The following is a 169,287-nucleotide window of genomic DNA, read 5'->3' on the forward strand; positions in this document are numbered from 1 at the left end:
AAATGAATTCACTTGGCATTATTACAAATGAAGAAGAACGACCAGCACGAAAAGTATTGAGTGCTGCAGCATTAACATATGTAGCAGCCGCAGCAGTAGCTGTACTAGAGTTATTACGTTTAATTTTAATTTTTACGAATATGCGTAGCGATGACTAAGAAAAAAACTTGTTATGGTGGTACACCACTATAACAAGTTTTTTATCTTCAAACACTTAATGAAGCGGTTGTTTTTGATCATCCAGAGTGAAGCCTTCTCCTGCTACATCACGTACTTCTATAATAGAAACGAAAGCGTGCGGATCCACTTCATGAACAATGGATTTTAGGCGTACAACTTCGTTCCGACCGATCACACAATAAATAACTTCCTTAGGCTGTTTAGTAAAGTGTCCATGACCTTCTAATATAGTGATCCCACGCTCCATTCGTAGGGCGATTGTTTCCGCAATAACACCTGACTTCTCGGATATAATGAGAGCACCACGCGCTGCATAGGCACCTTCCTGTACAAAGTCAATAACACGAGCGCCAACAAATACAGCGACTAATGTGTACATCATAGAACGCGCATCTAAGAATGTAAGCCATGACAGGATGATGACAATGGCGTCGAAGACAAACATCGTTTTACCCATACTCCAGCCAAAATATTTATGCCCAAGTCGTGCTAAAATATCGACGCCGCCGGTAGTGCCACCAAACCGGAAGACAATTCCTAGGCCAAGACCGACGAATATACCCGCGAACAGAGCAACGAGTAACATGTCATCTTCTAAATGAATGGTAAACTGATATTTCTGGAAAATCTTTAGAAAAAGAGAAACAGATAAAGTCCCAACAAGCGTATAGACAAAAGATTTCTTTCCAAGTAATCGATAACCAATTATAAACATGGGAATATTTAATAATAGGTTCATTAAGGCGGGGTCCCATCCTAATGTAAAGTATAGTATGAGTGTAATTCCACTTAGTCCACCTTCACCTAGCTGATTTTGAATGTTGAAGTGAACAAAGCCGAAGCTAAAAATGGCTGCTCCGAGCATTATTGCGATAATATTACGTATTTTAATCTGTTTTAACATTTGACCTCCTGTAGTTCCAAACAAATGAAGTAGTGATATCTATTATCTGACATTTTATTGGTTTTGACAACAACGGTGTAAATTATATAGGATGGTAAATAGGAGTGTGATTTAAATGACCGATCAACTAACTATGCAAGCATTACAACAACGTGTTGATAATTATATAGGACAATTTAAAGAAGGATATTTCCCACCATTTGAACTGCTAGCTCGTTTAACAGAGGAATTAGGAGAGCTATCTCGCGAGGTTCAGGATGTATATGGACAAAAAAAGAAAAAGAATACAGAGGAAATAAACAGTATTGAAGAAGAGCTTGGTGACTTTTTCTTTGTTTTAATATGCTTTGCCAATGCTCAGGGCATTAAATTAGATGAAGCTCTATTAAGAGTCATACATAAATTTGAAACAAGGGATAAGGATCGTTGGACGAGAAAGGATGAAGAATGATGTCGATTCGTGTAGCTATTGCAGGAGCAAGAGGAAAAATGGGGGCTGAGGCTGTACATACGGTCATGAAACATGACAAAATGGAATTAGTAGCTGTACTAGATTATAAGGAAGTAGGAAGAACATTAGCTGATTTAGACATGTTCCCAGCGAGCTATACAGTACCTGTATTTACGGAAATGCATGATCTTGTAGAAGCAACTTCTCCAGACGTGTTAGTGGATTTAACGAACCCACATGCTGTATATAATCATACTAAAGAAGCATTGAATTTAAATGTACGACCTGTAATTGGTACAACAGGATTTACTGATGCACAACTAGAAGAATTATCAACCATTGCTAAAGAAAAAGAGTTGGGCTGCATTATTGCACCAAACTTTGCGATTGGCGCTATCCTGATGATGAAATTTGCGAAAGAAGCGGCCAAATACTTACCAGATGTAGAAATTATTGAAATGCATCATGATCAAAAACTGGATGCACCATCTGGAACAGCAGTGAAAACGGCTCAATTAATTCAAGAGGTACGTACGCAAAAGACTCAGGGGCATCCAGAAGAAAAAGAAACCATAGAAGGTGCAAGAGGTGGAGATTTTGATGGCATGCGCATTCACTCTGTTCGCTTACCTGGTTTAGTGGCACACCAGCAAGTATTATTTGGTGGAGATGGGCAGCTTTTAACGATTCGCCATGATTCATTGAATCGAAATTCTTTTATGTCAGGCATTACCTTTTGTGTAGAAGAGGTTATGAAAATGGATCAGCTTGTTTATGGTTTAGAAAACATCATCTAAAGATTGGGATGGAAGCTATATGAAAATCGCATTGATTGCACATGATCGTAAAAAAGATAATTTAGTACAGTTTGCTATTGCTTACAAAGAAATTTTGCTTGAACATTCACTTTATGCTACCGGTACAACAGGACAGCGTGTCATTGAAGCCACTAGTTTAGAGGTAACACGTTTTCGCTCAGGCCCACTTGGTGGCGACCAACAAATTGGCGCAATGATTGCCAACAATGATATGGATATGGTTATTTTTTTCCGTGATCCATTAACAGCACAACCACATGAGCCAGATGTTTCTGCACTTATCCGTCTTTGTGATGTTTACCAAGTGCCGCTGGCGACAAATATGGGGACAGCAGAAATATTATTAAAGGGCCTACAAGAAGGCTTTGTGGATTGGAGACTGATACAAGAAAGACGTAACTAATAAAAGACGTGATTTAGAAAGGATGATCATCGAATGAAAAAGCTAAAAATCGGCATTACCTGTTATCCAACAGTTGGAGGCTCTGGTGTAATAGCAACAGAATTAGGCAAAATGCTTGCAGAAAGAGGACATGAAATTCATTTCATTACCTCAAGCGTACCATTTCGATTGAATAAAATTTATCCAACCGTCTTTTTCCATGAAGTCGAAGTTAATAATTATTCAGTGTTTCAATATTCACCATACGATATTGCATTAGCGAGTAAAATGGCAGACGTCATCAAGGATGAAGAGTTGGATGTGTTGCATGTGCATTACGCAATCCCACATGCAGTATGTGCTGTGTTAGCACGTGAAATGAGTGGGCGAGATATTGGCATCGTTACAACACTTCATGGCACAGATATATCGGTGCTTGGGCAGGATTCTACGCTTTCACAGGCCATTAAGTATGGGATTGATAAATCTGATATTGTGACGACCGTGTCACACGCATTAAAAGAACAAACTTATGAATTAATTGATACAGTTAAGCCCATTGAAACAATTTATAACTTTGTGGATGAACGTGAGTACTTCCCTCGTAATTCAGGAAACCTAAAAGAGCAATTTGGTATTCAAGAAGATGAAAAAGTCCTCATCCATGTCTCTAACTTCCGTAAAATCAAGAATCTTCCGCATATCATTGATGCCTTTATGAAAATCCGTACTAATGTGAAGGCGAAACTCTTATTAGTCGGTGATGGGCCAGAAAAGCATCGTGTAATGGACCAAGTAAAGGAAAGTCCATATATGAAGGATGTTCTATTTTTAGGGAAGCAAGAAAATTTAGCTGAACTATATGCAATTAGTGACCTAAAGCTGTTACTTTCTCAGCAGGAATCGTTTGGATTGGTTTTATTAGAGGCAATGGCTTGTGGAGTGCCTTGTATTGGAACAAATGTAGGAGGTATCCCGGAAGTCATTGAACATGGCGTGGACGGTTTTATTGTGGAATTAGGAGATACGGAAGCCGTTGCTGAATATGCTGTTCAGTTATTACAAGATGAGGAAAAATTACTGCGTTTCAGAGAAGCGGCCATTCATGCAGTCAGTGACAAATTCCACTCGTCCAAAATTGTAGAACAATACGAAAATCTGTACGAGAAGGTTGCGGAAAGAAATCATGCAAAACAATAAAGAATGGCAAACAGCCTATTCAGTAATAGAACAATTAGAACAAGCGGGCTTTGAGGCGGTTATTGTTGGCGGAGCTGTTAGAGATGCTTTACTGAATCGTCCTGCACATGATGTCGATGTAGCGACAAATGCGTTGCCTGAAGAGGTAAAAACAGTTTTTCAACGGACAGTTGATATTGGAATTCAGCATGGGACGGTACTTGTTATCGTACCTGCTGGGCCAGTTGAAGTAACTACTTATCGTACAGATGGGGAATATACAGACCATCGAAGACCAGATAAAGTGCAATTCGTTCGCTCTCTACAAGACGATTTACAACGCCGTGATTTTACAATGAATGCCATCGCTATGCGACGTGATGGCTCTTTTGTTGATTATTATGGTGGTCGCCAAGATATTGATCTTCGTATTATTCGAGCTGTTGGAGATGCTAAAAAACGCTTTGCTGAGGACGCCTTGCGTATGTTACGAGCAATCCGTTTTTCAGCGCAGCTTGATTTCACAATAGCGGAAGATACATTGATGGCGATACAAAATAGAGCGGCCGATATCGCTTTTATTGCGAAAGAGCGAATCAAGGCAGAGCTAGATAAGCTATGGCTAGGAACGACTGTTTTTAGTGGCCTACAAAAATTAGAGGAAAGTGGCTTGGCAGCGTATTTACAAGGAAGTTTTCAGGCTGAGCGCTGGTATGAATTTCAGACTGAGGACAAGCATGTAGGCTGGGCCTATTTTGCGCTACTTCAAGGAGCAAACTGGCGCGAGATTTTGCGGGATTATCGATTGTCCAACAAAGAAATGGCGTTTGTTAAATCTGTTTTGACAGCATATGAAGCGTTAAAAAGTGGCTGGACAAACTCCCATTATTTTACCTACGAAAAACAGGAGCTGGAAGCAGCGATATATTTTGCAAAACTGCTCCAAGCGGACGTTTGTTTACCAAGCGAGCCTATTCGTATATTGCAGGACAAGCTGCCGATTCGACAAAAGCAAGAAGTTGCAGTGAATGGGGCGGATTTACTTAAATGGTCTGGCAAAAAAGGAGGCCCTTGGGTAAAAGAAGTACTAGAGGACATACTGGAAGCGATACTTCATAATGAGCTAGCAAATGATCGACAGCAAATAAAAAACTGGCTTGATCACAACTATTTCCATGAAACATGAGTATATATACCTTACAACAAGCCATCTCAGGAAAGTGTGGGACGGCTTGTTTTTTATATCACTGATGGTCATTTCAGTTGATTTACAGTATGATTAAATTTAGTTACATAAAAAGCAGAGTTTACAAAAGGATTGATGTGAACATGACAATGTCCATGAAAGATGAAATTTTAAAAAGAATACTAGCTGCCAATGGAGAAGCGGTTTCAGGTCAAGAATTAGCGGATTCTCTTGGCGTCTCAAGGACCGCTGTCTGGAAACATATGCAGACGTTACAAGAAGAGGGCTACACATTTGAAACAATAAAGAAAAAAGGCTATGTATTAACGGGTGTACCAAATAGTTTAAGTCCCACTCAAATTGAACTTTTTTTAAAAACAGAGCATTTCGGAAGAGAAATTCATTATTTCGATATCGTAGATTCAACCCAAACGATTGCCCATAAGCTGGCACAGGAAGGCGCACCACATGGCACAGTCATTATTGGTGAAGAGCAAACAGCAGGACGCGGTCGGATGGCTCGTCCATGGGAATCAGTTCATGGTAGTGGTATTTGGATGACCGTTATCGTTCGACCGGATGTCACACCTCAACAGGCATCCTCTTTTACGCTTGTTGTAGCAGTCGCTGTCACTATGGCCATTAAAACACTATATAGCGATATTGAGCCAGCTATTAAATGGCCAAATGATCTATTAATTAATGGTAAAAAATGTACAGGTATTTTGACGGAAATGCAGGCGGAGGCAGATCTGGTACAGGCATTGCTAGTTGGCATTGGAATAAATGCTAACCAGGAGGCGGCTGATTTTTCACCGGAAATTGCAGATATTGCTACTTCCCTACGATTAGAAGCAGGAGAAGAAATTAATCGTGCGGCACTTGTAGCCTTAATTTTACAGTATCTAGAGCAATTTACAGAGCTATATATCGAAGAAGGCTTTGCTAGTATGAAAACTCTATGGGAACAGCTGTCTTGTACAATTGGTCAACGTATTGAGGTAACGACAATACGAGAGCGCTTTGAAGGAATTGCTAGTGGAATTACAGATGATGGGGTGCTACAGCTTACACAAGATGATGGATTGGTCCGCACCATTTATGCAGGAGATATCAAAATACTATAAAAAAGAAGCTGCAAGGTGCGTACCTGCAGCTTTTTTGATGACTTCAATTATTATTATTGGAGTGAAACATTGACATCACCATGCGATAAAGAAACATTTAGCTGGTCATCACTTTTATAAAGCTGAGTGATTGTGCCACTTTCTTCTGTGCCATTAACCGTTATATCGCCAAAACTTGTTTTTACTTCATAACCAAGATCACTTTGTTTATTTTGTAAGTGAAGCGTTGCATCTCCAAAGCTAGATGTAATAGTTGATGTCCCATTTAAAGTTCCAGCAATATGAATATCACCATGCTCACTTTCGATGTTTACACCATTACTAGAATATTGCTTGAAAGTTAAATCACCAAAGTCTTGTGTAATCTCTGTGCTTTCTCCAGTTATGTTGTTGAAGGTAATATCTCCGTAATTTTGCATCAGATTCAGCTGTTGATAATGCAAACCACGAAGGGTTGTATCGCCAAAATCACTATCTATTACAATCGTCTTGAGGTTAGTATTTGCTGGAACATAGATTTTGATAGAGGGAGAAGAAAAGCTAGAGAAGCCAAATTCAAACCCATTTTTTTTCTTAGCCTTTGTTTCTATCTGTAAAGTTCCATCTTCAATACGATATGAGACGTCTTGTTGTTCGAGTACATTCGTTTCTAGTTTATATTGGTCTTCAGTGGCGACAACGGTAATATCCCCATAATCATTCGCTATATTTATACTAGTAAACTTATCTAAGTTATACGATTCACTAACTAGTTTATTGCTTCCTGGCACGTGAATGCCATCCTCATCTTTGATAATGAACCATCGACCGCCTGAAAAATAGCCGACCAATGCTAGTAAAATACCAAACGCAATTATGGTCATGGCAATAAGGGAATTTTTAGAAGCCATTTACAAGCCCCCTTTCCTTGTTTTCGTTATTTTGTGGAACAATCTGCCCAATGTTTCTACAGAGAGAAGGACGGTTTTCTTAATAAAACGGGCAACGAATGGAAAGAGTAAGACACTCAACCCTGTAATGATTAAGCCAATACCCATAAATAATAAGGCAGTGGGCCAATGCTCTGTTAAAATAAAGATACCTGAAATAAGGGCTGCAATTCCCCCAATAAAAATACTTAAAATACCTGCTCCAATCGCAAAAATCAAACTAATAATGACAGCACCAAATGATAATATAAGGGCGATAGCTGTTGCAAGAAGTGGTAAAGAAAGTGGTGCAGAAAGTATAGCAAGAATAATAAGCCATAAAGCTGTCATATTCTTTTTGGTTGATTTCTCTGAAGTGTTTTCTAAATCCTTTAAGGCAAAATCAGCCAATATTTGTGAGGCAACATGAGAAGGGGAGCCTAGTTCTGAAATAACCTGTTGCTCATTATTCTCTCCTGCTTCATCAAAGTATTCTTCATAATAGGCAAGAGCAGCGTCCAGCTCTTGCGCAGGAAGGCGCCGTAATTTCCCTCGTAGCTTTTTCAAATAACTAGCTCTATCCATCTATATTCCCTCCTAAAAGTACACAATCAACCTTTTCCTTATAGACACGCCATTCTTTTAAAAGCTCTAATAAGCGTATACGGCCATGCTCTGTAATTTGATAATAGCGTCTATTTCTACCTTGATAGGGCTGATCGTAGGTAGTTAAGTAATCTGCTTTTTGTAAGCGACGTAATACGGGGTACAATGTAGACTCTGAAATATCCATGACTGATTGTACTTGCTGCGTTAAGGAATAGCCATAAGCATCCTCTTTGTCAACAATGGCCAATACACAAGCATCCAGTAAAGCTGAGCCAAGCTGAAATGTCATCTTTCCACCTCACATTCATTACTTATACTTCATTTTATATTATATGCCATATAGTATGTGGATAGTATATGACGTATAGCATTGATTGTCAAATTTTATAAATAAATGTTTTTACTATTAGAAAATAACATTTGAAGATTACAAGTTTTATTGTTATAGTATGTGCTGAAGGGCAGTATCCATTGTGAACGGCACCTTCAAAACGTAAGATCACATACTAACAAATATCTGCCTTGATCTTTATGACAGGGACGGAAGAAAACAATGCGTTCAAAAAGTAGCTTACTTTCTAAGTGAAGCTAGTACCTCTTGCTGAGATATGCAGGGGCTTTTTGCTAACGAACGAATCACAACCCTTCTGTCCATTTTGGAACCGAGGGGTTTTTCTGTTTTCTTCCCTTAAAAAGGAGGACTACAAAATGAGAACGACAACAGATTTTTTAAAGATGAAAGCGGCAGGCGAGAAAATTGTGATGGTGACTGCCTATGATTATCCAGCCGCTACATTTGCAGAGGCTGCTAATGTAGACATGATTCTTGTAGGGGATTCACTTGGAATGGTTGTCCTTGGCTATGATTCTACAATGCCAGTGACGGTAGCAGATATGATCCATCATGCGAAAGCAACGCGACGTGGGGCAAAGGACACTTTTGTTGTAGTGGATATGCCATTTGGTTCCTATCATGGTGATGTCAATGAAACATTGAAAACAGCCATTTATATGATGCAAGAAACAGGTGCTGACGCTTTAAAAGTGGAAGGGGCTGGTGATGTCATTCCGGTCATTCGAAAGCTAACAGCTGCAGGAATTCCAGTGGTTGCTCATTTAGGCTTGCTGCCACAATCAGCAGGAGTACTTGGTGGCTATAAGGTGCAGGGGAAAACGGCAGAACAGGCAACGCAGTTGATTGAGGATGCCAAGCAGTGTGAAGAGGCTGGTGCATGTGCGGTCGTTTTAGAATGTATCCCACATCAGCTAACAGAAATGATGTCTGCTAGTCTTGTTATTCCAACAATAGGTATTGGAGCGGGAGTCGAAGCAGATGGCCAAGTGTTAGTTTATCATGACATGTTAAGCTATGGGTCACACCATGTGCCAAAGTTTGTTCAACAATTTGCGGATATGGGGAAAGAGGCAAGTGAAGGAATGGTTCGCTATGTGGAAGCAGTCAAAGCGGGTACTTTCCCAGCTCAAAAGCATTTCTTCACAATGAAAGAGGATGCTCTCGACCAGCTATATGGGGGCGTCAAATCATGAAAGTCATCACAACGATACAAGCATTAACAGCTGAAATTCAGGCAGCAAAACAAGCCCATAAAACTATTGGCCTTGTTCCAACTATGGGCTATTTACATGAAGGCCATTTAACATTGGCTCAAACAGCACGTGCAGAAAATGATTTAGTTGTTATGAGTATATTCGTTAACCCCACTCAATTTGGGCCAAATGAAGATTTTGAAAGTTACCCACGGGATTTGCCAAGAGATATTGCGTTGGCAGAGTCTGTCGGTGTTGATCTTATCTTCGCTCCAAGTGTAGAAGAAATGTATCCACAGGATGGCGGAATTCGTATCCATGCTGGTGAACAGGCTATGATTCTTTGTGGCGCCAGTCGTCCAGGTCATTTTAATGGTGTGTTACAGGTTGTAGCTAAACTATTCCACCTTACGCTTCCAACAAGAGCCTATTTCGGTCAAAAAGATGCCCAGCAAGTGGCCATTATTACAACAATGGTACGTGATTTTAATTTTCCGTTAGAAATGCGTGTTGTACCTATCGTTCGTGAGGAAGATGGGCTAGCGAAGTCTTCTCGCAACATTTATCTAAGCGAATCGGAAAGAGAAGAGGCTCCTGCCATACATGAAGCACTACAATTGGCTCAGGATAGCTTTTTAGCGACTGGAGAGGTTGGGCACGCATTAGCAAAGGCCAAAGCCCATATTCAGGCACGAACTCATGGCCGAATTGACTATATTGAATTATTAGCCTACCCAGATTTGATACCAGTGACTGAAACGACACAACAAGTATTGTTGGCAGCTGCTGTGTATATTGGGCAGACTCGCTTAATTGATAATAGTATCTTTACTGTGAAAGAGGGACTATAAATATGTTACGAATGATGATGAATAGTAAAATACACCGTGCAACAGTGACGCAGGCGGATTTAAATTATGTGGGCTCTATAACAATCGATGAGGATATTTTAGATGCAGTCGGTATGCTGCCAAACGAAAAGGTACATGTTGTTAATAATAATAATGGCGCTCGTTTTGAAACGTATGTTATTGCAGGTGAGCGTGGTTCAGGTGTAATTTGTGTGAATGGAGCGGCCGCAAGACTCGTACAGCGTGGTGATATTGTCATTATAATTTCCTATGCGTATGTGGATAATGATGAGGCAAAGAATCATAAACCGACTGTGGCCATTATGGGAGCAGGTAATACGATTAAAGAAATGATTTCCTATGAACCCGAAGCAACAGTGATGTAAGACAAGAGAATGGTCCAGAATCAACAATGAGGAAAGTTGCTGGAAATTGAATTAAATAGGAGGATGGCAAGGCTCAATTAGTGTAGCCGAATAGCCATCCTCCTTTTTTATGTGGTTAAAACTACTACAAAAGTACTGGTAAAATTTTGTTTTTCTAACTATTAAACTAGTTTGTGAAATTAAAATTTTACAAATGTTCTAGTATTTTATGAGATATTTATGTAGAATTTAGTTGTTAGTACATCATTTTACTAGTGGAGGTATCATTTGTAATGGAAAATAAACGTAACAAATTTTTAACAGCTACTGCAGCAGCATTGGCTATCACAGCGGTAGCAGCAGCACCAGCATCAGCAGCTAGTCCATTTTCGGATGTAAAGGAAAGTCATGCAGATTATAAGGGCATTTCGACACTTTATGCGGCAGGTATTATTAGTGGATTCCCAGATGGTACATTCAAACCTGATACAAATGTCACACGTGGGCAAGCTGCAAAAATGATTGCAGGCGCATTAAAGCTAGACACGAAAGAAGTTGTAAATCCAAACTTTAAGGATATTGATACAGCTAATACGTATTACGGTCCAATCGCTGCATTAGTAGGATTAAAAGTTGTTTCAGGCTATGGAGACAACACATTCCGTCCAAACCAAACGATTACACATGGTGATTTGGCAAAAATCTTATCATCTATTCCTAACTTACCAGAATTAGAAGGTGCTAAAAATCACGAAGCTAGTAAAAGCGTAACACGTGGACAACTAGCAACATTGATTGCAGAAGCTCTCACAAAATTAAACACAGAAACGCCTGAAAAACCGGAAGATGCATTTACATTATCAGTTCTACATGTGAATGATACACATGCTCGCGCAAATGAATTACCGAAACTAGCAACTGCTGTAAAAGAGCAACGTGAAACAAAGAAAAATGTTTTAACATTACATGCTGGCGATGCATTTAGCGGTACTTTATACTTCAACGAATTCCATGGTCAAGCAGATTTAGCGCTATTAAATGAAATTGGCTTTGATGCTATGGTATTTGGTAACCATGAATTTGATTTAGGTTCATCGCCTGAAGGACATCAAGCACTTGCAGACTTTGTTAAAGGTGCTAAATTCCCATTTGTGGGTGCCAATACAGATTTCTCAGCGGATGATAAATTTACAGGCTTATTTACAGATTTAGTTTCAAGTGAGCCTGAAAACGGTAAAATCTATTCAGGTATTGTAAAAGAAATTGATGGAGAAAAAGTCGGTATTTTCGGTTTAACAACAGAAGAAACTTTGGATATTGCTTCTCCAGGTAAAGTGAAATTTACTAACTATATTGAAGAAGCGAAAAAGGCAGTAGCTGCATTTGAGGGTATGGGCGTTAATAAAATTATCGCTTTAACACATATTGGTTACAATGATAATCCAAATGTAGATAATGATATTTTACTAGCTAAAAACGTACCAGGAATCGATATAATTGTAGGTGGACATGACCATACAAAATTAGACGAGCCATTTGTTGTAGATACAAATACTGTAGGCGAAGCAAAAGATGCAACATTAATCGTACAAGCTAATGAATATGTAAAATATTTAGGAACATTGGATGTAACATTTGATGGCAAAGGTGTTGTCACTAAGTATGGTGGCGAATTAATCGACCTTGGTAAAGTTGCTGAAGATGCAGCATTAGTAAAATTACTAGCGCCATATAAAGCAAAAATTGATGAAGTCAACAACAAAGAAATCGGTGTGAAAATTACTCAGGAGTTAGCAAATCCACGTGCAACTGAAACAAACTTAGAAAGTGTACGTAGCAATGAAACAGCTCTAGGTAATATCATTACAGATGGTATGTTGGCAAAAGCGCAAAAATATACAGATAAAACAGTTGTCATGGCACTACAAAACGGTGGTGGTATTCGTGCAGCGATCCCAGCTGGCAATATAACTGTTGGACAAGTGATTACAGTATTACCATTCGGTAACACATTAGCATTAATGGATGCTACAGGAGCTGAGCTTAAAGCAGCATTTGAAGTTTCCTTGAAAAATGCACCAAAAGAAAATGGTGGTTTCCTACACATTGGTGGAGCGAAATTACAATATGATTCATCAAAAGAAGCAGGCTCACGTGTTGTTTCAATCGAATATTTAGATAAAGCAACTGGTAAGTATGTTGCACTAGAAGATGGTAAAACATATACAGTGGCAACAAATGCCTTCACTGCTAAAGGTGGAGACGGCTTTGATATGTTTGCTAAAGCATATGAAGAAGGTCGTGTTACAGATTTAGGCTTATCTGATTGGGAAAACCTACAAGAGCAATTACTATCATTAAAAGAAGTGAAAACAACAGCAGAAGGTCGTATTGTTGATGTTGCTAAAAAGCAATAATACCTTCAAAAGAATAGCTTACAAACGACATTCGCTTTAAATTATGTCACATCGCTATTTCCGCAACCTTAAGGATAACCCTGAGGTTGCGGTTTTTTTATTGTACGGCAGCAAAAGGGATTGAATATTAGACGGCATATAGGGGAGAAAGGATGCCGCTGAACCAAATATATGATAAAATTCTTCTTATCTAATGTGAACTGTGAGTTGAGATGTATGATGGAAAGTCAAAAATATGCCATTGTGGATTTGGAGACAACGGGTCATTCACCAGCAAATGGGGACCGGATGATTCAAATTGCCATTGTTATTATGAAGGATTGGGAAATTGAGCGTACCTATACGAAATTTATTAACCCGGGAAAAGCCATTCCATCGTTCATTCAAGATTTAACGCATATAACAAATGAGGATGTTAAGGATTCATATCCTTTTGAAGAACATGCGGATTACATATATGAGCTACTGGCTGATTGTGTATTTGTAGCCCATAATGCCGATTTTGACTTATCATTTTTACAAGCGGAATTTAAACGGGCTGGCCTTCCAAAATGGCAAGGTAAAAAAATGGATACAGTAGAGCTGGCAAAAATTTTGTTTCCGATGTCACTCGGCTTTAAGCTAGGTGACTTGGCAGCAGAATTAAATATAGAGTTGGCCAATGCACATCGAGCGGACGACGATGCTCGTGCTACTGCTGAGCTGTTCAAATGTTGTTGGAAAGAGCTTTTAAATCTTCCTCAATTAACATTAGAACAAATGCATAAGCGTTCATTTCGCTTAAAATCGAATATTTCTCAGCTTTTTTTCGAGGCCTTACAAATAAAACGTCAACATAAAACAAGCAATGAGAATGTGCATTATTACCGGAATTTTGCGATTTGTAATGGTCGTAATAAACATGACCATGCATCAGAGACAATTGATTATCCGCAAACGGTGGCTGATAAAACGGCATTAATGACAAAGGCCCTCCCGAATTTTGAGGAACGTCCAGCTCAATTCAAGATGATGGATACGATTTGGCAAGCTCTACATGAGCAAAAGGAATGTGTAATTGAAGCCTCTACGGGAATTGGCAAAACGGCGGGATATTTACTGCCAGCCATCGTATATGCTCGTACTGTCCATAAAAAAATCGCCATCAGTACCTATACATCCTATCTGCAAGAACAGCTTGTAGAGGAGGAGCTACCAAAGATAGAAAAAATCTTGGGAACAAAAGTAAATATTTGTGTACTCAAGGGGATGCAGCATTATATTGATCTAGATCGTTTTGAACAATCCATGGCATATGCGGACGAATCCTATGATGATACGTTTTCTATTTTACAGATTCTCGTTTGGCTGACGAAAACAGAGACCGGTGTGTTAAGTGAGCTGAATGTTTCAGGTGGGGGACAACTGTTCTTAGAGAAAATCCGCAAAATACCAAATGACAAACCATCTAAAGGCTTTGATTTCTATGAACAAGCGCTAAAGAACAGCGCATTTGCTGACTGTATCGTGACAAATCATGCTATGGTGTTAAGTGATTTAGTTCGTCAAACACCGATATTTACACAAATAGATGGCTGGGTCATTGATGAGGCACATCAATTTATACAGGCTGCGATGCAACAGGATGAAATAGTCTTCTCCTATACGCAATGGAAATATATTTTTGGTCAAATTGGCACAATGGAAGACACAGCACTTTATCAACTTTTTTGTGAAGCGGCGAAGAAGAAACAACGTGTGTCCATGCAAAGCTTACAGCGACTGGATGCTCAATTTATACGGTTACAGCGTGCATTTGATGAGACCATTCAACGAGCTGCACAAAGCATGCAACAACAGATGAAAGGCAAGCGAGCTAGTAGTAAGTGTACCTTATTTATAGAGGATGTAACGCTTGCCAAAGAGTCATTTTTACAAGTAAGTAAATTAACGCAGCAATGGCTTGATCTTGCGACTGAAGCAGCTCAAGCATTTGAAAATAATATTGAGCAATTAGATAAAAATGATAGGTATATTTTATCCGAATGGCATTATTGGATTCGAGAAGTGAAAATTAAAATTGCAGAGTGGGAAGACATTTTCCTGTCATCGCATGATGGAAGTTCGGTTTGGCTAGAATTCGATGTTCGAAGTGTTCCTGGCAGTTTACATGTTTTTAAGAAGCCAGCCAATGTCACACCGATTATTGAACAAGTGCTAGCACCTCTTCGTAAGCAAGCGAGCATTGTATGGACATCAGGTACATTAACGGTACCAGGCAATGAGCGTTTTGTTACACGACAATTAGGAATTTCTGATAGCGTTGAAGTGATAAAACTACAGGCACCGCCAGCCTATTACGCAGGTGCAAAGGCATTTATTGTCACGGATATGCCAGACATTCAGCATGTCAGCCAAGAAGAATATATTGAGGCAGTTGCTCATGCGATTACGAGGACTGTTAGAATGACGGAAGGTCGTTGCTTTGTGCTCTTTACAGCTCAGGATATGCTGCGGAAAACAGTCGAGCTCATTCAAGATAGTGAACTTTTAGATGATTATATGCTTTTTGCGCAAGGTGTTACAGGTGGTAGCCGTATGCGCATTCTGAAATCATTTCAAAAATTTAGCCACGCTGTTCTTTTTGGAACAAACAGTTTCTGGGAGGGTGTCGATGTTCCTGGAGATGCTCTTGCCTCTGTTATCGTTGTACGGCTGCCATTCTCTTCACCAGAAGAGCCTGTCTTTAAGGCGAGAGCTAAGCATCTTACCGCACAAGGACGCAATTCCTTCACAGAGTTGTCATTGCCCGAGGCTATTATGCGCTTTAAGCAGGGCTTTGGTCGCTTAATTCGTTCCTCTCAGGATAAAGGCGCATTTATCGTCCTAGACCGTCGAATAACTAGCAAATCCTATGGGAAAGAATTTATTAAAGCATTACCGCCAATTGATGTAAAGAAATTGCAGCTACCCGAATTATTAAAAGAACTGAATCATTGGCAAAAATAGAAATTACCCCTTTTAGCATGAGCTAAAAGGGGTTTTTAAGTGGTTACCAATAGATTTATAACTGTTGGTTGTTATGTTCCTCATCAAAAAGATTGGCATTTCGAACAATCTTAGTAATATAGCTCATAACGATTTCTGTTGCTTGTTGGGCATCATAGCTTTTTCGATTATTTAAAAGGTTAGTAAACATACCTTGCCAAATTAAGAGGGTGATTTCATTAATGGCATCCACATTACCCTCGGTTAAATAGCCTTCTTTTAAAGCGATCTCTAACATAGAACGCCCCCGTTTTGTCAGGCTGTGCTGAAACAGTATAGTCTTTAAATCTTCAGGGATATTAATTAAATCATTAGGGTAAAAGTTATAATAATTTTCCAATAGTTTTTCTGGTGTTTCCCCTAAATCCATAATAAAGACGGCATGAAAAATTTGTGGCTGTTTGAAGGAGTACTGGCAAAAACATTCCCAAGCTAATAAATATTTATCAATAGGGTCCTTGCCTCTTTCTATGTAACGAGCAACTTCGTTTGTATAGTCTTGCATGCACCTCATCGATGCAAAAAAGAGGAGATGAGAGATTTCTGAAAAATAATTGTAAATGGTTGCACTGTTATAACCAGCCTTATCGGCAACCTTTCTAATCGTGACATTTTCCATTCCTTCTTCTTCGATAATTTCCGCTGTGGCGTCTACAAAGTATTTCCACATACGACTCCTTTGTATTTCCTTTTTTTTCAAAGTAATAGCCCCCCGACGTACAATGGTCATGTAAAATTATTAGTTTAATTCGTATATTTATCATTTTATAAGCTAATTTAACCTTATTATAGCATAACAATTTTTATGTCTATCTCCCATTATAGCATTAGCTTTTAGCATTTTCAGTGTTGTGCATTGGATTTTCAAATGATATACTAATCACAATTATTTTATAATCATGATTACTAAATAATTAAGATTCGGAATAATTAGACGAAGTGGATGCAAGAACAAAAAGTTCAAACACAAGGGGAGGATTAAATCAATGAGTAAAAAAATTGTGACACAATTTGAGTGTACATATGAAACGATTGAAAACACATGGATTGAATTAGCAGACGGCACAAAGCTTTCTAGTCGAATTTGGTTACCGACCGTAGCGGCAGGACAAAAAGTACCGGCTATTCTGGAGTATATTCCTTATCGCAAAACAGATGGAACGAGAGCGAGAGATGAGCCTATGCACGGGTATTTTGCGGGACATGGCTATGCTGTTGTACGAGTAGATATGCGAGGCTCTGGTGAGTCAGATGGCTTATTAAAAGATGAGTATTTAAAGCAGGAGCAGGATGATGCGCTTGAAGTCATTGAATGGATTGCTAATCAAAGCTGGTGTGATGGCAATATCGGGATGATGGGGAAATCATGGGGCGGATTTAACTCTCTGCAAGTAGCTGCTCGCAGACCAAAGGCATTAAAGGCGATTATTACAGTAGGCTTCACGGATGATCGCTATAACAATGACATTCACTATAAGGGTGGTTGTTTATTAAATGATAACTTCTGGTGGGGCGCTATTATGTTAGCGTATCAACTTCGTCCGATTGACCCTCACATTGTTGGGGATAGCTGGCGTGAGAAATGGATGGAGCGCTTAGAAAATATGCCTTTATGGATGGCACAGTGGATGGAGCATCAAACAAGAGATGACTACTGGAAGCATGGTTCAGTTTGTGAGAATTACGATGACATTGAAATCCCTGTTTTTGCACTAGATGGTTGGGAAGATTCCTATACGAACACAGTCTTAAGTTTAATGGAAGGGCTTTCTGTTCCTAGAAAAGGCATTATTGGCCCATGGGCACATGTTTACCCACATGATGGAGTTCCTGGTCCAGCAATGGGCTTTTTACAAGAGGCTGTGAAATGGTGGGATCATTGGTTAAAAGGAATTGACAATGATGTAATGGATGGACCAATGGTGAATGTTTGGGTTGAAGAAAGCATGGAACCATCTGTTAAGAAACCAGTTAGCCATGGCTATTGGGTTGGACTGGAATCATGGCCAACAGCAGAAGAGGTACAAACGAAGGCGTATCAACTGACACATGGAAAATTAGTAGAGCAACGTAGTGATCAACAAGAACAGGTGCAATTAAAAACACCACAAAATCACGGTCTATTATCGGGAGAATGGATGGGTGCTGGAGTACTTGGCGAAAGTCCAGCAGATCAACGAGTTGATGATGGGATGGCTATGGTTTTTGAAACGGACATGCTAGAGAATCCACTAGAGATTGTGGGTTATCCGAAGTTTGAAGTGGAATTAATGAGTGATAAACAACATGCAATGCTATTTGCGCAGTTGTCAGACGTAGCACCAAATGGAGCTGTTACTCGTGTATCCTATGGGGTGATGAATTTAACACATTTGAATGGTCATGACCATGTAGAACTGTTAACTCCTGGTGAAAAAGTGAAAGCCTTTGTGCAATTAGATTGCTGCGGACATCAATTTAAAGCAGGGCACCGTTTACGCTTATCATTAGCCACAACATTTTGGCCTATGTTTTGGCCGATGCCAGAAGATGCTACATTAACATTAAATCTTGAAACAGCTACTTTCACATTGCCAACCTACCATGGACATCAAATAGCTGGACCCAATATGAATCCTGAAAGTGCACCATTAACACCTATCACAACACTCCAAGAAGGAAGAGTGGATCGTTCTATTTCATACGATATTTTAACAGATACATGGACATGTATTACAGATGGGGTTGGAGGCGTTTTTGGTGAAGGGATATATCGCTTTGATGACATTGATGTCACGGTAGAACATAATTTGAAGCGGGAATTAACCTTAACGAATGCTGATCCATTGTCAGCTCAGTATACAATCTATCAAAAAATGAAAATAGGTCGTGAGGGTTGGTGGATTGATGCCGATATTACGGTTACTAAAACATCTACTCTAGAGAACTTCCAAATTGTTGGGGAAATGGCGATCAAAGAAAATGACAAACAGGTCTTCCATAAGGAATGGGATCAAAAAATTAAACGTCATGGCTTGTAAATAACATATAAGGGGTAAATATATGGAAGCTAAGTTAAAAAAGAATACAGCTACTTTAGTTATTTTAGCTGTTTCAGGTGCATTAATTTATGCATTACCGTATTTTAGAAATTACTATTATGATGTCTTTCTCGATGCATTTCATTTGACGAATACTCAAATGGGGACACTTGGTAGTGCATATGGTGTTTGTTGTTTAATTTCTTATATTTTTGGAGGATTTTGTGCAGATCGTTGGAAAACAAAATATTTATTAACTATTTCTCTAGTGGCCACAGGGCTATTAGGTTTTACATTATTACTGTATCCACCATATCCAGTGCTTCTCCTCATCCATGCTGCTTGGGGAATCACGTCCATTATGACATTTTGGGGAGCGCTAGTAAAAGCAGTACGTTCTTTAGGTTCTGAAAATGAACAAGGAAAAGCTTTTGGATTTTTTGAAGGTGGCCGTGGCGTAACCAATATTATTCAATCTGCTGTGATTTTAGGGATATTTGCTTTTTTTGCGAAGCATATGAGTGATAAAATGGCGCTCTCAGCGGTTATTACAGTGTATTCTGTCATTTGTCTTTTGTTAGGATTCATGATTATGATGCTTTATAAAGACCCCGATCAAGGGACTGTAGCTAGTGAGCATAAAGATGGTAGTAAATCATTTGATTGGGCCGTCCTTTGGAAAGTATTAAAGATGCCAACAACTTGGCTGGCAACTATTCTTATTTTTACGTCTTATGCGATGATCATTAGCTATTATTACATCACACCTTATGCAACAGCCGCATTTGGTGCATCTACGTTAATTGCTGCTGCTTTAGGTTACTTTTCTCAGTATTGTCGACCAATCGGCAGTTTTAGTGCAGGCATTATTGGTGACCGGATAGGTGTGTCTAATATGGTGTTAATCGGCTATATATTATTAGCACTAGGCTTAGTGGGACTCATCTTATTACCAGGCAAAGCTTCCTTTATCCTGATGCTCTTAATATTTATTGGGATTATTTATACATCCATGTATGCTTTGCAGGCAATGCATTTTGCTATTTTAGTAGAAGGAGATTATCCTGTTGAATCAACAGGAACAGTATCCATGCCGCTAATGATTATTGGCTATAGTGGGGAAATCTTTATGCCAATCATTGCAGGCGCTTGTTTAGATTATTGGGGTGGCACAGCAGGCTATAAAGTATTCTTTGGTATATTATTAGGTTTAGCTATAATTGGATTCGTTACAGTAGTCATTTGGCAACGTGTAACGAAAGAAAAACGCAAGGAGATTGCATTGCAAAGAAGGCTTGCGAAGGAACAAGTACTTACTTAATTTAGCTTCAAAAAAATTCATAGAACGTCTTCCAATGAAATAAAAGATGACTTTGGCATAAGCCGAAGTCATCTTTTTCGTCAAGAGAATCACAGGGTGGATGCCTCTTGATTAGTCTCTGAATTTTTATCATTCTGTAAAAATTCCACACGGTTTCTACCATATTCCTTTGCTTGATATAAAGCTTTATCACATCTTGATAATAAGGAATGAATCGTATCGCCAATGACAAAGCTTGTTACACCAAAGCTACTCGTTTTTTGATGAACAACTGGAAATGAATGTTGTTCAAGCTGCTGTCGTAGATTTTCAGACAGTTGCACAGCATCCTTTAAGCGAGTGTGTGGACAAACAACTAAAAATTCCTCGCCGCCCCATCTACCCACGATGTCTTCTACTCGTACGTGATTTTTCAAAATGTCTGCTGCATGACGTAACACAAGATCACCCACTTGATGTCCGAATTCATCATTCACAGCTTTAAAATGATCAATATCCAACAAGATAATCGATAGGGGTGTGCCATTTTCTGTAGCTTGTTCAAATTCTTTTTCTAATACGTCATCTAAGCGTACACGATTTGGTATTTGAGTGAGTCGGTCTGTGTTTGCTAATGCTTCAAGCTCAAGCTTGGCTGATTCAAGCTCTTTTGTCCGTTCTTGAACTTTATATTCTAATGTTTCATTTAATGTTTCTTGCATGAGTTGATGTTCTTTTTTAATAATGTTGATTTTATCACCCAATGCTAAAGATAAAAAAATGGATTCAAAAATAGCACCAATGGCTGGTACTTCCTCAAAAACTCGTGGATGGAATGGAATAATACTTAAAAACGCCAGCGCTTGAACAATGATGGAGCTTAGTAAAACTGTCCAGCCAATGATATAGTATCGAGCCATCTTTTGCCCTTTTCTGAAAACGAAAATGCCAGATAGCCATAGAAAGATAAAGACTACTACCGCAAAGGTAGTTGTGAAATTATTGATAAATGCAACGTCAGAAAGAATAAAAGATGCCATTAAAGAACAGATGGTGATCCATAAAAGTAGTTTTCCGATTGTATGGAATGACGGTAGAAATTTTTTCAACTCCAAAAACTGAAGACAAAATAGGAGCATAAATAAAAGCAGTAGATTGCCGCTAATGGTTAATGATTTAATAAAAAATTCTTGTGACAACCAATTGCCCAATAATTCTATGTCTAGCGAATTTAACGTTGCTTGATAGAAAATAAAACTTAGCATATATAAAACATAGAAAAAGTAAGCTTTATCTTTCAATGAAAAAAATAAAAATAAGTTATAAATTAATAGAGCTGATAAAAAACCATAGAAAATGCCAGTTAAAAATTTATATTCACTCATCTTATTTGTAAAACTTATTTCGGTATATAAAAAGGAGGTAATACTTAGTGGTAATGCACCATCTAGCTTAATAAAAATTTCTTGAGTAGAAGGGTCGTGGATGTGAAATAAATTAGAACGAGATGGAAGTGATTGTTCCCCTAGATTAGCAATGCCTCTTCGTTGCACATCATAGGAGCCATCCGCTTTTACTGAGAACAACTCAATGCTATCTAATTTATCTGTCACCTCTAGCCAATAAGGTTCCCCTTTATCTAATAAAATCTTGTCCATAGATAAGCGTAACCAAATGGTATCTTGAGTATGCCAAAAGAATGGATAGGGTTGATTGCTGGCCACAAAGAGATGGTCATAAGTGCCGTTCAATATATCTTCAATAGGGACCTTTTTTGATGGATCTCGAAAAATTTCATAATGCTCTCCTACTATAATAGGTTCTACTAGCTCATCTGTTGGGCTCATAGCACTTACAGGAGGTATAAGGATGATAAAAGAAAGGGTAAAACAAATCAATAACAGGGTTTTTCTGATCCTTTTGTTTTTCATCAAAAATTCATTGCTCCCATTCTACCGTTACTAGGTGAAGTTAAATAGCTACAACATTTGTTTAATTTTCTCTTTTCGGAAATTTAAGTTAATTGATACCTCCTTATTATAGACTATAACAGCAAGATTGAGGACGAAATAAATGGGAACTTCCTGATAATATGAGGCTAGTAAATGATAGGAGGCTTTCAATATGTCAAACATTCAGAAATTTAATGATTTACATGACTCGCAGGAGCTTTTATTTTTAGGGAATGCTTGGGATGTGTTATCAGCGCTCATATTAGAAAAAGCAGGTTTTCAGGCGATTGGTACAACTAGCTGGGGGATTGCGAATTCACTAGGCCATGCAGACGGGGAACTGATTGATTTTCAGCGTCATTTGGCCATTATTCAAGCTATAACAGCGCAAGTAAATATCCCCGTATCAGCGGATATTGAAGCGGGATATGGTCATGATGAGCAATGCATTATTGACAATGTGTTAAGGACTGCTGATGTTGGAGTAGCTGGAATTAATATTGAAGATTCATTCAAACATCAAGTAGGCTTAAGAAGTCTTACAGAACACTGTCATTTGCTTACAAATATGAGGTCTATGTTAGATAATCGTGGTTATCAAAATTTTTTTATTAATGCTAGAACAGATACGTATTTTCAAGTTGAACAGCCATATCAAGAAACGATGACTAGAGCAATGGCTTATGTCGAGAGCGGAGCAAGTGGTGTTTTTATCCCAGGCTTAACAGATGTAGATGAAATAAGAGCTATCACAAGCAATGTGGATGCACCGATCAATCTACTTTCTTTACCAGGTTTAACAAATTGCCAAACATTAAAAGAATTAGGGGTAAGACGCATGAGTTTTGGCAATGCACTTTCGGATAAAATCATTGCCTATTTGACAGCGCATACTGCACAATTAGTGAAAGACCAAGATACTTCTTCTTTATATGTGTAATCTATGAAAATGAGGTGAGCCATTCATGGACAATGCAATCCATTTATCCTTTGAGGAGAAGTGGGAAAAGATTATAGCCTGTGATCAAACCTATGATGGACTATTTTATACGGCGGTTAAAACGACTAAAATTTATTGCCGTCCTTCCTGTAAATCAAGAAAGCCAAAAAAGATGAATGTTGATTTTTATGAATCTATTCAAGAAGTCGAGACAGCGGGCTACCGTGCTTGTAAACGATGTCAGCCTGAAATCGAATGTTCACCACACACACAATTGATTCAACAGGTAACAGCTTTTATCATTAGTGCGTATAAACAAAAGGTAACCTTGCAGGATATGGCAGAGCATGTTGGTATTAGTCCATTCCATCTTGAGCGACTATTTAAACAAGTGACAGCGGAGACGCCTCGAGCCTACCTTGAAAAAATAAGAATTGATAAGGCGGCCCACCTTTTAAAACATACAGACTATACAAATTTGGATATTTGCTATAAAGCTGGGTTTCAAAGTCCGTCTAACTTCTATAAAGTGTTTCGACGATTAAAAAATTGCTCGCCCACAGAATTTCGTAATCTTTCATAGAAAGGGGTAGGCTATGAACTGGATGAATCACGCTCATTATGTGGAAATCGAACCTCCAGCGGAATTTAATTTTACAGAGTGTTGGATGTTTTTAAAACGATCCAATCAAGAAATTCTCCACCAAATAAAAGAGGATGTTCTCTTTAAATTACTAAAAATAAAGGATCAGCTAATTGTATGTAGAATAAGTGAGCAAGCTTATAAAATGAAAGTAGAATTTCCGATGAATCAGCCATCACTCCATGACAGAGAAGGAATTGTCCGCTATCTTATAGAATGGTTTGATTTAGAAACGGATTTGGCTTGTTTTTATCAGATGGCTAACAAGGATAATATTTTACAGCCATTGACAGAAAAATATAGAGGATTACGTTTATTGGGAATACCTGACTTATTCGAGGCTCTCGTGTGGGCTATTATTGGACAGCAAATTAATTTAACGTTTGCCTATACACTTAAAAAGCGCTTCGTTGAACAATTTGGAGACAGTGTTACCTTTGAAGGGGAAAGCCACTGGTTATTTCCAACACCTGAAAAAATCGCTACTATCCAAGTGGAAGATTTAAGGAACCTTCAGTTTACGCAAAGAAAAGCAGAGTACATCATTGATATTGCGAAATGTATAGCGAGCGGCCAATTGACAAAGGAAATGCTGCGCCAAAAAAAGGACTATGAGGACATGAAAAACAGTTTAATGGCTATTCGGGGCATTGGGGCATGGACGGCTGATTATGTGCTAATGAAATCTTTCCAAGAGCTATCCGCATTCCCCATAGCAGATGTGGGTCTACATAATGCTCTAAAAAGGCAATTAGGTTTAAAACGAAAACCTACGATTGAGGAGATCACCCACTATTCGCAACATTGGCAAGGATGGCAGGCTTATGCCACCTTTTACTTATGGAGGTCATTATATGAAACAGTTTAAATTAGATTATCAATCACCGATTGGCATCATTGAAATCGAAGGACATGAAGAAGCAATTGCTGGCATTAATTTTGCAGAACGAGAAGAGCTCATCCATGTTCCTCAACAAGACACACCAGCAGTGCTCCTAGAATGTGCAAAGCAAATACATGAATATTTTAGTGGGGAACGACATGAGTTTTCTTTTCCCTATGTTTTTAAAGGGACAGACTTCCAACAAGCCGTTTGGCATGCTTTACCTAGCGTAGGCTACGGTGAAACAGCTTCCTATAAAGATATTGCTGTGGCTATTCACAATGAAAAGGCAGTGAGAGCAGTTGGTAGTGCCAATGGTAAAAATAATATTAGTATCGTCGTTCCTTGTCATCGAATTATTGGTTCTAACGGATCTTTGACTGGATATGGTGGTGGAATGTGGCGTAAAGAATGGCTCCTTCAACATGAACAATCTCATCAATTAAAGGGCAATGCCAAAAAAGGCTAATTACACCTAGTCCATCTGGCCACCTCCTGTATAAAAAAGAGGTTATTGCAAAAAATAAGACCGTCAATATGGCGGTTTTAATGACTAGTCTTTATCATTTTATCGCTTCTTATGACACCTCTCTGCTAAAAAAATTAGCTAGGAGTAAAAATGATAAAGGAGGTGTACTCATGAGCGTGCTCTATAGAATCGCATTAGTGTTAGTCATTATAGGGGCAATCAACTGGGGACTCATTGGATTCTTTAGATTTGATTTAGTGGCTTATTTATTTGGCGGGCAAACAGCGGTTTTATCGCGATGGATTTACGCACTAGTCGGAATCGCTGGTTTAATTACTTTACCAATTTTGGTGAAGCGATTTGAAGACGAGGAAGACATAGATACTTATACGCGTATCGATCGAAATCCTAGCTATGGCATGGAGGCTGGGGAAGAAGCGGATTTCACTGAAGTAAAGAAGACAACTGAAGTGAAAAAAGTGGAGAAGAAAGACAATATGTAAGCTTTTGATAAAAACTGGTGGCCATATTTGGTTCATCAGTTTTTTTCAAATAGGGGAAAACTCGCGTAGTCCATTCGATGACTACGCAAGTTAACTTTATGCTTGATTGCTTGGGAAGGCAAAGGATGATGTAGTGTCATGATCCTGTGTGATCCATTTTTCTGAAATGGTCTTTGTTTTTGTAAAGAAGCGTACCTGATCTGGTCCAAACATATGTCCCTCACCAAATCTTGAGCGTTTCCAGCCACCAAAATTATGATAGCCTACTGGAATGGGGATAGGTACGTTCACGCCAACCATCCCTACTTCAATTTCAGTGGTGAATTTACGAGCAGCTGCACCATCATTCGTAAAAATTGTCACGCCATTACCTAGTTCATGGGCATTGATTAAAGCAATCGCTTCATCCAATGAATCCACACGAACCATATTGCGGGCTGGCCCAAAAACCTCCTGCTCATAAATTTCCATACCAGGTTTAACATGATCGAGGAGAGTAGGACCTAGATAAAACCCTTTTGATTGCTTGGCAATTTCCGGATGTCGTCCATCACAAACAATGGTTGCGCCTTCCTGTAGGCTACGATCAATATAGCCAATAATCGTTTCCTTCGAATGCTGTGTAATAACTGGACCGAAATCAACGTCGGGGTCTGTATAAGGTCCCACTTTTAATTTGGCAATTTTATCAGCTAGGATGGAGACTAATTTATTCGCCGTATCCTCCTTTACAGGAATAATGGTAGAAATCGCCATACACCGTTGAGAAGCTGCCCCATAGGCTGCTCCTAAAAAGGCATTTGCGACATGCTCTAAATCAGCGTCTGGCATGACAACCATATTATTTTTCCCACCGCCTAGCGCAGTCACACGTTTCCCATGTTTAGAAGCCGTGGCGTAAATAGCTTCTGCAACAGGAGTGGACCCTACAAAGGAAACTGCTTCAATTAGTGGATTGGATAACAGCTCATTGACAGCATCTTTATCACCGTTAATGACCGTCCATACACCATCTGGTAAGCCTGCTTTTGTCCATAGCTCTGATAGATATAGCGCAGAACAAGGGACACGCTCGGATGGCTTTAAAATGACACAGTTTCCTACTGCGACAGCCATGCTTGTAATGGCTAGTGGGACCATAACAGGAAAGTTAAATGGTGAAATGGCAGCCACTACGCCTAATGGTGCTTTTGTGGAATAAGCATTAATTTGACCACCCACATTAACGGAATACTCACCTTTTAGAAAGTGTGGGGCATTGATGGCTAAATCAACCGATTCTAAACCACGTGTAATTTCGCCCTTCGCATCTTCTTTGGTTTTGCCGCTTTCCTTACAAATCATATCGATGAGCTCATCCATATTGTCTGTTAGTAATTGGCGAAACTTGAGCATAATTTCTGCTCGTTTCCCAACGGATAATGCGCGCCATGCAGGGAATGCTTTTTGGGCAGCATTAATCGCTTCTTTTACCTCTTCTTGTGTTGCTAGGGGAACTCGCGCAATGACAGAGCCTGTGCTTGGATTATATACATCAGAAAAATGTCCACTTTTTCCTAAAACAGTTTGTCCATTCATAAAATGGCCTAATTCTTGAATATCCGTATTCGTTATCATTGAGCTGTCCTCCTACAATTTTATAGCATGTAAGGCTTGGGTGAATTTTTCCACAAGGAAGTCAATCTCCTCAGAGGAGACGATTAGTGGAGGAGATAGCGTTAAAACATTATTGTAGCCTGCAACAGTTACACCGTTCTTACCAATAATTAGCCCCTGCTCCTTACATTGCGCAATAACGTTATTAACGAGTGTGACATCTAGTGGGGCTTTGCTCTTCTTGTCTTGTACAAGCTCTATACCGATCAAAAGACCTTTTCCACGAATATCCCCGACATATGGGTGTTCCTTTAATTGCTCTTGTAAAGTTTTAAGGAGCGTTTCTCCTAACGTAGCGGAATAGTTAAATAAATTTTCCTCTTCCATAATTTCAATATTTTTCAATGCCACGGCACAAGCAGCGGGCGAGCCACCAAAAGTATTAACATGGCGGAAGAAGTCGTAATCATCATTCCCTGCAAAAGCCTCATAAATTTCACGTCGAACAGCAGTAGCAGATAGTGGCATATAAGCGCTTGTTAAGCCTTTAGCCATGGTCACAATATCAGGCTGTATGCCGTAGTTTTGGAAACCAAAAGCTTTCCCTGTACGCCCAAAGCCACAAATCACTTCATCCACAATTAATAATGCACCATGTTTTTCACAAACTGCTTTAACCCCTTGTAAGTAATTCTCATGGGGCATGATCACACCGCCGCCAGTAATGATTGGCTCCATAATGACAGCAGCAATAGAATCAGACATTTCCCAAGTCATGACATGGTCGATCGCTTGGACGGATGGCAGTGCACATGGATCTTTACTTTTAATATGGTCTTCATTGGCACGATACGAATCAGGTGGCGTGACATGGATAAAACCAGGTGCCAATGGCTCATACTTGTATTTTCGCTGAGCTTGTCCAGTTGCCGCTAAGGCCCCCATTGAGCTCCCATGATAAGCGCGATAACGAGAAATAATCTTCGTTCGATTGACATGTCCTTTTTGTTGATGATATTGTCGAGCGATTTTGAAGGCAGCTTCATTCGCTTCAGAACCACTGTTCGAGTAAAAGACGACATAATCATCTCCTAATAGTTCACTAATCTTTTCACTTAATTGAATGGCAGGGATATGCCCGACAGATAACGGTGTATACGTATTTTCTAGTAATTGATCATAAGCAACTTGAGCAATTGCCTCTCGACCATAGCCAACATTTACACACCATAAGCCTGCCATAGCATCTAAATAGCGTTTTCCTTCAGTGTCAGTAATCCATGCGCCCTTAGAAGATTGAACAATCATCGTTGCTTTTGGGTTGTATGGCTTCATGGAGTGCCATACAAATTGTTCATCTTTGACTTGCCAATTTGGTCTTGTTACATTGGTCACTATATTCACTCCTTAAACAGATAATGGCAGAACATGCATACGTCTTAGGTCAGATGTGGACAACAAAAATGCAAAGTCGACCCCATTTGTACTTTATATGTATGCCTTAAGAGTTTTAGAAGGAATATTTTTTGATAGAAAATTCGGATAATTAAATGGCTACATAGCTATTATTGATGTGTTAAAACATCCTCTATTAAAAAGGCAATATACAAATTTGTCTTAGTAAAGGGATTACTCAAGTCCATATCTAAAAGCATTTCAATTTTTTTTATTTTATAAAGAACCGTGTTGCGATGAATAAACTGACGCTCACTAATCCTACTTGTACTGCCATTTTCCTCAAGAAAAATGCGTAAAAATGGTACATAATCTGTGTTGTGCACATCATCATAGTGGTAGAGATGACCAAGAATATCTTGGCTGAAGGATTTCATGAGTGATTGATTTTGCACAGCCATAATAATTTTATAGGCACCTATTTCTTTATATTTATATAAAAAACGATTGTTGTGTAGCTGAGCTAAATGAATGACTGTTAAAGATTCATCATAGCTTTTGCGGACATTTTCAAGCTCTTTGTGATAGTTGCCTTTTCCAATAATCATATCCAAGCAACCATTTTTCAACGTAATTTTTTCATAGATTTCTTCAACGATTTTTGAGAAGGGTATATTTGGTGTATTGATCTGTGTTTTATCAATTAAAAAGATGAGGTAGTTTTTATGTTTTAATTTTAAGAAGCGTTGATAGCGATTTTGAAAAGCGAATTGCACCAATACCTCATATCGATCAATGGAGGCTTGAGTGCCGACCGTTGTGCAAGTAATGATGGCTAATTCTCTCCCTTGAGGAAAACCGAGCTGTGCTAGCTGATCCTTCATGGTGTTAGCGTTTTGTTTGTAATGGAATAATAAATTGAACAGAACCTTTTCTTCGATGGATAGCTCCTGATGGTGGTTGGCGATAAACTGAAAGGTCGTTTTTAATAGATCGGCAATTCGAAAATTCCATGGCATTTGAAAAATAGGGAAATGATATTGATTGGCAAATGAGATGACGGCCTCTGGAATATTAGGAATGAATGGACCTGTATTAATAATAAAACCAGCTACTTTTTTGGCGTAGGCTTGTTTCACAAGTTGTTCTAATGAATTTACATCTGCATCTAAATGAATACCAGTTGTGACGACTAATTCATTGGGTCTACAAAACATGATTAAATCATTGCTTTCAACAACATTAATACCAGTAACTCTTCGATACGTACCACTATGTCCAGCGACTAATGTGAGCATTGGGAATTGAACTCCCTCCACAATTTTACGAATCGTCCCCATATTTCCCCCCCTTAATTATGAACATAACTTACCATATATGATGTGCAGTTGCACATATTTTTTTAGTTTTCTATCCATATCTCTCAAATTTTATCTATTTTAGAATGTTTAATAACTACTGTGAAAGAGAGGACTTGCATATGTATAAATGTAATAGTAGACGATTGCAAGAGTTAATTGAACAATTTAGTCAATTTGGGGCTACTGAAAATGGTGGCGTCACACGTTTGTCTCTTTCGGATGAGGATGTATTAGCACGAAACTATTTTTGTGAGTGTTGTGAAGCTCTAGGTATGGATATTGATGTGGATGATATGGGAAATATTTATGCGACTCTTGCTGGGAAAAAGGATGTGCCACCAATTGTTATGGGTTCCCATTTAGATTCGGTGGAAAAGGGTGGAAGATTCGATGGGGTATTAGGCATCTTAACGGCTATCGAGGCAATTCGAACGATTAAAGAAAATGAAATTGAAGTGGATATTCCGCTCATGATTGTTAATTTTACGAATGAAGAAGGGGCTCGTTTTGACCCAGCAATGATGAGTTCGGGGGTGATCACCTCTAAATTTGCCAAAGAAAAGATGCTCCAATCCACAGATAAAAATGGTGTTCGTTTCCATGAAGCGTTACAAGCAAGTGGGTATGAGGGAGAGCAAGCCAATCGTCTGAAGGAAGCACTAGCTTATATCGAATTGCATATTGAGCAAGGGCCGGTGTTAGAAGCGAAACAACGTGAAATTGGGGTTGTAGAAGGTGTGCTTGGCATGGTTTGCTACGAAATTACGATTACAGGGCAATCGAACCATGCTGGAACGACACCCATGTCAATGCGGAAAGACCCGATGATTGTTGCCTCAACACTCATAACAGAGTTACATGAGCAATTAGGAAAGATTGATGAGCAATTAGTGTTTACATTTGGCCGTCTGAATGTTTTGCCAAATATTCACACAGTCATCCCTAATCAGGTGACAATTACGATTGATTCTCGTCATCAAGATCCTGAGGTGATGGAACAAGTTGAGGATATTCTTCATGCACTACCCGAAACGGCAGGAGGATGTAATATCCACCCAGTAAAGCTATGGGGTAGAGAAACCGTGTATTTTGATACAGCTATTTGTAATGAGGTAGAAAGAGCCTGTCAGAGCTTCGGTTATACTGCACATCGCATGTTTAGTGGAGCAGGACACGATGCCCAGTATATGGCGAGTATGGTTCCCTCGGCAATGATTTTTGTTCCAAGTATTCAAGGGAAGAGTCATTGTGAGGAAGAGAAAACAACCTTTGAGGATTGTGCAAAGGGAGCAGATATTTTACTAGAAACGGTTCTAACGCTACAAACAAAATTTAGTATGGGCGAAACGTATACATTGCATTAAACATGAAGTATTCTCTAATTTTGTGATGAAGGGTGAGGGGCACAGTGAAAAAAATCATTAAAGGTGGAAGAGTAGCAACTGCTGCGGATGTATTTGAGGCAGATATTTTAATTGATAATGGCAAGATTGTGCAAATCGGACAAAATTTAAGTGAGGATGGCGCTGAAATCATTGATGCAACTGGTAAATTTGTGTTGCCAGGGGGGATTGATCCTCATACGCATTTAGATATGCCATTCAATAATACAGTGACAGATGACGATTGGAAGTCAGGAACGATTGCGGCCGCTTTTGGTGGGACAACCACTATTTTAGATTTTTGTTTAACAGCAGGTGAAGAAAAATTGTCAGCTGCCGTAGAAAAATGGCATGACAAAGCCAAAGGAAAGTCTGCTATTGATTATGGTTTCCATTTAATGATTGGTGATTTAACGCCTGAAACCGAAGCCGAATTACCTCAAATTTTAGAGCAAGAGGGAATTACCTCTGTCAAAGTCTTTATGGCTTATGCTAAAGAGTTCCAGGCTTCAGATCGAACACTTTTTAAGGCGTTTAAAATTGCCAAAGATCTTGGAGCATTGGTGATGGTCCATTGTGAAAATGGCTCTGTGATTGATGAACTTGTCGAGGAAGCAAGACGTGCAGGTCATAAGGAGCCGATTTATCATGCTTTAACACGTCCGGCTGAATTAGAGGGAGAGGCAACAAAACGTGCCATTGAATTAGCGCATATTGCCGGAGCAAAGCTATATGTAGTGAATGTAACATGTAAAGAAGCGGTGGATGAAATTATTGCTGCTCGTGAAAAGGGCTATGACGTCTATGGTGAAACATGTCCACCCTATTTAACACTTGATCAATCAGCTCTTGCCCAGCCAGGCTTTGAAGGGGCCAAGTATGTTTGGTCACCTCCTCTTCGCCCGAAATATCATCAAGAACATTTATGGAATGCCCTAAAGGCGAAACAGCTTCAGACAATTGGCTCTGACCAATGCTCCTTTAGCTTTAAGGGTAAAAAACAGTTAGGCCTAAATGATTTCTCAAAAATTCCAAATGGAGGGCCTTTCATTGAGGATCGCTTCAGTATTTTATACTCTGAAGGCGTTGACAAAGGTAGAATTTCGATTCATGAATTTGTCGATATGATTTCAACAAGTGCTGCAAAAATATTTGGTTTATTCCCGCAAAAGGGAACAATCGCCATCGGCTCTGATGCAGATATCGTTATTTTTGATCCAGAGGCAAAACGCCAAATTTCGGCTAAAACACATCATATGAACGTCGACTATAACCCATATGAGGGATGGGAAGTGACTGGCGAGCCTGTTAGTGTGCTAGTACGTGGCGAATATGTCATTGAAAATAAAGAATTTGTTGGTGTACTAGGTAGTGGACAATATATTAAACGTCCTTTAAAAACAGTAGCTGCGGAAGCCTTGAAGATTTAGCTTCCTTCAGTTTTGGACCGATTGTTTTGGCTGGAGAACAAAACAATCGGTCTCGTCAATTGATGCACGGAAAAAAGAACACATGAGGGGGATGTGGAATGGTTCCGATTCAAGAAAATGCGATGACCTTGCAGCTTAAACGTAATTTTGTGGAATTAAAAAACAAGATGACAAAGAATGAGGCTATAGAGGAAGCCAATCGTTGTCTTTATTGTTATGACGCACCATGTATTAAAGCTTGTCCGACAAGTATTCAAATCCCAAATTTCATAAAAAAAATCGCATCTGGTAATATGAAGGGTTCTGCTACGACTATATTAGAAGCAAATCCTATTGGTGCAAGCTGTGCAAGGGTTTGTCCAACGGAAGAATTATGCGAAGGAGCGTGTGTCTTAAACTCTTCAACAAAGCCAATTAAAATTGGGGAGTTACAGCGTTATGCAACGGATTGGGCAATGGAAACGAATGCTCAGCTATTTAAACAGGGGCCAAGTAATGGTCATAAGGTAGCTATCATTGGAGCTGGTCCTGCTGGTTTATCGGCGGCACGTGAACTAAGTCGTTTTGGCTATCAAGTAACTATCTATGAGGCTGAAGCGAAGGCAGGTGGCTTAGGTAGTTTTGGTATTGTAGCGTTCCGATTACCTAATGATGTTGTTGATTGGGAAGTCGAGCAAATTGAACAGCTCGGAGTGGATATTCAAACTAATACGACGGTTGGCGTCGATATTACTGCGGATGAAATTTTGGCAGAATATGACCATGTTATTTTAGCTGTCGGTATGGGGGCTGTTCCCAATCTAGGTATTGAGGGAGAAGATTTAGATGGTGTCCACGATGCTATTGAGTTTGTCAGAAAAACAAAAATGGGACCGCTTACAAATGAAATTGTAGGGAAATGTGTTGCTGTTATTGGTGCCGGAAATACAGCGATAGACGGAGCTACAAGTGCAGTGCGTTTAGGGGCAGACAATGTCCAAATACTTTATCGAAGAACGCAAAAAGAAATGACTGCCTATCAATTTGAATATGAATTTGCGAAGCAGGATGGTGTGGAATTTAAATGGCTCACAGCACCAAAGAAGATTATTGGCAATGAGGATGGCAGGGTAATAGGTATTGAATGCGTAAAAATGAAGCTTGGTGAACCTGGTCCTGATGGTCGACAAAGACCAGAGGAGGTACAGGGCTCTAATTTTATCATCGAAGTGGATGCGGTCATTAAAGCCATTGGGCAAACTCGTTTTGTTTCATTAATTGAAGCATTTGGTTTAGACCATACAAATGGCGTTGTTGATATAGACGAGACGACGATGCAAACGTCCAATGACAAAGTGTTTGCATGTGGAGACGTTGTCTTTGGCAATGGACAGGGAGAAGCGATGGTGGTGACTGCTGTACAGCAAGGAAAAGATGCAGCATACAAGATTCATGAACGTTTAAGAAAACCAAGTGAGATTGCATAAAGGGGGAACTTACATGGCAGACTTACGCATTAACTTAGCAGGCATCCAATCGCCGAATCCATTTTGGTTGGCATCCGCACCACCTACGAATTCAGGTTATCAAGTACAACGGGCATTTGAAGCTGGATGGGGTGGTGCCGTATGGAAAACATTGGGGGATCCGATTTTAAATGTATCCTCCCGTTTTGCGGCTGTTAGTTTTAACGGTCAGCGTGTAGCCGGCTTCAATAATATTGAATTAATTACAGATCGACCGTTAGAAGTAAACTTACAAGAAATTTATGAGACAAAAAAGAAATTTCCTAATCACGCGATTATAGCCTCTTTAATGGTGGAGCCGAAGCAGGAAAAGTGGCATGAAATCGTAAAACGTGTAGAAGATGTGGGGGTTGATGGTCTTGAGCTTAACTTTGGTTGTCCACATGGGATGGCAGAGCGAGGCATGGGTTCTGCCTCTGGTCAAGTCCCTGAACTGGTGGAAAAACAAACGTACTGGGTAAAGGAAGTGGCACGTACACCTGTCATTGTGAAATTAACACCAAACATTACGGATATTACAGTTACGGCAGAAGCGGCTACAAGAGGTGGAGCAGATGCCATAAGTATGATAAACACGATCAATAGTTTGGCAGGTGTAGATTTAGATACTTGGAATACAGTTCCTCATGTTGCTGGTAAAGGAGCACATGGTGGCTATTGTGGGCCAGCTGTAAAGCCGATTGCACTCAATATGGTAGCAGAATGTGCTCGTAATCCATTAGTCAATGTACCGATTTCGGGCATTGGCGGAATTTCTAATTGGCAGGATGCTGCAGAATTTATACTAATGGGTGCAACCGGCGTTCAAGTTTGTACAGCAGCGATGCACCATGGCTTTAGTATTGTGGAGGATATGATTGATGGGTTGAACAATTATTTAGACGATAAAGGTTTAGCTTCCGTCATGGACTTAGTAGGTCGCTCCGTTTCAAGATATTCCAACTGGGGTGATTTAAACTTAAATTATAAAATTGTCGCAGAAATTAATAATGATGTTTGTATTAATTGTAACAAGTGTCATATTGCTTGCGAGGATACGTCACATCAATGTATTGATCTTTATACAGAAAATGGACGTCCATTGCTAAAAGTTCGTGAAGAAGACTGCGTAGGTTGTAATTTATGCTCTATTGTTTGTCCAGTAGATGGTGCCATTTCGATGGTTGAACGTAAATCAACCGTGCCACCAATGACATGGAATGAACGCCAAACGCTCATTAGCAGTCTCTCAAAATAAAGACTTTTCATCTTTATTCAGTAGTAGACATTTATAGGGATGAGCTATAGCCTATCGAACACCAACTGAATGAAGATAGATGAATAAAATCGAAATTCCACCTTCCTTTCATCAAGTGGCGATGGAGGAAAGGAAAACTTCAAGTAGGTTGTCACGGAAATTAGAAAAAAAGGAGAGAAACTTTATGGAACGTGAAGGGAATTATTTAAAATCCCCAGATTTACTTCCAGTGACACATCAACAAAGAAATATTGGAACATTTGGTTTTGCGGTGATTTGGATAGGAATGGCGATTGTTTTAGCGGCTTTTGCAATTGGCGGTTCAGCCATTATGAATTTATCCTTACCAATGGTTATTTTAGCTACGTTGGTAGGCTCCTGTTTGATCGGTGTCTTTATGACGTTAATTGGTGATATAGGTATTGAGCATGGATTATCATTCCCTGTTTATATGCGTGCACCATTCGGCACATTTGGCACTCATATTCCTTCACTTGTAAGGGGTATAACAGCCGCATGTTGGTTTGGTCTTAATACGTATTTTGGAGCATTGGCGATAAATGGGATTTTAAATTTATTGTTTGATTATGATAATTGGTTTATTTGTTTCCTTGTATTTGCGGCACTTCAGCTCTTTAATACATCACTCGGCATTAAGTCCATTGAGCGCTTCGCTGATTTAGCAGCGCCAGTCATTATTTTAATTTCTTGCTGGATGTATTATACATTAGCTGATAATGCCACGTCGCAAGGGAAAAATATTTGGACGTGGGTAGAAACGCCAACAACGGGCTTTGCTGCCTTTACAGCTTTTATGGTAGTGGTCATGGCAAACATGGGCTTTTGGTCAACACTGGCAGCTGATATGCCATCATTATCTCGCTTTTTTAAAGCACCTAAAAATGAACGCAATTGGTTCAAACGGAATAAAACACAGCTCGTGGGCTCATTAATTGTTATGCCAATAACGAACACATTTATTGTTACAATTGGTGCAGTTTGTTATATGGCAGTAGCATCTGCTGACCCTATCAATGCTTTACAACAAAGTGCGAGTGGTTTTATTTTAGGGGTCCTTTTGTTGATGATTGTGTTAGCACAATGGTCAACGAATACGTCTGCTAATGTTGTACCAGCAGCTACAATTTTCTCAAATATCGGTGGCCCCAAAGTACCTTTTTGGGTAGGGGTTGTTATTGCGGGAATTATTGGTATTCTTGCTCAACCATGGAGTTTATTTGATGTAATGGTCAATGTTCTATTGATTATAGGTGGAATATTAACGGCGATTGTAGGGATATTATTTGCGGATTATTATCTCATTCGCAAACGACGTGTACATGTCAAGGAACTCTATGAATTAGATGGACAATTTAAATACTATAAAGGTTTTAATATCGCCGGGTTAGTGGCCTGGGTAATCGGTGGTGCTATTGCCAATATTTTTTCTACTTATTCTTCTTTAGTAGGGTTCTTTGTAGGAGCAATTGTCTATTATGTCTTAGCGAAGTATTGGTGGTTTAAAAAATACCCTCAAGCAGAGCTAGAAGATCCAAGTGATGCGAAATTTTTAGGTATTACAGTCGGACATAATTTGGATGAATTATTTGGCCAACAAGTACATGCGCCACTGACAGATCAAGAGGAAGAAGAGTTAGTGGAGCAACCAGACCCTCTGCTAGAAATAAAAGGTGCCGAATAAGTGACACTACATCAAGACATTTTCAAAAGAAGGTGAGGTGATGGCATGTCTGAATTCCAACAAAGCAAAGAAGAAATACAAAAAGTGGATCATTATTTAGATAGCGGCTTTAAAATCAAATATGTCTACGAAAATTTAAGTGGGATGTTTGTAGAATTTGCTCGTCAGGAAGAAGTGACATTACTACAAATTCTAACAGCAGATGCACGAAAGTATTTCACAGCAAAATTACAGGAACAAACCTTACTATAATAACGAAGTAACCTCTATTTCATTCGCCAAGGATGGGATAGAGGTTTTTATGTTTGCCAGTTCGTTATGTAACAACAGAGCAAGCCTCTAGTTTTATAGGAATTGACATTAATTAAATTAAAAAAGATGTCTCTATGAGAGACACCTTTTTCTTATCCTTTATTCATTTCGCTATGCTTTCGACCATAAGCCAAATAAACAATGAAACCGATGATGAACCAAATACCACATGCAACCCATGTAAGGACAGAAAGCTGTGATATTAAAAAGAGACATAATAGGAATGATAAAATCGGTAGGACTGGGAAAAACGGTACTTTAAAGCCCCCAGAAGGAATATTTTTATTTTTACGTAAATACACCACACCGATGGATACAATAGTAAATGCGACTAATGTACCCATATTGACTAATTCGGCAAGCTTAGAAAGTGGTACAAATCCTGCACAAAAGGCAACTAGTAATGCGAAAATCCATGTGTTTTTCACGGGAGTTTTAAATTTGGGACTGAGCTCAGCCATACTTTTTGGCAGTAAACCATCACGGCCTAATGCGTATAGTAGTCGTGTTCCTCCATAAGACATAACTAATATAACAGTCATCATTCCAACTACGGCACCTAGTGAGATAATTCCCGCAATCCAATCTTGGTGGACCATCTGCATCACATAGCTAACAGGGTCACTAACATTTAACGCATGATAAGGAACGATACCCGTTAAAACCATTGATACAGCAACATAAAGCACCGTACAAATAAGTAAAGAACCGATGATACCAATGGGCATATTCCGCTTTGGATTTTTAACTTCCTCAGCAGCCGAAGATACCGCATCAAAACCTAAATAAGCAAAAAATACAAGTGCTGCTCCACTGAAGATGCCACTTATGCCAAATGGTAGAAAGGGCTCCCAGTTAGTAGGCTTTACATAAAATACCCCCACGCCAATAAATAGTAAGATGACAGCGACCTTCAAGAAAACCATCCAAGTATTGAATCGAGTGGATTCTTTAATACCAAGGGTTAATAAAAATGCCGTAGCAAAAATAATCAAAATCGCAGGGACATTCATATATGTGCCAGCAGCAGGATTAAAGGCTCCTGAAATTGCTTGAGGCAAAACGATATGAAAGCCGGCAAGAAGTGAGTTTAAGTAAGATGACCAACCTGTTGCAACAGCGGCAACAGCCAGTCCATATTCCAAAAGCAAAGCCCAACCTACTAACCACGCTATAATCTCGCCAAAGACAATATAGCCATACGTATAGGCGCTCCCAGTTACGGGGACACTTGATGCAAATTCGGAATAACACATGCCTGCAAAAGCGCAAACCATGGCAGCGATAATAAAGGAAAAAACGATCCCAGGCCCAGCATGTGTTGCTGCCACCGTTCCGGGCAAGATGAAAATACCAGTGCCAACGATGGCACCCACTCCTAATAATATAAGATCAAAGGCACCTAACGTTTTCTTTAGTTGAATAGTCCCGTTGTTTTGTAATAGTTCCTCAATTTTCTTTTTTCTAAATAATGTTTTACTCACATTCAATCCTCTTTTTCTTAGAAATATGTAAAAATATTATACTTTTTTGATAATTAGGTCAATCTTTTTGTCGAAATAAAGTGAAAAAACTAATATATTTAGAATTTTTTGAATAACGATAGTAAGAGAGCCCTCCATATGCCAAATCTATCAAAAAAACATTATTTTTTGTTTTTCCTAAAAATACAATTGTCTTTTTTAGAAAAATTGATTATGATTTTAAAGTATATTCAACGTAGATAGAACAACAGGAAAAGAGGCGTTATGGAGTGGCCAACAAAGAATTACAACGAGGATTAGAGGCACGTCACATCCAAATGATCGCACTTGGCGGTACGATTGGTGTGGGCTTATTTATGGGTTCTGCAAGTGCCATCCAATGGACAGGACCTTCAGTACTCCTTGCCTATGGAATTGCAGGTATTTTTATATTTTTCATTATGAGAGCAATGGGTGAGATGCTTTATATGGAGCCAAGTACAGGCTCTTTTGCAACATTTGGCTATAAATACATTCACCCTCTAGCAGGCTATTTAACGGCATGGAGCAACTGGTTCCAATGGGTAATTGTTGGGATGTCTGAAATTATAGCAGTGGGAACGTATATGCAGTATTGGTATCCCGATTTACCAGCATGGATACCGGGTCTAATTGCGATGATAATATTAGGTGTGGCAAACTTCATCTCGGTTAAATCTTTTGGTGAATTTGAATTTTGGTTCGCCATGATTAAAATCGTAACCATTATATTAATGATTGTAGCGGGGGTTGGACTGATCTTCTTTGGCTTTGGTAATGATGGTATTGCGATTGGCCTATCAAATCTATGGAGTCATGGTGGCTTCTTTACTGGTGGCTGGACAGGCTTCTTCTTTGCATTATCGTTAGTAGTTGCAGCCTACCAAGGGGTAGAGCTTATTGGTATTACAGCAGGGGAAGCAAAAAATCCACAAAAGACAATTACGAATGCTATTCAAAGTATTATTTGGCGCATTTTAATTTTCTATATCGGAGCTATTTTTGTCATTGTGACAGTGTATCCGTGGGATGAATTGGGTACGATCGGTAGTCCTTTTGTTGCGACATTTGCTAAGGTAGGTATTACAGCTGCTGCTGGTATTATTAATTTTGTCGTTATTACAGCTGCTATGTCTGGCTGTAACAGTGGTATTTATAGTGCAGGACGTATGCTATATACGCTTGCGATGAATGGACAAGCACCGAAATTTTTCGCGAAGCTCTCTAAAAATGGTGTACCTTTATTTGGTACAGCTGGCGTGCTAATTGGTTTAGTGATTGGTGTCATTTTAAGCTATATTGCACCACAGAATTTATTTGTCTATGTGTATAGTGCAAGTGTTTTACCAGGAATGATACCGTGGTTCATTATATTAATTAGTCAAATGAAATTTAGAAAAGTAAAAGGTGAACAATTAGCGAATCACCCGTTCAAAATGCCATTAGCCCCTATTACGAATTATTTAACGATTATCTTCTTAATTATGGTGCTGGTTGGCATGTGGATTAATGACGATACGCGTATATCATTAATCGTAGGAATTGTATTTTTAGTAATTGTAACTATTAGCTATTATGCTTTTGGTATTGGCAAAAATCGCTACCGTACGGATCAGGGCGAATAGCAAAAAAAGGTGCTTCTCTCAACAAGAGAGGCATCTTTTTTTTGCCTATTTTTGCTAGCAAATTTTTTACATAATCATCCGTAAACATGCCAAACTATAAAAAATTACATGTGGACTGGTATTCGTTGAAATAAAAGGGGTTGAACGGAATGCACGAAATGCCTGAACAGCTTGTTGCAAAATTAAAAAAGGAAATAAATGATGTAGATGATGTAAAGCTAAATATGATTGCAACAGAAGAAGGGGATGTTACCCTAATCTATTTTTCTTCACTTATAGAAAAAATGACGTTACAAACAATGGTATCTATTCCGTTAACCAATAATATTAAACAAATTCATCAAATGGCTCAATATGTGGACCCTAAAGATATACAAGGCGTCATTAAAAAATTGAACTCTGGGCAAACACTGCTATTTTTCCATGAAACCAATGCACTTTTAAGTATGGATACGTATAGTGCACCTACAAGGGCCATTACAAATACTGAAACAGAATCAACAGTTATTGGGCCTCAGGATGCATTTACGGAATCTTTGGAGACCAATATTTCTCTAGTGAGAAGACGAATTCAAAGCGCACAGCTAAAAAATGAAAATCGTATTGTTGGTTCAGAGGCTAATATTAAAATTTCCATTATGTATATGGATAATATTGTGAACCATAAAAACTTAGACGATCTTCGGAATCGTATTGATCAGGTGGAATTCCCTTTATTTACGGATATTTCGGTGTTGAAGCAATTAATTGAGGATAATCCGCTATCCCCATTTCCACAATATTATATGACGGTACGCCCCGATAGTATTTGTCGATACTTAATTGACGGCCGTATTGTCATGTTTATGGATAATAGCCAATTAGCGATTGTCTGTCCGACCTCATTTTTTGAAATGTTCGTGTCGATTGAGGATTATTATAACCGATGGACAACAGCCTCTTTACTAAGGATGCTGCGCTTCTTTGGTTTTTTCTTAACGATCATGATTACGCCCATGTATATTTCTGCCTTAACCTTTCATCCAGAAATATTGCCATATGAGCTTTTGTTAAATCTTCAAGAATCGAGAAGTAAAGTGCCATTTCCCCCTCTTATCGAAGTGTTATTTATCGAGCTTATTGTAGAGGTATTACGGGAAGCGGGTTCTCGAATGCCTGCCAAAGTCGGACAAACAATCGGTATCGTAGGAGGTATTGTCATTGGGACTGCGGCTGTGCAGGCAGGATTACTTAGTAATATTCTCATTGTGTTGGTGGCCACTTCTGCACTATTATCTTTCCTACCACCGATTTTCTTAATGAGTAATACGAGCCGATTTGTACGTTATATTTTCATTTTATCTGCTGGGTTATTTGGTCTATTTGGACAAATGCTTGCCTTTGCTTGGCTAATACATCATTTATTAAGTTTAAAATCATTAGGAACTCATTATATGACGCCAGGTATACCGAGAAAACCAACGGATTTATTAGATAATGTCATCAGATTTCCTATCAACTATTTAACGAAAAAGTCGGGTATTTCAAGGGCTCAGAAAAAAACGACAGAGGAGAAATGAGGTAAAAGACTTGGGCGCAGCTAACGCAAAAATGTTAAATCGCTATCACGTCATTTTTTTGGCCCAAAGTATTATGGTTGGGACTGGGATACTGTCATTGCCACAAAAATTGAGTGCGATGGGCTATACCGAGTGGTTTATGCCTGTCATATTCGGTATAGTCGCTACCTTAACACTTTGGCCAATAGTTTGGCTTTGCTCCAAATACCCGAATGACCATTTATTTCGTATCAATGAAATTCTGTTGGGAAAAGTGTTAGGGAAGGGCGTGAATTTCTTATTTGTTATTCAATTTATTATCTTTAGTGCAGGAATTATTAGCAACTATATGCATCTCATACAAAGTACAGCTTTACAAGAGCAAACGATCACATTACCTGTTTTTTGCTTCTTACTTTTACTGATTTATATTGTAAGCGGGGGCATTAAATCCATTGCTAGATTTTGCATGATGGCTTTTTTTATTACGATTGGGATGTTCTATTTTACACGATGGGCCATTGAAAAAGGGGAGGTAAGTCATTTACTTCCTTTACTTAATTTTAGTGGGAAAGATTTTTGGAATGCATTTAAAGAAGGATATTTATCAATTCTTGGCTATGAATTAATTTTATTTTATTTTCCCTATATTATCGATCAGAAAAAAGCCTTTCGCCATTCATTGATTGGTATTTGGATTAGTATTTTTCTTTGTTTTTTTACGACAGTAGTCAGTGTCATGTATTATTCTGAATGGCAGTTGAAAAATGTAGAGTTTTCCGTCTTAAATTTATTTAAAGCAGGCGAGTTTACCTTTGTAGAACGAATCGATATTATCGGTATTACATTATGGGTATTTTTAATATTATCGACAGTCACAGCCTATGTATGGTGTGCCAAACTAGGGGTGGAATCCGTGTTTAAAAAGAAAAATAGTTTTCCATTATATGTGATTGCAGCAGTCATTTTCTTCATTATTAGAATGCCATTTTCTAGAGAATTCCAAGAGAAGCTTTTTACAGCGAGCAATTATATTGGTTATATGCTAATTATTTGGCCAATCTTCTTAAGCATGATCTATGTAGTACGAAAAAAGAAGGTGCAACAATGAATAGAAAGCTACTACTAGTCATATTTACGCTCTTAGTGTTATTAGCAGGTTGTTCAAGAAAAGAGCTGAAGGTCCCATTAGAGGATATTGGTATGGTTGGCACTATGGCTTTTGATTATATAGACGAAGACCAAATGAAATTAACGGTAGCCATTCCTCAATATGCACCAGAAGCACCACAAAACACACAAATTTTCTCGGTATCTACAGATCTTGTATCGAATGGCATCGTAGAAATCGAAAAGCTTTCGGATAAAAAGATTGTCTTTAACCAATTACGTGTCGTGCTCGTTAATGAAGAATTTGCGCGAAAAGGTGAGATACGAAAGGTTATTCAGCATCTATACAGAAATGCTGAGGTGGGTAATAAAGTACTCATTGCTATTGTGAAAGATAAAGCAGAGGGAATTATAAAAGGAAATTATCCAGATAAACCAAATATTAATTTATACATTAATGATTTATTGGAACCAAGCATAAATACGGCTTTTAATCCGAATACGAATATTCATGATTTTATGTATACAATAACGAATCCTGTAACGGATACGATTATTCCATATCTTGAAAAGCATGATGATAAAATTGAAATTAAGGGTGTGGCTGTTTTTCAAGGGAACCATATGCATGATGTCATCAAGCCTGAGGAGGCACTTATTGTTCAGGCATTACTAGGCAGAAAAAGTCTAGCGCCTCTCCATCTAGATATACATGAGGGACATGGGGAGGAAAAATTGATGATAGATTTAATTGAGAGCTCTATCAACATGCAAAGTAATAAAAATATTGAATCACCACAGCTCATCATTCGTCTAAAGATTAAAGGAACATTAAGTGAATACAAAGGAGCAAGAGAGTACAAGCTGAATACGATTGAGAGCATTAGCCGGTTAGAAAAAGATGTTAATAAGCAACTAGAAGTGGATATTACCAAGTTTTTAGATAAACTAAAAAATATGGATGTTGATCCTAGTGGGCTAAGTGAAAAATTTAGAATGTATGATCATGGAAAGTGGACGACCCAAAAAACGAGGGAAGTCATAGGTAAATTACAAACGGAAGTACATGTCGAGACGTCGATCATAAGTACAGGTACGTTAAAATAAACAGGACAATCCTTCTGAAGTTAAAGTGGATTGTCCTTTTTGTTCGTTTAAGATTTTCGCATGATAAAGCTTAAATGTCTGCCTGCCTGTTTGTCCTGACGATAGGAGAAGCCATCAGGGCTAAGGAATGTACAAGTGGCATCAATTTGGATTTGCTCAGATGGAATACCAGCAAGCTCACATTGTTTTTTCACCGTTTTTTGATTATCAATATGGTATTTATTCGTCTCAGCATTCAAATACATAAAATCTTCTGCATAACCAAGGCTGTGGAACTTCTCATAAACATCAGCATCTACCTCGAATTTTTGCTGGCTTAATGCCATACCAATTTGAACGTGAAAATCCTCTGGTCGACATTGTTCTTCTTCCGACAGATGCTGAAACAGTTTAGGTGTAATTTCTTTAATTGTGCCCTGCCAACCTGAATGAATGACGCCCACTAAACCATTGACCACATTATAAAAAATTACAGGAACGCAATCTGCTGTAAAACTGCATAATAATAAATTAGGCTCAACTGTATAAAGAGCATCAGTGTTTTTCACAGCCGTATCCATTTGCTCGGCGCCACGTCCTTTATCGGCTAAGGTCACTCGATGGAAATTGGCACTATGTGTTTGTTCCGTACAAATAAAATCTTGTAGGTCGCAGTTCAATGCTGTTGCTAATTGTTGACGATTGTCAATGACATCATGGATATGATCGCAAACATGCAACGCCATATTATTATGCTCTAATTCCATCGTATCCTTTAAGGTAGTGCCAGCGATAAATTGATCATTATCTACATATATTTTTGATTTCATTCAATCACCCCGCTTTACTATATAGGATTCCACTAAGAATGTATAGGTTCCATTCCCTTGAATATTTGTTACTCCTTTCCCTTACCCTACTAGCAAACTTTTAGACATAATGAATAGATTTCTTAACATATAGTATGGGGAATCATGTGTGGAGGGAGTGAGGAAAAAATGGCTCAATTAGATATTTTATTAATTTGCCAAATAGGCATGGGTCTTTTCTGGATCATTACATATCTATTAGTTATTTATAAAGGGTGGAAGGATAAAAAATACGGCATGCCTATGGTTGCTATTTGTGCCAATATTGCATGGGAATTTATCTTTACTTTTCTTTACCCACAAAATGACCTTCAACGATTGATTACACTCACTTGGCTCATATTAGATGTCGTTATACTGATGCAATTTTTACGTTTTGCACCACCAGAATATCGGAGAATCCTCTCTAAAAAATTATTATATGCTTCTTTTTTGGTCACTTTAATTTTTAGCATGTTCCTGATTTTAGGGATTATTCATCAATTTCAGGATTTTGAAGGGAAGTACGCAGCGTTTTTGCAAAACCTTATGATGTCAGGATTATTTATCGGTTTATTATTGCGAAGAGGGAATTTAGATGGTCAATCCATGGGCATTGCTGTCTGTAAGATGATTGGAACATTGTTTGCTGCAGTTGGTTTTTATCTTTATTTCCGTACGCCGTTCATTACCATTATTTCTATGGCTACTCTTTTTTATGACTGTCTCTATATTCTATTAATTTACCAAATGAAGAGGAAATTAGTAGCGAAGTAGGGTTTCTTCAGTAAATAGGGAAGGCTTATTTAGTTGGTAATGTTTGTTAATGACAATTAGATTGCAATTTGATGACAAGGTGTATCATGAAAAATGGTGTTAAATTGGGATTCGTCGATTTTTGTTGATCGTCTGTCATGTATTTGTAAAAATCCTTCCAAATATTTTGTGATGATTATTGCTCCGAAACTATTTACGATGATAGGAGAGCAAACAGGAAGGATGATAGACATGTTGAAAAAAGTAAAAAAAGCGGCACTTGCTTCAGTTATTGCAGCTTCATTATTAGTACCAGTGGGGGCAATGGCGGCTGAATCCTATACGGTCTCATCTGGTGACACTCTTTGGAAAATCGCATTGAAAACAGAAACAGGTGTGCAAGAATTAATGGATGTAAACCCACAGCTTGCCAATCCAAATCAAATTTATCCTGGACAAAAAATAAATGTCCCTGTAAAGGAACAAGCAAGCATTGAACAAGAAGTCATTAAACTAGTGAATGCGGAACGTGCCAAAGCAGGTCTTTAAGCATTACAAGACGATTGGGAGTTATCAAGAGTAGCCAAATACAAATCTCAAGATATGCATGATAAAAAATACTTTGACCATACAAGCCCAACATATGGAACGCCATTTACGATGATGAAAAATTTCGGCATTTCATATCGATCAGCCGGTGAAAATATTGCCAAAGGGCAACGCTCTGCACAGGAAGTCGTTACAGCTTGGATGAACAGTGAAGGCCACCGTGCGAATATTCTCAACAAAAACTATACACATATCGGTGTAGGTTATGTAGCAGATGGCAACTACTGGACGCAAATGTTTATACAAAAATAAAAGATGAACTGCCCAATCAGGTAAGACTGAGTTTGGGCAGTTTTTTTACTAGAATTTATTATTATTTCACTGGATCTTCTAAGGGCGGTGTACAATTATAAATAAATGAATCTTTATACCAAAAGGCATCCGTGTCAGTCACCGATGCCTTTTAGGAGCTTTAATGTTTTTTGAGTGCAATCGCCTTGGCTCGTGAATTGACCCCTAGCTTACTATAAATTGTAGATAAATAAACACGAACAGTGCCTTCTGATAAATGCAGACGCTTAGCGATTTCACGATTAGTTATACCATCTACTAGCAAATCATAAATATCTTTTTCCCGTTGTGTCAGCATTGATGGAGCTTTTGTAGGAAATGCTGTACCTTCTTTCAGATAACTAAAATAAACTGTCGGTATGGATTCCCATCGTTGATGAAGCTGTTTGAAATAAATTTCTAATAGCGGCTCTAAATCTTTTTCATCTAAAAAGGATCGAACATAATAGAAGGGTGCTGCGAGTTCGAAAGCCTCGTGTAAAGTTTCTAAGGCAAGTTCTTGGTGACCTAGTCGGTATTGACAAATAGCTTCAAGAATCGTGGCTTCAATAATTGTAGCAATTTGCTCTTCCTGCTGGCCTTTCATTTTTATCTGAATCAAGCTCGTTAAGGCTTCGTTCGGCTTTTCCTTCAATAATAGTAAACGGGCGTGTACTAAGAGCCAGAATGGTTGCTTTGATTGGGTAGACTGTAAGATCAACTCAGCCTGATGACGATCGCCTGCAATAATATGACAGTAGGCTTGCATAATTTGTATAGATGTACGCCAGTGCTTTTCCGTCACATCCTCTAATAGCTGGGTCAGCATAGCAACAGCTGAACTTATTTGATGTTGCTGGATATAGATTTTTGCTTTCAGGAGATACATGGGGATACATAATCCAGGATCTTGTAATTGATGGCCAAGCTTAAGTGCCATTTCTATTTCTTTATGCGTAAACGGTATTAGGTTGCGTTCATACAATGATTCGGCGGCAACACCATAGCTAAAAGCAGTTACATTAGCTGTTTGTAAAGACGTTTCTCGAAAAAGCTCACTTATGACTGCTCCTTGTTCCATTGTTTGAAGTTTTCCTTTTGAGCCAATGCTTGTTCGTAAAAGCTTATATTCAAAACTATTATAGGGAATAGGCACATGATCCCATCTAGAAGGGATATGTCCTTTGGCGAGCTGTTTTCTCATAATTTGTTCCACTAACTGTAAATCACCACCAGCGGCAACGATAGCAAAAGCCTTTGCGCTTTCATAAATATAGGTCATGGCCGCATGTTCCTCTTGCTCCATCCATTGTTCAGTCAGCTGCCGCAATTCAAGTTCCTCCATAAGAGATGACGCTGCTTCAACTTCGGTGGTTGAAATCGATGTCAAAAAGCCAATGACGAGCATTTCATAAGAGACTTTATATTGGTCATGACGAAGCTGGTGCAACCACCGCATAAACGTTGCTGTTTGACCTGATAAAAAAAGCTGAACAAGATGATCGGTCATCCATGGCGTCGCTAGGTCATATTGTCCATGTTTAAGTGCTAATTCAATAGCAGAAATATAATCCCCTTGGTCATAAATGAATTGAGATGTTTCTAGAACGAGATTATGTATGTCCTGCTTCGAAAATTGTCTTGTTAATTCCATTTGCAATGCTTCCGCTAATAAATGATGGTAACGGAATATGGGCTGTTTGGATTGCAGCCGAATGGTGAAAAGTCCTTTTGCTTCTAAATGTTCCAATTGTTCAAGACTATTTGTCTGTTTGGTCAATTGATCACAAATAGCAGGATCCAGCTCCTGCAATAGGGAAGTGCGCAGCAAAAATTGTTGTGTTTCAGAAGGTAGATTATGAATAATTTCTTGCCATAGAAATTCTGAAATAAAGGGCTGTGCGGCTTCTTCCAAAGCTTCTATATCAGGGTCATGCGCAAAGCTGGTTAACAATAATCCGGCAACCCAACCTTCAGTTTTATCTAAAATAGCTTGCAGCTGTTGGTGGTTGAGAGTAGGTAAATGTTTGCAGGAAAAAAATCGCTTCACCTCCTGTAACGTAAAGCGTAAATGTCCCGAATGGATTTCATGTATCCACTGCTTCACTCGCCACTTAGCTATTGGTAGTGTAGGGACGGAACGAGAGGACATATAGATATGGGCATGACTAGGTAAATATTCTACGAATTGTGTCATGAGTTGATGTATCACTGGATTTTCTATGACATGATAATCATCTAGTACAATCGAGATGGGCTGTTGGATGGCATTCATTTCTTCTAACAGAGAATAGATAAAAAATTCAAGTGTTGCAGGGTCCTGCGAGTTGAGGAGCGGTGTAAGAATCTGATCTATTTCACTTTTAGAAGACCTAGCAATAGCGTGTAAAATATATGTCCAGTAACGTATCGGATCATTATCAGCAGCATCTAGGGAAACCCATGCAGTGGTTTCTTTTTTATTTTTCAACCAGCTAGTTAGTATACTGGTTTTTCCATATCCCGCTGGAGCTCGTAAAATCGTTAATTTAACATGTATATATTGATCGAATAAATCGAATAATTGAGTTCTTTCTATTAAAGTGGGTGAATGATGTGGCATTGTTATTTTAGAAGATAATAATGTTTGAGGCATCTTAACTTCCTCCTTTAGTTCAGAAAAGTTCCACAATTTTCATTGTACTAAACTATTATCATTTTTTCGTATGTTAATAGTCCTATCATTTCCAACTTTCATTGCTTTTTTGGTGTCTAAATGTAATGGTAGTGGACATTCAAAACTGAGTCCATCGTTCTTCCTCTTTTTCATGATCCATTTCAACATGGTACAAAGCCTATCTGCCCTCACGCAAAAAAAAACTAAAAGTGCTTGGCATCTCATGTAAACAACTAAACTACACATTTCACAGAAGTTCAAATAGGTGAATATACAAGAAACCCAGTTTGGTGGGCATATAGTAGCCATATATGTCTGGGAGGTTGTTCAGTGTGGGAAAAGAACAAAAATTTTTTAGGATCAAGTTTAAATCAAATCCAGGTTGTCATTGCCATTGCTGCGGTTTTTGTTGCCCTTGTCGTTGTAAGCACCCATTTTTACCAGTACCACCGACTTGTCACTATCTTGTCTATGTAACAGACGCTGGACAGTTAGCAACTCCTGATAACAGAGTATCAGTGATCGATACAGCAACCAATACGATAGTTGCTTCCATTCCAGTAGGAACAGCTCCACTAGAAGTAGCAATCACACCAAATGGTGCGTTTGGTTATGTGCCAGCACTCTTCTCCGATAATGTCACAGTTTTTGATACAGCGACAAATATGGTAGTCACTACGATTCCAGTAGGAAGTGAGCCTCTTGGTGTAGCGATTTCACCAAATGGTGCCCTTGCCTATGTCTCCAATCACGGATTAGGCGCTAACTCTGTATCCGTCATAGATACAGCGACAAATACTGTCACGGCTACTATTCCAGTAGGGCTTCAACCTCAAGGTATCGCCTTTACGCCGAATAGTGCGTTTGCTTACGTGGCAAATGAAAATTCAGGGAGTGTATCTGTTATAAATACAGCGACAAATATGGTGGTTGCTACTATCCCTGTTGGAATTCGCCCAAGATCAATTATCTTCACATTAAATGGACAATTTGCTTATGTTACAAATGAAAATAGCAATAATGTTTCTATCATTAATGTTGCAACCAATACAGTCGTTGGTACAATCCCTGTAGGAACTGGACCTGTAGGATCAGCCATTACACCTGATGGAACACTTTTGTATGTCGTCAACAAAGGTAGTGATACCGTATCTGTCATCAGTACAGCGACCAATATGGTGATAGCAACAATCCCTGTTGGATCTTCACCTGACCAAGTAACGATCTTGCCGAATGGCACTTTTGCATATGTCACAAATCAAACGGACAATACAGTGTCTGTCATAGATATAGCAACCAATATGGTAGTGGATGTAATCCCAGGATTTAATGGACCGACTGGTATAGATACAGGGGTAATTTGTTTATAGCCTGTAATAAAGGCAGTTAATTTCATCCACCAATGTTCTGGTAGCTGAAAAGTTTCAACAAAATAATTGTTGAACATCATATTGGGGTAGCGGTCGTTTGTTTAAACATGTCTTGATGCCAAGCTATCCCAGCTTTACATAATAAAAAGCCTACCTAATTCACTGTGATCTTTCATAGTAAGCAGATGCGGAAGTTTCATTTTGTCAGGCAAACAAATAAATATCTACAAAAACCACACACTATAAACAATATATGAATAAGATGTCTCTGTAGTATGACCATAGAGGTAGGTGTATATGTTGAAAAGGAAGTTAGTTTACGCATTTTGTGTTTTATGTATGGTGGGACTAGTAGGTTGTCAAAAAAATATGAACAACGACCAAAGTCTAGAGCAAGAAAATCAACCTTTAAAACAGCCAATCGAAGAAATGAAAAAGCCTGTTACCTATGAGCAAGTTCCACAAAAGGGGCCGGGGCCGACTCTTGTGGAGATTGTAGATCCTAATACAAAGAAGATCATTGAAACCATTTCACCAAAGGATAGCGGCTATGAGACAAATATGCATGTCTATCAGCAGCATATTGAGCAGTTAGCAAAGGAAATAGCAAGAGGGACGGATGAAGTGGAAGGCTATGACCAGCGAATGATGCTTGATCGTTTGGATGAAAAAGGAAAAGTAATCAAGGGAAGGCCACAAATGATTTTAAAAGAAAGTGAATTAGTAGAGAAAATTCTGGCAGCCTCTGCGACTGGTGGTCAAGTGGAGATACCTCTTTATTTGACGCAAAGTGGTTATTCTTTTGAGGACATTCCTTATTTAGAGGAGGTCGTTGTAGCATCCTATACGACTTATTTTAATAGCGCTGATCTGGGAAGAAATAAAAATATTGAGCTTTCTGCTGAGGCTATTAATAATGTTATCGTGGGTAGTGGTGACCATTTTTCATTTAATACGATGGTTGGACCTCGAGATGAGGCAAATGGCTATCAGCCTGCACCAGAAATTATTAATAAAAAAGTGGTAATGGGGATTGGTGGGGGTATTTGTCAAACTTCCTCGACCCTCTTTAATGCAGTGGATCAGCTACAAGTCAAGTATGTAGAACGTCACCATCATTCTCTAGATATTGGATATGTGCCAAAAGGAAGGGATGCGACGGTTGCCTATGGAAGCTTGGATTTTAGGTTTCAGAACACTAGTGATGTTCCATTTTTAATTCAAACTACCTATGGAAAAGATTTTTTGACGATCGACATACGAACTGCTGAAAAATATGTAGAAATATTGACAAAGGGTTAATACTGCGAAAAGACACCATAGGACGTTGGTGTCTTTTTATAAGTGTCATGATATAGTTAAAATTGAATAGTTAGTAAATATTTGGGGAGGGGGACAGACAATGCATCCAAAACTCATGGCCGTCATAGAGACGATGGATTTATATCAGGCAACATACCCAGAAGATGCTTGTGTCATAGTGGCAGACACTGAAAAAGTACTGGCCTATAAGCCGGGGAAGCATGTTGACTTGAAGGTAGGTGTAGGTGAGCCTGTACATAAATATCGAGGAACAGCAACGGAAATCGCGTTGAGTTCAGGTCGATTCGTTAAAGAGGAACGAGGAGCAGAGGGGTTTGGTATGGCCTATATCGCCTCGGCACAGCCTATTTTTGATGGAGGTCAAATTATAGGTGTAGTAAGTGCCATCATTTCCAATGAAAAAATGGATCATATGCGTCTATTGGCGACGGATCTTTCGAGTGCGGTTGAAGAAATGACTGCCACAAATGAAGGATTAGCTACAGCCAGTATAGATGTTTCCAATCGTTTAGGGGCACTATCAAATTTCTCCGAATCAATGGCAGGTGATATTGAACAAATTAATGTAATTGTTCAATTAGTAAAAGACTTAGCGATGAAATCTAAAATTCTTGGATTGAATGCATCGATTGAAGCGGCACGTTCAGGGGAGCATGGTCGTGGTTTTGCAGTTGTTGCATCTGAAATACAAAAAATGTCCCAAAGCAGTACAGAAAGTGCGAATAGTATTACGAAACAATTAGAAAGCATTAAACAATCGATTGATCAGGTGAATGCTTCCGCAAATCAAGTTGCTGCGTTTACCCAGCAATTTGCGACGAGTATGCATGAATTAAGTGATGCGTATAAAGGGGTAAATCAGACAGCTGAAAAGTTAATGCATATTAGCGAAATCAAAGTTTAAACATAGAAAGGATAATAGCCAGTAAAGGGCTATTATCCTTCTATTAAATAATCTCTAAAATTTCCTCAGGCGTTGCTACCTTGTATTCTGGCTCTTCATTTTGTATAACTTCAATGGCATCATAGCCCCATTCCACCCAAATAATAGGTACTCCAGCTTTTTTACATGCTACAATATCCCTTTGTTCATCCCCTATATATACCACTTCAGTTGCTGAAACATTCGATTCCTTTAAAAACTTCTTCATGACTTTATCCTTGCCAAAAATACGATTGGAGCAAAGGACATCTGCAACACAGTGAATGCCATTCATTTTGAGAAACTCTAAAATATTTTCCTTCGAATTGGAAGATATAATTATAATCTTATACCCTCTTTTATCAATTTCGAGCAAAACTTCCTTCATCCCTTCAAAAAGATGAACATCGTTTAAAGATTGGCGATACAATTTGTAAAATTGTGGTAAAATCATAGGTAATTTATACATGGGGAAGTCAAATAATTTACTACGTTCTGAAATCGATAATTTTTTTAATGTATCAATTTCCTTCAATTCAATTCCTTTAAATTTATATTTTTGTGCTAACGTATTCCATGCTGATGCAAACACGGCGGTCGAATCTGCCAGCGTTCCATCAAAATCAAAAATTATATGCTTCATGGCAAACTTTCTCCTTTATCATCTAGTTGTATTGACGTTTTATGCTTAAAAATGTTACATGTAATGGGCAATTGATTGGGTCATGAAACATGGAACAACAATCAAAATAAAAGGTCTGTAAACATCATATGGTAAATATTATCAGAAAATGCGGCGTTTGCAACGGAAATCATGTAACAAAAGAAGGTGTCACAAAAATCAATGGATATTTGGAATGTTTAGCTTTATCTCTGATACTAAAGGATTAACACAGCTTGTATCATTTAGACTAGCGAAGGATAATATGTTTGGCTGAAAGCTATGAAATAATGAAGTAATTGGACCGAAATTAATAGGGGAGCGATACGTATTTCCAGACCTATCACGCTAAGGTAATAGGTCTGGTATCTATGCGAGTATTATTCTACTTTTTCTCGTGTTTTGACTAAATAATAAGCATTGACGGAGGAAGCGATAGGAATAATGAGGGCAATGCCGATGCCAGCGCAAAAAATCGTCATCATTTCTGCGCTAAAGACTTTGGAATTGACGATTTCACCAATAGAATAAGAAAGATCCTTAAACCATATTAATAAACTTAAATAGCCACCAAAGAAAGCAAAAAATAAAGTATTTGTATCGGTTCCTAAAATGTCTCTTCCAATACTTAATCCAGAGGTAAACAGTGACTTTCTACTAATCGAAGGATTACGATAAAAAATTTCATGCATCGAAGTCGCGATGGAAATGGCAACATCCATTATGGCGCCAATTGTACTCATAATAATGACCGATGCCCCTATCTGCACGAAATTCACACCAATATAGAGAGAAAAAATACTTATTTCCTCCGTTGATTCTTCGCCAAAGCCTTGAATCATCGTTTTTTTCGTTACTAACGTAATAAAAAGTAATAAAACAACGATCGTCACCATTGTAGAAATAAACGCTGTAATGGTTTTACTATTCGTTTTATTAATATAAAACAAACTAATGCAACTGATAACAGTGCACGCAATAAACGTCAGGACAATAGGGCTGTTTTTAGGGTTTGTCATAAGAAAAATAGTCACAAAAAGCACGCCGAAATTTAAAAATAAAGATAGAAATGAGCGTAAGCCTTGCTTTCCTCCGACTACCACCATTAAGAAACATAAAATGCCTGCCAATACAACGATGACATTCATGCTTTCACCCTCTTTCGATTAATGAAAAAAATAACGGTATATTGACTAATCGGTATGGTGAGGACGACTCCAATGCCTCCTGCAAGTGCACGAGCTAGCTCTAATGAAAGATTCAAAGATAGTGTCAGTCCTAATGTTGAAGAATTTTTCAAATAGAGTATGACCATTGGTATGGAGCCACAAATATACGCGAAAAATAAAATGCTTGTAATGGTGCCCATAATGTCTTTTCCAATTTCATGACCGGATGCTTTTAAAGCTTGTAAAGAAATACGAGAATCCTGTTCGTATAGGGCGAAAATAGAAGAGGACATCGTAATGGCAACATCCATAACAGCCCCAAGTGAACCAATAAATAAACCAGCCATAAAGACGGTTCGGTAGGGACGTGTTAAAAATTGCATTTCCTCATAGCGTAGACCATTTTCCCCCGTCAGCCACATCACAGCTGTGCTAATTATGAGGGCTATCATTGTCCCTAGAAGTGTAGAGATAATGGCTGCATATGTTTTCGTATTCAAACCACTAATCAGTAACAAGGAAATAACGGTAAATAATAGGACACAAACCCCACTTATAAATAATAAATTGAGGCTGCCATGCTTTACGTAAAGGTCTAATGCAAATGTTAAAATGCAGGCATTTACGACTAAGCTAATAATGGCAAATAAACCTTGTCTCTTACCAATGATGAGTAGCACAAGGATAAAAATCCAAGCAATCATCATAATTGTTTGATCTCGTTTCAAATCGAGAATGGTGCCCGTTAACTCTGATTGTGTTGAATGTGCGTCTATGGCGACAAAGATTTCATTGCCGACATGGTATTCTTGATCAAAGGCACCAGATGAAGAATAGTCATTCTTCAAATTAATCGTTTGTCCTTTGTGCTGCCCATTTTTAAGTACGGCTTTAATTTGCTGTGTATACAACATATCTTCATTCTCATACATATCTGTTATTGGCTCAGAATCTGTCACTTTGACTTTCAGAATTTCAGCAATAGGTCGATCATAAAATTGTTCATTATGATGAACGAAAAAAATAGATAGTGCACAGCCAAGTAATAACAAGGCATAGAAAATACGTTGTTTATACGTTATGTTTTTTAAATAGTGCAATGGAATGACCTCCAAACTAGTGGACTGAATAGTCACTTGTACAGGAACGATTTTAAGAATTGTAAGTTCCAATATATTCTCAAGTTTAACGATAGGAATGATAGATTCCAAGGCATTTATGCTATAAAAAAGCGGGAGGACATTTGTATTCTAGTAAAAAATATGATAGATTATTTAATACTATAAATTCGAAAGGAGGGCGAAGTAATGGAAACTGTTTGTGCGAAAGGTTTAACTGAAGTAGAGGTAAAATCTTACAATCTTTGTGGGGATTTGCTGGCTAAGGGAGAAGTGTGCCCTTTTTTAAGCAAATTTCATATCGATGCAGGTTCCGGTTGCTTTTTGCCTTCTTTATTTCTTACTGATTGACATCCAATTAAATGGGATGTATAGATTGCTAGACGCCGGTTCGTAACGGCGCTTTTTTTGTTTAATTATAAAATTTAACATACCCTTTTTCTCATAGGGATGTTTGTAAGGTGCCGTTTTATGACGGCGCCTTTTTTGTGTTTGAAAGGAGTGAAAAGTGATGTGTAACCTTATATGTCCATTTATTTCTTGAGCAATTCGCTTAGTAGTAATGGATAAAATAAATAAGGAGATTGAAAAAATGATACTTCAATTAAATGGAATTAGTAAGAGCTACTTGGGAGAACCGATTCTTTCAAAGATAACCATGAAAATAGAACGTGGCGATCGGATTGGACTTATAGGTGTAAATGGGGCAGGAAAATCAACGTTACTAAAGATCATTACAGGGGATCTTCCCTATGATGAAGGCGATATTTTTATAGGGAAGGGAATGAAACTAGGCTATTTACGACAAGATAGTGGGTTGCAGTCAGACCATACGATTTGGACTGAAATGCTTGGGGCATTTACTGAGCTTCAAGAGGCTGAAAAGGAACTCCGAGAGCTGGAAATGCAGATGGGTGAGCCTTCCTGCATAAATGACCATGAAAAGCTGGAACAAATAATGACGAAATATGCCAGCAAATCAGATTGGTTTTCACAGCAAGGAGGCTATGATGTTGAGGCAAAAATAAATAGTATGTTAAATGGTATGGGCTTTGGTAGCATCCCAACAAACACACTTATCGAATCATTAAGTGGTGGACAGAAAACTAGGCTGGCACTTGCTAAAATTTTACTAGAGCAGCCGGACTTGTTGCTGTTAGATGAACCAACTAACCATTTGGATTTTGCGACTTTAAATTGGCTTGAGAGCTATTTACGTGGCTATCAGGGAGCTATTATTGTTATTTCGCACGATCGTTACTTTTTAGATGCCCTTGTCAATAAAATTTATGAGATTGAACGCACCCATGGAACAACATACAGCGGTAACTATTCGAAGTATGTGGAAAGCAAGGCGAAAAATCGCGAATTAATGGAAAAAAAATATACGATGCAACAGCAGCAAATCGCCAAAATGGAGGATTATATTGAGCGGAATATTACGATGGCTACTTCCTCGAAAAGCGCTAAGAACAAAAGGAAGCAGCTTGAACGAATAGATCGTCTTGAAAAGCCTCAGAAGGATCTAAAACACGCACAAATGACATTTGCTACAGATAAGAGATCTCATAAAGAAGTGTTGAAGGTAAAAGATGTAGTGCTCTCCTATCAGCTAGAAGATAGCAAAAAAATATTATTGCAAGATATTGAGTTTTCATTGGATAGAGGCGATCGGGTCGCATTAGTAGGTCCAAATGGTGTGGGGAAATCAACGCTTTTGAAGGCGTTATTACATGAATTGTCTCCGGACCGTGGCGTTATCACATGGGGAAATGGTGTGACAATCGGCTATTATGATCAAGAGCAAGAGACATTACATCCTAATAATACGGTATTACAAGAGGTTTGGAGTACTTTCCCTTCAATGGAAGAGGCAAAAATACGATCAGTACTCGGTAATTTTTTATTTACGAAAGAGGATGTATTTAAAAAGATAGCCTCCCTTAGCGGTGGGGAAAAAGCACGTGTAGCGTTAGCAAAGCTTATTTTGCAAAAAGCCAATGTACTTATAATGGACGAGCCGACCAATCATCTTGATTTATTTAGTAAGGAAGTATTGGAGGAGGCGCTATTGCAGTTTGATGGCACCTTATTATACATTTCTCATGATCGTTATTTTCTTAATAAGCTAGCCAATAAATTGCTTGAATTATCACCAACTGGGATGACGGCCTTTTCGGGAAATTATGATGATTATGTTCAAAAAATAAGCCATTAAAGGATTTAGGGGCCACCTCTATAGCAAGAGGTGGCCCCTTTTTAAAAAAATTACAAACAGAAGTATAGATAATATAATTAAATAGTGTTATCGTAAGAACTAGCTAAATAAAATGATCCTTCGGGGTAGGGTGAAATTCCCGATCGGCGGTGATGAAGCAATTCAAAGTCCGTGAGCGCAAGCTGATTTGGTGCAAATCCAAAACCGACAGTAACAGTCTGGATGGGAGAAGGGTATAAGTGCGAGCTTTTTAAATTCAATGTAATTTAGAAGGTCTATTTAACTATGCATTTATGACACTACTTCCCGCAAATATGTTGGGGAGTTTTTTTATTTAGCCAATCAATTGAATAGAAGATGTTCTTCGGGGTAGGGTGAAATTCCCAATCGGCGGTGATGAAGCAATTCAAAGTCCGTGAGCGCAAGCTGATTTGGTGCAAATCCAAAACCGACAGTGATAGTCTGGATGGGAGAAGAACAAATAAGATACTAGTCTATGGAAAAAATGTATATCCAAATAGGCTTATTTATTGATGTCTTATACTCCCAAAACCCCTTTGTCAAAGGGGTTTTTCTTTTTATATGAGCTTTAAGAAGGGAGACGGATAGAAACGTAAGAGTGACGGATAAAAACTCAAAAACCACAGATAGAAGCTATGAAAGATCAGTGTGAAAGCAGGTGAAAGAAATGTTTACAGGTATTGTGGAGGATATTGGCACTATTAAAGCCTTGCAAAGCGATAAGAACAGTATGAAAATTACGGTTCAATCATCTAAAATTGCTGAAGATGTGGGATTAGGGGATAGTATAGCGGTCAATGGTGTTTGTTTAACGGTGACTCATTTTACGGATCAAGAGCTTACGATGGATGTTATGCCTGAAACCGTCAAAGCTACAAATTTACATCAGCTAACAATAGGGGATCCGGTTAATTTGGAGCGTGCGATGTCTGCTAATGGGCGATTTGGGGGCCATTTTGTTGCTGGTCATGTCGATGGTGTTGGGAAGATTTTACGAAAACGTCCGATGGCCAACGCGGTTTATATTGATATCGAATTGTCTGAGGAACTAACAAATTTCTGTATTCTGAAGGGCTCCATAACGATTGATGGCACAAGCTTAACAATTTTTCATGTTGAAACGAATCAGGTCACGATTTCACTGATTCCTCATACTTACAAGGAAACGATTTTAGGTATGAAAAAAGTGGGCGCTTTCGTCAATATTGAAACAGATTTAGTCGGTAAATATATTTTAAACGAAATGAACAATGGGCAAGGCAAGTCAATGATTACTAGAGATTATTTAGCACGACATGGTTTTTAAAATCACATAATGAGGAGATGAAAAATAGTGCTACATGCAATTGAAGATGCCATAGAGGATTTAAAGCAAGGTAAAGTAATCGTCGTAGTGGATGATGAGGATCGGGAAAATGAGGGGGATCTTCTAGCGCTTGCTGAATTTATTACTCCGGAAACGATCAACTTTATGGCGACTTATGGCAAAGGGCTAATTTGTACGCCGATTTCGCAGGAGCTAGCACATCAGTTAGATCTGCACCCAATGGTTCAGCATAATACGGATAACCATCAAACAGCCTTTACCGTAAGTATCGATCATATGGACACAACAACGGGAATTAGTGCCTTTGAGCGTGCATTCACTATACAAAAAATGTTGGGGTCTCAGGCAAAAAAAACTGATTTTCGTCGGCCAGGACACATTTTTCCACTAATCGCAAAGGATAATGGTGTCTTAGAGCGAAGGGGCCATACGGAGGCGAGCATTGATTTAGCCAAGCTTTGTGACAGTATTCCTGCTGGAGTGATTTGTGAAATTATGGGAGATGATGGTCACATGATGCGCTTTGATGAGTTGACAAAGTATGCAGCACATCATGGATTAAAAATGATTTCCATTGAGGCGTTAGCCGCTTATCGAAGTCAATCATTTACAACAAACTAATAACGAGGGAGATATAAAAAAATGGGTCAAACATTTGAAGCACAATTAATTGGGACGGATTTAAAAATTGCGGTAGTCGTAGGTCGATTCAATGAGTTTATTACAAGCAAATTATTAGATGGTGCAATGGATGGATTAAAAAGACACGGTGTAGATGAAGCATCCATTGATGTTGCATGGGTGCCAGGAGCTTTTGAAGTGCCTTTTATTGCGAAACAATTAGCAGAGACAAAGAAATATGATGCCATTATTGGTTTAGGGACTGTTATTCGTGGTTCTACAACACATTATGACTATGTGTGTAATGAGTCGGCAAAAGGTATTGCGAATGTATCCTTAACGACCAATGTACCAGTTATTTTCGGTATTGTTACAACAGAAAATATTGAACAGGCGATTGAGCGTGCGGGAACAAAATCAGGTAATAAAGGCTATGATTCCGCGATATCGGCAATTGAGATGGCTAATCTACAAAAAATGATTGGTTAAGAGCATCCTAAATAGGTTATCACAGTATTTGTTTCTTGAATAATTTTTATGTCCATGGGAAAAATATGCCTAAGTATATTTATTACATGTCGTAGTTTTCATAAATGTACTAAATTTGAGTAGGCTCAGTAGGAGATGAGAAGTATTTCAATGGAACAAATGATGAATTTGAAAATGTTGAAATCACTATTTCAACGCTCTGCTGATATAATATTCCAACAGTATAAATTTCAGCAACATACAGTCCATATGATAACCTGTGATGCTATGATAGACGAAGAACTCCTTCAAACGGTTGTGGTCGAACGTGTTCAATCCTTATTTAACTGTGGTTCTGATGAAACGTTAGAGGAGCTTATCGAACAGCATCTTCATGTGCCCTATTTACAAAAGGTCACTAAGAAAGAAGATATGATTACAAGAGTCTACAAAGGCCATGTCTTATTATATTTTGAGGAAGATCATTTGATTTATTCCAGTGATATTTCAAATAGACCTAATCGTGAGCCAGGGGAAACAACGCTTGAGTTAGTTGTAAAAGGACCAAGAGATGATTTTATTGAAGATGTATTTATTAATATAGCTTTATTACGAAAACGTTTACCTACGAATTCATTTAGTGTAGAAACATTAGAAATCGGTCAACGCTCTAAAACAACGGTAGCCGTACTATATATGGAAGACATTGTGAATTTAAATATGCTAGAACAAATCCGATTACAATTACAAAAAATTGATACAGATATTGTCGTCAATGGTGATTTACTGATGGAGGCAATTGAACAGACGGCTAAAGTTCTCCCTAGACATGATTATACGGGAAGACCCGATTTTGCTCTTCAAGCATTAATGAGAGGGAGAATACTAATAATGATCGATGGCGTTTCCTATGCCATGATTATTCCTGCCAATATTATGCTGCTCTTTAAAACATCTGAGGACAATGAATATCCAATCATTGTCAGTTCAATGGAACGGGTGCTCCGAATATTTGGGATACTGATCAGTATGTTACTTCCTGGTTTTTGGCTAGCCGTAACAACCTATCATCAAGAGCAGCTCCCCTATCTTTTACTTGCGACAGTGGTTGAATCAAGAACGGGATTACCGTTCCCGACGATACTTGAAATCATGATGATGCTATTTATGTTTGAAATGTTCCGTGAGGCCAACTTACGCTTGCCAAGTGCCATCAGTGGCTCGATCAGTGTTGTTGGAGGGTTAATAATTGGAGATGCTGCGATTAAGGCTGGCGTGACAAGCCCTTCGATGATTGTTATCATTGCGATTTCAAGCATTGCTGCATTTACATTGGTCAATCAAGCCTTTGTAACAGCAATGAGTATTTTTCGATTAATTATCATTTTATTTTCAGCCTTTTTCGGTCTTTTTGGATTTTTTATTTCGGTCTTTTTCATTATTATCTATGCAGCAAATATGCGTGTACTCGGTGTGCCCTATATTAATTTTAGTGCAGATTTTGAACAGGGTAATATTGGAAAATCCTTACTGCGTTTATCACCGAAGGGTTATAGTCTAAGACCGTCCTTCCTAAAACCACAGGACCGGACACGAACGGCAAATAATAAATCAAAAAAAGATAAGGGTGTATGACCGTTACCTGACATCAGACTATAGACAAGCTCAAAAAATTGGAGTTTGCCTATAGTCTTTTTTTATAATTAATGCCACTACGGGAGATGAGCTGGTTCCAATCCACTTTTAAGAACTCTGTAGTGCTGAACGTCTTTTCTCCGCATATGAAAGAGAAAGAATAACAAAAACCATTGAGAGTCATTATCTTCTCAATGGTTTTTGTCTAAAGCTCTCTACATTTTGTAGCTATTTGAAGGGAATATGGACGATGGCAGTCGTTTCAAGATGTTTCGATGATTCAATCGAAATATCTCCATGATATTTATGGACGATTTCTTTCACAATAAATAGTCCTTGTCCTCGAATTTTCCCATTTTCATGCTTCTTCGTAGAGAATCCTTGTTTAAAGATTTGGTTTGCGTCTACAATATTCGGTCCTGTATTCGTAATTTTAAATTCATATTGTCCTTCATCAGCTTGACAACAAATCATAATTTTACGTTGCCCCTCAGGCAATTCATTCGCAGCATCAATCGCATTGTCAATTAAGTTCGATAGAATCTTGATTAAATCGGTCGTTTTAATTTTATTAAAATCGCCCTGAGAGATGGTGAAATCCATATCAATATTATGATTCTGTGCTGTTAGCTTTTTCGTTTGTAATAATATGGATAAACCTGGATGGTCAATATTTAATTTTAATGATTTAATCGCTTGTACTTCTTTCGACAGTGATGCTAAATATTGTTTTGCTTGATCGGTTTTTTCTAATTGTAAAAGGCCATGTAAAACTTGGATATGGTTCGTGAAATCATGACGTAACGATGACACCGAAGTAATCAACGTTTTGATCTCTGCTTGGTAAGTGTCTTCTGTGGCGCCTACTTCCTTCGCTACCTCTTTTTGGTACCATCTTTGTAAAAATAAAAAAGAACCAGCAACAATTAAAATAAATACACCGTTGAAAATAAAAATAAATAGGTTATCTTCAATCACTTTGCCTTTAATACCATTCAATGTATCTGCACTTATATCAATGCCCAGGTAACCGATTATTTGGCCTGTATCATCTTTAATTGGCGCACCAACAGATAAATAAGAACCATGGACTGAATCATGGATTACTTCTGTGACATAGGTTTCACCATGATAGGCTTTTTCTACTTGTTTAGCTGGAACAGTACAAACCTCACCTATTTCAAATCCTTTTTTTAGTTCACTTGGCAGACCCATCACCATTGCTTTTGATACCTTTGGATTATCCACCTGCAATGTATAAACAAATAATGCACCTAGCTTTATCCTTGCATCATTTAAGTAACTTCTTACTTCCCAATAATAATCATTCTTTTGCGGATTATTCAAAAATTGCTGATAAGCAATTGTATCGATGGAAGCAGCAATGGAATTAGCAGCCTCTAGACTTTGATTAGCAATCGATTCTTCAACGGTCTTTTTAATTTTTACATAGGATGTAATGATGTTTAAACTTGTAAACAAACATAATAAAATGGTGGATAGAATTAATATAAGCTTTATTTTTCGATTTTTCATATTACTCGGGACTTCCTCATCTATTAATATTCTAGAATATTAATTAACTCTATTTTTTGTTTGTAAACCAAACAATGCTTGTTTATCCTACATAAATTAAAACACAAAATCAATATGACTTTAAAATTACACACCGTAAACACTAGTTTAATAATCCTTTACAAGAAAGTAAACTAAAAAGGTGAAACAGTATATTTTAAGTCTCATTTCCTATACTCATGGAAAATTCAAAAAGTTTCTAAAACAAAGGTCACATAAAAAATGAGTGGGTGCCAGTCATATATAATCTTTTCCCTTATATTTGTAGATAAAGTACTTTATATAAAAGTTAAAAGAAATGAGGAGCGGCAACTCCTGCAGAAATCGACAGTTCCTTTATTTCCATGTGAAAAAATAGGGAGCTTTTTTCTATTTGTAAGACATACATTACAAAGAATAAAGTGATAAAATGAAGGGGATGAAAGAATTGGAAAAGGATCTCCTGAAATTATTAAAAGAGGGAGGACTTATTTTATATGCAAGACATGGGACTGCAACAGTTGGTGTAGATCAAGTAAATGGTCTATTTCAAAGTTGTCAGTATCAAAGAAATTTATCCGAACAAGGCCGTCATGAGGCTGTATATTATGGCCAAATGTTGCGTTATTGGCAAATTCCCATCCTTGCGCCTATCACTGCAAGTCCTTTTTGTCGAACGATTGAAACAGCTCAGTTGGCTTTTCCCAATGTTCAGGTACAAATAGACCCTTTTATGTTTGAGATTTTTATGTTAGGAGGAAATCTTTCGACTGTTCAACAAAATTCAATTCTAACGGCTTTTCAATCTATGCTGGAAATGAAACCACCAGAGGGAATCAATAGAGTCATAATTGGTCATAGTTTTCCGAAAAATGTGGGACTAGGGGTCATCTCGAATATGGGCACGGTTATTATAAAACCTAAAGGTTTAGGTCAAGGATATGAAGTTTTGGGGAAACTGACATTAGAAGATTTAGCAAAATTGGATTCCATTTGAGATGAGGGAAACGATGAATATTAAAACAGTTGCACAATGTACATTAGAGGAAGTATTACGGGCGTGGAACAAAGGCTTTGAAGGATATTTTGTGCCCATTGATATGACGGCAGAGATGTTTTTACAACGGCTTGTTGGGGAGGGACTGTCAGCTGAGCACTCCATTGTCGCTTTTGACGATCATGAACCCATTGGTATTGTCATGAACGGCTTTCGTCACATAGATGGCAAGAAAATAGCATGGAATGGAGGCACGGGTATTTCGCCTACTTATCGTGGGAAAGGCGTTTCACGATTACTAATGGAGGAAACTCTAGCTATCTATGAACGAGAAAATGTTGAAATTGCCACACTGGAAGCAATAAAGGAAAACTCAGTAGCAATTGCTTTGTATGAAAGATATGGCTATGTTATAACCGATCATCTTCAGTTTTTAAGTGGGGAATATGAGGCGAAGGTAGAACATACGTCAGCTATTAGGACTGAAATAATTCGCCCAGAGCAATTACCTCATGTGCCGTTTTATCAGGAAGCTATCCCTTGGCAATGTAGCTGGCATAGCGTTAAGCAGGGAGAGGCTAGGGTTTTCTATAATGAAGCAAATGATGTGCTCGGCTATATGTTATATAAAACAGTGTGGGGGAAACAGGGTGAGGTGGAGCGGGTCATTCTGTATCAATTGGAAGTATTAGAAGAGTATAATGTCGATTTACTAGTGCGCTTCTTAGCCAGTGTGACAGCTCAGAAGGTGAATATAACCGCCGTTAATTTCCGAGCAAGCAACCCAGCAACGAGCTATTTAGTGGCAAATGGACTAAAGGTGACGACAGAGCAGGTACAGATGAAAAAGCAAATCTAACCATAGTTGTCAACCTAACGAAAATCCAGTATACTAATGCGATAATGAATGGGAATAGAGGATGAAGGACATGACGTTTGAAGAAATATTACCACGCTTAAAAGCAGGAGAAAAAAGTATTCGTGAAGGCTGGGGCGGTGCTGAACTATATGTGAAGCTAGTTGGTCAAAGCCAACACGATGGTGAGACTTTGAATCCTTATTTTTTAATTAATGTACGCGGAGAAGGCTACACAATGTTCACGCCTACAGTATGTGATTTATTAGCAGAAGATTGGATTGTCGTTGAATAATAATAGGAGAAGTCATCTCAATTGTGAGGTGGCTTTTTTTGGTAAGGAGACATGGTATGAAGTTTGAAGAATATAAAAATAAAACTGTTTTCATTACGGGGGCAGCGTCTGGCATTGGATATGCTCAAGCACTTGCATTTTTAGAAAATGGTGCGAATGTATTTGGATTTGATATAGAGGTACGAGGGTTAGTCCAATTACAGCAGCAATATCCAGAGCATTTTGCCTATATGGTAGGCAGTGTTTGTAGCCAACAAGATGTGGAACAGTCGTACGAAGCTGCTATTTCTTCATTTACACAAATTGATATTTTATGTAATACAGCAGGCATTTTAGACGGCTTTGCCAAAACGCTAGATACAGACGAAGCACTGTGGGATAAAATTATGAACACGAATGTCAAAGGAACGTTTTTTGTGACCAATAGAATCTTGTCTCATATGATTGCACGTGGAGCTGGTACGATTGTCAATATGGCTTCAATTGCTGGACTTGTTGCAGGTGGTGGAGGAGCGGCCTACACAGCTTCTAAGCATGCTATTGTTGGCTACACAAAGCAGCTAGATTTAGATTACTGTAGAGCGGGAATACGGGCTAATGCAATTGCTCCTGGAGCCATACAAACGCCGATGAATCAGGCAGATTTTGAAGGCGACGGGGAAATGGCGAAATGGGTGGCAGAGGAAACGCCAGCTGGACGCTGGGCACAACCTCAGGAGGTGGCCAATTTAACCTTATTTTTAGCAAGCTCAGCAGCAGATTATATGCATGGCGCTGTCTTACCAATCGACGGCGGCTGGTTGACCAAGTAGCATTGTTCATTCAGTTATTCTTCTGCTATAATACGCAAGTAAGAAAAATTGCTTGCACTACGGCACTTCAGATAGGGCGCTAAGCTCTCTTCCTTTGGTCGTAGTTATTACTAAAATAGCGATTAGCTATTTTACAAAGGAGAATAAAATTGAATACTTCGATTGTAAAAGATTCAAGCCGTATGTCAGTAAGTGAGTTGACAAAGACGGCTCTTGTTGCAGCTCTTTATATTGCTGTAACAGTTTTATTGTCAGTCATTAGCTTTGGCGCTGTTCAACTACGATTGTCAGAAATGTTTAATTATCTGGCATTGTACAATAAGCGCTATGTAGTAGCAGTGACGTTAGGCGTCATACTTGCAAATTTCATGTCGCCCACATGGATAGTAGATGTGCCGATTGGTGGGATTGCCACCTTCTTAGTCTTATTACTTTGTAGAAGTCTTACAAAGCATATCGCTAATGATATTGGAAAAATGGTAGTGACAGCCCTGATATTTGCTGTATCTATGTTTACGGTTGCTGGGCAATTAACTATTCTTTATGACCTTCCTTTTTGGGCTACATGGTTCACAGTGGGAATTGGAGAATTATTGTCTATGACTGTTGGTGGACTGACAATTTACTTATTAAATAAAAAAATAGATTTGTCTAAATAATTGAATGATTATAGCATGATCCATACAGCAAGAAGGGACTCCCATTGGTCAATAAAGTACCATTGGGAGTCCCTTCTATTTATCCTATTGGTTAACTTGAGCGTCTTTGGACGCCTCACCACTAGTATTATCAGGCTTTGCCAGAAGCATCACTGAATTGGACGTATTTGATAGATAATTTCCTTTGCCCACAGCTAAAACCTTAGCCACATATTCTGTGGATGCTGTGAGTGGTTTTCCAAATGCATCCAAATCTATATTTAGACTTTGACTTACATTGGGGAGACCATTCTGATAAATTCTAGTACTATTATTATTGTTAATGGCATCACTATCTTTGAAGCTATCTGCTTGATTTTTAGGTAGCATAAATACTCTATATTCCGTTACATTTTGTCCGTTATTGACCTTGAAGCTAATTGTAATATCGGAATATTTATTAGGACCCTCAGTAAAACTCAGTTGCACATTCTCCATCGTTACAGGTGCAGAGTGATCCACTAAAGTAATAGAAGAAGATGGGTAGGATAAGGTATACATGGCCTTGGCATTTCCATTACCTACGGACAATATATATACACGATACTCTTCACCATTCGTGATAAGTCTTCCATCTATATCTTTACTATCAGTTGCCAAACTCATACTAGATTGACCTTTATTTATATCTGTAAAATTAGCGACTTTACTAGCTGCGTTCACATCAAAGCCATTTGCTTTTGATGCGGGTACGACAAGAATGCGGTAACTACCTATATTCGATTCATCAGAAGGCTTGGAGAATGATATTTGTAAATCTCGACCATCTCCATAATCACCAATATCGCTTGCAGTAACATTACTTACCGCTTGAACAGCTTTACTTTTACTAAGTGTTATTACAGGCGAAGCGGAGGATAGGGCATAGGTATTTGGAGAATTCCCATTGGAAACAGTCAGTACATAGACGCGGTAGCTAGTTCCTTCCGTAATATAATTACCACGCACATCCCTAATCCCATCCAACGTTCTAGTTGTAGCGGTATTCCCACCTTTGCTCTCTGTGATGTAATAATTGCTACTATTGGCTTGTGAAAGATTAAAGCTGCTGTAATACGCTGTCGGTACGATTAGAATTCGATAATGATTGACATTTGATTCATTAGAGGGCTTCGTAAATGTTACTTGCACATCACGGCCATCACCATTATCGTCTATATCTGTGACATTTAGATTGGTTACAGCTTGCACATTAAAGTTCTTATTTAATGTCATCGTAGACGTCGGCGCAGAAAGTGCATTGCTTCCTATGCCATTCGCGACAGTTAAAACATAAATACGGTAGCTAGTACCTTCCTTGATCGTATTACCGCGCACATCCCGAGTATTTTCAGACAACGTTTGCTCATACGTAGATTTTCCAGATTTGTATACAGTCGTATAATTGCTGCTGGATACATTATTTGCTTCCGTCAGACTGAAGCTATTGTAATATGCTGTTGGTACAACTAGAATCCGATAGTGACTAATGATTGACTCGTCTACAGCTTTATTGAAAGAAACAAAGAGGTCACGTCCATTGCCATAATCACTTACATCGCTAGCATAAAGATTCGATACTGCACCTGCATTGCTGCTAAATAGCGTAATCGTATTGGAGACTGAAGACAGCATATTATTCGCTGAGTTATTTGCTACGGCCATAACGAACACACGATAGCTAACTCCATTTTGAATGGGATATCCGTCAGTATCTCTTGCCCCTGAAGAGAGCACCTGAGTAATATTGTAGCCTGTTTTATTTACTTGTGTGTAATAAGTGCTAGATAAGCTGTTCGCCTTCGTCAATGTAAAGTTCGAATAGTTGTTAGCTCTTACTACAAAAATTCGGTAAGCGTTGATAGTAGATTCATCGGACACTTTATTGAAGCTCACTCTCAAATCTCGCCCATCCCCAAAGTCATTAACGTCATTCACTTGTGTAATAATCGGTGTAGACATTGTATTTTGACTAAGTGTTACTGATGACGATCCAGTTGACAGCTTATTTCCTAATGAATTCGTATTACTTACAGATAGAACGACCGCTGTATAAGGTACGTTGTTTTTTATGAGATCACCGGCAGTATCACGTGCAGTGGAGGACAAAGTCCCTGTCAAAATACTGCCGTTACTGCCCGATTTATTCACAGTTGTATAGTAGCTGCTTGATAAATTATTCGCAGTAGTCAGATTAAAATTGTTAGCATCCCTAGTTTTTACGATAAACACACGATAATTAGTAATATTGTTATCATTTTGCGGACGAGTGAAGCTAACGGAGATATCGCGCCCATCGCCAAAATCGTTTATATCATACATTTTCACATTTGTTACCTCTGTAACAGACGACAAATTGGTTAAGGTAATTTTTGCAGAAGAACTCGATAAAACGCTAGAATAAGAACCTTTCCCAACAGCAAGGATACGAACCACATATGGCTGATCATTTCTAATATAGTCTCCGTCCACATCTCTTGAATTCTGCGTTAAAGTAATAGCACGGTTCGAACCTGATGTAGACACTACTGAATAATTAGAAGGAGAGACTTTCAAGGCAGATGCCAAATTAAAGCTCTTTGAAGCCTTCAACACCATTACCCGATAATGATCGACGTATGATTCTGTAGATGATCTGGAAAAGCTAACCTCCATGTCACGCCCATCTCCCTGATCATTGACATCGCGAACCGATACATTGCTCGCAGGAGAAATACTAATATTGCTTGGTGTGTCATCAGATATAATCGTTACGGTCTGATTTCTTGCGTTCCAGTCAACTTCCTGACCAAGCGCTTCACTTACGAAGCGGACTGGTACCATTGTTCTGCCTCTTAAAATTTGTGCTGGTACATCAAGTGTAACGGACTGGCCATTAATAGTAGCTACCTTCGATTTCATCTTGAGAACTACTGTTGTATCTCCTTTATAACCTGTTACCGTTTGACTCCTTGAATCCCAATTTACACTGGCACCCAATGCCTCAAAGATTGCTCTAAGTGGTAGCATAACCCGCCCTTGAATCATTGCTGGCGGCTGATCGGTCTTTAATTGAACCCCGTCCACAGTAATTGTGATGGCTTTTGCCGCTTGTGCGGTTGCCGGTTGCAGCAATAGCGGTACAATAAGCATTGCTGCGAAAAATAAAGTCCATATTTTTTTCATAAATTCCACCCTTCTTCATGCCATATGACTGACGCAGCATGACAACTAATTTAACGTATCAAAGGTCTAAAAGTTTCACCATTTTACCTCTAAAAGAAAATTTAACCATTAGTGACTGTGTAGCGGTATTTCCTAGGGAGGTGGATCGACTAAAATAGAGGATCACACTGATCTTTATAAAATAAAGAAGGCAACCCTCTTACCCATAGTCACTTCCACCGAATGAGAGGTTGGTGACTATAGATAAAAGAATTGCCGAGAAATTAGAATGGCTTACTTTTTGGTATTATTCCACTGTTACTGATAGTTCCTTTACAAGCAGAGATGAGGAGCCATATCCTTGTGGCAGGAAGTAAAGCTCAGAGCTAGTTTCTTTAATATCATGTAGGACCTCGAAAAAATTACCAGCTATGGTCATTTGCTTAACAGGGGAGGCAATTTTACCATTTTTAATATGAAATCCTTTTGCAGCAACTGAAAAATCACCTGAAACCGTATTCGTACCAGAGTGAAGCCCAGATAATTCAGTAATCAATACACCATTACTAACTGAGTGAATTAACCCATCTAGCGTTTTCTCACCAGTTGAAATATATAAATTTTGAGGCGCAATCGTTAACGCTCCCTTATAGGAATGTTTATGGGCATGCCCAGTTGTTTCGCAGTTATCTTTTTTAGCCGTTTTTCTATTATGCAGAAGTGTTTGGAGTGTACCCTCTAAAATGATTTCCTGCTCTTTAGTTGCTACACCCTCACCATCAAAGCTTGCTCCAGACAATGCGGCAGGATGGAATGGAGTGCTCAGCAATGTAACGGCTTCTGATGCCACTTTTTGCCCAACTTTTCCTTTTAATAGAGATTGATCTTTTTGAGCATTTTCAGCGGACAGTATCGGCATAAACGTTTCTAATAAGGAGGCTGATGCATCAGAGCGAAGAATGATTGGATATTTACCACCTGGAATCGATTTTTCACCTAAATTCGCAAGAGCTTCCTCAGCTGCTTCCTTTGCAATAGCATCCGCCTGTAGAGAATGAAAATCACGTGTCATTTTCAAATAACTGCCTGTTTTCATTTCTTCGCCCTCTTTTACAACTGTGGAGAGGAAAATCACGAAGCCGTTCTCCTTATGGGATAAGGCAAGATTTTTACTATTCACTAATGAGCGTTCAGCCGTAAATTCTTCCATGAAACAATAATCAAGAGTAATAATGCGTGAATCGTATGCACGAATCTTTTCCTCGATGGAACGAAGAAGCTCTATTTTTTCTGAAATTCCGATCGTTTCTAATTTTTCATTGTAATAGTCATAAGATGGGTATTCGGAGCTGCCATCATAAATAGCTATGCCCTCATCCTCATCAAGTATGATTGCATTGGCTTTAGCGCTATTAATTAAAAAGGGAATTGAATCATCGTCTAGCTTTTCCGTATAGGAATAGCCCATTTTACCGTTGTAAAGTCCTCGTAGGCTTAGACCTCCGTCCTCAGACGTTTCGTAGCTATCAATCTCGCCCTTGTAAAGCATGCATTTGATTGATTTATTTTGTTCATAATAAACCTCAGCTTCTATAAAACCAGCTTCATGTGCCTGATCTAATAGTTTTTCCTGGTATTTAGCAATATTCATCCATTATTCCCCCTTCGTTCCACCAACTGTTATTTCACTTACGCGAATCATTGGCTGACCTACATTGACAGGAAGACTACCACTTAGAGAACCACACATACCTGCTCCATGTGCGAGATTATTACCTACTCGATCAACAAGCTGCAATGTTTTTGCGCCATTGCCAATGAGTGTAGCGCCACGTACAGGGCGTTCGATTTTTCCATCTTTGACGATATAGGCCTCCATTACCGCAAAATTATAATCGCCAGTAGAAGGGGAAACTTGTCCACCTCCCATATACTTTGCGTAAATACCATACTCTGTCGATGCGATAATATCGGCTGGCGTAGATGAGCCTGGGGCGATATACGTATTGGTCATACGTGATGTAGGGTTAAATCGATAGGATTGTCGACGAGAAGAGCCTGTTGGCTGTGCATCCATACGGCGAGCATTAAATTTATCAATTAAGTAACCCTTTAAAATACCATTTTCAATTAAAATGTTTTTTCTAGTTTTTTCTCCCTCGTCATCAATATTTAATGAGCCCCACTCGTTTGGAAGTGTACCATCATCAATATATGTAACAATTTCAGGAGCGACTCTTTCACCGATACGATTGGCAAATACGGAATTATTTTTGGCAACAGCAGTTGCTTCTAAGCCATGTCCACAAGCCTCATGGAAAATGACGCCACCGAATTCATTATCAATAATGACGGGGAATTTACCGCTTGGACATTCATCTGCATGAAGCATTGTGACTGCGATACGTGCAGCTTCACCTGCATAATGGTTTAGGTCTAGCTTTTCAATAAATTCAAAGCCTGCATGTGCACCTGGGCCATAGAAGCCCGTTTGTACCTCAGTACCCTCTGTAGCTGTGGCTTGCATACTAAGTCTACTGTGAACACGCGTATCCTCAACAAATTTACCTTCTGAATTTGCAATTAGTACATTTTGTTGTTCATCGAAATATCGAACTTTTACCTGGTGAATTCGGGGGTCATATTGTCTGGCAATCGAATCTGCTTGTCGCATAACAGCTGTTTTTCTTGCATGCTCCACTGTATGAGGCATGTGAAGAATTTGATGAATAGGCGTGATGATCTCTTTATGAAGAGGGTGAATGGTACCCGATCCACCACCTTTGATGGCTAAGGCTGCACGTTCTGCCGCTGCAAGTAAACCTTCCTCAGAAAAATCATTGGTATACGTATAAATGCTTTGAAGTCCTGAAAAAATACGGATGCCGATTCCAAAATCACGCCCAGTAATACTTTGTTCAATCTTGCCGCTTTGTAAGACGAAGTCATTGACATATTTATCTTCAATAAAAATTTCTGAAAAGTCCCCACCAGTCGCTAGAGCGGCTTCAAGGACATTTTCAATAATGGATTGTTTGATCATATATCTTCCTCCTTTTCTTGATTATACCAAATAGTTAAAAAATTCTGCATTATCCTATTTTCCTAGATTTGAAGATAGGGTCACATAAATTTATGTATATTACATAAAAAATTTTTTTATGACATATTTCTCTAATCATTTCACCACACTAACAGAAAGACAGAGGAAGGTGAAAAGATGCAACAACCATATAATGTCGGAGATATCGTTTATATTTTTTATCGGAATCCTCATATTCAGGATGTAGCGAATATACAGGAAGCCGCGGTGGTCAATCATCCAGAGCAACCAGAGGAGCTAGCTGTATTTCTATTTGAAACCTATTATCCGATAACGAATGACATGTTAATTTTTTCAAGTGAAATGGCGGCTGAGCAAGCCTACCACCAGTATTTTCATTGAGGGAGGATTACGATGAATAAGCCATTTATCCCTCAGCTCGTCTATTTTGAGCCTGATGCGCTCCACTATCCGTTAGGTCAGGAGTTAAAAGAAAAATTTGAGCAAATGGGGATTGAAATACGTTATACAACTTCGCATAATCAAGTAAGAAATCTCCCTGGAGACAATGATTTTCAAAAGTATCGCGTAGCGAAATCTACTTTGGTGGTGGGCATTCGGAAAACGTTAAAGTTTGATACATCCAAGCCCTCCGCTGAATATGCCATTCCATTTGCAACTGGCTGTATGGGCCATTGCCATTATTGTTATTTACAAACAACGATGGGGAGCAAACCTTATATTCGTACGTATGTCAATGTAGATGAAATATTGGAGCAGGCGGATCATTATATGGCTGAACGAGCTCCTGAGATCACACGTTTTGAGGCATCCTGTACGTCCGATATTGTAGGGATTGACCATCTTACACATACATTGAAACGTGCTATTGAGCATTTTGGACAAAGTGAGTTAGGTCAATTACGATTTGTGACGAAGTTCCACCATGTGGATCACCTATTGGATGCTAAACATAATGGTAAGACAAGATTCCGTTTTAGTGTCAATGCGGATTATGTTATTAAACATTTTGAGCCAGGAACTTCTCCATTAGCCAAAAGAATTGAGGCGGCTGGGAAAGTGGCAAGGGCTGGCTATCCGCTCGGTTTCATCGTCGCCCCCATTTATCTACATGATGGATGGCAGGAGGGCTATTATCAAATGTTTGAGCGGCTAGATGCTGAATTACCAAAGGATGTACGAGAGGATATTACGTTCGAATTTATCCAGCATCGCTTTACGAAGCCAGCTAAGCGTGTGATTGAAAAAAATTATCCTATGACAAAGCTAGAACTTGACGAAACCGTGAGAAGGTATAAATGGGGGAAATATGGAATAGGTAAATACATTTATCAAAAAGATGAGGAAGAAGATATTAAAGAACATTTATATGGCTATATGAAAAAGTTCTTTCCACAAGCAAAATTAGAATATTTTACGTAATGAGAGAGAGCCTTTGTCGTTCTCTCTAAATTTTTATTTAAGCTACATATGGTTCAATGAAACGACGCTTCAATTCATGGTATTGTTTGTGACTGCTGCTATTGTATAATCCCCCTTTCAATGGTAACGCTAACAGAGAACGACAAGCAGAAGGGGAGAACAAGGATGGACTCATTTCAAGTAAATTGTTGGTCGGAGCATGAGGAACTAAAGGTGGTCATGCTTTGTGCACCTTCGATAGTAGATGTAACTGATTCAAAAATAGCTGAGCAGGTTGGGTGGAGTGGGCCTGTCAGCCATCATAAAGCTATGGAAAATTTCCTGGCTTTGAAGATAACTCTTGAAAACGCTGGGGTAAGAGTGATTGATTATGCCGAAGAATTATCAAATGAACAGCAGCTGTTAAGTGAGCAGCTCATTAATCGTTATTTTGTGCGCGATTTAGCCTGTGTTGTGGGACAGCAGCTTTTACCTGGAAATGCAGGGAGCTCGTTAAGGCGCCCAGAGTATCCACATGCTCATGCTATTTTAGCCAAGTGGTTTCCTGAACAATTTATGCGTAAAGCACAGCCCTCTCAATCACTTGAATGTGGGGATGTGATGCTATTAAATAAGGATGCAGTTCTCATGAATCTAGGGATGAGAACGTCAATAGTGGCTATTGAAAGCTTGAAGGAGCGCTTTTTTCAACAAGGATTTTCAGAAATTGCGGTCATTGATTTACCGAAGGGCAATGATACGCTTCATTTAGATATGAATTGTAATGTTGTACACCATAACTTAATGATTGCAAAAAGCTTTGTGCGTTATTTTCCTGTACAGGTGTTCACACCCCAAGGGAATTATTATGATATGCCAGAACTATTTTTAAAGCGGCATGGCTTTGATGTTTACTGGCTCGAAACCTATAAAACCATTCCGGACATTAACTTGATTAATCTTGATCCAGAAACTTTAGTAATCAGTAAACAGGCATCTAAGCAGCAGTTATTAAAGCATCCGTTACTGCACAAAAAGAAATTACTTGAAGTGGACGTCACAGAGCTTGAAAAAGGTGGGGGAGGCATTCGATGCATGACATTGCCTTTAGTCAGAAAGTAGTGAAGGGTTGATTACATGACATCAAATACAAGTAAGGGCAGGTTGTCTTGGTGGCAACTTTCGCTTCTCGGTATAGGTTGCACATTAGGAACAGGTTTCTTTCTTGGAACAAGTATGGCCATTCATAAAAGTGGACCGGCTGTTTTAATTCCTTTTTTATTAGCGGCCATTTGTACGTATATTGTTTATGATGCACTTGTTAAAATGTCTGTTGAAAATCCTGATAAAGGCTCATTCCGTACTTATGCTAAACAGGCATTTGGGAGGTGGGCAGGATTTAGTAATGGCTGGGTCTATTTAATCTCTGAGATTCTTATTATGGGGAGTCAGCTCATGGCACTCGGTATTTTTACGAAGTTTTGGTTTCCAGCGTTGCCATTATGGATTGCAGCCTCTATCTATGCTGCTATAGGGCTAGTTGTGATTCTTACAGGCATGAAGGGTTTTGAAAACTTCCAAAACATCTTTGGGGCATTAAAGGCGGCAGCAATTGTAATGTTTATTATTGTAGCTGTTGTAATTCTCATGAAAGGCTCACAAGCATCAACATTGGATTCACTCTATGCGAATTATGAACAGTTTTTCTCCCAAGGTATAAAAGGAATTTGGCTGGGACTATTGTATGCCTTTTACGCCTATGGAGGCATTGAAGTAATGGGGTTAATGGTCATTGATTTAAAAGATCCAAAAGAAGCACCAAAGGCAGGAAGAATAATGTTAGTCGTTATTACGATCATTTTTTTAATGGCTATTGCCCTTGCGTTAGCGCTTGTCTCTTGGAAAGACTTTACGATTGATGAGAGTCCCTTTATTACGGCCCTTCAAGGTTATCACATTCCCTTTGTAGCGGATATTTTTAATGGTGTTTTAATCATTGCTGGTTTTTCAACAATGGTCGCTTCTCTCTATGCGGTGATTACGATTCTTATTACACTTGCAGAGGATCACGATGCACCCAAAATATTAGCAAAGAAAGGAAAAAGAAAAGTACCTATTCCTGCCTTTATATTTTTAACTTGTGGCTTAGTCATAACCATTGTTATTGGCTTTCTCATGCCAGAAAAAATCTTTGAATATTTGATGACGGCAGCGGGTTTAATGTTGATTTATAACTGGCTCTTTATTTTAGTGACATATATGAAGCTAATGGAGTTATCTAAGTGGGCGCATGTGAAAAATGGGTTGGGGATGCTGCTCATTGCTGTTACGGTATCTGGTACGTTAGGAGAAAAAACAAGCAGACTCGGTTTTTTCGTGAGCCTGCTCTTTATTGTCCTAATAGGGATTGCAACCTGGATTGTTGTGAAAAGGCAAAGTCATAAGCAAGCCTAATGAATGTTAGTTTTGTTGCCTCCGTAAGAACGGACATTTAGACGGACTTTGATTGTCATCACTTAAAAAATATTGCTTCCATTCATAACTATTTTCTTGTCCGTACCATTTTAAATCGGGATGCCCTGGTAGTGCATCATAATGGGCAATGCGTTGACGGATGAGCTTTTTTAATTTCCGCCCAAATGCAGTAGAGTCGTTTATTTCTTCAAAAATCCAGCGTGGTTGAATGGCCATGAGCAAGGTAGAAAAATGGCGACTCCTGCGCAATTTATGTGCGGGTGTTGCACAGGAAATAAAATAGGGCTCCCCGTTAAAACAAAACTCCCATTCATTGTGGGTAGGGTCAGTTGGTATTTCTTCAGGCCAATCGAGTTCATCGATTTTAGTTAATTGGTTAAGAATGCTCCAAAATAATTGCTGATAATCCTCGACTTTATAGTGAGCGAGCATATCCTGAGGGCTATGAAAGAAAACCGTGAGTGTCGTATATTTACCAAAAGTTTGGGAGGATTTTGCGAATTCCTTTAAACATTGTGCTAGCTCATGAATGGATGACTCCTTCCGTGGATCTCCGATAAAACTATAGCGCAAATGGTTCGATAAAAACCCCATTCTTGCAGGTACACACGGAAAGGTATTTTCTTCATCGGCAATTGTGGCGGCAAAATCCGTGTAGGCAGATTGTTGCCAAATGGGAAGGGTGTCCAAATGTTCCTCCACCCACTTCCTATCAAATACTCCTACGTCCACTTGAGTCTCCTCCTTCTATACACCTTTATTCTATTAAAGAAAAAGCCAATAGGTTACGAAATGATGATGAATATGTAAGGATATATGGATCGATTATTAATCACTCAATGGATAGAATCAATGGTAGAGTTTTGCTTAAGTTGAATTGTTTTGAGCTCAATTGTTATGAAAACCAGTGCTGCTTCAATGGCTGACAAACCAAAACCATAGAAGCAGCACATATTATTCTTTTTGTTGAAAAACCTTTTGTTCAAGGATAGATAGGGCATGTTGAATATCCTTTATATCCTCCTGTGTCGCATGCTGAATAAGCTGTAGAAAGCGTTCCTCGATGCATGCAAAGGCTGCCTCCATCATTTTTTCCCCCTCAATAGACAAGCGAATATACTGCTTTCTTCGGTCCTCCGTGTCGTTCCATTTTTCAATGAGGTTTTGGTCTTGTAATTTTCGTAATTCACGACTTGTGTTGGGTAAGGACATATGCTGACATTCGCTTATTTCGGTAGGCGTGACGGGCTGACTTACTTTAATATATTCAAGAATTTTATATTGAAGCGGTGTAATATTGGCAACGGTCACGTTTTGTGTCAGCTCGTGTGTCACTTGGTGGACATTGGCTGTAAACGTTACGAATTGATGAAATAAACTGCTTTTATCCAATCGGATCACCTCTTATTGTCAAGATACCAAATAACTTGTCTTAAAACAATTATCATTTGACAACAAAAAACGAATCCGTTATTATTTAGTTATCAAATGATAAGTAATGGAGGCGTAGTATGAAAACGTTAATTGTCTATACATATCCAAACCATAAGAGCTTAAATTATGCATTTTTACAGGAAGTAATGAAGGGGTGTCAAGAGAATCCAGCCATTGATGAGATACAGCTACTAGATTTATATGAAGAAGAATTTGATCCTCGTTTAATTTTCCATGAGCATAAACGACGTCGGGATATGTACCGTGATCCGCAATTGGAAAAGTACCGTCAACAGCTGACATGGGCAGATCAAATTGTATTTGTCTATCCAATATGGTGGGGAAGACCGCCCGCTATGCTGTTAGGCTATATTGATCAAATGTTTGCATCGAATTTTGCATATCGGGATACAAAGGGGTTATTTCCAGAGGGACTTTTAAAAGGAAAGTCGGTTGTTTGTGTGTCCACGATGAAGGGGCCGACCAAATATCCACTGTTATGGCTGAATAATGCTCATAAAATTTTGATGAAAAGAGCGTTATTTAGCTTCGTAGGAATGAAGAAAGTGAAGTTTTTTGAGTTTGGAAACATGGAAAGTAAAAAAGGGCAGCAACAGCGAAAGCTGAACAAAGTTTATCAGTATTTTAAAAAGGTTGCTTACTAATAAAAAAACTCGTGCAGACATCCTTAGTCGTTTGCACGAGTTTCTATAGTATCCATGGGCAATGTAACGGAAAAAGCTGTAAATTCTCCAAGCTTACTTTCGACGGCGATAGTTCCATGGTGCATATCAATAATTTTTTTGACGATGGCTAAACCGAGACCACTTCCTCCATTTGTGGCAGTCCGTGATTGGTCGGCCTTATAAAATCGTTCAAAAATATGCATTTGCTGCTCTTCGGATAGCCCAATACCAGTATCTTGCACAATGATGGTCACGGTATCTAAATGCTGTGTCATAGTTAAAGTAATTGCACCTCTGTTGGATGTGAATTTAATGCTATTCGTTAGCAAATTCATCCAAACTTGATTCAGTAAATCTTCATCTGCAGTAATCGTTATATTGTCTAGTTGAAGATCGAAGTCCAGTTGTTTAGCTACCCAATTTGGTTCAAGAGCCAGAACGACATTCCGCAATTGTTTATCCAAGCGATAGGTTGTCGTTTCAAATGGATGATGCTGTGATTCTAAGGAAGTCAGCTTCAGCAAATTATCACTAATCTTTGATAACCGATTACTTTCCAATTCAATAATGTCTAAGTAATGTTGACGCTTTTCTTCAGGCAGATGAATGTTCTTAAGAGCCTTCGCAAAGCCATTAATAGATGTTAAAGGCGATTGAATCTCATGGGAGACGTTTGAAATAAATTCCTGTCGCATTCTTTCAAGTTCTCCTAATTCAACAGCCATATGATTGATGCCATGGATTAATTGGCCAAATTGGTCTTCCTCATTGCCTTTTACATCTAATTGGATATTAAAATCCCCTTTTGCCATTTGTCTTAAGGCTTCAACAATAGCGTCCCAGTAATTTCGTTGTCGATTGAGCCCAATTAAGAAGATAATAGCGGCCGAACAGGCAAAGAGCACAAAAACACCAAGGACGGTGCCTAATTGCTGCCAAAAATCATGAGGTTCTGTACCTAACTGACCATATAGCCATCCTGTTGCATGATAAGAAATAAAGGCAAATAAAGTATTCGTAATGAGAAAGAGGAATAGAACAAATAGAATTCTAACAAAGAATTTTCGTTTTCTCATAATGCTAGTTCCAAACGGTAGCCAAGACCACGAATGGTGCGGATGGCAAAGCCGCTAATCTCCTGAGGAAAACGCTCACGTATTCTTTTAATATGGACGTCTACTGTGCGTTCGTCTCCTTCATAATCATAGCCCCAAATTTCTTCAATCAATTGTTCACGAGAAAATGTTTTGCCCACATAGCTCGCTAATGTAAATAATAATTCGAATTCCTTTAACCGAAGGACAATGATTTCTCCGTTCAGATCAACTTCATGTGTATGTCGATCGAGTTTAACATTGCCAGCTTCTACTACTTGAGAGAGAGCAATACGATATCTTTTTAATATCGATTTAACACGCACAATTAGCTCGGCAGGTTCAAAAGGTTTTACCAAATAATCATCTGTCCCTAAATGGAAACCCTTGACCTTTTGAGCGGTTTCTCCTTTAGCAGTTAGCATAAGAATAGGGAGATCTGTGTTGTATGAGCGAATTTCCTCACATAAAGCCCACCCATCCATGTTTGGCATCATGATATCCATAATCACCATATCTACCTTTTCAGAGGCCAACTTGGACAGTGCATCGACACCGTCCGTCGCCTCAATAACCTCTAGACCTTCATTTTGTAGAAATACTTTTACTAATTCTCGAATATGGGCATCATCATCTACCATTAATAGTTTGGTCATCTAAACAATTCCCTTCGTTAGTCCTCTTTAATTCGTAATTGCTGCTTGGCAAACTCACGATACATGGCATGCGTTTCAAAGAGTGATTCATGTGTACCACAACCTGTAATATGTCCTTTTTCTACAAATAGTATTTGATCGGCATCGACTACCGTTGAAAGACGGTGAGCAATAACTAAAGTTGTGCGACCTTGCATTAAATTATCTAACGCCTTTTGTACATAAATTTCTGACTTACTATCTAAACTTGATGTAGCTTCATCGAGCATTAAAATTTGTGGATTCCGTAGTAGCGCTCTGGCAATAGAAATACGCTGACGTTGCCCCCCTGAAAGCTTGATGCCTCTTTCGCCTACTTCTGTGTCAAACTTATCGGGAAGCTCGTTAATAAATTGATCAGCATAAGCCATTTTAGCCACACTTTCTAGCTCATCATCCTGCACTTCACGGTCAACACCGTAGCAAATATTTTCTCGAATCGTTCCTGACAGCAGGGCACTTTCTTGAGCCACATAGCCAATTTGACTACGCCATGAGTGAAGTGAAAATGTCTCAATTGGCGTTTCTCCTAGCGTAATATTACCGCTAGTTGGCTGGTAATATCGTTCTAACAGGGAGAATGTGGTTGTTTTACCGCCACCACTTGGACCTACAATGGCCGTTACTTTGCCTGGCTCTATTGTGAAGTTAATATCGGATAAAATCGACTCCTCGCCATATGAAAAATCAACATGGTTAACATAAATCGGTTGATCTATTTTTTCAACAGTAATGCCTTCTTCAATATGTTCTTCTTCGTGGTCCAGTAACTCACTAATGCGTTCCGTGGCACCCATTGCTTTTTGAAGTTGCGTAAAGAACATCGTTAATTGTGTCATGGGCATGATGATTTGGATTAAATATAAAATAAATGCCACCATATCACCAGCTGTCAGCTCACCAGAGGAAACGCGCACGCCTCCATAGCCAATAATAGCGACGAGAACTGACATTAAAACGAATGAAATTAATGGTGAAATAAGCGCATGGATTTTAGCTTCTTTTAAGCCAAAGTTAAAGAGGTTCGTAATGCCCTTTTTCCCACGCTCATATTCTATTTGCTCGGCATTAGAAGCTTTAACCAAACGTGTTTCAGGTAAAACTTGGTTTAATACCGAAGTAAACTTAGCGGTTTCGTCTTGCATCCCTTTAGAAATCACAAACATGCGTTTCCCTAGCAGCATTAAAATAACCATCGCTAGTGGAACAGCGATTAACATCACTAATGTCATTTTCCAATCTAGGAATAATAGAATGATAATGGAACCGATGATAGAAATAACACCCGATAAACAGTTTGCTAGATGCTCTGTAATGAGCTCCTTTACGACCGCTGTATCATTTGTTACACGACTTAATGTTTCACCCGTATCGTTTTCATCATAATAGGGGATGGGTAAATGCAGCAGCTTGCGCCAAAGTTGATCCCGCAATTTTGCTACTACATGTTGACCTACACGATTTAAATAATAGATAGATAGTCCACTTGCAATGGCTTGGGCGATAAAAGCAATACCCAGCAAAATGATCTGCCAATAATTAAGCGATTCTAATGAAAAGCCGTCCACTAACTGTTTTGTAAATAATGGGACGATAAAACCTACGCCCGTAGTTGCTAAACTCATAATTAAAGCTATAACTAGGAGCCAAATAGGTGGTTCAGCTCGTTTTACTAATTGTATAAAACGACGCCAATCTGGTTTTTTAGTAGTTTCTTTTGATGTCTCTTGCAAAGAAATAAGCCTCCTTCAATATCGTCAAACAACGTATGTCGTTCCTATGGCTTTTACTATAGCATGTGTTTATGAACTGAATATGAAATGAAATAAAAGGTGATGTGCAATTCATCATCACCTTTTAAATAGGACTAATCAGCAAACTCATCATGGTATAAAGACTTACCGAGTAGTCGATAAATTCTTAGAGCTAATTGTATTTGTAATAGCTCCTCATAGTTTTTTAAATCGGTCTTTAAAATCTCTTTAATTTTTTCGATACGATAAATTAATGTATTGCGATGAATAAACATTTCCTTAGCGGTTTCGCTAATATTCATGTGGTAAATAAAATAATTTTCTAATGTAATTAAATAGCTCGTCCCATGTAATAAATCATGCTCAAAGACAGCCCCTAAGCTCTCTAAGAAAAAGTCTTTTAATTGTACCTCATTAATATTCGAATCTAAAAAGTGATAGATGGAGTGATCAGCAAAATGGGCCACTGCACTGCTTTCCTCGAATCGGTGCATGAGACGGAGAGCTTCGTGAGCCTCGGCAAAGCTTTTATGAACGTAACGAATTTGTTTGTATTCTTTCCCAATACCAATTAAAAAGGTAGTTTCTGCTTGATACTGACTTAATAATTGCAAAATTTCCTCAGCATATTGTTTCGTTTCATTAACAGTCATATCTTGCTTACCTTCTTGTTGTCCCACCAACACAATAATTTGATGATTTCGATAAAGGCATGTAATTTCACCATTGACGGTACTCGAGTGTTTATAGATTAAATTCATACATTTTTTTGCCATATTATCAGATTCGTACTTTCGAGAAATTAAATCATGATGATCCTGCAGGTTATCACGGATCATTGAGATAACAATACAGTAATATTTATAATGGACATTTAAGCCATGGAGATCACAGAGCGTTTGAAGTGTCTCGCTAGATGTGATTTTCCCCGTTAATAAATCATCAAAAAACTCCTGTTTGATTTTAAGTCGGACATCCTCAATTTCCTTCTGTTTAATCCTCTCTAATGCCACAATCGTGGAGGCTTGCTCTAAAACAATATAATCAAATTCATTGAGATCATGAACGGTTTGCCAAATGACGATGTAGCCGTAAATATAATTGGCTACTGCTACAGGGAGAATTCTGCATTTTACAGTAAGATCCTCTAAATGATAATTTCTTGTAATCGATTTTTGCATCTCATTGAGATCCTTAGGAATGGAATCGATAAATTCCTTTGAAAAAGTCGGACGATTTTGTTTAAGGTTGATGCCGTAGGCAAGTGGGACTGGATTGGCATCGAGATCAGTGAAATGGAGTAAATTCCAATCCTGATCTAAAAAGATAATCGGATTATTAATGGTTTCCGCTAATTTTGAGGAAATCGATTCGATGCCTCCTCCTTCTAGTGCCACCTTAAACAATGTGTTGTGCATATCCAATGATTTTCGATTTAATAAGTCATAGCGACCAGAGGCCTTTTCATTAATGATCGATATGACCTTGGATAAGATGTAGTTATAAGGTAACTCCAATAAAGGTAATCCATATTGATTGGCAATATCGATCATGTTTTGAGGTGTTTTTTGGAGATAACGTCTCATTTTAATGACGAGGCCCGCACAATTGACTTTGGACAGTTCTTGCATAATTTTATTTTGTAGTTCTTCATCATCTTGGAAGATATAACCGGTTGTTAATAATAATTCATTCGGTGTTAGCCAATCAAATGCATCAGGATTCTCGATAATGTTCACAAGTGATATTTTATTGTGAATCCCTTGCTCTCCCGCAACAATTTTAATTCCATCCAAAGCCTTAATTTCTAATAAATCTTTAATTGTTAGCAAATGATTTCACTCCTTTGCCATAATCTTATCACAAAACATTGTACATATTGCCCAAATCATCTCCATTCTTTTTGGTATTGCTAAACAATGATATATAGGGCATAAGAGAATAAAATAAAGCGTGTAAGACGGGAATGTGAAAAAACTAACATTCTCGCAATTCATTTCCCTTTAGATGAAATGAACAATAGGTCGGGAAAATGGAGGAATGAAAAAATTGGAAGATACAATTATCATCTCAGAATTTTTAGCGGCAGCTGAAGCGGGAGATATAGATACTTTGCAACGTTTTTTACAACAAGGTGTAGATATTAATGCTCGCAATAAGCAAAAGCGTACAGCCATTTTACTTGCTGCCATGAACGATCAATTAGAAACGGTGAAATTTCTAATACAAGAAGGTGCCGATATTAACCTTCAAGATCAAATTTGTTTAAATCCATTTTTATATGGCTGTATTAATGGAAAATTAGAGCTTGTGAAAATAATGCTCCAAGCAAACACAGATTTAGAACGTTTAACACGTTTTGGTGGAGTAGGTGTTCACCCAGCAAGTGAGAAAGGATTTGTTGAGGTAGTTCGTGAGCTTGTGACAACGACAGATATTAATGTTAATCATACAAATATTTGTGGTTGGACACCATTAATTGAAGCAATTCTTTTGAATGATGGTGGAGAGAAGCAACAAGAAATTGTTCGTTTATTAGTAGAGCATGGTGCAGATACACAATTAGTCGATCAATATGGAGTGACTCCGCTAGCAATAGCTAGAGAAAAAGGATTTACGGCCATTGAAAAAATTTTACTAGAAGCTGGGGCAAAATAGGAGCAATCCTACGACTTAAAGAGGTGTACATATGATACACGCTAAATCTGGTGATAACTATTTCCTTCAGCAACTAGTTGAGACGGAGTTTACGGGAACGGTTCATAGTGTATTTAGGCATGCATTAAATATTCGCAGTACTGCAAATGATGAAATTTTTACACTTGCAACGAAAGCTATGGATAATGCCCCCAATTCGCTTGTCATTGATCTTGATACTTTGGACAATTTGCACATAATCCAAAATGACCCTGTTAGGATCAAGCATCACCAATTATTAATAGAAGATAAATTAACTATAGCGTTAGAAACAGCCACTCATTGGCAATGTCATCTACCTATTTTCCCGTCAGACATGGCAACGTTAAAACAGAATATTGTTCAAGTGAAACAGTTTATTGATATATATGGAAAAAGTGGGGGAATGAAGCGCAGTGATTCACCAGTTAGTGCATTTGAGGCAGAAACTTCGAGATTGCTAAAAGAGCGCACAGCATTACTCCATGAAGAATTATGTAATCGCCGTTTTAATAATTTTCAGCAGTATGTACTTGATTTAGTGGGCCTGGGACCAGGGTTAACACCATCAGGTGATGATTTTATAGTTGGATTATTGACGATCATCCATTTAGAACAGAGTCCGTGTTCTATTTATCAGCCATTGTGTGAAAGCGTCATCAAATGGATGAAGCCTTTAACCAATGAGATTAGTTATACAACATTGAACAAGGCTGCATATGGACAAGTTAGGGAATCTATTCATGCACTTGTCTCGGCCATGCTATCTGGCACGGAAGGTGAAGCGATCGAAGCACTGAAGAAGGTACTTGCCATCGGCTCTTCATCAGGTACAGATATCGCCTTAGGGCTAATAAGTGGCTTTGAAGCCAATATAAAATTAGGAGGATAAAAATGAGTATTAAAGTTGTAATTAAGCGAAACACATATTTTGATTCAGTATCATTGATGTCACTTTCAACAAAAGCGAATCAAATTGAAGGCGTTGAGCAAGCCATTATTGGTATGGGTACAGAAATGAACAAGGGAGTCATTCGCAACGTGGGTTTAATGACTCCTGAAGTAGAGGAAGCAACAGCAGGGGACTTAATGATTATTGTGAAAACTGCTAATGCGGATGAAACAGAAAGCGCTTACTTAGCGGTGGAGGAATTATTTACAAATAAAAATTCAGCACAAGCAAAAAGTGATATTAAATACGCAACGATTGATTCAGCTGCACAAGGTATCCCTGATGCAAACTTTGCTGTCATTTCTGTGAATGGTGCTTTTGCGGTTCGTGAAGCACGCAAGGCTCTTGAGAATGACTTACATGTTATGTTATTCAGCGATAATGTAAGCGTGGAAGACGAAGTGGAATTAAAAACATTAGCACATGACAAAGGCTTATTAATGATGGGTCCAGACTGTGGTACAGCAATCATTAGTAATATAGGACTTGCCTTTGCAAACGCTGTAAGAAAAGGCAGTATCGGTATCGTTGCAGCATCAGGTACTGGTAGCCAAGAGGTAAGTGTCCGTATTCATGACTTCGGTGGTGGGATTACTCAACTTATCGGTACGGGTGGCCGTGATTTAAGTAAAGAAGTAGGCGGAATTATGATGCTAGATGGTATCCAAGCTCTTGATGCCGATGAAGCGACAAAAGTAATCGTTCTTGTATCAAAGCCACCTGAAGCTAGTGTGGAGAAGAAAGTATTAGCACAAATTAAAGAGTGCAGCAAACCTGTTGTTGTTTACTTTATCGGTGGTAATGAAGAAGCAGTAGTAGCAGCTGGTGGACAGTTTGCTAAAACGTCTAAAGAAGCAGCGTTACAAGCGGTATTACTTGCTGGTATTGATGAAGCAGGCATTAACAAACGTGCACTGAACCTTCCATTAATTGAAGAAGTTCGTGCTAAATTATCGCCAGAGCAAAAATATATCCGTGGATTATTCTGTGGTGGAACGCTTTGTGATGAATCTATGTATCTAGCAATGGAAAAATTCGATCATGTATATAGCAATATCCAAAAAAATCCTGACTTCCTATTAAAAGATATTAATGTGAGCCAGGAACATACTTTCATAGACTTTGGGGATGATGACTTTACAAACGGTAAACCGCACCCAATGATTGACCCATCTTCTCGTATTGAGCGTTTCTTACAAGAAGCAAAAGATCCATCGGTTGGTGTCATTGTAATGGACTTCGTTTTAGGCTTCGGGTCACATGAAGATCCAGTTGGTGTTATGCTTCCGGCTATTATTGAGGCTAAACAATTGGCAGAAAAAGAAGGCAGACACTTAGAGATTATTGGATATGTTCTAGGAACAGATTTAGATAAACCAAGTTTAGAAGATCAAGTGAAAAAATTAGTCGATGCAGGTGTGACACATGCAAGCAGCAGTACAAATGCGGGCTTACTGGCTAGAGAAATGGTTTTGAAAGGAGATCATCATGAGTAAGATTAATGAACTTTTTACAAGTAAAATTAACGTAATTAACGTAGGTATTGAACTTTTTAACAATGATATTTTAGCGCAAAATGCGAGTGCTACACACTTAGAATGGTCACCACCAGGTGGAGGGAAGCCACAAATAATCACGGCACTAAACAAAATCGATAAAGCTGAATTGGCTGAAAAAATTGAAGTAGCAAACCGTCTTGCAGTCGAAAAAATTGTTAACTCTCAACCGGTTCTAATTGGTTTCGACCAAGCAATTAATGTAGTACCAGGCATGACGAAGAAAACAATTTTACACGCTGGCCCTCCAATTACATGGGAAAACATGAATGGTCCAATGAAAGGTGCCGTTATGGGAGCTATCATTTTCGAAGGCTTGGCAAAAGATCTTGAGGAAGCGGCGGCAGTTGCAGCATCAGGAGAGATTATATTCTCACCATGTCATGAGCATAACGCTGTAGGATCTATGGCTGGTGTTACATCTGCCTCCATGTTTGTGCACATTGTTGAAAATAAAACATACGGTAATCGTGCATTTACAAACTTAAGTGAGCAAATGGCTAAAGTTTTACGTATGGGTGCAAACGATGACAGCGTTATTGATCGTTTAGTATGGATGCGTGATGTTTTAGGACCCATTTTACGTGACGCTATGAAGCTCAATAAAGAGGGGATCGACCTTCGTTTAATGCTCGCACAAGCACTTCATATGGGTGACGAGTGTCATAACCGTAATAATGCAGGTACTGCTTTACTCATTCAAGCTTTAACACCTTATATTTTAGAAACAGATTACCCTGTTGAACAGAAACGTGAAGTATTTGACTTTGTAGCAAGTAGTGAGTATTTCTCAGGTCCTACATGGATGGCTTGTTGTAAATGTGCATTAGATGCTGCACACGGTATTGAGCACAGTACAGTTGTGACAACAATGGCACGTAACGGTGTAGAATTTGGTGTTCGTATTAGTGGGATGGCAGGTAACACATGGTTCACTGGCCCTGCACAACAAGTTATCGGGCCAATGTTTGCTGGTTATAAGCCAGAAGATTCAGGTCTAGATATTGGAGATAGTGCTATTACAGAAACATACGGTATCGGTGGTTTTGCTATGGCTACTGCACCAGCAATCGTTGCCCTAGTAGGCGGAACAGTGGATGAAGCAATTGGTTATTCACGTCAAATGAAAGAAATTACTACAACTGAAAACCAAAACATTACTATTCCATTATTAAACTTCATGGGAATTGCTACTGGTATTGATATCCGTAAAGTCATTCAAACTGGTATTCTTCCAATTATTAATACAGCGATCGCACATAAAGACGCTGGTATTGGTATGATTGGTGCCGGTATTACTCACCCTCCAATGGAAGCTTTTGAAAAAGCATTAATCACAATTAGTGAGAAGTGGGCTTAAACCCACTTCCTATAAGTAGGAGGAGCTTTAAATGGAACATGCAAAAATTGATCAGTCCTATCAAGACTATAGAGCACTAGGCTATTCGGAAGAACTATTACCAAAGGGTCCTCAGGAAAGAGATTGGGGAATCACTAACTACATCACAGTTTGGATGGGCGCAGTTCACAATATTATGTCTTATATGACGGTTGCAGGATTTTTCATCTTGGGATTATCTGTTAATCAAGTTTTCTTAGCCATCATGCTATCAGCAGTGATCGTTTCTGCAGGCTACGCCTTAAATGGATATTCTGCCTCTAAATATGGTATACCATTTGCAATATTACTAAGGGATGCATTCGGAGTAAAGGGTTCCATTATTCCAGCCTTATGTCGTGGATTAATTGCTGGGGTTGTTTTCTTTGGTACAACCACAGTGGTAGGGGCTCAATCTCTAAATGTTTTATTCTCTAGATTCATTCCGAACTATATGTCTATTGGTGGGGACTTCACTCTTTTTGGCTTAGATGTTCCGACAATGATTTCTTATAGTATTTTATGGATAGTTACAGTTTTACTATTTTTGGGCGGCATGGATATGCTTACTGTTTTCGGTAAATATTCATCACCAATCGTTTATATCTTCATCATTGGAGCAGCGATTTGGGCAATTAATATTGCTGGTGGTATCGGTCCAATTTTAGATTACACACCGGCAACAAAAATGGAAAGTCCATTAGTATTTATTGCTTGTGTCAGCGCATTGGTATCCAATTGGGCTGGTCCAATCGTTAATATTGCAGACTTTACAAATAGAGCTAAATCACCAAAAGCTATGGTCTATGGTTTATCTATTGGTATGATCGGTTCGTATCTACTATTTGCCATCACTTGTATTAGTTTAATAGCAGGGACAGAAATTGCATTCGGACAACCAATTTTTAATATTGTCGATGCAATCGATAAAATCCAAAATCCATTTTCTGTTATTGTATTAATTTTAGCATTAAATGTTGGGGCAACTGCATTTGTCGTATTCGGTAATTTACTACCATCAGGATTACAAATGACAACGTTATTCCCTAAAGTATTTACAGTAAAAACAGCAGGAATTTTAACAGCCATTGTTGGAACAATGATTTTGCCTTGGAAGCTAGTATCTAGTACAGAAACTTTATTCTTCTTCTATAGTTTTATTGGCTCTATGTTTGGTCCAATCGCAGGTATTATGTTGTCAAGTTTTTATATCGAACGTAAACGTCGTATTGAATTATCTACAATTTATGTGCAAGAAGGTAACAATGGGGCTTATAAATCTGGCTATAACATCGTAGCATGTGTCGTGCTCTTGATTAGTTTTATGCTACCAATGTCAGGTGCCTTCCTTAAAGGTGTGCCTTTCCTAGTGAAGCTAAATGATTTTGCCTTCTTTAGCGGACTAATCGTATCGTTCATTTTATATACAGTGTTATATCGATTTAATAACCGGAAAATTCAAAATAATGTGGAAAATGAAGTAGGGGTGTAGTTGTGAGTAAATTAGTAATTGTAGCAATCGGAGGCAACTCGTTAGTAAAAGATAGCGGTAGTGAATCTATTCAAAGCCAGCAGGAAGCTGTTGCTCAAACTGTCGAACATATAGCAGATATGATTCAAGAAGGCTATAAAGTGGTTGTCACACATGGCAATGGTCCTCAAGTAGGCTTTACGCTACAAAGAAGTGAAATTGCTAATGAAATATCTGGCATGCCAGCGGTACCTTTAGTGAACTGTGTTGCCGATACACAAGGCGGAATTGGTTATTTAATTCAACAAGCCCTAATCAATGAACTGGCGAAGCGTCAAATTAATAAAAAGGTAGTTAGTGTGATTACACAAGTGGAAATCAATGAAAATGATCCGAACTTTGTTAATCCTACTAAGCCAGTAGGTTCATTCTTTACGAAAGAGCAAGCGGATGCTATGTTAGTGGAACATCCAGATTGGAAAATGATAGAAGATTCAGGACGCGGTTATCGTCGTGTGGTGCCTTCACCACTACCAATTGATATCGTTGAAAAGGATGCAATCAAATCACTGATTGACAATGATTATGTAGTTATCGCAGTAGGCGGAGGCGGTATCCCAGTGATTAGAAAAGAAAACAATATCTACGAAGGTGTAGATGCTGTTATTGACAAAGACTTTGCAACAAGTCTGTTAGCAGCTCAAGTAAATGCGGATTCATTAATTATTACAACAGGTGTTCCTCGAGTATTCATTAACTTTGGGAAGCCTGAACAACAAGCACTTGAAGAAATTACAATTGAAGAAACAAAGAAACATGTTTTAGACAATCAATTCCCACCAGGAAGTATGCTACCAAAAATCGAAGCCAGTTTGAGCTTCTTAGAAAATGGTGGTCACAGAGTTATTATTACAAATCCTGAGAGTCTAAAAGAGGCAATCAATAATCAAGCAGGTACTCATATTATTAATTAACATAGGGGGAATCACGGTATGGAATATATTCAATTAGCCGTTGACAAAACTAAAGATGGGATCGACCAAAATATTGGCGGACCATTTGGTGCAACAATTGTAAGAGGTGATGAAATCATCGCTGTTGTCGGAAATACGATGATGCGTGATACAGACATAACAGCACATGCAGAAATAGTAGCTATTCGCGAAGCTTCTAAAAAGCTTGGCACAATGGATTTATCGGATTGTGTCATCTACGCAACATGTGAACCATGTCCGATGTGTGTTTCAGCAATCATTTGGTCAGGAATTAAAGAAGTGCATTATTGCAATACAGCAGAAGATGCTCATGTGCATGGCTTCTCTGATATGCATGTACGTGATTACTTAACTGGAAAAGATAAAAGTGTGCTAAACATGCATAAAATGGAGACGCCAGAAGAATGTGATGCACTATTCCATCATTTCAATAACAAAATGGCTAATAGCAAATAATAGCCTATGATCAAGATTAGAGTAGGGATCTCGTTATCGAGAATCCCTTTTCTACTTTTCATCCAATAAGATATGAAATAATTGGTACAATAAAAAAAGATACAGGGCAAAAGCAAATTTGGTTTGATTTTCATCTTCGTAATTCTTAAGAAGGAGTTGTTTACATGGTTGGCAAAGAACGTTATCAACAATTACTAAATAAAATGAATCAATATAATTCAGGTGAGAAAGGAATTACGAGAGTTGCTTATACAAATGAAGAGCAGGCTTGTTTACATGCCTTCATTCGTTTATGTAAAGATGAACATCTTCAAATTCATATTGACCCATGTGGAAATCTTATTGCTCGAAGAGAAGGTAAAGTACCAGGATTACAGCCTGTAGTCATGGGCTCTCATTTAGATACAGTTTATCAAGGTGGAAAGTATGATGGAGTTGTTGGCGTAACGGCAGCCCTGGAAGTAATCAAACGATTCAATGAGAAGTCAATTGTGACAAAGCATCCTATTGAAATTATTGCATTTGCCTGTGAGGAGTCTTCTCGTTTTGGTGTATCAACGGTCGGCAGTAAAGCAATGGCAGGGCTTATAGATAAAGAAAAATATCGTCATCTCGTAGATCGCGATGGCATTTCCATGGAAGAGGCCTTTGCACACTGTGGGCTAGATTTTAGTAGTGTAGATCAGGCAAATAGAGCAGGGGAAGGTTTCCATGCCTTTTTTGAGTTACATATTGAGCAAGGTCCAATGCTTATTAACTATGAGAAAAAAATTGGAATTGTTACGGGGGTGGCAGCACCAGTCCGTTTATTAATGACATTAAACGGGAAAGCCTCCCATTCAGGTACAACACCGATGAATATGAGGAAGGACGCTCTTTTAGGGGCATCAGAATTGGCACTAGAATTGGAGAAAGCTGCGATAGCCGAGCAAGAGTTTGGAACAGTGGCAACGGTAGGTATTTTAGACGTTGTTGCAGGGTCCATGAATGTAGTCCCAGGACAAGTGGAGCTAACAGTTGACATTCGCTCCTCCTCAGTACAATCAAGGGATCGAGTTCTTCAGCATTTCTACACAGCCATCGCAAATGTTCAACAAAAGCGAATGCTTGCTATTGACTATAAGGTCATTAGCTCCGAGGAGCCTGTCCTACTTTCGCCAAGTCTAATGAAAGGGTTGGAAAGTATTTGTATAGAAAAAAATCTCTCCTATCAATATATGCAAAGTGGTGCGGGACACGATTCGATGAACATGACTAGACTTGGACCAGTCGGCCTTATTTTTATCCCATCAGTCGACGGCTTAAGTCACCATCCTGATGAACATACTGACCTTGAAGATATTTTATTTGGCATAGATGTTTTAGAAGAAGCGGTTTTAAGATCCGCAATAGTCATCTAGCATGCTGCGTGATAGACAATAGCGGAGCGTGGTTTGTCGTACAGACATGCACTACTTAATTACTCACCATAGCAAATTCTTATGCGATGACAGCTAATCGCCCAGTAGAAACTCAGGTAAAAGAACGAATACTAAAGCGACACCCCTTACAATGACTGGACAAAATTCTAGGAATGAAGGAAATGAGGTCATTCGTAGAAAGACGACTTTTAAGTATGTAGTCGTCTTTTTCGTATGAATTTAATGGGTAGCATGAGGCTTCTGATTACCAATTTTTAATTGGATCATGATCATGACGATCACGATTATCATCATGCCAATAATGGCAGCTGTAAAGTTCCCTGTGTAATCTCTTACAAGGCCCACAAATAGGGGGCCAAGAGCAGCAAATACGAAGCCGACAGATTGGGTCATAGCCGCTAAGAAACTAGCTTCTTGGATATCTTCGGCTTCATCTATTGGTAAAGTTAATCCTAATGAGAATAAGCCACCTGCCCCAATGCCGATAAGAACACTGCTTAGCCAAGGGTTAATGGAGAAGAGCAGCATTGATAAACCGATTAATTCAAGTAATGAACAAGCTACTAGCCAAACAGCTCGATGCTGGAAGCGATTATTTAAAATAGGGACTAAAAACGTTGCAGGCATTTGGGCAACCGTTAATAGGGTGAGCATCATTCCGGCATCATGTTTGCTATAGCCCATATGTTCAGCTATTGGTGGTAACCAGGCCATAATCGTATAAAACATGAAGGCCATTAAACCAAAAAAACCTGTTAATAGCCAAGCTTTTTCACTTGTTAAAATTTGCTTGATAGAGATTGTATTTTTATTACCTGTAGTACTTGTAGTATGTGCTTTCCGTTCAATAGGCTTCCACCAAAAAAACAAAGCGATGATCGCAAGTAAAGCCCAGGAAGCTGCAGAGATTTGCCAAGAATGAAAAATGGTGCTTAATGGGATGGATAGACCTGAACCTAAGGCAGCTCCTACAACTAAAGCGAGTGAATAAATACCGCCGATACGAGAAGGATTTGCAAAATTTGCTTTAATAAAACCTGAAAGTAATGGACCAACAATGGCAATACCAATACCCGCTAATAGGGCTGTAACGTGCATGACCCAGGCAGAGTAAGCAAAGTACCTTGAAGCGGTTGCAAGCCCAATTAATATGAGGGAGTAGGCAATCGCTCGTTCAATACTCCAACGATTGGCGAGTTTGAGCGCGATCGGTGCAAATAAACCCATACATAAGACAGCTAATGATGTTAATAAACTAGCGCTTGCCGCACTCATATGCAATGATTCTCGGATAGTTCCTAACAAAGGTGAAACGGAAGTAATGACAGGTCTTAAATTTAAAGAAGCCAAAATTATGGCTATGATAGGTAAAATCGTTTGCTTCATTTTCATGCTTTATCAACTCCGTAAGTTTGAATAAATAAATCCTAAGTTGAAGTCTATAACAACATAAATGATTGGACAATACTATTATTACTATTACAATGATAGATACAAACTATGATTGGTTGTGATTCATATGGAAATACGTCATCTACATTATTTTATGGCAGTCTGTGAGGAGCTACATTTTACAAAAGCGGCTGAAAAGCTAGGTATTTCTCAACCAACGTTAAGCCAGCAAATACGGGTGCTTGAGGATGAGCTAGGAATGCCGTTATTTGATCGGATTGGCAAAAAAATAGTGATGACAGAGGCTGGTACCTTATTGTTTACCTATGCTACTGCAATGCTTAATACACTACAAAATGTCAAAGATGCTATTAAAGATTTACAAGAGGTTCAAGGTGGTCAAATACGGGTTGGTATTATGCCATCTGATTTAGATTATCGAATTACACAACTTGTCATTGATTTTCATCAAAAATTCCCTAGGGTAAAGCTTACAATCCTTGCTTCTATCGATATTATGAGACAAGTTCTTGAAAATGAAGTGGATATAGGTATTGGGACGAATGTTGAGCCCCATGATCGTTTAGTCATTATTCCTTTAAGAAAGGAGGAGTACGTTGTAACGGTTTCAAAGGAGCATCCATGGGCGCAACGAGAAGCGGTCACTATTGCTGAATTAAAGGACCTTCCATTGGTCATGTATCCTGAAGGCTTTTTAGGAAGAGAAATAGTCGAGGAGACAGTGAAAAAGCATGGTTTCCAGCTCCATACTATTCTTGAAACAAGCTCTGTTACGTCTATTATGAATCTAGTACGCGCAAATATAGGAGCTACGGTGCAGCCCTATCCATTAATTCAGCAAATGAATGACTCAGATTTACGTATCATTCGTCTAACAGATGCTATTCCTAGTCGAAGTTTGTCAATTATTTACCGAGTGGATCGCTATGTAAGTCACGCCACCACAGCTTTTATAGAACAAATAAAAGCATATTTAAAAGAAGAATTTTGAAAACTCCCCAAAAATATAAGTTCCTTTTTTTGGGGAGTTCCCATATACTAATTATAAACCGACAGACGGTCTAAAAGTGTAGTATAAGTTTTAGTCACAACGAAAATCTAAACTTATTGCTACACTTTTTTTATACAAAAATAATGACCGACAGTCGGTCTATAAAAAGGGGACAGTATATGGATACATTCGTAAAGGAAAAAGGATTTTCGAAAGATTTTAAAATTCTTGTATTTGGTCAGATTATTTCTATTTTAGGTTCTGCCTTATTAAGGTTTGCGCTATCGCTTTTTGTTTTAGATATGACGGGCAGGGCCGATCTTTTTGCCGTGCTATTTGCCATTTCGAGCATACCTATTCTTCTTACGCCATTCGGTGGCGCCCTTGCCGACCGTTTTAATCGACGGCATTTAATGGTTTTATTTGATGTTATTAATAGTGTCGTTGTCTTAATATTCTATCTCTCATTATGGACTGAATATCATTCAGTGTTAGGGATAGGCGTAGTTATGGTGCTCCTGTCCATTATTAGCGCTATGTATTCACCTGCAGTCATGGCTAGTATTCCGTTATTAGTAAGAGAACAGCATCTTGAGCAGGCAAATGGAATCGTGAATGGGGTGCAGGCTTTGGCCGGTGTTGCTGCACCAGTACTAGGTGGAATTCTATATGGATTACTAGGCATCAAAATTCTGGTCCTTGTAAGTGGTCTATTATTTTTCGGTACAGCCATCGTAGAAATGTATATGACCATTCCATTTGTGAAACGAGATGATGATGGACAATTAGTCATGACGTTATTCAAGGATATAAAGGAGGGATTTACATATGTTGTGAAGCAACCCTTTATTTTAAAATGCACGGTACTAGCCGCCTTATTAAATTTATTATTTACACCGCTCTTTATCGTAGGAGTACCGATCATACTTCGTGTCACGTTAGGAGTAAGTGATTCGTTGTACGGAATAGGGATGGGCATAATTGATTTTGCAACCATACTTGGTGCCTTAACGATGGGCTACTTCGCTAAAAAACTCCAAATTAACAGGCTATATATTTGGATATTGGTGACTGCTTTTTTGGTGATTCCTATGGCCATTGCCGTCATTCAGCCCATGCTTCAAATAGGCTATTATGCTTCATATTTATTATTTACCGGTTGTGCGCTTGTGATGGCGATGATGATGACAATCATTTCAATCTACGTAATAACGCTTGTGCAAAAGGAAACACCGAATGAAAATTTAGGAAAGGTCATGGCGATCATGATGGCTGTTTCACAATGCATGGCACCACTTGGGCAAATGGGCTACGGACTGTTATTCGAGACCTATCGCGCAAACCTTTTTATACCGATTTTAATGATTTGTGTTATGATGCTGCTTTTGGCGCTACTCACGCATAGATTATGGCGTATACATGCTTGAACACAAAAAAACTACCACTAAAACGGTAGTTTTCTTTGTGTGATTGACTTGCTAAAATCTTCTAGGTCTACGAGGTCTAGGTCTATTTGTATCAGTGCGTGTGGACGTAGTAGTTGGGAAAAGCAGGATGGGCCTATGTTGATCATTATTTCCGATATGTGTAGACTCCTCTGCTAGTGATTCCACAATTTCTTCCTCCTCTGTGAAAGGAATTTGAGAAGCATTTAATAATGGTGCGGGCGACTCATTATGATGGGTCGTACTAGTAGTATTGGTCGTAGGGGTAGATGCTGTCGTCGTACTAGTAGTAGTAGCCTCATGATGGGTAGGCTGTTCTATTTCAGCATGCGGCTGTTGAACAGCGTGGACATCCTTCATGACAAGAATAGGTCGCATCATATCATGGTCCTCATGCTCAAGGAAGTGACAATGCCACATGTAATTCCCCACATGATCCTTCCAATGCATAATAATTTTCGTAACTTTGCCAGCATCCACTTTCACCGTATCTTTCCAACCACGCTCATAGTCCCGAGGCTCCTCTGGTGGTCCTGTAAAAGATACGATTCCTTCATTTTGATAGAGTTCTAAATCAAATGGCCGACGTTCAAGAATTTTAAATTGAATGAGATGCAGATGAATAGGATGTATAAACGGCGTAGTATTAATAAAACTCCAAACTTCAATACTATCTAAGGAAGGTTTTTCTGTCGCTGGGTCATGATACATTCGGTTGTTCAATAACAGCATAGGTCTTCCGAATTCATCCGTTGTTGCTGTCAAAGGTAATTGTCTATCGATATGTGCATGATGTGGATGTAAATCCATTGTGACTGCCAGTCTCTCAGGAATTTCACTCGTATCCTCACATTTTAAGGGAAGTGATACTTTAAATTGCATAATGACGTTCGTATGCTCATCGATAAAATCTGTATCTGTGTTGAGTAAGGTGATTTCCTGCCCCTCGCAAGCTGAAAAATCGATGATGATATCTGTGCGTTCAGCAGGTAGCAGCTCTACAGATTGAATCGCTTGAGGCGCTGATAAAAAACCGCCATCTGTGCCTATTTGCATCATAGTCTGCTCATTTGACAAGCTGATGACATAGCCTCTTCGATTGGAGCCATTCAGGAACCGAAATCTATATTTACGAGGCTCAACATCTAAATATGGCCAAAGCTTTCCATTGACTACAATGGTGTTACCTACGAAGCCAGGGGTAATTGATGGATGTACAGTAACTGGAAATGGTGGTTCATCAGGATAAAATAAAGAGCCATCCTCATTAAATGATTTATCTTGAATTAAAATAGGATATTCGTATTCTCCACATGGTAAATTGGAACGTTCCTCCAGGGCATCTCTAAGTAAATAGAAACCTGCCAAGCCTGCATAGACATTTAAACGTGTTAAAGCCATAGCATGGTCATGGTACCACATTGTAGTACCAGGCTGATGGTTCGTATATTCATGGATTTCTTTATTAAATTTTGGACCAGTATGTCGATAATCTCTGGTGTACCATGCCTCTGGATGACCGTCGCTCTCCCAATCCACATTAGCTCCATGTAAGTGAGTGACGGTTCTTACCTCTTGGGAATCGTTAGCGGCATGAAGTGTAAAATCCACTGGTAAAAAGTGCTTTAGTGGTAATTGATTTTTATATTTAACGTAAATCGGTTTATCTTTCGTCGCTTCTATAGTTGGTCCTGGATAAAGTCCGTTGTACCCCCATATTAATGTATTAGGAAAATGCTTGTGAAAACGATGCTCGCCCTCCATCATGACCAGTTCGTAATAATCATGTTTTTTTTGTCCCCTACAGTACTTTGGCTTTGCTGTCACTGGTTTCTGTAGAGCATCTACAAATTTTGGAATGGTAGCTGGATCAGAAGGGTTAATTGGTAAACTCAAAACATCACATCCCTTTTCAATTACTTAACATGCCTAGTTATCACATCATATGGGTAAAAACAACAGTTGACTGGGACAATAATGGAGAAAAATGTGTAAAGGTATAAAAATTTAATGGAGGGGGAAAACAAAAGGGCAGTATATAGCTGTCTTACAAAAGTTTTTTGAAATCGAGGTAATAGTTGGTATATTGCTAAAAAGTCAGACGAAGTGAATAAATATGTCTTATAATTGTTACAGCAAGAAGTGAAAGTGGATTAAATAGGGGCTTGGAAAAGTGGTGAGACAGTGGTGTTAACATTAGAGGAATTAAATAAAACAATCATGGAAATGCGCATAAAGGGGTATTTAACAGATGCGCTGAAACTGGCAGATCAAGGTCTTTTAGTAGCTTTAGAGGGTAATAACTATGCGTATGTATTGGATTTGTACTATCAGAAAATTTTAGTACATCACTCTATGGGTGATACTCTAGCCATTGTCAGCCTTATTTTCGACTATGAGGCTATCTGTGAAAAATATGGTACTAGCAAAGATTTGATGCAGTATTATTTAGTCATGTCCTTAATTTACGATATGGTAGGAATCCGTGAAAAAACAGCAGAGATGACGAAAAAGGCAATTGCTTATGCTCAAGAATTACAAGATTTTATGATGCTTGTTCGTTGTCATAATAATTTATGCTATATAGAGGTAGAAAAGGGCTGTACGAAGGAAGCCCTTCAAGCAGGTTTGTTAGCAAGAGAATACAATAAAACGCTATATGAGACACAACCAGATTTAGCAAGATTATTAGATATTCGCATTAATAATAATTTAGCAGATGTGTATATTTTGGAAGGGGATTTTGTGGCAGGGAAGGCATTGCTTGATGACTCATTAACCTCTAGCATAATTTCTCAACATAAACCTGAAAAAGTAGCAGCTTGGTTTGGCTATGGCTTTTTATATGAAAAGCAGCACAAGCTTGAAGAAGCGGTGCAATATTATCAACAAGCAATAGAACTTGCCAAATCCTATGGTGATAAGCCCATTACAAAAAAAGTAATGCGCTTATTGTTAAATGTCCTGTACCAATTGAATTGGCGAGATGAAATTTTTGATGTCCAAAAAGAATATATTGATCTTTCCGAACAGATGAGCGTTGATAATTTATTACAGCAAGTGTTGAATTTGGAATTTAAGCGTCAAAAAGAGAGATTAGAAAGAAAAGCACATTATGATCCATTAACAGGTGTCTTGAATCGACACTTTCTGGATCATGAGCTAGATGAATGGTTACATGCTGCTAAAATGGCGGAATCCTATGTATGTATTACAGTTCTTGATATTGATAATTTTAAATTATTTAATGATACGCATGGACATTTGTTTGGCGATCGAGTTTTACAGCTGATAGCTAATGGCTTGAGGGAGTTTTTGCGGGAGGAAGACGTAAAAATTATTCGTTATGGAGGGGATGAATTCATTATCTGTATTCGCCATCCACAAAAGGATTATATGATAGAGCTTGTCCAAAATACACACGCTCATTTGCTTACGTTAGCATTAGAAAAAGACCAGAAAAGCTATCCATTAAAGGTCAGTATGGGAGCTTGTATAAATGATCGAAAAAATTATCATTATAATGACTTATTTGATCAAGCTGATCGCTGTTTGTATGAGGCAAAAGATAAAGGCCGTGCCACCAATGTTATCTATGAACTATTATAATTTGAGTGATTCCTATTTACAGTGTTGAATAGGAATTTTTCTGTTGTTTGAGGGAATATTCTTGAGAGAAATTGAAGCGACATCGCAAATTACAACGAGGTAAAATGATACGGAATGAAATTTACTGTACCGATCATTTGAAAACGTTATTCTAGCAACGTACAATATATGAAATTAAGAAACACGACAGCACAAAATTGTTGTATAATGTTGTGGTATGAGGAAAGAAAGCAGGTTGACAAAATGGAAAGCAAAATGAATTGTTATGCAGTTAAAAACACACACAAACATCCGCTATGTGTTGTGCCAAAAAGGCACGATATGAAACAACAGGTGAATAGATGAAAAACTGGTTAATTTTCATTTCTGTCTTTATTGTTTCGTTGTCACTTGTCATTAGCATTTTAGTACTCTGGAAAGCCGAGGCTCCGTTCCGTTCAATTGAAGAGCAGGCTGAACAGTTGGCACTCGATGCCAAAGCCCTCGCAGTTGTATCGGAGTCCTACACATATAATGGCAAACATTCGTATGTTACTGTGTTCGGGGTAGACGAATACGGTGATAAAAAGGCTGTCTTTGTTCCCACGAATCTAGACAAGGATTCCATTCAGGAAGTGTTATTAGAAGATGGTATTACGGAAAAGCAAGCATTATCGGTTTTTAAAAATGAAGGAAATGTACAAAAGGTCCTCCACATGAAATTGGGCTATGAGGAGCCGGGCGCTGTTTGGGAGATTACATACCTAAACGACCATGACAAACTCAACTATGTCTATATTATGTTTAAGGATGGCGACTGGTGGAAGCGCATTACGAATTTATAAGAGGAGTAGATCCCGGATGAAAAACTTATTAGCAACACGTGTAAAAACTTTAACACCATCTTCAACATTAGCTATTACTGCGAAAGCAAAAGCATTAAAAGAGCAAGGTATTGATGTCATTGGCCTTGGAGCTGGTGAACCAGACTTTAATACACCTCAAAACATTTTAAATGCTGCCATTGATTCAATGGAAAAGGGGTATACAAAATATACACCTGCTGGCGGACTTCCAGTACTAAAAAAAGCTATTATTGATAAACTACAGCGCGATAATAACCTTACGTATCAGCCAAATGAAGTGATTGTTGGTGTAGGTGCAAAGCATATTTTATACACATTATTCCAAGTTATTTTAAACGAGGGTGATGAAGTTATTATTCCAATCCCTTATTGGGTGTCTTATCCTGAGCAAGTTAAATTAGCGGGCGGAGTACCTGTATATGTTGAAGGTACACGTGAACAAAACTATAAAATTACTGCTGATCAATTAAGAGCAGCTGTGACTGATAAAACAAAAGCGGTAATTATCAACTCACCTAGCAACCCATCTGGTATGATATATTCACGTGAAGAGCTTGCAGAACTTGCTGCAGTTGCAGAAGAAAAGGATATTTTAATCGTGTCAGATGAAATTTATGAGAAGCTTGTATACAATGGTATTGAGCATTTTTCAATTGCACAACTTTCTGATGCAGTGAAAGCACGTACAATCGTTGTAAATGGTGTAGCAAAATCTCACTCTATGACAGGCTGGCGTATTGGCTATGCTGCGGGTGATGCGGACGTAGTGAAAGCAATGACTGACCTTGCATCACATTCAACATCTAATGCGACGACAACTGCACAATATGCAACTGTTGAGGCGTATAATGGACCACAGGACGCGGTAGAGGAAATGCGTCAAGCATTCGAATCTCGTCTTGAGAAAATTTACCCACAGGTAAGTGCAATTCCTGGCTTCCATGTATTAAAACCACAGGGTGCATTCTACTTATTACCAGATGTAGCAGAAGCTATGGCTCACACTGGCTATGATTCAGTAGACGCATTCGCTGCGGATATTTTAACAGAAGCAAACGTAGCTGTAATTCCAGGCTCTGGCTTTGGTGCACCAACTACTATGCGATTATCTTATGCAACATCTTTAGACTTACTAGAAGAGGCAGTCCGTCGTATTGATACATTTGTAAAATCAAAATGGCAAGACTAATCCCTCTAGACGACTTTGGAGGATTTCTATGAAAAAAATTATGATTAAAGATATGCCACAGCATATCGGTGAAACAGTCAAAATGGGCGCTTGGCTAGCTAACAAACGTTCAAGTGGTAAAATCGCCTTCTTACAACTTCGTGATGGCTCTGGTTTTGTTCAGGGTGTTGTCGTGAAAGAAGAAGTGGGCGAAGAAATTTTTGCAACAGCTAAAGGACTAACGCAAGAAACTTCGATGTATATTACAGGAGAGGTGAAAGCTGACGAACGTTCAAGCTTTGGCTGTGAGCTAGCTGTAACAGGAATTGAGGTTCTACATACAGCAACAGATTTCCCTATTACACCGAAGGAGCACGGTCCTGAATTTTTAATGGATAACCGTCATTTATGGTTACGTTCTCGTAAACAACATGCCATTATGAAGGTTCGTAATGAAATCATTCGTGCAACTTATGAATTTTTCAACAACAATGGTTTTACAAAGATGGACCCACCGATTTTAACAGGATCTTCACCTGAAGGTACATCTGAGCTATTCCATACGAAATACTTTGATGAGGATGCATTCCTTTCTCAATCAGGGCAGCTTTATATGGAAGCGGCAGCAATGGCACTAGGAAAAGTATTTTCATTCGGTCCAACTTTCCGTGCTGAAAAATCTAAAACGCGTCGTCACTTAATCGAGTTCTGGATGATTGAGCCAGAGATGGCTTTTGTAGAGTTTGAAGAAAATCTAGAAGTACAGGAGCAATATGTGACGCATATTGTACAATCTGTTCTGGCTAACTGCAAATTAGAATTAGAGCGACTTGACCGTGATACATCGAAACTTGAAAAGATTCAAGCGCCATTCCCTCGTATTTCATATGATGATGCGATTAAGCTTTTACATGAACAAGGTTTTGATGATATTGAATGGGGCGACGATTTTGGGGCACCTCATGAAACAGCTATTGCCAATTCATTTGACAAGCCAGTATTCATTACATGCTACCCAATAGGCATTAAGCCTTTCTATATGCAACCACATCCAGATCGCGATGACGTTGTATTATGCGCTGATTTAATCGCACCTGAAGGCTATGGTGAAATTATTGGTGGTTCTGAGCGTATCCATGACTATGATTTATTAAAATCTCGTCTTGAAGAACATAACCTATCATTAGATGCATATGCATGGTATTTGGAGCTTCGTAAACATGGTTCTGTTCCACATTCAGGCTTCGGACTTGGATTAGAGCGAACTGTGGCATGGATTTCTGGCACAGAACATATTCGTGAAACAATCCCATTCCCACGTTTACTGAACCGCTTATATCCATAAGCAAATCAATTTAAAAGTCGCGTAGTGAAATATCTACGCGGCTTTTCTACTTACTTAAAGAAGGAGTCTAGAGGAATATGAATGCAAATAATCATCGACTCCGTACATGGACTGAGCAGAGAATGATTCCCATTCCCCAGCTTTTTTTTCAGTTTTATAAGGAGTTAAATATAGAGGATGAAGAGGCGCTAATTGTTATGCACTTGTTAGCCTTTCATATGGAAGGCTATGACTTCCCTACACCAAATGATCTAAAGAATCGTCTCACAATGCCAGAAAATGAACTAACATCCCGTTTACAACGATTAATGCAAAAGGGCTTCCTTGAAATTACTCGTGATGTGGATACAGGTGGCAAGCTCTATGAAAAATATTCGGTTTATCCACTCTGGGAGCGAATTGTGCAGATGATCGAGATGAAAGAGCAACAAAAATCTACCACAACACTTCAACAAGAAGAAGGAGAGATTTTCCGACTCTTTGAAGAAGAAATGGGACGTCTTTTATCTCCTTTAGAGCTTGAAAAAATAGGATGTTGGCTTGATGAGGACAAACATAGTCCAACACTCATTAAAGAGGCATTGAAAGAAGCTGTTTTTGCTGGGAAACTGAGCATTCGTTATATTGATCGTATTTTGTTAGAGTGGAAGAAGAAAAATATTACGACACCTCAAGCGGCACAAAAGCAAAGTGAGCAGTTCCGAGAGAAGCAAACATTTAGCAGGACTCCAGCACGGACAGTTCAGCAAGACGCGCAACCAACTAACAAAGTACCTTTTTATAATTGGTTAGAAGAAAGAGAATAGGGGGCATCCAGTTTGTTAACCAAAAAACAGTGGGAGCATTGCCTAGAAGAAATGGATCGAATGTTCCCTAATGCACATTGTGAGCTTGTGCATGACAATGCCTTTGAGCTCACAATTGCGACATTATTATCTGCACAATGTACGGATGTACTTGTTAATAAGGTAACCAAAACATTATTTCAGAAATATAAAACGCCTGAAGATTATTTGGCTGTCCGGTTGGAAGAATTACAACAGGATATTCGCTCTATTGGCTTATATCGCAATAAAGCAAAGAACATTCAGGCTTTATGTCAACGTTTGCTAGATGAATATAATGGCGAAATACCAGCAACTCGAGAAGCACTTGTAACATTGCCAGGAGTAGGTCGCAAAACAGCCAATGTGGTGCTATCAGTAGCCTTTGATATTCCTGCGCTAGCAGTTGATACCCATGTAGAGCGTGTTTCCAAACGTCTAGGTCTATGTAGATGGAAGGATTCCGTCCTTGAAGTGGAAGAAACAATCATGAAAAAAACGCCAATGAATAAGTGGTCGAAAACGCATCATCAGTTAATTTTCTTTGGTCGTTATCATTGTAAGGCCCAAAACCCTGGCTGCCATACCTGCCCTTTACTAAGCGATTGTCGTGAAGGTCAAAAGCGTTTGAAGAAAGGCTTGGTGAAGGAAGCATGAATAGTGAGGCAATCGCAAAAGATCAGGTAGATGCTTGGTTTGCACAATGGACAACCCTTCAAGCAACTATCCATGAAGCCCATGATGCTAGAAATGGTATAGCAAAAGGCTTAATGGAAGAGGCGATCCAATTGTTTGAACAGCTGGTACAAGCGGCGGGAGATGAGGTACTGCCTATTAATGGGGTTGAAAGACTTGCCTTTATCAAAGCGAAGCCAGGGCAATATGCTTGTTACCGTCAGCTAGATGAATTATTTAAAGAAACGAAAAAGCGTACAGCACGTTTACGAATTCAAGCAAGCAAAAAATAGAGTGGCAGAATAAAATACTTGTGCCGACAGAAAAAAACCGAGACGCATTAAATGCGTCTCGGCTTTTTGGTTATTCTGAGCTTTGTTCTTCATTATTTGGGTCTACAGGATCTGTAGGAGGAGTTGGTTGCTGGCTTCCATCTGAACCGCCATTGTTACCACCGTTGTTGCCGTTATTCCCATTTCCATTATTATTGTTATTACCACCGTTGTTGCCATGGCCGTTACCATTGCCATTATTATGACCGTTATCTTGGTCTTCTTCACCAGGGTCTGTTGGTAAATCAATGTTTGGCTCTTCCGGCTCTTCCGTTTCTACATCCTCTTCTTCAGTTGTACTTGTAATTTGGAAAGTTGTGGTACCAGGCTCACTTCGTGTACCATCCACAATGGCTACGACTGAAATCGTGTAATTGCCATCTTCCAACGTATTAGCAACTGATAAACCTTTGCTCTCTGTTTTACCAAGGTCAAACTTTTTACCGTCATCACGGGTTGCAGTTACTTCAAATGAAGTTGGTAGTGGTTCATCTGTTTTTGGATCCAAGCTGGCATCATGTTCCCAAGAAATATTGATAGACTGTGCCCCTAAATCTAAGCTTGCAGATACGTTGTATGGTGTAGCCAATTCTGGTGCCTCATAAACATTCGACACTTCTGTTGGCTCAGTACCACGAACGAATAGCTCTGTTTGACGTAATTCGCTTGGTGTAAAGTCACTTGCCAATTTCAATGGCTTAGAGCCCACTTCAATCGTTGCTTCTACAACTGTACTTGGCTTTTTAAAGCTTTCTGTTTCAACGTTTGCTGAAATGTCTTGCATAATCGATTTGAATAGATTTTGTGGTAACCGACGTTCTTCCCACGTTGTAATTGGATCAAAGTGTTTTTCATAGCCACTCCATATAGCGATGGAATAGTTTGTCGTATAACCAGCAAACCATGAATCTGGCACACTTGTGTTCGGTAAATTATATTTATTGAAATCTTCAGCTGAATAGTTGGTTGTACCTGTTTTACCTGCGATGTCTAGTCCAGGGACATTAGCTGCTGTACCTGATGCGTCAGGTTTGTTGCCAACTACATCACGTAGCATATCTGTTACCATATAAGCTGTAGCTTCACTCATCGCTACATTAGGCTCAGGTGTATAATTTTTAGATGTTTTCCCATCACGGTAAACAATTTTTGTAATAGCGTGTGGGTCTGTGTAAACGCCGTTATTTCCGAATGCTGCATAGGAAGCCGCCATTTGAATAGGGGAGATAGTAATCGCTCCACCACCAATTGCGTCTGATTCATAAAGGTTTTCTGTTTCAATCCCTAAACGTCCAACAAATTCCTTCGCATTTTCAGTACCTACTTCTTGTAATGCTTTGACAGCTGGTACGTTTCGTGAAGCATACAATGCCTTACGAGCAGTCATGGCACCCATATATCTGCCATCCCAGTTTGTAATAGTCTGCTTTGAATTGGAATAGTTCATAGGTTCATCTACAAGTGTATGACCTGTAGACCATTTTAAATATTCGATGGCTGGACCGTAGTCCACTAATGGTTTCATAGTAGAACCAGGTTGATTTTTTGTTAAATCATCTGCATAGTTCCAGCCACGTTCGGCACCATAATGTCGACCGCCACCAACAGCTTGGATAGCTCCTGTTTTCGTATCAATGACCGCTACACCTGACTGAATATCTTCTGTTGGGAAATTGCTGTCATCGTTCATCACATTTTCAACAACTTTTTGGGCATTTGGATCAAGTGTTGTATAAACTTTAATCCCTTCTGCCATGGCTGAACCATCGCCATTATTTTCTAATTCATTAATCACGACATCTAGGAAGGCATCGTATTTAGAGCCAGCAAATGATTGACGTGTTGCATCGTCAGCAAGACCTGCTTGGACATCAACGTTTTTAGCTTCTTCCATTTCCGTTTTTGAAATTTTTCCGTGTTGATACATTAATCCTAAAACCGTATTACGACGTTGCTTGGCAAGGTCAGGGTTTTTCAATGGATTATAAGCATTTGGTCTTTGTACGAGCCCTGCTAATAAAGCTTCTTCATCTAATGTTAAATCTTTTAATTCTTTTCCGTAGAAATATTGAGCTGCTGTACCAAAGCCATAAATACGGCCAGACATTAGCATTTTATTGAAATACATTTCAAAAATTTCTTCTTTTGAATATTTACGTTCTAATTGAAACGCTAGCCAAGCTTCCTGTGCTTTACGTTTTAATTTCTTTTCATTTTGTAAAAATGAGTTTTTCACCACTTGCTGTGTTAGGGTAGAGGCACCTTGTGCACCAAAGCCATCACGGAAGTTAGCAAGTATAGCACCACCTAGACGGTAAAAGTCCATGCCGTGATGTTTAAAAAAGCGTACATCTTCCGTTGCAAGAATAGCGTTCACCATATCTTCGGGAATATCTTCATATTTTATATATTTACGGTTTTCAGCACCGATTGTTGCGAATATTTCACCGTTTTTATCGTAGAACTCTGAAGACACAGGGTCTTTCAATAATTCCTCATCAAGCTTAGGAGCTGTGCTTGCATAGTAAGCAAATAATCCTGCTCCTCCAATGAAGCCTACGACACCGATGACTAATAACGTTAAGAAAATACGTTTTATCCACATTTTAGCGGGTGTTGACGACTTTGTTGTTGTTTTCTTACCTTTTTTATTTTTTTCAGCGAGAGCCTTTTGATGCTCTCCACGTGTTCGACGACGTTCAGTCATACTATTTCTCCTCACTTTCAAACCCGCAGCATTTTTCATCGATCAGTTGTTGGATGATGGGTAAATAATCGATCCGTGGATAATAGCTAGTGGGAATTTCATACGCCTCATCTACAATCGTTGAAAAGGGTATGGATTTACGATGGCCATTTTCCATTGCTTGCCAGGCTTTTTGTAAAACTTCATATGGCACAATAAAATATCGTTCAAAAGCTGAAAAGCGAACGATAATAAAAGCCACACCATTTTGTTCAGTCACTTGCTGCATATGGGTCATTTGATGCTCATGAATATTTTTTAAAGGGAAACTTGTTTTGGAAGCAGTTTCCTTTGCATCAAAATCAATATAATGCCCATTCCAAACACCATTGTAGTCGGTTGTAGAGGGTGTTCGAAAATATGCTTCACGAATGACAGCAGCGCTTCGTGAAGGGTACTCTACTTTGACGATTTGTACAGGAACAGGTTTCTTATGAATGATAGCAAGTCGCCTTTTAATATAATAGTCGTTTGCTTCATTAATTTCATCTTCTAGTGTCTTTCCACGATTACTAAAAGACAAATCTTTACTATTACTTTTTTTTTCTGTTTTCTGTACAGAAGTATGGGGGGTATACAATTTCCCATTTGGATAGCGAATTGTCATTTAGCTCACCCTTTATTAAACTGCTTTCCTATATATTAGTTTACCATGATTTGATGGCTCTTCTCTACCTCCATCCGTGTTGTCTTTGTTACAAGAGTAGTAGACAGTGGATGCAAAGAATAAACAAATTGCGTCGAAAAAAAGCTAATGATTGGCTTCCTTGAATCGTCAAAATAACTGATAAATTTAAACATAGAAATGGTTGAAGAATGGTGAATTATCTACACCTTTCATTCAGGACGCTTTTTTAGTTGGAAGGTTCATTTATAAAAATTTATCGAAAATCTTCTTCTTTCAGCTAACTTACGCTTATTTTGTCACGCATGAAGGTAATTCTATACATGCGAGGAATACTTTAAGTAAAGCAAAGGGGGCGTTATTTTGAACAAGTTAGAACAATTAGTTGCGCAGTTAGATCTGGTCAATCAATTACTTTTCACGAGAGTGTCACTGGAGAACAATGCTCAGAATATGCACTTTTTTTTGCAGCTCAAAGCAGTTAGCCAGAAAGTAAGCTTAGCAGAAAAGAACTGGCAAGTAAAGAATGCTTGTTCGCCTATTAGTAGTGAAAAATGATAGACTTTGGTACACTTATCTCATAAGCAATTGAACTAACTCTATAGCATTAAAATTGATACAGTATTTACCACAAAACAAGTAGGGGAAGGTAAAGGTATCAAGAGGTGCCATATTTTCGTAGTTGAAATGATGGACAAGACATACTCATCATATATATGTACTTGCTACGAAAAATATTTGCTTACGAGTAATTGATGAGAGATGAGGTGCAAAATTGTTAGTTATTCAGCAAACATCCAAATTAATAGATGAATGTGATCGATGTGTGTCACGTTTTTGGCAAATGCGTGAGGAGGACCGTACACCTGACTTTTTTCAAGAGGTGAAACCACACGCTGATAAAATTCACCAACTGTTGAAGGAATGGCAGCAAGAGGCCAATAAATGGATTCAAGAGAATCGACCGAAATATATGCATACACAACAAATTGCCTCAACGGTAGAATCGATGGAGCAATTTGTTGTGCAATCTTTTTATAAAGAAACAAGTAAAAAACGCTTTTTAGATGCGATTCATTCTACCTCCTTTACAATGAAAAACTTTGAACGATTGGTAAAGGAGGAGGCAGTAAATGCTATCGAAGAAACGAACGATTAGCGAGCTTTTGCATGAGTGGAGATATGATGAAGAATTAAAAGAACGTATTCTACATTGGCAAACACTTGAAGGCCGACCTGCTAGCTATGCTCCTTTCCCAGAAAATTTACATCCTTCTTTAGTGAAGGCTTTGCAGGCAAGGGGAATCGAGCAACTTTATACGCATCAGCGAGAGGCCTTTGATTTGGCACAAAGTGGTACATCTTTTACGGCTGTTACACCAACCGCATCAGGTAAATCATATTGCTATCATTTGCCGGTGTTGCAAAAAATAGTAGAGGATAAAAACGCACGTGCAATCTATTTATTTCCAACAAAGGCTTTAGCGCAGGATCAAAAAAATGATTTGAATGAACTGATTGAACAAAGTGGTGAGGAAATTTTAAGTTATACCTATGATGGTGATACGGCTCCAGGCATTCGTCAGAAGGTTCGCAAAGCAGGACATATCGTTATGACAAATCCTGATATGCTTCATTCAGGAATTTTGCCACACCATACGAAATGGGTATCACTATTTGAAAATTTACAGTATATCGTGATTGATGAATTGCATACATATAAAGGGGTATTTGGTTCCCATGTTGCCCATGTTATTCGTAGATTAAAACGCATATGTGAATTTTATGGTAGTAAACCTGTGTTTATTTGTACATCGGCAACGATAAAAAATCCTAAGGAGCTGGCCGAGCTATTAACAAATGAATCACATGCGCTCATCGCAGACTCTGGAGCCCCTGTCGGTAAGAAAACATTTCTGTTCTATAATCCGCCCATTATTCATAAAACTTTTGGGGTGCGTAGAAGCGCCGTGTTAGAGGTAAGTGATTTAGCTAAGAGGTTATATATAGCTGGTATTCAATCAATCATTTTCGCTAAAAGCAGAGTACGGGTTGAAATGATTGTCACTTATTTAAAGGAGCTCACTCGCAATAAGCTGCTGGATGAATCCGTGCGTGGCTACCGAGGTGGTTATTTGCCATCTGAACGTCGGGTAATCGAAAAAGGCTTGCGTGATGGAACCATTCAAACCGTTGTCAGTACCAATGCGTTAGAATTAGGGGTCGATATCGGCCAGTTACAAGCATGTATTATGACAGGTTATCCAGGAAATATTGCAAGTGCCTGGCAACAAGCAGGACGTGCAGGAAGACGACAGGATGAGGCATTAATTATCTATGTTGCACAATCGACCGCACTGGATCAGTATGTGGTGAATCATCCTTTATTTTTACTTGGTAGTGCACCAGAGGAGGCACGTATTTATCCAGAAAATATGTTAATTTTAATGGATCATTTAAAGTGTGCCGCTTTTGAATTACCTTTTTCTATAGAAGATACGTATGGTGAATATGACATACAAGAATTGCTAGATTATTTAGCAGAAGAGGGCGTTGTCTTTAAGACGAGCGATAAGTGGCATTGGATGAGCGATCGTTTCCCAGCACATGATATTAGCTTACGGTCGGCTTCACAGGAAAATGTGGTTATTATTGATCTGTCTATTCCTGCCCAAACAAAGGTAATTGGAGAAATGGATCGTCATAGTGCCATGACATTATTACATGAAGAAGCGATTTATTTACATCAAGGGATTCAATTCCAAGTAGAGAAGCTCGACTGGGAAGAAAAGAAAGCTTATGTCCGTGAAGTCGACATTGACTATTATACAGATGCCAATCTTGCCGTTGAAATGAAGGTATTAGAGGAAGATCGAAGCCGAACTTATAACGGCGGTACGATTAGCTTTGGGGATGTAGGATTAGTTGCGCAGGCAACTATTTTCAAGAAAATTCGCTTTGGAACGCATGATAATATAGGATCGGGGCCTATTCATTTACCCCCAGATGAAATGCATACAAGCGCATCATGGCTATCACTTCATCTAACAGAACAGTGGTCAGAGGCGGAATTGACAGAGGCAATGATTGGAGTAGCCTATGCCATGAATGCCTTTATTCCTTTATTTATTCAATGTGATAGCAGTGATGTAGCAGTTGTCCCACAAGTCAAAGCATCCCATAATGAGTTGCCCACATTTTTTGTTTACGATAAATACCCTGGTGGGATTGGTTTAAGTGAAAAGGTCTATGACTTATGGGAAGAGCTATTAATGAAAACGTTAGAGCATGTTTCAAATTGTCCTTGTGAATCTGGATGCCCATCATGTATTGGTGCCCAAGACAGTTTACAGGAAGGCAAGAAGAGAGTCATAATACTTCTTCAAAGATTAAATCAAATTAATTAACATGAAAAAAGAGGGCTTGAGGAATAACTAAATTATTTCCTCAGGCCCTCCATATTTAATAATATATAGCTCAACTAATGGTTAATGATAGTAAGTTTTTCTAACTTGTGTCTAGCAACACTTTATTAGGTTAAAGATTAATTGATAGATATTTTATGTTTTTCGTTCAGTAGTGTAGTACCATTTACTTTAACGACGATATTTAGACTGAGTAATCCACCAATTTTTACTTTTACGGTAGAGATTGTGCCATCCGCTTCTGTAATTTCACCTTTCAATGTAACATAAGGGTAGATTTGTTTGAACATATTATCTCTACTTTTTTTATCTACTACTTCATTATTAATAGCAAGAACTTCTTCAGTCACGGCATTTACAATTCGAATAATATGGCCTTTATAGTCTAATTGCCATACTTTAAATACTTCTTTTTCTAAATCCTCGGTTGTGTTTTTCCATTCTTCTTTTATTTCTTCACGCAAATTTTTAAACAAGGCATTTCCTCCAAAAAACATAATTTTATCACAATTTATATGTAATTTCATTTTATAGGAAATACTTACAATAGTACACTGGCAATAGACAATAGCTAGAGGTTTCTGTACAAAACAGTAACATAATCAATTGATATCGTTCCTTTAATGTGGATAGGACAATGTTTGATGTCATTAATGAAAGAAATAGAGTTTCTATAAACAAGAATTTCCTGCGATGAAAATTTTGAATGAGTCAAGCAATCATGGTAATCTTGCAAGAGAGTCTTATATTATAAGCAGAAAATGAGTGAAATACATGTCTTATGAAAATAAAATACTACAAATGAAAAAAATGCTTAGTAAAAAACCAGCGGCGGCTCCACAAAAGGTAGAGGAACCAGCTTATCAAAAGCCAACTAGGCCGAGCTATACCGAGCGATGGGAAGAGGCTGGGCTTACGGTTGTAGAAAATGACTTTGGTATTGTGTTTAAGCGCCATGTACAGTATCCATTTTCTTTTCAGCATGGTCATTATCAGCTACAGTCATTTTTTGATGCGTTGAAAAAATGGCAGGATGCTTCGTTTGATCATCCGTATGCACTGGATTTTCATGAACCTGTATTATTTTTTGATACAGAAACGACAGGCTTAAAAGGTGTGGGCACGCATATTTTTTTGCTTGGGTTTTTAGAGGTAGACGAAGAATGTTTTAGTTTAACTCAATATATTCTTGCAGACCCTGCACATGAGGCGGCGTTTTTGTTTGAATCAAAACTGTGGCAAAAATCGGCAACGGTTATCACCTATAATGGTAAAAGCTTTGATTGGCCGCAGCTTGAAACACGCTGGACATTGCATCAAAAAACATTACCGAAATTAAGATCACAACGACAAATAGATTTATTGCATAGTTCCAAGCGTTTATGGAAAAATGATATGGAGCGCTTAAAGTTAAAATCTGTGGAGGAAGAGAAGCTTGGTTTTTCTCGAAAGGGAGATATTCCTGGTCATCTTGCCCCTATTATTTATTTAGATGCTGTGAAAAGTGGCGTACCAGATGCTCTTATGAAGGTTTTGCTGCATAATGAGTGGGATTTGCTGTCGCTTATCACACTGTATAGTCATTCTACTCAGCTCTTGTTTGACGAGGGATATGAAGAATCTGCAAAAACCTTTACCAATATTGGGAAATGGTATGGTGATTTAAAAGAAAGCACACAAAGTGTTAAGGTGTTAGAAAGGGTGACAACCCAATTTGATGCACTGGAAGCGGGTAATGCTCAATATTATTTAGCACTACAGCATAAAAAGAGTAAACGCTATAGTGAAGCGATTGACGCATTTGTAGCCTCTCTCCATTTTGTCGAAGCAAGAACAAAGTTGCATGTCCTTGAGCAGCTAGCCATACTTTATGAACACCAAATAAAAGATTATAAGCAGGCCCTTTATTATACGCAACAAGGCATACATCTCATTCAAAAGAATGAGCAATGGAGAGCAGAACAAAAACAAAAATGGGTAATTTCTTGGGAAAAGAGGTTGCTCAGATTAGGAAATAAGAAATAATTTCCCAGGTAATCGCATAAAACGACAAGTTTAGCCTTACAATTGGAGTTTTCAGACGATATAATGTGTTGAAGTATGCTATAATGAATTCGTGTATGTAGTGTGAGGAAGGGCGATGTGAATGGACATTAAATTAACGTCAAAAATGATCCTTGAAAAGGAATTTAAAAAGAACTTTAAAGGCTATAATGTGGAAGAAGTAGATTCATTCCTTGATGAAATTATTCAAGACTATGAAACGTTTGAAAAAGTGATGGCCCAACTACGTGAAGAGAATAGACAATTAAAAGAAGAAATTGAAAATACACCGAAGAGACAACCCGTTGCATCAGCGGCAGCAGCAGGTACAACTAATTTTGACATTTTAAAACGTCTTTCAAATTTAGAAAAACATGTATTTGGTAGCAAGCTATACGAATAAATTTAGTCAATTATATTGTATTTAACATAAAACTCTAGTATAATCTTTCGTATCATCATGAAATTCTGGTAATCGCTGCGGCGCTAGACGTCGTAGAGGAAAGTCCATGCTCACACGGTACTGAGATGTCCGTAGTGTTCGTGCTTACTGAAAAAATAAGGTAAGGCAGCTGTTTAGGCTGACGGCGGAAGGAAAACCTAAGTCCTTGGATATGGTTGACACTTCCTGAAAGTGCCACAGTGACGAAGCTTGCTTGGAAACATGCAAGGTGGAACGAGGTAAACCCCACGAGTGAGAAACCCAAATTATGGTAGGGGCACTCTCTTGAAGGAATTGAACGGATAGAGGGACGGAGCTTGCTCTGTAGATAGATGATTACTACCTGGTCGTACGAGGCGCAAGCTGTTTGAGTACTCAGGAACAAAACATGGCTTATGGAATTTTTTTGATGCTTATTTACGAAATAACAAGCGCTCTCCAACTCGGTGGAGAGCTTTTCTTTTGAGTTTATGAGGAAAAAGTAACCTAGTTAATCAAGTCTTGGTATGCGCGATACGTTTGAGAATGGCTATTTGCTAGCCAAGCCTCTATCGCTACCGCTTCTAAGTCACAACATCTGAAAACGGTGATCGCATCAATGTGTATTTATCTTGATTCAGCAAAAGTTTGGGTACCTAGCAAAATGTTAGATACACATGACTCTACTCGATAGGTAGCGAGAGTTTGCACATTTTCTTTCCATTCAGGTGGCGACAGGACAACTGCTGAATCAAGTATAAACCTCTAAGGATGTCACAGATTTTTAAGACGAGCTTACGAGTTACTCAAAAAAACTGTACACCATCTAAATGGGATGTCATTGATTTACATACGAGTTGGCCTGACGTAAGTGCCCTTTAAAGGGGAGTATAGAGAGATAGGATGGGGCGGAACATGAACGGAGTAAATAATTGGGAAAGTGTGGATAAATTGAAGTTGATTTCTCAATATCCTACTACCTTAATACTTAAAATCTTCGAAAATGTATCTGAAGGTATCATGATTACTGATAAATACAAAAAAATAGTAATGGTTAATCCTGCCTTCGAATTTGTCACAGGTTATAAACGTGATGATGTGGTGGGAAAAACACCTGCCGTTTTACAATCAGGTGTTCATGAATTACCGTTCTATTTAGAAATGTGGGAACAGATACGACAAGAAGGAATTTGGCAAGGAGAAATATGGAATCGTCGTAAAACTGGAGACGTATATCCTGAATGGTTAACAATTGTTTGTGTAACCAACGATGAGGGTGAGGTTACAAATTATTGTGGTATTTTCACAGATTTGTCTGAAAGAAAAATAGTAGAAAACGAACTAGAAAAACGTTTACTGACTGATTCACTAACAGAAGTATCCAATCGTTTTGCTTATATTGAAAGAATGGATAATCTTTTAGAATCAACTTCTGCTATTTCTCATTCAGTGCAGCATGCAGTCTATTTTTTAGATTTAGATAGATTTAAGCAAATTAATGATACTTTAGGTCATGCTGTCGGAGATTCCATTTTAATAGAAGTCGCTAAACGACTAAAACATTTACTGAAAAACAAAGATATTATCGCAAGATATGGCGGAGATGAATTCGTCATTACATTAACGAATGTAAAAAACGTAAAAGAAGCTGCACAATTTGCTGAACAAATAATAAGTAGTATTGAAAAGCCAATGATGATAAACGGCCAGGAAGTGTTTATTTCTACAAGCATAGGCGTAAGTGTCTATCCAGTAGATGGGAAAAATACGGAAGAACTCATTAATTGTGCTGACAGAGCAATGACCTATTCAAAAAAGAATGGTTTGAATGGCTATTCTTTTTATTTTGATGAACTGCAAACAGATGCACAGCGTGTCTTATTGCTAGATTCAGAATTAAGAAGAGCCATTGACAATCGTGAATTTGAGCTGCATTTCCAGCCGAAAATTTACATGGACAATGAGCAAATTCAAGGATTAGAGGCATTGGTCCGTTGGAATAATGAAAGGCTAGGCTTTGTCTCTCCTGGAGAGTTTATCCCTTATGCCGAGGAAACAGGATTAATCATTCCTTTAAGTGAGGTCATTCTGGAAAAGGCGTGCGAGGCAGTTATTCAAATGCAACAATATGGGTGGAAAATACCGGTTGCCATTAATATATCAAGCATTCACTTTAAACAGCAAAATTTTTTAGAATCGATCCAAGCAATATTAGAACGCTATAATATGCCAGCAAACAATTTTGAAATAGAAGTGACGGAACGAACAGTCATGAACAGTGCTAACGAAACCGTGAGCAAATTAGTTCGTTTGAAACAATTAGGCTTTAAAATCTCCATAGATGATTTTGGGACAGGCTATTCGTCTCTGAGCTATTTAGTTCGCTTTCCGCTAGATTGTTTAAAAATCGATCGAAGCTTTATTCAACATATTGGGTCGCTCGATGAAAAACAGGCAGTTGTAGATGCTATTATTCAAATGTCCCATCGACTAAAAATGAAAGTTGTGGCAGAAGGTGTAGAACAGGCACAACAAGTGGATATACTACGTAAAATGAACTGTGATATTATTCAGGGCTATTATTACAGCAAACCATTACCATTAAACGACCTTATGGAGTTTATGGAATATTGGGAAATTGAGCATCAAGGAAGGAAATAATCTATGGCAAATTATCAATTAGTAGCAACGTCAGCAATGGGTTTAGAGGCAATTGTAGCCCAAGAAGTAAAAGCACTTGGTTATGAAACAACTGTTGACAATGGTAAAGTATATTTTCAGGGTGATGAAACAGCGATTGCACGTGCCAATTTGTGGCTACGAGTAGCCGATCGTGTAAAAATTGTCGTTGGACAATTCTCAGCAAAATCATTTGAACAATTATTTGAAAGTGTAAAAGCTTTACCTTGGGAAAAATATTTACCCGTGGATGCTGCCTTTCCTGTATCAGGCAAGTCGGTTAAATCTAAATTATTTAGTGTACCTGATTGCCAAGCTATTACAAAAAAAGCAATTGTTGAACGGATGAAACAGCATTATAAGCGACTTGGCTTTTTAGATGAATCAGGTGCTACTTACAAAATTGAGGTTTCGATTTTAAAAGATGTGGCGACACTTACGATTGATACATCAGGCGCAGGTCTTCATAAACGTGGCTATCGTCAAGCACAAGGCGAGGCACCGTTAAAAGAAACCTTAGCGGCGGCGCTTATACAAGTTTCAAAATGGAATCCAAATCGTCCGTTTGTAGATCCATTCTGTGGTTCTGGAACCATTGCTTTAGAGGCAGCCATGTTTGGACAAAATATAGCACCAGGCTATAATCGTGAGTTTATTTCTGAAGACTGGCCATGGATGAAAGCGCAAATCTGGGACACTGTCCGAGACGAAGCGGAAAGTTTGGCCAATTATGATCAACCGTTAGAAATTGTAGGTTCTGATATTGACCATCGCATGGTAAGCATTGCACAAGAAAATGCTACAGAAGCAGGATTTGGTGAGCTAATTACGTTTAAGCAAATGCAAGCACGTGATTTCACGACTCAGTTAACAGATGGTGTAATGATCGGTAACCCGCCATACGGAGAACGTATTGGTGATGTTGAAGTTGTTGAACAGGTTATCCGTGATTTAGGGAAAGTTATGAAAAACTATCCAACTTGGTCTGTATATATGCTATCCTCCATGAAAAATTTTGAAGAATTATATGGACGCCAAGCGACGAAAAAACGGAAATTATTTAATGGTTTTATCGAAACAAATTATTATCAGTTCTGGGGACAAAAGTCTAAAAGAGATTAACGAATAGTAACGGAAGATAAGATTTTTTCTTATCTTCCGTTTCGTCGCGTATAATAGCACCAGATAGTAAGAGGGGGAACATCAATTGCGTAAATCTTTACCATTTGCATTATCAAAGGACCGATCATTTTTTGATTCACTAGGTGACTGGATGGGTGACGTCCTTTATGATGAATTGCCTGAAAAAGGCTTTGAATGTCGTGATGAGCAAATCTTTATGGCTTATCAAATAGAACAAGCGCTAAAAGAAAAAAACGTACTCTTTGCAGAAGCGGGTGTTGGAACTGGGAAAACAATCGCCTATTTACTCCCAGCTATATCGTATGCACGCTATACAGGGAAACCGGCGCTTATTGCATGTGCTGATGAAACATTAATCGATCAGCTCGTTAAAGAGGGCGGAGATATCTATAAGCTACAAAAAACGCTTGGTCTGGAAATTGATGTTCGTTTAGCCAAATCACGGGATCAATATTTATGCTTAAAACGCTTTGAGGAAGCGGAAAAAGTTGAATCGGATGAATGGATTGATGATATTTCCTTCTCCATTCCGGATGGTGTATATGCCCAAGGTTCAATGATTGCTATTCATCCGTATGGAGAACGTAGTAATTATCCAACTGTCAGCGATGAGGATTGGCAAAAAGTTAATTACAACTCGATTATGCAATGCTCTGTATGTGATCTACGTAATCGCTGTGGGCAAACATTGCATCGTTCTCATTACCGTAAATCAACGGATTTAGTTATTTGTTCGCAAGATTTCTTAATGGAACATTTAGCTACAAAGGAATCTCGTGAACGTGAAGGACAGCTTGCCTTATTGCCAGAAGTGTCTATGATGGTTTTGGATGAAGGACATCTGTTGGAATACGCTGCACAAAAAGCAATGACTTATAAAGTACAGGCAACAACGATTGTTCAGCTTTTAGAGCGATTAATGGTAGATGGTGTGCGAGAGCGAACATTGTATGCTATGGAAAAATTGCAAGATGATCACGAGTTATTTTTTGATCAGCTTCGTGATGATATCGTTGCTTCAGATGAGGATCGTAAACGTATCAATAAATCCAAAACATTGCTTACTTATGGAAAACAATTGATACATGATGTGGAAATATTGATGGAAGAATTTGTTTTTGAATCTGAAATGTATATGATTCCTGAATATGAGTTAAATATGGCAGAGGAATATTTAGAACAATATGAGGCTTCCTTACGTATTTTCATAGCTCAAGGAGATGCAGTGGATTGGCTGGAGGAAACAGATGGAGAAGAAACGTTGGTAATTATGCCTCGTCTAATTACAGAAGTTTTAGCAGAAAAACTATTCTCTAAAAAGCTTCCGATCGTCTTTTCGTCTGCCACACTATCTGTTAATAAAGACTTTTCGTATATCGCCTATAGTTTAGGTATTAAAGAGTCCCAATCATTTTCAGTCCCTTCGCCATTTGATTATGAAGAGGTAATGAAAATCTATTTACATGAGCTTGATCAACATGCTAAAACCGCACGTGTACAGCAATTACTGCGTGATGGAGAGCAAACATTAATTTTATTTAAATCCAAGCAAGCCATGTTGAAATTTAAAGCCGAATTGCCATTAATGGAGCGCATGCACGTTGCCTTTGAAGGTGATCGAGAGCTCTCCGCCATTGTTCGTGATTTCCAGCAGGGAACCGTTAAAACATTATGCTCATATCATTTATGGGAAGGCTTAGATTTACCTGAAGAAGCATTAACACGTGTCATTATTTATGATTTACCGTTTCCTCCACAGGATCCATTATTTGATGCGAAGCGTACGTTTGCTGAAAACCCATTTGAAGAAGTGGAGTTACCATTTATGCAATTGCGCTTGCAGCAAGGAATGGGCCGCTTAATTAGGACGTCAAACGATCATGGCGATATTCATATTTTATTGAATGAAGAAGAACAAAAACAACGCGCAGCCTTTGAAAATATATTAGCTGTTGCCCCTGAAATAAAGTAGAAATAAGAGAGTTTGCTAAATCAGCAAGCTCTCTTTTTGTTATATCGAAATAACTATTTCCTCCTTGTTAAATAATGTAATAACAAAAAGATGTTGAATATTTCTCTTTTAAGCTATATAGTTCTTTGTAATGCAATGAATTTTGATGAAAGATAATATTTTTTGTATTGAAAATAATTTCACAAAAGGTTTATAATAATGACAAGAATTTTTAAGAATAATCAAACTGATTGTTGATTATTCAGTGATGGGGGGCTTTAACCTGTCGAACATTCAATCATTGTGTAGAAACTATACTAATCTTTCGGCAACGGATATTGACAAGTTAATAGAAATAGAAGCTACGCTTAAATATTATGCAGAGCTCACTGATTGTTATATGTTCATAGATTGTATGATGGATAATTTATCACATGCAATTGTCGTGGCAGAAGCATTCCCTAACAAGGAAAAAGGTTTATACGAAAAATCGGTTATTGGAAAATTCGTTTTTGAAAGTTTTGAACCAGCCGTATTTACTGCGTTTAAGCAACAAGAAAAATCATCGATTTCCAGAGCCGTTACACAAGAAGGCATTACGGTCGAGCAAAATGTGATTCCGATCTTTAATGAACAACAGCAAGTAATTGCTGTATTGATTCAGGAAAAGACGGTGAAGATGCAAACGACACCAAAAGATGATTTTCAAAATATGCCTTTTGCATTAATTGAACATATTGTAGAACCTAATTCTCAACCGATACCAGTTGTTTCTGATTTACTTGTAGAGTCAATTATTCTTACCAATCACGAAAACAAAGTCATCTACAGTAACCCAGCTGGCTATCATTTTATTTCAGAACTTTCGGGATTAGAAAACTTTGACAATGTTGCGTTGGATAAAATCTTACCGTTTTTACAGGAGGTCTATGATAAAGGCGACGATGTCTTTTTCCTAGAAATTACGATCGAACGTAAATCCTTTATCGTCAAGAAAATTCCAATTCGCAGTCAAAATGACAAGGTTACACTCCTCATTATTCATGATCTAACAGAGCTAAAGCTGAAAGAAAATGAACTTATGATGAAAACATTTGCCATACGAGAAATTCACCATCGTGTGAAAAATAATCTTCAGACAGTGACAAGCCTATTACGCTTACAAATGCGCAATGAATTGTCGGCTGTCAATGCAAGTGCTTTTCAGGAGGCATTAAATCGAATATATAGCATCTCATCTGTATATGAGCTTATTTTAGAAAATGAGGATAACGCTGAAGAAAAAGTAGACGTTATTGCATTGGCTAAAAAAATTGGACATAAAATGATTGGCACGTCCAATACAGCAACTATTCAACTAGCATTTCATCACGAGCATTTGCAAGTATTTTGCCATTCCAAAAAGGCAGTATCCCTTGCACTCATTATTTGTGAGCTACTACAAAATGCATTAAAGTATGCTTTTGTAGGTCGTGATGAAGGAGCCATTGATATTCATTTCATGCAGGAGGCTTCAACTATTTCACTTCATATTTCTGACAACGGCGTTGGAATGCATGAGGTGAAGGCATCATTTGGCATGGAAATTATCACAAGGCTTGTGGAATATGATTTAGCTGGCTCATTTTCAATTATCCCTAGTGAAGAAGGTACACATACTCAAATTCAGTTCCCTGTAAGTGAGGAGGTATTTATCGTAAATGACTAGGAAAGTTATGATTGTCGAAGATGAATCATTGATTGCCATTGATTTGAAGTTTATGCTAGAGGATAATGGTTACGAAGTAGTGGCACAAGCTAATAATGGTGAAACCGCTATTGAGCTAGCCTTTTTGCATAAACCACAATTAATCTTAATGGATATAAAAATGCCTAAACTAGATGGTTTAAAGGCAAGTAAAATTATTGAACAACAGCTTGGCATACCTGTTCTCTTCATCTCGGCATATAGTGAAAAAGAATTATTACTATACATGAAGCAGGATAATATATTAGGATATGTTATGAAACCGTTTTCTGAAAAAAATGTGTTGCCTGTGTTAGAGGTTGCTTTTCATCAAATTGATAAGTTCAATCGTCTCAATGGGGAGATTTTACATAAGCAAACACAATTAGATAAGCGAAAAGTCATTGAACGAGCAAAGGGCTTGCTTATGCAGGCAGAAAATATAAGCGAGGACGAGGCTTACCGCAAAATTCGCAATGAAAGTATGCAAACACAGCAAGAAATGGTGCATATTGCGGAGCAAATTATTTTAAACTTACAAGTTAATAGTTGAAGCAAAGGCGCTTTAAAGAGATTTCTTCTTTAAAGTGCCTTTTTTTATATAAATTTATTAATCATAAAGGGGTGATGAGTAAGATGGCAATGATAGGAACGATTATCGTTTATATTATTATGATTTGTGCTGTTTTAGGGGCGATCGGAGCAATCCGAGATGCTGAGTATGGAATTGGTAAAGAGTTTATGAATGGTATCCATACAGTTGGTCATATTTTCGTCCCAGCAGCAGGGATCATGGCAGCTATACCTTACTTAACATGGTTTATTAGTCATTTTATTAGTCCGATTTTTGAGTTAATTGGTGCAGATCCTGCGATTGCAGCGACGACTATTTTAGCTTCGGACATGGGTGGTTACCAATTAGCCAATGCTTTAAAAGAGTCATATGAGGGATGGGTAATGGCTCTAGTCGTTGGATTTATGTCAGGTGCTACTATTGTCTTCTCGATTCCAATGGGTCTTGCGATGTTAGATAAGCGTGATCATAAATATATGGCGCTTGGTATTATGGCCGGCGTATTAACAATTCCGATTGGTGCATTTATTTCATCGATTATGATCGTGCTATTTAACACAGAAGTGCGTGAAGTTATTAGTACAACAGAGGCGCCTACATATGTATTTGCCATTTCTGTTTTACAAATTTTAATTAATTTACTGCCTTTGTTCATCTTTGTTGTGTTAATCGCGTTAGGTCTAAAGCTTATTCCAAACGGTATGATTGCAGGCTTCATGTTATTCGGCCGTGTGATGGATGCAGGAATCAAATTGGTATTAGTGTTCTCGATTGTTGAAATTTTTACAGGTATTTTTACAAAAATATTTGGTGCATGGGGCTTCGATCCAATTATGGCTGATGAGATCGATCAATTCCGAGCATTAGAAACAGCTGGTTATATAGGTATTATGCTAGCCGGTGCATTCCCAATGGTTTATTTAATTCGAAAATATGCATCGAAACCACTTGAAGCGGCTGGTAAGAAATTGGGCCTTTCATCTGTAGGGAGTGCAGGGATTTTAGCAACCATTGCTAATATCTTGGCGATGTTTACGCTTGTTCGTCATATGCCACCAAAAGATAAAGTGATTAATATTGCATTTGGTGTATGTTCAGCATTTTTATTAGGCGATCACTTATCATTTACAGCTAATTTCCAGCCGACGATTATTTTACCTGTTATTGCTGGTAAGTTTTTAGCGGGTGTGATTGCAATTATTTTAGCGTATAAGCTTTCTGTACCGACTGCCTTAAGGTTAGAAATGGAAGATCGCAAAGCAGGCATTATAAAAGAAGGCGAATATTTAGATCAAAAATCTTAATCCATTAAAAGTGAGGTGATGATGTGTGAGTGAAGAAAAGAAACGATTTATTCAGGAGTTTGTGCCGGGTAAACAGCTAACATTGAGTCACCTTATTGCGAACCCTGACCCCGAGATGTTTCAAAAGCTGGGTATTCAAGAATCGGGTGCGCTAGGTATTATGACGTGTACTCCAAGTGAAACGGTTATCATCGCAGGGGATTTAGCGACGAAAGCTGCCAATGTTAGATTAGGATTTTTAGACCGTTTTACAGGCAGTCTCGTTATTGTCGGTAGTGTATCAGAGGTGGAAATGGCGATGTTAGAAATTAATCGTTTTTTATCCGAGGTATTAGGCTATACACCATCAAGAATAACAAAATCATAGGATGTGTCGTATGAAAAATCGAGTAATGATAATAGGCGGTGTGCAAGCAGGAAAGTCAACATTGATGAATACTTTGTTGGGCAAAGAAAGCAGTGCCAATAAAACACAAGCACTCGTTTATGAAGACTGGATTGTCGATACACCCGGTGAATATATTGAAAATCCCATGTATTACAGAAACATTATGGCCACTTCGTTGGAAGTAACTCATGTTATTTATTTGCAGGATGCGACATCTTCAAGAAGTGTGTTTCCTCCGCAATTTAGCTTAGGGATTCCGAAGATACAAATCGGTGTCATTACAAAAATAGATGCACCTGATGCAGATGTTGAAAGAGCGACAGGTTTATTAAAAAATGTGATGACACAGGGCCCTATCGTGAAAACTTCTTCGTGGAAAAAGCTTGGGGTTGAATGGATTGCGCCACTTATTCAGCTTCATACACACGAAGAAATTCAACAATTCGTGAAGGATTGCGATAGTCCATATCTCATGTATTGCTCACGGTAGCGAGAGGGTGGTGTAGGGTGAAAACTGAAACAATTTATAGTGCTGGCATTGATATTGGGACAAGCACGACCAAAATGGTAGTTAGTCGTTTTTTGTTAAAGAATGTGGCTGGCGTAACCCATGTGCCAAGGATTGAAATTATTGAGAAGACGGTGTTACATCAAAGTCCCATCATTAAGACACCATTTATCAATAAAGACATCATTGATATGAAAAAAATTGAAGAATTCATTTTTCAGCAGTATCAATTGGCTCAAATTGCACCAACTGATATTTCGACGGGCGCCATTATTATAACTGGCGAATCTGCCACGAAGGAAAATGCAAGAGAGGTTGTCCATACCATTGCAGATGGCGCAGGTCATTTTTTAGTTGCTACTGCTGGTCCTGATTTAGAAGGCATTATTGCGGCCAAAGGGTCAGGTACTTTACAGCAATCCAAAAACTCTTCTAAAGTGATCGCCAATATTGATATTGGTGGTGGAACTGCCAATATTGCAGTTATGCAATTTGGAGAAGTCATCGGGACATGTACCTTACATGTTGGTGGTAGATTGATTGAATTTAACAATGGTAGGATTCAATCAATTTCTCCGCCACTCATGGAACTGATGGAAAAGTGGTCTAATCCGTTATCCGTCGGTGATGCGGCAGAAGATGCTCGAGTGACGCAATGTATAGAGGAAATGGTCGGTACACTTGCTTTAATTTTGAAGGGACAGTGTACGGATGACAAGCATCCATTATTACTTGGGCATTTGCCAAACTGGCATAAACCAGTAGATGCCATCGTCTTTTCTGGAGGAGTAGCCTCTTGTATTTATGAAAATGAATGTACACAGCGTCAATATGATGATATTGGTGAACGATTAGCGAAAATGCTCGTTCAGCATGAGCAGCTGCAATCGTTTTTATGGCTCCAACCTAAAGAAACCGCTCGTGCGACCGTCACTGGTGCAGGTACACAAACTACGGAAATTAGTGGGGCAACCATCCAGGCGGATGCCGAGGTGTTACCACTCAAAAATGTTCCTGTGTTTAACTGCCATCTGGATGAAACAGCAATAGACTATAACAGCACGGTGAAAACAGCGGTGGAGCGAGCAGATGATTTATTTGCAATACAGGATAATCGTGCACCATTTGCACTCTATTTTAGTGAATTGCCGTATTTAAGCTTTCAGGATGTACATGCATTGTGTGAGGCCATATTGCAACATTTGGCAACAAGATGCTCCAAGGACATACCAATTATCATAGTCATTCAATCAGATTATGCAAAGATTATTGGACAAACCATACAAGCAATCAATCCGACAGTCCCAATTATTTGCATCGATCAAATCAAAGTGGAGACGGGTGATTACATCGACATTGGAGAGGTTCTGCCATCAGGCGTTGTTCCAGTTGTTGTGAAGACCCTTGCCTTCCACTCAAAGTAAGGAGGATGAATGTGAATTTATCGGTGATATTTGGTGGAGAGAAATATAATTTTAAATCATTAAAAGATGTCATGGCCAAGGCCAATGAAGAAAAATCAGGTGATCAGCTAGCGGGAATTGCAGCTGAAACCGTTCAGCAACGTATAGCTGCGAAGGCAGTACTAAGTGAGCTTCTAGTGAAAGATATCCGTGAAAATCCATTAGTGCCGCAAGAAAATGATGAAGTTTCACGCATTATTGAGGGCGATATTAATGAGCAAATATATGGAGAAATCAAAAACTGGAGCATTGAGCAGCTACGCGAATACATCTTATCGAATGATACGGGTGATCGTGAGTTAAAGCGTTTAAGCAAAGGGATGAACTCTGAAATTATTGCAGCTGTCACGAAGCTAATGTCAAATCTAGATCTTGTTCATGCAGCCAATAAAGTAGAGATTTTATCGACATGTAATATTACTATCGGTCAAAAAGGTACGCTGTCATCACGTTTACAGCCAAACCATCCAACCGACAATATCGACGGTATTATTGCTTCCCTAAAGGAAGGTCTGTCCTATGGTATTGGTGACGCTGTCATTGGTATTAATCCTGTGGATGATTCAGTTGAAAGTGTCAAAAAGGTATTAACTGCTACAAAAGAATTTATCAATGAATGGTCAATTCCTACGCAAAATTGTGTATTAGCCCATATTACGACACAGATGAAGGCCATTAAACAGGGTGCACCAGCTGATATGATTTTCCAAAGTATTGCTGGCACTGAAATTGCCAACCGTTCATTCGGGATTTCAGCAGATTTAATACGAGAAGCAGAGGAACTCATTAAAAAGCAGGGAACGGGTACTGGTCCGAACCTATTCTACTTTGAAACAGGGCAAGGCTCGGAACTATCAGCAGAAGCTCATATGGGCATCGACCAAGTAACACTTGAATCTCGCAATTATGGATTTGCTCGACATTTCAATCCTTATATCGTTAATACGGTAGTTGGTTTTATCGGCCCTGAGTATTTATACAACAATAAACAAGTAATACGAGCGGGTCTTGAGGATCACTTCATGGGCAAAATGCATGGTATCCCTATGGGGGTAGATATTTGCTATACAAACCATATTAAGGCAGATCAAAATGATGTGGAAGATTTAAGTGTGTTACTGACAGCGGCTGGCGTTAACTTTATTATTGCGGCGCCAATGGGTGATGATGTCATGCTCAACTATCAATCAATGAGCTTCCATGATGTAGCTACATTACTACAAACATTTGGAAAAAAACCAGCACCAGAATATTTAGCATGGCTAGAGAAAATGGGCATTTATGAAAATGGTCGACTTTCAGCTAGGGCTGGCGATTTATCCATTTTTGAAAGGTAGGTGAGTCGAGTGAATGATCAATTAGTCTCTATGATTACACAACTTGTCATGGAAAAGATGGAGAAAACTACTGAAGGACAAGCTCCAGAGGTAACCACAACACGAACAGAGGAGCCGCTTATAAAGTTCTATGATACAGCAGCAACTAAAGGTGCTACAGAATTAGCAGAACCTATGTCTACAACAAGTGAACCATTAATTCAGCTGTATCAGCAAGGAACTCCTCAGCAGGCACATATAGCTCCTGCAACTTTTGAACAACCGTTAAATGTAGCTGTACCCATTAAACCTTTTCAGTTTGAGGCAGACACATTAACGGACAGTATACAGGCGGCTAAAAAACATACACCAGCTCGGATTGGAGTAGGTAGAGCGGGCACAAGACCAAAAACAAAAACGTGGTTAAAGTTCCGTCTCGATCATGCCGCTGCAGTGGATGCTGTATATGGTGAAGTGACAGAAGATCTTTTACAAAAACTTGATGTCTTTCAAGTGACAACGAAAGTAACAGATAAAGAGGAATACATTACAAGACCTGACTTAGGTCGTCGTTTATCAGATGAAGCCAAGTCATTAATTCAACAAAAGTGCAAGCAACAGCCGAAAGTACAGATTATTATTTCGAATGGCTTAAGTGCGAGTGCGATTGAGGAAAATGTACAAGATGTTTATTTAGCGCTTCAGCAAAGTCTTAGCAATTTAAATATTGATATTGGAACAACCTTCTATATCGATAAAGGCCGAGTGGCGCTCATGGATGAAATCGGTGAGTTGTTACAGGCGGAGGTTATTGTTTATTTAATTGGTGAGCGTCCCGGACTAGTATCAGCTGAATCGATGAGTGCTTATTTATGTTATAAACCTAGAATCGGCACAGTAGAAGCAGAGCGGATGGTCATATCTAATATCCATAAAGGAGGCATCCCACCATTAGAGGCGGGTGCGTACCTTGGAACAATCGTACAAAAAATCTTGCATTACGAGGCAAGTGGGGTAGAGCTTGTCGCAAAAGAAGGTTAGGAGGCTGAAATATGAATCCTCAAAAAATAATGGCCCAAATTTTGGCGATGCAAACTATTCCAAGAGTTAACAGTGAATTAGCAGAGCAGCTAGATTTGAAGCCGCACCATCATAGTATTGGGCTCGTGACGCTCACAATTGATGATGTAGGATATGTAGCATTAGATGAAGCAACGAAGAAGGCAGATATTGATGTTGTCTATGCGAAAAGTTTCTATGCGGGAGCAGCACATTCATCTGGTCCCTTGTCGGGGGAGGTTATTGGCATTATTGCTGGGAGCTCACCTGATGAAATCCGTAGTGGTCTAGATGCCATTCAACAAAAAATAGAGTTTGACACGTACTTTGAAGCTATTAATAACAATGACAACCATGCTTTGTTTGCCCATACGGTGGCAAGCTGTGGGACGTATCTTGCTGAGCTAGCAGATGTAAAGGTTGGCACACCTCTTGCGTATTTAATCGCACCGCCATTGGAGGCAGTTGTTGGTTTAGATGCAGCATTGAAGGCGGCAGATGTAGAGCTAAAGGTTTTCTTTGGCCCTCCCTCGGAAACCAATTTTGGTGGCGGTTTATTAAGTGGCAGCCAATCTTCCTGTGAGGCTGCGGCACAAGCTTTTAGAGAAGCCATCGAAAATTTAGCAAGAAACCCAGTGATTTAGAAAGGAGGCGGCTTTATGGCCACATTAGACAAAGACTTATTAGCTATTCAAGAAATGAGAGATGCTGTTAAACATGCTAATACAGCACAAGCTGCCTATATGCAATTTTCACAGCAACAAGTAGACAGCATTGTGAAAGCTGTTGCGGATGCTGCCTTTAAGGAAGCGGATCGCTTAGCCAAAATGGCTGTGCAAGAAACAGGGATGGGTATCCCTAATCATAAAAAAATGAAAAACGAAGTTGCTTCACGAGATGTCTATGAAGATATTAAAGAATTAAAAACGGTTGGTATAGTAGGCTATGATCGTATGAAAAAAGTGGCAGAGATTGCAAGTCCTTTTGGGGTTATTGCAGGAATTGTGCCAACGACGAATCCAACATCTACAGCTATTTTTAAAACATTAATTTCTTTAAAAACGAGAAATGCCTTAGTACTAAGTCCTCACCCATATGCTGTGAAATGTACAAAAGAGGCGCTAGACGTTTGCCGAGTAGCTGCTGAACAAGCAGGTGCACCAGAAGGTTTACTACAATGTTTAACAATGTCTTCTATGGAGGCAACACAGCAGCTAATGAAGCATCCTGATATTCATTTGATTTTAGCAACAGGTGGCGGCGCATTAGTGAAGGCGGCGTATAGCTCAGGAAAACCTGCTTATGGGGTAGGACCCGGGAATGTCCCAGCCTACATTGAAAAATCAGCAAATATCCAAAAGTCTGTACGACAATTGGTGCACAGTAAATCGTTTGATAATGGCACAATTTGCGCTACAGAGCAAGCTATTATTGTAGATAAAACAATTGCAGAGCAGGTACAAACAGAATTAAAGAAAAACGGTGCCTATCTATTAAATGCTGAAGAAAAAGCTAAAATGGAGAAATTAATCTCACCAGTCCCTGGAAAGGTGAATCCACAAATCGTTGGCAAATCAGCAAGCTGCTTAGCGGATTCTGTAGGCATCACTGTACCAGAGGATACTAAAGTACTTGTTGGCTTAGAAACGATGATTGGTAAAAATATCCCGTTTTCTCTGGAAAAATTATCACCTATCTTTGCCCTCTATACGGTAGAAAACAGTACAGAAGCTAAGCAAGTGATGATTGACCTTTTAAATATTGGTGGACGCGGACATACATGCTCGATTCATACTGAAAATGCAGCTTTAGCAGAGCAATTCTCCGTTGAATTACCAGTATCTCGTATTGTAGTGAATACACTATCATCTATTGGTGCAGTAGGTGGCACAACTGGATTAGCACCATCCTTTACATTAGGCTGTGGTACATTTGGCGGCAATATTACGTCAGATAACATTACAGCAAGACATCTTTTAAACATTAAACGTATAGCTTATGGCATTAAGGATGTAGAAGTGCCAAAACCAGAGTTTGAAGTACAGTCCGTAGTTGAGTCGGTTGTCTCACAGGAGCCTTCTTTAGACACAACAATGGTTCAACAAATCGTTGATCAAGTATTAAAACAAATCACATTACAAAATAAATAATTTGGAGGAATGACAAATGAGTACAGCATTAGGAATGGTAGAAACAAAAGGTTTAGTAGGAGCAATCGAAGCAGGAGACGCAATGGTAAAAGCGGCAAGCGTTAATTTAGTAGGTAAAGTACATGTTGGTGGCGGTATCGTAACGGTTCTTGTTCGTGGAGATGTAGGTGCTGTAAAAGCAGCAACAGATGCAGGTGCAGCAGCAGCACAACGTGTAGGGGAACTTTTATCAGTTCATGTAATCCCACGTCCACACCATGAATTAGAAATGATTTTACCAAAAGCAGAAGCTTAATATATCAGCAATGAGAGCTGATCCAACTCAAGGACAGCTCTCCTCTTGTCATCAAGGAACAACAATCCATTTAATATAGAGGTGGCTAACGTGACAACAGCAACAAAAACATTTCCAGTGGCCATTTCGGCTCGCCATATCCATCTAAGTGAAGCGGATTTACAAGCACTTTTTGGTCCACAAGCAACGCTAACAAAGGATTTTGACTTATCACAGCCTGGACAATTTGCAGCAAAGGAGCGTGTCTCCATTGAGGGGCCGAAAGGCGTTATCCATAATGTTCGAGTACTTGGTCCAGTAAGAGCAGCTACGCAAGTGGAAGTCAGCCGAACAGATGCGATGAAACTAGGGGTAACCCCTCCGCTGAGACAGTCAGGAGATATTGACCATTCAGCAGGCATCAAAATTAGTAGCCAACATCATGAATTGACTATTGAGCAAGGAGTCATTATTGCACAGGCACATATTCATATGACTGAGGAAGACGCGAAAGTATTGGAAGTTCAAAATAATGAATTGGTTTCTGTAGAAGTAATCAGTGACCGCCCAGTTACATTCCGTGGTGTAGTTGTACGCGTTTCCAATGATTTTAGTTTGGAAATGCACATTGATACGGATGAAGCAAACGCTGGTTTTATTGAACAACAAGCACAAGGAACTTTAATAAAAGTAACATCGTAAGGAGGAGGCAAGATGCAAGAAAATTTAGTGCAAAAAATTGTAGAAGAAGTTCTGCAGCAAGTTTTAAAAAATCAATCTTCCCCTCCACATGACGGTAAAATTCCAATTGGTGTATCCGCCCGCCATGTCCACCTTGCACAAGCAGAAGTGGAACAGCTATTTGGTGAGAATTATCAGCTTACACCAAAGTTTGAGCTTTCCCAACCTGGGCAATTTGCTGCGGAGGAAACCGTAGTCATTGCTGGTCCAAAAGGATCAATTGAGCGTGTGCGTATACTGGGTCCAGCTCGTTCATTGTCACAAGTGGAAGTCAGCTGGACAGATGCCATGAAACTAGGGATAAAACCACCATTAAGAATTTCAGGTGATATACAAGGCTCTAGCCCTGTTACATTGATTGGTCCAAAGGGAAGTGTCGTGCTAAATGAAGGACTCATTATTGCACAAGCCCACATTCATATGTCCCCTGAAGACAGTGCGAAATTCAATGTAATGGATGGACAGTCTGTACAAATCAAGGTAGAAGGTATTCGCCCAATTATTTTATCGAATGTGGTTATCCGTGTATCAGAGCGTTATCGATTAGAGATGCATATTGATACAGATGAAGCCAATGCAGGTTTAATTCAGCAAGGAACAGTAGCAGAAATCGTTCAGCATCAAGTGAATGAGCAATCGATTCCAGTGAAAGAGCAGTCTCCAGTCGTAGCAAAGGTAGAAAAACCAGCTATTTATCATTATGACAAAAAGCTACTTTCACAACTGGAAGTGTTAGAAATAGATGCGCAAGAAATTGTCGTGCCAAAGAAAACCATTGTAACGGCGTTAGCTTATGATAAGCTGCGAGAGTTAAATAAAACGTTAACGATCCGTTCTGAGTAGCAAATTAATCTGTGTAGCATAAAGAGGGTGAAGTTCATGCAAATGGGAAGAGTGATAGGCAGTGTATGGGCAACACGTAAGGAGGAAGGGTTGAATGGTTTAAAACTATTAATCATTCAACCAATTGACTCTAATCAACAGCCGATTCGCACTGAAATTGTAGCTGCTGATCGTATCGGTGCAGGGATTGGTGATGATGTCCTAATAACAAGTGGCGGTTCATCACGCTATATTATGAAAGAAAATCCGTTACCAATTGATGCAGTTGTTATAGGTATTATTGATTCTACTGAAGTGATGAGAGGTGAGGACAATGAGTAGCGCAATTGGCATGATTGAAACAAAAGGATTGGTAGGTTCTTATGAAGCGGCTGATGCGATGATTAAATCTTCTGACGTGACAATCGTCAAGCAGGAATTCGTAGATGGTGGCATTGTGACAGTGGTCGTGAAAGGTGACGTAGGTTCTGTACAAGCAGCAGTAGAAGCTGGAAAAGCGGCTGCTATGCGTGTTGGAGAATTATTAGGCGCTCACGTAATTCCAAGACCAGATGACGAGGTATTCCAAATGATTAATGGACCAGAAGCACCGAAGAAAAAGCCGGCTCCTACATCTACACGTGCTAAAAAAACAACCGAAGCAACACCAGCGACAGATAATCGAGGTGAGGCATAATGGCATTTCGTAAAAATAAAATCGCTGTGATTGGTGCCGGTCATACCGGATCTACATTGAGTTTATTTTTAGCACAAAAGGAACTAGGCGATGTCGTGCTTGTTGATATACCCGAAGCTGAGAACCCAACTAAAGGGAAGGCATTGGATTTATTACAGACAGGTCCAATAGAAAAGTTTAATGTATCTATAAAAGGGACGAGTAATTATGAGGATATTGCTGGTGCAGATATCGTAGTCATTACAGCAGGAATCCCTCGTAAGCCAGGCATGAGCCGTGATGATTTAGTGACCACGAATGCGAAAATTATTCAACAGGTTTCAAGACAAATAAAACACTATGCTCCAAATAGTATTGTCCTCGTGTTAAGTAATCCGGTTGATGCCATGACGTATGTATGTCACAAGGAAACAGGCTTTGCTAAAAATCGTATTATTGGTCAGTCTGGTGTGTTAGATACAGCTCGCTTCAACACGTTTGTTGCACAGGAGCTACAAATTGCACCTGAAGATGTCTCTGGCTTTGTGCTAGGTGGACATGGTGATGAAATGGTACCATTAATCCGTTATTCCTATGCAGGAGGTATTCCACTAGAAAAACTCATCCCCCAGGATAGACTCCAGCAAATCGTCGAACGTACACGTAAGGGTGGCGGTGAAATTGTCGGTTTATTAGGAAATGGTAGTGCGTATTATGCACCAGCTGCTGCATGCGCACAAATGGTCGAAATCATTATGAAAGATCAACGGAAAATCGTCCCTTCTATTGCCCTATTAGAAGGTGAATATGGGTACCAAAACCTGTATCTAGGGGTACCAACAATTTTAGGCGGCAATGGTATCGAATCTGTAATCGAATTGCACCTAACAAATGAAGAACAAGCAGCGCTTCAGCATTCTGCGGAGGCTGTTAAACAAGTAATTGCCATTTGCCAAAACATAGAGTAAACAGACTCTACTTTCGATGAATAGAAAGAATCCCCATCTTTCTTTCGATTGAAAATGAATGGCAGCTCCTAAAAATGTTTGATTGGAAACCGAACATTACTCGACAGCTAGTGAAACTTCTCCTAAATATATACCTCTCTCTGATTAAGAGAGGACGAGCTGTAGCAAGCGCATCGTTTGCTACAGCTTTTTTATTTTGTAAAAAGTGCTTTTTATGCAAAAAGGTTAAAGGAAGTTGACTTTGCCCTAAGGGGAAAGTGTATAACGGATATAAGACATAGATAAAAGGGAGAAGGAATGGTGTGATAACAATTGGTGAATTTTCAAAAATTTGTGGTGTATCAACGAAGTGGGGGAAGATTTCTTTTCTTATGCTGCAGTTGGCGATGGCGGCAATATAATCTGTTGTATTCCTTCACTGAACACAGTAGTTGCTATATCTTCACTCTTTATGGTCAATGCTCCAGATAGATGGTCATTTATCAAGGAACATATTGTTCCAACATTAGTGCAATAATATCACAACCTATATCATAACAAACCATATCACCTCTACTATAATCAAAGGGGGAGGGATGAGGATGAATAACATCATACAGGAGATGATAGATTGGATTGAAGATCATCTCTTAGAAGGCTTTACATTAGAACATTTAGGGAAAGATATGGGCTATTCCCCGTATTATTGTTCGTTTAAATTCCATCAAATAACGGGGATCACCATTAAAAAATATGTTTCATTACGCAAGGTATATTTAGCCTCTGAAGCATTAAAAAAGTCGGAAGAAAAAATGATCGATATTGCCTTGCATTATGGCTTTTCAACACAGGAATCCTTTTCTAGAGCCTTTAAAAAGGTCTTTGGTATAAGCCCTCATGAATTCCGAAAGTCCCCACAACCTTTGCAAACATTTGTAAAAAAGAATTTAAAGGATGAAAGAGGATGGTTTACTATGGATATTTCTTCAAAACTAAAAATTGAAGCATTGCAAGAGAAAATACATGCGCAATATGATCAAGCGATATTGAATGTTTTAAATGGTCAAATGATGTACGAGGAGTTTTCGAAACAGCAATTAATGGGGAATAGTGATTATGTACCCTTTAATGAAGCCATGTGTACCAATCAAACAGCAAGCCCTATTTTTAGTGAAAAATTTAACAAAATTCGTGCTGCTGGACACCAAGTAACGGTCCAGGACTATGAGCGTATAACAGTGAATCCTTTGAGGTCATTGTGGACCAAAAACTATCAATGTATCGTTTTATGGTTTGGGGATGATATGTTTTGTCAAATGAACTTGCTAACTGTACTTGCTTTTCTGGAGCAGCAAAAATACGAAGGCAAAGTTTATTTCCATATGGTACAGGAAGCGACCTATGATGTGGATGAAATTGAGATCGTGCTTGGAGTTTATTTAAAGATTTATCAAGACGTTTTGATCCGCCATCGTATCCCAGAGGCAACGCTTTTACCAGTAATGTATCAGGGCATTCAATTATATTTTGACTATTTAAAAGAAGAAAATGATATTTCTACTTATATTAAGAAACATGTTGATCAGTCACCACAGGAATTGTTAACACAATTATTTCGCCTCTTTCCTCAATATGGGCTCGGAGATACTCAGTATTTAAAAATAATAGATAAAGTGAAAAATGAAAAATCTGAGTAAAACTACTAAACGGCCCACAATATACAAAATTTTCGAAAATATGATAAACTTATAGCACAAGGAGGATGAAAGCATGACTGTTCAACAATTTACTGACTATGTTAAGAAGATGCAGCATTATGAGGAAGCACTCAATGTAATTTATTGGGATATGAGAACGGGAGCACCTAAAAAAGGGTTAGCACAACGTTCAGAGGTAATAGGTACATTATCAGCCTCCTTATTTGATATGCAAACGAGTGAAGAATTAGGTGAGCTACTATTAGCCTTAGAGGCACAAAAATCAGACCTTGATTATGTGACACTTCGTTTAGTGGAAGAAGTAAGAAAGAATTACGATCAAAATAAAAAAATTCCTGCTGAAGAGTATAAAGAATTTGTTATTCTACAATCAAAGGCGGAAACGGCATGGGAAGAAGCAAAGGAAAGCAATAATTTTGAACTATTCCTACCATTTTTAGAGGAAATCATTCAATGGCAAAAAAAATTCATTCAATATTGGGGCATTAAAAATGGATCTCCCTATAATACATTGCTCGATTTATATGAACCGGACATGACGACAGATGTATTAGACCAAGTATTTGGTGATTTACGAGAATCCATTGTGAAGCTTGTACAAAAAATTGCTGATTCATCGAATAAACCAGACACAAGCATGTTATTTAAGCATTTTCCACGAGAAGCTCAGCGTGAACTATCACTAGAGATGCTAGCTCAACTTGGTTACGACTTTGATGCTGGCCGTTTAGATGAAAGTGTGCATCCATTTATGATCGGCTTAAACTATGGTGACGCGCGTATTACTACTAAGTATGATGAAAGTGATTCCCGTTCGGCCATTTTTGGTACCATTCATGAGTGCGGTCACGCCATGTATGAGCAAAACATTGATGAAAAACTTGCAGGTTTGCCATTAGCCACGGGTACATCAATGGGGATTCATGAATCCCAATCATTATTTTATGAAAACTTTGTCGGCAGAAATGAAAAGTTCTGGGAGCATAACTATGAGCGTCTTCAACACTTCTCACCAGTTCAATTTGGTGATGTGGCATTAGCCGATTTTTTACGTGCCATCAATATGGTAGAACCATCTTTCATTCGCATTGAAGCGGACGAGTTAACGTATCCACTACATATCATGATTCGCTATGAGATTGAACGTGACTTGTTCAATGGAGAATTACAAGCGAAGGATCTCCCACAAGTATGGAATGATAAGTACGAGGAATACTTAGGCATTCGCCCTGAGACAGATGCAATGGGAGTACTACAAGACATGCATTGGTCAGGTGGTATGTTTGGTTACTTCCCATCTTATGCATTAGGAATGATTTATGCAGCGCAATGGAAGCATGCGATGGATAAGGATATTCCTCATTTTGATGAATTATTAGAAAAGGGAGAGCTTCTACCTATTCGTGAGTGGCTAACAGATAAAGTTCATCAATATGGAGCATTGAAAAAGCCATTTGAATTGCTGAAAGAAGCGACTGGGGAAGGCTTAAATGCCAAATACCTAGCAGACTATTTACAAGATAAATATACAAAGTTATATCAGTTATAAAAAAACAAGCGATTTCTCTACAATGAGAAATCGCTTGTTTCTAAATGCTTACCACAATTGATAGCCTTTGGAGCCAGCCGGTGAATTCGAAATAATATCAAAGATTGGCACGGTGTAAGCGAATAAAATTAAGGCTACTAAAATGACAAGCCACACTTTAAAGTTTTCTAAAATAGCCGGTGTTGGACCACTAAGCTCATGTACATCCCCAATAGGGAACTCCTCTTCCCCCTTAGGCGCAAACCAAGCTAATTTCACAACGATATAAATAATGATTAGGATGGCGATAAAGAGAATCGTTCCGCCCACAGCCTGTGCAATTTGATAAGGAATCCAATCGTATGCCTGTGAAGCACCACCATATTCTGAGTAATCTGAACGACGAGGTGCACCGATAAGACCAGCAATATGCATAGCAGAAGACATAATTGTCATACCGACTGCCCATAAGATACCAGCGAAATTACTAAGATTGTTTAAAGCCTTTGTTAAAGTACGTCCTGTTAAATGTGGAATTAACCAGAAGGCCGCACCAAAGTATGTTAGAACAACAGCGGTTGCAATTGTTAAATGGAAATGCCCAGTCACCCAAATAGTGTTATGGATTAATTGGTTCATTTGATAGGAGGCATTGACAATACCGCCAGCACCACCAGGAATGAATGCCACCATACCGATAAATGGAACGAAGAAACGAGAATCTTTCCAAGGTAATTTTTTGAACCATCCGAACAGTCCTTTTCCACCTAATTCTCGACCACGTAATTCGAACATGGCAAACATCGAGAAGGCTGTCATTAAAGATGGAACGATTACAGCAAATGTTAAGACAACTTGAATGAACTTCCATGTACCATCAATACCAGGCTCTGTTAACTGATGGTGAATCCCAACAGGAATAGAGAAGAGTAAGAACAGCATAAACGAAAGTCTTGCTAAAGAATCGGAGAAAATTTTTCCGCCAATGACCTTTGGAATAATCACGTACCAAACCATATAAGCAGGTAATAGCCAGAAGTAAACAAGTGCATGACCGAAATACCAGAAAAGGGTACGAGATAAGGCAACATCGACACGTTCAATTAAACCTAATGACCATGGTAACAGTTGGATTAATACTGAAGCTGCCACACCAAGTGTTGCAACGAACCACATTAAATTATTTACAACTACCATAAATGATAATAATGGGCTAGGCTGACCGCTACCTTTATTTTCTTTGCGCCATTGAGCATAGCGTAAAATTTGACCTGCGCCACCAACCCAAGAACCAACTACGACTAGTGTAAGGCCTAAATAGAAAATCCAGTGCGCCTTTAGCGGTGCATAAAACGTATAAAGAACAGTTGCTTTATTCAATAAAACCATTGTTGCCGCAGCGGCTGTACCGATTGTCATTAACCAAAAGCCAATCCAACCAAGTCTGCGTTGACTATTAGTAAATGTACCAGAAGTACGACTGACACTGGCAATTTGGAAACCGTAAATAAAGAATGTAGTTAAAATAAGACCGAGTAATACTCCGTGTACGGTTAACACTTGGTAATAGCCAATGCCCGCTGGTAAAGTAAATTGACCAGAACGTACAAATACTTGTAATAAGCCTGCAAGACCACCTAATAGCAATGCGATAAATGCCACATATATATGCGCCATTGCTAGCTTTGCATCACGACGATCTACTTTTGTCATTGAATTAGTGTGACTCATTTGAATCCACCACCTTTAGCATAGAGTGCATCATCGTATGTCCTGTACCACAATATTCATTACATACGATTAAAAACTCGCCTACTTTGTTGACTACTGTTACATATTCTGAAATATAACCAGGCTCAAGCATCATGTTGATATTCGTCCCTGCAACTTCAAAACCGTGCATGACATCCTCGCTTGTTGCGATAAATTTTACTTTCGCACCAAGTGGTACCTCAATTTGTGGAGGATTATAATTGAATGCAGAAGCTATTACGACTACCTCATAATCCCAATCTTTGCCCTCTACCTTATGGACCCCTGGATTATCAAAAGGTGCTGTCTCTTTCACTTTCTCGTAATCTAGTGTTTTTTTACCATTGTTCGGGTGAGAGCCTTGATGAAATGCTCCGATACCGAGAATGATTAGGAATGCGACTAAAGTAGCAACCCCGAACACAAGCCAATACTTCTCATACTTATGTATGTGCATATGTTTCTTTCCCTTCTTCGTAGATTAAAACCGTCCAATGAACAAATCAAAGCAGTACACCCAAAGTAAAATAATGATAATACCTACTCCAAAAACTGCATAGAGTGAACCTTTTAAATTCTCATCTGACTTCTTTTTATTTGCCATTTTTTGCTCCTCCTACGCTTTTTATAGTTGGTGTTTCTTACAGTCATCATATATAAATTCAATGCAATTTGATGTGAAAAAAATCACACTTCTAGACAAATTGTGTGAAGAAAGTGTGAAGAATTTAGGGGAGAAAAAAACAAGCTATCTCAAAAGTCATCGAGATAGCTTGTTTCATTGTTATATTTAGCTTTTTTTTAATAAAAACACTAGATGTTAAGGAAGTCCGATCAAAGTATCTAGGCAAATGGCAAATTTAAAACATATATGCAGTATGCTCTTGCATATAATGTCTTATTTGGCATAGACTTTAAACCTAGCTTTCTACTCCGCTTCTTCCTCAATTGTTAATAGAACTGTTAGGTCACCGACGCTTGGGACAGAAACTGGGAGAGCAAATGCCTTCTCAAAGCCATATAATTTTGTATTGCCCACCATCACAGTTGGCGGAGTGATGTCAATTTCTAAGCTTTCTTGCCCAACAGCTGTACATAAATTTCCTGCAATCATGTTACCGAATTCCCCTGTAAAGGATTCTAGCATTTCTCCTTCAAGCGGCATACCGAACATCGTACTACCGATTCCACTGAACACTTCAGGAGAGGAGTCAATGATGACGCGACCCTTTAGATCTCCGATTAAACCAATTAATACACCCATTTGCTGCTGTTGAAAGGGTTCAGAAATAATACTAGGCGACTTTACTTCTATATCCATAGGTAGAATTGATTTTAAAGCGTGAATAGTCCCGTTTAAAATAGTTTGAAAGTACTTCGAATTACTCATCATTACCGCATCCTTTTTCCGACTTTTCTACATCTTACCATGTAAAAAGGGTAAGATGAAAGTATGTCTTGACGAATTAACAGGAAATTTATAATATATTAGTGAGAATGATTTTCAAATTCAATGAATTGGTCTGAAAGCCAAGAGAAAAACACTACATTTATATGAAAAGGAGCGGTCAGCAATGGCATTCGTATTGATTGGAACAGCTGTAGCCATCTATATTGGAGTAGGGAAATACGTCATGAAACAGGCGACTGCACATTTGAAATAAGAAATTATACAAGAAAAAATATTAAGCATGGTCCGAGCACTTGGGACCATGCTTTTTTTGCATTTTTCGAAAGGTAAGAAGATACTTGGCGGTTTACAAACAGTATTAATTGTTTTTCCGAAATAAATATAATAAATAGAATTTTTATTTTTTTCTGAAAACTATTGAAATAACCTATTAATCTCTGATAAGATTTTAAAAAATGGAATCGCGTTTCATATTATGGAACGGAGGGGGAAAAATGGGATTGAATATTTTAGAAGTAAAGGATTTGAAAATAGGTATTCAGCAAAGTAAAAAGGATATTTCCATTGTGAATGGGGTGTCATTTCAACTTGAAAAAGGGAAAACATTAGGGATTGTAGGGGAGTCTGGTTGTGGAAAGAGTATGACATCCTTATCTCTTATGGGTTTATTGCCTTCTGGGGTTGAATGGCAAAATGGAGAGATTTACATAGATCAAAAACAAATTCATAAAAAATTGAAGAAGGAATGGCGAAAGATTCGTGGGAAAAAAATTTCAATGATATTTCAGGAACCGATGAGCTCCCTTAATCCAGTGTATAAAGTAGGCTCCCAGATCATTGAAATGATTCATAGCCATGAAAAAATTTCAAAAAAAGAGGCACATGAGCGAGCGGTTGATATGCTTCGCCTTGTTGGTATTCCTCGTCCCGATAGAGTGGTTAATGAATATCCACACCAATTATCTGGTGGTATGAGACAACGGGTGATGATTGCCATGGCATTAGCTTGTGGACCAGAAATATTAATCGCAGACGAGCCTACTACTGCATTAGATGTAACTATTCAGGCGCAAATTCTAGAGCTAATGAAAGACATACAAGAAAAACTGGACATGTCCATTATTTTAATTACCCATGATCTTGGCGTTGTGGCTGAAATCTGTGAAAAAGTGATTGTCATGTATGCGGGTGAAATAGTTGAAGAAGCAAATGTGTTGGAATTATTTGATCATCCGCTCCATCCCTATACGAAAGGGTTACTAAACTCATTGCCGGATATTGAGACAGAGCAAGAGTATCTTCCGTCTATTGAGGGTGTGGTGCCATCACCATCCGATATGCCAGCAGGTTGTAGATTTTTCGATCGATGTGAATTTGCAACTGAAAAATGTAAAAAGAAACCAGAGTTATTTACTACGTCCATTGGTAGCACGGTTAGATGCTGGTTATATGAAGAGGATGATGTGGGAGGAGGAATTGTAAATGAGCAGTCCATTGTTAGAGGTTAAACACTTAAAAAAATATTTTCCAGTGAAAGGGTCACGTTCGGGAAATTTAAAAGCAGTAGATGATGTTTCATTTTTTGTCAACGAAGGTGAAGTTTTAGGAATAGTAGGGGAATCTGGTTGTGGAAAATCTACAATGGGCAAAACACTCATTCAACTTCTAACACCTACTGAGGGCGAAATTTTGCTGAACGGAGAAAATATAGCCACACTTAGTGCCAAAGAGGTCCGCCAAAAACGTCGTGATATGCAAATCATTTTTCAGGACCCTTTCTCTTCCCTTAATCCTCGTATGAAGGTTTTCAAAATAATTGAAGAACCTTTAGTGAATTTTGGAATCGGTACAAAGGAAGAAAGGAAACAACGTGTTTATGAAGTCGCCAAACAAGTGGGGCTTACAGAAAAGCAGCTAGATCGATTTCCACATGAATTTTCAGGCGGCCAAAGACAGCGCATTGGAATTGCGAGGGCACTAGTATCAAATCCGAAATTGATTGTTGCAGATGAACCGGTATCAGCGCTAGATGTATCCATTCAGTCCCAAGTGCTTAATATAATGAAAGATTTAAAAAGGGATATGAATCTTACCTATATTTTTATATCCCATGATTTAAGTGTTGTGCATCATTTTTGCGATCGTATAGGGGTGATGTACTTAGGGAAGATAGTGGAATTAGCTGACAAACATGAATTGTTTAATAATCCGAAGCATCCCTACACGAAAGCATTACTTTCTGCATTACCGAAGTCTCATCCTTCAAAGGTTAAAGATCGAATTGTCCTTAGCGGAGATGTGCCAAATCCAGCAAATCCTCCATCTGGATGCACCTTCCATACGCGGTGTCCAAACTGTATGGAGATTTGTAAAGTAACACCCCCGAAATTGAAAAAAATTAGTGATCAACATGAAGTTTCTTGTTTACTTTATGAAGAACAAATGGAGCGATTAACATGAGCAAAACATTGGAAAAAGGGATCAATATTTTAACGTTATTTACGGAAGAAAAACCTTCTTGGCGGTTAGACGAACTAGCGATAGAAACCGACATTCCTAAACCGACCTTACATAGATTTCTAAAAACATTTACGGATTTAGGCGTATTAAAGCGGCCATATGTTCAAAGTGGTGGACAGGTAGTTTTAAGTGATCATTATTTACTGGGGAATAAACTAATTGAATTAGGGGCAATAGCTGCTAATTCCATAGAGATTCGTTCGTTAGCCATTCCGTATATGAAAATGTTACAACAGAAATTTGATTTGGCTGTTCAATTAGTAGTATTGGATGAAACAGACGGCCTTTATATAGAAAAAATAGAAAGTCTAAAACCGGTTCTATTATATACAAGAGTCGGAAGAAGAGCACCACTATACGCAGGCGCTTGCTCACGTATTCTTTTATCTTTTCAATGTGAAGAGAAAATTAACGAGGTCCTTCATAAGCCTCGAAAAAAATATGCGAGCGGAACCCCTCATACGGATAATGAAATTCATGAACTAATTGAATTTGGTAAGACAAATGGCTATGCCTACAGCGTGTCGGAACTAGAAGAAGGAACTGTATCAATAGCGGTGCCAATTTTTAATAGTGATCGAAAAGTAGAGTACTCCATTAGTATTGCTGGTATAGAATCACTACTACCACAAGAAAAAATAAATATGTTTTTAGAGGGACTGTGGGAAACTGCTGCGTTAATTTCGGCTGAACTAGGTTATTCGATGCCATATCCTTATGGCGTATAAATAGCACAAATATAAAAGGGGATGAACAATAATGAAGAAGCAAAAATGGCTAGCGCTATTACTAGTTTGCATGATGATTATGTTGTCAGCATGTAGTGGCGGTACATCAACAAAAGAGGATAGTAAAAATAGTAGCAAATCTTCTGGAGAAAATGCTGCACTCACAAGGGGTAATGAATTAGTTGTCCGTGTGGCAGGAGATCCTCAAAACTGGGACCCGATTGATACGTTTTTACTGTCTTGGAGTACAGTAGCAACATCAGTATTTGAAGGGTTAGTTAGTCGTTCTTTAGATTTAGAAATTCAACCTGGATTAGCGGAATCTTGGGAATATAAAGATGACAAAACAATTGTCTTTCAATTACGCCAAGGCGTTACCTTCCATAATGGTGAACCATTTAATGCGGAGGCCGTTAAATTTACTTTTGATCGTCTGCTAGGTGATGAAGGTCAAAAAGGTCCTCAATATTCAAATTACACTTCCATTGAAAATGTGGAAGTAACGGGTGAATATGAAGTAACGATGCACTTAAATTCTATAGATCCAGTATTACTTACAAAACTATCAGGATATGGTGCTGTAATCGTACCACCTAAATATATTCAAGAACAGGGAGCAGAGAATTTTGATATGAAACCTGTTGGTACAGGTCCGTTTAAAATGACAGATTATCAACGAGATAAACAAGTGGTAATTGAACGTAATGAAGGTTATTGGAATAAAGATGCTATTAAACTAGATAAAGTTACATTTAAAGTAATTCCAGAAACTGCAACAGCACTTGCAGAATTACAAACAGGCAATATTGATATTATGACACGTTTGGAAGTTTCCCAAGCTGCAACAGCAGAAGGAACTGACTTTATTGAATTAATGGAAGTGTCTACACCTACAGCTTATTCAATTCGTTTTGACACGGCACAAAAGCCAGTTGATGATGTACGTGTTCGTCAAGCTATTAACTATGCTATCGATAAAGAAACGATTGTAAAAGAAATTTTAGGTGGCTATGGGAATCTGATAAGCTCATTCCAAAGTGATTTATCATTTGGCTATAATAACGATTTAGAGCCATATCCATATGATCCTGAAAAGGCAAAAGAATTACTGGCTGAAGCGAAAGTTCCTGAAGGTACTACATTAGATTTCTTTATTCCAGGTACAGATGGAACATTTAAAGAGATTGCACAAGCAGTAGCGTTTTACTTAGAGGAAGTTGGAATTAAAGTATCTATTAATAGTGTGGAAAATACGACCTTCCAATCAGAGCTAATTCCTCAAGGAAAAGCTGGCCATATGTATAAAAATGGTTGGGGCGGCTGGACGCTAGACTTTGATAATACCGCTTATTTAATGTATCACGAGGGGGAATTCTGGAACCCATCCTATAAAAATGACAAAGTAGAACAATTATTAGCAGCAGAGCGTGCCACTATTGATAATGACGAAAGACAAAAGGTCTTTAAAGAGCTTACAGAAGTATTATATGAAGATGCAACTGAAGTCAACTTATATTCTGAAGTTGAAATATACGCAGTGAATAAACGAATAAAAGGCTTCCAACCACCACATGATGGCCGCTTTAATTTTGCAGGTGTCACTGTCGAGTAAGTAAAAAATTATGAGATAGTATGCTAGCATACTATCTCTTTCATTTCACATTAGGAGGATGGAATTATGCTTTCCTATATTCTACGACGTTTGTCGCATACCGTGCTGGTGATCATTGCGGTTTCATTAATTATATTTTTCTCCATTCGTTTGACAGGTGACCCCGTAAGTATCATGTTTGGGGCTGGTGAACCTTCACAGCAGGCAGTAGAAGAACTGACAGCCAAACTGGGTTTAGATAAACCTGTTTGGGAGCAATACTTCATATTTATGAAGGATTTAGTGACACTTGATTTTGGTACGTCCTATCGCTCCAATAGCCCTGTTTTAGAGATGTTACTCGAACGAGCGTGGCCGACAATTGCACTTGCTTTAGGTGGAATGGCAGTGGCTTTGTTAATAGCTGTTCCGCTAGGTATTCTATCCGCTATTTATAAAGGAAAATCCATTGATGTGTTTAGTCGTATTTTTTCTTTGTTAGGTATTTCCTTCCCTAATTTTTGGTTGGCGTTCATGCTAATTTTAATTTTTGCTGTTCAACTAAAATGGCTGCCAGTATCCGGATTTGATGGGTTTAGCTCATTAGTTTTGCCATCCGTTGCCTTAGGGCTCATCCTATCTGGTATTTTAGTTCGATTAATTCGTACGTCTATGCTGGAAGTACTTAAAATGCAATACGTCACAACTGCACGTGCGAAAGGAATAAGAGAATGGCTAGTGATCATTAAACATGCTTTCCGCAATGCCTTATTGCCAACTGTAACATTTGTTGGTTTACAGTTTGGGGGGCTATTAGGAGGTGCGGTTATTGTTGAGCAAGTCTTTTCTTGGCCCGGGATTGGAAGGTTAATTGTTGATTCTATTAATCAACGAGACTATCCAGTGGTCCAGGGAGGAATCATCCTTTTAGCACTGATTATGATTTTAGTCAATCTAATCGTTGATTTATGCTACTCATTAATTAACCCAAAAATAAGAACTGGAAGAGGTGAGCAATAATGACTCAAATAATGGAAACAGAAGCAATCGAAATGAAAAAAGCCAATAAACTAGTAACCGTTCTTAAATTCGTGAAGAATAATCCAACGGGCATAATTGGCTTATTATTGGTTGTCACTACGATACTATGTGCTATATTTGCACCATATATTGCTCCCTATGATCCGGGGGCGGCTAGCTTAGGACATCGGCTTGACCTACCCAAATGGCTAGATGATACTGGTAAATCCCAATACTTACTCGGAGGAGATCAGGTTGGGCGTGATTTGCTAAGTAGAATTATTTACGGAGCTCGTATATCTCTATTAGTTGGGATTTGTGGCGTAATCATTTCTTTAGTGCTTGGTACATTTCTAGGAATAATTTCAGGTTACTTTGGGAAATGGATGGATGATTTAATTATGCGGCTAGCCGAAGTTCAAATGGGGTTACCGTTTATTTTACTAGCCATCGTCATTATGAGTGTTTTTGGAACAGGTATTGAAAAAATTATTATTATCCTAGGACTTACATATTGGGTTAGTTTTGCGAGATTAATTCGAGGAGAGATTTTGGCTTTAAAGGAACAAGAGTATATCCAAGCAGCAAAGGCAATTGGTGGAACACATTTCAAAATAATCATGAAGCATATACTTCCTAATGTTGCCTCCTCCATTTTAGTGTTAGCAACGATGTGTATTGCAGAGTTTATTTTATTGGAGGCATCTTTAACATTTTTAGGGTTAGGTGTGGAGCCTACAGTGCCTTCGTGGGGAGGAATGTTAGCGGATAGTCGAAATTATATGACCTCAGCTTGGTGGATATCTGTTTTCCCTGGGGTGGCCATTATGTTAACTGTGTTAGGCTTTAATTTATTGGGAGATTGGTTGCGAGATCGCTTAGATCCAAATATGAAAGTTTAGGTGATATGATGAACTCTATATTTTTTTCTAGTTTATTTCAAAAGAACGAAACGAACAAAAAACCTTCTTTATTTATAGATTTACCTAAAGATTTAGCTCCATTAGGATTAATTGATTTTTGCTTACGCTTAGGCTTTGAATCAAATGAAGTAGACTTTGATTTATTTCAGCGAGCCAATCAGTCCTATACAATGAAGTTTTTACAGCATACTAGTACATTTATTTCACAAGATGACTCTACATGGATCATTTATTATGAGAGTGAATCAGCACTTTCTACATGGTTAAGTGCAATAGCCAGTGAAGGAATGGTCGACACCCAAACGGACAGCCCTTTAACGTATTACGAAAATTTAAGTCATCTTTGGTCAGCCTATGGCACGGGTGAAAAGGATGAGGCACATCCCCAGCAACATGTAAGTGTGAAAATGGATATACAAGAAGAATTAAAGACAAATGCTCTATTAAAAGAGACTTGCTATCTAGCATTGCGTTTAGGCCTATATGCCACATCCATTTCATTACCAGCTATAACATCAGAAGAGCGACATATAACCATTTCATTCAAGCACGAAAACGAAAGTTATATGGAATTGACCGCCAAAAACGCCATTCAAATCTGTGGTACGAAAGACAGCCTACCGACGGTTATCCATTCCATTGCAACTGCAAAGCATGTGTCTGAGGGAGGACTGCTTGGAGTTTGGGAGTTAAACGAAAAACAAGTGAATGAAGCGGCTATTTTAATGGAAGAACAATGGAGCGATGAATCTGAGGCTTCATACATGATAAAAGCGATAGAAGAAGAGCAAGATAGAGCGTTAGAGGCTGAAATTTATATGACGGCCACCAAAATAAATCGTGATCAATTTAAGCTAGATTTAAATGAAAAGTTTTCAGATTTGACAACCATTAAAGTTCGCTCTGCCTTTAAAACAGGGTTATACTGGATATTAGAGGAAGTACTTCCATCTGTCGAGGGGCGCTTTGAAAATGTAAAAATAGTTTGTAAGGATGGGCTAAGTGTAAACGGCTTAGAGCAACATAATCGCTGGATTATGGAGCTATACCCTGTGGATGAAATGATTGAAATCCAGTATGGCATACCTAAAGAGCATGTGCAATTTGAGCTTTCCAGCACGCAACAACATGTGTATAGAGTATTTGTAGATGATCAATTAATAGCTGAGCTCGATCCACTTATTAGTGAGGTGGATTATGTTGATGGTCAGAAAAAGGCCTATCCAACTACCGCTGGGTATAGATTATTCAGCAAGACAGAGCGAGTGCAGGAGAACATCATATTTTCTGATCGTGAACGTTTCTATAAATACTATATGAAGGAATTATTGCCACGAATGGTGAAAGAGTTAAAAATTGATCCCCATAACGTTGATCAAGCTCAGCTATTTCCATTATTCGATCGAATTGAAATTGACTTTACTTCTTCTGGAATCGAAGAAGAAATAGGCGTCCAGCAAGAAGCGAACTCATCGTTTGAGGCGTTATACGAGGATTTATACTTTAATACTTTAGACTATTTTCAAGAGCTTGGTCGCCAGTTAGTTAATCAGCCTTACAAAGCGCCAGGTGGTGTTATTCCTTATATTCATATAGAACAAGATTTGTATAAGCCTATTAAAAGTGCCATAAAGGTTTACCAGTGGAATGACAAACCGATGACGGAACCCGTTACAAAACGAATCTTGTTTAATCAAGAAGGACAGTTTGACACTGTAGAAATGTCTATCGGTAATGAACTGAAGGTCACTAAGGCAAAAACCTTTTTAAAACACAACATGAAAAATATAATTCCATTAGTAGAGCGTTTTAAACAATACGCAGAGGTCAAATTGAATTATGGAGATATATCTTATAAAGGTACTGTCATTCCATTTTTAGAAGTGACGGAACCTATTACGAGTGAATATTATTCAGGGCTAAAAAAATCAGATGAAAAACATACGATTGTTTTTGAAGCTGGTCATCATCCAAATGAGGTATCTAGCACTCCAGCAATTTTGGCGCTAATGGAAGATATTATTTGTCAGCATCCAGACATATTAAAAAAAATGAATGTCATTATTATCCCTTTAGCGAACCCTGATGGCTATGAAATTATGGAATGTTTGACAAAGGAGCATCCGAAGTGGAAGCATCATGCTGCAAGATTTAATGCTGTGGGATTAGAATTTGCCCATGTGAAATTCCGAAAAAGTGTGTTCGGAGAGGCAAATGTATTACCACTTATCTTAAAAAAATGGGCTCCAGATATTGTTATTGATGACCATGGAATACCTGCTCGTGAGTGGGTTCAACCGTTCGCAGGTTACGCATGCCCACCTATTTTCCCAGTTTCTTATACGCTTCCAAGTGCCAAAATTTATGGAATTGGTCGTTATGCAGATGATGATACGAAGGAAATTCAGGCTAAAAATCTGGACCTAGTAGCGGAAAGAGTTAATAGGATGTTTGATGGATCTACGTTTGCTGAAGAAAATGCGTATTGGCGCAATCGATACTATAAATATGGAACAAAGTGGGACCCAGATAAATATCCGATTGAAGAAATGGGGAATATTAACTTTTATCGTAGTATGGAAGTAACACCTACGTATTCATCGGTTAGTATTTTACGTTATCCACAGTGGGTCGCTTTAGATATCATTTCGGAAGTTGCAGATGAAATCGTTTATGGTGAGGAATTACTATCGTGTATGGCAGCCCATCAATTATTTAATCAGGCAATTTTAGAAGCTGCACTAGCTACTCCAGTAAATAAACAAAAACAATCTGGACGCTACATAAAAAAACGTCCGATAGAAATTAGGTGACTAACACATGACAAACATATTATTAACGGGGTTTGAGCCATTTCTTGATTATAAGCTTAATCCAACTATGCAAATTGTAGAAAACTTAAATGGTGAAAAAATAGAAGACTATCATATTATAGGAAGAATTTTATCTGTAGATTTTCAACAATCTGCCGAGCAGCTAAAGCAATATATAGAGGAAATAGAACCGCAAATCATTATTTCTTTAGGGCTCGCTGGAGGTCGTTATAAACTAACTCCTGAGCGAATAGCTATTAATGTGAAAGATGGGGAGCCCGATAATAACGGCTACACACCTGTTGATGAGAGCATTCAAGAGGAGGGGGCAGATGCTTATCTGACGAATTTACCAATTCGCCAAATGGTTAATCGCTTACAAGCAGAGGGCTATCCGGCTGAAATCTCTAATACAGCAGGTACTTACTTATGTAATAACATTATGTATGAGGGGCTTGTGTATGCGCAACAACATGAAGGGGTACGTGCTGGCTTTATTCATATACCTGCTTCCTTTGAATTAGCCATTCAACATGGCAAAATCCCAGGCTGGCATATTCGTGATTTAATCGCTGCTGTGAAGCTTTGCATTGAGGAGACAATACGTGCAGGTAATCATTGAATTTCCTCATTCAATGTGGATTAGCAAGAATACGATTCGCTTTTCCTTTAAGGAAGAAATATCCCACCCAAACTTTTATGCAGTACAAGCATTTAATCGATTTCTGAAGAAACAACTACGACATCATCTTGTCGAGTGCGTTGCAAGCTATCATACAGTTACAGCTTATGTGAAACAACGAATAGATGTAGACCTTTTAAGAAGGCAATGGCTGGACAATCAAGCATCCACAGCCATTGATGACAGAACGAATAGACTATTAAAAATCCCAGTTTGCTATGATGAAGAATTTGCCTTAGATAGGCGACGAGTGATGGACTATACGGGCCTATCATTTGAGGACATAAAAATGATACACCTGTCCAAAAGCTATTATGTTTATTTAATTGGCTTTTTGCCAGGTTTTCCATACCTTGGAGAACTTGATTCTAAATTATTTGTACCTCGCTTAGAGAAGCCGAGAGCATCGGTGTCTGCAAGCTCTGTTGGGGTTGGTGGTGGACAAACAGGAATCTATCCTGTCGATTCACCTGGTGGCTGGAATATTATCGGAAAGACGCCATTTGAGCTTTTTAATATCAATGGTAAAGAGCCATTTCTATTTGAACTTGGTGATGAAGTTCAGTTTTATGAAATAACTAAGCAACAATATTGGGAAATGAAAAGCAAGGGAGTGTAGCGATTGAAGCCACTTCTGCTCATAACAAAACAAGGGGTTTATGGTAGCTTACAAGATAAGGGAAGGTTTGGCTATCGGGCATTTGGTATTCCGTTATCTGGACCAATGGATTATGTTTCATTTCAAGCGGCTCAGCTGATTTTACAAAATCATCATAACCAAACTTCTTTCGAAATGTTCATGGGTGGTTTTGAATTTGAGGCAATGGCTGATGGGGTCTATGTTTTAACCGGCGGTCATGGGGTATGCATGATCAATGATGCAGCCATTGAAATGTGGAAAACATTCCACTTAACAAAGGGTGATAAGTTAACGATTAAGAGTGTGAGTCAAGGCTCTATCATTTACTTGACACCGCTGGGAGGGTTTATTTCAACATTGCAGCTTGGCAGTACTTCATACCTCTCTCAGGGGAATCTAGGTACGGTCCATGCAAAAGGAAGTATTTTATATGGACAAATAGCCTCGCCGTTAAAATATAATAGAGGTCTTTATGCTCCGTATCGTCCGACTTTTGACAATACGATTACTGTTAGAATTTTTAAGGGTCCTCATTTTCATTTATTTACGGGAGAGAGTCAGCAACAATTTTTGCAAAATCCTTTCCAGTTTAGCGGTGGTAATCGAATGGGCTATTATTTAAAAGGCCCTGTTTTACAGCTAAAAGAAATGAAGGAAATTCTATCTGAAGGGACACAGTTTGGCTCAATCCAAGTGCCTCAAAATGGGAATCCCATCATCTTAATGGCCGATGCTCAAACAGTAGGCGGCTACCCTATTATGGCCACTGTACATGAAGATGATTTACATAAAGTAGCCCAAATGCGTATGTTTAGCACATTACATTTTGCACTGGAGGAAATGTGAGACGAATGGATATTAATTGTGATCTAGGAGAAAGCTATGAAGCATTTTTGACGGGAAGAGATGAAGAGATACTAGATTATGTGACATCAATCAATATTGCATGTGGCTACCATGCGGGTGATCATTCTATTATGCACCAAACAGTTCGAAATGCAATTCGCAAAAATGTTCTTATTGGTGCACACCCTGGGTATCCTGATCGTGAAGGATTCGGACGAAGGGATATGGCGTTTAGCCCAGCAGAAATTTACGATATGATTGTCTATCAGGTAGGGGCACTGCAAGCGTATGTCCATATCGAAAAAGGGACAGTACATCATGTCAAGCCACACGGAGCACTGTATAATCAAAGTGCAAATGATAGGGAGAAAGCTTCAGCCATTGTTCATGCGGTATATGATCTCCATCCTCAGCTTATTTTATATTGTTTAGCGGGTAGCCAAATGGCAGAAATCGCAAAAGATAAGGGTCTTCAAGTATATGAGGAGGTTTTTTCTGATCGCCGTTATCACTCTAATGGCACATTAGTGAGCAGACAGGAACCGAATGCCTTAATACAAACTGAAGAAGAAATGCTAGAGCATGTCAAAGGTATTTTAACGGCAAATGAAGTATTGTCTATAGAGTCTCAAAAAGTAAAAGTAGCGGCGCACACCTTATGTATTCATGGAGATGGTCCACATGCCTTGGACTTTGCTAAAAAGATTGCTGCTCTTAGGAGGCAACTACATCAACAATAAAGTAGATGGCTTCAGCATAACGGTTTGTAACACAAAAAAGTTCGCATAAAGGGCGAACTTTTTTGATTGGAAGAGCATTCTTATTTTACATACATTTTTCTGTGTTTCTTGGTGTCTTCCATAAGACCAATTAGCCACATCACTATGTAAGTTACCCCTAATCCAATGCAAGCACCTGCTAACACATCTAGAGGGTAGTGTACACCGATAAAAATTCTCGAAAACGCCATGAAGCAGGCCATCAAGATGAGGACAGCTCCAATTTTTCTTCGTTTCCAAAACAAAGCAAATGCTAAGGCAAATGCACCTGCCGCATGATTACTTGGAAATGATGGGTCTAGATTTGATTTTTCAAGTAATAATATGACGCTATGATTGACGAATGGACGTGGTCGAAAATACACCATCTCTATTAGTTTATCGATACCAAGTGTAAGAATAGCAATCGATACGGCGTATAAGACTATTTTTCTATTTTCATGCTGATTTTGAGCGTTTGAAAACCATAGCCATACCAATATTAATCCAAATAGGATAGGGCCATATTTTGAAAATAAGAGGACAAGTTGATCAAAAATCGGGTTTTGTCCTGCTAACTGGTTAAGTAATTTAAAAAGCTGATAATCTATCGTCATCTTTTCTTTAAGAGGAAACTCCTTCTAGTTTAGACACTTGCACATCCTCCTCGGAGGATAAAAACTTTTCTAATTCATGTTTATTTTTTTCTAAATCAATATCTAGAACTGCGCCCACATTTACATGTTTGTTTTCAAAAGAACTGGCAACAGGAATCCGTAAAGTATCTACCCCATTAGAGTGTCCATTCATTAAACCTTTTCCAATTGCAAGTATTGTTTTTTTGTCAACATTCGTATCGATGTATGCCTCTGCAACACCTAATATTTTTGGTAAATTCATGAAGCTTTGAAAGCTAATTTGATCATTAACCTTTGTCATAATTTCCTGCTGGCGTTCCACTCGTCCGAAATCACTTAAACGATCGTGACGGAATCGTACATAAGCTAATAACTGATCACCATGTAAAGTTTGTTCTCCAGGAAATAATGTCATGCCAATGCCATATGACATTTCATAAGGGATGTCCACATCAATCCCATTGGGTGCAAGAAGATCAACAATTTTAGGGAATCCTTCAAAATCAACGATTGCATAGTAATTTACATCAATATCAAAGTTTTGCTTAATTGTCTTCCTAACAAGCTCTGGACCTCCAAAAGCAAATGCAGCGTTTATTTTATTCTTTCCGTAATCTGGGATGTCAACATACGTATCTCTCATAATGGAAACGATTTTTACTTGATTCGTCGTTTGATTGTAGTGTCCAATCATTAAGGCATCCGATCTACCTTCATCGCCTCTAGTATCACTACCTATCAAAAGGACATTAATCTCACCAAATTGTAGGTCTGCACCTTGGAAGGGCTCAAAAGTTTCTTCAGCCTCAGCTTCATTTTTACTGTCGTCTTCTGCCATGGCCAACCCACTATTGTACTGATAAAACCAATAAACAACCCCTATTATAATCATCGATGCGAATATGACACATGAATTTTTTAGCCATTTACGGCTTGTTTTACTACTTTCCATAAATTAATGAATCCACCTATCCGTTATTTTTCAACAAAGATTTTCCGGTAAGTTGTACAGCTATTGCATCATCCAAATATCCAATAGGAAATACATAATCCGGAATTACATCTACAGGAATAATAAAATATAGTAATGTACTGCCGATTATTGTTAATTCAAATAGTGTACCTTTATCTGTTGTAAATTTTTCATATAACTCTTTTAACTTATTTATAAATGGACCAACACTACCTACTTTTTGAATCTTTTCATTAAAATTCGTATGAATGGTATGTTTGCCTTCCTCCGTTTGAGAAAATAGCCCATAATCATCTAATTTTTTTTCAACATCCTGCACTGAAAACTGGTTGTCGTATACATTTGATGCCTTAAGAAAGTTTTGTATAGCATCAACAGAGGTATGAATATCTGATTGTGACTCTTCTTGTTTTTGTTCCATAGGATATCCCGCTGCTTCAAATAGCTGAATAAAAGGAACACCAAGACATTCAGCGAATTTTTCTACATGTTGAGGGGTAGCTTTTCGTTTATGATTAATAATCCGTGAAATCGTAGCCGTATCGATTCCTGTTAGTTCACTAAACTTTCGCATAGATAATGAACGTTCTTTCAATAGATCTTTCAACAATAAACCTAGAGTCGTATTTTCTTTCATTTCTGTCATATTCGATTCTCCCTTCCGTATTAAAAATAACTGTTGAAGAGAAGTGTATAATGATGTTGACAAAATGTCAACACTCGGCGATGATAATGCTGCCAAATAGAAGTAATAACGGTAGCATACTTGCATTTGATTAGTTGTAGGCTTATTAGCGTTTGGAATGTTTTCAAATTGCGGTGATTGCTTGATAAATAAATGTAGAATGCACTTAATTGTAAGAAGCGAAAAAGCTTTATATTCAGACTTTTCTAAAAAACAAAAGTTTTTTTCATCGGATTTTGTCGGATTCTATAAGTATCTCTTATTATTAGGCAAGCCCTAAAAAATAATATGAGGAGGTACGAAGGATTGAAAAAGAAATTTAAAATTAGTTTAGCCAGTCAAATATTAATCGGTTTGATTTTAGGGATTATTGTTGGTGGTATTTTTTATGGCAACCCCAAAATTGAAACCTACTTACAACCATTAGGGGATATTTTCCTGCATTTAATTAAGATGATTGTTGTGCCGATTATAATTTCGACGTTAATCGTAGGTGTTGCTGGTACTGGAGACATGAAACAGCTTGGACGATTAGGCGGGAAATCCATTATTTATTTTGAAATTATTACAACAGTAGCTATCGTAGTTGGATTACTTTCCGCTAATATTTTCCAGCCTGGCGCAGGTTTAAACATGAACGAGCTATCTCAAGGAGATATTTCGAAATACGTGTCAACTACAGAAGAAGTACAGCATGAAGGACCGTTTGATATTATTGTAGGCATTGTACCGACCAATATCATTCAGTCAATGGGTGAAGGCGATATGCTTGCGATCATATTCTTTGCTGTTATTTTTGGTTTAGGTGTTGCGGCCATTGGTGATCGAGGCAAACCAGTTTTAGACTTCTTCCAAGGGGTTGCAGATGCGATGTTCTGGGTAACTAACCTTGTGATGAAATTTGCGCCACTTGGGGTATTTGGTTTAATTGGTGTAACCGTTTCCAAATATGGATTTGCCTCTTTAATACCTTTAGCTAAGCTGGCTATCCTTGTTTACGCTACAATGCTATTCTTTATATTTGTTATTCTTGCACTTGTTGCAAAATTCGTAGGTGTCAATATATTATTTTTAATTAAAGTACTGAAAGATGAGCTCATTTTAGCATTCTCAACAGCAAGTTCTGAAGCTGTATTACCACGTATTATGTTAAAAATGGAGAAATTAGGGGCTCCGAAGGATATTGTATCCTTTGTTATTCCAACCGGTTACTCCTTTAACTTAGACGGCTCAACGCTATACCAAGCGATTGCAGCATTATTTATTGCGCAAATGTACGGTATTCACCTAAGCATTGGTGAACAAATTACGTTAATGCTTGTATTGATGGTTACATCGAAAGGGATTGCAGGGGTTCCAGGGGTATCTTTCGTAGTACTTCTAGCCACTTTAGGTACTGTCGGCATTCCGTTAGAAGGTCTAGCATTTATCGCTGGTATTGACCGTATTCTTGATATGGGACGTACAGTTGTTAACGTAATTGGTAACTCATTAGCGTCATTAGTAATGGCGAAATGGGAAGGCCGTTTTGATACAGTGAAAATGAAAAATTACTTTAAGGATAATAAAAATTTAGCCTAAACCTTATTACAATATTTAGTGTAAGTTAACATAGAAAACACCTTTCGTTGATAAATGGTTTTAACCATATTCAATCAACGTAAAGGTGTTTTTTCAGTCTACTAGATTAGTATGGACTATAGACTTTATAAGATTAAACTTAATTCTCTCTTTCAATTGTTGGAATTATGTTATATGTGTAGCCCTCATCTGCTGCATTCCTTTTTACGTTTACCGGATTTACTGTGACGGAGGAGGAAGTTCCATATTTCGCTTCATATTGACCAGATCCAATTACATTAATTGTTTCCCCATCTGAATTAACAGAAATATGTTTTAAATGCTCTTGGGAAACAACCCCTGCAATTTCATTCAATTTCATATTTTCAATATAGGCGTAAAAATCTATATTCGGATATTGGGGGAAAGTATAGAATGGACTAGCCGTAATAGTGCCTGACGCATTGGCTAAAAGTTTTACATTCCCATTCATTTTAGCTGTATTCAATACTACAATGACTTCAACAGAAGAATAGGCAGGAACTCGAATATTTTGCGGACTCACAATATAAGTATAGGATTCGCTATTTTCAAGACTATCTGTATTAGAGAAATCGTATTCAGCTGATAATTCTATTCCCGTTTCACCAACAAAAGGTATATTAAATTTAGCAGTTGCTTTTGTTCCAAATTTAAATCCATGTGTAGTCGAGCTAGTAACAGTATGCGAAATAGTTTTAGAAAAACTTTGCGTGGTTAACGTTTGTTCAGTAGCCGTGTTATTTGTCAAAGTCTCTCTTCCGACATATACATTTTCTGAATTTGTAATGACAGGTGAGCCATCAGCTTGAACTGAAAATTGGTTGAATGTAAGGTGATTGTAAATTATTTTTGGATCTTTTTCTTCTCGATACGTACCTTGCACCTTTTCAGGGTAATATTTATTTAAATTTTTCACAAAATGATTAACTAAGTTTTCAATTGGAATCTTTGCGTCTTCTAATTCACTTTTAGTTTGAATTCTTTCATTGGCGGTGATATTTTCCACGGTGTTTTGTGCAGCACTTGCAGTAATTGGTGATGTTAATACAAACGTAGTTCCTATAGAAGTAACCGCAACCATTGTTAGAACCGTATTTTTAAATTTCTTCATATTATGCCCCCATTGTTTTAGATTGGTATGACTTCTTATTTCTCTTTAAGTGTTTCAACATTTGCTTTGTTAATAATGGCTTGCATCCTCGCTTTACATATTTCTTCATGTTCATCAGTTCACTACTTCTGATAGGTTCAAGGTTGGCAATCAATAGAAACCGATCTCGAAAGAAAGTGAAAAACTAATTTCTTAAATCCTCATAGTCATTAACCTCCTTAATATCCAATTTTTGACTTACAATAATAATTTATAGGAAGTATCTGTATATAATGTGTATTTTATCTGGAGTTTAGATGAAGATTTTCTTGACTATCTATTTATTAAAGAGAAAATTCATGTTGACCTCCTTTGACTTAACAGTAGAACTGTGTACGTTACTTCGTTTTTAGCAGCTCATGTTTGAGAATTTAGTAAATGACTCACATAAACCCCCTTCATTCTCTAGATAAAGTTTTCACGCACTCCATATTAACTCCAGATAGGTCAAATATATTGGAACTACCAAGGAGGTAAGGAAATGAATTTTATCAAACGTGCATTTTTAAGTGTGAAGGCAAGGAAAGGGAAATCGATTATATTATTTACAGTATTTTTAGTAGTTTCCAATTTAGTATTAGCTGGTTTCGCCATACAAAATGTGTCACAGAAGGCGAATGACCATGCTAGACAAACATTAGGTGTAGACGTAAGTCTTCGAATGGATGAAGAAAAGCTTATGGAAAACGTGGCAAAGCAGCGACAAGAAAATCCAAACGGAAAAATACAACACCCTGAGCTTTTTGCAGATGATGCAGATCAGTTAGCTAAATCACCATATGTAATAGATTATAACTATCTTAAAAGTGACATGGTTGTAGCAGATGATTACACGCCGATTAACGATGCTGAAGGTGATGATGGGGTAAGCGGTGCAGTTGGTAGTAGTGTCTCTGGAAATATGAAAATGCCTAATACGTTTCTTCAAGGTGTGAGAAGTTCTGAATTATTGCAAGAATTTACGGATGGAACACATGAAATAATGGAAGGTCGTTCAATTACACCTGAGGATGAGAATAGGAAAGTAGTGCTAGTTGAAAAACGATTAGCAGAACAAAACGAGCTTCAAGTTGGCGATATGATAAAGGTCCAATCAATGGAAGGGACGACTGAAGTAGAGTTGGAAATAATAGGGGTATATAAAAATTCTGGTATAACTGACTTCGAGGAAAATTTACCAGCTATGATGCATCCATCTAACAAACTATACACAAATTATGACTCGACGAAAGAAAGCAATGAAAAAAATGCTGTCATTAATGAAGCTATTTACTACTTAAATGATCCAGAAAATATAGCAGATTTCAAAACCGACGCAAAGAAAAGCAATATCGATTTTGATTTGTTCAAGTTAGATGCACATGATGCTTTATATCAGAAAATGGTTGGTCCTATTGAAAATATTGCTGCTACTTCAAAATGGATGGTCTATTTAGTATCCATTACAGGATCAATTATTTTAGCTCTTATTATTATGTTAACCATAAAAGAGCGACGTAAAGAATTAGGCATACTCTTAGCAATCGGTGAGAAAAAGAGAAAATTAATTGGACAACTATTAGTCGAAGTATTATGTATAGCCATACTAGCATTTGGTATTGCTACAATTACAGGTGAAACAGTGTCTCAAAAAATGGGAGATAGTTTATTACAGCAAGAGATTATTGCCTCTCAAGAGAATCAACAAGAATCTAATAATTTAGGATTCTCATTTGGCACGATGAATAAGCAAGATAATGATGTGGAGCCTATCGATGATATTGATGTAAGTATAACTTCACAAGATGTGTTGAAGTTAGGTGGATTAGGACTGTTAATTGCTATATTATCGACGCTTCTTCCAGCACTATCCATTCTTCGCTTAAATCCAAAAGAAATACTATTAAAAGATGAGTAGGAGGAGTCCCGCATGGACACAATATTACAATTTAAAAACCTATATTATTATTATGTAAGCAATAACAGGAAGAATACTTTACTGGAGAATGTGAATTTTACGTTCGAGAAAGGCTGTTTCTATAGCGTTTTAGGTCCTTCAGGCTCAGGAAAGACTACAGCACTTAGTTTGGCAAGTGGCTTAGATAACCCGAAAGAAGGACATGTGCTCTATAAGGGGAAAGATATAAGGAAAATTGGTTTGGATAAATATAGAAATAAATTTGTTTCGGTTATTTTCCAGTCCTATAATCTAATAACGTACATGACGGCCCTTCAAAATGTAGTAACAGCTATGGAAATTACAGGGGTTAAAGTAAAAGATAAAAAGAAAAGAGCTCTCGAATTATTAGAAATGGTAGGTTTGACCGAAATAGAAGCAAAAAGAAAGGTCTTACAGCTTAGTGGTGGTCAACAACAACGTGTAGCTATTGCTCGAGCATTATCTAGTAATGTAGATTTATTAATTGCGGATGAGCCGACGGGTAATTTAGATGAGAAAACCTCGGCTGAAATCGTTCAACTATTTCAGGAATTAGCCCATCAAGAAAATAAATGTATTATTGTTGTGACACATTCACAAGAAGTAGCCAAACAATCTGATAAGATTATTTACCTTAAAAAACGCAATTTAGTTTGTGAAAATCTGAATAAGTAAACTTAGCTAATCGAAGAATGGGAGTGGTATAAATGTGGACAAAAATAGTAACCTCATTAGGCTTAGTCTCTATAGGTATAGCTATTGGAATGCTTACTAACTTAGTGGCCTCCAATGGTGACTTAGGTGACAATGAAAGCAATATGTATCAGGATTATAATTCGTATTTAGATGAAAAGAATCCGGCTCAGGGGGATTGGGAATCTCCAAATCCGAGAGGTGAACTGACACCAGAACAATGGGAGGAGTTTACATCTAAACCTGGTGGACAAATGCCTGAGCAGTGGGATCCATCCACACCTCATTCAGAAGAAAGTATACAAGGTTCTACATCTCCATATTAATTTTCTTTTATAATTATCGTAAAAATAGCATAAAACCTCCAAAGATTTGTAAATTTAACCTATGAATCTTTGGGGGTTTTTGTACCTGAAGGTTATGTTGTTCTTATGATATGGATGTATGACTTTGATCGTAGGATTCATATAAAATTTTTTAGGAAATAATGTAGGTATCTTCACATAAACTACAGATTGCGTGGTTATAATGGCTAACTAGGGGGGATATCTTAATGAACTATAATATTTTAGTAGTAGAAGACGATTTAGAAATTCAAGAATTAATTAAGCAGTTTTTGATGACACAAAATTATACGATTGAGGTAGCATCTGATGGAGTAGAGGGAATAAAAAGATTAAATACACAATCATTTGATTTAATTCTCCTTGATGTTATGATGCCGAATCTCAATGGATTTGAAGTGGCCAAAATGCTACGCAATCAATCTAATATACCCATTATATTTTTAACTGCGTTAGAAGAAGAACAAGATCAAATGAAAGGCTTTGATCTTGGCATTGATGATTATATTACTAAGCCGTTTTCATTTCATGTGCTGATCAGACGAGTACAAGCGGTTCTTAGAAGAAGCAATCATAAAAATTGGGGAAATCATTTAAATTTTAATGAACTGAATGTCGACTGTGACGGGTATAAAGCTTATGTAAATAAGGAGGAAATACCTTTAACTACAAAAGAATTCGAAATTTTACAACTACTACTCCATAATGAAAAAAAAGTGCTCACTAGAGAGATCATAGTAGAAAAAGTTTGGGGCTACGATTATTCGGGAGAAACACGGATGATTGATACTCATATAAAAAACTTAAGAAAAAAATTAAATTTACCCTATATTAAAACAGTAAAGGGTATCGGATACAAAATCGATGAATAGGATTGTAAACTTCATGAAGATGAAAAAAATAACCTATAAGCTCTTTATGATTACTTCACTTATATTGCTATCGTTTGCGGTCTTAATTTATTTAACTTTATACTTCTTCCTTCCAACATTCTACGAGCAATATAAAACAAATCAGCTCCAATCCGGCATAGCAGAAATAATTGATAAATCTAAGAGTTTAACAGTAAGAGAAGCGAAAGAGCTATTGGATGAGTACTCCAAAGAAAATAATGCAATCATTTACCTACAAGAAAAGAACGGAAATATTATTTATTCGCCTTCTTTTAATTTTCAAGGAAATACGCAATCATCCATTATTACCGGAAAAACATCACAAAATGAAGAAACTGTTAATGCCTTTAATCATTCCTTGCCCATACAATTTCTGAATGAACGTAATTTAATGGTTACTGTATTCGCGACATTTCAACCCATCGATGAGGCCTCACAGGTTTTAGTACGTTTTCTGCCTTATATAAGTATCATTGTTGTTTGTATTGGTTTGGGCAGTGCCTATTTATATTCAAGGTTCATTACAAAACCACTCCTTTATATAAATGAACGTGCACAAAAGATGGCGAATCTTGATTTTTCTGAAAATATAGTAGTTCGTTCTAATGATGAGTTGGAGGAGCTATCTAATAGCTTAAATGAGATGTCGAATAATTTGCAAAAAACAATGGATGATTTACGAATAGCTAATGAACAATTAAAGGGTGATATTGAAAGAGAAAGAAAAATCGAAACAAAACGGAGGGAATTTTTTGCAACAGTTGCACATGAGTTAAAAACGCCACTCACTGTAATGAAAGGGTATATAGAAGGGATGATTTATAATATCGGACCTTATGAAAATCGTGACTTCTATTTAGAAAAAAACCATAAAATTATAGAGGGCATGGAACAACTTGTCCGTGAGATTTTGAGTATGTCCAAACTAGAACAAAATATATTTAAAATCCAAATGAAAGAAACAAATCTCTCAAATTTAATTGAGACGATAACGAAAGACCTCGTTTTTTTTGCATCTCAAAAGGAGATTACTGTTATAAATAAAATTCCCCCGAATCTTTACGTATTTTCAGATAATGATTTACTAGAAAAAGCATTTAAAAATATTATCCATAATGCAATTATGTATTCACCACAAGGAGAAACAGTCTATTTAGAATTGACGGAGGATTCCAAAGAAAATCAAATTCAAATCCAAGTCATTAATACCGGTGTACACATTAAAGCAGAGGAACTACAACAATTATTTCAGCCTTTTTATAGACTCGAAAAATCAAGAAATAGGAACACTGGTGGGAGTGGATTAGGCTTATATATCGTCAAGCAAATATTTATATCACTCTCTATAAATTATTCTTTTAATAATGTTGAAAATGGCATTCGATTTTTAGTTACATTTCCTCAAATTAAATAAATGGTACGAAGATTGGCGTCTCAGAAGCATACACAGATGACTCAATAAAGTAATTCGATTTATTGAGTCTTATATTAGATAGGAGATCGACTGAAAATGAAGATAAGAACAAAGTTAATTATTATTTCATTGAGCCTATTATTAATTCCAGGTTTAATTATAGGCGTTAGCAGTTATAATTCTGCTAACAAGCACTTGAATGATTTGGGCGAGAGGATGCTAAAAAATAATGTAGAAATGGCACTTCAATTAATTGATTCAATGAACTATGCCGTTCAAATTGGTGAAATAACCTTAGAAGAAGCCCAAGAAAGAGTAAAACAAAATTTAATTGGTGATTTACAAAGTGATGGTACCCGTGAAATAACGACAAATGTTGATTTAGGTGAGGACGGCTATTTTGCCATTTACGGAGCGGATGGAGATAGGATCGCTCATCCATTCTCAGAAGGAGAAAATGCGTGGGAAAGCGCTGATAGTCATGGGGTTTATATGGTACAAAATATGATTAAAGCAGCACAAAATGGCGGGGGTTTTACATATTACGCTAGAGCAATGCCCAACGGCCCTGATGCAGAAGAGGATAAAATAGCCTACTCTGCATTAGATCCGAACTGGGGTTGGGTGGTAAGTGCTAGTAGCTTCATGGCATCATTTAATCATGGCATTCATTTAATTCAATATACGATTATCATTACTCTTGGCATCAGTATTTTATTAGGTGTAATCGTTATATTTTTATTTGCCAGACATTTAGCCATTCCAGTTCAAATGGTTACTGACAGAGTTGAAAAGATCGCCAATCAACATTTAACCTTTACGTATTTAAACATTAAAAATAAGGATGAGTTAGGTATTTTAGCAACAGGAATAAATACGATGACTACAAATTTAAGAGGAATGATTGAAACCGTTTCGAACTCAGCTGAACATGTTGCGGCTACATCTGAACAACTTACTGCGAGTAGTGAACAGACAAGCACGGCTTCAGATGAAATTACGAAGGCTATTCAGCAAATTTCTACAGGACAAGAAAAGCAACTGCTTGGAATGAAAGAAGCGAATCATTCCGTTACAGAGATATCATCGAGTCTTACAGCAATTACGGAAAATATTAAAGAATTAAATGACCTATCCATTGAAACCTCTAAAGTCTCTCTTTCTGGAAATGAAGTGATTACACAGTCCGTTGTACAAATGAATCAAATTAATAAACAGAACATAATGACAAATGAAGCCATGCTATTGCTAGAAAGCAAATCACAAGAGATTGGTGAAATTATTAATGTCATTACTAGCATTGCAGCACAAACAAATTTACTTGCTTTAAATGCAGCGATTGAAGCGGCGCGCGCAGGGGAGCAAGGTAAAGGTTTTGCTGTTGTAGCTGATGAAGTTAGAAAACTAGCAGAGGAATCGGGAAATGCAGCTAATAATATTTCTACTCTAATAGGTGAAATACAACTTCATACACAAAATACAGTACAAATTGTCAATGAAGGAAAAAGTGTAGTTGAAACGGGTATACGTTATGTTGCAAACGCTGGGAAAACATTTGATGAAATAGCAGCTGATGTAGACATGATTAACAATAAACTTTCATCTGTCTCTACTGAAATTCAAGAAATTAATGCTAATACAGAGATTTTAGTAAATGAAATACTGAAAACCAAAGATGTTACCGATCAGTCATCGAGATACACACAGCAGGTTGTTGCAGCAGCGGAAGAACAGTCTGCTACTATGATTGAGATGACATTTGCTTCTCGTTCTTTAGCAGAGATGTCTCAGGAGCTTCAAAATCTAGTATCAAACTTTAAAACCAACGGATGAATCATTTTATTTGGTAAGGTTTATAAAAGTAGAGATATATTCTTATGGTAAAAAGAATATTGAGCTAGCAAATTTATGAACACGTAAATTTGTTAGCTATTTTTAATAGCGTTCAAAATGGTATCCACTGATATTCCACATAAACTTCACACGGCATTCATACGGACTACAGATTAACTTTATAAAATAATTTAATAGTAATTTTTTGATAAAAGATGGAGGTTGAAACGACCCTATTGGAGGAATTAGGATGGAGACCGGTATGACATTATTTGAATCAAATCGAAAATCTGTATTAGAAAGTATTGAACATAAAAAATCTTTCACATTAGTATACATTACGATTATCAGTTGGCATGATTTGGATCTTTCTAAATGTATAGATGTGGTTAGGAGAAAGCTAACTTTGTATCAACCAAAAGTGGAATGGTATAGAGTATTTGATAAGGAATTTCTATTAGTCTGCCATGCTCAGTCCCAAGCTCGTTTAATTAGTCAAGAACTATCAAATATTGAATATTTAAAGATACATTTTCTATATGTCCAAGATAGAAAATTTCCTGCGTTAAATTACGTTAGACAAGTCTATTTGCAAAACACAAATAGCGATGAACGAAAAGAGTGTAGTTCACAGAAAAGTTTAGTAACTGAAGAGTTTGAAATCGTCTTCCAACCGATATTACACCATAATAGGCAATTATCCTTTGAAGCACTAAGTAGATGGCGGGGGGAAGAGATGGGTTCTATCTCTCCGGGTATATGTATTCCAATTTTAAATATAGTAAGTTTAATAGAATTAACTAAGAATATTATCAAAAAAGCTGTTGATTTATTGAGTAGATATAATGAAATCGTGTATGTTTCTATTAATTTATCAGCGTCATTAATCAAAGATATTACTTGGTTAATCGAACATCTAGATGAGATTGGTATTATTAACAATAATCGAATTGCTTTTGAAATATCGGAGGAAATTATAATGGGGATAGAAGCTAGTGAAAATCTAAAAATTATCCGTGATCGAGGTCATATTATATTTATTGATGGTTTCGGTTCTGGTTCTGGAAACTTGAACTTTCAATATATGTCCTTACTGCCCCTCGATGGAGTGAAATTAGATAGGTTGTTTATTAGTGGGAAATCAAATAAAAAGGTAATGGAGCTGCTGACAAATATTATCAAAGCCTTAGATTTAGAAGTAATAATAGAAGGTGTAGACAATGTTGAGCAGCTTAATACCTTATCTGAAGCCCAATACGATTCAATACAAGGCTATTACATATCAAGACCACTAACAATAAATGAATTGACGAAATTTATGAATGACAATTGCTAGACTAAGTATAGGATGACAACAAACGTATACCCTGTAGACTGAAGGGGATTTTCGGAAAAATAAACGACATCATAAAAACGCAATTCCCTTTTAGAGGATTGCGTTTTTTGCTATATAAAACCTTTTCTATTAGTTGAGGTGAAAGTGATCAATAAGAAAGAAGGGAACTTCAGATAATCTCCAGGAAATCTCTAGAAATTCTCCACCCTATTACCATATGAACTACAGATAATGCCTCTATTATAAAACCTGTAAGACAAAATACATTTTAAAAGGAGAATAAAAACATGAAAAAGAAAAAGAGATTAGCTGCTACTACTTTAGGTGCAGTATTCGCACTATCCACGATGGGGTCTGCATTTGCAGCCGAGGCACCAATTCAAGTGAGTGAGAGAAGTGAATATGTGGTAGGTCAAGTAAGTAAACCAACGAACTTTGATGAAATTTCAAAAGAAAAGGTGCAGGCCATTTTTAATCAAGCAGAAGCGGGTACACTAACGAAAGAAAAAGCGGTGAAGCAACTTGATGCTGCGCTAGGGCTGGATGGAGATAAAAAAGCTACAAGTAAACCATCGAACGCTAATGAAATTGCAAAAGAAAAGGTGCAAGCCATTTTTGATCAAGTAGAGGCGGGTACACTAACGAAAGAAGAAGCGGTGAAGCAACTTGATGCTGCGCTAGGGCTGGATGGAGATAAGAAAGCTACAAGTAAACCATCGAACGCTAATGAAATTTCAAAAGAAAAGGTGCAGGCCATTTTTGATCAAGTAGAGGCGGGTACACTAACAAAAAAAGATTCTATGAAGCAACTTGATGCTGCGCTAGGTATTAAGGGAGATAAAAATAAAGTGAATGGTCCTGCAAGTAACCCATCGAACGCTAATGAAATCTCAAAAGAAAAGGTACAAGCCATTTTTGATCAAGTAGAAGCGGGTACGCTAACGAAAGAAGAAGCGATGAAGCAACTTGATG

At 38.3% G+C, this 169,287-nt stretch carries 149 protein-coding genes, 1 other RNA gene, 3 pseudogenes and 2 riboswitches (1 of these 155 only partly in view); of the genes and pseudogenes, 115 read left to right on the plus strand and 38 right to left on the minus strand.

Annotated features, from left to right (window positions below; genetic code table 11):
• Window positions 1–158 carry the 3' end of a zinc metallopeptidase gene (locus KVT27_RS04225; protein WP_008181566.1) on the plus strand. The gene continues 517 nt to the left of window position 1, outside the view, so the window shows 158 of its 675 coding nt (coding positions 518–675); its start codon lies off the left edge, out of view; the stop codon is at window positions 156–158.
• Between the two features lie 56 nt (window positions 159–214).
• On the opposite strand, the gene KVT27_RS04230 is transcribed toward KVT27_RS04225, so the two are convergent.
• Window positions 215–1,084: a YitT family protein gene (locus KVT27_RS04230; RefSeq protein ID WP_008181565.1), complete on the minus strand. Its 870-nt coding sequence runs from the start codon at window positions 1,082–1,084 to the stop codon at window positions 215–217.
• 115 nt (window positions 1,085–1,199) lie between these two features.
• Here KVT27_RS04230 and KVT27_RS04235 point away from each other — a divergent pair, with 115 nt between their 5' ends.
• From KVT27_RS04235 to KVT27_RS04260, 6 genes are all read left to right on the plus strand, one after another.
• Window positions 1,200–1,535: a nucleotide pyrophosphohydrolase gene (locus KVT27_RS04235; protein WP_036124599.1), complete on the plus strand. Its 336-nt coding sequence runs from the start codon at window positions 1,200–1,202 to the stop codon at window positions 1,533–1,535.
• Window positions 1,535–2,332, plus strand: a complete 798-nt coding sequence (dapB, locus tag KVT27_RS04240) for a 4-hydroxy-tetrahydrodipicolinate reductase (protein WP_217580790.1) — start codon at window positions 1,535–1,537, stop codon at window positions 2,330–2,332. The genes KVT27_RS04235 and dapB overlap by 1 nt, the downstream gene beginning before the upstream one ends.
• Before the next feature lie 19 nt (window positions 2,333–2,351).
• Window positions 2,352–2,756: a methylglyoxal synthase gene (mgsA, locus tag KVT27_RS04245; protein ID WP_036124603.1), complete on the plus strand. Its 405-nt coding sequence runs from the start codon at window positions 2,352–2,354 to the stop codon at window positions 2,754–2,756.
• A gap of 33 nt (window positions 2,757–2,789) precedes the next feature.
• Entirely contained in the window at window positions 2,790–3,935 is a 1,146-nt protein-coding gene (gene bshA, locus KVT27_RS04250) for an N-acetyl-alpha-D-glucosaminyl L-malate synthase BshA (RefSeq protein ID WP_008181556.1), read from the plus strand.
• Window positions 3,922–5,100 (plus strand): CCA tRNA nucleotidyltransferase, encoded by a 1,179-nt coding sequence (locus KVT27_RS04255; RefSeq protein ID WP_036124607.1) that lies wholly within the window; start codon window positions 3,922–3,924, stop codon window positions 5,098–5,100. The genes bshA and KVT27_RS04255 overlap by 14 nt, the downstream gene beginning before the upstream one ends.
• Before the next feature lie 143 nt (window positions 5,101–5,243).
• Window positions 5,244–6,227, plus strand: coding sequence for a biotin--[acetyl-CoA-carboxylase] ligase (locus KVT27_RS04260; RefSeq protein WP_217580792.1), 984 nt, complete (start codon window positions 5,244–5,246; stop codon window positions 6,225–6,227).
• Between the two features lie 53 nt (window positions 6,228–6,280).
• Here the strand turns inward: KVT27_RS04260 and KVT27_RS04265 are convergent, their stop codons facing one another.
• From KVT27_RS04265 to KVT27_RS04275, 3 genes are read right to left on the minus strand one after another with little or no spacing between them, the layout of a single operon-like run.
• Window positions 6,281–7,117, minus strand: coding sequence for a DUF4097 family beta strand repeat-containing protein (locus tag KVT27_RS04265; protein WP_217580794.1), 837 nt, complete (start codon window positions 7,115–7,117; stop codon window positions 6,281–6,283).
• The gene (locus KVT27_RS04270) at window positions 7,118–7,720 is read right to left on the minus strand and encodes a DUF1700 domain-containing protein (RefSeq protein WP_036124612.1); all 603 of its coding nucleotides are present in this window, start codon (window positions 7,718–7,720) and stop codon (window positions 7,118–7,120) included.
• Window positions 7,713–8,033 (minus strand): PadR family transcriptional regulator, encoded by a 321-nt coding sequence (locus KVT27_RS04275; protein ID WP_008181900.1) that lies wholly within the window; start codon window positions 8,031–8,033, stop codon window positions 7,713–7,715. Before KVT27_RS04275 ends, KVT27_RS04270 begins: the two co-directional genes overlap by 8 nt.
• A gap of 419 nt (window positions 8,034–8,452) precedes the next feature.
• Here KVT27_RS04275 and panB point away from each other — a divergent pair, with 419 nt between their 5' ends.
• The 5 genes from panB to dinG all read left to right on the plus strand — a co-directional run bounded on the left by panB (window position 8,453) and on the right by dinG (window position 15,913).
• Window positions 8,453–9,292, plus strand: coding sequence for a 3-methyl-2-oxobutanoate hydroxymethyltransferase (panB, locus tag KVT27_RS04280; protein ID WP_036124614.1), 840 nt, complete (start codon window positions 8,453–8,455; stop codon window positions 9,290–9,292).
• Complete coding sequence (gene panC / locus KVT27_RS04285) at window positions 9,289–10,143, plus strand: pantoate--beta-alanine ligase (RefSeq protein WP_036124616.1); 855 nt, start codon at window positions 9,289–9,291, stop codon at window positions 10,141–10,143. Before panB ends, panC begins: the two co-directional genes overlap by 4 nt.
• Window positions 10,144–10,145: 2 nt before the next feature.
• A complete protein-coding gene (gene panD / locus KVT27_RS04290; protein WP_217580796.1) occupies window positions 10,146–10,529 on the plus strand; it encodes an aspartate 1-decarboxylase in 384 nt (127 codons plus the stop codon).
• A gap of 272 nt (window positions 10,530–10,801) precedes the next feature.
• Entirely contained in the window at window positions 10,802–12,925 is a 2,124-nt protein-coding gene (locus KVT27_RS04295; protein ID WP_036124619.1) for a 5'-nucleotidase C-terminal domain-containing protein, read from the plus strand.
• Between the two features lie 216 nt (window positions 12,926–13,141).
• Window positions 13,142–15,913, plus strand: a complete 2,772-nt coding sequence (gene dinG / locus KVT27_RS04300; protein WP_150907904.1) for an ATP-dependent DNA helicase DinG — start codon at window positions 13,142–13,144, stop codon at window positions 15,911–15,913.
• A gap of 55 nt (window positions 15,914–15,968) precedes the next feature.
• On the opposite strand, the gene KVT27_RS04305 is transcribed toward dinG, so the two are convergent.
• On the minus strand, window positions 15,969–16,682 hold the full coding sequence (locus tag KVT27_RS04305; RefSeq protein WP_036147670.1) for a TetR/AcrR family transcriptional regulator: 714 nt from the start codon (window positions 16,680–16,682) through the stop codon (window positions 15,969–15,971).
• A gap of 256 nt (window positions 16,683–16,938) precedes the next feature.
• On the opposite strand from KVT27_RS04305, the gene KVT27_RS04310 reads away from it, so the two are divergent.
• The gene (locus tag KVT27_RS04310; RefSeq protein ID WP_208704486.1) at window positions 16,939–18,972 is read left to right on the plus strand and encodes a CocE/NonD family hydrolase; all 2,034 of its coding nucleotides are present in this window, start codon (window positions 16,939–16,941) and stop codon (window positions 18,970–18,972) included.
• A 22-nt stretch (window positions 18,973–18,994) separates the two neighbouring features.
• The gene (locus KVT27_RS04315) at window positions 18,995–20,293 is read left to right on the plus strand and encodes an MFS transporter (RefSeq protein WP_036124626.1); all 1,299 of its coding nucleotides are present in this window, start codon (window positions 18,995–18,997) and stop codon (window positions 20,291–20,293) included.
• Window positions 20,294–20,382: 89 nt separating this feature from the next.
• On the opposite strand, the gene KVT27_RS04320 is transcribed toward KVT27_RS04315, so the two are convergent.
• Window positions 20,383–22,170: a sensor domain-containing diguanylate cyclase gene (locus KVT27_RS04320; protein WP_254636045.1), complete on the minus strand. Its 1,788-nt coding sequence runs from the start codon at window positions 22,168–22,170 to the stop codon at window positions 20,383–20,385.
• A gap of 226 nt (window positions 22,171–22,396) precedes the next feature.
• Between KVT27_RS04320 and KVT27_RS04325 the strand changes: the two genes are divergently transcribed.
• The 5 genes from KVT27_RS04325 to KVT27_RS04345 all read left to right on the plus strand — a co-directional run bounded on the left by KVT27_RS04325 (window position 22,397) and on the right by KVT27_RS04345 (window position 25,662).
• Complete coding sequence (locus tag KVT27_RS04325) at window positions 22,397–23,164, plus strand: isocitrate lyase/PEP mutase family protein (RefSeq protein WP_036147672.1); 768 nt, start codon at window positions 22,397–22,399, stop codon at window positions 23,162–23,164.
• A gap of 25 nt (window positions 23,165–23,189) precedes the next feature.
• Window positions 23,190–23,747 carry a bifunctional transcriptional activator/DNA repair enzyme AdaA gene (locus KVT27_RS04330; protein ID WP_036124631.1) on the plus strand — a complete coding sequence of 186 codons (558 nt, stop codon included), beginning with the start codon at window positions 23,190–23,192 and terminating at the stop codon, window positions 23,745–23,747.
• A 13-nt stretch (window positions 23,748–23,760) separates the two neighbouring features.
• Complete coding sequence (locus tag KVT27_RS04335; protein WP_217580798.1) at window positions 23,761–24,675, plus strand: DNA-3-methyladenine glycosylase family protein; 915 nt, start codon at window positions 23,761–23,763, stop codon at window positions 24,673–24,675.
• Window positions 24,662–25,159, plus strand: coding sequence for a methylated-DNA--[protein]-cysteine S-methyltransferase (locus KVT27_RS04340; protein WP_036124635.1), 498 nt, complete (start codon window positions 24,662–24,664; stop codon window positions 25,157–25,159). The genes KVT27_RS04335 and KVT27_RS04340 overlap by 14 nt, the downstream gene beginning before the upstream one ends.
• 170 nt (window positions 25,160–25,329) lie before the next feature.
• Window positions 25,330–25,662, plus strand: coding sequence for a DUF378 domain-containing protein (locus KVT27_RS04345; RefSeq protein ID WP_036124637.1), 333 nt, complete (start codon window positions 25,330–25,332; stop codon window positions 25,660–25,662).
• A gap of 96 nt (window positions 25,663–25,758) precedes the next feature.
• Here KVT27_RS04345 and KVT27_RS04350 read toward each other — a convergent pair whose 3' ends face one another.
• From KVT27_RS04350 to KVT27_RS04360, 3 genes are all read right to left on the minus strand, one after another.
• On the minus strand, window positions 25,759–27,279 hold the full coding sequence (locus tag KVT27_RS04350; protein WP_036124639.1) for a CoA-acylating methylmalonate-semialdehyde dehydrogenase: 1,521 nt from the start codon (window positions 27,277–27,279) through the stop codon (window positions 25,759–25,761).
• Between the two features lie 12 nt (window positions 27,280–27,291).
• Window positions 27,292–28,653, minus strand: coding sequence for an aspartate aminotransferase family protein (locus KVT27_RS04355; RefSeq protein WP_217580800.1), 1,362 nt, complete (start codon window positions 28,651–28,653; stop codon window positions 27,292–27,294).
• 170 nt (window positions 28,654–28,823) lie between these two features.
• On the minus strand, window positions 28,824–29,993 hold the full coding sequence (locus tag KVT27_RS04360) for a PucR family transcriptional regulator (protein ID WP_217580802.1): 1,170 nt from the start codon (window positions 29,991–29,993) through the stop codon (window positions 28,824–28,826).
• Between the two features lie 140 nt (window positions 29,994–30,133).
• Between KVT27_RS04360 and KVT27_RS04365 the strand changes: the two genes are divergently transcribed.
• From KVT27_RS04365 to KVT27_RS04390, 6 genes are all read left to right on the plus strand, one after another.
• Entirely contained in the window at window positions 30,134–31,378 is a 1,245-nt protein-coding gene (locus KVT27_RS04365) for a Zn-dependent hydrolase (protein ID WP_217580804.1), read from the plus strand.
• A 44-nt stretch (window positions 31,379–31,422) separates the two neighbouring features.
• Window positions 31,423–32,826, plus strand: a complete 1,404-nt coding sequence (gene hydA, locus KVT27_RS04370) for a dihydropyrimidinase (protein ID WP_217580806.1) — start codon at window positions 31,423–31,425, stop codon at window positions 32,824–32,826.
• A gap of 98 nt (window positions 32,827–32,924) precedes the next feature.
• Window positions 32,925–34,292 (plus strand): NAD(P)-dependent oxidoreductase, encoded by a 1,368-nt coding sequence (locus tag KVT27_RS04375; RefSeq protein ID WP_042737473.1) that lies wholly within the window; start codon window positions 32,925–32,927, stop codon window positions 34,290–34,292.
• A gap of 13 nt (window positions 34,293–34,305) precedes the next feature.
• A complete protein-coding gene (gene preA, locus KVT27_RS04380) occupies window positions 34,306–35,568 on the plus strand; it encodes an NAD-dependent dihydropyrimidine dehydrogenase subunit PreA (RefSeq protein WP_217580808.1) in 1,263 nt (420 codons plus the stop codon).
• Window positions 35,569–35,752: 184 nt separating this feature from the next.
• A complete protein-coding gene (locus KVT27_RS04385; protein WP_036124650.1) occupies window positions 35,753–37,270 on the plus strand; it encodes an NCS1 family transporter in 1,518 nt (505 codons plus the stop codon).
• A 45-nt stretch (window positions 37,271–37,315) separates the two neighbouring features.
• Window positions 37,316–37,522: a hypothetical protein gene (locus KVT27_RS04390; RefSeq protein WP_036147683.1), complete on the plus strand. Its 207-nt coding sequence runs from the start codon at window positions 37,316–37,318 to the stop codon at window positions 37,520–37,522.
• Window positions 37,523–37,674: 152 nt separating this feature from the next.
• On the opposite strand, the gene bcaP is transcribed toward KVT27_RS04390, so the two are convergent.
• Window positions 37,675–39,066, minus strand: coding sequence for a branched-chain amino acid transporter BcaP (gene bcaP, locus KVT27_RS04395; RefSeq protein ID WP_217580811.1), 1,392 nt, complete (start codon window positions 39,064–39,066; stop codon window positions 37,675–37,677).
• Window positions 39,067–39,335: 269 nt separating this feature from the next.
• Between bcaP and KVT27_RS04400 the strand changes: the two genes are divergently transcribed.
• The 4 genes from KVT27_RS04400 (at window position 39,336) to KVT27_RS04415 (ending at window position 44,464) form a co-directional block, all read left to right on the plus strand.
• Window positions 39,336–40,709 carry an amino acid permease gene (locus tag KVT27_RS04400; protein ID WP_036124653.1) on the plus strand — a complete coding sequence of 458 codons (1,374 nt, stop codon included), beginning with the start codon at window positions 39,336–39,338 and terminating at the stop codon, window positions 40,707–40,709.
• A 149-nt stretch (window positions 40,710–40,858) separates the two neighbouring features.
• Window positions 40,859–42,268 carry a spore germination protein gene (locus KVT27_RS04405; RefSeq protein WP_036147685.1) on the plus strand — a complete coding sequence of 470 codons (1,410 nt, stop codon included), beginning with the start codon at window positions 40,859–40,861 and terminating at the stop codon, window positions 42,266–42,268.
• 10 nt (window positions 42,269–42,278) lie between these two features.
• A complete protein-coding gene (locus tag KVT27_RS04410; RefSeq protein ID WP_233300907.1) occupies window positions 42,279–43,358 on the plus strand; it encodes a GerAB/ArcD/ProY family transporter in 1,080 nt (359 codons plus the stop codon).
• Window positions 43,355–44,464 (plus strand): Ger(x)C family spore germination protein, encoded by a 1,110-nt coding sequence (locus KVT27_RS04415; RefSeq protein ID WP_036124655.1) that lies wholly within the window; start codon window positions 43,355–43,357, stop codon window positions 44,462–44,464. Before KVT27_RS04410 ends, KVT27_RS04415 begins: the two co-directional genes overlap by 4 nt.
• 47 nt (window positions 44,465–44,511) lie before the next feature.
• Here KVT27_RS04415 and pgeF read toward each other — a convergent pair whose 3' ends face one another.
• Window positions 44,512–45,273 (minus strand): peptidoglycan editing factor PgeF, encoded by a 762-nt coding sequence (gene pgeF, locus KVT27_RS04420; protein WP_217580813.1) that lies wholly within the window; start codon window positions 45,271–45,273, stop codon window positions 44,512–44,514.
• 168 nt (window positions 45,274–45,441) lie between these two features.
• Here pgeF and KVT27_RS04425 point away from each other — a divergent pair, with 168 nt between their 5' ends.
• Together KVT27_RS04425 and safA are read left to right on the plus strand one after the other, a co-directional pair.
• Window positions 45,442–46,068, plus strand: a complete 627-nt coding sequence (locus tag KVT27_RS04425; RefSeq protein WP_217580815.1) for a transmembrane-type terpene cyclase — start codon at window positions 45,442–45,444, stop codon at window positions 46,066–46,068.
• A gap of 231 nt (window positions 46,069–46,299) precedes the next feature.
• Window positions 46,300–46,908 (plus strand): annotated as a pseudogene (safA, locus tag KVT27_RS04430) (SafA/ExsA family spore coat assembly protein).
• Window positions 46,909–47,068: 160 nt separating this feature from the next.
• Here the strand turns inward: safA and KVT27_RS04435 are convergent.
• Complete coding sequence (locus KVT27_RS04435; RefSeq protein WP_036147689.1) at window positions 47,069–49,561, minus strand: winged helix-turn-helix domain-containing protein; 2,493 nt, start codon at window positions 49,559–49,561, stop codon at window positions 47,069–47,071.
• 452 nt (window positions 49,562–50,013) lie between these two features.
• Between KVT27_RS04435 and KVT27_RS04440 the strand changes: the two are divergent.
• The 3 genes and pseudogenes from KVT27_RS04440 to KVT27_RS04450 form a co-directional block, all read left to right on the plus strand.
• A pseudogene (locus KVT27_RS04440) lies at window positions 50,014–50,952 on the plus strand (beta-propeller fold lactonase family protein); the annotation flags it as partial.
• 339 nt (window positions 50,953–51,291) lie between these two features.
• A complete protein-coding gene (locus tag KVT27_RS04445; protein WP_200878335.1) occupies window positions 51,292–52,254 on the plus strand; it encodes a VanW family protein in 963 nt (320 codons plus the stop codon).
• A 100-nt stretch (window positions 52,255–52,354) separates the two neighbouring features.
• On the plus strand, window positions 52,355–53,179 hold the full coding sequence (locus KVT27_RS04450; RefSeq protein WP_036124662.1) for a methyl-accepting chemotaxis protein: 825 nt from the start codon (window positions 52,355–52,357) through the stop codon (window positions 53,177–53,179).
• A 43-nt stretch (window positions 53,180–53,222) separates the two neighbouring features.
• Here the strand turns inward: KVT27_RS04450 and KVT27_RS04455 are convergent, their stop codons facing one another.
• The 3 genes from KVT27_RS04455 to KVT27_RS04465 form a co-directional block, all read right to left on the minus strand.
• A complete protein-coding gene (locus KVT27_RS04455; RefSeq protein WP_036124664.1) occupies window positions 53,223–53,840 on the minus strand; it encodes an HAD-IA family hydrolase in 618 nt (205 codons plus the stop codon).
• A gap of 398 nt (window positions 53,841–54,238) precedes the next feature.
• On the minus strand, window positions 54,239–55,006 hold the full coding sequence (locus KVT27_RS04460; protein WP_036147691.1) for a YibE/F family protein: 768 nt from the start codon (window positions 55,004–55,006) through the stop codon (window positions 54,239–54,241).
• The gene (locus tag KVT27_RS04465; protein WP_217580818.1) at window positions 55,003–56,127 is read right to left on the minus strand and encodes a YibE/F family protein; all 1,125 of its coding nucleotides are present in this window, start codon (window positions 56,125–56,127) and stop codon (window positions 55,003–55,005) included. The genes KVT27_RS04460 and KVT27_RS04465 overlap by 4 nt, the downstream gene beginning before the upstream one ends.
• 207 nt (window positions 56,128–56,334) lie before the next feature.
• Between KVT27_RS04465 and KVT27_RS04470 the strand changes: the two genes are divergently transcribed.
• The 6 genes and pseudogenes from KVT27_RS04470 (at window position 56,335) to KVT27_RS04495 (ending at window position 62,435) form a co-directional block, all read left to right on the plus strand.
• Window positions 56,335–56,496, plus strand: a complete 162-nt coding sequence (locus tag KVT27_RS04470; RefSeq protein ID WP_008176578.1) for a hypothetical protein — start codon at window positions 56,335–56,337, stop codon at window positions 56,494–56,496.
• Window positions 56,497–56,737: 241 nt separating this feature from the next.
• Window positions 56,738–58,363: an ABC-F family ATP-binding cassette domain-containing protein gene (locus KVT27_RS04475; protein WP_233300899.1), complete on the plus strand. Its 1,626-nt coding sequence runs from the start codon at window positions 56,738–56,740 to the stop codon at window positions 58,361–58,363.
• A gap of 112 nt (window positions 58,364–58,475) precedes the next feature.
• Window positions 58,476–58,601: riboswitch (FMN riboswitch) on the plus strand.
• A gap of 118 nt (window positions 58,602–58,719) precedes the next feature.
• Window positions 58,720–58,845, plus strand: a riboswitch (FMN riboswitch).
• A gap of 206 nt (window positions 58,846–59,051) precedes the next feature.
• Window positions 59,052–59,690 carry a riboflavin synthase gene (ribE, locus tag KVT27_RS04480; RefSeq protein ID WP_217580822.1) on the plus strand — a complete coding sequence of 213 codons (639 nt, stop codon included), beginning with the start codon at window positions 59,052–59,054 and terminating at the stop codon, window positions 59,688–59,690.
• A gap of 27 nt (window positions 59,691–59,717) precedes the next feature.
• Window positions 59,718–60,308, plus strand: a pseudogene (gene ribB, locus KVT27_RS04485) (3,4-dihydroxy-2-butanone-4-phosphate synthase); the annotation flags it as partial.
• A gap of 45 nt (window positions 60,309–60,353) precedes the next feature.
• Window positions 60,354–60,821, plus strand: a complete 468-nt coding sequence (gene ribH, locus KVT27_RS04490) for a 6,7-dimethyl-8-ribityllumazine synthase (RefSeq protein WP_008176574.1) — start codon at window positions 60,354–60,356, stop codon at window positions 60,819–60,821.
• A gap of 150 nt (window positions 60,822–60,971) precedes the next feature.
• A complete protein-coding gene (locus KVT27_RS04495; RefSeq protein ID WP_036147698.1) occupies window positions 60,972–62,435 on the plus strand; it encodes a spore germination protein in 1,464 nt (487 codons plus the stop codon).
• Between the two features lie 228 nt (window positions 62,436–62,663).
• Here KVT27_RS04495 and KVT27_RS04500 read toward each other — a convergent pair whose 3' ends face one another.
• Entirely contained in the window at window positions 62,664–63,971 is a 1,308-nt protein-coding gene (locus KVT27_RS04500) for an ATP-binding protein (protein WP_036124672.1), read from the minus strand.
• Window positions 63,972–64,437: 466 nt separating this feature from the next.
• Between KVT27_RS04500 and KVT27_RS04505 the strand changes: the two genes are divergently transcribed.
• The 5 genes from KVT27_RS04505 to KVT27_RS04525 all read left to right on the plus strand — a co-directional run bounded on the left by KVT27_RS04505 (window position 64,438) and on the right by KVT27_RS04525 (window position 67,608).
• Entirely contained in the window at window positions 64,438–64,986 is a 549-nt protein-coding gene (locus KVT27_RS04505) for a histidine phosphatase family protein (protein ID WP_036124675.1), read from the plus strand.
• Window positions 64,987–64,999: 13 nt separating this feature from the next.
• Window positions 65,000–65,845 carry a GNAT family N-acetyltransferase gene (locus tag KVT27_RS04510; protein ID WP_036147699.1) on the plus strand — a complete coding sequence of 282 codons (846 nt, stop codon included), beginning with the start codon at window positions 65,000–65,002 and terminating at the stop codon, window positions 65,843–65,845.
• 70 nt (window positions 65,846–65,915) lie between these two features.
• Window positions 65,916–66,137 (plus strand): DUF2829 domain-containing protein, encoded by a 222-nt coding sequence (locus KVT27_RS04515; protein WP_036147701.1) that lies wholly within the window; start codon window positions 65,916–65,918, stop codon window positions 66,135–66,137.
• A 56-nt stretch (window positions 66,138–66,193) separates the two neighbouring features.
• Entirely contained in the window at window positions 66,194–66,949 is a 756-nt protein-coding gene (locus KVT27_RS04520) for a 3-oxoacyl-ACP reductase (RefSeq protein WP_036147703.1), read from the plus strand.
• A gap of 149 nt (window positions 66,950–67,098) precedes the next feature.
• Complete coding sequence (locus KVT27_RS04525) at window positions 67,099–67,608, plus strand: QueT transporter family protein (protein ID WP_305799928.1); 510 nt, start codon at window positions 67,099–67,101, stop codon at window positions 67,606–67,608.
• 84 nt (window positions 67,609–67,692) lie between these two features.
• On the opposite strand, the gene KVT27_RS04530 is transcribed toward KVT27_RS04525, so the two are convergent.
• From KVT27_RS04530 to KVT27_RS04540, 3 genes are all read right to left on the minus strand, one after another.
• A complete protein-coding gene (locus KVT27_RS04530) occupies window positions 67,693–70,791 on the minus strand; it encodes a copper amine oxidase N-terminal domain-containing protein (protein WP_217580824.1) in 3,099 nt (1,032 codons plus the stop codon).
• Between the two features lie 286 nt (window positions 70,792–71,077).
• Complete coding sequence (locus KVT27_RS04535; protein WP_036124684.1) at window positions 71,078–72,421, minus strand: TldD/PmbA family protein; 1,344 nt, start codon at window positions 72,419–72,421, stop codon at window positions 71,078–71,080.
• Between the two features lie 3 nt (window positions 72,422–72,424).
• Entirely contained in the window at window positions 72,425–73,813 is a 1,389-nt protein-coding gene (locus KVT27_RS04540; protein ID WP_008176557.1) for a TldD/PmbA family protein, read from the minus strand.
• Between the two features lie 177 nt (window positions 73,814–73,990).
• On the opposite strand from KVT27_RS04540, the gene KVT27_RS04545 reads away from it, so the two are divergent.
• From KVT27_RS04545 to KVT27_RS04560, 4 genes are all read left to right on the plus strand, one after another.
• Window positions 73,991–74,215, plus strand: coding sequence for a transcriptional regulator SplA domain-containing protein (locus KVT27_RS04545; protein ID WP_012293724.1), 225 nt, complete (start codon window positions 73,991–73,993; stop codon window positions 74,213–74,215).
• Between the two features lie 12 nt (window positions 74,216–74,227).
• Window positions 74,228–75,256 (plus strand): spore photoproduct lyase, encoded by a 1,029-nt coding sequence (splB, locus tag KVT27_RS04550; RefSeq protein WP_036225437.1) that lies wholly within the window; start codon window positions 74,228–74,230, stop codon window positions 75,254–75,256.
• A 165-nt stretch (window positions 75,257–75,421) separates the two neighbouring features.
• The gene (locus KVT27_RS04555) at window positions 75,422–76,357 is read left to right on the plus strand and encodes an arginine deiminase family protein (RefSeq protein ID WP_150907888.1); all 936 of its coding nucleotides are present in this window, start codon (window positions 75,422–75,424) and stop codon (window positions 76,355–76,357) included.
• Between the two features lie 15 nt (window positions 76,358–76,372).
• Window positions 76,373–77,689, plus strand: coding sequence for an amino acid permease (locus tag KVT27_RS04560; RefSeq protein WP_036124690.1), 1,317 nt, complete (start codon window positions 76,373–76,375; stop codon window positions 77,687–77,689).
• A 6-nt stretch (window positions 77,690–77,695) separates the two neighbouring features.
• Here the strand turns inward: KVT27_RS04560 and KVT27_RS04565 are convergent, their stop codons facing one another.
• Window positions 77,696–78,442, minus strand: coding sequence for a YqcI/YcgG family protein (locus KVT27_RS04565; RefSeq protein WP_036124692.1), 747 nt, complete (start codon window positions 78,440–78,442; stop codon window positions 77,696–77,698).
• A 222-nt stretch (window positions 78,443–78,664) separates the two neighbouring features.
• Entirely contained in the window at window positions 78,665–79,102 is a 438-nt protein-coding gene (locus KVT27_RS04570; RefSeq protein ID WP_036225427.1) for a MarR family winged helix-turn-helix transcriptional regulator, read from the minus strand.
• Window positions 79,103–79,221: 119 nt separating this feature from the next.
• On the opposite strand from KVT27_RS04570, the gene KVT27_RS04575 reads away from it, so the two are divergent.
• Entirely contained in the window at window positions 79,222–79,809 is a 588-nt protein-coding gene (locus KVT27_RS04575; protein WP_036124694.1) for an NAD(P)H-dependent oxidoreductase, read from the plus strand.
• A gap of 23 nt (window positions 79,810–79,832) precedes the next feature.
• Here KVT27_RS04575 and KVT27_RS04580 read toward each other — a convergent pair whose 3' ends face one another.
• The 4 genes from KVT27_RS04580 to KVT27_RS04595 all read right to left on the minus strand — a co-directional run bounded on the left by KVT27_RS04580 (window position 79,833) and on the right by KVT27_RS04595 (window position 85,205).
• On the minus strand, window positions 79,833–80,906 hold the full coding sequence (locus tag KVT27_RS04580; protein ID WP_036124696.1) for a sensor histidine kinase: 1,074 nt from the start codon (window positions 80,904–80,906) through the stop codon (window positions 79,833–79,835).
• A complete protein-coding gene (locus tag KVT27_RS04585) occupies window positions 80,903–81,580 on the minus strand; it encodes a response regulator transcription factor (protein ID WP_036124697.1) in 678 nt (225 codons plus the stop codon). The genes KVT27_RS04580 and KVT27_RS04585 overlap by 4 nt, the downstream gene beginning before the upstream one ends.
• Window positions 81,581–81,597: 17 nt before the next feature.
• Entirely contained in the window at window positions 81,598–83,352 is a 1,755-nt protein-coding gene (locus KVT27_RS04590; RefSeq protein ID WP_150907886.1) for an ABC transporter ATP-binding protein, read from the minus strand.
• 134 nt (window positions 83,353–83,486) lie between these two features.
• Complete coding sequence (locus KVT27_RS04595) at window positions 83,487–85,205, minus strand: PucR family transcriptional regulator (protein WP_036147717.1); 1,719 nt, start codon at window positions 85,203–85,205, stop codon at window positions 83,487–83,489.
• Window positions 85,206–85,413: 208 nt separating this feature from the next.
• Here KVT27_RS04595 and KVT27_RS04600 point away from each other — a divergent pair, with 208 nt between their 5' ends.
• The 8 genes from KVT27_RS04600 (at window position 85,414) to KVT27_RS04635 (ending at window position 94,257) form a co-directional block, all read left to right on the plus strand.
• Window positions 85,414–86,031: an ankyrin repeat domain-containing protein gene (locus KVT27_RS04600; protein ID WP_036147718.1), complete on the plus strand. Its 618-nt coding sequence runs from the start codon at window positions 85,414–85,416 to the stop codon at window positions 86,029–86,031.
• Between the two features lie 31 nt (window positions 86,032–86,062).
• Window positions 86,063–86,941: an oxamate carbamoyltransferase subunit AllH family protein gene (locus KVT27_RS04605; protein ID WP_208704467.1), complete on the plus strand. Its 879-nt coding sequence runs from the start codon at window positions 86,063–86,065 to the stop codon at window positions 86,939–86,941.
• Between the two features lie 2 nt (window positions 86,942–86,943).
• Window positions 86,944–88,497, plus strand: coding sequence for an acyl-CoA synthetase FdrA (gene fdrA, locus KVT27_RS04610; protein ID WP_217580826.1), 1,554 nt, complete (start codon window positions 86,944–86,946; stop codon window positions 88,495–88,497).
• Window positions 88,490–89,917 carry a YlbE family protein gene (locus KVT27_RS04615; RefSeq protein WP_036124708.1) on the plus strand — a complete coding sequence of 476 codons (1,428 nt, stop codon included), beginning with the start codon at window positions 88,490–88,492 and terminating at the stop codon, window positions 89,915–89,917. The genes fdrA and KVT27_RS04615 overlap by 8 nt, the downstream gene beginning before the upstream one ends.
• Window positions 89,918–89,948: 31 nt before the next feature.
• Window positions 89,949–91,427, plus strand: coding sequence for a cytosine permease (locus KVT27_RS04620; RefSeq protein ID WP_150907883.1), 1,479 nt, complete (start codon window positions 89,949–89,951; stop codon window positions 91,425–91,427).
• A 2-nt stretch (window positions 91,428–91,429) separates the two neighbouring features.
• Complete coding sequence (arcC, locus tag KVT27_RS04625) at window positions 91,430–92,380, plus strand: carbamate kinase (RefSeq protein WP_036124712.1); 951 nt, start codon at window positions 91,430–91,432, stop codon at window positions 92,378–92,380.
• A gap of 18 nt (window positions 92,381–92,398) precedes the next feature.
• A complete protein-coding gene (locus tag KVT27_RS04630) occupies window positions 92,399–92,857 on the plus strand; it encodes a nucleoside deaminase (protein WP_036124714.1) in 459 nt (152 codons plus the stop codon).
• 164 nt (window positions 92,858–93,021) lie between these two features.
• Complete coding sequence (locus tag KVT27_RS04635; protein WP_036124715.1) at window positions 93,022–94,257, plus strand: Zn-dependent hydrolase; 1,236 nt, start codon at window positions 93,022–93,024, stop codon at window positions 94,255–94,257.
• A 240-nt stretch (window positions 94,258–94,497) separates the two neighbouring features.
• Here KVT27_RS04635 and KVT27_RS04640 read toward each other — a convergent pair whose 3' ends face one another.
• Window positions 94,498–95,670: an MFS transporter gene (locus KVT27_RS04640; RefSeq protein ID WP_052323466.1), complete on the minus strand. Its 1,173-nt coding sequence runs from the start codon at window positions 95,668–95,670 to the stop codon at window positions 94,498–94,500.
• A 127-nt stretch (window positions 95,671–95,797) separates the two neighbouring features.
• Here KVT27_RS04640 and KVT27_RS04645 point away from each other — a divergent pair, with 127 nt between their 5' ends.
• Both KVT27_RS04645 and KVT27_RS04650 read left to right on the plus strand, forming a co-directional pair.
• On the plus strand, window positions 95,798–96,682 hold the full coding sequence (locus KVT27_RS04645) for a LysR family transcriptional regulator (RefSeq protein ID WP_036124716.1): 885 nt from the start codon (window positions 95,798–95,800) through the stop codon (window positions 96,680–96,682).
• A 179-nt stretch (window positions 96,683–96,861) separates the two neighbouring features.
• Entirely contained in the window at window positions 96,862–98,109 is a 1,248-nt protein-coding gene (locus KVT27_RS04650) for an MFS transporter (protein ID WP_217580828.1), read from the plus strand.
• Between the two features lie 51 nt (window positions 98,110–98,160).
• Here the strand turns inward: KVT27_RS04650 and KVT27_RS04655 are convergent, their stop codons facing one another.
• The gene (locus KVT27_RS04655) at window positions 98,161–100,023 is read right to left on the minus strand and encodes a multicopper oxidase family protein (RefSeq protein WP_217580830.1); all 1,863 of its coding nucleotides are present in this window, start codon (window positions 100,021–100,023) and stop codon (window positions 98,161–98,163) included.
• Between the two features lie 288 nt (window positions 100,024–100,311).
• Here KVT27_RS04655 and KVT27_RS04660 point away from each other — a divergent pair, with 288 nt between their 5' ends.
• The 7 genes from KVT27_RS04660 (at window position 100,312) to KVT27_RS04690 (ending at window position 106,886) form a co-directional block, all read left to right on the plus strand.
• Window positions 100,312–101,736: a tetratricopeptide repeat-containing diguanylate cyclase gene (locus tag KVT27_RS04660; protein ID WP_217580833.1), complete on the plus strand. Its 1,425-nt coding sequence runs from the start codon at window positions 100,312–100,314 to the stop codon at window positions 101,734–101,736.
• Between the two features lie 341 nt (window positions 101,737–102,077).
• Window positions 102,078–102,560: a cell wall elongation regulator TseB-like domain-containing protein gene (locus tag KVT27_RS04665; RefSeq protein WP_036124721.1), complete on the plus strand. Its 483-nt coding sequence runs from the start codon at window positions 102,078–102,080 to the stop codon at window positions 102,558–102,560.
• 16 nt (window positions 102,561–102,576) lie between these two features.
• Window positions 102,577–103,770, plus strand: a complete 1,194-nt coding sequence (locus KVT27_RS04670; protein WP_008176505.1) for a pyridoxal phosphate-dependent aminotransferase — start codon at window positions 102,577–102,579, stop codon at window positions 103,768–103,770.
• Between the two features lie 28 nt (window positions 103,771–103,798).
• Entirely contained in the window at window positions 103,799–105,094 is a 1,296-nt protein-coding gene (asnS, locus tag KVT27_RS04675) for an asparagine--tRNA ligase (RefSeq protein ID WP_036124723.1), read from the plus strand.
• 77 nt (window positions 105,095–105,171) lie between these two features.
• A complete protein-coding gene (locus tag KVT27_RS04680; protein WP_036147727.1) occupies window positions 105,172–105,900 on the plus strand; it encodes a DnaD domain-containing protein in 729 nt (242 codons plus the stop codon).
• A 12-nt stretch (window positions 105,901–105,912) separates the two neighbouring features.
• Complete coding sequence (gene nth / locus KVT27_RS04685) at window positions 105,913–106,575, plus strand: endonuclease III (protein ID WP_217580835.1); 663 nt, start codon at window positions 105,913–105,915, stop codon at window positions 106,573–106,575.
• Entirely contained in the window at window positions 106,572–106,886 is a 315-nt protein-coding gene (locus KVT27_RS04690) for a YpoC family protein (RefSeq protein ID WP_217580837.1), read from the plus strand. The genes nth and KVT27_RS04690 overlap by 4 nt, the downstream gene beginning before the upstream one ends.
• 70 nt (window positions 106,887–106,956) lie before the next feature.
• Here the strand turns inward: KVT27_RS04690 and KVT27_RS04695 are convergent, their stop codons facing one another.
• Together KVT27_RS04695 and recU are read right to left on the minus strand one after the other, a co-directional pair.
• Complete coding sequence (locus tag KVT27_RS04695; RefSeq protein ID WP_036124731.1) at window positions 106,957–109,632, minus strand: penicillin-binding protein 1A; 2,676 nt, start codon at window positions 109,630–109,632, stop codon at window positions 106,957–106,959.
• 1 nt (window position 109,633) lies between these two features.
• Window positions 109,634–110,278: a Holliday junction resolvase RecU gene (gene recU / locus KVT27_RS04700; RefSeq protein WP_217580839.1), complete on the minus strand. Its 645-nt coding sequence runs from the start codon at window positions 110,276–110,278 to the stop codon at window positions 109,634–109,636.
• Window positions 110,279–110,659: 381 nt separating this feature from the next.
• On the opposite strand from recU, the gene KVT27_RS04705 reads away from it, so the two are divergent.
• The 3 genes from KVT27_RS04705 (at window position 110,660) to KVT27_RS04715 (ending at window position 113,703) form a co-directional block, all read left to right on the plus strand.
• Entirely contained in the window at window positions 110,660–110,854 is a 195-nt protein-coding gene (locus KVT27_RS04705; protein ID WP_008176489.1) for a hypothetical protein, read from the plus strand.
• A gap of 217 nt (window positions 110,855–111,071) precedes the next feature.
• Window positions 111,072–111,455 (plus strand): YppE family protein, encoded by a 384-nt coding sequence (locus KVT27_RS04710; RefSeq protein WP_036124735.1) that lies wholly within the window; start codon window positions 111,072–111,074, stop codon window positions 111,453–111,455.
• Window positions 111,430–113,703: a DEAD/DEAH box helicase gene (locus KVT27_RS04715; RefSeq protein ID WP_036225375.1), complete on the plus strand. Its 2,274-nt coding sequence runs from the start codon at window positions 111,430–111,432 to the stop codon at window positions 113,701–113,703. Before KVT27_RS04710 ends, KVT27_RS04715 begins: the two co-directional genes overlap by 26 nt.
• A 137-nt stretch (window positions 113,704–113,840) precedes the next feature.
• On the opposite strand, the gene KVT27_RS04720 is transcribed toward KVT27_RS04715, so the two are convergent.
• Window positions 113,841–114,185: a hypothetical protein gene (locus KVT27_RS04720; RefSeq protein ID WP_235213810.1), complete on the minus strand. Its 345-nt coding sequence runs from the start codon at window positions 114,183–114,185 to the stop codon at window positions 113,841–113,843.
• 310 nt (window positions 114,186–114,495) lie between these two features.
• On the opposite strand from KVT27_RS04720, the gene KVT27_RS04725 reads away from it, so the two are divergent.
• The 25 genes from KVT27_RS04725 to KVT27_RS04845 all read left to right on the plus strand — a co-directional run bounded on the left by KVT27_RS04725 (window position 114,496) and on the right by KVT27_RS04845 (window position 139,173).
• Window positions 114,496–115,746, plus strand: coding sequence for a ribonuclease H-like domain-containing protein (locus KVT27_RS04725; protein WP_217580841.1), 1,251 nt, complete (start codon window positions 114,496–114,498; stop codon window positions 115,744–115,746).
• 121 nt (window positions 115,747–115,867) lie between these two features.
• On the plus strand, window positions 115,868–116,167 hold the full coding sequence (gene gpsB / locus KVT27_RS04730; protein ID WP_036124847.1) for a cell division regulator GpsB: 300 nt from the start codon (window positions 115,868–115,870) through the stop codon (window positions 116,165–116,167).
• A 60-nt stretch (window positions 116,168–116,227) separates the two neighbouring features.
• Window positions 116,228–116,607, plus strand: an RNA gene (gene rnpB, locus KVT27_RS04735) — RNase P RNA component class B.
• A gap of 493 nt (window positions 116,608–117,100) precedes the next feature.
• On the plus strand, window positions 117,101–118,846 hold the full coding sequence (locus KVT27_RS04740; protein ID WP_036124848.1) for a putative bifunctional diguanylate cyclase/phosphodiesterase: 1,746 nt from the start codon (window positions 117,101–117,103) through the stop codon (window positions 118,844–118,846).
• 3 nt (window positions 118,847–118,849) lie between these two features.
• Entirely contained in the window at window positions 118,850–119,986 is a 1,137-nt protein-coding gene (locus KVT27_RS04745) for a THUMP domain-containing class I SAM-dependent RNA methyltransferase (RefSeq protein ID WP_150907874.1), read from the plus strand.
• 85 nt (window positions 119,987–120,071) lie between these two features.
• Window positions 120,072–121,979 (plus strand): ATP-dependent DNA helicase, encoded by a 1,908-nt coding sequence (locus tag KVT27_RS04750; protein ID WP_036147732.1) that lies wholly within the window; start codon window positions 120,072–120,074, stop codon window positions 121,977–121,979.
• A gap of 247 nt (window positions 121,980–122,226) precedes the next feature.
• Window positions 122,227–123,666, plus strand: a complete 1,440-nt coding sequence (locus KVT27_RS04755) for a sensor histidine kinase (RefSeq protein ID WP_036225363.1) — start codon at window positions 122,227–122,229, stop codon at window positions 123,664–123,666.
• Complete coding sequence (locus tag KVT27_RS04760) at window positions 123,659–124,237, plus strand: ANTAR domain-containing response regulator (RefSeq protein WP_025115126.1); 579 nt, start codon at window positions 123,659–123,661, stop codon at window positions 124,235–124,237. Before KVT27_RS04755 ends, KVT27_RS04760 begins: the two co-directional genes overlap by 8 nt.
• 83 nt (window positions 124,238–124,320) lie before the next feature.
• Complete coding sequence (gene eutH, locus KVT27_RS04765) at window positions 124,321–125,562, plus strand: ethanolamine utilization protein EutH (RefSeq protein WP_008176453.1); 1,242 nt, start codon at window positions 124,321–124,323, stop codon at window positions 125,560–125,562.
• Window positions 125,563–125,587: 25 nt separating this feature from the next.
• On the plus strand, window positions 125,588–125,929 hold the full coding sequence (gene eutS, locus KVT27_RS04770; RefSeq protein WP_008176451.1) for an ethanolamine utilization microcompartment protein EutS: 342 nt from the start codon (window positions 125,588–125,590) through the stop codon (window positions 125,927–125,929).
• Window positions 125,930–125,939: 10 nt separating this feature from the next.
• A complete protein-coding gene (locus KVT27_RS04775) occupies window positions 125,940–126,440 on the plus strand; it encodes a EutP/PduV family microcompartment system protein (RefSeq protein ID WP_036124855.1) in 501 nt (166 codons plus the stop codon).
• 17 nt (window positions 126,441–126,457) lie between these two features.
• The gene (locus KVT27_RS04780) at window positions 126,458–127,882 is read left to right on the plus strand and encodes an ethanolamine ammonia-lyase reactivating factor EutA (protein ID WP_150907873.1); all 1,425 of its coding nucleotides are present in this window, start codon (window positions 126,458–126,460) and stop codon (window positions 127,880–127,882) included.
• Window positions 127,883–127,887: 5 nt separating this feature from the next.
• Entirely contained in the window at window positions 127,888–129,258 is a 1,371-nt protein-coding gene (locus KVT27_RS04785) for an ethanolamine ammonia-lyase subunit EutB (protein WP_042737470.1), read from the plus strand.
• A 9-nt stretch (window positions 129,259–129,267) separates the two neighbouring features.
• On the plus strand, window positions 129,268–130,278 hold the full coding sequence (eutC, locus tag KVT27_RS04790; protein ID WP_036124861.1) for an ethanolamine ammonia-lyase subunit EutC: 1,011 nt from the start codon (window positions 129,268–129,270) through the stop codon (window positions 130,276–130,278).
• Window positions 130,279–130,289: 11 nt separating this feature from the next.
• Window positions 130,290–130,940 carry an ethanolamine utilization microcompartment protein EutL gene (gene eutL, locus KVT27_RS04795; protein ID WP_036124863.1) on the plus strand — a complete coding sequence of 217 codons (651 nt, stop codon included), beginning with the start codon at window positions 130,290–130,292 and terminating at the stop codon, window positions 130,938–130,940.
• A gap of 15 nt (window positions 130,941–130,955) precedes the next feature.
• Entirely contained in the window at window positions 130,956–132,446 is a 1,491-nt protein-coding gene (locus KVT27_RS04800; protein WP_217580844.1) for an aldehyde dehydrogenase family protein, read from the plus strand.
• Window positions 132,447–132,462: 16 nt separating this feature from the next.
• Window positions 132,463–132,741, plus strand: a complete 279-nt coding sequence (locus tag KVT27_RS04805) for a BMC domain-containing protein (RefSeq protein ID WP_008176438.1) — start codon at window positions 132,463–132,465, stop codon at window positions 132,739–132,741.
• A 90-nt stretch (window positions 132,742–132,831) separates the two neighbouring features.
• Window positions 132,832–133,422 (plus strand): phosphate propanoyltransferase, encoded by a 591-nt coding sequence (locus tag KVT27_RS04810; RefSeq protein WP_036124865.1) that lies wholly within the window; start codon window positions 132,832–132,834, stop codon window positions 133,420–133,422.
• A gap of 12 nt (window positions 133,423–133,434) precedes the next feature.
• Window positions 133,435–134,304 (plus strand): phosphate propanoyltransferase, encoded by an 870-nt coding sequence (locus tag KVT27_RS04815; protein ID WP_036147736.1) that lies wholly within the window; start codon window positions 133,435–133,437, stop codon window positions 134,302–134,304.
• A 36-nt stretch (window positions 134,305–134,340) separates the two neighbouring features.
• Window positions 134,341–134,625: a EutN/CcmL family microcompartment protein gene (locus KVT27_RS04820; protein ID WP_008176433.1), complete on the plus strand. Its 285-nt coding sequence runs from the start codon at window positions 134,341–134,343 to the stop codon at window positions 134,623–134,625.
• On the plus strand, window positions 134,618–134,980 hold the full coding sequence (locus KVT27_RS04825; RefSeq protein ID WP_036124869.1) for a BMC domain-containing protein: 363 nt from the start codon (window positions 134,618–134,620) through the stop codon (window positions 134,978–134,980). Before KVT27_RS04820 ends, KVT27_RS04825 begins: the two co-directional genes overlap by 8 nt.
• On the plus strand, window positions 134,980–135,927 hold the full coding sequence (mdh, locus tag KVT27_RS04830; protein WP_008176430.1) for a malate dehydrogenase: 948 nt from the start codon (window positions 134,980–134,982) through the stop codon (window positions 135,925–135,927). Before KVT27_RS04825 ends, mdh begins: the two co-directional genes overlap by 1 nt.
• A gap of 331 nt (window positions 135,928–136,258) precedes the next feature.
• Complete coding sequence (locus KVT27_RS04835) at window positions 136,259–136,444, plus strand: hypothetical protein (protein WP_081937070.1); 186 nt, start codon at window positions 136,259–136,261, stop codon at window positions 136,442–136,444.
• Window positions 136,445–136,508: 64 nt separating this feature from the next.
• Window positions 136,509–137,603 (plus strand): helix-turn-helix domain-containing protein, encoded by a 1,095-nt coding sequence (locus tag KVT27_RS04840; RefSeq protein ID WP_217580846.1) that lies wholly within the window; start codon window positions 136,509–136,511, stop codon window positions 137,601–137,603.
• 73 nt (window positions 137,604–137,676) lie between these two features.
• Window positions 137,677–139,173 (plus strand): carboxypeptidase M32, encoded by a 1,497-nt coding sequence (locus KVT27_RS04845; RefSeq protein ID WP_217580848.1) that lies wholly within the window; start codon window positions 137,677–137,679, stop codon window positions 139,171–139,173.
• 48 nt (window positions 139,174–139,221) lie between these two features.
• Here KVT27_RS04845 and KVT27_RS04850 read toward each other — a convergent pair whose 3' ends face one another.
• The 4 genes from KVT27_RS04850 to KVT27_RS04860 form a co-directional block, all read right to left on the minus strand.
• Entirely contained in the window at window positions 139,222–140,883 is a 1,662-nt protein-coding gene (locus KVT27_RS04850) for a b(o/a)3-type cytochrome-c oxidase subunit 1 (RefSeq protein ID WP_036124876.1), read from the minus strand.
• Complete coding sequence (locus KVT27_RS04855; RefSeq protein WP_008176413.1) at window positions 140,870–141,361, minus strand: cupredoxin domain-containing protein; 492 nt, start codon at window positions 141,359–141,361, stop codon at window positions 140,870–140,872. Before KVT27_RS04855 ends, KVT27_RS04850 begins: the two co-directional genes overlap by 14 nt.
• 24 nt (window positions 141,362–141,385) lie before the next feature.
• Window positions 141,386–141,508 carry a hypothetical protein gene (locus KVT27_RS26990; RefSeq protein ID WP_009370491.1) on the minus strand — a complete coding sequence of 41 codons (123 nt, stop codon included), beginning with the start codon at window positions 141,506–141,508 and terminating at the stop codon, window positions 141,386–141,388.
• A gap of 324 nt (window positions 141,509–141,832) precedes the next feature.
• Complete coding sequence (locus KVT27_RS04860; RefSeq protein ID WP_036124878.1) at window positions 141,833–142,294, minus strand: chemotaxis protein CheX; 462 nt, start codon at window positions 142,292–142,294, stop codon at window positions 141,833–141,835.
• A 515-nt stretch (window positions 142,295–142,809) separates the two neighbouring features.
• On the opposite strand from KVT27_RS04860, the gene KVT27_RS04865 reads away from it, so the two are divergent.
• From KVT27_RS04865 to KVT27_RS04915, 11 genes are all read left to right on the plus strand, one after another.
• Window positions 142,810–143,823, plus strand: a complete 1,014-nt coding sequence (locus KVT27_RS04865) for an ABC transporter ATP-binding protein (RefSeq protein WP_191967758.1) — start codon at window positions 142,810–142,812, stop codon at window positions 143,821–143,823.
• Complete coding sequence (locus tag KVT27_RS04870) at window positions 143,798–144,775, plus strand: ABC transporter ATP-binding protein (protein WP_036124880.1); 978 nt, start codon at window positions 143,798–143,800, stop codon at window positions 144,773–144,775. Before KVT27_RS04865 ends, KVT27_RS04870 begins: the two co-directional genes overlap by 26 nt.
• Entirely contained in the window at window positions 144,772–145,563 is a 792-nt protein-coding gene (locus KVT27_RS04875) for an IclR family transcriptional regulator (RefSeq protein ID WP_036147744.1), read from the plus strand. Before KVT27_RS04870 ends, KVT27_RS04875 begins: the two co-directional genes overlap by 4 nt.
• A 31-nt stretch (window positions 145,564–145,594) precedes the next feature.
• Window positions 145,595–147,175 carry an ABC transporter substrate-binding protein gene (locus KVT27_RS04880; protein ID WP_150907869.1) on the plus strand — a complete coding sequence of 527 codons (1,581 nt, stop codon included), beginning with the start codon at window positions 145,595–145,597 and terminating at the stop codon, window positions 147,173–147,175.
• A gap of 66 nt (window positions 147,176–147,241) precedes the next feature.
• Complete coding sequence (gene nikB / locus KVT27_RS04885) at window positions 147,242–148,174, plus strand: nickel ABC transporter permease (RefSeq protein WP_036124886.1); 933 nt, start codon at window positions 147,242–147,244, stop codon at window positions 148,172–148,174.
• The gene (locus KVT27_RS04890) at window positions 148,174–149,076 is read left to right on the plus strand and encodes an ABC transporter permease (protein ID WP_052059823.1); all 903 of its coding nucleotides are present in this window, start codon (window positions 148,174–148,176) and stop codon (window positions 149,074–149,076) included. Before nikB ends, KVT27_RS04890 begins: the two co-directional genes overlap by 1 nt.
• Before the next feature lie 5 nt (window positions 149,077–149,081).
• Window positions 149,082–151,910, plus strand: coding sequence for a M14 family metallopeptidase (locus KVT27_RS04895; protein WP_217580850.1), 2,829 nt, complete (start codon window positions 149,082–149,084; stop codon window positions 151,908–151,910).
• Window positions 151,911–151,917: 7 nt separating this feature from the next.
• Entirely contained in the window at window positions 151,918–152,532 is a 615-nt protein-coding gene (locus KVT27_RS04900; RefSeq protein ID WP_208704454.1) for a pyroglutamyl-peptidase I, read from the plus strand.
• On the plus strand, window positions 152,516–153,211 hold the full coding sequence (gene pxpB / locus KVT27_RS04905; protein ID WP_036124890.1) for a 5-oxoprolinase subunit PxpB: 696 nt from the start codon (window positions 152,516–152,518) through the stop codon (window positions 153,209–153,211). Before KVT27_RS04900 ends, pxpB begins: the two co-directional genes overlap by 17 nt.
• A gap of 3 nt (window positions 153,212–153,214) precedes the next feature.
• On the plus strand, window positions 153,215–154,078 hold the full coding sequence (locus tag KVT27_RS04910) for a 5-oxoprolinase subunit C family protein (protein WP_208704453.1): 864 nt from the start codon (window positions 153,215–153,217) through the stop codon (window positions 154,076–154,078).
• Window positions 154,075–154,818: a 5-oxoprolinase subunit PxpA gene (locus KVT27_RS04915; protein WP_200886544.1), complete on the plus strand. Its 744-nt coding sequence runs from the start codon at window positions 154,075–154,077 to the stop codon at window positions 154,816–154,818. The genes KVT27_RS04910 and KVT27_RS04915 overlap by 4 nt, the downstream gene beginning before the upstream one ends.
• A gap of 80 nt (window positions 154,819–154,898) precedes the next feature.
• On the opposite strand, the gene KVT27_RS04920 is transcribed toward KVT27_RS04915, so the two are convergent.
• From KVT27_RS04920 to KVT27_RS04930, 3 genes are read right to left on the minus strand one after another with little or no spacing between them, the layout of a single operon-like run.
• On the minus strand, window positions 154,899–155,453 hold the full coding sequence (locus KVT27_RS04920) for a phosphatase PAP2 family protein (RefSeq protein WP_036124895.1): 555 nt from the start codon (window positions 155,451–155,453) through the stop codon (window positions 154,899–154,901).
• Window positions 155,454–155,460: 7 nt separating this feature from the next.
• Window positions 155,461–156,426, minus strand: coding sequence for an LCP family protein (locus KVT27_RS04925; RefSeq protein WP_208704452.1), 966 nt, complete (start codon window positions 156,424–156,426; stop codon window positions 155,461–155,463).
• Window positions 156,427–156,442: 16 nt separating this feature from the next.
• A complete protein-coding gene (locus tag KVT27_RS04930; RefSeq protein ID WP_036147754.1) occupies window positions 156,443–157,093 on the minus strand; it encodes a DUF1232 domain-containing protein in 651 nt (216 codons plus the stop codon).
• 345 nt (window positions 157,094–157,438) lie between these two features.
• Between KVT27_RS04930 and KVT27_RS04935 the strand changes: the two genes are divergently transcribed.
• The gene (locus KVT27_RS04935) at window positions 157,439–158,713 is read left to right on the plus strand and encodes a cation:dicarboxylate symporter family transporter (protein WP_217580852.1); all 1,275 of its coding nucleotides are present in this window, start codon (window positions 157,439–157,441) and stop codon (window positions 158,711–158,713) included.
• Window positions 158,714–158,852: 139 nt separating this feature from the next.
• Here the strand turns inward: KVT27_RS04935 and KVT27_RS04940 are convergent, their stop codons facing one another.
• Window positions 158,853–159,845 carry an ETX/MTX2 family pore-forming toxin gene (locus tag KVT27_RS04940; protein ID WP_036146575.1) on the minus strand — a complete coding sequence of 331 codons (993 nt, stop codon included), beginning with the start codon at window positions 159,843–159,845 and terminating at the stop codon, window positions 158,853–158,855.
• A 520-nt stretch (window positions 159,846–160,365) separates the two neighbouring features.
• Between KVT27_RS04940 and KVT27_RS04945 the strand changes: the two genes are divergently transcribed.
• The 8 genes from KVT27_RS04945 to KVT27_RS04980 all read left to right on the plus strand — a co-directional run.
• Complete coding sequence (locus KVT27_RS04945) at window positions 160,366–161,781, plus strand: ABC transporter permease (RefSeq protein ID WP_217580854.1); 1,416 nt, start codon at window positions 160,366–160,368, stop codon at window positions 161,779–161,781.
• 12 nt (window positions 161,782–161,793) lie between these two features.
• Window positions 161,794–162,477 carry an ABC transporter ATP-binding protein gene (locus KVT27_RS04950; protein ID WP_036146571.1) on the plus strand — a complete coding sequence of 228 codons (684 nt, stop codon included), beginning with the start codon at window positions 161,794–161,796 and terminating at the stop codon, window positions 162,475–162,477.
• A gap of 32 nt (window positions 162,478–162,509) precedes the next feature.
• On the plus strand, window positions 162,510–162,821 hold the full coding sequence (locus KVT27_RS04955) for a hypothetical protein (RefSeq protein ID WP_036146570.1): 312 nt from the start codon (window positions 162,510–162,512) through the stop codon (window positions 162,819–162,821).
• Between the two features lie 227 nt (window positions 162,822–163,048).
• A complete protein-coding gene (locus tag KVT27_RS04960) occupies window positions 163,049–163,711 on the plus strand; it encodes a response regulator transcription factor (RefSeq protein WP_008176378.1) in 663 nt (220 codons plus the stop codon).
• Complete coding sequence (locus tag KVT27_RS04965) at window positions 163,704–165,146, plus strand: sensor histidine kinase (protein WP_208704450.1); 1,443 nt, start codon at window positions 163,704–163,706, stop codon at window positions 165,144–165,146. The genes KVT27_RS04960 and KVT27_RS04965 overlap by 8 nt, the downstream gene beginning before the upstream one ends.
• 96 nt (window positions 165,147–165,242) lie before the next feature.
• Window positions 165,243–166,979: a methyl-accepting chemotaxis protein gene (locus tag KVT27_RS04970; RefSeq protein WP_217580856.1), complete on the plus strand. Its 1,737-nt coding sequence runs from the start codon at window positions 165,243–165,245 to the stop codon at window positions 166,977–166,979.
• 250 nt (window positions 166,980–167,229) lie between these two features.
• Window positions 167,230–168,315, plus strand: coding sequence for an EAL domain-containing protein (locus KVT27_RS04975; RefSeq protein ID WP_208704448.1), 1,086 nt, complete (start codon window positions 167,230–167,232; stop codon window positions 168,313–168,315).
• Window positions 168,316–168,602: 287 nt separating this feature from the next.
• Window positions 168,603–169,287 (plus strand): hypothetical protein (locus tag KVT27_RS04980; protein ID WP_254636047.1); only part of this gene is annotated, 685 nt, incomplete at its 3' end.

The sequence above is a fragment of the Lysinibacillus sp. GbtcB16 genome, from assembly GCF_019091145.1.
Classification (GTDB): Bacteria; Bacillota; Bacilli; order Bacillales_A; family Planococcaceae; genus Lysinibacillus; species Lysinibacillus fusiformis.

Excerpts from the sequence above, each read along its gene's own strand:
- KVT27_RS04275 (WP_008181900.1), bottom strand. The coding sequence starts at position 8,033 with ATGACATTTCAGCTTGGCTCAGCTTTACTGGATGCTTGTGTATTGGCC.
- KVT27_RS04715 (WP_036225375.1), top strand. The coding sequence starts at position 111,430 with ATGCTATCGAAGAAACGAACGATTAGCGAGCTTTTGCATGAGTGGAGA.
- KVT27_RS04920 (WP_036124895.1), bottom strand. The coding sequence starts at position 155,453 with ATGACGATAGATTATCAGCTTTTTAAATTACTTAACCAGTTAGCAGGA.
- KVT27_RS04605 (WP_208704467.1), top strand. The coding sequence starts at position 86,063 with ATGATACACGCTAAATCTGGTGATAACTATTTCCTTCAGCAACTAGTT.
- nikB (WP_036124886.1), top strand. The coding sequence starts at position 147,242 with ATGCTTTCCTATATTCTACGACGTTTGTCGCATACCGTGCTGGTGATC.
- KVT27_RS04535 (WP_036124684.1), bottom strand. The coding sequence starts at position 72,421 with ATGAATATTGCTAAATACCAGGAAAAACTATTAGATCAGGCACATGAA.
- KVT27_RS04560 (WP_036124690.1), top strand. The coding sequence starts at position 76,373 with ATGACATCAAATACAAGTAAGGGCAGGTTGTCTTGGTGGCAACTTTCG.
- KVT27_RS04530 (WP_217580824.1), bottom strand. The coding sequence starts at position 70,791 with ATGAAAAAAATATGGACTTTATTTTTCGCAGCAATGCTTATTGTACCG.
- eutL (WP_036124863.1), top strand. The coding sequence starts at position 130,290 with ATGAATCCTCAAAAAATAATGGCCCAAATTTTGGCGATGCAAACTATT.
- KVT27_RS04970 (WP_217580856.1), top strand. The coding sequence starts at position 165,243 with ATGAAGATAAGAACAAAGTTAATTATTATTTCATTGAGCCTATTATTA.
- KVT27_RS04645 (WP_036124716.1), top strand. The coding sequence starts at position 95,798 with ATGGAAATACGTCATCTACATTATTTTATGGCAGTCTGTGAGGAGCTA.
- KVT27_RS04930 (WP_036147754.1), bottom strand. The coding sequence starts at position 157,093 with ATGACAGAAATGAAAGAAAATACGACTCTAGGTTTATTGTTGAAAGAT.
- KVT27_RS04555 (WP_150907888.1), top strand. The coding sequence starts at position 75,422 with ATGGACTCATTTCAAGTAAATTGTTGGTCGGAGCATGAGGAACTAAAG.
- KVT27_RS04540 (WP_008176557.1), bottom strand. The coding sequence starts at position 73,813 with ATGATCAAACAATCCATTATTGAAAATGTCCTTGAAGCCGCTCTAGCG.
- KVT27_RS04545 (WP_012293724.1), top strand. The coding sequence starts at position 73,991 with ATGCAACAACCATATAATGTCGGAGATATCGTTTATATTTTTTATCGG.
- KVT27_RS04840 (WP_217580846.1), top strand. The coding sequence starts at position 136,509 with ATGAATAACATCATACAGGAGATGATAGATTGGATTGAAGATCATCTC.
- KVT27_RS04445 (WP_200878335.1), top strand. The coding sequence starts at position 51,292 with ATGGTGGGACTAGTAGGTTGTCAAAAAAATATGAACAACGACCAAAGT.
- KVT27_RS04330 (WP_036124631.1), top strand. The coding sequence starts at position 23,190 with ATGGACAATGCAATCCATTTATCCTTTGAGGAGAAGTGGGAAAAGATT.
- splB (WP_036225437.1), top strand. The coding sequence starts at position 74,228 with ATGAATAAGCCATTTATCCCTCAGCTCGTCTATTTTGAGCCTGATGCG.
- KVT27_RS04575 (WP_036124694.1), top strand. The coding sequence starts at position 79,222 with ATGAAAACGTTAATTGTCTATACATATCCAAACCATAAGAGCTTAAAT.
- KVT27_RS04960 (WP_008176378.1), top strand. The coding sequence starts at position 163,049 with ATGAACTATAATATTTTAGTAGTAGAAGACGATTTAGAAATTCAAGAA.
- KVT27_RS04475 (WP_233300899.1), top strand. The coding sequence starts at position 56,738 with ATGATACTTCAATTAAATGGAATTAGTAAGAGCTACTTGGGAGAACCG.
- KVT27_RS04405 (WP_036147685.1), top strand. The coding sequence starts at position 40,859 with ATGCACGAAATGCCTGAACAGCTTGTTGCAAAATTAAAAAAGGAAATA.
- recU (WP_217580839.1), bottom strand. The coding sequence starts at position 110,278 with ATGACAATTCGCTATCCAAATGGGAAATTGTATACCCCCCATACTTCT.
- asnS (WP_036124723.1), top strand. The coding sequence starts at position 103,799 with ATGAAAAAAATTATGATTAAAGATATGCCACAGCATATCGGTGAAACA.
- KVT27_RS04725 (WP_217580841.1), top strand. The coding sequence starts at position 114,496 with ATGTCTTATGAAAATAAAATACTACAAATGAAAAAAATGCTTAGTAAA.
- KVT27_RS04450 (WP_036124662.1), top strand. The coding sequence starts at position 52,355 with ATGCATCCAAAACTCATGGCCGTCATAGAGACGATGGATTTATATCAG.
- KVT27_RS04925 (WP_208704452.1), bottom strand. The coding sequence starts at position 156,426 with ATGGAAAGTAGTAAAACAAGCCGTAAATGGCTAAAAAATTCATGTGTC.
- KVT27_RS04975 (WP_208704448.1), top strand. The coding sequence starts at position 167,230 with ATGGAGACCGGTATGACATTATTTGAATCAAATCGAAAATCTGTATTA.
- KVT27_RS04755 (WP_036225363.1), top strand. The coding sequence starts at position 122,227 with ATGGGGGGCTTTAACCTGTCGAACATTCAATCATTGTGTAGAAACTAT.
- KVT27_RS04740 (WP_036124848.1), top strand. The coding sequence starts at position 117,101 with ATGAACGGAGTAAATAATTGGGAAAGTGTGGATAAATTGAAGTTGATT.
- KVT27_RS04305 (WP_036147670.1), bottom strand. The coding sequence starts at position 16,682 with ATGACCATTGTACGTCGGGGGGCTATTACTTTGAAAAAAAAGGAAATA.
- KVT27_RS04850 (WP_036124876.1), bottom strand. The coding sequence starts at position 140,883 with ATGAGTCACACTAATTCAATGACAAAAGTAGATCGTCGTGATGCAAAG.
- KVT27_RS04600 (WP_036147718.1), top strand. The coding sequence starts at position 85,414 with ATGAAAAAATTGGAAGATACAATTATCATCTCAGAATTTTTAGCGGCA.
- eutH (WP_008176453.1), top strand. The coding sequence starts at position 124,321 with ATGGCAATGATAGGAACGATTATCGTTTATATTATTATGATTTGTGCT.
- KVT27_RS04670 (WP_008176505.1), top strand. The coding sequence starts at position 102,577 with ATGAAAAACTTATTAGCAACACGTGTAAAAACTTTAACACCATCTTCA.
- KVT27_RS04875 (WP_036147744.1), top strand. The coding sequence starts at position 144,772 with ATGAGCAAAACATTGGAAAAAGGGATCAATATTTTAACGTTATTTACG.
- KVT27_RS04945 (WP_217580854.1), top strand. The coding sequence starts at position 160,366 with ATGAATTTTATCAAACGTGCATTTTTAAGTGTGAAGGCAAGGAAAGGG.
- KVT27_RS04325 (WP_036147672.1), top strand. The coding sequence starts at position 22,397 with ATGTCAAACATTCAGAAATTTAATGATTTACATGACTCGCAGGAGCTT.
- KVT27_RS04335 (WP_217580798.1), top strand. The coding sequence starts at position 23,761 with ATGAACTGGATGAATCACGCTCATTATGTGGAAATCGAACCTCCAGCG.
- KVT27_RS04900 (WP_208704454.1), top strand. The coding sequence starts at position 151,918 with ATGACAAACATATTATTAACGGGGTTTGAGCCATTTCTTGATTATAAG.
- KVT27_RS04260 (WP_217580792.1), top strand. The coding sequence starts at position 5,244 with ATGACAATGTCCATGAAAGATGAAATTTTAAAAAGAATACTAGCTGCC.
- KVT27_RS04470 (WP_008176578.1), top strand. The coding sequence starts at position 56,335 with ATGGAAACTGTTTGTGCGAAAGGTTTAACTGAAGTAGAGGTAAAATCT.
- KVT27_RS04350 (WP_036124639.1), bottom strand. The coding sequence starts at position 27,279 with ATGATAACGAATACGGATATTCAAGAATTAGGCCATTTTATGAATGGA.
- KVT27_RS04800 (WP_217580844.1), top strand. The coding sequence starts at position 130,956 with ATGGCCACATTAGACAAAGACTTATTAGCTATTCAAGAAATGAGAGAT.
- KVT27_RS04255 (WP_036124607.1), top strand. The coding sequence starts at position 3,922 with ATGCAAAACAATAAAGAATGGCAAACAGCCTATTCAGTAATAGAACAA.
- KVT27_RS04845 (WP_217580848.1), top strand. The coding sequence starts at position 137,677 with ATGACTGTTCAACAATTTACTGACTATGTTAAGAAGATGCAGCATTAT.
- pgeF (WP_217580813.1), bottom strand. The coding sequence starts at position 45,273 with ATGAAATCAAAAATATATGTAGATAATGATCAATTTATCGCTGGCACT.
- KVT27_RS04295 (WP_036124619.1), top strand. The coding sequence starts at position 10,802 with ATGGAAAATAAACGTAACAAATTTTTAACAGCTACTGCAGCAGCATTG.
- KVT27_RS04775 (WP_036124855.1), top strand. The coding sequence starts at position 125,940 with ATGAAAAATCGAGTAATGATAATAGGCGGTGTGCAAGCAGGAAAGTCA.
- ribE (WP_217580822.1), top strand. The coding sequence starts at position 59,052 with ATGTTTACAGGTATTGTGGAGGATATTGGCACTATTAAAGCCTTGCAA.
- KVT27_RS04455 (WP_036124664.1), bottom strand. The coding sequence starts at position 53,840 with ATGAAGCATATAATTTTTGATTTTGATGGAACGCTGGCAGATTCGACC.
- mdh (WP_008176430.1), top strand. The coding sequence starts at position 134,980 with ATGGCATTTCGTAAAAATAAAATCGCTGTGATTGGTGCCGGTCATACC.
- KVT27_RS04425 (WP_217580815.1), top strand. The coding sequence starts at position 45,442 with ATGGCTCAATTAGATATTTTATTAATTTGCCAAATAGGCATGGGTCTT.
- dapB (WP_217580790.1), top strand. The coding sequence starts at position 1,535 with ATGTCGATTCGTGTAGCTATTGCAGGAGCAAGAGGAAAAATGGGGGCT.
- panD (WP_217580796.1), top strand. The coding sequence starts at position 10,146 with ATGTTACGAATGATGATGAATAGTAAAATACACCGTGCAACAGTGACG.
- KVT27_RS04585 (WP_036124697.1), bottom strand. The coding sequence starts at position 81,580 with ATGACCAAACTATTAATGGTAGATGATGATGCCCATATTCGAGAATTA.
- KVT27_RS04665 (WP_036124721.1), top strand. The coding sequence starts at position 102,078 with ATGAAAAACTGGTTAATTTTCATTTCTGTCTTTATTGTTTCGTTGTCA.
- KVT27_RS04270 (WP_036124612.1), bottom strand. The coding sequence starts at position 7,720 with ATGGATAGAGCTAGTTATTTGAAAAAGCTACGAGGGAAATTACGGCGC.
- KVT27_RS04390 (WP_036147683.1), top strand. The coding sequence starts at position 37,316 with ATGTCTGAATTCCAACAAAGCAAAGAAGAAATACAAAAAGTGGATCAT.
- KVT27_RS04510 (WP_036147699.1), top strand. The coding sequence starts at position 65,000 with ATGAATATTAAAACAGTTGCACAATGTACATTAGAGGAAGTATTACGG.
- KVT27_RS04345 (WP_036124637.1), top strand. The coding sequence starts at position 25,330 with ATGAGCGTGCTCTATAGAATCGCATTAGTGTTAGTCATTATAGGGGCA.
- KVT27_RS04865 (WP_191967758.1), top strand. The coding sequence starts at position 142,810 with ATGGGATTGAATATTTTAGAAGTAAAGGATTTGAAAATAGGTATTCAG.
- KVT27_RS04785 (WP_042737470.1), top strand. The coding sequence starts at position 127,888 with ATGAATGTGAATTTATCGGTGATATTTGGTGGAGAGAAATATAATTTT.
- KVT27_RS04965 (WP_208704450.1), top strand. The coding sequence starts at position 163,704 with ATGAATAGGATTGTAAACTTCATGAAGATGAAAAAAATAACCTATAAG.
- KVT27_RS04680 (WP_036147727.1), top strand. The coding sequence starts at position 105,172 with ATGAATGCAAATAATCATCGACTCCGTACATGGACTGAGCAGAGAATG.
- KVT27_RS04515 (WP_036147701.1), top strand. The coding sequence starts at position 65,916 with ATGACGTTTGAAGAAATATTACCACGCTTAAAAGCAGGAGAAAAAAGT.
- KVT27_RS04235 (WP_036124599.1), top strand. The coding sequence starts at position 1,200 with ATGACCGATCAACTAACTATGCAAGCATTACAACAACGTGTTGATAAT.
- KVT27_RS04695 (WP_036124731.1), bottom strand. The coding sequence starts at position 109,632 with ATGACTGAACGTCGTCGAACACGTGGAGAGCATCAAAAGGCTCTCGCT.
- KVT27_RS04495 (WP_036147698.1), top strand. The coding sequence starts at position 60,972 with ATGGAACAAATGATGAATTTGAAAATGTTGAAATCACTATTTCAACGC.
- KVT27_RS04360 (WP_217580802.1), bottom strand. The coding sequence starts at position 29,993 with ATGGGGACGATTCGTAAAATTGTGGAGGGAGTTCAATTCCCAATGCTC.
- KVT27_RS04955 (WP_036146570.1), top strand. The coding sequence starts at position 162,510 with ATGTGGACAAAAATAGTAACCTCATTAGGCTTAGTCTCTATAGGTATA.
- KVT27_RS04860 (WP_036124878.1), bottom strand. The coding sequence starts at position 142,294 with ATGAGTAATTCGAAGTACTTTCAAACTATTTTAAACGGGACTATTCAC.
- KVT27_RS04340 (WP_036124635.1), top strand. The coding sequence starts at position 24,662 with ATGAAACAGTTTAAATTAGATTATCAATCACCGATTGGCATCATTGAA.
- KVT27_RS04415 (WP_036124655.1), top strand. The coding sequence starts at position 43,355 with ATGAATAGAAAGCTACTACTAGTCATATTTACGCTCTTAGTGTTATTA.
- KVT27_RS04620 (WP_150907883.1), top strand. The coding sequence starts at position 89,949 with ATGGAACATGCAAAAATTGATCAGTCCTATCAAGACTATAGAGCACTA.
- KVT27_RS04580 (WP_036124696.1), bottom strand. The coding sequence starts at position 80,906 with ATGAGAAAACGAAAATTCTTTGTTAGAATTCTATTTGTTCTATTCCTC.
- KVT27_RS04760 (WP_025115126.1), top strand. The coding sequence starts at position 123,659 with ATGACTAGGAAAGTTATGATTGTCGAAGATGAATCATTGATTGCCATT.
- KVT27_RS26990 (WP_009370491.1), bottom strand. The coding sequence starts at position 141,508 with ATGGCAAATAAAAAGAAGTCAGATGAGAATTTAAAAGGTTCACTCTAT.
- KVT27_RS04640 (WP_052323466.1), bottom strand. The coding sequence starts at position 95,670 with ATGAAAATGAAGCAAACGATTTTACCTATCATAGCCATAATTTTGGCT.
- panB (WP_036124614.1), top strand. The coding sequence starts at position 8,453 with ATGAGAACGACAACAGATTTTTTAAAGATGAAAGCGGCAGGCGAGAAA.
- KVT27_RS04745 (WP_150907874.1), top strand. The coding sequence starts at position 118,850 with ATGGCAAATTATCAATTAGTAGCAACGTCAGCAATGGGTTTAGAGGCA.
- KVT27_RS04870 (WP_036124880.1), top strand. The coding sequence starts at position 143,798 with ATGAGCAGTCCATTGTTAGAGGTTAAACACTTAAAAAAATATTTTCCA.
- KVT27_RS04855 (WP_008176413.1), bottom strand. The coding sequence starts at position 141,361 with ATGCACATACATAAGTATGAGAAGTATTGGCTTGTGTTCGGGGTTGCT.
- KVT27_RS04265 (WP_217580794.1), bottom strand. The coding sequence starts at position 7,117 with ATGGCTTCTAAAAATTCCCTTATTGCCATGACCATAATTGCGTTTGGT.
- dinG (WP_150907904.1), top strand. The coding sequence starts at position 13,142 with ATGATGGAAAGTCAAAAATATGCCATTGTGGATTTGGAGACAACGGGT.
- KVT27_RS04825 (WP_036124869.1), top strand. The coding sequence starts at position 134,618 with ATGAGTAGCGCAATTGGCATGATTGAAACAAAAGGATTGGTAGGTTCT.
- KVT27_RS04500 (WP_036124672.1), bottom strand. The coding sequence starts at position 63,971 with ATGAAAAATCGAAAAATAAAGCTTATATTAATTCTATCCACCATTTTA.
- KVT27_RS04365 (WP_217580804.1), top strand. The coding sequence starts at position 30,134 with ATGTATAAATGTAATAGTAGACGATTGCAAGAGTTAATTGAACAATTT.
- panC (WP_036124616.1), top strand. The coding sequence starts at position 9,289 with ATGAAAGTCATCACAACGATACAAGCATTAACAGCTGAAATTCAGGCA.
- KVT27_RS04520 (WP_036147703.1), top strand. The coding sequence starts at position 66,194 with ATGAAGTTTGAAGAATATAAAAATAAAACTGTTTTCATTACGGGGGCA.
- KVT27_RS04230 (WP_008181565.1), bottom strand. The coding sequence starts at position 1,084 with ATGTTAAAACAGATTAAAATACGTAATATTATCGCAATAATGCTCGGA.
- KVT27_RS04385 (WP_036124650.1), top strand. The coding sequence starts at position 35,753 with ATGGAACGTGAAGGGAATTATTTAAAATCCCCAGATTTACTTCCAGTG.
- KVT27_RS04310 (WP_208704486.1), top strand. The coding sequence starts at position 16,939 with ATGAGTAAAAAAATTGTGACACAATTTGAGTGTACATATGAAACGATT.
- KVT27_RS04895 (WP_217580850.1), top strand. The coding sequence starts at position 149,082 with ATGATGAACTCTATATTTTTTTCTAGTTTATTTCAAAAGAACGAAACG.
- KVT27_RS04315 (WP_036124626.1), top strand. The coding sequence starts at position 18,995 with ATGGAAGCTAAGTTAAAAAAGAATACAGCTACTTTAGTTATTTTAGCT.
- mgsA (WP_036124603.1), top strand. The coding sequence starts at position 2,352 with ATGAAAATCGCATTGATTGCACATGATCGTAAAAAAGATAATTTAGTA.
- KVT27_RS04940 (WP_036146575.1), bottom strand. The coding sequence starts at position 159,845 with ATGAAGAAATTTAAAAATACGGTTCTAACAATGGTTGCGGTTACTTCT.
- KVT27_RS04820 (WP_008176433.1), top strand. The coding sequence starts at position 134,341 with ATGCAAATGGGAAGAGTGATAGGCAGTGTATGGGCAACACGTAAGGAG.
- KVT27_RS04815 (WP_036147736.1), top strand. The coding sequence starts at position 133,435 with ATGCAAGAAAATTTAGTGCAAAAAATTGTAGAAGAAGTTCTGCAGCAA.
- KVT27_RS04805 (WP_008176438.1), top strand. The coding sequence starts at position 132,463 with ATGAGTACAGCATTAGGAATGGTAGAAACAAAAGGTTTAGTAGGAGCA.
- gpsB (WP_036124847.1), top strand. The coding sequence starts at position 115,868 with ATGGACATTAAATTAACGTCAAAAATGATCCTTGAAAAGGAATTTAAA.
- KVT27_RS04650 (WP_217580828.1), top strand. The coding sequence starts at position 96,862 with ATGGATACATTCGTAAAGGAAAAAGGATTTTCGAAAGATTTTAAAATT.
- KVT27_RS04460 (WP_036147691.1), bottom strand. The coding sequence starts at position 55,006 with ATGAATGTCATCGTTGTATTGGCAGGCATTTTATGTTTCTTAATGGTG.
- KVT27_RS04950 (WP_036146571.1), top strand. The coding sequence starts at position 161,794 with ATGGACACAATATTACAATTTAAAAACCTATATTATTATTATGTAAGC.
- bshA (WP_008181556.1), top strand. The coding sequence starts at position 2,790 with ATGAAAAAGCTAAAAATCGGCATTACCTGTTATCCAACAGTTGGAGGC.
- KVT27_RS04435 (WP_036147689.1), bottom strand. The coding sequence starts at position 49,561 with ATGCCTCAAACATTATTATCTTCTAAAATAACAATGCCACATCATTCA.
- KVT27_RS04880 (WP_150907869.1), top strand. The coding sequence starts at position 145,595 with ATGAAGAAGCAAAAATGGCTAGCGCTATTACTAGTTTGCATGATGATT.
- preA (WP_217580808.1), top strand. The coding sequence starts at position 34,306 with ATGGCAGACTTACGCATTAACTTAGCAGGCATCCAATCGCCGAATCCA.
- KVT27_RS04690 (WP_217580837.1), top strand. The coding sequence starts at position 106,572 with ATGAATAGTGAGGCAATCGCAAAAGATCAGGTAGATGCTTGGTTTGCA.
- KVT27_RS04615 (WP_036124708.1), top strand. The coding sequence starts at position 88,490 with ATGAGTAAGATTAATGAACTTTTTACAAGTAAAATTAACGTAATTAAC.
- KVT27_RS04375 (WP_042737473.1), top strand. The coding sequence starts at position 32,925 with ATGGTTCCGATTCAAGAAAATGCGATGACCTTGCAGCTTAAACGTAAT.
- KVT27_RS04890 (WP_052059823.1), top strand. The coding sequence starts at position 148,174 with ATGACTCAAATAATGGAAACAGAAGCAATCGAAATGAAAAAAGCCAAT.
- KVT27_RS04630 (WP_036124714.1), top strand. The coding sequence starts at position 92,399 with ATGGAATATATTCAATTAGCCGTTGACAAAACTAAAGATGGGATCGAC.
- KVT27_RS04635 (WP_036124715.1), top strand. The coding sequence starts at position 93,022 with ATGGTTGGCAAAGAACGTTATCAACAATTACTAAATAAAATGAATCAA.
- fdrA (WP_217580826.1), top strand. The coding sequence starts at position 86,944 with ATGAGTATTAAAGTTGTAATTAAGCGAAACACATATTTTGATTCAGTA.
- ribH (WP_008176574.1), top strand. The coding sequence starts at position 60,354 with ATGGGTCAAACATTTGAAGCACAATTAATTGGGACGGATTTAAAAATT.